This is a genomic window from Pseudooceanicola sediminis, assembly GCF_003575965.1.
Taxonomy (GTDB): domain Bacteria; phylum Pseudomonadota; class Alphaproteobacteria; order Rhodobacterales; family Rhodobacteraceae; genus Pseudooceanicola; species Pseudooceanicola sediminis.
In genome coordinates, this window is the sequence record NZ_QWJJ01000001.1 from 56887 (window position 1) to 287065 (window position 230179).

Consider the following 230179-nt stretch of genomic DNA (forward strand, 5'->3'; position numbering starts at 1 on the left):
CGGAGCCTTTGCAAGGCGGCATCGGCAGGTTGATCATGGGCGCGGGATCGCGGCCATGATCGGGGTCGGAGAAGACCCCCGACCCCGTAGCAGATCGGAGGCTTGGCAGATCGGAGGGCCAGCCGAGCAGAGGCCCAGCCGATCAATGAAGCGGCGGGGCAGAGGCGTGACGGGGCGGAAGCGTCGCGCGTCAGCCGGGTTTGCGGTTCAGGGGATGGTGATCCTCGACCAGATCGCGCAGGCGCTCCTCGACCACGTGGGTATAGATTTCGGTGGTGGCGAGGTCTGCGTGCCCCAGCAGCGTCTGGATGGCCCGCAGGTCGGCGCCGTTTTCCAGCAGATGCGTGGCAAAGGCATGGCGCAGGCGGTGCGGCGTGACCTTGTCGGGTGAAACGCCAGCCGCGACGGCCATTTCCTTGATCAGCAGGTAGAAGCGGTGGCGCGTCAGGTGGCCATCGCGCGACCGGGACGGAAAGAGAAAGCGCGAGGCAGGCTTGCCCTTGGCCTTGTCCAGCGCCTCGGCGGCATCGCGGGCAGAGAGCCAGGCCTGCATCGCGTCCTTGGCATGATCGGAAAGGGGCACAAGGCGTTCCTTGTCGCCCTTGCCCTTGATCAGCAGCATGTCGGGCGCACCGCGCACGGCGGCCACCGGCAGGGTCACCAGTTCGCTGACGCGCATACCGGTGGCATAGAGCAGTTCCATCAGGCAGGTATTGCGCAGCTGATCGCGCGATGACCGGCCCTGGCTGCGTGCGGCCGCGAGAAGGGCGTCGACCTCGGCCACGGACAGGGTCTTTGGCAGACTGCGGGCGCGACCGGGGCCGCGGATCTGGATCGCGGGATTATCGGTGCGCCAGCCCTCGTCGAAGGCAAAGCGGTAGAGCTGGCGAATGGCCGACAGGCGCCGGGCCCGGGTCGCCTTGGAAAAGCCCTGTGCATCGCAGTGGATCAGGTAATTTTCGACATCGGTACGCGACAGCGTCTGCCAGTCCAGGCCGTGCCCGGTGATCCAGCCCTGCACATCCTTGAGGTCGCGCCCATAGGCCAGCAGGGTGTTGCGTGCGGCCCCGGCCTCGGCCGCCTGCGCTTCGAGGAACGCCGAAATCCAGCGGTGATCCGGGGCACCGTCTGGGGCAGTGTCTGGGGCAATGTCTGTGGTACTGGTCGCGGCGGTCGCGTCGTTGGGGGGGCGGGCCATTGCGATCAACCCCGCCGTTCGAGCAGGAGCAGTTGCAGCGCGGCGCGACGGGCCGTGTCCTCCAACCCGACAGCGCGGAAGGTGGCCAAGGCATCGGCGGCGTCTTTCATTTCGCCCGTCATGGCCGAGGCGTAGAGCCGCATGGCACCCAGGATCGCCTCGCCCAGCTGGCCATTGTCGAGCTGACTTTGCAAACGTTGCGGCGGGCGGGCCGACTTTGCAAACCCGGCGGCAACGATACGCGAAGCGGCGTTATAGGGCGGCGCGCGGTCGGGCTGTCCCGACGCCAGCGCGATCAGGAAGGCTTCGGTGCTGTCGCGCGGCGTAAGGGCGCGCACGTTCGCCTCGTACCCCGGACCCAGCAGCGTGACGGTCAGGGCGATGCGCCCCACGGGGCCGGGTGTGTCGGCGTAGGCGGCAAGGGCGGGCGCGTACAGGCGGGCAAAGGGCGCTTCGAGTTCGGCGGCGACCATCGCCTGCCAGGCGGCGGGAAGGGTGGCCAGCACGGCGCTGCGATCCGGGCGGGCGGCGGTGATGGCGCGGTCGAAGGCCTGCACCGCCTGCACCCTGTCCCAGATCCCGCCAGAGGCCGAGGGGCGGCCATCGGTATAGACCCCGAGCAGGTGGTTTTCGGGCAGCGCGCCGGTGTGGGCCAGGCGTTCGGCCGCCTCGAGCTCGGCCTTCCAGCCGGTCAGGCCGCGCAGGTCCGATACGGCATAGGCGCGTGGCAGGGCGGCGGTCGACAGCGGTTCGCCAATCGCCTCGGCCAGCCGGAAATACAGCGGCGACATGGTGGCGGGGGGCGGCAGGCGCACGGCGTCATCATCCAGGTCGGCGTTGAGAAACCGCGTCAGCAGGCGTTCCTGGGCAGGGTCGAAGGCCCCGAGCGCGCGGGTGGTGTCGAGGATCAGCGCGGCGGTGTCCCATTGCCCCTCGCGCGCGAGGCAGAAGATGCGCGCGGCCTGGTCGGGGGCGAGGCGCGGATCGCTGACCATCTGGCGGCAGGCCTCGGTTTCGGTGCCCGCCAGCAGCGACAGGTCGAACCAGCTGGCGAACAGCGCCGGATCGCGGGTGGGGCCTGCGCGTTCGACAAGCGCCAGCGCCGGATCGACGGCGCCGAGGTCGCGCAGCTTGGCCAGCCGGGCCAGCAGCATCGGGTCGCCGTCGCCGGGGGACATGGGCGGGTCTGCCTCGGCCAGCAGCAGGGTATAGAGCAGGGATTGCATCGCGGGCAGTTCCGAAACGTCGAGCGCGCGGATCAGTCGGATCACATCGGCGCTGCGCGATGCCTGCCAGAGCGAGGCGGGCAGACCGGTGACGCCGGCGGGCAACAGCCCGACCGCGCCAACCTGCTGGGCATCGAGGGGTTGCGAGCTGACGACGGGAATATCGGCGCGGTCGCTGACCGGCGGCTCGTTGCGCGCGAAGGGGTGCGTGCCGGGCGCGGGCATGGTCAATCCGGCGGCGGTGCCGGGCAGGGTGATCGGGGCAGGGGGCGTGCCCGAGGCAGCCGCAGGGGGCGTGCCGGGCGCAGTGACGCCGCTGGCGGGCAGGCTGTTGAGCCAGTCGATTGCCGACATCGGGGTGTTCTGCGGGCTGTTCGGCGCGCGGGTGGCGCGTGTTCGGTCGTTGTCGCGAAACGACGCCGGTTCGGCGATGGCGGGGTGGATCAGGGGCGCCCCGGTCAACACAAGACAGAGGATGAGGCCGGCGGCGGGCAGTGCCCGAGCCTTGCCGCGGGTCCTGTGATGCGTTGGGAACATGCGGCGCACGTCCGAGGGCCGCAGGGCCTGCGCCGCCGGTCCGAACGTCAGATCATCTGGCCCTGCGTCATTGGACATCCAGCACCACGGGGGTTCGCATCTCTTGCACGGGGGGCGAAAAATCCGCGCCCAGCCAGGGTCCGACATAGGCATAGGCCACGAGGGCGATTCCCCCGAGGATAGCCAGATAAACCAGCCACTTGATAATGCGCAGCATAAAGTTCGTGCCCCATAGGTTTGTTCTTTTGACCAACTTATAACTGGCCTTTTTCGCAAGATCACGTCATTCAGGCCCGAAATCCGTGAAAAGGCAGGGCAGCGCCGACAGGCGCGATCGTGATGAGCTGGAAACTGAACAAAACTGTCGTCATGGTCGGCATGATGGGCGCGGGAAAGACCGCCGTGGGCAAGGCGCTGGCACAGCTGCTGGGCGTGGACTTTCGTGATTCGGATGCCGAGATCGAACTGGCGGCGAACATGAGCATCGGTGAAATCTTTACCCGCGACGGAGAGAGCTTTTTCCGCGCCCGCGAATCCCAGGTGATCGCGCGAATGCTGGACGAGGCGCCCTGCGTGCTGTCGACCGGCGGGGGCGCCTTCATGAGCGCGGCGAACCGCGCACTGATCACCGAGCGGGGTGTCTCGCTGTGGCTGAATGCCGATCTGGATCTGCTGTGGAGCCGGGTGAAACACCGGGATTCGCGCCCCCTGCTGAAAACACCGAACCCCCGCGCGACGCTGCGTGGACTGTACGAGGCACGCGTGCCGATCTATGCAGAGGCGGATCTGGAGGTGCGCTCCGAGCCGGGGTACAGCGTGGCGGACATGGCGCAGCACGTGGTTCGCGCGCTGATGCAGCGCCCGGATGTACTGGAGGCCACATGATGCGGGAATTGCAGGAAAAATTGCGGGTCGAGCTGGGCGAGCGCGGCTATGAGATCCTGATCGGGCCGGGGCTGCTGGCCGAGGCAGGGGCGCATATCGCGCCGCTGCTGCGGCGGCCCCGCGTGGCGGTGCTGACGGACGAGACGGTGGCGGCGCTGCATCTTGAGACGCTGCGTGCCGGGCTGGCTGAGGCGGGCATCGACATGGTGTCGCTGGCGCTGCCGGCGGGCGAGTCCACCAAGAGCTGGCCGCAGTTTACCCGCGCGGTCGAATGGCTGCTGGACCAGAAGGTCGAGCGGAGCGACGTGGTGGTCGCGCTTGGCGGCGGGGTGATCGGCGACCTGGCAGGTTTTGCGGCGGCGGTTCTGCGGCGCGGCGTGCGTTTCGTGCAGATTCCGACCAGCCTGCTGGCGCAGGTCGACAGCTCGGTCGGGGGCAAGACAGGCATCAACGCCCCGCAGGGCAAGAACCTGATCGGGGCGTTTCATCAGCCCAGCCTGGTGCTGGCCGATACGGCGGTGCTGGGCACGCTGGCGCCGCGCGATTTCCTGGCGGGCTATGGCGAAGTGGTCAAATACGGTCTGCTGGGCGATGCCGCATTCTTTGACTGGCTGGAGCGCATGGGCCCGGCGCTGGCGGCGGGCGACATGGCGGCGCGGGTCGCGGCGGTGAAACGGTCGTGCCAGATGAAGGCCGAGATCGTGGCGCGTGACGAAACCGAACAGGGCGACCGCGCGCTGTTGAACCTGGGCCATACCTTTGGTCATGCGCTGGAGGCCGCGACGGGATATTCCGACCGGCTGCTGCATGGTGAAGGGGTGGCGATCGGCTGTGCGCTGGCGTTCGAGTTGTCGGCAAAGCTGGGCCTGTGCGCGCAGGAAGACCCCAGCCGGGTGCGCGCCCACCTGCGCGACATGGGCATGAAGGTTGACCTGCGCGACATTTCCGGCCCCCTGCCGGATGCCGACGGCCTGCTGGTGTTGATGGCGCAGGACAAGAAGGTGGTGGACGGGGCGCTGCGGTTCATCCTGGCGCGCGGCATCGGGACGGCCTTCGTCACCGCCGATGTGCCACAGGAGGCAGTGCGCGCGCTGCTGCAAGAGGCGCTGCGGGACCGCTGAGCGGAGCTTGCATTTCGCGGCGCTGCTCTTGCATTTCCGGACGCGGGGGGGTGTTATCGCGGCGTAGTCACGTCGAGGATACCCGCGATGATCACGCCTGCCTATTGCCTGACGATGGCGCGCTACAACGCCTGGCAGAACCGCGCGATGCAGCGGGCCATGGAGACGTTGAGCACCGAGGATCTGACGCGGGATCGCGGCGCGTTCTTCGGGTCGATCCTGGGCACGGTGAACCATATCCTGTGGGCGGATCAGACCTGGCTGTCGCGGCTGAGCGATATGCCAAAGCCGCAGGGCGGCATCCCGGAGAGCCCGAATATCTGTCCGACCCTGCCGGTGTGGTCTGCCGAGAGGTTTCGCATGGACGGGCGGTTCATCCTGTGGGCCGAGGCGCTGCGCGCACTTGATCTGACGGGTGATTTGTCTTGGTATTCCGGGGTGTTGAAGGGCGATGTCAAGATGCCTGTGGCGCGGGTTGTGGTGCATGTCTTCAATCATCAGACGCATCATCGCGGGCAAGTGCACGCCATGTTGACCGCCGCAGGGGCCACACCCGATGCAACGGACCTTTTTGCCATGCCAGATGCGGGGCCATGGCCGTGACCTCTACATGAGGTTTGCGGCGCAAGAAATTGAAATATCGGAGGAAACATGTTCAAAGCTCTATTGGTCGAAAAAGACGACGACGGCACTGTCACCGCAGCTGTGAAAGAGCTGGACGTGGCAGACCTGCCGGACGGCGAGGTGCTGGTCGCGGTGGAATATTCGACCGTGAACTACAAGGACGGTCTGTGCCTGTCGCCCAACGGGGGCGGGCTGGTGCGGCAGTATCCGCATGTGCCGGGCATCGATTTCGCCGGAACCGTCGAGCAGAGCAGCGATGATCGTTATGCCCCCGGTGACAAGGTCGTGCTGACCGGTTGGCGCGTCGGAGAGGCCCATTGGGGCGGCTACGCGCAGAAGGCCCGGGTCAAGGCCGATTGGCTGGTGCCGCTGCCCGAGGGGATGAGCGCGCAGGATGCCATGGCGGTGGGAACGGCGGGGTTCACCGCCATGCTGGCCGTGATGGCGCTGGAGGATCATGGTCTGACGCCGGACAAGGGCGAGGTTCTGGTGACCGGTGCCGCAGGGGGCGTCGGGTCTGTCGCCACGGCGATCCTGGGGCATCTGGGATACCGCGTGGCGGCGGTGACGGGGCGTCCGGAAACGGGCGACTACCTGCTGTCCCTCGGGGCGGCGCGGATCGTGGCGCGCGCGGAGTTGAACGAGGTCGTCAAGCGGCCGCTGGAGGCCGAAACCTGGGCCGGCTGTGTCGACGCGGTGGGGGGCGACATGCTGGCACGGGTCCTGGGGCAGATGGCGTATGGTGCATCGGTCGCGGCGGTTGGCCTGGCGGGGGGCGCAAAGCTGCCGACCAGCGTCGTGCCGTTCCTGCTGCGCGGCGTCAACCTGCTGGGGATCGACAGCGTCATGCAGCCGTTCGAGAACCGTCAGCGTGCCTGGGCGCGGGTGGCGCGGGATCTGCCGATGGACAAGCTGTCGTCGATGATCCAGCCCGCGCACCTGTCGGATCTGCCGCGGCTGGGGGCCGACATCCTGAACGGGCAGATCAAGGGCCGCGTTCTGGTCGATGTGAACGGCTGAGGTGAGGGGATGCGTGATGTATGACAGGATAGCGGTGCCGGTCGACCTGGCGCACCCCGATCGCAGTGAAAAGGCCCTGAAAAGCGCCGCGGCGCTGTCGCGCAGTTTTTCCGCCGACGTGATCGTCGTCGGCGTCACCTCGGCCCTGGGGAGCGAGGTGGCCGGCGATCCGAAAGAGTTTGCAAACAGGCTGGCCGAATTTGCAAATGAGAGGTCTGGTGCCCTTGGCCTGGACCTGCGGTCACACGTGGTGATCAGCCACGAGATGGAGGTCGAGGTGGACCAGGAGCTGTTGCGCGCCATCGAGGAGACCGGCGCGGATCTGATCGTGATGGCCAGCCATGCCCCAAAGCTGACGGATCTGCTGTGGCCCTCGAATGGGGGACGAGTTGCCAGCCATGCCCGCATTTCCGTGATGCTGGTGCGCTGATCCCCGGTCGCTTGACGTGGGGCGCCTGACGTGGGGCGCCTGACTTGGGCCGCTTGACATGGGCCGCCTGACATGGGGCGCTCGACTTGGGCTGCCTGACTTGGGCCGTTCAATCTGGCCGTTCAACCTGGGCCGTTCAACCTGGGCCGCTAGACCCGGGCGACAGCTTTTGAGGCGAAGGGGCTGCACGGTGGCGCAAGGTCTGGCCGTGCTGCCGGGTGACGGCGCGATTGCGATCGTTGATCGCCAGGCCCGGCTGTGCGGCGTGACGGCCGCGACCTCTGCCCGGCGAGCCGCGCCCTTTCTTTTTCATGCCGCCCCTTCCTTGGCGCTGCGGCGACGTGGTGCGGTGAACCCGGCCGCGTGGTCTTGACCCGGTGTGCTGCGCGCTAGGTTCTGGCGGACCTGTCTGAGGAGTTCGCATGACCAAACCGACCTTGCTATGGCTGCGCCGTGACCTGCGCCTGACCGATCACCCGGCGCTGAATGCGGCCCTGGCGCGGGGTGGGCCGGTGATTGCGGTGTTCATCCAGGATGACAGCGTGACGGGGCTGGGGGCGGCCGCGAAATTCAGGCTTGGGCTGGGCCTTGCCGCGCTTGCCGAAACGCTTCGCGCGCAGGGGCAGAGACTGATCCTGCGGCGTGGACCCGCCCGCGAGGTGCTGGAGGAGCTGCTGGCGCAGACCGGCGCCGACGCGGTCTATTGGTCACGCTTGTATGACCCGCAGGCCATTGAGCGTGACAGCCGCATCAAATCCGCGCTGCGTGACAATGGCGTCGAGGCCCAGAGCTTTTCCGGGCATCTTCTGTTCGAGCCGTGGGAGGTCGAGACCGGGCAGGGCAGCTATTACAAGGTTTATTCCCCGATGTGGCGCGCGGTGAAGGATCGCGAGGTGTCGGAGCCGCTGACCGCGCCTGCCGACATCCCCCCGCCGGAGCAATGGCCCGAGAGCGAGACCCTGGAGGACTGGGCCCTTGGGGCCGAGATGCGGCGCGGCGCGCAGGTTGTCGGCGGCCATGTCGACGCGGGCGAGAGGGCGGCGCAACAGGCGCTGGCCACGTTCGCACGCCACCGCATCGACGCCTACGCGACGCGGCGCGATTATCCGGGCGAAGCCGCGACGTCGGATCTTTCGCAATACCTGAGCCTGGGAGAGATTTCGCCGCGCCAATGCTGGCACGCAGGGGTGCGCGCGCACGAAGAAGGCAAGGCCGGAGCCGAGACGTTTCTGAAGGAACTGGTCTGGCGCGAGTTCGCCTATCACCTGATGTATCACACGCCGCAGATCCTGACGGAAAACTGGCGGTCGGAGTGGAATGATTTTGCCTGGACCGAGGATGCGGACGCTGACGCGGTGCGGGCCTGGCAGCAGGGGCGCACGGGCGTGCCCTTTGTCGACGCGGCAATGCGCGAGATGTACGTCACCGGTCGAATGCACAACCGCGCCCGCATGATCTGTGCCAGCTACCTGACCAAGCATTTGATGTGTCATTGGAAAATCGGCGCAGATTGGTTTCGCGACTGTCTTGTCGACTGGGATCCGGCGTCGAACGCGATGGGGTGGCAATGGGCGGCGGGCTGTGGCCCGGACGCCGCGCCCTATTTTCGCGTGTTCAACCCCGAAACCCAGGCCGAGAAGTTCGACCGCGACGGCGCATATCGAAGGCGCTGGATCGCGGAGGAGGCAGAGGCGCCCACCGACACTGCGCTGAGCTATTTCGACGCGATCCCGAAAGCTTGGGGTCTGAGCGCCGATGACGCCTATCCCGCGCCCCTGATCGGGCTGAAAGAGGGGCGCGAGCGAGCCCTGGACGCCTATGCCGCGCTTAAAAGTTAACAAGTTCATGACAAAAGGCTTTCGTCACGCGCCGACCTTGTTAGCATCGACGACGATCCAGAAGGAGACGACGTGATGAGTGCCAGCCCGCAGATTTTGACCGACACCAAGGGGGAAAAGGACCTGCCGCGCTATTTTGCCCAGGTATTTCACCTTGCCCGCGATCTGGAAAACGGCCAGCTGGATTTTCATGTGTCGGATGGGCGGGTGTTTCGGGCCGAGGGGCGCAATCCCGGCCCGGTGGCCGTGCTGCACGTGCACAATGACGACCTGTTCGCGCGCCTGATCCGAGAGGGCGACCTGGGCTTTTGCGACGCCTATCTTGAGGGCTGGTGGTCGTCGCCGGATTTGCAGGCCTTCCTGGACATGCTGCACGCGGACAACGACGCGATTTACGACGGATTTCCGGGCATGGCCCTGGTCCGAGCCTATGAAAAGGCGCGCCACTGGATGCGGCGCAATTCCAAGGCGCAGGCGAAAAAGAACATCTCTTACCACTACGACCTGGGAAATGATTTCTATCGGCTGTGGCTGGATGACAGCATGACCTATTCGTCGGCCTTGTTCGATGCGCCGCAGATGAGCCTGGAGGCAGCGCAACGCGCCAAGTACGCCAGCATGGTCGATCGCATGGGCGTCAAGCCGGGCGACCACGTGCTGGAAATCGGCTGTGGCTGGGGTGGGTTCGCGGAATACGCCGCAAAGGAAAGAGGTCTGCGGGTGACCGGGCTGACGATCAGCCGGGAGCAGTTGAACTATGCCAGGGAACGCATTGAAAAGGCAGGTCTTTCAGGTCAAGTTGATCTGAAGCTTCAAGATTATCGTGATGAACGCGGCAGCTATGACGGCATCGCCAGTATCGAGATGTTCGAAGCCGTCGGCGAACGCTATTGGCCGGTGTATTTCGAGACGCTGAAACGCTGTCTGAAGCCGGGACGCGATGCGGTGCTACAGATCATCACGGTGCAGGACAAACGCTGGGAGACCTACCGGAAAGGCGTTGATTTCATTCAGAAACACATTTTTCCGGGTGGGATGCTGCCCAGCCCCTCGGCCTTGCGCGCCGAAGTGCAGAAGGCGGGGCTGCTGGTCAAGGGATCCGTCGAATTCGGGGACAGCTACAGCCAGACGCTGCGGCGCTGGCACGAGACGTTCAACCAGAAATGGGAGGACGTGGCCGAAATGGGTTTTGACGACAGGTTTCGCCGGATGTGGAACTTTTATCTGACGGCCTGTGCGGGGGCCTTTGCGGGCGGCAATTGCGATGTGACGCAGATCACCGTGTCACGCGCCGCCTGAGGAACAGCATCTAATCGCCGGGGGGCGGCGGCGGCGCCGGTTTGCGGTTGTGCCCCGCGCCATGTTCGCCAACAACTGGGCCTCAGGCAGGGCGGCACCGCGGTGCCGGCCGTTTCACCGCAGGAGATCATGTGAACAAGAATCTGTTTCTTTTCGGCACGTTGCGCCATGCCCCCTTGTTGGAAATCGTGGCCGGGACACTTCCTGTGACGGTGGCTGCGGTGCGCGAAGGCTACCGGATCGCCCCCTCCGGGGATGGCGACTGGCCGGTGCTGGTGCAGGAACCCGGCGCGATGGCGCAGGGGCTGGTGATACGCGATATCGCGCCGGACGTGCTGGATCGGTTGCGCCACTATGAATCGGCCTACGACATGCACCTTTCGCAATGCCAGGTGAGCATCGGGGATGAGGTCGTGTCAGCCGACGTGTTCGTGCCGGGCGCGCCGTCGCATGTCGATCCGGGCACCTGGGATCTGGCGGATTGGGGCGCGCGCCGCGCCGCGTTGGATTGCATCGCGGCGGCCGAGATCATGCAGCTGTGGGGGCGTTTCTCGGGGGACGAGCTGCGCTTTCGCGTGACCCAGATCGAAGCGCGCGCCGGATCGCGGCTGCGCGCCGGGCAGATGCCGCCGCCGCATGAGGTGGGGCAGGGTCCGCAGACCCCGATGGCGCGTGTGCAGGGTCAGTTCGACGATCATGCGGGCTATTTCTTTACCCGGACGTTCGATCTGGATTACGCGACCTTTGACGGGGGCACGTCCGAGGTGGTGCGGCGCGAGGTGTTCCTGGCACCCGATGCCGCCATCGTGCTGCCCTATGACCCGGTGCGCGATCGGGTGCTGCTGGTGGAGCAGTTCCGCATGGGGCCATTCGCGCGGGGCGAGGCATTGCCCTGGATGCTGGAACCTGTCGCGGGCCGCGTCGACCCGGGCGAGACACCCGAGGACTGCGCCCGCCGCGAGGCGGTGGAAGAAGCGGATCTGGATCTGCGCGCGCTGCACCATGTTGCCTCGTGCTATCCCAGTCCGGGGTGTTCGACGGAGTATTTCCACATCTACCTGGGCATTTGCGAGCTGCCGGACGCCGAAACGGGCAGCCATGGCCTGGCGGAAGAACACGAAGATATCCGGACCCATGTTTTGAGTTACGACGCCGCGATGGAACTTGTGTCCAGCGGCGAGGCGCAGAATGCGCCGCTTATCCTGTCGCTGATGTGGCTTTCGGGCAAGCGTTCCCTATTGCGGGGCGCTGCTTGAGTTGGGGCGACGCCCCGGATACATCAGGACCAAAGGTAACGTAGAAGGAAGACCTCGATGCAATTCGCCAAGGATCTGGCCAGCGCTGTCGGCAATACGCCATTGATCAAGTTGCGCCGCGTCAGCGAGGAGACCGGATGCACCATTCTCGGCAAGGCCGAATTTCTGAACCCCGGGCAATCGGTCAAGGACCGCGCCGCGCTGTACATCATCCGCGATGCCATGGCGCGCGGCGATCTGAAACCCGGTGGAACGATTGTCGAGGGCACTGCGGGTAACACCGGCATCGGCCTGGCGCTGGTGGGGGCGTCGATGGGGTTCAAGACCGTCATCGTCATTCCCGAAACGCAAAGTCAGGAAAAGAAGGACATGTTGCGCCTTGCCGGGGCCGAGCTGGTGCAGGTGCCGGCAGCGCCCTATCGCAACCCCAACAACTTTGTCCGATATTCGCAGCGGCTGGCGGAAAAACTGGCCAAGACCGAGGAAAAGGGCGTGATCTGGGCCAACCAGTTCGACAATATCGCCAACCGTCAGGCCCATGTCGAGACGACCGGCCCCGAGATCTGGGAGCAGACGGGCGGCAAGGTCGACGGGTTCACCTGCGCGGTCGGGTCCGGGGGCACGCTGGCCGGAACGGCGATGGCGTTGCAGCCGAAAGGCGTGAAAGTCGCGCTGGCCGATCCGATGGGGGCGTCGTTGCACAGCTATTATACCACGGGTGAGCTGGCTGCGGAGGGGTCCTCGATCACCGAAGGCATCGGGCAGGCGCGCATCACTGCCAACCTCGAGGGTTTTACGCCGGACTTTTCCTACCAGATCCCGGATGAGGAGGCGTTGCCCTATGTCTTTGACCTGCTGTCCGAAGAAGGGCTGTGCCTGGGCGGGTCGTCCGGCATCAACGTGGCGGGTGCGGTGCGTCTGGCGCGCGAAATGGGCCCCGGCCACACCATCGTGACGATCCTGTGCGATTATGGCACCCGCTATCAGTCGAAACTGTTCAATCCCGATTTCCTGCGCGAAAAGGGGCTGCCGACGCCCAGCTGGATGACACAGTCGCCCCGCTCCATCCCCGGCGTGTTCACCGAGTAGGGAGGCACAGGCGTGACGAGCCCCCGCACCCGATTGGCCCGCACCACAATGAACCGTACCGGGCTGAACTGCCTCGGGCCGCGCTGCAAGGCCGCGACCCTGCGGGGGCTGCTTGTGGCATGTTTCGTACTGGCCCTTGTCGCGGTGCCGGGGGTCGGCGTCGTGTCGCCGGGGGCCGCCCTGGCCCAGAGCGCGACACAAAGCGATACCAGCGCGAGCACGAGCACGGTGCCCCTGAGCGAAGAGGATTATACGCAGTGGCAGGCGGTGGCGAACCGGGCCGAGGACGCGATACAGACGAACCGCGCGTCTGATACGGCGCTGGAATCGCTGCGGACCGAACTGGTCGACTGGCGGGCGCGTTTCGCGGCCAATCACACCGATACGACGGCAGCGGCGCGGGCAGTGCAGGCCCAGCTGGATACGTTGGGCCCGGCCCCGGCCGAGGGCGAGGAAGAAGCCCCCGAGGTTGCCGAGCAGCGCGCCAGCCTGAACGACAAGCTGGCCGAGATCCAGGCCCCGTCGCGCAGGGCCGAACTGGCACACAGCCAGGCGGATGCGCTGGTGCGGTCGGTCGACGGAATGCTGCGCGCACGGCAGACGGATGCGATGCTGGAGCTGGGACCGGCCCCCATCGATCCGACCAAATGGCCCGCAGCGATCACTGACCTGACGAGCTATTTCGTGCAGATGGTCGAAGAGCCGCGCGACGCCTGGGCGAACCAGGGCAAACGCGCCGCCTTCATGAAAAACCTGCCGGTATTGCTGGGCCTGCTGGCGCTGGCGCTGTTGCTGGTTCTGCGCGGTCGAAGCTGGTTCGAACGGCTGGCCTTTCGCCTGGTGGCCAAGGAACGCACGGCGGTGCGCTGGCTGATTTCGTTCGTGGTTTCGCTGGGCCAGATCATCATCCCGACGGTCGGGGCGCTGATGATTTCAAGCGCGATCATGGCGAGCGGCATCGGGGGCACGGCGATCGAGGCCCTGGCGACGGTATTGCCGGCGGCCGGGTTCCAGCTGTTTTTTGCCCGCTGGCTGGGCAACAATATCTTTCCGATGTCCGATTCCGGCGAGCTGCCGCTGGAGCTGAGCGCGGCACAGCGCCGCGAGGGACGCCTGTACGCGTTGTTCTTTGGTGGTCTGCTGGCCGCCGATACCCTGCTGAACGCCGCCGGAGAGGCCGCCGCCTGGAGCGATGCGACGCACAACGTGCTGCATTTCCCGATCGTCGTTCTGGTCGGCCTGTTCCTGTTGCGGATTTCGCGGTTTATCGTGGTGCACGCGAGGTCGGATGACAGCGAAAGCGAAGACCGGTCATTCCGGCGGCATCTGATCATCCTGCTGGCGCGTCTGGTCAGCATCATGGCGATTGTCGGGCCGCTTCTTGCGGCTGTCGGATATTTCAAGGTTGGCAGCGCGATTTCGCTTCAGACCCTCAAGTCGCTGATGCTGATTTCATTGCTGATCGGTATCCAGAAGCTGATCGAGGAAATCTATGTCCTGATCACGCGGGACCGGGCCGGTGTGGCCGAGTCGCTGTGGCCGGTCCTGGCGGGCTTTGCGGTGACGTTGCTGTCCCTGCCGGTCTTTGCGCTGATCTGGGGCGCGCGCGTCACCGACCTGGCCGAGCTCTGGTCAGAGTTCAAGGGCGGTTTCAGCCTGGGTGACACCCATATCTCGCCCGGTGATTTCGTCACCTTCGTCATCGTTTTCGCGTTGTGCTATGCCCTGACGCGGGTGGTGCAGGGGACGTTGAAGACCACCGTCCTGCCCAAGACCAAGCTGGACATCGGCGGTCAGAACGCGGTGGTGTCGGGGCTTGGCTACATCGGGATCTTTCTGGCGGCGCTGGCGGCAATCACGACGGCCGGGATCGACCTGAGCTCTCTGGCCATCGTCGCCGGGGCGCTGTCCGTCGGTGTGGGTTTCGGCCTGCGCACGATCGTCGAGAACTTTGTTTCGGGTATCATCCTGCTGGTCGAGCGGCCTATTTCGGAGGGCGACTGGATCGAGGCCGGTGGGCAGATGGGCTTTGTGCGCAACATCTCGGTCCGCTCGACCCGGATCGAGACGTTCGACCGCACCGACGTGATCGTGCCGAACGCCGACCTGATTTCGGGCGTGGTGACCAACTGGACCCGAGGCAACATGATCGGGCGGTTGATCGTCAAGGTCGGCGTGGCCTATGGCAACGATACCCGCCGGGTCCAGGACATTCTTCAGGAGATCGCGGAAGCCCAGCCGCTGGTGCTGCTGAACCCGCCGCCGGGAATCATCTTCAACGGCTTCGGCGCGGATTCTCTGGATTTCGAGATGCGGATGATCCTGCGGGATATCACGCAGGTGCTGGTGGTGCAGACCGAGGTGAACCACCAGATCGCCGAACGGTTCAAGGAAGAGGGCATCGAGATACCCTTTGCGCAACGCGACATCTGGCTGCGCAATCCCGAAGCGTTGTTGCAGGGCAAACCGGGCGTCGCCGCGCCCGCGCCCGGCGCAGACGACACCCAGGGCGCCGAGACACCGGTTGAGCACAAGGATCAGTCGCCCGGCCCGGGCCGCGCGCCGGCCCATATGCGCGATCGCAATCCGGACGATGCGCCGGAGGCTGATGGCACCGGCGAAGGGGATGCAGACCGATAGGGCTGTCCGGGTCAATCCCGCGCTGAAAACCAAGCTCCTGCGCGCCCGCGAAAACCGGCGCGCAGGAAAGCGTCAAAAAACCGAAAATAGCTGTTGAACTCCAACCAGATCCAACGCTAAAGAGACCCCCACGGACAGGTGGCCGAGTGGTCGAAGGCGCACGCCTGGAAAGTGTGTAGGCGGGAGACCGTCTCCAGGGTTCGAATCCCTGTCTGTCCGCCATTTACATCAGATCATGATATTTCGCCGCTGTTTGGCGGTTGCGCAGACACTAGGTGTCAAAGCGTGTCGACATGCGTCCGCCGGTCATGCCGGTGCTGGCCTCGGTCAACAGGCGGCGCAGGATACGAACGCGGATCGGCTTGGCGATCACGTCGTCCAGGCCCGCGGCGCGCAGTCGTTCGGTCACGTCGTCACCTACATGCGCGGTCAATGCGATGATGCGGCTGTGCTGGCACGGACCGGGAGCCGCACGAATGGCTGCGGTCGCTTCGATGCCGTCCATCACCGGCATGGACACATCCATCAGGATGATATCGTAGTGCGACATCTGGCTCAGCTCGACGCCGCGCTTGCCGTTTTCGGCCTCGGTCACGCTGTGTCCGTCCCGTTCCAGCATACGCCGGGCAACAAAGCGGTTGGTCGGGTTATCCTCGACCAGCAGAATGCGCTGTGGTGGGGCAATGTTGTCTTCGGCGTGGTCGGTCGCAACGGCGGTGGGAATGGCATGCGCGACGGGGAGGGGCAGACGCACCTGGAACGTTGTGCCGTGGCCCACGCGGCTGCGCACCGAGATGTCGCCACCCATGGCGGTGGCAATGCGCCGCGAGATTCCCAAGCCCAACCCGGTGCCCTGAATCTGAAGCGCGATGGCGCCGTCCAGTCGCACGAAATCATCGAAGATACGCTCACATTCCGCATCTGTCATGCCGATCCCGGTATCGTGAATGGCCAGTGTCATGATGTCATTCGTGCGCTGCGCCTCTATCGTGACGGTGCCGTTGCTGGTGAACTTGACGGCATTCGACACGAGGTTGAGCAGAACCTGCCGCACCCGCGTCGCATCGCCATTGACCCAGCCCAGCGTATTTGCCCCGGAGCGTTGCAGACGGTTGCCTTGGGTGCGCGCGCGCGGTCTCTCGCTCGCCATGATATCGTTCAGCAATTGATCCAGGTCGAAAGGAGCAGGGTGGATCACGACGTCGCTGCCCTCGATCTGGGTGATGTCGAGCACGTCGTTGACGAGATCCAGCAGGGTCTGCGCCGACGTCCGAACGACATTCAGATATGTCGCGCTTTCGGTCGGGCTGTCGCCCTCGGCCATCAGGTCGATCGTGCCGAGGATCCCGTTCAGCGGCGTACGCATCTCATGGCTGATCACCCCGAGAAAACGGGCCTTGGCGCGCTCTCCCGCAAGGGCCTGGTCGCGAGAGGCGGTCAGTTCGGCCTCAGAGGCGACCTGGTGCGAGATGTCGCGCACGACGCAGACCAGCATTGCAACGCCCTCGCGGTTGCTGACATCCATCGAGAGTTCGACCGGAAACGACGATCCGGTCCGGGCGCGTCCGATCAGCCGATAGCCGGTGCGCGGACCGGCATTGCAGGCCTGGAACAGGTCCGCCCCGGAAACCCCGAGCAGCCCGCTGGAGCCTTCGCGGCGCAGGAAGGTGCCAGCCGGCAGGCCGTCGATTTCACCGCTGCCAAGCTGAAACATCTCCTCTGCGGTACGATTGGCGTTGCGCAGCCGTCCGCGCGGGTCGAACAGCAGGATCGCATCGCGGGAGGTATTGAAAATCGTCTCGAGCCGGGCGGAGGTGGCGAGGTTCTGCTGCAACCGTTTCTTGGCCACCTGCGCCAGGGAGCGGAACAGGATCACGAGGGCCGTCAGCGCCGCGAGCAGAACCGAACTGACCCATGCCAACCCCTTCAGCACTTGCGCCACGTCAAGACGGGCCATGTCTGCCTGCGAGACGAATTCGAGGTTGCTGAACGACAGGATATAACGGAGGTCGGGGCGCAACGGGATCAAGGCACGCTGAATCGGGGCGAGCCGTCCGATCAACGCGGAGTCCGGGCTGTCGATGTCGGGCGCGAAATCCTTGATCTTGCGATCCAGTTCGGCAAAGGCGCCGTCCAACACTGGATTGAGCAAGGCCTGCGAATAGAGTTGGGCATGGGCCAAGGTGTCGAGGCGGCTGTACAGGATATCGTAGCGTTTCCGAACATAAGCCAGCGCCTTGGTCAGATCCGCGCTGGCCCTTGTCTGCGCGGCATCCTGTTGATCCGTTCCCGCGTCTGACGCCGCCTGTTGCGTGGCATCGGCCAGGGTCGGCGCCGGCGAGGGGGTGATCTGGCTGGCCCCGGCGGCAGTGGTGGCCCAAAGCTGGGCCGCCTGCACCGAGAGCTGGAATTCCAGGAATTCGACTTCGAGCTGAGAAAGCGTCCATTGGATATTATCCGTCGGAGAGGACGCAAGCTCGGCCAGTTTCTGGCGCACGTCGGTCAGCAGATAGACAATGGCGATCAGGCAGAGCCCGGTGGTCGTCGCCAGAAATCCCAGGCGAATGACGGCGGTGTCCAGACTGGTCCATTTTATCGAGAGACGGGACATCTGCGACTCCGCAAAAGACTGCCTGCGGTCGAAGATGCAGCGCAGAACAGGGCGCTATCGGATCAGTCGATCATGGTTATCCGGTCAAGTTGCCAGATCGAATTGGAATAGATCACCTCCGATTGATATTCGGGCGAGGAATCATAGGGATAGACCAGCCACAACGGCCCCTTCGTGCGCAGGGTCATGTGTTTTCCGTTGCGCTGATAGGCCAGGATCGCACCGTCGTCGGTAAAGTCGTCGACGGGTACGGAAATCGAATAATCGTTCGCGGCCGTCAGTTGCACCTGGCCCTGCGTGACGCCAAAATGATCCAGCAAATCGACCATTCGCACACCGCGAAAGTGTTGGGCGCCTTCGGTCCAGATCGTCGTCGTGTCGAATTCGGTGACGGGAAGCGCCTCGAGCTGGGTGATGGTCATGCCGACGACCCTGTCGGGCAAGGTGACGGTCAATATGTCCTCGCCCGAGGCGGCTGCGGCCAGGGGCGCACAGGCAAAGCCGACCAGCGCGATGAGCGTCTTTCTTTTGCAGATATTCATGTCTAACCCTTTCAGCGCACCGGTCGGACCGTGTCGCGCGATCGTCCTGTGCCGGAATGATGCCGGGGATTTCCGCTACCTTGGATCACCCCCGGTTTTGTAGATCGCTAAGCCATATGTCTTAATGCTTCCTGTAGCTTCGGGGGCTCGCGCTCGGAATAACCCGGACAATTTGGTGCGAAACACGCGCCATGGGACTGGGGAGGAGACGAGGCACCTCCAAGGCGGGCGGTCGCGCGCTACGGGGTGGGTGTCTGCAATTTTCATGAAATTGCCGCGGCGCAGTGTGGTGCATTGCTGCGCGGATTAAAGCTATCTTCACGCCTGTTCTTTCATACCTGCCAGGAGATTTTGGCGCGCCGTTGGACCGGTCGCCGTGGCTGATATGCAGGGGATACTCATGGGCCTTTCCAGGATTCGGATCGCATTCCGGTTGCCTGCGGCGTTTTTTCTTATCGTCGCACTGTCATTGGGTGTTCTTGGAGTTTTCTCCTATCGTTCGGCCAAGGTGACGCTGGTCAAATCCGGCGAGGCGGAGCTGATGGACGTCGCGGCATCGCGTGGGGACGCGCTGAAACGATGGTCGGAGGCGGTCAATACCGACCTGATGATGCAGGCCCGTAGCCCTTTGCTGCAAAACGCGCTTCGGACGTTTTCCGCAGCCTGGACCGTGCTGGGCCCGGAGGCGGCGGATACGCTTTATAGATTGTACGTGACAGAAAACGGCTTTCCGTCCTTTTTGCGGCTGAACACCTCCGATGCCGGTGACGGATCGGTCTATTCGCGCGCCCACCTCAGGTTTCACGACCATTTCAGGTCGCTGATGAAACGGGGCGCCTACCGGGATATCTACGTCTTCAATGCCGAAGGCGAAATGGTCTATTCCGTAGCCAAGCAGAGCGATTTTGCGAAATCCGCAACCGATGGGACAGGCGGCGCGTTTTTTGACGCGGTGACGCGTATCCTTGCCGACCCGGAGGCCGAAGGTTCGGAATTCATCGACTTCTTCGATTATGGGGATGCGCAGGAATCCTCCTCGTTCCTGATTGCGCCGGTCCGCCAGGAAGATGGCGCGACAATCGGAGCGATCGCATATCGCATGACGACCGCGACGCTGTCGGAAAACATCGGTCACAGTGCCGGATTGGGTCAGACGGGGCAGACCTTTGCCATCGGAAACGACGGCATCGCGCGGACCGAAGCGAAGGGGTGGCACAATGCGCCGCTTCCGGAGGGGGCGCTTTTGCTGGGCGCGCTGCGTGGCGCCAAGGGGATCATGGGCGACGCTGCTGCCATGGAGCTGAGCGATCTGAACAACCAGATTTCCGCTTATGCCCCTGCCAAGGTGTTTGACAAGGACTGGATCATTATCGCGTCCAAGAACCTGGATGAAATACTGGAGCCGGTTGCAAATTTCATGAGCAATACCATAATCTTTGGCGGCATAACCTTGTTTGTTTCGGCGCTGCTCGGGCTGTTTATCGCGCTTGGTGTTTCTGGTCCGCTGCGCGATATCAAACGCAGCATCGAAGACGTAAGCCGGGAAAATTACGACAACGCCGTGCCCCACGGAAAGCGACGTGACGAGATCGGCGATATTGGGCGCGCCCTCGAGGCACTGCGCGCCCGCCTGGCCGGAACCAGTACCCTGACCAAGGAAATGTCCTTCAAGAGCGCTGCACTCGGTTCGACCTCGGCCGCGCTGATGATCACGGATGACGATTTCAACATCACCTATCTGAACGACGCGGTTAAGGTGATGATGCGCAATCAACTGGAGCAATTCAGGACCGTTCTGAAGACCTTTGACCCCGATAGCCTGATCGGCGTCAACATCGACATATTCCATGCCAAGCCCGATCAGATCAGGCGGTTGATCGAAGATCCGTCGAAGATGCCGTTCCGCACCGATATTCGTGTCGGAACCGCCCGGATCCAGATTGAACTGAGCCCGGTATGGGGACCGGAGGGCGACTTTGCCGGTTTGGTCGTGGAATGGGCGGATGTGACCGAGGAACGCCGCAAGACGTCGGTGCTGGCCGCGATCGAAAGCGGTCAGATCATGGCGGAATGTGATGTCGACGGGCGCTTTGTCCGGGTCAATGCAAACTTTGCCACGATGATCGGCCAGTCTGCAGATCGGATTATCGGTCGCAATTTTACCGACATGATTACCTTGGACAGCCAGGAAGAGAATGTCGGCTCGATCCTGACCACGGTTCATGCCGGTACCGCGGTTCAGGGCCGCTTTAATATCAAGCGCGATCAGCAGGGGGAGGCGATCGTCGAGGGCGGATTCTATCCCGTGATCGACCGGCGAAACGACACGATTGGCGTGTCCCTGATCGGGTCGGATGTAACCGCGGCGCAGGTGCAGCTCAACATGGCAGAGGAGCGCCAGCGCGCCATGCAGGCGGCGCAGCAGGCTGTCGTGGAATCGTTGAGCGTAGGTATGCGCGATATCTCCAACGGCGATCTGACAACCCGGCTGGATGTGGCTTTTGCCCCGGAATATGAACAGCTGAGGATGGATTTCAACGATGCGCTTGAAAATCTGACCCGAGCGATGCGCAACATCGCGGGCGAAACCGGCGCGATGCATGCCGAGACCTCGGAAATCGTCAAGGCCGCTGATGAGATGTCGGTGCGTACGGAGCGGCAGGCAATGACCTTGCAGGAGACCGCCTCGAGTCTGGACGAGTTGACGACCAATATCACGCAAACGGCCAATGGGGCGGCCAAGGCCAACCAGGTCGTGAGCGAGGCCAGGACCCGCGCCGAGCAGAGTGGCAGCGTGGTGGATGAAGCCGAAAACGCAATGGCCCAGATTGCGGCGTCATCGCAGGAAATCGTCAAGGTGATCAGCGTGATTGACGACATTTCCTTCCAGACCAACCTGCTGGCGCTGAACGCCGGGGTCGAAGCCGCCCGCGCAGGCGAGGCCGGGCGCGGATTTGCGGTGGTGGCGACCGAGGTGCGGGCGCTGGCACAGCGCTGCGCCAATGCCGCGGCAGAGATCAATCAATTGATTTCGGTTTCGGGACAGCATGTTTCGCGCGGTGTCGAGCTGGTCGGTGTGACGGGCGAGACATTGAAAAAGATCGTCCACTCGATTTCCGACATTTCGGACTATATCGCCGAGATTGCCGATGCCGGAAAAGAGCAATCGATCGGATTGGCGCAGGTCAATTCGGCGGTGAACCAGATCGATCATGTCACACAACAGAATGCCGCGATGTTCGAGGAAACGACATCGGCCAGTCACGCACTGGCGCAACGTGCCAATAGTCTGACCGAGACCATCGGGCATTTCCAGATTGGCGAAACCGCCATTGCCCGGACCATGTCGCAGAAAAAGGCGCGTACGGCGCGCGGTCCCGTCGCCCAGGGAAATCTGGCCGTGGCGCAGGCACCCAGGAGTGATCCAAACGACTGGGAAGATTTCTGATGCCGACCCGCGAACAGAACGGAGCTGATACCAGATGAGTCCGTCTCCCATCAAAGTGCTGATCGTGGACGACCAGCCCTCGGTCCAAAATCTTATCCGGCACGCGCTGACGGAGGATCGCGAAATCGAGGTGGTCGGCGTGGCGGGAGATGCGTATCAGGCCCGTGATCTGATCAAGCAGCTGAATCCGGATGTCCTGACGTTGGACATCGAAATGCCACGCATGAGCGGGATCGATTTTCTGGAACGCCTGATGCGTCTCAGGCCTATGCCGGTCATCATGTTTTCGTCTCTGACCCAACACGGCAGCGAGCTCGCGGTCAGGGCCCTCTCACTGGGTGCTGTGGATGTTCTGCCCAAACCACTGGAAGGGTTCACCAAGGAAATTCTGCAAAAGTTGACCTCAAGCGTAAAGACCGCGCAAAGGGGGCATCGCGCCAAAGGGTCCGGGGCGGTTGGTCCGGTCGTCAGGGGCACGCCGGAAATCGTCGATATGGCACGCTGGAACGGAAAGGTCGTTCTGATGGGGGCGTCCACCGGCGGAGTTGCGGCAGTCGAGGCCGTTCTGACGCGGATGCCGAGGGACTGTCCCCCGATCGTGATTTCCCAGCATATGCCGGAAACCTTCCTGAAGAGCTTTGCCGGGCGGCTGAACGACCTATTGCCGCAGAATGTTCAGCTGGGACGCGACGGAGAACAGCTGAAGCAAGGCAATATTTATCTTTCTCCCGGAGGCTTGGCGCATACGGGCGTTCGCCGCAACGGACGCCATTTCGAAGTTACCGCGATCGATGCGCCCAAACGCAACGGGCACATCCCGTCTGTTGATGAGTTGTTCTATTCTGCGGTGGACATCTCGGAGGCCATCACGGCCGTGCTGCTGACAGGTATCGGCAAGGATGGCGCGGAGGGGATGCGCGAACTGAAACGCCGGGGGGCCTATTGCATCGGCCAGGATGAGGCCAGTTGCGTGGTGTACGGAATGCCGCGCGCCGCGGCGGATATGGGAATCCTGGATCAGCAATTGCCGCTTCAGGAGATCGCAAAAGCAATCTGCGCAAGCTGTGAAACACGCAGGGCATGACGGGAGCACGATGTGAAAAGAGCGGCAGATAGAGGCCCGAATATCAATATCACGCAAGGTGAGTATGCCGTTTCGGACCGTGCGGATGGCGTGATCACGACGATCCTTGGGTCTTGCATTGCGACCTGCATCTGGGACCCGGTTCAAAAGGTCGGCGGCATGAACCATATCCTGCTGGCACGCGCGCAAACAGCGGGCGGGGTCAGTGATTATGCCGGTGTCAACGCGATGGAATTGCTGATCAACGGCCTGGTGCGTCTGGGCGCGGATCGGACACGCTTGAACGCAAAGGTCTTTGGCGGTGCGCGGATGATTTCCGGTTTGTCAGATGTCGGGAATACCAACGCCAGTTTCATTCTGGAATATCTGGAGCGGGAAGGGATTCCATGCCTTGGCAAGAGCCTGGGTGGGGTGTCTGCGCGCCAGATCCGGTTCTTTCCAGCGGAGGGGCGCGCTATGCAGCGCACTGTTGCGAGTGCCCCGGAGGTTATCGAACCCGTTCGCCAGGCACCGCCCGAACGCAACGGTGTCGAGTTGTTCTGAGGCTATCCAGTCCAAGGTCTTCATGGGCAACAAGAAATCGAGAACGTGGGCGTTGCAAGATCCGCGCGTGCGCAGAATGGGTCTTTCGCACAGGCCCTGGCGGCACAGCCCTGATCGGGCGGGCGGTGGGGCTGTGATCATCGTGCCTATCCTATCTTACGCCCGTATCTGTTCAGGATTGAAAATGCCCCTTACTGACCGGAGCGGAGTGTCGGTGAAGGAAAGTCAATCACGCCTGCGCGCTGTCACGGCGGGCGAGCATCCTGCGATAGCTGAGAGAGATGTGCGTGCGATGGATCGACGCCGCTGCATCGAGGTCTCCGGCCTCGAGCGCTGAAACGACATCCGCGACCTCCTGAGCAAAGACCGCCAGTTCCTCGGACAGGTCCAACGCCGAGGTGAAGAGGGAATGGACCCAGATACGGGCCGTCTGGAAATACAGATGCTGGGTAATTTCCATCAACGGCTGATTGGCCGAGAGGCGCGACTGCGCCTGGATAAAATCCATGATCAACTGGGCAAAGGGGCGCGGCGTGTCAGGATCGGGGACAAGTGCAGCGGCCCGCTGGGCGAGCTGGCGAAAATGCGCCAGCAAATCGGCCGATGGCGCGACGGGGTCCAGACGCCCCGCTAGCTGGGCAAGTTCGATGCGGAGGCGATAGATCTGATCCAGTTCTTCGTCCGCGAGGTCGGTGACGAATGTGCCCACGCCGTGCACCGAGTGCAGCAGATGTGCGCCTTCCAGTCGCGCAAGGACGCGGCGCAGGGGCGTGCGGGAAATGCCGAACTCTTCGGCCAGCTCGGTTTCCGACAGGCGCAGGCCGGGCGGATAATCAAGCAGGCAGATGCGGTCGCGCAGGATCTCTTCGATCCGTTCGGCCCGATCGCGGGCCGACATCGGGGCGTCATCCTGCGTCATTGGTGTCACTTGCCGCCCCATGCGCGGCCCCAAGTTTGTGCAGCAGCGTCAGGCATTGCGAGAGTTGGTCTATCTCGACGTATTCATCGGGTTTATGCGCCTGCTCGATCGAACCCGGCCCGCAGATCACCGTCTGGATGCCTAGCTGCTGAAACAAGCCCGCCTCGGTTCCGAAGGGAACACAGGACGCCCCGTTTGCCCCGGTCAGGCGCTGGATGGTGTCGCGCATCGCGTTGACCGGCATCGGAACCAGGCCCGCGACTTCGCCGATGATCTCGGTCAGGATATCGGCATCGGCGGCCACGTCGCGCATCTGTGGCAACAGGGTGTCCCGACAATAGCTGTCGATGCGGGATTTGACGAAGGCCATGTCCGCGTCGTTGATCGGGCGCATTTCCCATTCGAGTGTCGCGGCACCGGGGATCACGTTGTGAGCGTGGCCGCCGTGCAGGGCGCCGACGTTGATCGTCGTGTACGGCGGGTCGAAGGGCGAATCCTGCGGGGCGCGTTCGATCAGGTCCTGGCGCAGCTGCATGAGGCGGGCGATATAGCGGCTGGCGTACTCGACGGCGTTCACACCACGGTCGGGGGCGGAGCCGTGCCCCTCGGCGCCACTGAAGCGCACGGTATATTCGCAGCAGCCCTTGTGCCCCTCAATCACCTGCATCTGCGTCGGTTCGCCGATAAGCGCCATCGCGGGGCGGATCCCGCGTTGCGATAACGCCTCGACCAGGGCGCGCCCGCCAAGGCAGCCGACCTCTTCATCATGGGTAAAGGCGAAATGGATAGGCCGGTGGCGCGCCGATTTCGCCAAGTGCGGCGCCATCGCGACACAGGCCGCGATGAACCCTTTCATGTCGCAGGTCCCGCGCCCGTACAGACGACCGTTGCGCCGTGTCATCACGAAGGGGTCGCTGCTCCAGTCTTGTTCGGCCACGGGAACGACATCGCTGTGCCCGGACAGGACCAGACCGCCATCGATTTCGGGGCCGAGGGTGGCCCAGAGGTTGGCCTTTTGCCCCGACGCATCGCGCAGCACCTCGACCCGCGCCCCCGAGCGCTCAAGATGCCCGGCCAGAAAGGTGATCGCATCCATGTTGCTGTCAGAGGAAATCGTCGGGAACGCGACGAGTGCCTCCAACAGCGCGATGGTTGTTTCCAGATCGCTCATCAATCCTTCACGAACAATTTGCGTTCGATATTGCACAGGGTTTCGGCGGGGCCATCTTCGCGGATCAGGATGGTTTCCGTGGTTTCCAGGCCCCAATCATCCATCCAGAGACCGGGCATGAAATGGAAGGTCATCCCCGGTTCCAGCACCGTTTCATCCATGGCACGGATCGACACGGTGTGTTCGCCCCAGTCGGGTGGATAGGACAGACCGACAGCATAGCCCGCACGGTTGGGACGCTCGATGCCCACCTTCATCATCTCGACATCCAGCGCGCGGGCGATGTCGCAGGCGCGATTGCCGGCCCGCGCCACCTCGATCCCGGCGTTCAGGCCGGCGGTCAGTGCTTCGGACGCATCTGTCATGAACTGCGGCGGCTTGCCAAAGAAGATCGTGCGCGACAGCGGCGCGTGATAGCGCCGGTAACACCCCGATTGCTCGATGAATGTCGCCTCGCCCGATTTCAGCGCTTCTCCGTTCCAGGTCAGGTGCGGGGCAGAGGCATCTTCGCCCGATGGCAGCAGTGGCACGATGGCGGGATAATCGCCCCAGCTGTCGTCTTCGCCCTGCACGGCGGTCTTGTAGAGCTCACCCACCAGGTCGTGTTTGTGCATCCCGGGTTCGGCCAGTTCGACGGCGCGTTCGATCACCAGTTCCGAAATGCGTGCGGCGCGGCGCATGAAGGCGAGTTCTTCGTCGCTCTTGATCAGCCGGCGCCAGTTGACCAGGCTGGAACCATCGATGATCGTGGCTTCGGGCAGGCCGTCCAGCAACACCTGGTGGGCGCGCGCGGTGTAGAAATATGTCTCCATCTCGACGCCGATGCGCTTGTCGCCAAACCCCATGATACGCAGGTGGCTGGCCAGATCTTCCATCGGGTGACAGTCGGTGGCCTGGATGTAACGGTCGGCGTAGTACAGGATCTGGCTGTGATCCATCCAGACGGTGCGCTTGGCACCATTGGCGTCCTGCATCCGGCCCCACCAATAGGGGTCACCCTCCAGCGGCAGAATGACGCCCTGGTGGACGTAAAAGCTCCACCCGTCATAGCCCGTCAGCCAGTACTGGTTGGACGGGTTCGTCACGAACAGCACATCAATCCCGGCCTCTGCCATGGCGGCGCGGGTGATGCGGATACGCCGGTCATATTCGGCGGTGGAAAAGGGGGCCTTGCTGGCAAGCATCGGTATTCTTTCGATTTGTGCACATCTTGAGCATAGCTTGCCGGGTGGTCCTTGGAAAACCGGCAATAACATGGGCAGGATGTTGGTGGCGGGGGTTTGCTTGTTTGCGACTCGGACGATGTTGTGCACATCATAAGCAAACTCCATCAGCACAACGTCAACTGCCAAGAATGGGAGGACGCATGGAAACCGATCCAGTGACCGGCGCCGGGTGCGCTCTCGCCTGCCGAATGGGCATCTCAGGGTGTGTCCCGCTGTGGCCCCGATGAGCCTGGCCCGACCCGCGGACGCCCAGACGGGGGCCATTGCGCTGTCGGATGTGCGCATGGCCGCAGAGCGTATCCGCGGTGTCGCGGACGGCACGCCACTGGTGCCCTCCGCGCTGTCGGACAAGCTTGGGTGTGCGCTGTGGCTCAAGCTGGAAACCTGTCAGCCGACCGGGGCATTCAAGCTGCGCGGGGCGATGAATGCGCTGCGCCAGCTGGGCGACGTGCCGGGTGTGATCTGTTGTTCCACCGGCAATCATGGACGTGCCGTCGCCTATGCGGCCCGCATGATCGGGCTGCGGGCGGTGGTGTGCCTGGGCAGGCTTGTCCCGCAGGTCAAGATCGACGGGATCCGCGCACTAGGAGCCGAGGTGGTGATCCACGGAGAGTCGCAGGACGCCGCCCAGCAGGAATGTCTTCGCCTGGCAAAGGCGCAAGGATTGGTCGAGGTGTCGCCCTTTGACGATGCTGCCGTGATCGCCGGGCAGGGCACCATCGCGCTGGAGATGCTGGCGGCACAGCCGTCGCTGGACACGCTGCTGGTGCCGCTGTCGGGCGGCGGGCTGGCCGCCGGTATCGCCACGGCGGCCAAGGCGATCAAGCCCGGGATCCGCATCATCGGCCTGACGATGGAGCGGGGCGCCGCAATGCAGGCAGCAATGCGAGCGGGCCGACCCGTTGAGGTGCAAGAGGTTGAAAGCCTTGCAGATTCCCTGGGCGGTGGCATCGGTATGTCGAACCATTTTTCCTTTCCGATCTGTCGCGCCCTGCTGGATGATGTCGTTCTGCTGAGCGAGGAGGAGATCTATCGCGCCATGCAGGCGCTGTATTTCGAAGACCGGATGGTGGCCGAGGGGGCCTCGGTCGTCGGGGTGGCGGCGCTGCTGTCGGGCAAGGTCGCGGCGCGAGGGCATGTCGGTACGGTGATCACGGGGCGCAACGTCGACATGGCGCAGTTCACCCGCGTGGTCACGGGCCAGGACATATGCCTGGGCGACATGCGGATCGCAGGGGTGCCCTATGGCGCATGACGTCCGGATCCTGACCGAGGCGGACCTGCGCCACGCGTTGTCGCTGGACCTGCCCTTGATCGACGCCGTCGAGCAGGGGTTCGCCAGCCTGGCACGGGGCGGCGTGGTGATGCCGCCTGTCCTGTCCATGGCGCTGGAGGAGATGAACGCCGAAGTCGATGTGAAAACCGCCTATGTGCCGGGTTTCGATGACTTCGCGCTCAAGGTCTCTCCGGGTTTTTTCAATAATCCTGCCAAGGGGTTGCCGAGCCTGAACGGGCTGATGATCCTATTGTCGGCCGAAACGGGGCTGGTGCGGGCGGTGTTCCTGGACAATGGCTATCTGACGGATCTGCGCACCGCCGCTGCGGGGGCGGTGGCCGCGCGCCATCTGGCGCCCGAGGTGACGACGGCGGGGATCTTCGGCACCGGTGTGCAAGCCCGTCTACAGGCCCGGGCGGCCCATCTGGTGCGGCCTTTTCAGCGCTGTCTTGTCTGGGGCCGCGACGCCGGACAGGCGGCCGCCTGCGCGCGCGACATTGCTGCGGCGACCGGTGCAGCGTGTCGGGCCTGCGATGATCCGGCAGAGGTTGTGCAGCAAAGTCAGTTGGTTGTGACGACAACCCCGGCGACAGAGCCGATCTTGCAGCGCGAATGGCTGCATCCGGGATTGCATATCACCGCGATGGGGTCGGATCAGGCGGGCAAGACAGAGATTGCGGCGGCGGCGCTGGCGGCAGCCGATCTGTACGTCTGCGACCGGGTCAGCCAATGCGTCTTGATGGGCGAATTGCGGGCGGCCCGCGCGCAGGGGTTGATGCCGGACGAACCGCCGGAACTGGGCGAAATCATCATCGGAACCGCACCGGCGCGTCGCGATGCGCAGCAGGTCACGATCTGCGATCTGACGGGCACGGGCGTGCAGGATACCGCCATCGCGGCCTTTGCTATGGCGCGGATCGGGACCGCGGGAACACGTATAACCGCTTGAGAGAAAACGAAAGACAGCGCCGGGCCAATCCGCCCGAGCGCCAGAAAGGAGCAAATTATGCTGACGAATGACCAACTTGCGAAATGGGACCGAGAGGCGTTTTTCCACCCCTCGACCCACCTGGCGCAGCACGCGCGGGGCGAGACGCCGACGCGGATCATCAAGACCGCCAAGGGCGTGCATATCGAGGATCGCGACGGCAAGAAGATGCTGGATGCCTTTGCCGGGCTGTACTGCGTCAACGTCGGCTATGGGCGGACCGAGATTGCCGACGCGATCGCCGAGCAGGCGCGCGAGCTGGCCTATTACCACGCCTATGTCGGGCATGGCACCGAGGCGAGCGTGACCCTGGCGCATATGGTGCTGGAGCGCGCGCCAGCGGGGATGAGCAAGGTGTATTTCGGTCTGTCGGGGTCGGATGCGAATGAAACCAACATCAAATTAATCTGGTATTACAACAACATCCGGGGCCTTCCCGAGAAGAAGAAGATCATCTCTCGGTGGCGTGGCTATCATGGGTCGGGCGTGATGACCGGGTCGCTGACGGGGCTTGAGACGTTCCACAACAAGTTCGACCTGCCGCGCGCACCGATCCTGCACACCGAGGCGCCCTATTATTTCCGCCGGGCCGACATGAACATGTCCGAGGAAGCCTTTGTTTCGCATTGCGTTTCCGAGCTGGAGGCGATGATCGAACGTGAGGGGGCCGACACCATCGCCGCCTTTATCGGGGAGCCTGTCCTGGGCACCGGGGGCATCGTTCCGCCGCCTGCCGGATATTGGGAAGCGATCCAGAAGGTATTGAACAAGCACGATATTCTGCTGGTCGCGGATGAGGTTGTCACCGGGTTTGGCCGCCTGGGAAGCATGTTCGGGTCGGACCACTACGGGATGAAGCCGGACCTGATCACCATCGCCAAGGGTCTGACCAGCGCATATGCTCCGCTGTCGGGCAGCATCGTGGGCGACAAGATGTGGAAGGTGCTGGAGCAGGGCACCGACGAAAACGGCCCCATCGGCCATGGCTGGACCTATTCCGCGCACCCCATCGGGGCCGCCGCCGGTGTGGCCAACCTGAAGCTGATCGACGAGCTGGGGCTGTTGAAAAACGCCGGGGACACGGGCAAGTATTTCAACGATGCCATGCGCCAAGCCGTTGGAAACCATGCAAATGTCGGCGACGTCCGGGGCGAGGGCCTGATGTGCGCGGTTGAGTTCGTAGCCGACAAGGACAGCCGTACCTTTTATGATCCGAGCCAGAAAATCGGCTATCAGGTGGCCGCTGCCCTGGCGGCGGAAGGTGTCATCGGGCGGGCCATGCCGCAGGGCGATATCATCGGCTTTGCGCCGCCGCTGTGCCTGACGCGCGAAGAGGCCGATACCGTTGTCGGCGCGATGCAGAAGGCGGTGAAATCCGTCCTGGGTTAACGACTGGTAACGCGACCGATTGAGGGGCGGTGCGGCGTGCACCGCCCCTTTTTGCGACTCGGGGCGGGTGGCCCTTGGTTAATTGGGGAAAACGCCAATTCGCAACGTCGGTATCTGAACGGTATCTGTACGGTATCCGAACGGTGGATGAGCAACGCGCCCAACCGGGTTAACGCACCGTTCGCCGCTGGCGCCGCGGATGCGGCCACTGGCGCGCGATGCACTGGGGACCGGAACCGGCAGGTTGATGCGGCGCGCAGAGCCGGGGCGCGAGGGAGACAGGCCCGCGGGACAGGGGGCGTGGTCAAAACGCCGGGCCTGTCGTGCGGACAAAAGAAAAGACCGCCCGCGGCGGCCTTTCAATCGTCTTTCGCATGTCTTTGGTTCGGCTGTCTTGACCTGTGGTCTTGCTGGCCCCGCGTCTTGCTGGCCATCGGTGGCCAGGAAGCAGAGACGCGCGCAGCAGGGTCGTGTGCAGCAAGGTCTGGCGAAGGGTCGCCCTCAGGCGCCCCAGCTGCGGACGGCGCCGCAATCCATGTGCACGAAATTCGACCCGCTGTAACGACCGACACCGCCGGCGTGACAGGAGGACGCCGCCTTGGCCATCTGGTTGACCGAGCGGGAGGCCAGACGCAGATCGGCGGCCTGTGCCTTCATGTGCAGCGAGTTCTTGGCAACGCCGCCGGAGCGCGAGCGCAGCATGGCGTTGGTCTTGGGCGTGCGATAGCCCGAGAGCAGCATATAGGGTTCGTCGATGTCCATCAGGTTGTGCGCGGCGGCCATGATATCGACCGTGCGCAGGTCGATCTGCTTGACCTCGTCGCTGCGCCAGTCGCGCATGAAATTGGAAATCTCGGTCAGGGAGTCGGTCAGGTACTGACCTTCGATCCAGTAGACCAGATCCAGATGTTCGCCGGTGCGTGCCGAGTACATCTTGATGCGGCGGATATCGCCTGCGTTTCTCAGAAAACCTGCTGCCTTGGAGTAGGTCGGTGCGGCCATTACTGCTGTTGCCGCAAATGCCCCCAAGAGGGAGCGTCGCGATATCATCGCGGTGCTTTGCTTGCTCATTTAGCGCTGTCCCGTCGCTTACCTGTTATCATTCCGACCCACGATGTTACGCGGATCTTGCAATCTCATCCCCAGATGCAGGGCCGTTATGCCATGGTGAACATTAAACTCAAACCAACGATTGATTTGGTTCCATGCAATCTGCTTATTTTGGCGGATTTTCGCCAAAATCGATTTTCCGATGAACCATTTCAGGGGCAAAACGTTTCCTCCATACATCGCTTGGCAGGAACTTTACCCTATTACCGATTTGTGAATGGACAGGCGCAAGTGTCTGACAGATCTGTATTTCAGGCAATCGAGCAAAAGACTTTGAAAGGACTTCGCATGAGAGTGCACCCGTTTTGTGCAATGCGACCGCGACTTGCGACCGGGCTGGGGGCGATGGTGCTGGCCGCGGCGCTGAGCACCGGCACGGTCCAGCCTGCGACAGCGCAGGTGACGCTTCAGGCGCAGGCCATCGCGGAAAGCGCGTCGGGCAGCGACGAGATCGCGGCCTATTACAGGGCGCGCGATTTCGCCCCGATCTGGACAGAGGCAGGCGAGGCCGCCGCGGCGCGCCGTTCGGCGTTGTTGACGGCGATCGATTTCGCGCCGCTGCACGGGCTGCCCGCGTCGCGTTATGATGTCGATGCGCTGCTGGCGCAGATGGGTGCGGCGCGCACCGCGCATGACCGCGGCGTGCTGGATGTCGCGCTGACCCGGATCTATCTGCGGCTGGCGCGGGATTTGCAGACCGGGATGCTGACCCCGGCCAAGGTGGTGCCCGAGATCATCCGCGAGGTGCCGTTGCGCGACGCGTCGCAATACCTCGACGGGATCCTGTCGGCGGATCCGGTGGCCTTTGTGCACACCCTGCCGCCGCACAACGGCGAATACGTGCGCCTGATGAAGGCCAAGTTCCAGATGGAGCGGCTGATGCAGGCCGGGGGGTATGGGGCCACGGTTCCGGCGACCCAGACGATGAAGCCGGGACAAAGCGGGCGGGCGGTGATTGCGCTGCGCGACCGGCTGACGGCGATGGGATACCTGAAGGGGTCGTTCACATCGACCTATGACGCCGATATCGAAGCCGCCGTGCGCGCCTATCAGAGCGACATGAGCATGAATGTCGACGGGGTGGTCGGGCCGGCAACACTGGGCATGATCAACACCAGCGTCGAGGACCGCCTGAAATCGGTGATCGTGGCGATGGAGCGGGAACGCTGGCTGAACCGGCCGCGTGGCGATCGGCACGTGCTGGTCAACCTGGCCGATTTCAGCGCCAAGATCGTGGATTTCGACCGCGTGACCTTTGAGACGCGCGCCGTGATCGGCGCCAATTCCACGGGCCGCCGCAGCCCGGAATTTTCCGACGTGATGGAATTCATGATCATCAACCCGACGTGGCACGTGCCGCGGTCGATCGTGGTCAAGGAATATCTGCCGCAGTTGCAGCAAAACCCCTATGCCGCCGCACAACTGAATGTGATCGATCGCAACGGGACGGTGGTGCCGCGCGGGGCAATCGACTGGCGTCAGTTCAACGCGCGCACCTTTCCGTTCGAGATGAAGCAACCGCCGTCGAACAGCAATGCGCTTGGGCTGGTGAAGTTCATGTTCCCCAATGCGAACAACATCTACCTGCACGACACGCCGTCAAAGAGCCTGTTCGCGCGGGATAGTCGTGCGTTTTCACATGGTTGCATCCGGCTTCAGGATCCGTTCGATTTTGCCTACGCGCTGCTGGCGCCGCAGATGAGCGACCCGAAGAGCTTTTTCCAGGCCAAGCTGGCCAGCGGACGCGAGACGCAAGTGAACCTGGAAACGCCGATCCAGGTGCACCTGATCTATCGCACGGCTGTCACCACGGCCAAGGGCGGCGTCAGCTTTCGCGACGATGTCTATGGGCGTGACCGGGCCATCTGGGATGCGCTTGCGGCTGAGGGGGTGACTCTGGCCCCGGTTCGCGGCTAAACCTGCCCCCGTATCTGATACGGGGGACCGAGGCCCGATGGCCCATAGCATTCAAGACATCGCAGACGCCCTGGGCTGTGAGGCCCTGGGCAACACCAGCCTGACCTTCACCGCCGTCGCTGAACCCGCAAGTGCCGGGCCCGACGACCTGGCGCTGGCCATGAAGCCGGAGTACGCCGAGGCGCTGAGCCGCAGCGAGGCCCGCATGGCGATCCTGTGGGAGGGCGCGGACTGGCAGGCCATGGGCCTGGAGGCCGCGATGATTTCGCCGCGCCCGCGCATGGCCATGGCCGCGCTGACACGGACGATGGACGCGGGGCCGGGATATTCGGCCGGCATTCACCCCATGGCATCGGTCGACGACACGGCGGTCCTGGAAGAGGGCGTTTCGGTCGGCGCGTTCAGCGTGATCGCGGCGGGCGCGCGCATCGGCAAGGGGTCCGTGATCGGCCCGCAATGCTATGTCGGGCCGGACAGCGAGCTGGGCGCGGGTGCCTTGCTGCATGTCGGCGCCAAGATCGGGCCGCGGGTGCGGATCGGGGCCAATTTCACGCTGCATCCCGGCGGGATGATCGGCGCCGACGGCTTCAGCTTTGTCACCCCCGAGGTCAACAACGTCGAGAAGGCCCGCAAGAGCTTTACCAACGATGTCGAGGAAAACGCCCAATCCTGGGTGCGCATCCATTCGCTGGGCGCGGTGGTGATCGGCGACAACGTCGAGATCGGCTGTTATACCACCATCGACGCGGGCACCATCCGGGCGACGCAGATCATGGATGGCACAAAGATCGATAACCACGTGCACGTCGGGCACAATTGCATCGTCGGGCGCGACTGCCTGTTCGCCGCTTTCGTCGGGATTGCAGGGTCGACCACGATCGGTGACAACGTGGTCATGGGCGGCCAGGTGGGGGTGTCGGACAACATCACCATCGGCAACGGGGTCATCGCAACCGGCGGCACGACGATCCTGAGTTCGGTTCCGGCGGGGCGTGTTTTGATGGGGTATCCGGCCACGAAAATGGAATCCCAGCTGGAATCCTACAAGGCTCTGCGGCGTCTGCCGCGCCTGTTCAAGCAGGTTGCGGAGTTGCAGAAAGCGGTTTCCAAGAGCCAGCAGAATGACTAAATCGGCGCTGAACGGACAACAGGGGGACGGGACCATGACGGGGGCCAATACGGACATCAGGGAAAAGGTCATCGCGATCATCGCCGAGCAGGCGGTTCTGGAGCCATCCGACGTGTCGATGGAGAGCACGCTGGAAGATCTCGGGATCGACTCGCTGGGTCTCGTCGAGAGCATTTTCGCCATCGAGGAAGCCTTCGACATTCAGGTGCCGTTCAACGCGAATGAACCGTCGCAGAGCGATTTCGATATCTCGAATGTCAGCTCGATCGTCGCAGGCGTCGAAAAACTGGTGGCGGAACAGCACGCGTGAAACGGGTTGTCATCACCGGGGCCGGGACGATCAACGCCATCGGTCACAACGTGGCCGAGACCCTGGAATCGTTCCGCGAAGGGCGCTGCGGGATTGCCGAGCTGGACGTGCGCGACGCGGACCGCCTGTCGGTAAACATCGGCGCACAGGTCAAGGGATTCATTTCCGAGGGGTTGTTCAACCGCCAGCAGATGGCGCTGTACGACCGTTTCACCATGTTCGCGCTGATCGCGGCCCGCGAGGCGATTGGCCAGTCGGGGCTGGAATTCACCGGCGAACTGGCCGCCCGGACCGGTGCGGTGCTGGGCAATTCCGGCGGTGGCATGACGACGCTGGATGAAAACTATCGTTCGGTCTACGAGGACGGCAAGAACCGGGTGCATCCCTTTGTCGTGCCCAAGCTGATGAACAATGCCGCGGCAAGCCACGTCAGCATGGAATTCAACCTGAAGGGCCCGACATTCACCGTGTCGTCGGCCTGCGCCAGTTCCAACCACGCGATGAGCCAGGCGTTCATGATGGTCCGGTCCGGCATGTCACCGGTGATGATCACCGGGGGATCGGAAAGCATGTTGTGCTTTGGCGGCGTCAAGGCCTGGGAAGGGCTGCGCGTCATGTCCAAGGATGCCTGCCGCCCGTTCAGCGCCAACCGCAACGGCATGGTGCAGGGCGAGGGCGCGGGTGTCTTTGTCTTTGAAGAGCTTGAGCACGCGCAAAAGCGCGGCGCCGAGATCCTGGCCGAGGTGGTCGGGTTCGCGATGACCTCGGATGCGTCGGACATCGTGATGCCATCGAAACAAGGGGCGGCGCGGGCGATTTCGGGAGCCATCCAGGATGCCCGGCTGAACCCGTCGGACGTCGGATACATCAACGCCCACGGCACCGGGACAGCGGCCAACGACAAGACGGAAAGCGCCGCGGTGGCAGATGCGTTCGGCCCCCATGCCGATACGCTGATGATGTCGTCGACCAAGTCGATGCACGGACACCTGATCGGCGGCACCGGCGCGGTCGAGCTGCTGGCCTGCATCATGGCGGTGCGCGACGGGATCATCGCGCCGACCATCGGCTATGAGGAGCCGGACCCCGAGTGCGCCCTGGACGTGGTGCCGAACGAGGCCCGCGAGGCCAAGGTGGAGGTCGCCTTGTCGAATGCCTTTGCCTTTGGCGGCCTGAACGCCGTGCTGGCGCTGCGCCGGTTCTGACCGACGCGGTCCGGCTTTTTCGGGGGGCTGGGCCTATTCGGCGGCTGGGCCTTTTCGGGGGCTGGGCTGGTTCGGGGGTTGGGCATGCGATGAGGGGCAGATGAGGGGCAAATGAAAACGCCGCCTGCGAGGGATCGCGGGCGGCGTTTTGCATCGGCTCGGCGTGGTGCGACGTGGTGCGGCGGGGCAGGGTGCCCCGGCCGGTTACTGTTCGCCGATCGGCATTTCGGTGGTCTTTTCGAAGCCGGCGGTAAAGCCGATCAGCGACGCGGGCAGCTTGACCTCGATATCCGGGGCATTGAAGGGGCGGATGACGATGTTCGCCTGCTTGCCGTTCTTCATCGCGTTGACTTCGGCCTGGGTCAGGCCGATGCGGGCGACGCAGCCGACACGCGAACAGACGCTGAAGGGGTATTTCTTGGGCTGGCCGTCATCGACGCTGAGCAGGATACCCGAGGGCAGCAGCGTTTGCAGGGGGGCAACCACGCTGGCACCGGCCACGGCCTGTCCGCCGCCCGAGATGCGGAACAGCACAATTTCGGCAACGGGGTTGTCGGTTTCATCGCGCAGCAGCTGGTAGAGCTGGCAGGGCTCTTCCTCGCCCTCTTCGGATTTGACGCATTGCAGCGCCCAGTCACCGATTTCTTCCTTGATGTAGGTCTGACCGACCTGGGGCGTGCTGTTGGGATCTTCGCCCAGCGACAGGCCACCCACGTTGTCGGCGGGCGCGGTATCGGCATCGGTGGTTGGCGCATCGGTGGCGGCATCGGGGGTCGGCGTGGGGGTGGTGGCATCCTGCGCGAGGGCAGGGCCGGCCAGAAGGCCGATCACGGCGAGGGCGGAAGTGAACTTCGTGACTGCGAGCATGACGTTCCCGTTCTGTGGAGTGTTTTGGCCCGCTTAACATGCAGGCGGGGCGGTGTCAGGCCTTTTACAGTGCCTATCGGGTCAATTTCCGGCGATTGGGCGCGGTTGGCGGAGGCCCGCCGGTTTGGCGGCGCCATTGCCGCGATCATTGTGCGGGGGGCCGAGCGGGCGCAGGACCAAGGGCAGGGCGTTGAGCAAGGGGGGCGGAGACGCGGATCAGGCCCGGATCGGTGGGCCGCGGATCCGACGGGACGGGGGCGTGAAAGAGGCGCATAGAAAAAGGGGCCTGGATCAGGCCCCTCTTCCGCTGTCTTTTCTCCCCGTCGGACTGGCCGACTTGTAATTGCAAGGCAAGCTACGGTCTTTGATGGGTCCCGTCAATACGGAAAATATTCCATTTTACCCGTATGTTAGTGGGGTATTTTTCCCGTTTGCACTCTGGGGTTGTACGCGTTGGTGTAATGCATTCCAGGGCTGTGTCAATGGGGAGCGTTCAGGGTGAGAGGGCGCACGTCCCCGGCCTGCGCAGAGGTCGCGGTGACCGCGCGAAGAGGAGGTGCGAGGGCGGACGACCGGCGCGGATATTTGCAGTGCAGACGGGGCCGCTGGCAGCCGCAAAGCCGCACGGGGCCGCTGCCACGCACAAAGCCGCACGGGGCCGCTGGCGCGCACAAAGCCGCGTCGATTGGGCCGCGTACATAAAAAAGCCGCGCCGATTGGGCAACATATACGAAAAAAGCCGCGCCGATTGGGCGCGGCCAGTCTGACAGGGAGGAAGTTGTCCAGGCCCATGAGACATCGGCACTGAACATCCCCTGTATGGCACGAAAAGGTTAAGCAAGTCTTTGCACATACAACAACATTCGCGTGTGCAGGCTGGGCCTGCCCGGCGGCAGGACGGCGATCAGCAGGCGCGGCGCGAAACGGGCGCCACGCCTTGCAGGGGCGGATAGCGAGGTGTCAGATGGACAGGCGCCCGGCCTGGCTGCCGCGTTCGCGGTAGGGGGTGGTCTGGTATTGCGCGCGGTAACATTTGGAAAAATGCGACGGGCTGGCAAAACCGCAGGACAGGGCGACGTTGATCACGCTCATATCCGTCTGCATCAGCAGGTTGCGGGCCTTTTGCAGGCGTAGCTCCATGTAGTAGCGCTTGGGCGAGCGGTTGAGGTAGCGGCGGAACAGACGTTCCAGCTGACGGGTCGACATCTGCACGTCGCGGGCCAGGATGGCGGGGCTGATCGGTTCTTCGATATTGGCCTCCATCATCTGGATGACCTGGCTGAGCTTTGGGTGGCGCACGCCGATGCGGGTGGGCACGGACAGGCGCTGCGTGTCCTGATCGGTGCGGATCGAGGAATAGATAAGCTGATCCGCGACAGCATTGGCGAGCTCTTCTCCGTGATGATCGGCGATCAGTTTCAGCATCAGATCGATGGAGGAGGTGCCCCCGGCGGTGGTCAGACGGTTGCCATCGGCGACAAAGACGGACTTGGTCAGCAGGACCTCTTCGAATTCCTCGGCAAAGCTGTCGTGGTTTTCCCAGTGGATCGTGGCGCGTTTGCCATCCAGCAGACCGGCACGGGCCAGCACATGCGCGGCGGTGCACAGGCCCCCGACGGCCAGGCCCTTGCGGGATTCGCGGCGCAGCCAGTTCAGAAGCTTTTTGGTGGTTTCCTCCTGCACGGCGATGCCGGCACAGACCAGGATGGTGTCATCGCGTGTCAGCTCGCCAAGGGCTGCGTCGATGGCAAAGGCGGTGCCGCCGGAACAGCTGACCATCTCGCCCGTCTCGCTTTGCAGTTCCCAGGTGTAGAGGGTGCGCCCGGACATGCGGTTGGCGATGCGCAGACATTCCAGCGCAGAGGCAAAGGAGAGCAGGGAGAAGTTGTTCAACAGGACAAAGACAAATCGGCGCGGTCGCGTCGTCGGGCCTTCCAGGGGGATTGTGATGTCGGGGACCGAGGAGATCGGCTCGGGCATGGTTTGTCCTGCGCGTGAGAGGGGTGCAGCCCGGGGAATGCCCGGACCGGAATTGCGCGGCATCAATTCAGAGGCCGCAAGCGACGTCAATAGTCGCAAATATAATGTGGCCCTTTAACGCTAACTTGGCTATACGCTTGGCGCTCAATACATCGAACCCGGAGGAAAAGATGGGTACCTGGCAAAAATCCGACTGGCGCAACAAGCCGCGGGTGCAGATGCCTGACTATCAGGATCATGAAGCGCTGGCGACGACCGAAGCACAGCTTTCAAAGTATCCGCCCCTGGTGTTCGCCGGTGAGGCGCGCCGCCTGCGCGAAGCCCTGGGGGCCGCGGGGCGGGGCGAGGCGTTCCTGTTGCAGGGCGGCGATTGCGCCGAAAGTTTCCAGCAATTCAGCGCAGATGGCATTCGCGACACGTTCAAGGTGATGTTGCAGATGGCCATGGTGCTGACGTTCGGCGCCAAGGTGCCGGTCGTCAAGGTCGGCCGCATGGCGGGCCAGTTCGCCAAGCCGCGCAGCGCACCGACCGAAACGGTCGAGGGGGTGGAGCTGCCCAGCTACCGTGGCGATATCATCAACGATCTGGATTTCACGCCCGAGAGCCGCATCCCGAATCCGGGCAAGATGTTGCAGGCCTATACGCAGTCGGCCGCGACGCTGAACCTGTTGCGCGCGTTTTCGACCGGGGGCTATGCCGATGTGAACCAGGTCCATCGCTGGACCCTGGGTTTCACCGCGTCCGACAAGGCCGAGCGGTTCCGCGACATGTCGAACCGGATCACCGACACGCTGGATTTCATCCGCGCCGCAGGTGTCAATTCCGACAATGCGCATTCGCTTCACACGGTTGATTTCTATGTCAGCCACGAAGCCTTGCTTCTGGAATACGAAGAGGCCCTGTGCCGGATGGATTCGACATCCGGCAACTGGCTGGCCGGGTCGGGGCACATGATCTGGATCGGCGACCGCACCCGCCAGCCTGACGGCGCGCATGTCGAATTCTGCAAGGGCGTGCTGAACCCGATCGGGCTGAAATGCGGCCCGTCGATGACGGCGGAGGATCTGAAGGTCCTGATGAAGACGCTGAACCCGAAGAACGAGATGGGCCGTCTGACGCTGATCAACCGCTTTGGGGCGGGCAAGGTGCAGGACCATCTGCCGCGCCTGATCGAAACGGTGCGCGCGGAGGGGGCCAACGTGGTCTGGGTCTGCGATCCGATGCACGGCAACACGATCAAATCGTCGTCGGGCTACAAGACGCGCCCCTTCGATCTGGTGCTGCGCGAGGTGCAGGAGTTCTTTCGGGTGCATCGCGTCGAGGGCACGATCCCCGGCGGCGTGCATTTCGAGATGACGGGGCTGGACGTGACCGAATGCACCGGCGGTGTTCAGGCCGTGTCGGACGAGGATCTGTCGGATCGCTATCACACCGCCTGCGATCCGCGTTTGAACGCGTCGCAGTCGCTGGAGCTGGCGTTTTTGGTGGCGGAAGAGCTGACCGCGCTGCGCGAGGAGCGCCTGGCCGAAGCCGGCTGAGCCGCGCTGGCCGAAGCCGGCTGAGCCGCGGAGCCAGCATCCCCCCTGGACAAATCGGAAGGGCCGCCAGAGATGGCGGCCTTTTTCCGTTTTCGGGGGTCGGATCGGGGGATGGACGGGTTTCGCGCGGCTGGCAGGCGGGCTGGCGTTGCGCGCGGGGCCATCAGGCCAGGCGGGGTGCCGAGGGCGCGCCGGTCAGTCGTCGCCCGACGTGTCGACCACGCTGAGATAGGGGCGCGGACCGGGCCGCAGGCGGGAGGTGCCGGGGGTGACCTCGGGCCGCTTTTGGGGGATCGCGGGGAATGGGCGCTGGTTGCGGCGGCGTTCGCCGGTCTCGCTCTTTGTGCTGCTGTCAGGCGTACCGGGGCGGGTGCTGGGCATGAAATCACCCAGAAGCGGCGTCACGGTATGGCCGACGATATCGAAGCGGCGCGGGGCGCGGCCAATCTCGCCATGGGTTGCGAAACAGCCCAGCGCGCGGCTGATGTCCCCCAGGTCGCTTTTCATCGGCAACAGCACCAGCTTGGCGTCGATCGCGGGCTTGCCGATGGCCGACGGCGACATCAGGTCGAGCGTGGCGCGGGCCGGGCTGTCGAACACCTGCTCCAGCACTTCGGACATGTCGTTGCGACCCGTCGGGGTGACAAAGGCGCTGAGCGGCATGCCCCGCACCTCCATCCCCATGATGTCGGACAGATGCGACCCGGCGACGCGCATCCGCGCGATGCCGGGTGCGACACGCTCCAGGATAAAGGCGAATTCAAGAGCGCGTTCGATGCCGCGCGGGTCGATATCCGACCGCCGGGGCACGAGGCGACCGGCGCGGATCGCCTCCCAGTACCCCTCGACCTCGGTGATCGCGTTGAAGCGCGTGGCGCTCATGAAATTGCTCATGTTTATGACGGAGTGTCCGTCACTGTTGTCCTGTCGCATATCGACGTCTCCGAATGGGTCATGTGCAGCCACTGTGACGGGGCCACGTCGGGCCCGTTCCCTTCAGGTTTGAACCTGTATGGTTAAAGCAATCTTCACAGAGGTTACGTAGAAATTAATATCGCACAATTCTTTGCATCTTTCCGCGAAATCATTGCATTTGGTTAACCGAGCACCGATCCTCGGCGTGACGGGCAGGCCCTGGCGGCAGAAATCGGGACGAGGTTCATGGCACGATCAATGACGGCATTTTCGTCGCTCAAGGGCGGTGAGGCGGGGTATTCCTGGTCGTGGGAACTGCGATCGGTCAACGGCAAGGGGCTGGATCTGCGGCTGCGGCTGCCAGATTGGGTGCCGGGGCTGGAGGCCGCGCTGCGGGCACGTCTGGCCAGGGCGCTGGTCCGGGGCAACGTGACGCTGAACCTGCGCCTGACGCGCGAGGAATCGGGCGGGACGCTGCGGGTCGACGCAGGCCAGCTGGAGGCGGCCCTGGGCGCGCTGGAGGCGGTCGAGAACGCGGCGATGGCCCGGGGCATGACGTTGGCGCCGTCGCGGGCGGCGGATCTGCTGGCGGTGCGTGGCGTTCTGGAAACCAGCGGCGCACCCGAGGACCACGACGGCCTGCTGGCGGCGCTGATCGAGGATTTTACGCCGCTGCTGGCCGATTTCGTGGCGATGCGCGACAGGGAAGGTGCCGCGATTTCGGCTGTGCTGGCGCAACAGGTGACGCAGATCGAGGCGCTGGTCGGGCGCGCCGCCGAGGTGGTCGAGGCACGACAGCCACGCATGGCCGAGGCGGTGCAGGCCGCCCTGGAGCGGGTTGCGGGCAGTGCCGGTCTGGACCCCCAGCGCATGGCGCAGGAACTGGCGCTGATCGCCATCAAGGCAGACGTGACCGAGGAACTGGACCGCCTGCGCGCCCATGTCGGGGCGGCCCGTGACCTGCTGGGGCAGGAGGGCAGCATCGGGCGCAAGCTGGATTTCCTGACCCAGGAGTTCAACCGCGAGGCCAATACCCTGTGTGCCAAGGCGCAGGACAGCGCCCTGACCGCCATCGGATTGGAGCTGAAGGCGGTGATCGACCAATTGCGCGAGCAGGTCCAGAACATCGAATAGCGCCGCGACCGTGCCCTGGACACGCCCTGCGCGGGGACGGCTTGGGGGGCGTTTTAGGGGGGCGGCCATTGCCCAGCGCGGCAAAAGCTGCAAAACCCTGCGGGGAAATGAACCAAGCGGAACCTGTGACATGAGCCAAAGGCGCGGCCTTCTGATCATCCTGTCCTCGCCTTCGGGTGCGGGCAAGTCGACCCTGTCGAAACGGCTGCTGGCCTGGGACAGGGACATCCGGTTTTCGGTGTCGGCCACGACGCGCGCGCCGCGTGTCGGTGAAGAGCACGGACGGGAATACTATTTCCATAGCCACGAAGAGTTCGCGGACATGGTGGCACGCGACCAGATGCTGGAACATGCCACGGTGTTCGGCAATTCCTACGGCAGTCCGCGCGGCCCGGTCGAGGCGGCGATCAATGCCGGGCGCGACCTGCTGTTCGACATCGACTGGCAGGGTGGGCAGCAGATCCGCAACTCGGCCCTGGGCAAGCATGTGCTGTCGATCTTCATCCTGCCCCCCAGCATGGCAGAGCTGGAACGGCGGCTGATCACCCGCGCGCAGGACGAACCCGACGTGATCGCGCAGCGGATGCAGAAAAGCCGTGACGAGATCAGCCATTGGCCGGAATATGACTATGTGCTGATCAACGATGATCTGGAGGAGAGCGAAGACCGCCTGCGCACGATCATTTCCGCCGAGCGGATGCGCCTGTCACAACAACCCGGTGTCGTCGACCTGGTGCGGCGGCTGAATACGGAATTCGAGGAAAGCCAATGACGCTGTATGCCCTGGACGGTCACGCCCCGCAGTTGCCCGAGGATGGCGACGTCTGGATCGCACCGGACGCCAACGTGATCGGTCGGGTGGTGCTGGAGAGCGGCACATCGGTCTGGTTCGGCAGCACCCTGCGCGGCGACAACGAGGTGATCCATATCGGCGCGGGCAGCAATGTGCAGGAAAACACGGTGATGCACACGGATATCGGGTATCCGCTGACCATCGGGGTCAATTGCACCATTGGCCACAAGGCGATGCTGCACGGCTGCACCATTGGCGACAACAGCCTGATCGGCATGGGCGCGACGGTGCTGAACGGGGTGCGGATCGGCCGCAACTGCGTCATCGGGGCGGGGGCATTGGTGACCGAGGGCACCGAGATACCCGACAACGCCATGGTGCTGGGGGCGCCCGGTCGGGTGGTCAAATCGCTCGGGGCGGAGTGGGAACAGCGCTTGCAGGCCTCGGCGCTGCATTACCAGCAGAACATGCGGCGGTTTCGCGACGGCCTGACCGCCCTCTGATCCCCCTTTCCAAGACAGGACAGCGCCCGCCATGACGGATGCCTCTCTTACTGCGCTGCTGAGCGCGATCCCGCTGCCGGCGATGCTGGTGGGACGTGGCGAGCGGATCATCGCGGCCAATGCACGCACGGCGACGCTGTTCGGCCCCGGCATCACGGGGCGGCATTTCATTACCGTCATTCGCCAGCCTGCGGTGCTGGACGCGGTGGAATCCTGCCTGCAGGACCGCCAGCCCCACCAGACGCGCTATCTTGCGACGCGGCGCGGACAGGAAACCAACTACGAGGTCAGCTGTTCCTACGTGGATTCGCCGCTGGGGCAGGGGGTGGTGGTGTGCTTTCAGGACATCACCATGCTGGAGAAGGCCGAGGTCATGCGGCGCGATTTCGTCGCCAATGTCAGTCACGAGCTGCGCACGCCGCTGACCGCGCTGATCGGGTTCATCGAGACGCTGCTGGGGCCGGCAAAGGACGACGCGGCGGCGCGCGAGCGGTTCCTGGGGATCATGGCGAACGAGGCGGGCCGGATGGAACGGCTGGTCAAGGATCTGCTGTCGCTGAGCCAGGTCGAAGGCGAGGCGCGGATGCGCCCGACCGAGCGGGTCGACATGCACGCGCTGATGCAGTCGGTGCAGAACGCGCTGGCCCCGCTGGCGCGCGCCGCCGATGTCGATCTGGTCGTGACCGCCGAGCAGGAGGGCATTTTCGTGCAGGGCGATTCCGATCAGCTGCGCCAGGTGCTGAACAATCTTGTCGAAAACGCGATCAAGTATGGCGGCAGCGGCAAGCAGGTGACCATGTCGCTGTCGGCGCGCGCCGAGATGCCCGAATTGCGCGGCCCCGGCGTGGCCCTGACGGTCAGCGATCAGGGACCGGGAATCGAGGATGTTCACCTGCCGCGGCTGACCGAGCGATTCTATCGGGTTGATTCTCATCGGTCGCGGGAAATGGGCGGAACAGGGCTGGGATTGGCGATCGTGAAGCATATCGTGAACCGGCATCGGGGGCGGATGCGGATTTCTTCGAAAATGGGGCAGGGGACATCCGTGCGGGTCGTCTTGCCCGTCAGCTGACCCCGGCGTGACTGTGACACAAGCGTTAACGCCTTGTTACAAAGGGGCTTGTCGTGACGTCGCGGTCGGCCATGTGCGCGTGGCTGGCCGGGCATTCCCAAGTGCGAAAGCCGTTTAATTTCCACGCTGTCATGAAGATGTTACATCCGTGTCACAAAAGCATCGCGACCAGCGCCTAGCAGGGGCGTCGAGGCTGCCGGGGATGGCGGCCAGACCAAGACAACAGGAGCTTTCCATGTCCTTCATGAAACTGACCGCATCGGCACTTGCGCTCGCAGCCGTTTCCGCAACCGGCGCCATGGCGCGCGACCAGATTCAGATCGCAGGGTCGTCGACCGTGCTGCCCTATGCCTCGATCGTCGCCGAAGCCTTCGGCGAGAACTTTGATTTCCCGACCCCCGTTGTTGAATCGGGCGGGTCGTCCTCAGGCCTGAAACGCTTTTGCGAAGGCGTCGGCGAAAACACCATCGACATCGCCAACGCATCGCGCGCCATCAAGGACAAAGAGATCAAGGCCTGCGCCGACGCTGGCGTGACCGACATCATCCAGGTGCGCATCGGTTATGACGGCATCGTCTTCGCCAGCCAGCTGAATGGCCCGGAATTCACCGCGTTCGAGCCGTCCGACTGGTTCAAGGCGCTGGCCGCCGAGCTGCCTGTCGACGGCAAGATGGTTGCCAACCCCAACATGACCTGGGCCGACGTGAACCCCGATCTGCCCGCCGAAGAGATCATGGCCTTCATTCCGGGCACCAAGCACGGCACCCGTGAAGTGTTCGAAGAAAAAGTCCTGATCCAGGGCTGCGAAGATTCCGGCGCGATGGAAGAGATGAAAGCCGCGGGCCTGGATGACGACGCCGCAGAAGACGCCTGCAAGGCCGTCCGCACCGACGGCAAATCGGTCGACATCGACGGCGACTACACCGAGACCCTGGCGCGCATCGACAGCAACCCGCACGGTCTGGGCGTCTTTGGCCTGGCGTTCTACGAAAACAACACCGACAAGCTGAAAGTGGCCACGATGTCGGGTATCGCACCTTCGACCGAGACCATCGCTTCGGGTGAATACCCCGTGTCGCGCCCGCTGTATTTCTACATCAAGAAAGCCCACATCGGCGTCATCCCCGGCCTGAAGGAATACGCTGAATTCTTCGTGTCCGACGACATCGCAGGCCCCGATGGCCCGCTGTCCGAATATGGCCTTGTGTCCGACCCCGAGCTGGCAGACACCCAGTCGATGGTTGCCGACGAAGAGACCATGGGCGCAAACATGTAAGCCTGACGACCCCGGGCGGCGCGTGATCCGCGCGCTGCCCGACCCCGCACCACACCGGAACGATTTCGCTGTGGCAAGACCCTGACAAGACCATTCCAGAGAGTACCACATGCCGGCCACCTGGATTTTCCTGATTGTTCTGGCGATCGCTGCCATCGGGTACGTACTGGGACGCAGCCGCGCCCTTGCTTCGGCCAGTGGCGACAGCCGCAATCTGCATTCTCTTCCTTCTTATTACGGCAGCCATGTCGCGCTGTATGTCGCGGTGCCGTCGCTGCTGTTGTTCGGGCTGTGGCTGGTCGTTCAGCCGATCCTGATCGAACGTCATGTCCAGACCCTGATCCCCGAGGCGAGCTATCAGAACCAGGGCGAGCTGAACCTGCTGATGTCGGATGTGCATCGCATCGCCAGCGGGCTGGATTTCGCGGTCGACTACGGAGCCCTTGGCGCCCAGCAGGCGCTGGATCTGGACACCGACACCAGCGATATCCGCGCCATTCTGGCCAGTGTCGGCGTCGCGCTCGGCTCGGACGTGTCGACGCAGACGCTGGACGCCGCCAAGCGCTATCGCGCGCTGAGTGCCACGGGCGACATCTTTCGCAGCATCGCCGTTCTGGCCCTGGCGCTGGCCGGCCTCGGCTTTGCAGTCATCAAGACCAACCGTGATTTCCGCGCCCGCAACGCGGTCGAACGGGTGATCCTGTCGCTGCTGATCCTGGCCGCCTCGCTTGCGATCCTGACGACCGTGGGCATCGTGCTGTCGCTGGTGTTCAACACCATCGAATTCTTCAAGCTGTACCCGGCGCTGGATTTCTTTTTCGGCACGACCTGGAGCCCCTCTTTTGGCGGCGGATCGCAGCTGGGTATCCTGCCGTTGTTCTGGGGAACCTTCTATATCTCGCTGATCGCGCTGGCGGTGGCGGTGCCCATCGGGTTGTTCGCGGCCATCTACACCAGCGAATATGCCTCGCCAAAGGTGCGCAGCATGGCAAAACCGCTGCTGGAGATCCTGGCGGGCATTCCCACCATCGTCTACGGCCTGTTCGCGCTGCTGACGGTCGGGCCCGGCCTGATGGCGGTGTTCGGCCCCAACGGGGGCCTGGGCTGGATGCAGGGCGGCACGGCGGTGATGACGGCCGGTCTGGTCATGGGCGTCATGCTGATCCCCTTCGTCAGTTCGTTGTCGGATGACATCATCAACTCGGTGCCCCAGAGCCTGCGCGACGGATCGCTGGGCCTTGGCGCCACGAAATCCGAAACCATCAAGCAGGTCGTGCTGCCGGCCGCCCTGCCGGGCATCGTGGGGGCCATCCTGCTGGCCGCATCGCGCGCAATCGGCGAGACGATGATCGTGGTTCTGGGGGCAGGGGCCGCCGCCCGCCTGTCGATGAACCCCTTTGACGCGATGACCACCGTGACCGCCAAGATCGTCAGCCAGCTGACGGGGGACGCCGATTTCGCGTCACCCGAAGCGCTGGTCGCGTTTGCCCTGGGCATGACGCTGTTCGTGATCACGCTGGGCCTGAATATCTTTGCACTCTGGATCGTGCGCAAATACCGGGAGCAATACGAATGACCGACGCAAGCATTTCCGGTCCTGCCGCGAAACCGCGCCCCAACACCTCAGGCTCTCTTCTGGAACTGGACAAGGGCACCCGCCGCCGCAACGCCGCCGAAAAACGCTTTCGTGCCTATGGCATGGCGGCGGTCGGTATCGGGCTGATCTTTCTGCTGGTGCTGCTGTTCACCATCGTGCGCAACGGCGTGCCGGCCTTTACCCAGACCTTTATCGAGCTGCCCGTCACGCTGAGCGAAGCCAAGCTGGACAAGAGCGGCAACCGCGATATCGAAGAGATCAAGAAGGTCACGACCTTTGGCTATGGCGGGTTGATCAACTCTGCGCTGGAAACGACGCTGAGTGATGCCGGGATCGCCTCGCCCTTCGAGAAGGCCAGTGAGCTGAGCAAGCTGATCTCGTCCTCCGCTGCGGCGCAGATCCGTGATTACGTGCTGACACATCCGGACGACATCGGGAAAACCGTCACGTTCGAAGTGCTCGCCTCGTCCCGGGTGGATGGGTACGAAAAGGGCCGGGTCACACGGGTGGCCCTGCTTAACGACAAGAACCTGGATGCCGAGCATCTGGATGTCGCGGACCAGATGAAAGAGGCGGGCGTGCTGAAACGCCGGTTCAACTGGGACTTCATCCTGGGCGCCGACGCGTCGGAGAGCCGCCCCGAACAGGCCGGGATCGGCGTGTCGATGCTGGGGTCGCTGTTCATGATGCTGGTGGTGCTGGTGCTGTCGCTGCCGATCGGCGTCGCCGCATCCGTCTACCTTGAGGAGTTCGCACCGAAAAACTGGTTCACCGATATCATCGAGGTGAATATCTCGAACCTGGCGGCCGTGCCGTCGATCGTCTTTGGTATCCTGGGGCTGGCGGTCTTCATCCAGTTCATCGAGCTGCCGCAATCCGCACCGCTGGTCGGTGGTCTGGTGCTGACGCTGATGACATTGCCGACCATCATCATCTCGACCCGCGCGTCGCTGAAGGCGGTGCCGCCGTCGATCCGCGATGCGGCCTTGGGGGTAGGGGCGTCGAAAATGCAATCGGTGTTCCACCATGTGCTGCCGCTGGCCATGCCCGGCATCCTGACGGGGACGATCCTTGGTCTGGCGCAGGCTTTGGGCGAAACCGCGCCGCTGCTGCTGATCGGGATGGTGGGCTATATCGCCTCGAACTATCCTGACGGGATCGCGTCCGGGTTCCTCGATCCGAACTCGGCCATGCCTGCCCAGATCTATGAATGGGCAAAACGGGCGGACCCGGCCTATTACGAACGCGCCTGGGGCGGTATCATCATCCTGCTGGTATTCCTCATGACCATGAACATCATCGCCATCATTCTGCGCCGCCGGTTTGAGCGTCGCTGGTAAGCAAGGGGGAAGAACCATGTACGACTCGCCCACCCTGGAGACCAAATTGAACACCAAGAACATCAAGATCGCCGCGGATAACGTGCAGGTCTATTATGGCGAAACCCACGCCATCAAGGACGTCAGCGTACAGATCCAGGACAAGACCGTCACCGCCTTCATCGGGCCGTCGGGCTGCGGAAAGTCGACCTTTCTGCGCACCCTGAACCGGATGAACGACACCATCGACATCTGCCGCGTGCAGGGCAATATCCTGTTGGATGGCGAAAACATCTATGATCCGCGCGTCGATCCGGTGCAGTTGCGGGCCAAGGTCGGCATGGTGTTCCAGAAGCCGAACCCGTTCCCCAAGTCGATCTATGACAACGTGGCCTATGGGCCGCGCATCCACGGCATGTCGAAAAGCAAGGCGGATCTGGATCAGATCGTCGAAACCGCGCTGCGTCGCGGGGCCATCTGGGACGAGGTCAAGGACCGACTGCATGCGCCGGGCACCGGCCTGTCGGGCGGTCAGCAGCAGCGTCTGTGCATCGCGCGCGCCGTGGCGACCGAACCCGAAGTGCTGCTGATGGACGAACCTTGTTCGGCACTGGACCCCATCGCCACGGGGCAGGTCGAGGAGTTGATCGACGAGCTGCGCGAGGATTATTCGGTGGTGATCGTCACCCACTCGATGCAGCAGGCGGCCCGGGTCAGCCAGAAGACCGCGTTCTTCCATCTCGGCAACCTGGTTGAATATGGCGACACCAGCCAGATCTTTACCAACCCGGTCGATCCCCGCACCGAGAGCTATATCACCGGCCGTATCGGCTAAGCCCGCATTCAACAGGAGCCAATATCCATGGCACAGCATATCGCGAGCGCATATGACCGCGATCTTGAAGCCGTTCAGGCCAAGATCATGAAAATGGGCGGTCTGGTCGAGCAGGCCATTTTCGACGCCAGCCAGGCGCTGGAAAACCGTGACGAGGAAATGGCCGAAAAGGTGCGCGCCGGTGACAAGGTCATCGACGAGCTGGAAGAGATCATTCAGGAAGACGCGGCCCGCATCATCGCGCTGCGCGCGCCGACGGCGGGCGACCTGCGCATCGTTCTGTCGATCATGAAGATCGCCGGCAACCTTGAACGTATCGGCGATTATGCCAAGAACATGGCCAAGCGCACCTCGGTGCTGGTGCAGATGCAACCGATCACCGGGGCCCATTCCGCGCTGCGCCGCATGGCGCGCGAGGTCGAGGGGATGCTGCGTGATGCGCTGGATGCCTATATTCAGCGTGACGCCGACCTTGCCCAGGACGTGATCAACCGCGACCGCGATGTCGACCAGATGTACAATGCGCTGTTCCGAGAATTCCTGACTTTCATGATGGAAGACCCGCGCAACATCACGGCCTGCATGCATCTGCATTTCATGGCCAAGAACACCGAACGCATGGGCGATCACGTCACGTCGGTCGCGGAGCAGGTGATCTATCTTGTCACCGGTCTGCCGCCCGAAGACGCGCGCCCGAAACAGGACAATACCTCGGTCGATCCCAATGTTGCGCCACCGCAACCGATGAGCGGAGACAAGTAACATGGCCGCCGACCAGCAACCCACGGTCCTTGTTGTCGAAGACGAACCCGCGCAGCGTGAAGTGCTTGCCTACAATCTCGAGGCCGAAGGCTTCAAGGTGAGCCGCGCCGAGAATGGCGAAGAGGCGATGCTGCTGGTGCAGGAGGTGGCACCGGACATCATCGTTCTGGATTGGATGCTGCCGAACCTGTCGGGCATCGAGGTCTGCCGCCAGTTGAAGATGCGTGCCGAGACCCGCGGCGTGCCGATCATCATGTTGTCGGCGCGCTCTGAAGAATTCGACCGGGTGCGGGGGCTGGAAACCGGCGCGGATGACTATGTGGTCAAGCCGTATTCGGTGATCGAGCTGATGGCGCGGGTGCGCGCACAACTGCGCCGCACGCGGCCTGCGTCGATGGGAGAGCGCCTGGAGTACGAGGATATCCTGCTGGACGCCGAGACACATCGCGTCATGCGCAGCGGGCAGGAGCTGAAGCTGGGGCCGACGGAATTTCGTCTGCTGTCGACCTTCATGGAAAAGCCCGGTCGGGTTTGGTCGCGCGAACAGCTGCTCGACCGTGTGTGGGGACGAGACATCTACGTCGATACGCGTACGGTGGATGTGCACATCGGCCGGCTGCGCAAGGCGCTTTGTACGCACGGTGGCGACGATCCGCTGCGGACGGTACGTGGCGCGGGATATGCGCTTGGCTAAGTCTTGCGATGCGGGGGTGGATATTGCCCCCGTACCGCCACTGCCATATTTCTTATAATCGGTATTATGTAAATTATTGAGCTATGGCGTTTGCTGTAAACCGTAGGTTTTCCTGTTCAAACAGCGTGGCTGGCGGTTGTTGGTCCCTTTAGGTGACACATGCGGTTTACCGTGCAGAGCACTGATTTGAATGGGTAAAGCACATGATCCGTATGTCAGGTATCGCCCCGCTTGTCCGGTTCGATCTGGCCGTGACGCCCCATGCGACGTGCCAGCAACCAGACGCCCAATGCCCAGGCCGCGCCCAACGTCCAGCCCGCCAGGACATCCGACGGCCAGTGAACGCCCAGGTAGACCCGGCTGATCCCGACCAGCATGGCAAGCACCGCGGCCACCGTGATGTAGAACGCGCGAATGCCCAGCTGTGTTTCCGACCGCGCCAGCATCACGGCCAGCGTCAGATAGGTCACCGCCGCCATCATCGAGTGGCCTGAGGGAAAGGATGCGGTGGCAACCTCGACACCGTGCGGCACCAGATCGGGCCGCGGACGTGAAAAGCCCAGCTTGGCCAGGTGCGACAAGGCCTGTCCGCCGATGATTGCGATGCCCAGGAAAACGGCCGACGCGCGCTGGCGGTTCAACACCAGGAACACCAGCACGCTGAGCGAAATCAGCGTCAGAACCGTGACGCCGCCAAGTGCGGTCAGATCGCGCATCGCGACTTCGACCTGCGAGCCGCCGATGGGATTGTTCAGATCGCCCGGAGTGCGCAACGCCAGCAGAACGGCCTGGTCAAAAGCGTGCAGATCCCCTTCGATCATTTCGGCCGCCAGCGCGACAAACGCCCAGAGCGCACCCCCGATGACGACGATGACGACCAGGGTGATAACCTCGACCCGTTTGGTGAGGTTCAGAAAAGCAGCGCGAAGAGACATGGAGGTCCTGTTGTTTGGGGCATCGATGCGATGGATATGCAGGTGCGAGACTAGATGGGGCAGCACGTCGGCGCGACAAGCTGATCTTTGCCGATGCCCGGACGCAGCGCGGTGACGTCAAGCGCGCAGTCTCGCGTGCGGATGCTGGCAGTTATGTGCCGCCCTGCCCCAGCATTTCGTGGCCAGCCCGCCAGAGCCAGTATTTCCTGGGGCGTCAGAGTGATTGCGCGGCACGTGCAAAGGGCGCGAAAAACGCGTCTTACCATGGCCCGACGTGGCTGGGATGAGGCGCTGACACCAGATTTTTCGTCGCATCGCGCCGGCGCAGCGGTATGTTTTTGCTGGCATATCGCTGTAATTGGGTGTGGACTGAGGAGAGACGCGCACGCAACTGCAGAAAGCGAGCAAGGAATGCACGGGACTGCAACGCACAAGGCCCTGGAGAATGCCCTGATCAAGGGGCCGTTCGCCTATGGATTCGTTGATGGCGACATGATCGTCCAGCGCCATAACGAGGCCGCGGCCAATTGGTTTGCCATGCCGGGGCGCAGCCTGGTCGGTCAGCCCCTGAGGCAGTTCATGAGCGCGGAAATGCTCGCCTCCGTTTCGCCATCCCTGCAACAGGCGCTTGGCGGACACGTGGTCGAGTACGAACGCACTCTGCAACACCCCGAGGGGGTGCGCACCTCGGTTGCGCGCTATGTTCCCGAACATGACGACACTGGCGACGTCGTCGGGATTCATATTTTCCTGGTCGACATAACGGATCAACGGCACTCTGAAACCGAGGCCAATACGCTGCGCGAACGCTTCAAGGGGGCGTTTCAGCATGCCGCGATCGGCATGGCCATCGTTGCGCCGGACGGGAAATTCCTGTCGGTCAACAAATCGCTCTGCGAAATGCTGGGGTATACGTCGCAGGAATTGCTCGAGGGCGATTTCCAGGAGCTGACGCACCCTGACGATCTGGAGGCGGACCTGCAAAGTCTGACCCAGCTGAACGATGGCACGCGCGACTCCTATACGATGGAGAAACGCTATATCTCCAAGGCTGACGCGACCATCTATGCCATTCTGAGCGTGTCCGTGGTGCGTAGCGCGGATGGCACGCCACTGCACTTCGTGTCCCAGATTCAGGATATTTCCCCGCGCAAACATGCCGAGGATCGGCTGTTTCGCGAACATGAGATGGCCGAAGTCACGCTTCGATCCATCGGGGACGGCGTTATCACCTGCGACCCGAGCGGTGGCGTCGTCTATCTGAACCCCGTGGCCCAGGGCCTGACGGGATGGAGCAACGAAGACGCCGCGGGCAAGCCGATCTCGACCATCTTCAACGTGCGTGACCCCGACGATTTCCCGGTGCCCTGCCCCATGGCCGAAGCGCTGGAAACCGGACGGATCGTGGCGCTTCAGGCCAATTCGGTGCTGATCAGCAAGGACGGCGTGCGCCTGCCGGTTGAGGATTCCGCCGCGCCGATCCGCGATCGGGCTGGCAATGTGGTTGGGGGCGTTTTGGTGTTTCACGACGTTTCCCATCAGCGCGCGATGGCGATCAAGCTGGAATTTCTGGCCCATCACGACATGCTGACCGAATTGCCGAACCGTGCGTTGTTCAAGGATCGTCTGTCGATGACGCTGCGCGCCAACCGTCGCGATGGCAAGAATTGCGCGATCTTGTTCTGTGACCTCGACCGGTTCAAATCCATCAACGATGCCCATGGTCATGCTGCCGGCGATGAGGTTTTGCAGGAACTGGCCCATAGATTGAAGCGGAGCGTGCGCGACGGCGATACGGTCTGTCGCTGGGCCGGTGATGAATTTGCCATCCTGATGCCGGATGTCACATCCGAACGTGACGCCCGCCTGGTGGCCAGCCGGATCGTGGAAAGCGCCCGCACGCCCATCCATCTCAAATCGTCGTTGGGACGTGTCGATGTCGGTCTCAGCGTCGGTATCGGCATGTTCCCCGAGGATGGTCAGGATGCCAGCAGCCTTGTGGCCGCAGCCGATGCGGCGCTGTACGAGGTGAAACGCACCGGGCGAAATGGATTTGCCTTTCACCACGAGGGGCTGAATATCCTGACACGCGAACGCGCCCGCCAGGAGGCCCAACTGCGCGAGGCGCTGCAATCGAACGCGCTTGAACTTCACTACCAACCGCGGATTTCGCTGAAAGACGGCAGGATCACCGGGGTCGAGGCGCTGGTGCGGCTGCGCATCGACGGCAAGCTGGTCTTTCCTGATGAGTTCATCTCGATCGCGGAGGATACCGGCTTGATCCACGACCTGAGCCGGTGGGTGCTGCGCGAGGCATGTCGGCAGTGCAAGGTCTGGCAGGATGGCCCCCTGCGCGATGTTCTGGTCGCGATCAACATGTCACCGATGCGGTTGCGTCAACCGGATCTGTCGCGGGAAATCGCGGACGTCTTGGCGGAATATGATCTGGAGCCGAAGCGTATCGAATTCGAGATTACCGAGACCATGCTGGCGACGGCGACACAGGAATGCGGCGAGCAGATCCGAGAGCTGTCGAAGCTGGGCTTCAAGCTGTCGCTGGATGATTTCGGCACCGGGTTTTCCAACCTTGCGTATCTGCGCAAATTGCCGATCGACACCCTGAAAATCGACCGCAGTTTCGTGTCTATGTCAGAAGGCGACATGACCATTGCCAGTGCAATCATCGGCCTCGGCGGATCTTTTGGCAAAAGCATCGTGGCCGAAGGGATCGAGACGCGCGAGCAGGAACAGGCGTTGATGAAACTGGGCTGCGACGAGGGACAGGGATTCCTGTATTCCCGTGCCGTGTGCGCCGCCGAGATCGAGGACATGTTCGACCTGGTGTCCGCGCCCTAGACCATTCTGGCCATACCGGACAGTAGTGCGGAGCCCTGCGCCAGGGCCGCCTGCCCGTTTGCAGACGTCGCCAGATACCTGACACAGCCCGAAGAAAGGCAAGATTGATGACTGACAATGCCGACCTTGAAATCCGCCCCGTGCGCGATGGCGATCGTGAACAATGGGATCATCTGTATGCGGGCTACGCCGCGTTCTACCAGGTGCCGCAGACCAGCGAAATGCGCGACAAGGTATGGGGCTGGTTGCACGATCCGGCGCAGGAATCCGAAGGTCTGGTGGCGCAAGGTCCGGGTGGAAAACTGGTCGGGCTGGCGCATTTTCGCCCCTACGCCCGCCCGCTTGCCGCCTCGACCGGATTGTTTCTCGATGATCTTTTCGTTTCGCCTGATGCACGTGGCAGCGGTGCCGCAGATGCGCTGATCGAAGGTGTTCGCAAGATTGCCGAGGCACGCGGTTGCAGCCTTGTGCGCTGGATCACGGCCGAGGATAATTATCGCGGCCGTGGGCTATATGATCGTGTGGCCAGCCGCACGGCATGGGTGACATACGACATAAAGCTGCCGTCCTGACACGCCCGGCCGACTGTCACGCAACCGGCCTGTTGTCTCAAGACATTCTTTTTGGGTAATATATTTTTATATCAGTTGGTTGTGGGTTGAGGTTCATGTAAAGCATGAGCGCCGCGAAGCAAACCGATAAATATCCGGCTTCGCGGGCGGCTGGCAGCCCGAGGGGTTTCAGGAAACGTCCTTCACGAAATAAACGCGGTGAAAGCCATCTTCGACGCGGCGGTCCACTTCGACGTAGCCGAGCCTAGGGTAAATGGAGAGGTTATCCGACATCTTCTCATTGGTATAAAGATGCACCGAGCCAAGGCCCCGCCGGCGCGCCGAGACTTCGCAAAAGCTGACGAGATCCTTGCCGATACCGCGACCGGTGGCACTGGGAAAAACCGCCACGTTTTCAAGCAGAAGGTGATCGCCTTCGGCATAGAACACGATAAAGCCCTGTACTTCGTCCTGGCTATTGGTGGCGACGTGGACATGTCGTGCGGCAATCTGCGATGCGAAATCGGCGACCATCGGTGCCGGTTTCCGGCCCATCAGGGGGACGTAACGCGCGTAGGCCTGTTCGGCGCAGCTGCGGATATCGGGTTCGTCGCTGGGTCTGGCGGTTCGGATCATTGCGCTTCCTTCGAACGCCCTCGGGGCTTTGGTTCTGGCGGCCCGCTAAAGCGTGGCCAAGCCCCTCTGAACGTTTTGCACCACACTAATGTGCCTTGGCGTGCTGGCGACATGCGGCGTCACGAACACGCCGGGATGATGCCAGAGAGGGCTTTCGTCCGGCAGAGGTTCGGTTTCGAAAACGTCAAGCGACGCCCCGGACAGTTGGCCGGAGTCGAGAGCCGACAGCAGGTCGGCCTCGACCAGGTGGGCACCGCGCCCGATCTGGATCAGAGCGGCACCCGACGGAAGGCTGGCGAAGGTTGCCGCGTTAAGGATGCCATCGGTTTCGGGGGTCAGGGGCAGGACGTTAATCAGGATGTCTGTTTCGGACAGAACCTCATGCCACGCGTCCGAGGTCATATGCCGCGCCCCTGCCAGCGGATCGATCGGGACCGAGCGCGATACGACGGTCACCGGATAACCGAGCGAAAGCAGAGACTTGGCGATTGCCCGCCCCATCATGCCAAACCCAAGAACGCTGATGCGGCGCAAGGTCGGGCTCTGATCTCCGACGCGCCGCGCCCAGTCGCGCCGTGCTTGTGCCGCGAGGAAATCACCCATCCGGCGATGATGCCAGAGCACGTGAAAGGCCGCGAACCCCGCCATTTGCAGCGCCTGGTCCGGGTCTTCGACGCGAAACACCGGGACATCGGGCAAGGATGGACAGCCGAGGATACCGTCGATGCCCGCCCCGACGGAAAAGACTGCGCGAAGGTTTGGATAAGGCGCAAAGGCATCATCTGCCGGTTTGAACGTCAGCACGAAATCGACCGCTGCGGGATCGTCGACCTGATCCGGTGGCAGCAGCATGAGTTCGGGCGCATGTTCGGCAAAGGGGCCCGCGAAAAAGCCCATCATGTCGAGGACCGAACATGTGGCCACGCCGATCATCCGCCTTGTCGTCATTGCGCCGCCTGCCCCCAGCCACCGCCGGGGACCGCCGCAAGCAGGGTTTGCGTATAGCTGTGTTGAGGGTTCAGAAAGACCTCCGACACCGGCCCGATTTCGACCAGCTTGCCTTTTTGCATGACGGCGATCCGATCGCAAAGCTGGGCTGCGACGCGAAGGTCATGGGTGATGAACAGGATCGACAGATCAAAGCGAAGCCTGAGGTCGCGCAGAAGGTCCAGAACCTGCGCCTGGATCGAGACATCCAGCGCCGAAACGGCCTCGTCCGCGATGATCAGCTCGGGGTCCATCGCAAGCGCCCGGGCGATGCCGATCCGCTGTCTTTGCCCGCCCGAGAATTCGTGTGGAAAGCGGTCTACTGCATCGGCGCCAAGGCCGACCGTTTCCATCAATTCGCGGGCGCGGGCGCGCGCCTTGTCCTTGGCGACACCCTTTGCGATCGGACCATCCGTCAGGGCGCGCATGACACGGTGGCGCGGATTGAGAGAGGCATAGGGGTCCTGGAAAACCATCTGCACCTTGTGGCGGGCGGCGCGAAGATCTGACGCTGTCAGCGCCGCCATATCGGTGCCTCCGACGATGACCTCGCCCGCGTCGGGCGTGACCAGACGCACGACCGCTCTGCCAAGCGTCGACTTGCCCGATCCGGATTCTCCTACCAGGCCAAGAACTTCGCCACGCGCGATCGAGAGCGAGACCGTGTCGATCGCTCGCACCTCGCGCGGTTGTCGGAACAGGCCGCCGCCGACGCGGTAGGTCTTTTCGAGGTTTCGGATTTCCAGGGCCGGGGCTTTCGCCACCTCGCTCGAGGCGGCCACCAGACCCGAAGGGATCGCGGCAAGCAGGCGCTTGGTATAGTCATGTTGCGGTGCCTCAAGCACTTCGGTGGCGGTCCCACGCTCAACGATTTCGCCATATCGCATGACGATGACGCGGTCGGCAATCTCGGCCACAACCCCAAAATCGTGGGTGATGAACATCACGGCCATGCCGCGGCGATCCCGCAGGTCGAGGATCAGCTTGAGGATCTGGGCCTGCGTCGTCACGTCCAGCGCGGTCGTCGGTTCGTCCGCGATCAGCAGCTCCGGCTCAAGCGCGAGAGCCATGGCGATCATGGCACGCTGTCGTTGCCCGCCGGACAGCTGGAACGGATAGGCGCGAATGATCTTTTCGGGATCGGGCAGCTGCACTTCGCGGATCAGATCCAGCGCCTTTGCCCGCCTCTCGGCCGGGGTGTGGCGTTTGTGCGCTTCGAAAACCTCGGCAATCTGATCGCCGATCCGCATGAGCGGGTTCAGGGCCGTCATCGGCTCCTGAAAGATCATGGCGATACGATCACCGCGCAGGGCACGCTGTTCGGCGTCGGACACAGTCAGGATATCCTTGCCACCGAATTCGGCAGTGCCAGTTGCAACGGTGACACCTTCGGGCAGCAACCCCATCACGGCATTGGCCGTCATCGATTTGCCTGACCCGGATTCGCCGACGACACACAGGATTTCGCCTGCCGCGATCTGGTAGGAGCAGTCCTGAACGGCAAAGGCGCGATCTGCGCCTTGCGGCAAGGCAATCGACAGGTCGGTGATTTTCAGAACGCTCATGACCGCCCCTTCCGTGACAGATGTGGGTTGAGGGCATCGTTCAACCCCTCACCGATCAGGTTGAGCGCGAGGACGGTCAGCACAATCGCAGCGCCCGGAAAGAACGAAAGCCACCAGGCCGAACGGATCACCGTGCGCGCCGCGCCGATCTGAAAGCCCCAGGACATGATGTTGGGATCGCCGAGGCCGAGGAACGAAAGCGAACTTTCCAGCAGGATTGCCGTCGCCACCATCAAGGAGGCCATGACGATGATCGGAGAGACCGTGTTCGGCAGCACCTGCCGGATCAGGATGTGCATGTTCGACAAGCCAGCGAGGCGGGCCGCATCGACATATTCCCGCCGTGTCACCGACATGACCTCGGCCCGGACCAGCCGCGCGACCGGCGGCCACGACACGATGGCAATCGCAATGGTGATCGATGTGAGGGATGGTTCGAGGATGGCCACGAGAACGATGGCGAGCGCGAAGTTCGGGATGGTCTGGAAGAACTCGGTAAAACGCATCGCTCCCTCGTCCACCCACTTGCCATAGAACCCTGCGAGTGCCCCCAGTGGCACCCCGATGAGCAGTGCCATGACCGTTGATACCAGCCCGACAAGCAGCGATACGCGCGCGCCATAGACCAATCCCGCAAGGACATCGCGGCCCAGAGTGTCTGTCCCGAGAGGCAGGCCATCCGTGGTGAACGGCACCAGGAACGGTCGTTGCACCATCGCCCACGGTCCGCGCGGATAAATCAGGGGAGCCAGAAGCGCGACGAGCAGGACGGCGATCAGGATGCCCAGCCCCAGCAAGGCACCGCGATTAGAGATGAAACGTTTCCAGAATGTCATGATTATGCCTTCTGCCCGATCCGCGGATCAATCAGCCGGTAGACCAGATCGGTGATGATGTTGAACACGATCACCATTGCGGCAGAGACGAGGAAGACCCCGAGGATCGTGTTATAATCGCGCGCCGCAAGGCTTTCGAACATCAGCCGCCCGATGCCTGGCCAGGCAAACACGGTTTCCGTCAAGACCGCGCCGCCGACCAGTTGCCCCGCCTGAAGCCCGGCCAGCGTGACCACGGGCAGCAGGGCGTTGCGCAGGATATGCCGCCGCCGGATGATTGACGGCGCCAACCCCTTGGCGCGCGCAGTCTTGACGAAATCCTGTTGACCGACTTCGAGCATCGAGGCGCGGGTCATGCGCATGTAGACTGCCATGAAGAACAGCCCCAGCGTCAACGCCGGCAAAATCAGGTGCAGGAGAATATCCCATATCCGTGTCAGCCCGGCATAGCCGCTGCCAACGGTTTCATAGCCAAACCCCGGCAACCAGCCGAGCTGCACTGAAAACACAAGCACCGCCATCAGAGCCGCCCAATATAGTGGTGTGGCGTAAAACAGCAGCGCCGTACCGGTGATCAGACTGTCGGTGAACTTGCCGACCCTTGCAGAGGCCGCGACGCCAAGCGCCACCCCCGCAAGCAGCGAAATCCAGAACGCCGTCAGCGTAAGGATCAGCGTCGCGGGCAGCCGTTCCAGGATCAGGTCCAGAACCGGCTGACCCTGCCGAAAGGAATAGCCCAGATCCAGCGTCATGATGTTTCCGACATACTGCAACAGCTGAACATAAAAGGGCTGGTCCAACCCGAACCGGGCCTTGAGGTCCGCGATCATCTGAGGATCAGCAGCCCCTGCTTCGCCCGCCAGCACCGTCGCCGGGTCGCCGGGCGCTGCGTGGATCAGAAAGAAGTTCAGGATCGCAATGGCAAGAAGTGTGATCGCTGCCTTGAGCAGGCGCGAAAGGATCGCTCCGGCAATAGCCATTATCTGTCCCCCGTTGGCCTTTGGGAGGGGCGAAACCGCCCCTCCCGTCGCGGTTTACTGTTCGATCCAGGCGTCGCGCAGACCGTCGTTCAACCCGATGCCGGTGGTGATCAGGTCTTTGACTTCGCAGCGGTAGATCGTCGGGAACTCGATCTCGAGCAGCCAGGCCACCGGGACATCTTCAACAATTTTCTGCTGGATCTCCGTGTACATCTCCTGGCGCTTCTCGGTGTTTGGTTCCACCGCCGCGGCTTCCCACATCGCGTCGAGTTCCGGGTTCACGTAGCCCTCGACGTTGTTCCAGGGGCTGCCCTTCTGGATCTGGCTTTCGACATAGTTCCGCGCCACGCCCAGTGCCGGGTCGCCGTACTGGTAGAGATAGGTAAAGGCCATGTCGTAATCCCAGTTGGCCGTCTTCTCGTTCCAGCCAGCGACATCGGCGCTGTCGATGTCGACGGTGATGCCGACCTCTTCCAGGTTCTGCTTCACCGCCTCGGCCCAGCGTTGCCAGGTTTCGCCGTAGGGCAAGGGCAGCAGACGCACGGGCGTGCCATCATAGCCCATCTCTTCCAGCAGGGCCTTGGCCTTTTCCGGGTCATGCGGATACTGCGGCACGTCGTCGGAATAATAGTTGGTCTTGGACGACACCGGCCCGGTAGGCACCGTGCCAAATCCGTTCCAGACCACATCCTTGACGAATTCCCGGTCCAGCGCGAACATGACAGCCTGGCGGAACAACTTGTTGGAGGTCGGTCCCTCGCGGTTGTTCAGCCACATCCATGCGTGCGGGGCAAAGAATTCCCAGCCGTCCGAGGTCGAGCAGACATTGTCCATCTTGGTCAGACGGGCGACATCCCAGTTTTCGATCGCGCCGCCGGGCAGCACGTCGACTTCGCCGGTTTCAAACGCCACAGCGCGCGAGGCCGCGTCAGGCACCACGCGGTAATACAGATCGTCGATGTGGGGCAGCCCGTCGAGGTAGTAATCCTCATTCTTCGTCAGGTGGATGAAGCTTCCCTTCTCCCACTCCACGAACTTGTAGGGGCCGGTGCCGATCGGGGTATTGTTCATCTCGTTGGTGGCGTAGTCGGTGCCCTCGTAGATGTGCTTTGGCACGATCGGCATCGATCCGGCCTCGAAGGCGTTGATGAAGGGGCCATAGGGTTCCTTCATGTGGATGACGATGGTGTTGTCATCCGGTGCCTCGACGCTTTCCACGTGGGAAAACGCGCCGCGGAAACGCGCATGATTGTCCTGCAGGAACTTGGTGGTGAAGATCACGTCGGCGGCGGAAAACGGTTCGCCGTCATGCCATGTCACGCCTTCTTGCAGCTTGAACGTATAGGTCATCCCGTCCTCGGCGATGTCCCATTCCTTCGCCAACGAAGGCTGCGGCTCAAGATCCTTGTTGTAGCGCAGCAACCCCTCATAGATCTGGCCGGACACCATCTGCGTCGGGCCGTTCTGGACCAGGCCCAGCATCAGCCCCGGCGGTTCGGGTTGCACGATCAGGTCGAGCCGACCGCCATCCTGTTGTGCTGCCGCGCCGGTCGCCATGGCGGCGGCGACAAGGAAAGTCGTTGCCTTCAGAAGTTTCATGTTTGGTTTCCCTGTTGGTTTAGGTTGATGACGGACCTGTTTGCCAGGTCTCGGATTGTTGTCAGATTTCCAGTTCGCGCATCCTGGCGCGTGTTCGTCACGCCGGGGCGGACCGCTCGATCAGGCGCAGGATCGCCGCCCATTCGGCGTCGCTGTCGGAGGCTTCGGTGCGGTCATAGGCGCGCGCGTACTGTTGCGCGGTGTGTGCGGCGACATCGTCGGGCAGCGGATCCGGCGTCAGCCCCATGGAGAGCGCGGCCACCTGCGCCTTGCAGGACCGTTCGAGGTTCAGCGCCAGCTTGACCGCCTCGGCCACGGACCGTCCGCAGACCAGCGTACCGTGATTGCGCAGCATCAGGACGTTGAGCGCGCCAAGGTCCGCGACGATGCGGGCGCGTTCCTCCAGATCCAGCGCAATGCCTTCATACTCATGATAGGCGATGGCGCCGTGGAATTGCGCCGACCATTGGTTCAGCGGCAAGAGCCCCTCTTTCACCGAGCTTACTGCGACGCCGGCGACGGTGTGCGTGTGCAGCACGCAGGCGGCGTCGTGGCGGGCCATGTGAACGGCAGAGTGAATCGTGAACCCGGCCGCGTTGACGCCATGGCCATAGGGGTCGTCGATGATGACCCCGGCCTCGTCGACGGTCACCAGATTTTCTGCCGTCACCTCGTCGAACATCATCCCGAAGGGGTTCAGCAGAAACCGCTTCTGCCCCGCCTCCCCATCCGGCAGGCGCGCCGAGATATGCGTGTAGATACTGTCATCCATGCCCTTGAGCGCCATGACCCGATAGGCCGCAGCAAGATCCTTTCGGATCTCATGCTCGTCCGGGGCGCGGCGGGGTGTGGCAGAAGCGCTGCCGCCCAGCGACATGGCTTGTTCGGGCATCGTCTTGGTTTGCGACGTCATGATCGGCTCTGCCTTTCGGATCGTCCTGAGTGCGTTTTTCAACTTGAAACAGATTGCCTGAGCCGCCCGGAGTCAAGAAGATTGTCGACAGACGACAAAACAACAGATAATCATACACGTGAGATGATCGAGATTTGGACGCAGTATGAACCGCGAAACCAGTGCCTTGTCTGAGGGCTATCCGTTTCTTCCGCTCAGCCGGAACGGGCTGGTCGATCGCGTCGCGCATTCCCTGGTCAGCGCGATTCTGTCGGGTGCCATACGCCCGGGCGAGCGGCTTGCCGAATCCCACATTGCCCGCCAGATGGACCTTTCGCGTGCCCCGGTGCGAGAGGCGCTGCGCCTGCTCGAAAGCTCGGGTCTGGTGGAATACCGCACGAACCGTGGCTTCTTCGTCCGGGTGAATTCCGCCCGTTCGATCGGCGACCTGTATGAGTTGCGCATCGTCATTGAAACCGCGGCGGTGCGGGCGCTGACACTGACCAATCCGGACGCCCTGCCCGGCCTGCGCGCCAAGGTGGATGAGCTTTATCAGCTGGCGGAAGCGGGCGCGGACATGATGTCCCATGTTTCGGTCGACATGCAGTTTCACCGGTTGATCTGCGAAGGCTCGGGAAATCAGCGTTTCCTGCAGGTGTTCGACCAGATCGCGAATGAAACCAAGCTGGGCCTGCTGGTGATCGGTCGCCTTTACGACGATCCGCACCGCATGGCCGAAACGCATGAACCTATTGTCGATGCCATTGCCGCGGGCGATGCCGATGCCGCCGCGGCCGCCATCGCCTATCACATCGGCGTGGCCAAGGATCTGGTGACCGAACATATCGGCAAGCAACAGGAGGCGGGCGAGACATGAAATGTTATTACGCTAAGGAGACAGAGGCGCACGATCCGGTGTTCCGCCTGTCTCTGGGCCAGATTGCCCGCAACGCGGAACAGGCCGAACGTGCCCGCCTTCTGCTGGCGGGGCTGGACCGTCTGGGATTGCCCGTCACGGCGCCTGCACCGGTTCCCCGCGAAATCCTCGGGCGGGTGCATACCCAGAACCTGCTGACCTTTCTCGAAACCGGCTGGGATGAATGGCAGACGCTTCCTGGCGCGGGACCAGAGGTGGTCCCGAACGTGCATGCGCTGAATTCCGAACGCACCTATCCCGCGCATATCGTCGGCAAGGCAGGCTGGCACATGGGCGATACCTCCGCTCCTCTTGCGCAGCACAGCTGGAAGGCCACCCTTGGGGCTGCCGCGGCGGCACACGCCGCAGCCGAGGCCGTACAGCAGGGCGACAGCGTTGCATACGCGCTTTGCCGTCCGCCCGGACACCACAGCTCTGCCGACGTGGTCGCGGGGCACTGCATGATCAACTGCGCGGCGGTGGCGGTCGAGACGTTGAAGCCGACACATCCGCGTATCGCCGTTCTCGACATCGACGTGCACCATGGCAACGGGACACAGGACATCTTCTACGAACGCGACGATGTTCTGTTCGTGTCCATTCACGCCACCCCCGAGACGTATTATCCGTTCTTTGTCGGGTATGCGCATGAAACGGGTCGCGGCGCTGGCGAGGGGTTCAACCTCAATATCCCGCTCAATCAGAGTACCGGCGATGATGGCTGGTGTGATGCGATCTCCGCCAGCCTTGAACGTATCGCCGCGTTCGGACCTGATGCGCTGGTCGTCAGCCTTGGCCTCGACGCGCATGAAAACGACCCGCTGAAAGGCCTGAAGGTGACGTTTGACGGGTTTCGGCGCGCGGGGAACATGATTGCCGCCGCCGGCTTTCCCACTGTTCTGGTGCAGGAAGGCGGCTATCTGTCGCCAGATCTGACGACCTCTCTGGTTGCCTATCTTGCGGGCCACGCCGGGATCGAAATCGCCCTCTGACGGCGTTTCCGCGCGCGGTTTCAAAGCCCTGAGCGGAGAGGAAGGCGTGCCTTGTGCGGGCTGCGATCCATGGCGCCGACTGCGCCACCGGTATCGCGTCACGCCCACGTGCCAAAGCAGGCCATCGACATCACCCGTTTCTTTTCGCCAAAGCAGCATCGGGGCCCGGTCACGGGCCCCGATGCCAGGATCAGGCGCGCGACAACGTCAGGCGCGCGACAACGGGCCGTCTGAGCCCGAGCGGTTGTTCGCCACCAATTGCCGGATTGCCGTGGGCAGGATCAGCGCGATCCCGATCAACGTGGCCGTCAGATCGGGTGCCACCAGCAGGATTGCCGCCAGTGCCAGGATGATCCGTTCGAACCAGTGCAGCGGCGCGAACAACCAATTCGACACGGCAGCGGACAACGCCCAGATGCCCAGGACCGCGCCGCCGAAGGCAAGGGCGAACGCCGACCAGGTAAATCCATCCGTCACCAGCAACAGCGCAGGCTGGAAGACGAAGATGAATGGCACCAGCGCCTTGCCCATGCTTAGACGAAAGGCGGTGTTGCCGGTCTTGAAGGCGTTGGATCCCGCGATCCCTGCCCCCGCATAGGCTGCCATGGCCACAGGTGGTGTCACATCCGCAAGGACACCGTAGTAGAAGACGAAGAAGTGCGCGACCAGAGGTTGAACTTGCAACAGCCCGAGGACCGGCGCGGCAACGGCGACCATGATGATGTAGTTCGCCGTCGTCGGAATGCCGCAGCCCATCAGGATGCAGACGATCGCCGTCAGCAGCAGAGTGAACAACAGCGTCAGGGTCTGCACGCCCATGATCTCGAACGGCAGGGCCGACAACAGCCCCGATACCGCGATTGCCCAGTCCGAAGCGACGCCCGTGACCATGTAGGCAATCTTGAACCCGACGCCCGTCAGGGTCACGATACCGATGACGACGCCTACCAGGGCGGCTGCGGCGGTGACCGCCAACGATTGCCGCGCGCCAAGGATGAAACCTTCCCAGACGCCGTGGATCGTACCCTTGATGCCGTCGATTATGCCCGACGCCATGACCTGTTGCAGCGCCAGCACCACGATGCAGGCCGTGATCGACCAGAATGCGGCAAAGAAGGGTGTGCGCCCAGACAGCAGAACGGCGACGAGGATCACCAGCGGCACAAGCGACAACCACCCCGCCTTGAGAACCTTCCAGACGTTTGGCAGTTCGGCTGCGGACAGGCCCCGCAGGCCAAGGCGACGGGCCTCAAGGTGAACCTGCACGAGAACGCCGAAGAAGTGCATGAAGGCCGGGACGAGCGCTGCGGTCAGGATCGTGGTCAGTGGCACGCCAAGGTATTCGATCATCAGAAAGGCCACCGCGCCCATGACTGGCGGCGTGATCTGGCCACCGGTCGAGGACGCAGCCTCGACCGCGGCGGCAAAGTGACGGGGATAGCCGATGCGGATCATCGCCGGGATGGTCAGCGATCCGGTCGTTACCGTATTGGCGATGGACGAACCCGAGATCGAGCCGAGCAGCGCCGAGGACACGACCGACACCTTTGCCGGTCCCCCCGCATAACGCCCGGCCAAGGCCGAGGCGAGGTCGATGAACAGCTGTCCCAGGCCGATGCGTGTTGCCATCACGCCAAACAGCACGAAGTGAAACACATAGGTCGCGATCACGCCAAGGGCGGTGCCGTAGATGCCCTGCGAGGTGAGGTACAGGTGGTTGACGATGTTCGACCAGCTTGCCCCCGGATGTACCAGGATGCCGGGCATGTGGCGCCCGAAATAGGCATAGGCGATGAACAACAGCGCGATCACCGGCAGCGGCCACCCCATTGAGCGACGCACAGCCTCGAGCAGCACCACGATCAGGATCGTGCCCATGATGATGTCGATGGGCAGCGGATTGCCCACCCGGAAGGCGAGATCCGCATAGATCCAGGGCACGTAAAACGCCGCGATGGCGCCGGAAATCATGAAGACCCAGTCGGTCAGAGGGAGGCCGAACGGCGCCAGTGCCGACGGCTTGGTTTCCTTGGCGCCAAAGGCGGAAAAGCTCAGAAACACCAGTGCCAGCGTCACGCCGAGGTGCAGGCCCCGGTGGGTGGTGGCCTGCGGGATGCCAAAGCCCGCCGTGTAATAGTGATAGCACGACAGCAGGAACAGAAGGATTGACGCGCCAATCGCCAGCGGCCGGGTCAGAACCCGGAAACGCAGCTCCGGGTCGAATTTTTCTTCCAGCGCCTGCAACTCATCGGCGCTCAGGCTCTTTACGTCTTCGCCTTGCTGCGGCGCGGGGGATCGGTCTTGTGTCATTGCTGTCTCCGGGATGACAATGTTCGGGGCAGGTGCAGGGCGGACAACAACCGACGGAGATGTCCGTGTCCCCCAATAAAAATTCGGGGCCGCGCCACAGCGCAGCCCCGTTCAGTTCATGTGTGATGCGTCGCGATCACTCGGACAGCAGGCCGGCTTCCTTGTAGAAGCGTTCGGCGCCCGGATGCAGGGGGATACCAACGCCGTCCAGCGCGGTATCGGCCGTGATCAGTTTGCCCTTGGCGTGGCCGGCATCCAGTTGCTTGCGGGTGTTTTCGTTCCACAACGCCTTGGTGATGCCATAGATCAGCTCTTCGGGCTGATCGGCCGAGGTGACCCATTGGGCGCCGACGGACAGCGTCTCGGTATCATCGCTGACGCCTTCGTAGGTACCGCCGGGAATGGTGTTCTTGGAGAAGAAGCCATAGTTTTCGCAGATCGACGGTGCCTCTTCGCAGGTGATCGGAACGATGGTCACATCGTACTGGCTTGCCAGCTCGGCGATCGCACCGGCGGGAAAGCCGCCGACGAAAAAGAACGCATCCATCGCGCCATCGCGCATCCGGTCCGCCGCCTGATCGGGCTTGAGGAATTCGGCCGTCACGTCGTCTTCGCCGAGGCCGTAACCATCAAGGATGATCCGTGCATCGACCAGCGTGCCCGACCCCGGTTCGTCCATCGAGACGCGCTTGCCCTTCAGGTCTGCAACCGAGGTGATGCCGGCATCGGCGCGGGCCACCAGGTGAATCGACTCAGGATAGAGGTTGGCAATCGCGCGCAGCTTTTCGACCGGCTCCTTGCCTTCCCAGATCCCGGTGCCGGTATAGGCCCAGGTTGCAACGTCGGATTGCGAAAAGCCCGACTCCAGCGTGCCACCGGCAATCGCGTTGATGTTTGCCACAGACCCGTTCGCCGACAGCGCCGAGGCAACCAGGCCGGGAACGCCGCAAGAGCCGCCCTCGTCACAGGCCCGCGATCCCGGCGGGCTGGAAATCGCATTCGCGAGGAGGCCACCGATCGGGTAGTAGGTGCCAGCGGTGCCGCCCGTACCGATGCGGAAAAAGGACATGTCCTGCGCACTGGCAGACCCTGTCGTCAGCGCGGCAGCAAGGGCGATTCCCGCCCAGAATGTCGTGTGTTTCATCGAATGATCTCCATCTTCGGTAACGTGCCTACAATACAGGCATTCTAATGGGGGATCAGTTCGTCTCACAAGGGGGGTAATCGCAACTTTCCACGCCCTCAACTGCGCCGGGCCACTACACTTGCTGCGTGCCGCCACCCGACAATGTGCGCGGGCGCATCGCTCCGAACGACCGCGAGGTGACAGTGAACCCGGGATAGGCGGCGATTGCCCACCCACATCAAATGACCGACCAGCCCACGCGGCGCTTTGCGCCAGCTTTATCCGGTCGAGAGTCTCGTTTTGTCCCCGACCGTGCCACCGATTTTGGCGACCCTTCTTGGTGATCATTGCAGATCTCGTAATACCCTTGAGATCATGCGCACATGCGTTGCGAGAGATGTCAGGCCGACCCAAGGCCCCTGCCCCATTTGCGCAGGTCGTCCTCGGGTGTGCATTGCCATCTGCCCGCGATCTCGTGAGCGCGGTTGGCCGGACGGACCTTGCAGTCGATCCGGCGATCAGCGCAATCCTTTCAGGAAAGAAAAGAAACGGCTGTCGTTCGCGCGGCTCCAGTTGATCCTCAGACCCGGCAGACTGTCATCCTCACCGGCTCTGAACAGCGTGCCCGGCGCGAGAAAGATACCATGGCCCGCTGCGACATGCGCGACCTCCAGATCCTTTGTGCCCTCCGGTAGACGGACCCAGCCGTACAGCCCCCCTGCGGGTGGCGCAAACAACTCATATCCCAGGGTGTCCAGCTTGGTGATGGCTGTCGTGCGCTCCCTCTCCAGTCGTCGCGCCAGACCGTTGCGCACCTTTTCATAGCGACGTGTGCGGATGATCTGGGCGATCAGGCGCTCGGTATAACTGGAACTGTTCACGACGAGGATCATCTTCAATTCGGCCAGGCTGTCTGCAATTCCGGCATTGGCAATGATAAACCCCGAGCGCAGCGAAGGTGACAGGATCTTGCTGTAGGTGCCGATCTGGATGACTCGGCTGAACTGATCAAGTTGCGCCAGACGGATGCCCTGCACCCCCGGCAGATCAATGAACGGGTCGTCGTCGATGATCAGCATATCCTGCTGCGCCGCAACCTTGAGGATCGCGTGCGCAGTGGGCAGATCGATAGAACACCCTGTCGGGTTCTGCGCCAGCGACTGGGTAAAGAAGATGCGCGCGTTGTGCTGAACCGCCAGATTGGCCAGCGCCTCGGGATCGGGCCCGCGCGGTGTCCTTGGCACCCCGACGAAATTGACACCGGCCAGTGTCAGCTTGGCAAACAACGGGTAGTATCCCGGATCGTCCACCAACACGGTATCGCCGGGCCGGGTGAAACGCCGCAACACCAGATCCAGCGCATGGTTGGCCCCAAAGGTCGTGACGACCTGCGCGGGAGAAACCTCTATTCCGCCCGCAATCTGACCCGCCGCGATACATTCGCGCAGCGCCATCAACCCGTGCGGTGCCCCATAGCCGACCTCTTCACTGGTCAATGTCACCGCAGGTGCACTGGTCAGCAACCACGATCCCGGCGGGCGTCCATCGCCCACCAGCACGGTATATGGCCGGTCCAACTGGGCATGAAGCAGGCTGATATTGTCGCTTGCCTCCCTCAGGTTGACCGGCTCGGCACTTGCCGCCACGCGCCGCGACACATAGAAACCCGCCCCTTGTCGCGATGTCGCCAGACCATGTGCGACCAGCCTGTCATAAGCGGTCACCACGATGTTCTTGGAGGCGTCGAAATGCGCCGCGGCGCTGCGAATGGACATCAGCTTGACGCCCTCTGCCAGGTCACCCGCTTCGATCCGCTGGCGCAGGGCATGAAAAATCCGGTCTGTCTTTGTCTGTACCATAAGCAGGTGTACCCTAATTTTGGCAGGTACAGTACAGAGACATTTTCCTGAACTGTACCAATACAAATCCGTTTTGCTCCTCGATAACTCCGCCAATACGTAGGAGGAGCGTTCATGAGCAGGCCAATCATAGAGACCCCCGACACCAATTCCCGGATCGAGGGGATGCGCGACATGGATCCGGCCACACGGCGCCGTACGGTCACCAGCTGCGCCGGTCTGGATCAATCCGATGATGGCCTGTTGTCGGGACAGGGTGCCCTGCCGATCGAAATGGCGAACGGCATGATCGAAAACGTGATCGGCACATTCGAATTGCCCCTCGGGGTCGCGACCAACTTCACCGTCAATGGGCGTGATTATCTGGTCCCGATGGCGGTGGAGGAGCCTTCGGTCGTCGCAGCGGCCTCCTACATGGCGCGGATCGCGCGGGCCGGCGGTGGTTTCACCGCCAGCAGCACGCTGCCCATCATGCGCGCCCAGATCCAGGTTGTCAGCCTCGGCGATCCCTTCGGTGCCCGTGCACGCCTTCTGTCGCAACGCCAGGCCCTGATCGAAATGGCAAATTCCCGCGATACCGTGCTGGTGGACCTGGGGGGCGGCTGCAAGGATATCGAGATCGAGGTCTTCGCGACCTCGCCCATCGGTCCGATGGTCGTCTTGCACCTGATGGTCGATGTGCGCGATGCAATGGGCGCGAATACCGTCAACTCCATGGCTGAAATGCTGGCGCCCAAGGTCGAGGAGATCAGCGGCGGCAAGGTGCGCCTGCGCATCCTGTCCAACCTTGCAGATCGCCGCCTTGTCACCGCCAGCGTGCGCATACCTGCCGACGCCCTGACCACCAAGACTCTGGCCGGTGCCGACGTCGCACAGGGCATGGTCGAGGCCTGCGCGCTTGCGCTGGTCGATCCCTACCGGGCGGCCACCCACAACAAGGGTATCATGAACGGCATTGACCCGGTCGTCGTCGCCACCGGCAATGACTGGCGCGCAATCGAGGCGGGGGCACATGCCTATGCCGCGCGTTCGGGGCGCTATACCTCGCTGACGACATGGGAAATTGCGGCTGACGGCGCGCTGGTCGGTACGCTGGAAATGCCGATGGCCCTTGGAATTGTCGGCGGGGCCACACGCACGCATCCGGCCGCCCAGGCGGCGCTCCGCCTGATGCAGATGACCTCGGCTCAGCAGCTGGGCGAAGTGACGGCAGCCGTGGGACTGGCCCAGAACATGGCCGCCCTGCGCGCCCTTTCGACCGAAGGGATTCAGCGCGGACACATGGCCTTGCACGCCAGAAACATCGCAATTACCGCTGGCGCAGCCGGCGCAGAGATCGACCGGGTCGCCAAGGCCCTGGTCGCTGCGGGCGACGTCAGTGTCGCACACGCGAAAAAGGTGCTGGAGGGCGCCTGAACTTCACATAAGGGAGGATACAATATGACTATGTCCAAACGGCGCGCGTTCCTGCGCCTTGGGGCGGCGGCCCTAGCTGCGCCCGCGCTTCTGACGGCCGGAAAGGCCAGCGCTGCCGGCGCCACGAAATGGCGCATGCAGGCCCTCTGGGGCGGTGGCACCACGCCGATGAAATACGAGGAGATGTTTTGCGCGCGCGTCGCCGAGCTTACCGGCGGGTCGCTGGAAATCACCCCCTTCGCGGGTGGCCAGATCGTGCCCTCGGCGCAGGCCTTCGACGCTGTGCGCGGCGGCGCGTTCCAGATGATGAAGACCTTCGATGGCTATACCGCCGGCAAGATCCCCGCGCATGGCTTTTCGTCCACCGTGCCCTTCGGTTTCCCCGATCCCGACCAATACGAGGCATGGTTCTACGAACGTGGCGGGCTGGAGATGGCACGCGAAAGCTATGCCCCCGCGGGTCTGACCTACGTCGCGCCCACGGTCTATGGCCAGGAACCGATGCATTCGACCGTACCGATCCGCAAGATTGCAGACCTGAACGGGCTGAAGGGGCGTTTCGTGGGCCTTGCGGCGGCTGTCATGGGTGATTTCGGCGTTGCCGTCTCTCCCCTGCCGACCTCCGAGGTCTATTCCGCCCTCGACAAGGGGCTGATCGAGGTTGCCGACCGGGGCGATATCAAGGCCAACTACGAAGAAGGTCTGCAAGAGGTCGCGAAATACCTGATCCTGCCCGGCGTCCATCAGCCCACAACGGCAACCTCCTATGTCGCCAATACGCGGGCCTATGACGCGCTGGATGATCAGCAAAAGGCCGCCCTCGCCGTCGCTGCACGCGAGATTTCCGGCAGCCTGCGCCAGAACATCATCGTATCGGACGGTGAATACCTCAAGAAATACCAGGACGCGGGCGTCGAGATCATCGATCTTGATACGGCGGATATTGCCGAGGCCCGCAATCAGGCCGTGGAATCTTGGAAGAAGGCTGCAACAGACGATCTGTCGACCCGCATGATGGAGTCCCAGATCGCCCTGATGCAAGAATTGCGCCTTCTCTGAATCCCCAAAAGACGCCGCACCTTGCGGGGCGCGGCGTCCTACCTGCGGAGCGTTCCATGATCTTCCTGTGCCGGCGCATCACAGCGCTCAACCGTTTGCTGTTCACCGCAGCGAAATGGCTGGTCTATGCCATCGTCCTGATGATGCTGTGGGAGGTGCTGTCACGCTACCTCCTCAACAGCCCGACGTCCTGGGCGCCCGAGCTGGCCACCCTGACCTTTGGCCCCTATTTCCTGCTCGGCGGCCCCTACCTGCTGCACCTCGGCGGGCATGTCGCCGTTGACGTCATTTCGGAAAAGGCGACGGGCGGATTCGCCGTCGCGCTGAAATTTGTCGGCCTGGCCCTTGCCGCCGTCACCGGCGCGATCCTGCTGTGGTTCAGCCTGCCTCTTGTCTGGCAATCCTTCAGCTATGGGGAAACCAGCTATTCCGCGTTCAACCCGGTGATCTGGCCCGCAAAGGCGTTTCTGCCGCTTGCCGCATTGCTGCTGCTGCTCCAGGCGCTGGCCGATGTCGGACTGACCGTCTCTTCCCGAAAGGAAGGTGCATGATGGAAAGCACCCTGACCCTTGCCTTCATGTTCCTTTCCCTCATCGTCTTCATGCTCAGTGGGGCAGGCCTGGCCTTCGTGCTGGGCGCCATCGCCTTCATCTCGACCATCCTGCTCTGGGGGCCGGCCGCGCTCATCGTTGCGGTGCTGAACACGTTCGAGACGATGACATCGGAATCCCTGATGGCTATTCCGCTCTATGTGCTGATGGCTTCGATCTTGCAGAAATCCGCGATCATCGATGCGCTTTACGACGCCATGGAGACATGGTTCTCCGGCGTCAACGGCGGGCTGGCGGTCGGCACGATTGCCATCTGCACCCTGCTTGCCGCGATGACGGGCGTTGTTGGCGCTGCCGTGGCCGCGATGGGTATCCTCGCCCTGCCCGCCATGCTGTCGCGTGGCTACTATCCGCCCCTGGCCCTCGGGGCGATCTGCGCTGGCGGCACGCTCGGCATCCTCATCCCGCCGTCCGTCGTCACGATCGTCTACGCCATCACTGCGCAGATCTCGATCGGCAAGATGTTTGCCGCCGGTATCGTACCGGGCATCATCCTGGCCTCGGCCTATATTCTCTATATCCTGGTGCGGACCTGGCTGAATCCCGACCTGGCCCCGAAACCGGACCAAACTGTGCGGATCCCCCTGCGCGTCAAGCTGGCCAAGCTCAAGAGCCTGATCTTGCCTGCCTTCGTCGTGATCGGCGTTCTCGGCTCGATCTACGCTGGCATCGCCACCCCGACCGAGGCTGCGGCCGTCGGTGTGCTCGGTGCCGCGATCTCGGCCATCGTCACCCGGCGCCTGTCGCCCGCGATGCTCTCCGAGGCCGCAACAGACACCCTGCGCGTCACCGCGATGATCCTTTGGATCACCATCGGCGCACGGGCCTTCATCTCGGTCTTCGTGGCCACGGGGGGCGCGGATTCCCTGCTCGGCTTTGTCGAAAATCTTGAGGCATCCCGGTGGCTGATCCTCGGGGTCATGGTGCTGGTGCTGGTGTTCCTCGGTCTGTTCCTGGATGAGATCGGGATCATCCTGCTTTGCGTCCCGGTGTTCCTGCCAATCATCATCGCGCTGGATTTCGACCCGCTTTGGTTCGGCGTCCTGTTCATGATCACGGCGCAGATGGCCTATATCACGCCGCCTTTCGGCTATACCTTGTTCTACCTGAAGGGGGTGCTTCCCGAAGGGATCGGGATCGGCCAGGTCTATCGTGGCGTCGTGCCCTTCTTCCTGATCCAGGTCCTGGTGCTGATCCTGTTCGCGATCTTTCCGGGTCTTGTCACCTGGCTGCCCGAAGCCCTGAACACCAATGCACGGTAATCCCATGTCCGACACCATCACGGTTTTCGAGGTCGGCCCCCGCGACGGTTTGCAAAGCCTTGGGGTGCAGGTTGCAACTGCGACGAAAATCGCCCTGATCGACGCGCTCGCCCGGGCCGGCTTGCGCAAGATCGAGGCGACCAGCTTTGTCAGCCCGCGCTGGGTGCCCCAGATGGCGGATGCAGGCGACGTGATGGCCGGGATCAATCGCCAGCAGGGTGTCACCTATGCCGCCCTGACCCCGAATGAACGCGGCCTTGACCTCGCACTGGCCGCAGGCTGTGATGAAATCGCGATCTTCGCCTCCGCCTCCGAAGGGTTCAGTCACGCCAACCTGAACTGTTCGATCGAGGAAAGCTTTGCCCGTTTCGCCCCGGTGATGCAGCGCAGTGCCGAAGCAGGTCTGCCGGTGCGCGGCTATCTCTCCGCGGTGATCGCCTGCCCCTACGATGGGCCGACGCCGCCCGCGCAGGTGCACCGCTGGGCGGAAAGACTGCTTGAGATCGGCTGTTACGAGGTTTCCCTGGGCGACACCATCGGCGCCGGCACGCCGGATACGCTCGGCAACGTACTGAAACCGCTCCTGCACGACATTCCGGCAGATCGATTGGCGGGACACTTTCATGACACCAATGGATTGGCCGGTGATTTGGTCGTGCGCGCGCTCGACCTCGGTCTGCGCACCTTCGACGCCTCCGTCGGCGGTCTGGGTGGTTGCCCATACGCGCCCGGCGCACCCGGCAACATAGATACCCGCAAGGTGCTGGAATGCGCGGCCGCGCTGGGGTTCTCTCATGGTGTGGATCTTGCTCTGCTGGGCGACGCCGAACAAATAGCGATGTCCATCGCGGCACGGTGATGACACGTCGCGCATCGCGTGACGGCGTGTCGCCGCTTGGACAGACCAAGGACGACACCCGCGGCTTTTGCCAGTGGCAGACGCGATGCCCTGCATCAAGCAACAGGTTCACTGACATGGCCGATGCACGCGCTGCCCGATACCCCCGGGCCGCCGCAGGATTTCAAATGTGCCAGACCTTACGGCTTGCACCCTCTACCGCAGGAACGAGGATAGCATCAGGATGATCGCCACGAACAAACCCGACATCGTCGGATAGAATGTGAGCGCAAATCCAAAGGCCCGATGCCGCGCGGGTCGTCCGATGCCCATGGCAAATCCGATCCGACCGACCACGAAGGCAAGCGAAAAGAGCGGCAGAACCCCGATCCAGTCGGCTGACAGCCCGAATGCCAGGGCGGGATAGACCATCGCGGCAAGCAGCGCCTGCTCGACCGTGTTGCTCAAATAGGCATGGGCCCGGGCCAGCCTGATATCGTCGGGTGGGTTCTGCCCATCGATTGCAGTGTCGTGCAGAAAGCGATGCCGTGCGACAAAGCCGACACCTGCCGCCAGCGCACTCCCCGGGCCGAGCAACGCACCGCCGAGAATCCACAGACGCCCGCCGACGCCTGCATCCTGCGCCGGAATGCCCCATGCGACGACCCAGAGAGCAACCACGCTGACGCAGGCATACGCCATTCCGGTTGCAACGCCGCGTTGTTCATCACTCAGCCCCATCTGCATCTCGTCGGTCCGTGTCGGTTGAACGTGTCGCTCCAGCCTGCTCTTCAATGTGTGCGGTTGCAACAGCGCCAGACATGTGCCCCGAATCCTGGCATTGCCGCCGAAATCTCGCCACGGTTCAGCGTCGAAATTCGGCCTGACGTTCGCCCTGTTGCAGGGCCATCTTTCAGGCGACCCAGTTCAATCCGATGGGGCGTGTCATTGGCCAGCCGCGCCGTCACCTCGTTCTGCTCTGCGCCCTGCCGCAACACGATCCAAGACGCGTCCGTCAATCGCCAACAGGCCGATGCTGATCAGAAGCATTCCGAAATAGTGGCGCCGCGCCAGATCCTCCCCCAGTACGAACGTGCCCAGCAAGATCGCGCTGACCGGCACCAGAAGCGTGACCAGACCAACATTTACCGCCCCGGCAGACGCAAGAATGCGGAAAAAGATGACATAGGCCAGGGCCGTTGAAACGATGGCCAGCGCAAGGATCGCCACAATCACTGGCGTACCAGGCATTGGCAGCTTCCAGGGCTGGTCAATGATCGATACGATCGGCGCCATCATCAGGGTGGTCGCGCTCAGCTGCCCGAATGCAACTTGCGTGGCCGTCAGCTGCATCGCCTTGAACCTGCGCCCGTAGACGCTGGCGAAACCATATGACAGCGCCGCCCCGAGACACGCCAGTATTCCCAGCGATGCGATGCTGGCTCCGCCAAGCAGATCGCCGCCAAGCAAGACGATCACACCCAGGAAACCGAACAGGATTCCGACCGCCTTGTTCGCCGCCATACGTTCATCCATCAGCAGGAAATGCGCCACGATGATGGAAAAGATCGGTGTCGATGCGTTCAGGATCGAGGCCAGACCACTTGGGATCATCGTCTGCGCCCAGAACAACAGGCTGAATGGCATCAGGTTGTTCAGTAACCCCATGACAAAGAACGGCAGCAGGACACCCCTGGCAAAGGGCCACCGTTCTGCGCGCAGCCACAGGATCAGGGCGAGGGTCAGCGCGGCCAATCCGGCCCGCAGGCCGACGATGGTCAGCGGCGGAAGCTGCTGAATGGCCACGCCCACGAAAAAGAACGAACCTCCCCACAACAGGGACAACAGAAAAAGGAACGACCAGTCCCGTGGTGTCATGCGCATCCGATATATCCAAATTGCGGTTGTATGCCCCGACAGCTACAGCCTCGCCCGCCCGGGCACTCGCCCTTTTCGGACCTCATCATCTGTCCATGCTCGCAAAAATGCGATTTCGTCCCTAATCTTCCGACATGCTTGATTTCGACACATGCAACGAAGCACGACTGAGGCGCGATCCGGCGTTTGACGGAAAGTTCTTCACGGCCGTTCGCACCACGATGATCTACTGTCGCCCCGTTTGCCCGGTAAAGCACCCGCTGACCAGGAACGTCAGCTATTTTGCCACTGCGGCGGCCGCAGAACAGGCCGGATATCGCCCCTGCCTGCGGTGCCGCCCGGAAACGGCGCCGTTCTGCGCGGCATGGAAAGGAACGCAGACCACGGTAGAGCGCGCCCTGAAGCTGATCGAAGATGGCGCGCTGGACACCGGCTCTGTCGGCGCGCTGGCGGATCGTCTGGGGGTCGGCGCACGGCACCTGTCGCGCCTCTTCGCGGAACATGTCGGCGCCTCGCCCCTTCAGACCGCGCAAACGCTGCGCATCGGGCGGGCAAAACGCCTTCTGGACGAAACGACGCTGCCGATCACCGACATTGCGTTCAGATCGGGTTTCGGCAGCGTCAGACGCTTCAACACGGTGTTTCAGACCCTCTATGGCCGCCCGCCCTCCTCGATCCGCAGGCCGAAACGATGAAAAGGCGCGGTGAATGCGATGGGCGGCAAGGTGACAATCGCCGCGCAGATGCATGAGTGAAAATCATGCTCTTTGGGCTTTCAAACGGTCGATCAGAAGCCGCAGCGCCGAGCTGAGGTTGCGCCGTCCCATGTAGCACAGGTGGTAGCCGTCAAAGGGCGGGCAGAACGGCGACAGCACCCGTCGCATACGGCCGCTCTCCAGGTCGGCGCGAACTTCGGGCAGCGGCAGATAGCCGATCCCGTGCCCGGCCCGCACCGCCTCCAGCACCAGGCCCGGATCATTCAGGATGAACGGACCTGACAGCTTCTTGACCACGTCATCCGCGTCGATCTCGAACTCCCAGTCATAGGTGGGGCCATCGGAACGGTGGCGCATCATGATGCAATCATGGGCATCCAGATCGTCCGGGTGCTCGGGCGTGCCACGCCGCGCAAGATAGGCGGGGCTGGCTACGGCGGCCATTTCCAGCTGCGGTCCGACCGGCACGGCGATCATGTCCGGACTGAGATGTTCCCCCAGGCGGATGGCACAGTCGAACCGATCCTCGGCAAGGTCCGAAAGCCGCCCTTCGCTGCTGATCTCGATCCGCACGTCGGGATAATCACGCACCAGTTGCGATGCCACCGGCCACAGGATGTCGCGCGTGGCGGGCGCACTGGACGTCACCCGCACCAGGCCCGAGGGCCGTTCGCCCAACGTGCGGATTTCCTCGATACGATTGCCAAGCTGCTGAAAGCTGGGGCGCAGCGCCGCCAACAGCTGTTCGCCCGCATCGGTGGCCGTGACCTTGCGGGCGCTTCGGTTGAGCAGGCGGACACCGATCTTGTCCTCCAGCCGCCGGATCGTGTGGCTGACGGCGGACTGCGACACACCCAACCTGTGGCCCGCACGCGTGAAATTACCTTCTTCGGTAACGGCAAGTAGGGTCGAGAGATCGCCCAGCAATTCGCGGTCCATGGTGTCGCCTCCTTCGATCCCGGTTTTCTGGGGCAATCCGCCACGCAAGGCAAAGGAAAAAACGTCGACAAGCATGAATCGGATTCATGGCAAGCATAAGATGGGGCCGCCTTTTCCGGTGCCGGGTGCCGCTCCAGATTGCAAGGCAGAACAGACACCCGAAAGGAGGGACTGACATGTCCACCGCGAACACCCCGACCGATCCCGAAAATCCTGCCCGTCGCAACCTGCTGATTGCATCCGGCACGGGCGCCGCCGCGCTTGCCATCGCGTCCCTGAGTGCTGAGGCCACGCTCGCCCAAGCGACTGCCAACTGGGACAAGACCTTTCCCGAGAGCGACCGCGTCGACCATCGAAAGGTCAGCTTTACCAACCGCTACGGCATTGCCCTTGTCGGTGACTTTTACCTGCCGAAAGATCGCGGTGACGCGCCGCTGCCGGCACTGGCCGTCGCGGGCCCCTTCGGCGCGGTAAAGGAACAGGCGGCGGGACTCTATGCCCAGGAAATGGCCGAACGCGGCTTTGCCACCCTGGCCTTCGACCCCTCCTATATCGGGGAAAGCGGCGGTATGCCCCGCTATGTTGCCTCGCCTGATATCAATACCGAAGATTTCATGGCCGCGGTCGACTTCCTCGGGCTGAATGCCGCGGTCGACCGCACGCGTATCGGCTTGATCGGCATCTGCGGCTTTGGCGGCATGGCACTGAATGCAACGGCCCCGGACAAGCGGGTCAAGGCCGTCGCCGTGACCTCCATGTACGACATGAGCCGCGTCAACGCGCAGGGCTACTATGATGCGATGACCGACGAACAGCGCGCCGAAACCCTGGCGGCGATGAGCCTTCAGAGGTGGGAGGATGCCGCCTCGGATGACGCCCCCAAACTGGCGGGCGGGCTGCCCGACACGCTGGACGGCATCGATGACCCGGTGATCACCATGTACCACGGCTATTACAAGACGGACCGTGGCTATCACTCGCGTTCGCTGAACTCGAACGGTGGCTGGAACGTGACGTCGCCCATGTCCTTCATGAACATGCCGCTGCTGACCTACATAGACGAGATTTCGCCCCGCCCGGCCCTTCTCATCGCCGGTTCCGATGCGCATTCCCGCTATCTGAGCGAAGACGCCTATGCCGCAGCGGCCGAACCGAAGGAACTGATGATCATCGACGGCGCGGATCACTGCGATCTTTATGATCAAAAGGACATCATCCCCTTCGACCGCCTGCAATCCTTCTTTGAGGGCCACCTCGCCTAAGCCTCCTCGCCTAGGCTGCTTGGCCACTCCAGGACACAGGGGACGACTCGATGAAAACCAAATTCGTTGCATCCGCCCTTGCCCTCGCGACCTCCGCCGACTCGGCGCAGGGGGGGGCGCGCGGACACTTCCCGACGCCGTGGCGACAGTGGCGCCGGCTCTCGGGGCCTATGCCGTCAATGACCTCTGCGGCACCGTCCGGACCGACGCCGCACTGTCGCTGCGCGACCGCGCGCCGGTGACATTCGCAGCACTTGTCACGCGTCACGAAGCAGACTCCGTCGGCCGTCATGCCGCGCTTGCACTCGACGCGGGCGTGACCCCGGCGGAACTGTCGGAAACCATCCCCCATCTTGCCTTCGATGCCTGTTGGCCCAGGGTGTTCTCGGCGATGCCCGTCGCGCGTCAGGTCTTCGAAAGCCGTGCAAATTGAAATCCCGAGGCGGGGCCGATGTGCCCCGTCGCCATATGAATGGAAAGACTAGATGAAGATCACCAGAAGCGGCAGCACGCCATCCACCCCCGGTCCCGACGATTACTTCACCGGCACCGTGCGGATCGATCCGATGTTCCAGGCCGACCTGCCGGGGCGCACCAGCGCCGCCCACGTCACCTTCGAACCCGGGGCCCGCACCGCATGGCATACGCATCCGGCGGGACAGGCCATCATCATCACGTTCGGTCGCGGTCGTGTTCAACGCGATGGCGGCCCGATCGAGGAGGTCACCGCCGGCGATGTGGTCTTTTTCCCGGCCGGGGAAAAGCACTGGCATGGCGCCGGACCTGAGACCGCCATGTCGCATATCGCGGTCCAGGAGAGCATCGACGGCACGCCCGTCACCTGGCTGGAGAAGGTTGCAGACGCGGATTATACCGGCTGATCTCGATTGAGCGCCGCATGTGGCGCGACAACAGCCCAACACCCGGGGACCTGTCACAGGCCCCCGGTTCTGCGTCGCATTCACACTGATTTAAGGGGCCTGTCTTGCGCCGCCCAGGTTTCGATCTGCCGCAGGCCGCGACTAGACCTCGATGAAATCACAGCCGCTTTCCTCGCCGGCGGCCTTCAGACCCTGTGACAACGGGCCTCCGCAAATTGTTCGTTCCAGGTCATGCACCCGGCCCCAGCGGTGTGGCGCCGTTCGGCCGATCTTGGCGTGATCGATCACCAGTGTGCGTTCTCTTGCGCAGGCGGAAATCGCCTGGCGCGCGCGGATCTCGTCCAGATTGAAATCCAGCAGGTCTCCGGTCTCGGACACGCCTCCGACGGAAAAGACGGCGTGATCAAAGCGCAGCCCGTCGAAAAACTCGCGGCTTTCCGCGCCAATCAGATCGAGATCGCGCAAGCGCACCTTGCCCCCTGCCAACAGGATGGTGATGTCCTCGGCCATGCGCAGCGCCAGAACCACGTGGATGTTGTTGGTGGCGACCGTCAGGCCTTCGTGCCCGACCAGGGCGCGCGCCACGGCTTCGACCGTGGTGCCGGTTCCCAGGGCGACCGTGGCGCCGTTCGGAATCATGCCGGCGACCGCGGCGGCAATCCTGTTCTTTTCCTGCCGGGACACGGCCAGGCGCGGCTGATAGTCGATGTTCTCTCCCGCGGCGAGGCTGGCCCCGCCGTGACGGCGCTTGACGATATGCGAGTCGTCCAGCGCGCGCAGGTCGGATCTCAGCGTCTGGACCGTCACCCCCAACATCTCGGACAAGGCCGATGCAGAGAGCTCTCCGTAACTGGACAGCAGGTTGACGATCCGGTCACGACGTCGCGCGGCTTCGCTGGGCATGATTTTCGCTCGAACCTAGTTGCTCCGCCTCAAAACTACATCGGGTCCTCCGCAAACTCAACAAAATCGCCGGAAAATAAAAATATCCCCTTGTTGTAGAACTGTCATGTGAAGCCGCTACCAAGCCTCCAAGAGAGACGAATCGAGATTCTGATCTTTCGAACGAAAATGCACCTTAGCAGGAGACTCCGATGTCCCGTTCCCTTCTGGCCGCTACCCTCGCCCTGACGCTTCCGACCCTGGCGGGCGCCGAAACCCTGACGCTCTATACGTCGCAACCCAACGAGGATGCGCAGCAGACCGTGGATGCGTTCATCGCCGCCAACCCCGGAATCGAGGTCGATTGGGTGCGCGATGGCACGACCAAGCTGATGGCACGTCTGACCGCCGAGATCGAGGCCGGTCAACCGCAGGCCGATGTGCTGCTGATCGCAGACACCGTCACCCTCGAAGGTCTGGCGCAGGCGGGTCAGCTGGCCGCCTATGCCTCGCCCGAGGAAGCGGCCTACGACCCCTCGCTCTACAGCGCGGACGGGTACTATCATTCGACCAAATTGATCACCACGGGCATCGTCTACAACACCGGCGCAGACGCCGTGCCGACCTCCTGGGCCGATCTTGCCAAGCCCGAGATGGCGAACCTCGTCGCCATGCCGTCGCCGCTCTATTCCGGCGCCGCCCTGATCCACCTCGCGACGCTGACCGAAACCGATGGCCTGGGCTGGGAGTATTACAAGGCCCTCGCAGACAACAACACGCGCGCCGAAGGCGGCAACGGCGGCACCTTCAAGGCCGTCGCATCGGGTGAAAAACCCTATGGTGTGCTGGTCGACTACATGGCGGTGCGCGCCAAGGCCGAAGGCTCGCCCGTCGACTTCGTCTTCCCGACCGAGGGCGTGTCCTACGTGACCGAACCCGTCGCGATCATGGCAGGCACCAGGCACATGGATGCCGCCGAAAAGTTCGTCGATTTCGTCCTCAGCGAAAAGGGACAGGATCTCGTGGTCGACATGGGCTATATCCCCGCGCGCAACGGCGTGGCCAGCCCCGAGGGGTTCCCGGCACGTGACGACATCAAGCTGATGGCCTTCGACCCCGCCAAGGCACTGGCAGACACCGACACCAACAAGGCCCGCTTTGCAGAGGTGTTCGGCGTCCAATGAAAACGCCCGCTTTCGCCAAGGGTGGCAGCCGGTCCCTGGACCGGCTGTTGCCGCTTATCCTGCTGCCGGTGGCGCTGATCGCGCTCGGCCCTGTCGTGCGCCTGTTGCTTGAGGGGATCGGGTTTGGCGACGGCCTGACCTCGGCGCATCTGGCGACGGTTCTGTCGCGGCCCTCGACCGGCACCGCCCTGCTGCACTCCCTGATCACCGCCGGCGGCGGGACGGTCCTGTCGGTCCTGATCGGCGCCAGCTTTGCTTTTCTGGTCGCGCTGACGGATATCCGGGGCAAGGGGGCGCTGGTGTTCTGCCTGATGGTCCCGATGATGATCCCGCCGCAGATCACGGCGCTGGCCTGGATGCAGATGGCCGGTCCGTCCTCGACCTTGCTGAAGGTGTTGGGGCTTGCGCCGCCCCTTGGCAGCCCGCAACCCTTGCATTCGCCCGGTGGCATCATCCTGTTGCTGGGCATTCAGCACGCGTCGCTGGTGTTCCTGACCCTGCGGGCCGGCCTGCGCATGATCCCCGCCGATCTGGTCGAGGCCGCACGCATGTCCGGCGCCGGGTCGCTGCGCGTCTGGGCGCAAACCGTGCTGCCATTGTCGATGCCTTCGCTGATTGCCGGCGGTGCGATGGCCTTTGTCACTGCCCTGGGCAATTTCGGAATTCTCGCCATGCTGGGCATACCGGCAGGCTACGCGACGCTGCCGACGCTGATCTACCAGCGCCTTGTCGGCATGGGCCCGTCTGTCCTGCCCGAGGTTGCGGTGCTGTCGCTGCTGATCGGGGCCGTTGCAATCCTGGGTATCCTGGTCAGCCGTTATGTTCTGTCGCGCAAGGGGTTCGGGCTGGTCGGCCTGTCCGGCAACCCCCTGGCATTGTCGCTCGGGCGGGGACGCGGGGCGGTGGAAATCCTGCTCTGGGGCTTCATCTTCGTGATCCTCGGCCTGCCGTTGTTCGCCCTTCTGGCGACCTCGCTCATCCCGGCCTACGGCGTACCACTGACCTTTGCCTCCGCCACCTTCGATGCGTGGAAAGAGGTGCTTTTCATTCAGCCCGGCACGCGGCGCGCCTATGGCAACTCGCTGATGCTCGCGACCTCCGCGGCGGCGATCCTGCTGGTGATCAGCCTGCCGCTGGCCTGGCTGATGGAGCGTCGCGCCAACCGTCTCAGCCGTCTTCTGGATGCGCTGATCGACCTGCCCTATGCCCTGCCGGGCGTTGTCCTGTCGATCGCCTGCATCCTGACCTTTCTGAACCTGCCCTTCACCGACATGACGCTGTACGGCACGATCTGGATCATCCTGCTGGCCTACCTGGCGCGATTTTTCGTGGTGATGCTGCGCCCGATCCAGGCCAGCATCGCGCAGCTGGATCCGGCGATGGAGGAGGCCGCGGCCAGTGTCGGCGCGCGCCTGTCGCGGCGTCTGCGCGATATCGTTCTGCCGCTCGCGGCCCCGTCTGCGGCCGCCGGGGCGATCCTGGTTTTCCTGACGGCGGTCAATGAACTGACCGTGTCGGCGCTGCTCTGGTCCTCCGGCACCGAAACGCTGGGCGTCGTCATCTACAACCTCGAAGACAGCGGCGAAACCGTCATGGCCTCGGCCCTGGCGATGTCCATCGTGCTTCTCATCGTCATGCTCATGGGGCTGGTTCAGGCCGGGGCAAAGCGTTTTCCAAAAGGTGTCATCCCATGGCAGAGCTGAGCTTTTCCAACCTCTCCAAGCAGTTCGACGGTGTTGCCGCGCTGGACAGCATCAATGCGCAGATCACGTCGGGGGAATTCGTCGCGCTGCTGGGGCCGTCGGGCTGTGGCAAGACGACGTTGCTGCGCCTGACGGCGGGCTTTGAACACCCAAGCGCGGGCGAGATCCAGATCGGCGGTCACACGGTGGCCGGTGCGGGCCAGTTCGTCCCGCCGGAGGATCGCGGCGTCGGCATCGTCTTTCAATCCTACGCGCTTTGGCCGCACAAGAGCGTTTACGCAAACGTCGCCTACCCGCTTGAGGTGCGCCGCGTGCCACGCGCCGAACGTCAGGCGCGCGTGGCCGAGGCGCTGTCCCTGACGGGCCTCAGCGACCTGGCGCAACGGATGCCGTCGCAATTGTCCGGCGGTCAGCGCCAGCGCGTCGCCCTGGCCCGTTGCCTGGTGTTCGACCCGCGCGCCGTTCTTCTGGACGAACCGCTTGCCAACCTCGACCTCGCTCTGCGCGCCTCGATGCAGGAGGTGTTCTCGATGTTCCACCGCCGCACGGGCGCCACCATGCTCTACGTCACCCATGATCAGGGCGAGGCGCTTGCCCTGGCCGACCGGGTTGCGGTGATGGCGGCGGGCAGGATCCGGCAATTCGCCGCGCCCGAGGTGTTGTACCGCGAACCCGTGGATTGCTTTGTCGCGGGGTTTGTCGGGGACGGTGCCGTGGTCTCGGCCCGCTGCACCGGACAGACCGACGGGGCCCGGCTGGTGCTGAATGTCCTTGGGCAGGAGGTCCTGTCGCGCAGCGCCACGCCCGAGCCGAGCCACGTCAGCATCCGCCCCGAGTCGATTGCGATCAGCGAAGATGCGCCGTTGCGCGCGCGCGTGACCGGCTGCACCTACCTCGGCGGGCAATTCCGCCTGACGTTGGACACCGCCGGCGAAACCCTTGTCGCCTTCGCCCGCCAGCGCGCCCGCATCGGCGAAACCGTCGGCATCAGGCTTCAGGATCTCTGGGCGTTCCGCGATCCTGGCGGCGTGATCACGATGCAGCGGGCGCTGGCCCATGCCTGACAACAGCCATCGGACCGCCCCCTGGATCGAGGTTCTGTCGGGGCTTGGTGAAAAGGGCCCGGCCTGCATCCGTCTGTGGACGGGTCAGGCCCTGTGGGTGCTGGACGTGGGCGTCGGGCCAGAAGCCACCTCGCCCTTCAACCCCGCCTGGATCGAGGGCGCGCAGCGCGTGTTCATCACCCATGATCATATCGACCACATCGGCGGTGCCGCCCATGCGGTCACCGCCGGCTTGCCGATCCATTGCACCGCCCAGACCGCCCGCGCGCTGCCGCCCGGCAGCAACGTCGTGGCCTTGCCTGAAAATGGCCGCAGCGTCATCGACGGCGTCCGTGTGACCACGGGGCGCAATGGCCATGCGTTGGGCGGCGTCTGGCTTCATTTCGATCTCGGGGACGGCCTGTTCTTTTCCGGTGACTGGTCCGAGGAAAGCACCTGGTTCGCCTTTGATCCGCCGCCCCGTGCAAAGACGGCATTGATCGATTCCTCCTACCACCTTGATGACATCGCCCAGTCACAGCGCATCTTGGCGCTCGATCAGATGCTCCTTGCACATCAGGATCGGCAGATCCTGTTTCCGGTGCCGCCCTCGGGCCGCGCTGGCGAACTGGCGCTGCACCTGATGCGGCACGGCGCGGTCAGCCTCGACGACAGTTGCCGCAGGGCGGTTGACCGAGCACTGCACAGCGGCAGCCTCAGCAGCGCGGCACAGCTGCTTGCGCCGCTGCTGGATCGCGGCTTTGACCCGGACGCACGCTTTCTGCTCTGCGACACGCCGAACGCGGATGCCGGCATGGCGGCCCAATTGGTGCGCGACTGGCATGACGATGGCCGGCTGGGACGGCAGGCGATGGTGCTGTTCACGGGGCATATGACGGCCCATGCGCGGGTCATCGCAGCCGAAGGCGGGCAATTTCTGCGCTGGAACGTCCATCCCCCGCTGTCGGATCAGATCGCGATGGTGCGCCGTCTGGATGCACACCGCTACGCGCCGCTGTTTTGCTCCCAACCCGAGGATTACCTGCTCGAACCGCGCTTTCAGGCGGATCTCGTGCTGAACGAAAGGTGCCTGTTGTGACGCTGCGCGCCCGGCCCTTCGTGCTGATCCGCCATGGCCAGACGGATGCCAACCGCGACCATCTTGTCGCGGGCCGCACCGAGGCACAGTTGACACAGGTGGGCCGCCGCGCCGCGCAGGCGCTGTCGGGTTGGGAATGGCCCGCCGATACGATGCTATTCGTCAGTCCCCAGCAGCGGGCGCGCGAAACGGCCCGCCTGGCCTTTCCGCATCACAGCCCGGTTCTGCTCGAGGGGTTGCGCGAACGTGATTGGGGGCTTCTGGAAGGCCGCCCGGTGTCCCAGCTCCTGCCGCGCGATCAGACGCCCGAGCAGGGAGAGGCCTGGCCAGACATGATCGGTCGGGTTTGCGCCGCGATTGCGGTCGCGCAGGATGCCGCGGCCGGTCGCCTGCCTGTCTGCGTCGCCCATTCGGGCGTCATCAGGGCCGCGCGCCACCTGACCGGCGGGGCCGCCGACGGTCCCTCGCCCGCAAACACCACCCCCTACCTGTTTTCCCCCACCCCCGAGGGCTGGCGTGAAACCCTGCTGGAACAGAAAGACACCCGATGGATTGCGTGATTTTCGATATCGATGGCACCTTGGCCGAATTTGACGCTGATCGTCTGGGCCATCTGGTGCATGGCGCGGTCAAGCACTGGCAAATCTTTCACGAAGAGATGGCCTCCGCCGCGCTGATCGCCCCCGTCGCACGGCTGTTGCACACGCTCAGGGCGCAGGGCAATGCGGTCGTGTTGTGTTCAGGGCGCCCCGATGGGTGGCGGTCCCATACCGCGAAATGGCTCGAACAAATGGAAATTCCCTATGACGCGCTCTATCTGCGCCGCCGCGACGAAGATGGCGCCAGCGATCCGGAGGTAAAGCGCAGCGCGCTCGACCGGATACGCGCCGACGGGTATCAGCCCTGGCTTGTCGTCGATGACAGAAGCGCCGTCGTCGCCTTCTGGCGCGAGGCCGGACTGACCTGCCTGCAATGCGCCGCGGGGGATTTCTGACCCCGGCACGTGCCGCCCCTTGGCCCCGCCCCTCACGCCGCAAAGACGCTCTGCCTCCTGAAGGGAACGGAGGCCGGGATGCTACGGCGGGCAAGGTGCCTCAGCCGCGCGGGCCTTGGGTGTGCTGACCCTGGGAGCCTGACCTGGCGTCCTCAGGGGGCACCACCTGCACACGACGCGCCTCATCCGACCAGCGCACATTCCAGACGCCAAGGATACCCGCCTTGTTCTTTATGATCTCCCATCGCATCAGGGTCGAAACTTCGCTCTCGGGATCGAACAGCGGGCGCACCCGCCAGCGCGTCTCAGCCGCGTTGGACCCCATCCCCTCGGGGATCAGGCACAGCCCCGTCGTGCCACCTGCCCTTGCCGCCAGTTGCAGCCGCCGCCCTTCGCGCAGATCCAGCGGGCGGGTGATGTCGATCAGAACGCAGGACAGCGCGCCATCGCGCAGCGCTTCCTCGGCCACGGCAAGACTGTCGACCTCGGTCTTTGTCTGCGCCATCAGCATACGGGACGGCTCAAATACCGACGTGATACCGACAGGATACAGTGCCTCTTTCTGACGCTGCTCCGGGCGGATCCACAACGCTCCGCCCTGCCCCGATGCCGCGACCATCGCCGCAAACGCGGCGGACCCCAGCCCGCAGCATTCGTGAACCCGCCCGACGCGCAAAGGAAAAACACTGGCGAAATCTGGCTGCATGGCGATGATCGTATCTCGACTGTTGTACCGGCAGGACCGGGCCGCGACGACCCTGGCTCGCCATCAATATCGTGTTCCCCGCACGGCGTCACATGCCCGCAAGGACAGCTCGGTTATCGAGGTCCCGTCCGATCATTTCAAGGTCAACGCGTATGACAAGACCTTGTTCTCGCAGCGGGGTCCGATCTGGGGCGCACACAGAATTATCGCCCTGCGCCAACCAGAAACGCGTCGCCCAAAGGCAAGGTTGCACCATCAAACAGGGATCGACCGGCAAAGGCAGCCCGCGGTCAAGGTGTTGAATTTTCAGGGGAAAATGGTGCACCCAATAGGATTCGAACCTATGGCCTCTGCCTTCGGAGGGCAGCGCTCTATCCAGCTGAGCTATGGGTGCCTGCGGGCGTCTATAACGGCTCGCTGAAATCTCTGCAATGGCCTGCGCACCGCGATTGCGCAGTTTTCCACCCGCACCGGACTTGGATCAACCGGACTTGGATCAACCGGGCTTGGAATACCCGGGCTTGGCCACATCAGGCGCAGGCGATCACGTCACGCATTTCGCGTCAGGCTTTGACGGCCTGCGCCAGCATGGTCATCTCGGGGATCATCGTGCGGATCGCCACATCACGAAAGCCGCCGTCGGACAATGTCTGTGTCAGCCATCCCGCATCAAGGGACCGCGCCTCGGGGGTAAAGGCGGTATGCTGCAATTGCCACAGCGCCGCGAGAGAGGGACCGGTGCGGTCCGCCTCGACAATGAAATCATGGATCAGGATCATACCGCCGGGGTTCAGAACCGACAGCGCCTTTTCGATCAGCCCGTCATGGGTTTCGCCCGGAACGCCGGAAAACAGGTAGGACATCAGCACCACGTCCTGCCCCTTGGGCCATTCGGCCTCAAGCGCGTTGCCGTCCTGATATGTGATGCGGTCGCTCAGCCCGGCCTCCTCGACATACCGCCGGCCCAGCTTGGCGACATTGGGAAACTCCAGCACGGTGGCCGTCAGATCGTCAAACGCCTTGCACAGCGTGATATCAAAGGCTGCCGTGCCACCCCCGACATCCAGCAGCGCCTTGCCCCCCGACAGATCCAGAGTTCGGGCCAGTTGCCGTGCCGGGCCCAGCGATCCGGCGTGCTGGCTTTCGGAATACAGCCGTGCCTCTTCGGGGTCGGAAAACCAATCGGCATAGCTCTGGGTCGTGCCTTCTTCCATCGTGCCCATCAGGGCGCCTTCGATCTGGTCCAGCAGCGGGTACATCTGCTTGCCGACCTGAAGGCGGATGTAGTCGCCAAAATCGTACTTGGCCCCCTTGACCAGAAAGGCCTCGGCGGCGGGAGAGTTGGAAAAGACGGCATCTTCGACACTGACCAGACCCAGCCCCGCCAGCGCGGTCAGCAGGGTCATCGCCCGATCTTCGTGGATGCCTTCGGCCTCGGCCAGCGCGGCGGCCGTCATCGGCGCCTGTGCCAGATGCGAAAACACCTTCAGTTCCAGCGCTGCGAACAACGCCTTGGACCCCATGAACCCGAATGCAATTTGCGAAATTTCGTCGGCTTCGGTCAAAAGGGTCATGGAACGCTCCTGCGGATGTGGAAAACTGACCCAAGCCTAGGCCCGTTCCCGCCACATGGGAACCCACCGGGTCAAAAACGACAGGTCCAATGTCGCTATTGCCCAATCCAACGCCGCAGAACGCCGTTTCACGCCGTGACTGTCGGTGCCTTTTGCGCACTCCGCCCTTTGGCGCATGCCGGCTGGCCCCCTATCGGGGGCTCAGCCTTCACATGGTGGGCGGGACATGCCGGGCCGGGATCACGCGAAAAGGTCGTGCGCCAGTTCCAGCGCCTCGATCAGCACATCCACCTCGGCTTCGGTGTTGTACATGGCCAGGCTGGCACGGCAGCTCGCGGCGATCCCCAGCGTTTCCATCAACGGACCCGCGCAATGATGCCCGGCGCGCACCGCCACGCCCTTCTTGTCGAGGATGGTCGAAATGTCATGCGCATGGGCCGCGCCGTCCAACGTAAAGCTGAAGATGCCGCCCTTGCCCGGTGCATTGCCCTGGACGTTCAGCCAGTTCAGGCCATGCAGCTTTTCCGTCGTATAGGCCGTCAGCGCCATCTCGTGTGCGTGAATGGCCTCCATGCCGATGCCGGTCATGTAATCGAGCGCCACGCCAAGTCCGATCATCTGAACGATGCCGGGCGTACCCGCCTCGAACTTCATCGGCGGGTCGTTGTAGATCACCGCGTCGCGGCTGACCTCGCGGATCATGTCGCCGCCGCCCAGGAACGGGCGCATCTGCGCCAACCGGCTGGCACGGCAATAGATCGCACCGGACCCCGACGGGCCATACAGCTTGTGACCGGTGATGGCGTAGAAATCACAGCCGATGTCCTGAACATCGACAGGCATGTGCACCGCCGCCTGCGATCCATCGATCAGCGTGGCAATACCGCGCGCCTGCGCGGCGGCGCAGATCGCCTTGACGTCGACGACGGTGCCCAGAACATTGGACATCTGCGTGATCGCCACCAGTTTCGTGCGTGGCCCCATGGCCGCGATCACGGCCTCCGGGTCCAGCGATCCGTCGGCGTCGACATCGACCCATTTCAGGACAACGCCCATACGCTCGCGCAGGAAATGCCAGGGCACGATATTGGCATGATGCTCCATCACCGACAGGACGATCTCGTCACCGGCCTGCAACCGGGGCATCGCCCAGGAATAGGCCACCATGTTGATGCCTTCGGTGGTGCCCGAATTCATCACGATCTCGTCTTCGCTGGCCGCGTTCAGGAACCGTGCGATGGTACCGCGCACCGCCTCGTACTTGTCCGTGGCCAGGTTCGACAGGAAATGCAGGCCCCGGTGCACATTGGCATATTCGTGCGAATAGGCCTGCGTGATCGCGTCGATCACCACCTGCGGCTTTTGCGCCGAGGCGCCGTTGTCCAGATAGACCAGCGGCTTGTCGTTCACGGTGCGCGACAGGATCGGGAAATCGGCACGGATTGCATTGACGTCGAACATATCAGACCTCCACGGGCGCAACGCCCATAGCAGACAGCAGCACCGAAAGAACCAGCACGGCAGAAACAAAAGTGACACCGACGACCCCGACCGCCTTCAGGCGGGTTTCAAAGCCATGGGCGGCCGCGACAAAGCTGATCATCATGTAGATGCCCCAGATCCCTGCTGCCATCCCGATCAGCCAGGCCAGCGCGGGCACCAGCATCCCGACAACGCTCAGCACGACCTGCGCGGCCAGCCGCAGGATCTGCAACCACAGCGTCACCCGCAACAGCGTCGTCGTCGTGCCGGTCCCGCCGAACATCCGCCCGACCACGGCAAGGATCGCGGCGCTGCCCCAGACAACCGCGCCGACCAGAGCCGCCAGCACGATCGGCGAGGCGAACCCACCGGGAAAGAAATCCACCGGCAACAGCAGGCCATACAACAGCCCGTTCAGCACCGCGACCAGCGCCAGCGTCAGCGGCACCACCGCCGGATTCAGCGACGTCGCCACCAGCAGCGGCGCTGCGGCCTGCGGGTTGAGGATGCTTTGACGCGCAAGGTCAAACCAGGATGAAGTCATGCGTGGCGGCTCCCCGATTGCGGGCTGAAGTGCGCTTCGATCAGCCCGGCCATCCAGAACACCAGGACGGCGAGGCACCATAATATTCCGACTGCGCTGCTGGCCGGTCCGGAGCCGATGAAACCACCGACCAGGCCGTCCAGCAGCATCAGCGGCATTGCCGCGGCAAAGGCCCAGAACAGCGCGATCCGGCTGGCATAGGCACTGCCCCGCCCGCCGAAAAGCCGCGCCACCAGATGCGTCAGCGCCGCCAGCACGTACATGATCAGCGGCAGGATGAAGACCAGACCCAGCAACGACCCACCCAGCAACATTTGCAGGTCTTCGCCGCTGGCATCGGCCTGGCGCACCAGCCGGGGCCATTGCGCGACAAACGCCATTGTCCCCGCGCCCATGGCCAGCACCAGCGCGCGATCCTCGCGCACGCCCGCCGCCAGCAAGTGGCGGATGACGCGGCGGGGATGCAGATAGGTTGCCCCGATATTCCCGAGCAGCGACATCAGTCGATGCGACGGTCCAGCCAGGCGCGCAACCGCTCCAGCAGGACGTCACGCAACGCTTCGTCCTCGATCTCCTCCAGCGCCTGCGCCAGAAAGGCAAGCGTCAGCAGGTTTGTCGCCTCGGCCTCGCCCACACCCCGGGCGCGCAGGTAAAACAGCGCATCCTCGTCGATCGCGCCGCTGGTCGAGCCGTGCGAACAGGCCACATCATCGGCATAGATTTCCAACTCGGGCTTGGCCAGGAATTCGCTGTCACCATCCAGCAAAAGCGATTGGCTCAGCTGATACCCATCGGTCTTCTGCGCGCCCGGCTTGACCAGGATCTTGCCCTGGAAAATGCCCTTCGCGCCATTGCGCAAAACCTTCTTGAATACCTGACGGCTTTCGCAGTTCAGCGCATCGTGGGTGACAAACACCGTATCGTCGTGCAGGAAATCCCCGTCGCCCATGCAGGCGCCGGCCACATGCGCCACGGCGTCGTCCCCGACCATCTCGATGATGCATTCGTTGCGGGTCAGCACGCCGTTGGCGGTCAGGGTAAAGCTCTTGAACAGGGCCTCGGCCTTGATGCGGGCAAAGATATGCGTAACGGCGCGGCGTTCATGATCACGCCCCTGGGCGCGGACGTGGTGAAACTTCGCACCCTCTCCGACCTCGACCTCCATCACCTTGTTGAACCGGGCGGCAGCGGGGCCGTTTTCCAGCAAGGTCAACTCGGCTCCGTCGTCCAGCTTGATCACGTGGTGCATCATCACGTCGGATGCAGTGTCGCGATGGTGATAGACGATCGACACGGCCTTGTCGGTCTTGCCGCTGACGCGGATCAGCAGGCCATCGGTTGCCGCCCAGGTGTTCAGCGCCGCCAGCGGGCGCGGCACCGGGTCCTGCCCGGCCGTCTCCAGCTTGCCATACAGCGCCTTGGCCCAGTGAATGTCGGATCCCGCCTGCGACAGCCGTTCGATGGTCACGCCCGCCGGGGCCAGTTCATCACTTTCCTCGGGGTCGAAAACGCCATCGACAAAGACGATCTTGACGCGGTTCATATCGCCAAAGACTTCGGGTTCGCCACTGTGGAACACGGCGGCGGCCGGCGCCTCGGGCTGAACCAGCGTCTGCGGCCGCGTGAACTTCCAGTACTCATCGCGCGCACCGGGCAGCCCCATCGCGCGCAATCGGGCCAGCGCGTCGCTGCGCGGCTCGGCGCTCCAGCCGCGTACATCGGGCGTGCCGATGGCCGCGATGCGGGCCTCGGTCGCGTCGATCTTGGCCTGCGTCAGTTTCGGTTTGCTCGGTGCGATCATACCTGCGCCTCCGCCAGCAGATCCGCATAGCCGTTCTCTTCGACTTCCAGTGCCAGCTCGGGCCCGCCGGTCTTGATGATGCGGCCATTCGACATGATGTGCACGACGTCCGGTTTGATGTGATCCAGCAGACGCTGATAGTGGGTGATCACCAGGAACGACCGCTTGCCGTCGCGCAGCGCATTCACGCCCTCCGACACCAGTTTCATCGCGTCGACATCCAGGCCCGAATCCGTTTCGTCCAGGATGCACATCTTAGGCTCCAGCATGGCCATCTGAAGGATCTCGTTGCGCTTCTTCTCGCCCCCGGAAAAGCCGACGTTGACGGGGCGTTTCAGCATCTCTGCATCAATCTTCAGGCTCTTGGCCTTTTCCCGCACGGCCTTCAGGAATTCCGCCGCACTCAGCTCGTCTTCGCCGCGCGCCTTGCGCTGCGAATTCACCGCGGTACGCAGGAACGTCATGTTGCCGACGCCGGGGATCTCGACCGGGTACTGGAACGCCAGGAACAGACCCGCCGCGGCGCGCGCCTCGGGGTCCATGTCCAGCAGATCGTGATCCAGCAACCGGGCCGAACCGTCGGTCACCTCGTAACCGCCCTTGCCCGACAGGACATAGGACAGGGTCGATTTGCCCGACCCGTTCGGGCCCATGATCGCATGTACCGTACCAGGCTCGATCGTCAGGTCGACGCCCTTCAGGATCTGCTTGTCTTCTTCTTCAAGTTTGACGTGCAGGTTCTTGATTTCCAGCATGTTTTGTCCTTTCTTCACGCGACGCCTCAGGCGCGCGTCATCATTCTGAATACGTCCAGCAGCCGGTCCGCCGGGACCGCCATCGGCGCAATGTCGAATACGGCCAGACGGCCGATATGTGTCGGTTGGCCCACAAATGCCTCGATCTCGTGGTAATGCGGGCGGTTAACATAATCGTCGAACAGCAGGGTCACGGGCCGGGTGATGCGAAACGCCGTTGCCAGCACGCAGCCGGTGCGAAACCGCCCGTCCACCAGCACCACGTCAGGGTGCGGCATGTCGGGCCGGTCCCAGACCGCCAGCGGATAGGCCGCGAACCTGCGCCACTGGCTGTCATCCAGCGGATAGCCCCAGTTCTCCATCGGGCCGATATCGGCATGCACCACCTCGACGGACGATGCCGGCGGGTTGGCGACAAACCAGTCGCGCATCATCTGCGCCCATTGCCCGTCGCTTTCAACGCTGGTGATCTGCTTGCCCGGCATTTCAGCCGCCATGACGGTCGACCCGCCAGATCCGTACTCGAGGATCACGTCGGCCTCGCCATAGGCCAGCCGCACGGCATCTGCGACCTTCGCGGGAAAGGTCAGCTGCGGCCGCTCGGGCAGGCTGTCTTGCAGGGCCGGGGTCATCTTACGCGACCACCACCGCCGTACCGGAGACACTGACCATCAGCATGGAATCTCCCACCACTTCATAGTCCAGGTCGATCCCCACCACGGCATTGGCCCCCAGTGCGGCGGCGCGCTGTTCCAGCTCGTGCATGGCGGTGTCGCGGGCGTCCTGAAGCTTGCTTTCGTAAGCTCCCGAACGGCCCCCGATGATGTCGGTGATACCGGCAAAGAAATCGCGCACGACATTGGCCCCCATGATCGCCTCGCCCACCACGATTCCGCGGTAGTCGGCGATCTTGCGGCCCTCGATGCTGTTCGTCGTCGTCAGGATCATGTCGTGTTCCTCAGCCAAGCGTGGGGTGCGCCCACAGTCGGGCGCACCGGGGGATCGGGCCTGATCAGCCCACCGACCCTTCCAGAGAGATCGCGACCAGCTGCTGTGCCTCCATCGCGAATTCCATCGGCAGCGCCTGCAACACGTCGCGACAGAACCCGTTGACCACCAGCGCCACGGCAGCCTCCTCGTCCATGCCGCGTTGACGGCAATAGAACAGCTGTTCGTCGTCCACCTTCGATGTCGTCGCCTCGTGCTCGACCCGCGACGAATTGTTCTTCACTTCGATGTAGGGCACCGTATGGGCCCCGCATTGATCCCCGATTAGCAGGCTGTCGCACTGGGTATAGTTCCGGCTTTCCCGGGCCTTCGGGTGCATCGAGACGAGACCGCGATAGGTGTTCTGCGCGCGGCCGGCACTGATCCCCTTCGACACGATCCGGCTTTTCGTGTTCTTGCCAAGATGGATCATCTTGGTGCCGGTATCGGCCTGCTGCATGTTGTTGGCGATGGCGATCGAATAGAACTCGCCCTGGCTGTCGTTGCCGCGCAGGATGCAGGACGGGTACTTCCAGGTCACGGCAGACCCGGTTTCGACCTGCGTCCACATCACCTTGGCCCGGTCGCCCCGGCAATCGGCCCGCTTGGTGACAAAGTTGTAGATGCCGCCCTTGCCGTTCTCATCGCCCGGATACCAGTTCTGCACCGTGGAATATTTCACCTCGGCGTCTTCCTCGATGATGATCTCGACGACGGCCGCGTGCAGCTGCGCGATGTCACGCTGCGGCGCGGTACAGCCCTCAAGATAGCTGACATAGCTGCCCTTGTCGGCGATGATCAGCGTGCGTTCGAACTGGCCGGTGTTTTCGGCGTTGATGCGGAAATAGGTGCTCAGCTCCATCGGGCAGCGCACACCGGGCGGCACGTAGACGAACGAGCCATCGGAAAACACGGCCGAATTCAGCGTCGCGTAAAAGTTGTCCGACACCGGCACGACCGAGCCGAGGTATTTCTTCACCAGCTCGGGGTGATCGCGGATTGCCTCCGAGATGGAGCAGAAGATCACGCCCGCCGCCTTCAGTTCCTTCTGGAACGTCGTGCCGACCGAGACGGAATCGAACACCGCATCCACCGCGACGCGGCGTTCGGGCTTGTCCTCGTCCAGCTCGTCCGCGCCCTCGACCCCGGCCAGGATCAGTTGCTCTTTCAGCGGAATGCCCAGCTTCTTGTAGGTTTCCAGCAGCTTGGGGTCGACATCGTCCAGCGATTTCGGCTTTTCTTCCATGCTTTTGGGGCGGGCATAGTAATACTGGTTCTGGAAATCGATCTCTGGATACTCGACCATGGCCCAGGTCGGTTCTTCCTTTTCCAGCCAGCGGCGATAGGCCTGCAAACGCCAGTCCAGCATCCACTCCGGCTCGCCGTTCTTGTCCGAGATCAAACGAACGATATCCTCGCTCAGCCCCAGCGGGGCATAGTCCATCTCGATATCCGTGTTCCAGCCATACTTGTAGGCTCCGCCAACCTTGCGGACCGCATCTACGGTCTCTTGATCGACGCCTTCCTTGACATCAGCATTGGTGACGTCGGGCGTGTCCATCTTGGTCATGGCATCTCGTCCTGTTCGCTGCTCACGCCGCCTTGGCGCGATGTTTCGTCCGTTGCGCCAGCCAGACCCTGGCAAAGCGCTCAATTTCATCGTCCGTCGTCCACGGACCCAAGGATACCCGCAGCGCACCGCTGGCAGCCTCGTCGTCGAATCCCATGGCGCGCAACACCTTGCTGGCGCGCACCTTGCCGCTGGAACAGGCCGATCCCGCGCTGACCGCGATCCCCGCCAAATCCATCTGCATCACCTGCGTTTCGCCCTTCCATCCGGGCGAGATCAGGTTGCTCGTGTTGGGCAGGCGCTTTGGCCCTGTTCCGGCCTGCGCGTCAAGCCCTGCAATTGCCAGATCCGGCACCGCATCGCGCAGCATCGCCTCCATCCGGTCGCGCCGCGCGGCGACCTCGTCCCACAGACCGGCATCCAGATCCCGCGCAGCCGCTTCTGCCGCCGCCCCGAACCCGGCGATGCCGATCACGTTTTCCGTGCCCGCACGGCGGCCCATTTCCTGACCACCGCCGCGGATCTGCGCGGCAAGGTCGGTGCCCCGTTTCATCACCAGCGCGCCGATCCCCTTGGGACCGCCCAGCTTGTGCGCCGAGACCAACCCCATCTGGCACCCGAGCCAGTTGAACGCAATGGGCAGCTTGCCAAATGCCTGCGTCAGGTCGCTGACGGCCAGCCCCTCCGGCAGGGTCTGAACCACGCCGGTCTCACTGTTGGCCAGTTGCAGGGCCGCGCCCGCAGGCTCCGCCACGCTGACCCGGCCCAGGCCATCGACCGGCAGTTTCTCGCCCGCCCAGGCCAGCAGCGCGTCGTGTTCCACCTGCGCCATCGCCAGGTTGCGCCCGGCCAGCGCCAGCGCGGCTCCCTCGGTCGACCCCGAAACAAAGACGATATCGGCGCCCTCGGCCCCGAGCGCCGCCGCAACCTGCGCCCGCGCCCGCTCGATCAGCGATTTCGCCCCGCGCCCCTCGGCATGAACCGAAGACGGGTTGCCCGACACATCCATCGCCGCGATCATCGCGTCGCGCGCCTCGGGGCGCAGCGGCGTTGTCGCGTTGTGATCCAGATAGAGCCGAGCCATCGTGGCAAACCCCCTTCGCCACATCGGTGACGACCTATTCATGTTGTACCGACAAAGGCGACCAGACCCGGCAGCCCCCGGCGTCAGGGGGCATCTTCGCCCCCCTCGGCCCGGCTTTTCCTGCCCGACGACACATCCGTCGGGTCATGTGTTGTTCCCGCGCCGAACAGGCGCTGTTCAGGCCTCGTCGACGATTTCGAACAGGTTCGGCACCGCCGGACAGGGCGCCAGTTCGTTGCGCACCACATCGCCCAGCGTCGTCTGGTGCAGGAACACGTAGACATGCGCGCTCAGCCCCTCCCACAGACGGTTCGTCATCGACTGGGCCCGGCTGCCCGACGTCGCACCCGACGCCCCGGCGCCCTTGTGCATCGCGCTGACCGTCTCATCGACCGCCGCCAGAATGTCGACCACCCGGATCTCCATCGGGGCCTTGGCCAGGCGATACCCGCCGCCGGGCCCGCGCACGCTGACCACCAGACCCGACCGGCGCAGCTTGACGAAAAGCTGTTCCAGATAGGGCAACGACACCGACTGGCGCCGCGAGATATCCCCGAGCGCGACAAGCGAATCCGCCGGTTGCAGGGCAATATCGGCCAGCGCGACCATGGCATAACGCCCCTTGGTACTCAGTTTCACGCGGAACTCCTTGCCCGACGGGTTGATTTCATTGACCTTAGCGCCCGCGCAGACTATCTGGCTGGATAGCCCGCGCCGGACCCGTTCGGCCGGTTTAGAATATTTCTAAGGTGCCCGATAAAATTCGTCAAGAATATAGCACCACACACGAGGATTACTCCATAATGCCCGAGGTCATCTTTCCCGGACCCGAAGGTCGCCTTGAAGGGCGTTACCACCCCCAAAAAGACCGTGACGCGCCCATTGCCATCGTCCTGCACCCGCATCCGCAGTTCGGCGGCACGATGAACAACAAGATCGTCTACAACCTGCACTACGCCTTCTACAACATGGGCTTCACCGTCCTGCGGTTCAACTTCCGTGGCGTCGGTCGCTCGCAAGGCGAATACGATCAGGGTATCGGTGAATTGTCCGACGCGGCCTCGGCCCTGGATTACCTGCAATCCATGAACAGCAATTCCAAGCATTGCTGGGTTGCGGGCTTTTCCTTCGGTGCGTGGATCGGCATGCAATTGCTGATGCGCCGGCCCGAAATCACCGGTTTCATTTCGGTCAGCCCGCCCGCCAACATGTACGACTTTTCGTTCCTGGCGCCCTGCCCGGCCTCCGGCCTGATCATCAACGGCGGTGCCGATCGTGTTGCGCCGCCTGCCGATACCGCCAACCTGGTGTCCAAGCTGCAGGAGCAGAAGGGCATCACCGTCACGCACGACCAGGTGGATGGCGCGGGCCACTTCTTCTCCGACGGCGATCAGCTGGACAACATGATCGGCACCGTCAGCGATTACGTCAAACGCCGCCTGACCGAAACCAGCCGCTGAAAATCCGCCCCGCGGCCCCCTTCACTGGGGTCGGGGGCACCCGGCTGCCCGTTTCCCACGTCCGTCCGCCCGCTCTGCACGGCCATCCCCTCTGCACGGCCATCCCCTCTGGACGGACTTCCGCTCAGACCCTGCGCCCCCCGCATCATCGCCGCGCGCCGCTGACTTGCGCTTTTGCCGCCACGGGCATACCCCTGCGCCAATTGCCGCAGATCGGACACGCCCCATGGATACCAGACGCCTCGACGCCCAGCTCGCCTTTCTGACCGAGGCCGACCGGCTCAAGAGCGTGACGCGCGCCTCTACCCTGACCGACCAGTCGCGCGCCGAAAATACCGCCGAACATTCCTGGCAGGCCGCGCTCGCCGCGCTGATCTTTCTGCCCGGCCTTGCCCCCGACCGACTGGACCGCATCCTTGCGATGCTGCTGCTGCATGACCTGGTCGAGATCGACGCAGGCGACCAACCCATCGACCTGCCCCACGATGCCGATGCACTGGCGCGCGCCGAACAGGCCGCCGCCGCCCGCCTGTTCGCCCTGCTGCCCGGCGATCAGGGGGCAGAGTTTCATACGCTCTGGTCCGAGTTCGAGGCGAACCGGACCGCAGATGCCCGCCTTGCCAAGTCCATCGATTACGCCGTCCCGGTGATCCAGGTCTGGGCCGCCAGCCCGCGCCGCGCCGATCACGAAAAGGTGGCCCGCGACAATTGCGCCACGGGCCGGGCCCGCCTGATCGAACAGACCCTGCCCGACCTCTTCAGCCACCTCGCCTCGGAACTGGCGGGGGCCGATCCTGTGGTCGCCGCCCGCGCCGCCTTCGTGGCCGAGGCCGACCGGCTCAAGACCATCACCCGCGCCACCACGCTCTGCGATGGCTCGCGGTTCGAAAATTCCGCCGAACATTCCTGGCACCTCGCGCTCTATGCGCTGACCCTGGCCGAACACGCACCGGCAGGCGTCGCGCCGTTTCGGGTGATCCGCATGTTGCTGCTGCACGACCTTGTCGAAATCGACGCGGGCGATGCCCCGATTTATGCCCAGACCGCGGCGTCCCAGGCCGCCATGGCCGACCTGGAAGAAGCCGCCGCCGCCCGCCTGTTCGGGTTGCTGCCCGCCGATCAGGGGGCCGACCTGAACGCCCTTTGGCATGAATTCGAGGAGGCCGAGACGCCCGACGCCCGTTTTGCCAAGGCACTGGACCGGTTTCAGCCGCCCATGCAGAACATCGCCTCCGACGGTGTGTCCTGGCGCAGCAACAACGTCACCTACCAGATGGTCGATGCCCGTGTCGGCGCAGCCGTGCGTCGCTCGCTTCCCGATCTCTGGGCGCATGTCGCCCCCCGGATCGCGGCCCTGCTGGACTGATCCTCCCCGCCGCGCCGACCTGATCGCCCGCCATCCACCGCCCTGCCGCACCCTGCCGCGCAGGCGCTCCCTTGTCGGTGCGGGCCCTCGGCGTCGGACCCCAAGGCGCAGGCGTCCCCGTGGTCGGTTCCTCGCATTGGTGTAGGACCTTGCCGCATGGGCGCCCCCTCATCCGTCCCTCGCATTGGTGTCGGCCCTGCCGCACCGTCGTCGTCCGTGCCTGTCCTTGGTATCAATGCCTGTCGTCGGTGCCGGGCCCTACCGCGCTGACGTCTTTTCCGTCGGTGCCTCACGTTGATGCCAGACTCTACTGCAATGGCACCCCTCATCCGTGCCTCGCATTGGTGTCGGCCCCTACCGCACCGTCGTCGTCCGTGCCTGTCCTTGGTATCAATGCCTGTCTTCGGTGTCGGGCTCTACCGCGCTGACGTCCTTTTCGTCGGTGCCTCACGTTGACGCCAGACTCTGCTGCAATGGCACCCCCTCATCCGTGCCTCGCGTTGGTATCGGCCCCTGCCACGCTGGCACCCCCCCACGGCACCATCGTATCCCGCTCTCCTCGGCTCCCTGCTGCCGAACCCTCTGGCCTAAGGTCGTACGATCCGCCATCCTGCGCCCGAACGACAAGGACCGGCGCATGGACCCGTATTTCGACCTCGGCAGCTACAGCTTTCCCATCACCACGACGTCGCCGGAGGCGCAGATGTGGTTCGATCGCGGGCTGATCTGGACCTATGGCTATCACCACGAAGAGGCGCTGACCTGCTTTCAGCGCGCGCTCGACAGCGACCCGACCTGCGCCATGGCGCAGTGGGGCATCGCCTACGCCAGCGGACCGAATTACAACTACCCTTGGGCGCTTCAGGACGATCAGACCCGCAGCATCGCCTTGACCCGGGCTCGTACTGCAATGCAGGCCGCGCTTGCCCTGGTCGGGGATGTCACCCCGACCGAAGCGGCATTGATCAACGCCCTGCCCGCGCGCTATCCGCAAGACTGCCCTGCCCCGGATATGCAAAACTGGGACCACGACTTTGCAAATGCCATGCGCGCCGTCCACGCGCGCTGTCCCACCTCGCCCGAGGTTGCGACGGTCTTTGCCGAAAGCCTGCTGAATCTCACCCCGTGGCAGATGTGGGATCTCGCCACCGGCGCGCCCACCAGCCCGGCCACCACCGAATGCCGCGCCGTACTGGAAACCGCCCTGAACCAGCCGGGCGCCCTTCAGCACCCCGGCCTGCTGCACCTCTACATTCACCTGATGGAGATGTCCCCGACACCCGAAGCCGCGCTGCCTGCCGCCGATGCCCTGCGCCACCTGGTGCCGGATGCCGGGCACCTGGTGCACATGCCGACCCACATCGACGTGCTCTGCGGCGATTATGCCAGCGTGGTGGCCGGCAACCAGCGCGCGGTCATCGCCGACATGAAATGGTACAGGCGTCACGGCGGCATGGATTTCTATACCGGCTATCGTCAGCACAACCTGCATTTCGTGCTCTACGGCGCGCTGTTCCTTGGCCAGTTCGAACCGGCGATGCAGGCGGTGCGCGACCTGCGCGCCACCACCCCCGATGACATGCTGCGCATCGAAAGCCCGCCGATGGCCGATTTCTTCGAATCCTTCCTCGGCTTCGAACCCCATGTCCTGATCCGCTTCGGTCGCTGGCAGCAGCTCATCGACATGCCGTTGCCCGACGACCCCGAGCTGTTTCCCTGCCTGACGGCCTTCACGCTCTACGGCAAGGCGCTCGCCCTTGCGGCCCTTGGTGAGGTCGAGCGCGCGCTTGTCGCGGAACAGGCGTTCCTGTCGGCGGCCGCGCGCGTTCCGCCGTCGCGGTTGCTGCACAACAACCGCGTCGTCGACCTGATCGAAGTTGCTCGCGCCATGCTGCGCGGCGAAATCCTCTATCGCCAGGGGGCGTACGATGCCGCCTTCGCGGCCCTGCGTCACTCCATCGCTCTCGACGACGCGCTGCCCTATGACGAGCCTTGGGGCTGGATGCAGCCACCGCGCCACGCCCTTGGCGCGCTGCTATTCGAACAGGGCCACCTGGCCGAGGCGGAGCAGACCTATCGCACCGACCTCGGGCTGGCCGGCACGCTATCCCGCGCCTCGATCCATCCCGATAACGTCTGGTCCCTCAAGGGTCTGCACGATTGCCTCGTCGCGCGCGGCGACACGAATGAGGAACCCCATGTTCGCCAGCGCCTCGACCTTGCCCTGGCGCGGGCCGACACTGCCGTCGCCGCCTCCTGCTTCTGTGCCCGCGCCGCGATGGACAGCGGCTGCTGCGGCAATAGCTGACCATCGTCAGATATCTATTGACGTCGCGCCATTACCTGACCTAAGTCAGCGATATGAGCCATGATCCCGTTGCCCGCTTTCGCCGTTTCAGCCGCGCCGTCACGACCGAGGTCGGCGCGCTCGATCATTCCTTCCTGGGGCGTGGCCGTCCGCTGGGGGCCGCCCGCGTGCTTAACGCGATCGGCCATGGCATGACCGAAGTATCTGAAATCCGTGACTATCTCGGGCTGGACTCGAGCCTGATGAGCCGCCTTTTGCGCAGCCTCGAATCCGAAGGCCTGGTGCATACCGCGCCTCACCCCGACGACGCCCGCCGCCGCATTGCGCATCTGACCCCCAGAGGAGAGGGTGAGTTCACCGCCTACGAGGCGCTCTCGAACAGCCGCGCGCAGGCGCTTCTTGCGCGTCACCCGAAACCGCAGGCGTTGCTGGCGGCGATGGATCTGGTTGCCTCCGCGCTTGGGCGCGACCGCATCGCGCTGGTCGAGGATGACCCCCGTTCCGACGTCGCACGCCACTGCCTTTCGGAATATTACGGCGAACTCGGGCGCCGCTTTGCGCGCGGCTTCGACGTGTCGCTGTCACGGGATCCAGACGCGGCCGACATGACGCGCCCGCGTGGCACCTTCTTGCTCGCTCTGTCCGATGGCCTGCCGCTGGGGTGTGTCGGCCTCAAGGGCAGCGCCGGTTCCCGCGCCGAACACGCGCCCCGCATCGCCGAGGTCAAGCGCCTCTGGGTTTCGCCCGCCGCCCGTGGCCTTGGCCTCGCGCGCGATCTCATGACCCGGTTGGAACAGGACGCGCGCGATCTCGGCTACAGCCACCTGCGGCTGGACACAAACAGCGCCCTGCCCGAAGCGGTTCAGCTCTACCGCGCCAGCGGCTGGTCCGAGATCGCGCGTTTCAACGACGATCCCTATCCCGACCTCTTCTTCGAGAAACAGATACAGCCCTGACACCCCACAGCGGCTGGCGCGACCCACACCGCACTGCCGCCAGCGATCCGGACGCGCTCGGGCACCGATGCACTCGGCTTATCACGCAGCGACACCGCCTTTCCCACTTCCGCCTTTCCCGGTCGGCCAGCGCAGCGGTTGCCAGACGCAGAGGGCATCGCGTCACGCAGGGGCCGCGTTGTGGCCCCTAGCCGTTTCCCCTGTCGCTCACCCCTCGCTCCCCCCACGGTCCCGTGTCACCTCCGTCCCGTGTCACCTCGGTTCCGTGTCGCCTCCGTCACGTGGCTCTCCCACGTCCTCCCGAGCGGCCCGCCGATCGCCCGGAAACCAAGGGCAAAGGGCTTTGGGTTTTCAGGCATGGTGGGCGACTGCGCTGACTGGCAGATAACTTTGCAAAGAAGATGTCGAGGTTTTGCAAAGTTTCGTTCAGCCCATTTGCAAAGCTGAGAGTGTCGCTTTGCAAACACCTTCTGCCGGTGCGCCGATGCACAGGTTGTCAAAGCGGCGCACCGCTCTGATGCACCGCCCGGTTACCGACGCGATACCGTTCCGAATACCGACGCTCGAATTCAGTCAAATCAAGGGCTTGCAGAAACGCACACCCCCTCAGGCGCGGGCCTTTGCCTTCTTCTCATGTGCGACAACGATCTCTGCCAGGTCGCGGGCAATGGCGAATGCCCCCTTGATACGCTCCCCGTCGCTCTTCCAGTCCCTTTGCAGCACGATCCGATTGTCTTTCACACGTGCCGCAACGCCCTGGTCGCGGATAAAGGCGACTAGGCCATCCGGGCTGGCAAACTTGTCGTTGTGGAACTGGATCGTCGCCCCTTTCGGCCCCGCGTCCAGCTTGGCGATCCCGGCGCGCTTGCACATCGCCTTGATCCGCACAACCAGCAGCAAGGTGTTGACCTCTTTCGGCAATTTGCCAAATCGATCGATCAGCTCGGCGGCAAATCCTTCCAGCTCGACCTTCTTTGAAAGGTTCGACAAACGACGGTACAGCCCCAGGCGCAGGTCGAGGTCGGGCACGTAATCTTCGGGAATCAGCACGGGCACGCCAAGGTTCAGCTGCGGGGCCCACTGGCCATCGTTCTCGGTCAGCCCTTCAAGCTCGCCCGACTTGATCTTGGCAATCGCCTCCTCCAGCATCGACTGGTAGAGTTCATAGCCCACGTCGCGCATGTTGCCCGACTGCTCCTCGCCCAGCAGGTTGCCGGCGCCGCGAATATCAAGGTCTTGAGAAGCCAGCGTAAATCCCGCCCCCAGGGTGTCCAGACTGCTGAGAACGCGCAGGCGTTTCTGGGCTGAATCCGTCAGCTTCATCCGTGGGGTCGTGGTCATGTAGGCATAGGCGCGGGTCTTGGCACGTCCGACGCGGCCACGGATCTGATACAATTGGGCAAGCCCGAACATGTCTGCGCGGTGCACGATCATCGTGTTGGCACGCGGGATGTCCAGCCCGCTCTCCACGATCGTCGTGGCCAGCAAAACATCGTATTTTCCGTCGTAAAAGGCATTCATCCGCCTGTCCAGATCGCCCGCCGCCATCTGCCCGTGGGCGATCACAAAGCTGACCTCGGGCACCTGCGTTTTCAGGAACTCCTCGATTTCGGGCAGGTCGCTCAGACGCGGCACCACGAAAAAGCTCTGGCCGCCGCGGTAATGCTCTCTTAACAGCGCCTCTCGTATGGTGACGGCATCGAATTCGCTGACGTAGGTGCGAATGGCCAGGCGATCGACCGGCGGCGTGCCGATGATCGAAAGGTCGCGCACCCCAGACAGGCTCAATTGCAGTGTGCGCGGGATCGGCGTCGCCGTCAGGGTCAACACGTGAACATCCGATCGCAGCTGCTTCAGACGCTCCTTGTGCGCCACGCCAAAGCGTTGCTCTTCGTCAATGATCAGCAGACCGAGATTGCGGAAATTGATCCCCTTGGCCAGCAAGGCATGGGTGCCAACGGCAATGTCGACCGTGCCGTCCGCAATCCCTGCCCGGGTCCGCGCCGCGTCGTTTGAATTAACAAAGCGCGACAACGGACTGACTTGAATGGGAAATCCTCTGAACCGCTCGGCAAATCCCTGATAGTGCTGGCGTGCCAGAAGGGTCGTGGGCGCGATCACCGCGACCTGCGCCCCCGACATCGCGGCGATAAAGGCGGCACGCAAGGCCACCTCGGTCTTGCCGAACCCTACGTCGCCACAGATCAGGCGATCCATCGGGTGTCCGGATTCCATATCTGTCAGCACGTCGTGAATGGCGCTCAGCTGATCGTCGGTTTCCTGGTAGGGAAAGCGCGCCTGGAACGCATCCCATTCCCCGCTGGGCGGGTCCATGATGGGTGCGCGACGCAGGGCACGTTCGGCGGCGACGCGGATCAGCTTGTCCGCCATTTCGCGAATGCGCTCTTTCAGGCGCGCCTTTTTCGCCTGCCAGGCCCCGCCGCCCAGCTTGTCCAGGAACCCTTCTTCATGGCCGTACTTCGACAGCAGTTCGATATTCTCGACGGGCAGGTAAAGGCGTGCGTTTTCAGCGTATTCCAGCAGAATGCATTCATGCGCCGCGCCGGCTGCCGTGATCACCTCCAACCCATGATACCGCCCGATACCGTGATCGACGTGCACCACCAGGTCCCCCGCGGTCAGGCTTTGCGTCTCGGTCAGGAAATTCTCGGCCCGCTTGCGCTTGCGCGCGCCCCGGATCAGTCGATCGCCCAGCACGTCCTGTTCGGAAATCACCGTCAGCGGGCGGTCGCGCCATTTCCCGACAAAGCCGTGTTCCAGCGGCCAGATGGCCAGATGCAGCCCGGTTTTTCCCAGTCGCGAGGCGTCGTTGACAGACACCGCACCGCCCAGCCCCTCATCCTCGATCAGCCCTTCCAGGCGTTCGCGGGCCCCCTCGGAATAAGAGGCGACAACCACGGGTCCTTCCTGAAGTTTCGCACGAATATGATCTGCCAGGGCACTGAAAAGATTTATATTCTCCAGCTGACGCTCGGGCGAAAAATTGCGCCCTTGGCGACCGCCCGCATCCAGGACATTCGGTCCCGGCGACTGTGGCAGTGGCGACAGCTGCATCACACGGCGGGTGCCGATGGCCTTGTCCCAGGCCGTGTCGGAGAGATAGAGCAATTCGGGCGGCACCGGTTTGTAGACGGAATCCATCCGCCCCTTTTGCCCCAGGGCAATGCGCCGCGTTTCATATTGATCCGCAATCGTATCCCACCGCGCAAGGCGGGCCGGTGTCACCTGATCGTCCAGCGTGATGGTCGCATCCGGCAGGTAGTCGAACAGCGTTTCCAGCGTATCATGAAAGAACGGCAGCCAGTGCTCTATCCCCTGCTGCTTGCGCCCGGCGCTGACCGCTTCGTACAGCGGGTCATCGGTGCCCGCCGCGCCGAATTCTATGCGATAGTTCTGGCGAAACCGGGTGATCGCGGCCTCATCAAGGATAACTTCGGAAACAGGAGCGAGTTCAATGACATCCAGCTTGTCCGTGGTGCGCTGCGTGGCCGGATCAAAACGGCGCGCGCCGTCCAGGACGTCGCCGAACATGTCCAGACGCACCGGGCCGCCGCTGCCGGCAGGATAGATGTCGATGATCCCGCCGCGCAGGGCATAGTCGCCGGGTTCGGTGACGGCGTTGCTTTGGGAAAACCCCATCCGAACAAGGAATTCGCGCAGGAACTTCTCGTCGATCCGATCTCCGACGCGGGCGGTAAAGGCGGCATTGCGCAGCACCTCGCGTGCGGGCACCTTCTGCGTCGCCGCGTTCAGGGTCGTCAGCAGGATGAACCGGCTGGGCATCCCATGCACCAATCCCGCCAGTGTCGCCATCCGCATCGCCGAGATATCGGCATTTGGCGAGACCCGGTCATACGGCAGGCAATCCCAGCTGGGAAACGACACCACCGGCATCTCTGGCGCAAAGAAGTTCAACGCATCAACCATGGCGGCCAACCGCTTGTCATCACGGGCAATATGCACCACGGGCGCATCGCTTTTCCGGGCCTCCGCGATCAGAAGTGCGGCGTCGAACCCTTCCGGCGCCCCACCGAGGGTGATGTGCGTCTTATTGGCCATTTTCAGCGCCCCAATACGCCGACAGAGGCGTTGATGAACATTCCCCAGGTCGAGGTGACGAGGATCGCCAGCAACCCGATTGCCTGGATCGCGATGCGCAGACGGCGCAAACGCAGGTAAAGATCTTCTATTCCCGGTCGATCCTGCGCGATCTTGAAGGCCGTGCGGACGCTCAGCAACCACACGACCGACAGCGGGAGCGCCAGAAGAAACACGGCCTGTGCAAATTCGACACCGTACCGAAAGCCCAACAATCCCAGGGCCGTCAGCGCGAAACTGCCAGCGGCCGCGATGATCAGCCAGGACAGGTCTGAAATTGCACGGATACGATTGACGTTGATGCGGACGAGGTCCTGCAGATCGGCCTGGGCCTGTGCCCCCTTTGTCTGGGCGCGCAGGATCACGTCGAACGGCACGCCCAGAACCCAGTGGCTGGCCGATGACCACACGACGGCCAGCGCGATCCAGAACCACAGGTTTGAAAACGACCCGAGGTCGATGAGTTCGAAAATGCTGGCCGCAGCGCCCACTCGCCCTCTGTCCTTTCGTGTGCCGCGATGCTTGGGGCAGGTGTTCTGCCCGCGCGGCCTGTCTTGCCTGTGGGGCGGATATAGCCCGACTTTGTGGGGTTGCCTACCCCCGGCCCCACAGGTTTGCCGCACGGCGCGACACCCTGCCTCTTGAGCTTTGGCCCACTTCCATGCGACCTGTCTGGCGCGGGGTCCGCGCTGACCTCGACACAGCCCGAGGACACGTGATGCAGCCCATTTTTGCCCCCTTTCCCGCCACGCGCCTGCGTCGCACACGCAAATCCGCCGCGATCCGCGATCTGGTGCAGGAAAATACACTCGGCGTCAGCGATATGATCTGGCCGGTCTTTGTCTGCGAGGGCACCAATCACAGCGAACCCGTCCCCTCCATGCCCGGCGTATTTCGGCGGAGCGTGGATCGTATCGCCCAGGCGGCAAGCGAAGCGTTCGATCTGGGCATTCCGGCGATCTGCCTGTTTCCCTACACTCCGGCCGAGCTGCGTTCATCCGATTGTGCTGAGGCATGGAACCCCGAGAACCTGACGAACCGCGCCATTCGCGCAATCAAGGCCGCGGTGCCGGACATGCTGGTGATGACCGATGTCGCGCTCGATCCGTATTCCGATACCGGTCAGGACGGTTTCGTGGTGGATGGCGAGGTGGTGAACGACCCCACCGTCGCGGCTCTGGTCAAGCAGACGCTGGCCCAGGCAGAGGCCGGCGCAGACATCATCGGCCCCTCGGACATGATGGACCACCGCATCGGCGCTATGCGCCAAGCGCTTGAAAAGGCGGACTTTCAGAATGTGATGATCCTCAGCTACGCGGCAAAATACGCGTCGGCCTTCTATGGACCGTTCCGCGATGCCGTGGGCGCGTCTTCCGCGCTGAAGGGGGACAAGAAAACCTACCAGATGAATCCGGCCAATTCCGACGAAGCCTTGCGGCTGGTCGCGCGGGATCTGTCGGAAGGTGCCGACATGGTGATGATCAAGCCCGGTATGCCCTACCTCGACATCTGTCGCCGGGTAAAGGATCAGTTCGGCGTTCCGACCTTCGCCTACCAGGTCAGCGGCGAATACGCGATGATCCAGGCTGCGGCCCAGAACGGCTGGATCGATGGCGACAAGGCAATGGTCGAAAGCCTGTTGGCGTTCAAGCGGGCCGGCTGCGACGGGGTTCTCAGCTACTTCGCCCCCGCATTTGCGGCGCAGATCAACGGCGCCTAGGTTCGGCACCCACGGGCGCAGAACACGGGCAAAGGCCACGGCAACAGGCAGTGCCAGATCGTGCGTTTCATCATTTGGTGACAGAGGGGGCCGTAACCTTTATAATCTTCCGCAGATGCCGGAACACCGGTGCGCGGCCCTCAAAACAGGCCAAGAGGCAGGACATTCCCCACCACACGGGGACAGACACAGGCAGTGACATGAGCAATCTGACAAGACGATCCTTCGCATTTTCGGCCCTCGCGGCCATTCCGGCGCTTGCGGCATGCAGCGGTGGCGTCGGCAATAGCGGACCCGCCCAGATCGACGCACGGGTCGATGCAACCCTGGCGCAGATGTTTTCGGAATTTCCCGGAACCCGCGATCTTGCGCAGAAATCCGCTGGCATGTTGGTCATGCCCCTGATCACCGAGGCAGGCTTTGGCATTGGTGGCGGCTACGGGCGCGGCGCGCTGCGGGTGGGCGGCGGTACGGTCGAGTATTACTCGGCGACGCAGGGCAATCTGGGCCTGCAAATCGGGGCTCAGCAATATGCGCATGTCCTGTTTTTCATGACGCAGGAGGCACTTGCCAACTTCCGCCGCTCCGACGGCTGGGTCGCCAGCGCCGACGCCGAAGTGGTCTTCAGCGATCAGGGCGAGACACTGCGCGCAGACACCACGACGTCGCTGTCCCCGGTCATCGCGGTGATCTTTGCCCAGGCGGGGCTCAAGATCGGCGCGACGGTCGAAGGGTTGAAGTATTCCCGCATCCTGCCCTGATGCGTGACGCGGGCGCCTGTCTACGGGGCGCCCGGCCCGGGTTTGGGCCAGTGCGGCGGCCATTTCGCCGCCAGCGCCCCACCTGATCAGTCGTCAGTGATAGCGAAACTCACCAACGACATTGCGCCACTCACCGCTGGCCAGTTTCTTGCGGTGACTGAACCGGATGGAATGGAGGGGGCCGTCAATCTGGCTCTGCCAGTACTCGATGAACTTGAACAGCCTGGGGTGATCGGGCGCCAGATCATAGTCCTGCCAGACAAAGCTGTTCAGCACATGGATATGATCGGGCATTCGGTAAAAGAATTCGGCCGTGGTCAGCCCGTATCCCTTCAGCATCAGTTCGGTTTCGCTTTGCTCCATTTCTCTGCCTCTGTGGTTGCCTGATGAAAACCATGCCACCGAGAAATTACTTTTCAACGAAAACAGTGTGTTATCAGTATGGTGCAAGTGCTGCCAACCCCGGGCCGCAGCAACCATTGCACCCCAGATAAGCCCGGTGCTATAGTCGTCCCAACAATATATAGCGAACAACCGCAGACAGGCCTGTCCATTGACCGATACTCCGGAACCTCCTGAAAACGAAACAGAAAACGTACCCGCCCCCGCAAGCGGCCCGACGATTTCGATCGCCGATGAAATGCGTTCCTCCTATCTCGACTATGCGATGTCGGTTATTGTCAGCCGCGCGATCCCCGATCTGCGCGATGGCCTAAAACCTGTGCACCGCCGGATCATCTTTGCGATGAACGAGGTCGGGAACACCTTCGACAAACCCTACCGCAAATCGTCGCGTCCGGTTGCGGATACGATGGGTAAATATCACCCGCACGGCGATTCCGCGATCTATGACGCACTGGTGCGGATGGCCCAGGATTTTTCGATGTCGCTGCCGCTGCTGGATGGCCAGGGCAACTTCGGCTCGATGGACGGGGACAAGGCCGCTGCCTTCCGCTACACCGAAGTGCGCATGGCCAAGACTGCGGGTTACCTGATCGACGATATCGACAAGGATACGGTCGATTTTCAGGACAACTACGATGGCAAGGACCGCGAGCCGACAGTTCTGCCTGCGAAATTCCCCAACATGCTTGTCAACGGTGCGGGCGGTATCGCCGTCGGTATGGCAACCAACATTCCGCCGCACAACCTTGGCGAGGTGGTCGATGCCACGTTGGCGCTGATCGAGAATCCCGACATGTCGATCGAGGATCTGATCGAATATGTGCCCGGCCCCGACTTTCCGACGGGCGGGATTCTGCTGGGTCGCTCCGGGGCACGCAAGGCCTACCTCGAAGGGCGCGGCTCCTGCATCATCCGGTCCAAGACCCACATCGAGGAACTGCGCAAGGATCGCTATGCGATCATCATCGACGAGATCCCCTATCAGGTGAACAAATCGGTCATGATCGAGAAGATTGCCGAACTGGTGCGTGAAAAGCGCGTCGACGGCATCGCCCACGTACAGGACGAAAGTGATCGTCAGGGCGTGCGCGTGGTGATCGAGCTGAAGCGCGACGCGACTCCCGAGGTCGTCTTGAACCAATTGTTCCGCTTTACCCCGATGCAGACCTATTTCGGTTGCAACATGTTGGCGCTGAACGGCGGCAAGCCGGAAACCTTGACGCTCTATGGTTTCCTGTCCGCCTTCGTCGATTTCCGCGAAGACGTCGTTGCCCGCCGTACGGCCTATCTGCTGCGCAAGGCCCGCGAACGCAGCCATATCCTGTGCGGTCTGGCCGTCGCCGTGTCCAACGTCGATGAAATCGTTGCCACGATCCGGGCTTCGGCCGATGCCGCCGAAGCACGCGAAAAGCTGATGACACGTGCCTGGCCCGCCGGTGCAATTGCCGAATATATCCAGCTGATCGACGATCCTACGCACAAGATGAACGACGATGGCACCTACAACCTGTCGGAAACGCAGGCCCGCGCCATTCTGGAATTGCGCCTGCAACGCCTGACGCAGATCGGCGTCAAGGAAGTGACGGACGAGTTGCAGGAACTGGCCGCCAAGATCCGGGAATACCTGGAGATTCTGGGCAGCCGTGAACGCATCATGGAAATCATCTCGAATGAGCTTCGCGAGGTGAAAGACCTCTTCGCGGTGCCTCGTCGCACCGAAATCGTCGACTGGGGCGGCGATATGGAAGACGAGGACCTGATCGAACGTGAGGATATGGTCGTTACCGTCACGGCTGGCGGCTATATCCGCCGCACGCCGCTGGCCGATTTCCGTGCGCAACGTCGTGGTGGCAAAGGCGTGTCGGGCGGTTCGATGAAGGAAGACGACGCGGTCACGACGCTGTTCGTCGCCAATACCCATACCCAGCTGCTGTTCTTCACAACCGAAGGCATGGTCTACAAGCTCAAGACATGGCGCCTGCCCCTTGGCAGCCGCACGTCAAAGGGCAAGGCCATCGTCAATATCCTGCCGATCCCGACCGGCGTGTCGATTGCCGCCATCATGCCCGTCGACCGCCCCGAGGAAGAATGGCAGGATCTGCAGATCGTCTTTGCAACCTCTGCCGGTGACGTGCGACGCAACGCGCTCTCGGACTTCACCAACGTCATGCGCAACGGCAAGATCGCGATGGATTTGCCCGAAGGTGTCGAATTGGTGAACGCCCGCATCGCATCCGAGGATGACGATGTCATGTTGATTACCGATTCAGGGCGCGCGATCCGCTTTTCGACCACCGCCGTGCGGGTCTTCAAGGGCCGCAAATCGACCGGTGTGCGCGGCATTCGCCTTTCGGGCGACGACCGCGTGGTGTCGATGGCGATCATCCGGCATTTCGAGGCGAGCGCCGAAGAACGTGCCGCCTACCTCAAGATGCGCCGCGCAATGGCCGGTTTGGCAGATGACGCCGAGAGCGAGGATGACGAGGCCGTAGCCGCCGACCCGAACTTCTCCAACGAACGCTATGCCGAAATGTCGGCAGTCGAGAACCTGATCCTGACAGTCACCGCCAATGGCGCGGGCAAACTGTCGTCCTCGCATGATTATCCGGTACGGGGACGCGGGGGCATGGGCGTGACGGCGATGGACAAGGCGATGCGCGGTGGTGCCATCGTGGCGTCGTTCCCGGTCGAAATGGATGACCAGATCATGCTGGCCACGACACGCGGTCAGTCGATCCGGGTTCCTGTTGACGGTATTTCCTTCCGCTCGCGCAGTGCTGGCGGTGTGAGGGTGTTCAACACCGGGGCTGACGAACAGGTCGTGTCGGTGGCGCGTATCATTGACCAGGGTGACGAAGAAACTGAGGGCAGTGCAGAGGGCTGAAACAGCACTGCCCTGCGCCCGGGGGGCTGATTAAACGTGAAGAACTGGGACGACCTGCGCTACCTTGTGGCCGTGCACAAGACCGGCTCGATGAGTGCCGCGGCACGGTTGCTGGAAACCAATCCGGCGACCGTGTCGCGGCGCCTGGCCCGCCTGTCGGAAACACTTGGATTTGATCTGTTTCTGAAGACCCCCCAAGGGTGGTCCGCGAACGAGGCTATCGGGGATTTGATCGAATGTATCACCGCATTCGAGAACGAGATCGAAAGCTATCTCAATGCCCGCGACACCAGCGAAGAAACGGCCATTCGCGGCCGCATCAATATCGGGTGCCCGCCGTCCCTCGCCGCCTATGTGATGTTTCCCGGTCTGAAGGATTTCGTGGCGCAAAATCCGGGCCTCGAGATCACCTTCACAAGCCAGTTCTACCAGGATGCTCTGGGTGACAATGACCTGTTCATCTCGGCGATGCGACCACAGCAGGGGCGCCTGGTCGTGCGTTTCGTTGGAAAATACGCGACTGACGTCTACGCCTATCCTGACAGTCCGCGCGATGGCAGTTGGGTCGGTCTGCATTCCAAGCACGACAGGTATCCCCCGTCGCAGCAGGCGCGTTCCATCATGGGGGGCGGCGATCCGATTGTGCGGGTCGAGACACTTCACGAGGTCGTGAATACCGTCAAGGCGACACGTCTGCCGGGTCTGATGCCGAGAATTGCCGCCATGGCCGATCCCGATCTCAGCCTTTACGATCCGAATAGTCACCCTGTTCAGACGCCTTTATACCTTTGTTTTCACGAAACAAGGCGCAAAGATCCCCTGCTCCAGCTTGTCGCGGAGTGGATCGCTCAGCGTTTCAACTCTTTCGCTGCACTCTAGATATTTGCAAATTTGCAATATCGGGTTTGCAGGACTCCCAGCTTGTCGCTGTTTACCAACCTCTTCATAATGATCCCACGGGCATCATTTCTTAGCGGATGCACGGCGTGAAAAACATTTGGACCCGAGCGTTTAGTCGTTCCGCGTCCCATTTTTGTTTGCCGTATGTCTTCTGAAAATGGCTCCCTGCTCTCGGTTTATTGACTGCCGGAGCATATCGATTTTTTTCGGTGTCCCTCGGAGGGTTGTTTTAACGCGCTTGTTCAGCGGCGGATTGAGTTCCCCAATTCGCAACGGTCCTCCACACAACGGCTTGACGCTTCTACCCCGTCAATCCCTTACACTGGGTCGGCTTGAACAGCCGACCCTTTTTTTCGTGTCAGCCCATCCGATTTGCATGGCGTCACCGGATGTTTCGTCTCAAGACCTGCCGGTCGGGACGAGTGTGTCAAAGACACGTCAGGTCAGTCCAAAATATCTGCTGAACTGGAAATCTCACCCGCCTGCCCCAATTACACCTCAGCAAACAGGTCCGCAGTTGCCGGACGCAGAACGTGATGGAAAAAGAAAATGAACAGCAAACAAAGGCCCGTTCGGCGGACCAATCTGACCCGCTTCGGTCTTGTTGCACTGCCGCTCGCGGCCTTGTCGGCCACCCCCGCCCTGGCAGAACGCGCGTTGAACGGCACCTTCGAAATTGAGCTGGCCCGCAATTCGGACACTTTGGTCAATACCAAGCGCGTCGAGGGTTCGTTCGCCGGGATGATCTGGCATGATTTTGGTGCGCAATTCGACCTCGGGATCGGCAAACACGAACAATATACCTCGACCTCTCCGTCGGCCGGGGCGCATGTGTTCTACAAACCGACCGAGCAATCCGCCATTGGCGCCTACTTGGCCGCCGAAGATCGCCGCCCGGGCAACGCCTACTTCTACGGGATCGAAGGGGTCTATCGAACCGATCAGTTCGGCATCGAAGGCTATATCGCGATGCGTGACGACATTGCCGAATCCACCTCAGGCAGCCGCGTCGGGTTTGACTTCGACTATACCCTCGCAGGATTGCCTCAGCTCAGCCTGATGACCGGCGCGGTCTATGATGACGGCGCGCCTCTTGAACGCGGCTATGGCTACGTCGGGGCATCGTACGAGGTTGCAGATGGTATCGCACTTGGCGGCACGGTTGGTCGTAATGATGACGGGGCAACGATTGCGGCGATCAATGCAACGTTCACCTTTGGCAAAGGCAGCACCTTCGGTCGCCGCGACAGCTTTGGTCTGTATCCGGGGTACTGAGTCCAAGGCATCCCCGATCGAAAAGGGGCCAGCGCACCTGCGCCGGCCCCTTTTGCATTACAGCTGGTACAGATCGCTGAATTTCTCTTCGATATAATCCAGCAAGGGCCCTGCGGTCGGCGCCGCGCCACAGGCCATACCGATCACCTCGCGCGGCGCATATAGGCCACCATGCCGCTGCACGTTGTCGCGCAGCCATTGCGTAGCGGGTGCGGTGTTTCCCGCGGCAAGGTGGCTGTCCAGGTCCGGAACGTCGGCACGCAGCGCCTGGGCCAGACAGCCTGCATAAACATTGCCCAGCGAATATGTCGCAAAATAGCCGAACAGGCCCACAGACCAATGCACGTCCTGCAAGCAGCCCAGCGATGCTTTCGGCACGTCATAGCCGAAATCCTGCTTGAACCGCGTATTCCAGGCCTGCTCCAGGTCGGTGACAGGCAGGTCCCCGGATATCAACGCGCGCTCCAGATCAAACCGCATCATGATGTGCAGGTTGTATTGAAGCTCATCTGCCTCGGTTCGGATGAAATCCTTTTGGACCCGGTTCACTGCCGCGTAGAACGCATCGGCACTGTCGACGCCGATATCGCCGAACACCGCCTTCATCTCGTCGTACATCCAGCCCGTAAAGGCGCGTGAGCGGCCGATCTGGTTTTCATAGATCCGGCTCTGGCTTTCGTGCACGCCCATCGACACGCCAGCGCCAAGCGGCGTCAGCGCGTATCCAGCATCGATGTTCTGTTCATAGCAGGCATGACCAACCTCGTGGATGGTCGAATAAAAACAATTGAACGGATCGTCGGGATTTGTCCGGGTGGTGATGCGCACGTCGCTGCCCGACCCCGAGGAAAACGGATGCACCGCCTTGTCGATCCTGCCCCGGCTCAGGTCATACCCAAAGGTCAGCGCCAGCTTGGCGGTAAAGGCCATCTGGTCCGCGTCAGAAAACGTGCCGGACACACCAGCAGGAGCAGGCTTGTCCAGCACCTTGCCACGCAGCTCCACCAGACGTGGGCGCATTTCGGCGAACATCGATTCAAGCTGGCCTGCGGTCGCGCCGGGCTCGTAATCGTCCATCAGCGCGTCGTAGGTATCGCCACCATCGGCCAGCGCCTGTCCTTCCTGTTGACGCAAGGCCACGACGCGTTCCAGCACAGGTGCGAAACTGGCAAAGTCGTCCTTGGCGCGGGCCTCTGCCCACTGGCCCTGCGCCACCGAGGTTACCCGCGCCAGCTCTGACGCCAGATCGGCAGGCACGCGGCTGGCACGTTCATAACTGCGCGTGATATGGCGCAGCTGGGCGGCATCGACCTGCGACGGGCTCTCTTCTCCGGCCTCGGCCAGCCATGCGCCGATCCGGGGATCCGTGCGCCGCGCATGCAGGATCGATTCGATGGCGGCCATTTCTTCGCCACGCTGGGCCGCGGCACCACGTGGCATCATGGTTTCCTGATCCCAGCCCAGCCGCCCGGCGATCTGCGCCAGCGCCTCGGTTTCTTTCTGAAAGGCAAACAGGTCGGTCAAGGCAGTCATGTCTCAGCCCCTTATACTTGTGGATACAGGATAGGCGGCGGCGAAACGTGCCCGGATGATCAGGGCGAACAGCGCCACGGCCATCAATTGGTGCGTGATCGCAACATGCGACATCGCTGCCGTCATCACAGCGGTGATGCCCAAGACCACCTGCACCAGCATGACCACCCACGCCAGCGTAAAGGCAGATCGCGTGGCCCGGTTGGCTGACCGGCGACCGCGCAGGAACGCCACGGTCCCGAGGACGAAGAGCAGATAGCCCGACATCCGGTGGATGAATTGCACGAGACCGGGATTTTCCAGAAAATTGCGCCACATCGGCTCGATATCAAAGGCATAGGGCGGAAAGAACTGTCCGCCCATCGTCGGCCAATCCGTAAAGGACCGACCCGCGTCGATACCCGCGACAAGCGCCCCCAACAGGATTTGCAAGAAGGTAAAGTGCATCCAGCCCGTCGCCAGACTGAACTGTTTCTTCTCGCGCACCCGGCGGGCCTGCATCAGGTCACGCTCCTCACGTCCCAGCAACAGAACGAACCACGCGATGGTCCCCAGGATGATGAACGCCAGTCCGAGGTGGGTCGCCAGGCGGTAAGACGCGACGCTCAGCATCCCCTCACCCAATCCGGAGGCAACCATCCACCAGCCGATTGCGCCCTGCAAACCACCGAGCGCGCCAATCAGCACGCATCGGCCCTTCCAGCCCGTTGGAATCTTGTCCGCTGCCCACAGGCCCAGGAACCCGACGGCCCAGACCAGCCCGATCAGCCGCCCAAGGTTGCGGTGGCTCCATTCCCACCAGTAGATCGCCTTGAAATCGGCCAGCTCCATCCAGCTGTTCTGCTCGGTGAATTGCGGGATCTGCTGATACTTGTCGAATTCGGATTGCCAATCTGCGGCATTCATCGGCGGCAAAGCCCCCTCGATGGGCTTCCACTCGGTGATCGACAGCCCGCTGTCGCTCAGCCGGGTCCAGCCGCCAACGCCGATCATGGCCACGACCAGCACGAACAACACGATGAGCCACCAGCGCACGGCGCTGCGCGATCCACGTCGCGCGCCGTCAATCACGCCGGTGCGAACCTCGGGTTTCTGATCATGGCTGACCTCTTCGAAAATGCTGCGCTTTTCGCTCATCTGGCGGCTCTCCTTCTGCGTGGGCGACCCTAGAACCGGCGCGCCGCGGCGGCAAGTCAGTCACCGCGTTCTTTCCATCGGACCATCTGACGCATCACACCATGCAATGTCTGCACGTCCGAGCGCGTCAGGCGCATCCGCGACCACAGGTTGCGCAGGTTCAGCTTCATGCTGTCGGCCTTGATCTCGGGGAAAAAGAATCCCGCCTGATCAAGCCTGTCCTCGTAATGTTCGGCCAATTTCTCGATCTCGATCTGGCTGGCCCAGTCGGCGCCCGCCATCTCGACCCGTTCGGCCTCTACCTCGGCCGTCTGGCGGCGCCATTCATAGGCGGTCAACAACACGCATTGCGCCAGGTTCAGCGACGCGAACTCGGGGTTCACCGGCACCGAAATAATCGCATTTGCGCGCGCGATATCGTCGTTCTCCAACCCGGCGCGTTCAGGGCCGAACAAGACGGCGACCTTTTCCCCGGCCGCGATCTTTTCACGGGCCATTTCCATTGCGCGTTCCGGCGATACCACAGGTTTCGTCAGGTCGCGGTTGCGCGCAGTGGTGGCAAAGACGAAATGACAATCCTCAAGCGCCGCGGCCGTGTCATCGAACAGGCCGGCTTCGTCCAGAAGGCGTCCGGCGCCACTGGCCATTGCGACGGCCTTCTGGTTTGGCCACCCATCACGCGGCGCAACCAGGCGCATTCTTTCAAGGCCGAAATTCCACATGGCGCGCGCGGCCCCGCCGATATTCTCGCCCATCTGCGGGCGGACAAGGACAAAGGCTGGCTGGGACATGCTGACTCCGGGGTTCGGCGTTGTTTTACAGGCCCCTCTCCTAGCCAAGCCAGGCAGGGGTGTCGAGGGGGGGCACCGGCGCGACGGTCAAACCACCGCCTGCCGTGACCAGACCAACCACATGCCATTTCCCGATCAATCGTCGGGCAGCGGACCCGCTGCAATCCCTTTGCGTCCCTTCTGCATCCGGGGTATATCGGCCAAAATTCAAGAGGATCGCCCATGTCCGAGGACGAGCAGCCGCAGATCTATCTGATCTCGCCACCCGATTTTGATCTTATGGACTTTCCCGACCGTCTGGCCGCCGTGCTCGACGCACGGGAAATTGCCTGCGTGCGTCTGGCCCTCGCCACGCATGACGAAGATCGCCTGTGTCGCGCAGCGGATGCGTTGCGCGAAGTGACCCATGCCCGCGACGTGGCGCTTGTGATCGACAGGCATATCCTGTTGGCCGAGCGCATGGGGCTCGATGGTGTCCACCTCGAAGACGGCGCGCGCTCGGTACGCAAGGCGCGCAAGGCGCTCGGCCCGGATGCGATCATCGGCGCCTATTGTGCCGCCTCGCGTCATGAGGGCATGAATGCCGGAGAAGCGGGTTGCGACTACATCAGCTTCGGCCCGGTTACCGAAACCGCCCTTGTCGACGGCGAGGTCGCGGATACCGAATTGTTCGAATGGTGGTCGCAGATGATCGAGCTGCCCGTGGTGGCAGAGGGCGGTCTAGATCCAAACATCATCGCGCTGTTGGCCCCGGTCACAGATTTCTTCGGCATCGGGGACGAGATCTGGCGCGAAGACGATTCCGTTGCGGCGCTCCACCGTCTGACGGCAGCCTTTACCGGCTGATCTGAAAATCCCACGGCATTCCCCCGCGTACTGCATCTTCGCAGGCGCGGGCCAATGCCTTGCGATCTGCGTGATCCGCGACCTTGATCGGTGCGTGGTAGATCACTTCGACCATCCCCTGACGGCGCGCGCCCAGCACTTTGGCCAGATGACCGGCAAAGCTCATGTCGCCCCACCACCCGTAAAATCGCGGATCGGCACCTTCGGGGGCGCGATAGATCACGCTTACGGGCTGCACTTGCATGCGATCGCGCAACGCGGGGTCGAAAAAGGCTCCGAACAGCGTTGATTTGAAGGGCAGAACGCGCCGACCATCGGTCGACGTCCCCTCGGGAAAGAACAACAGGTTATGCCCCGCCAGCAGCCGGTCGAAAAACAGCCGCTGCTGGACCTTCGCCTCACGGCGGTCCCGGTTGATGAACAAGGTGCCCGTCGCCCGGGCAAGCGTGCCGATGCCGGGCCAGCTGCGCACCTCGGCCTTTGAGACGAAAAAGACCCGCATCGGCGCCGAAAGCGTGAAAATATCCAGCCAGCTTGAGTGATTGACGACCACTGCCCCCGGTCCCTGCATCGGACTGCCGGTGCGACGCAGTCTTATACCACTTATCGCAAAGAACGCCTTGCACACTCCCTGCTGCAAGTACGGCGTGACTGGTCTGTTCAATCCGCAAAGAGGTCGCTCAAACAACCGCACCAGCAGAAGGACAATCAGCCCGATGAAGCAGATCAGGGCAAACGGCACGGCCCGCAGGCAGAAGATCACCCAACCGATCGCATCCAGCTTCGGTTCCTGCGGCTCTTGGTCGGATGTCCAGGTCTCGCTCACTGTCCGCCGCCTTGCGAACGGGTGTACAGCCGAGATTGCTTCTCGTTCAGCCGCGCCATGTCCAGCACCAGGCAGATATCGACCGTGTTGAACGCATGATCGACAAAGGCGCCTTCGCCGACGAAACCACCCAGCTTCAGGTATCCCTTGATCAAGGGCGGCACGGCCTTCATCGCCGCCACGCGATCCAGATCCGACTCGGCGATCTGGTCCATAGCCAGATAGCTCGATGGCTGCGCCCGCACCCGCAGATCGTCCGGCGCCAGATGGCGTGCGTGCAGCAGCGACAACGATGGTGCCAGTGCCGCAGTATCGGTCCCGTGAAAAGAAGCGACGCCGAACAGCACCTCGATGCCGCGGTCCGCGATATACTCCGACAGGGCATTCCACAGCTGAAACATCGCCTCCCCGCCGCGATAGTCGGGATGCAGACAGGACCGGCCAAGCTCCAGCAACTTGCGTCCCGACGCGGTCAGCACGCCAAGATCGTATTCGTCGGCGCTATAGAACTGGCCCATCTCTCGGGCGCGGTCATCCGTCAGCAACCGATAGACGCCGACCACCTGGTCGCGCAACGCGCCGGGCCGGGCATGGTCCAGCAACAGCAGATGATCGAAAAAGGGATCAAAACGGTCGCGCTCCAACTGGGCCGCGTGGTCCACCATCGCGCCCGTCCCGCCCAGTTCCTGCACGAAGACGCGATAACGCAGGTGTTGCGCGGCGGCCAGTTCTTCGGCGCTGCGCGCCAGCCGGGTCTCGAACTGCGGGGGGGCGAAGGTCATGCGCGGGCTCGGATCCTTGGCGGTGCTTGATCGGGGCGATGGCGCATCACACCTGTGGCGCGCCCGGCTATCGCTCCGATCCAACGGGTCGGTGGCGTTTTATGAGACAGCGCCGGTTCATGCAAGCCAGCTGGCGCGCCTCTCAGGGCGCAGTCTCGGCATAGCCGGAGGTTTGTTAACCAATCGTAAACCAATTACCGGGCTGACTGGTCGAACACCGGGATCAGATCCACTTGGGAGCCTTCTATGACAACTTTCCCTGCTTCGGGAAAATTTACCGTGATGCGACCGGCAATATTTGATTGCACCTGTCCGATGCCCCATTCTGGCAGAATCGGGTGGCGTACCCGCATCCCCGGTTCCAGCAGGTCGTTCAGTTCGCCCATGAATGCCCCTGTCCTTGTTTGTAAAAAGTTGAAAGGCCGATGACTGTGCATAATAGCCATCTCCTCGCCTCGCTGATAGGGTCCCGGATCTGCCACGATCTGATTTCCCCTGTCGGCGCCATCCAGAACGGTATCGAACTGCTCGCCCTCGAAGGCGCCGTGCGGGGGCCCGAAATGGTGCTCATCTCGGATTCGGTCAGCGCCGCCTCGGCCAAGATCAGGTTTCTCCGGGTCGCCTTCGGCCTTGCCGGACACGGCCAGAAGATCGGCCCGCCGGAGGTCACGTGCATCCTGGATGATCTCAGCCAATCTGGCCGCGTCACCTTCGACTGGACACCCCAAGGCAGCTTCGAACGCTCGGACATACAAGAAGTGTTTCTGGCCTTGCTCTGCCTGGAAAGCGCGATGCCGTTCGGCGGCACGATCACGGTGACCCGGCCCGACGACGCCGCCGTCGGATGGGAGGTTTCGGGTCCGGCGCAAACGGCGCGGCCAAGTCCGGCGGTTTGGGAAACGCTGAAAACCGGCGAGGGTGTTGATGCGGTCATGCCGGCGCATGTGCAATTCGCCCTGCTGCCAGCCCTGGTTCAGGAACGCTTTGGCAAGATCGGCCTGGTCGAGGCAGAAGACAGCCTGACCATCCAGTTCTGACCATTCAGTTCCGACCGGCGCGGCACCAGCTGCGGCGCGACTGTGGCCTTGCGTGAAAAAGGGGCGCCGGAGTTTCCTCCCCGCCCCTTCCTGCTCTTGCGCCAAACTGCGGTGATCAGCCGCGCAGGCTGCCGTTCCCCACGACAAGGTACTTGAAGCTGGTCAACTGCTCGGCGCCCACTGGCCCGCGCGCATGCATCTTGCCGGTGGCAATCCCGATTTCCGCGCCCATGCCGAACTCGCCCCCGTCAGCGAACTGGGTCGAGGCATTTCGCATCAGGATCGCACTGTCGAGCCGCTCGAAAAAGCGTGCTGCAACCGCGTCATCTGCCGTGACGATGGCATCGGTATGGTTCGATCCATAGCGCCGGATATGCGCGATTGCCTCGTCGACCCCGTCAACCAACTTCGCCGCGCAGATCATGTCCAGGAACTCCTGGCCGAAATCATCGTCTGCCGCTGGCGTAACGCCCTCAATCTCGCTCAGTGGGCCCGCACCGCGCACCTCCACACCTGCCCGCAACAGCGCCTCGACCACCAGGTCGCCATGTGCCGCGCGGAACGCCTGATCAATCAACAGACATTCCATCGAACCGCAAATCCCGGTCCGCCGCGTCTTTGCGTTCAGCACGATTTCCAATGCCATCACCGGGTCGGCATCGGCTCCGATATAGATATGGCAGATCCCCTCCAGGTGGGCGAACACCGGGACACGCGCCTCGCGTTGAACCAAGCCGACAAGGCCCTTGCCACCACGCGGCACGATCACGTCGATATAGCCGGTCATGGTCAGCATTTCGCTGACCGCCCCGCGATCCCGCGTCGGCACCAGTTGGATCGCCGTTTCGGGCAATCCGGCGGATACCAACCCTTCGACCAGACACCTGTGTATCATCGACGAGGAATGAAAGCTCTCCGATCCGCCACGCAGAATCACCGCATTGCCCGATTTAAGGCACAGGGCGCCAGCATCCGCAGTCACGTTCGGGCGGCTTTCATAGATCACCCCGATCACCCCCAAAGGCGTACGCACCCGGCTGATATGCAAACCCGTCGGCATGTCCCATTCGGTCAGCACCTCGCCAACGGGATCGCGTTGTTCGGCAATCGCGCGCAGGCTGTCGATGATGCCCTGAACGCGGTCCTCGTCCAGCTTCAGCCGGTCCATCATGGCCGGGCTCAGCCCCTTTTCAGCGCCATACGCCATGTCACGCGCATTCGCCTCGAGAATGGCCGACACATTGCGCTGCACCGCTTCTGCGGCCCCGATCAGGGCGGCATGTTTGCGTTCGGCAGTGGCAAAGGCCAGTTCTGCGGCGGCGGCCTTGGCTGCACGTCCGATCCCGGCCATCAGGCCCTGAACGTCCTCAACATCCTTCATATCGTCTCTCCCGTCCCCAAACTCTCACCCTGTGCGGCCGATTGACCGGGCAACGCGCGACTGCTCAGCACCATGTCATCGCGATGCACCAGCGCGGCACGACCCGGATAGCCCAGGATTGCCTCTATTTCCTGGCTGCGATGCCCGGCAAGGGCCTGCGCTTCGTCCAGCGTATAGCGCGTCAGGCCTTGCCCCAGGATATCGCCGCCGGGCCCGACAATCTCAACCGGATCGCCGCGCCCGAAACGTCCCGTCACCTGCGTCACGCCTGCCGGCAGCAGTGACCGTCCTTGTTCCAACGCCCGCACCGCGCCGGCATCAACCACGATCTGCCCACGCGTCTTCATCGCGACGATCCAGCCCTTGCGGGCTGTCTGCGGATCCCCGACAGCGGTAAACCATGTGACCGGCGCGCCATCCTCAAGTGCTTTCAATGGGTTGGCTCGCGAGCCTAATGTGATCGCCATGGCGCATCCGGCGGATGTCGCAGTCTTGGCCGCCATCACCTTGGTCTTCATGCCACCCTTGGACAGACCCGACGCCGCATCGCCCGCCATCGCCTCGATCTCGGGCGTGATATGGTCGATCACATCCAGCCGGCGCGCGCGCGCGTCCAGGTTCGGGTTCGCCGTGTAGAGCCCATCCACGTCCGACAGCAGCACCAGCCGGTCCGCGCCCACCGTCACCGCGACCTGCGCGGCCAGACGGTCGTTGTCACCATAGCGGATCTCGTCCGTGGCGATGGTGTCGTTTTCGTTGACGATCGGCACCGCACCAAGGCTCAGCAGCTGGTCCAGCGTTGCGCGCGAATTCAGATAGCGGCGGCGGTTCTCGCTGTCCTCCAGCGTCACCAGCACCTGCGCCACGATGATGCCATGCGCCCCGAGCGCCTTGTCATAGGCCGCCGCCAGACCGATCTGACCAACGGCCGCCGCAGCCTGCGCCTGTTCCAGCGGCAACGCGCCAAGACCCAGTCCCAGCACACCACGGCCAAGCGCGATCGACCCCGACGACACCAGCACCACCTCGGTTCCCCGTGCGCGCAGCGCCGCCACATCTTCGGCCAACCCGGTCAGCCAGCTGTCGCGCAACCGCCCGGTGACGGAATCGACCAACAGGGCCGACCCGATTTTGACAACGACACGTTTTGCACCGTTCAGGGACGCCACGCCTCATCCTCCTCGGCCTCGTCACTCTTGCGCTCGCGCAGACGGTTGGCGTCGATTTTCGACCGCAAGGCGCGCAGAACCTCGGTCAATCCCTCACCCGACGCGCCCGACATGAACATCACCGGACCGCCCGTGACCTCCTCAAGGAATTCACGCTGCATCTCGCGCAGTTCGTCGTCGAGCGCGTCAATCTTGTTCAAGACGGTGATCCGCGGCTTGTCGGCCAACCCTTCGCCATAGGCGTTCAGCTCTCCGATGATGGTCTCGTAATCCTCGGCCACCTCATCCGCAGTGCCATCGACAAGGTGCAGCAAGACCGCGCAGCGCTCGACATGGCCCAGGAACATGTCGCCCAGCCCGCGCCCTTCGGAGGCGCCTTCGATCAGGCCGGGGATATCGGCGACGACGAATTCAACCCCGTCAACGCCGACAACGCCCAGGTTCGGGTGCAGCGTCGTGAACGGATAATCCGCCACCTTTGGCCGGGCGTTCGATGTCGCGGCCAGAAACGTCGACTTGCCCGCGTTCGGCAGCCCCAGCAGACCGACATCGGCAATCAGCTTCAGCCGCAGCCAGACCGTCCGTTCGATCGCATCCTGGCCGGGGTTGGCACGACGCGGGGCCTGGTTCACGGACGTCTTGAAGTGTGCGTTGCCAAAGCCGCCGTTGCCGCCCTTGGCCAGCATCACGCGCTGACCGACCTCGGTCATGTCCGCGATCACGGTCTCTTCGTCCTCATCCAGGATTTCGGTGCCGACAGGCACGCGCAGGATGATGTCTTCGCCATCGGCGCCGGTGCGCAGGTTGCCCATGCCACCCTGCCCGTTGCGGGCAAAAAAGTGTTGCTGGTAGCGGAAATCGATCAGCGTGTTCAGGCCATCGACGGCTTCGGCAATCACGTCACCGCCGCGCCCGCCGTTGCCGCCGTTCGGTCCACCGTATTCGATGAATTTCTCGCGCCGGAAGGAAATGCTGCCGTTGCCGCCAGCACCCGACCGGATATAGACCTTTGCGAGATCGAGGAATTTCATGTTCTCACTCCTGCCGCAAAGGTGCTCTAGCTCAGTGCACCGGACGGCTCAATCGAGTTTTCGTATATAGGTCCACGTCGCCACTGTCGCGGCGCGGGCCACCGAATAGGTTTCGGCGTCGCCCACGTATTCGAAACCGTTCTTGGTCAAAACGCGGGCGGATGCCGGATTGTCCTGAAAGACGCTGCCAAAGATCGACCGGTCTGCCAGCGGGTTGGCCTGCACAAGCGCCGTCACCGCCGCCGATGCCACGCTGGCATTCCACCAGGCAGGTGCCACCCAATAGCCGATTTCGGATTGCGCCGTGTCAATCCGTTTCAGGCTGATGATGCCTTTCAGCTCGGCACCGCCGACACGGCTCGAATCCATCGCCCAGATCACCTCGTGCGGGTTCGGGGCCATGGCGCGCGCGATAAAGGCCTGCGTCGTGCCCGGCGGCAGCGGATGCGGGATCGAGGTGGTCATCTTTGCCACGCGTTCATCCGCCGCATACATGCCGATCAGTCCCGCGTCGGAAATCCGCAGCGGGCGCAGGTCGAGGCCATCGGCCTCGATCACCGGCTGGGCGATCATCATGTCGTCATTCATGTGGTGTTCCTCCTGCTGAGGGTCGATAACGGGGGTCTCCCGTATCGCCACCGAAAACGGCGAAGGGGACCGGCGCGATTGCCAATCCCCTTCTTGTCATCTTCTGATGAAGGTCGGCTTACTCAGCGGCCTCGGCCACTGGCATGACCGAAATGAAGGTGCGACCCTTCAGTCCCTTGCGGAACTCGACGTTGCCTTCGACGGTTGCAAAGATCGTGTGATCCTTGCCGATGCCGACGCCCGCACCCGGATACCATTTGGTACCGCGCTGACGCGCCAGGATGTTGCCGGGGATAACGGCTTCGCCGCCGTACTTCTTGATACCGAGGCGGCGACCGGCAGAGTCGCGACCGTTGCGGGATGAGCCGCCAGCTTTCTTGTGTGCCATATCGGTGGTCTCCTTTTCCTGATCTTACTCGGCGAGGGCTTTGGCCTGATCGACCCAGCCTTCTTTTTCGATTTTGCCTTTCAGCGCCAGCTCTTCATCGATGCGGGCGATGTCGGCGTCGGTCCAGGCGGCGATCTGGGCAAAGCTGGTGATGCCAGCTTCGTTCAGCTTCGTGGCCATTGCGGGGCCAACGCCGGACAACTTCTTCAGATCGTCCGAGGCCTCGGCCGCGGCGGCAGGCGCTGCCTTTGCCTTGGCTTTCCCCTTGGCCGGAGCAGCAGCAGGTGCCGCCGAAACCGAACCCGAACCGATGGCGGCCTTGACGCCGGAATCATCTGCGCCCGAGGCCAGGATGTCCGTGACCTTGATCAGGGTCAGTTTCTGACGGTGACCCTTGGTGCGCTTGGACGAATGCTTACGACGACGCTTGACGAAGTGGATGACCTTCTCGCCCTTGATCTGTTCGACGACTTCGGCCTGCACGCCAGCGCCAGCCACGAAGGGCGCGCCAACGGTGACCGTGTCACCACCCAGCATCAGGATGTCGTTGAATTGGATCTTTTCACCAGCGTCAGCCGCCAGTTTTTCGACGCGCAGCAGGTCACCGGACTGGACCTTGTATTGCTTGCCGCCGGTCTTGAGAACCGCAAACATAGTGCTCTTCCTTTTCTGACGCGTCCTGCGGCCCCCTTGCGGAAGTTCGTGACCATGACGTCAGAGCGGTCTCTGACAGGTCGCCTTTGAACAGCGCGCCCGTCGCTGCGGGCGAAATTGAAATGCCCGGCAAGGCATATGCCCTCCGGGATGGGCGGCTTATCCTGTGTCAGGGCAGACTTGTCAAGCCCTGCAGGACCGCACGGCCCCGCCAATGCGCCCTCACAATTCCTCACCCGTCATGAGCGAGGAAATCGACAACCCGAGCGCGCGGTAGATGTCATTGTACAACACGCCGAAGCTGTCGAACAGAACCTGGTTCAGCAGCGTCCCCGCATCGGTTTGCGAAAGATCGACATAGGCCTCCAGGTCCGAACGCGCCACATCCCCGTAGGCGTGAAACAGGTACCCACGCAGCCAGCGCGCGGACTCCTCTCGCGTTGCCTCTTCCTGCTCCCAGACATCCGACAGGATCTGCCGGTCGTCGACGTCGTAACCGCCGCCGTCCACCAACCCGAGGTAAAAGTTGTAATTGGCCGTCAGGGCGCCGCTCACGTTCCGCTCGATCAGGTCGTTCGCCGCGATATATGCCTCGACCAGCTTCGCAAGCTCGGGGTCAGCCCCTGCGATCTCGGGTGCACGCGCCTCCGCCTCGGTCTCGACGGTGTTATCCAGAAAGGCCCGCCGCGCCGTCAGTTCGGCGGCAACAAGGCGGGGTCCGGGACCGTCGCGGAAAAACCTGATCAGTTGCGTCATTTCCTGGTCGGAGGCCAGATCCAGCAGGCCGCTCACAAAGGCCTCGCGCATGATCTCGTCCATCGCGGACACGTCATAGATTCGCTGCACCACCGCATCAAACCCAAGCGCGACACGGTTCGGAAAGTATTCCTCGCCCATGTCAGCGCCCAGTTTCAGACCTTCCTCGCGCATCACGCCCAAAAGGTCCGGCATCGCCATCAGGTCATAGAGCGTCTCTGCCCGCCCCGCCCCGGGGCCGTCGGTCCGCGCCTGCGCGCCGGCCGGCATCACCCACATCAGCGATACCATCATCAGCAGTGTCAGAGGCCGCGCAAACATCCGGCGCACGGCCCCCCGCCCGCTGACTGTCGCGCCCCTGCCGGCCGCGGCCCATGTCATCGCCTACAGATCCTGCGACGGCTGAATACCATGCAGACGCGACGCGACCTCTTCGAACCGGTTCGCCATGATCTCGTACTGAACGGCATTCATCAGTTCATAGACCCTCTGCATTCCCGGCTGTTCCAGCGCCTCGGCATAGGTCGTCAGCTCCTGCGTGGTGAAATCGCGATAGGTGTAGGCCGAATTCGCCAGCGCCTGTGCCTTGTTCGCATCGCGCATCGCCTCGGCCTGTGTCAGCAGCGATTGCCGCAGCGCCTCGTCATCCACCTTGAACTCGATCACCCCGGCATCCCGCGCCGCAGTCAGGAACCGGAACTGGATCTCGACGATCGAGCGTTCGGAACTGTCCGAGCTGTCGACAGCGCGGTTCAACCGGTCCAGCACCGCGATCCGATCGGTCTCACCCTCGTTCAGGATGCGATCCAGCTCTGCCGCGGCGTTCTCCGCCCGGTCGGCGCGCTCCGCCAGGTGCGACGTGTTCTCGGTCTCAACCAGACGCTTTCCCAGCTCGGAACCATAGAAATCCTGCGCGACCTCGAGGTCTTCCTCGGTGATGGTCTTTTCCAGGATGTCCAGGCCCATGTCCTGCATCGTCTTCACATCGAACACGTCCTTCGTCAGGATCGTCCAGGTCGTTGCGAAATCCGATCCCTCAAGCCCCAGCATCTGCGGCCCGCCCGCCGCCGACAGCTTGATGCTCTCCAGCGCCACATCGAATCCGGTGACTTGCAAGAACGCTTCCAGGTCTTCGCGGTTGGCCGCACGCCCGGGCACCGCCATGGCCGCCAGCAGCACCAGCGCGCTCAGCGCCATTGTCAGCGCGGTCGCGGCGCGTCGCAGTCCCGTCATGGGCACCGCGTGCTGCACCCGTGCCTCTGCCGCCGTATACATCGTCATCATTTACTCTCCCCGAATGGGCCACATCAACGCCAGGGCCGCTTTCCTGCACCCGCCCCACCGGCACCTGAACCACAGGCAGGCCACGGGCGCGTCGGCCTCGATTACAGAGCCTAGGGTAAATACATTCCCCCGCAATGCAAAACGCCTCTTGCACCCTCAGCCAATCGTGTTTAAACGGCGCTCCACGATCCCCGCGGAGAGGTGCCGGAGTGGTCGAACGGGGCGGTCTCGAAAACCGTTGAGCGTGCAAGCGTTCCCAGGGTTCGAATCCCTGTCTCTCCGCCACTTTCCTCATTGAGGAAAGTTCTTTCAAGAAAATCAGTCGCTTGGCCTTATCCCCTGTGGGGGAGCCAACCGGTTGATTTCCTGAAGATCGGCTTTCATTTCACTGATCCCGACCGGACATCAGCCTTCTCGGCATCAGAACCGATGCGCGCCGCTGCGCCGGGCGCCGGCGTTTTCTGGCCGACGCGCTGCCACTACGCTGCCCGGATCCGCGCCACAGCCCACCCGTCACATCACGCGGCCATCAATACTTCGGGATAACGCCGCACAGACAGGCGTGACGGGCCCGTCACAGCCGCTCATCGCAGGCCCCCTCAGCGGCGCTCGGCCGCCATGGTTGCCGCATGACGCAGCGCCAGCATCATTGACGCGGGATCAGCCACGCCCTGCCCGGCAATGTCGAAGGCCGTGCCATGGTCGGGCGAGGTACGCACGAAGGGCAGGCCCAGCGTGATATTCACCCCCTGCTCCAATCCGAGGTATTTCACCGGAATCAGCCCCTGGTCGTGGTATTGCGCCACCACCACGTCGAACTGGCCCTTGCGGGCCTGCATGAAAACGGTATCGCCGGGCCAGGGTCCGCTGACGTCCATTCCCTCGGCTCGCGCTGCCGCGATGGCTGGCGCGATGATCTCGATCTCTTCCCGCCCGAACAACCCGCCTTCGCCCGCATGTGGGTTCAGGCCGGCCACGGCGATGCGCGGCGCGGCGATTCCGAAGGCCTGGCATCCCTGGTGCGCCAGCCGGATTGCGCGCATGTTCGCATCATGGTTCGCCATTCCGATGGCATCGCGCAACGACACGTGGATCGTCACAAGCACGGTTCGGATCACGTCATTGGCCAGCATCATCGCCACTTCGACACCACCGGCATAGTGCGCCAGCATCTCTGTGTGGCCCGGAAACGGAACCCCTGCGGCAGACAATGCCTCCTTGTGGATGGGCGCGGTCACGATGCCCCCCACCTGGCCCGCCATCGCCGCGTCGATGGCCGCCCGGATCGCACCGAAGGCCGCCTGCCCGGCGTCCTGCGACACGGCACCATAAGGCACCGGCGTGACCATCGCCGCGCCGGTTTCGACCAACCGCAGATGCCGCCCGGACAGGGCCGGCTCCTCCGGGTGCGAAACGATCTGAAGGACATGATCCGGTGCCACCAGCGCGCGTGCCCGCTCGGCCACGACGTGCGGCCCGTACAGGACGCAATCCGGTGCATCCGGCGCGATCACCGCGCGCAGGGCAATTTCAGGTCCGATCCCGGCGGGATCGCCAAGGGTCACGGCAAGCGGGGCTGGGCGGTTGTCTGCTATCATGCGCCGCACCATACTCGCTCGCCGCGCGGCGAAAAGCCCCTTCGGCGCTGTCGCTCAGCTCTCGTCGTCGGCGCGTCCGCGAAACCCGGTGGCCACGACGAACTTCTCGGACGAATCCGACCGCGACGACGGCGGCTTCATGTTGGCAACCTTGGTGAATTTCTGTTTCAGCAGCTTTTGCAACTCGCCCTCGGCGCCACCGGCCAGAACCTTGGCGACAAAGGTGCCGCCATCCTCCAGAACGTCGAACGCCAGATAGGCCGCGGCCTCGCACAGCGCGATGATGCGCAGGTGGTCGGTCTGCTTGTGCCCCGAGGAAGAGGCCGCCATGTCGCTCATCACCACGTCGGCGCGCCCGCCCAGCCATTCCTTGACCCGCAGATCGGCGTCATCGCTCATGAAATCCAGCTGATAGACCTCGGCACCGGGAATCGGGTCGACCTCCTGCAGGTCCACCCCGATGATCTGCCCCACGGCCTTGCCGCTCTTTTCGCCGAGGGCGTTGATCCGGGGCACCGCCACCTGAATCCAGCCCCCCGGTGCACAGCCCAGATCCAGCACCCGCGCGCCCGGTACCAGAAAGCGGAACTTGTCGTCCAGCTCCATGATCTTGAACGCCGCCCGCCCGCGATACCCCTCGGCCTTGGCGCGCACGACGTAGGGGTCGTTCAACTGCCGCTGCAACCACCGGGTCGAAGACAGCGTGCGCCCGCGCGCGGTCTTGACCTTGACGGTCAGATCCCGCTGACCCCGCCCCGAGGTATTCTTTCCGGTAGGTTTCTTCACCACGGCATCCTCGTCATCTTGTCCTAAACCCTTCGGAAGGGCCGCGCATCGCACGGCAGGGCAATGCCCCAAACTCCAAGCGGCCCCGATAGCGCACTTCCGCCGTCTCAGAAAGGCCCATCCTCCAAAACCCCGTCCGCCGACATCTGTGCATAGAGCAGCCCTTCGCGCAGACCACGGTCCGCAACGCTCAGCCGGTCCGTGGGCCAGCAGCGCAGCAGCGCCTGCAGGATGGCCGAACCGGACATGATCAGCGCCTGGCGATCCTGGCCGATGCGCGGATCACGGCGGCGTCCCTCCTGCCCCAGCTCCAGGTAGCCCCGGATCACCTTGTCGATCTGATCCGATGTCATGCGCAGCCCGTCGACCTTGGTGCGGTCGTAACGCTTCAGCCCCAGATGGCTCGCCGCGACGGTCGTGACGGTGCCGCTGGTGCCGACGATCTGAAACCCCTCGCGGGCCTGCTCGTCCTTGTAGGGCGCGAATTCCGCCAGGCTCTCCTCGAAAAACCACGACATCAGCGCAAAGCGCGCCGAATCGTCCTCGACGTCGCGAAACTGGTCGCGCAGCGTCGCCACGCCCAGCGGTACCGAAATCCAGTCCACCACCTTTGCGGCGGGAAACGGGCTCTCGGCGGGGTGGAAACCAGCGTGCAGGCGCATGATGGCGCGCGGACGCTCGCGGTGCGGCACACTGGTCAGATCGATCCAGACCAGTTCGGTCGACCCACCCCCGATATCCACCACCAGCAGTTGGTCGGTACGCGTGCTGACCAGCGGCGCACAGGAAATCACCGCCAGACGCGCTTCTTCCTCCGGCTCGATGATTTCCAGCTTCAGCCCGGTCTCGCGCCGCACCTGCTGGATGAATCCCGCACCATTGGTCGCACGCCGACAGGCTTCGGTCGCCACCAGCCGCATCCGCGTCACCCTGTGTCGCTTCAGCTTCTGCTGACAAATCCGCATCGCCTGGATGGTCCGTGCCATCGACGATCGAGACAGCCTCCCCGATTGCTCCAGCCCGGACCCGAGCTGAACCGACTTCGAAAAGCTGTCGACCACATGAAACTGGCTGCCCTTGGGCTGGGCAATCAACATGCGGCAACTGTTCGTTCCCAGATCCAGCGCAGCATAAAGCTCCGACGGATCAGGGGTCTGGGGCGCGGGGCTTTCGACCGGCTTCGGGAATGCGCCCGCACCTTTGGGACGCCTGGGCGCCATGGTCGCGCCCTCCATATATCGTGTTGTCTATCAAACTAAACCTTCGACACCCACCGTGCAAGGCGCTTCACGCAGATGCCATCCGGCACCGCTTGCGCAGGCTGCGCCGATCTGGTGACTATGTGCCCCGAACACCCCCGGTCCCGGCCCCTGCCCGGCCCCGCAAAAGGAACCACCATCATGCCCGACGTCACCATCGTCTATTGGCGCGACATTCCCGCCCAGGTCATCGTCGGCAAGGGCCGCCGCGCCTCCAAGGCCGTCCTGCCGGAACGTTTCGAACAGGCCATCGACCGCGCCGCGATGAAGACCGGCGCGGCGGAAACCGACGCCTACCTGGCTGAATGGCGCAAGGGCGACCCCTATCCTGTCGAAGGTGACGCGCAAGAGGTCGCTTCCAGCGAAATCGCCCGCCTCGATGCAGAGTACGATCAGGACAGGCTGAAGACCCTGATCGCCGGTGACGGCTGGGCCTGAGGTCCCCCTCAGCGGGTTTACCCGCCCGGTTATCGGAGATCCGTTCGCATGAGCCTGCTTCCCTTCCGCCGCAAATCGGCCTCGTCCGACACCGCAGTCCCGGTTCTGGACGGCATCCTGGCGGGGTACTCGATCGAGGTCATGCCCCGTACCGCGGAAAAGATCTCCGACTTCCGCGCGCTTCTGCCGAAGGGCACCCGCGTCTACATCGCCCATATTGACGGCACCCCGATCGAGGACATGGTCGCAACCGCGAAACGGCTGGCCGGCGAAGGCTTCGACGTCATGCCGCACTTTCCCGCGCGCATCATCCGGGACCGGGCCACGCTGGCCGACTGGATCGCGCGCTACCAGGGCGAAGCCGACGTGCACCAGGCCCTGTTGCTCGGCGGTGGCGTCTCCACGCCTCACGGTGACTTCGACAACTCGATGCAGCTGATCGAAACCGGTCTGTTCGACCGCGCGGGTTTCACCCACCTGCATGTCGCCGGTCACCCCGAAGGCAATCGCGACATCGACCCCGACGGCAGCGATGCCATGGTGATGCAGGCCCTGCACTGGAAACAGGCGTTCAGCAACCGGACCGATGCGCGCATGGCCATGGCGACGCAATTCGCCTTCGAGGCCGCGCCGGTCATCGCATGGGCCGAACGGCTCCGCGCCGAAGGGATCACCCTGCCGATCCACCTCGGCATCGCCGGACCCGCCAAGCTGCAAACGCTGATCCGCTTTGCCATTGCCTGTGGGGTCGGCCCGTCGCTGAAGGTCCTGCAAAAGCGTGCGCTGGACGTGACAAAGCTGTTGCTGCCGTATGAACCGACCGAAATCCTGTCGGACCTCGCCGCGCATCGCAGCAGCCACCCCGACAGCCTGATCGAACAGATCCACCTGTTTCCCCTCGGTGGCATCAAGATCGCCGCGCAGTTTGCCATCGACCATGGCGGTCCGGCGACGCTGCCGGCCCTCGCCCAGGCCTGACCGCCTACTCCGCCGCCACCGATACCGATACCGATACCGACGTGTGCCGCGCCCTCCGGCGCCGCGCAGCCCGCGCCATCGTTCACCTTTTCATGGGGCCTGATCCCCGATAGGTCTGTTGTTCCGTCGGCGGCTGCGGCGCGACCAGCTTGCACCGACACGATACCGACGTCATACCGACACGGGTACCGACGCTGTTTTTGAAGGATCTTACATGACCCGCACCGTTCTTGAATCCGCATCCAAGACCGTGACCATCGGCTTTGACGAGCCCTTCTGCGTCATCGGTGAGCGCATCAATCCCACTGGCCGCAAGAAGCTCGCCGCCGAGCTTGAGGCGGGGGATTACTCCACCGTGGAACTCGACGCCCTTGCCCAGGTCGCCTGCGGTGCCGCCGTGCTCGATGTGAACGCCGGTGTGGTCTACAACTCCAACCCCAATCCGAATGAAACCGAACCACCGCTGATGCGTGCGGTTATCGAGCTTGTTCAAGGGCTTGTGGACGTTCCTCTCTGCATCGACAGCTCGGTTCCCGCCGCGCTTGAGGCCGGTCTCGCCGCCGCGAACGGGCGCCCTCTCGTCAACTCCGTGACGGGCGAGGAAGAACGCCTTGAGCTGGTGCTGCCGCTGATCAAGAAATACAACGTGCCCGTCGTCGCCATCTCCAACGATGATACCGGCATTTCCGAAGATCCCGAGGTGCGGTTTGCCGTCGCCAAGAAGATTGTCGAACGCGCTGCCGATTTCGGTATCCCCGCCCACGACATTGTCGTCGATCCGCTGGTCATGCCCATCGGCGCCATGGCCACTGCCGGGCACCAAGTCTTTGCCCTGGTTCGGAAATTGCGCGAGGAACTGGGTGTGAACACGACCTGTGGTGCCTCCAACATCTCCTTCGGCCTGCCGAATCGTCATGGCGTCAATGCCGCCTTCCTGCCGATGGCGATTGCGTCCGGCATGACCTCGGCCATCATGAATCCGCTGCGTCAGCCAGAGATGGAGGCAGTCAAGGCCGCCAACCTGCTGATGAACAACGATGCCAATGGCGGTGAATGGATCCGCTTTGCCCGCGTCGTCGATGCCATCAAGGAAGGGGCGACCTTCGAGGAAGCCGCCAAGGCCTCCGCGGCCGCCGGTACGGGGCGCGCCGGGCGTCGTCGCCGTCGCTGACAGCACGCGGATCAGCGCGCAACCTCTTGACAACAATTGATGAAATCCCGCCGCGCCCTTTACTGGGGCGCGGCTTTTTTCGGGCTGCTTCGGGGGATCGGCCGGGTAGTCTCGGCGGCCGTTTCATGTCGCTCGGTTGATCGCTCCAATTGAAGACAAATACAAATCCGGCGCGCCGTGCCGCCGCAGGTCCCGCGTATTTCCGGCTTTGGATCATGCTTCGAGATCGACCCCGGCCGACCTCCGGGCAGGCTCCCCCCGGCGATCACCCCTTGCCCAAAATGCGCTCTAGGCCGCTGATAATGCACATGAACACAGTGCCCGCGCCGCGCGCACCCTCTGCCAGATGCACCCGCCATGCAGGCCGTCGCGACACCCGCCAGGGACGGCCCTCGCACCCCTCGCCCGCATCCCCCGTCGGCGCGCATTGTTCAAAATACAGATAAACCCTCGGGCGGCGTAACTTCGTCTTAACGGCCCCGGTTCTATCACCGCTCTAACGCAATGGAACGATGGGAGTCCGGCATGTATTTGCTCCGCCCGCTTGCCACAGGCAGGTGGCCATGACCGAGCCACTGGTCCTACAACAAAAGCTGGATCTTCCAGCCGCAGCACCACTGGCAGAAGAGCTCAAGGCGCGCCTCAATGGCGATGTCGTGATCGATGCCGGTCAGGTTACGCATATTGGCGCCTTGTGTCTGCAGGTTCTGCTTGCCGCTGCGACGTCGCTGAAGGCGGCAGATCACAGCATGAGTTTGACCAACGTGAATGATCGCCTGGTCGAACAACTGGCCCAGATGGGCTTTTCCCCCGAAACCGTGGCGGAGGGCCGGGTATGACACTGACAGTTCTGGCGGTCGACGACAGCCGTACGATGCGCGACATGATCCGTATGGCACTGATGCCCGCAGGATTTACCGTGCACCTTGCCGAAGACGGCATTCACGGGATCGAGGTGCTCGGCGGGATCAACCCCGACGATATCGATGCCATCATTACCGATATTAACATGCCGCGCATGGATGGGTTCGGGTTCATTGATGCCGTGCGCGAACAGGACGATCACCGGGCAACCCCCATCCTGGTGCTGACCACGGAAAGCTCTCAGGAGCTGAAGATGCGCGCCAGAGAGGCCGGCGCCACCGGGTGGATCGTCAAACCTTTCGATCCGGCCAAGCTGGTCAAGGCCCTGCAAATGGTTGCCGGATAGGAGCGCGATTATGTCCGAACAGAATGATCCGATGGCAGAAATCAGGGCCTCGTTCTTCATCGAATGTGAAGAACTGCTCGAGGCTCTGCAAGACGGCCTTCAGGAACTTGACGATGGCGCCGATGACCCGGAAACGATCAACGTCGTGTTCCGTGCGGTCCATTCGATCAAGGGCGGTGCCGGGGCATTCGGCCTCGAGGCACTTGTGCGCTTTGCACACCGCTATGAAACTGTTCTGGACGAGGTGCGGGCCGGGCGCATGACGCCCGACAGCGACTCCATGAAACTGTTCTTCCTCGCGGCGGACCACGTTTCCGACCTGGTGCGCGCCTGCCGGGACGAAGCCCCTATCCCCGAAGCCACCAGCGACGAACTGCTTGTCCGCCTCGACGCCCTTCTCGGGGACGAGGTCGAGGAGGAGGAGGCCGACGCCGCCGATTTTACGCCCCTCGGCTTTTCCATGTCCCTCGACCTCCCCGAGATCGAGCCGGAACTGAACAGCTTCGAGATCCGCTTCAAACCCGAGCAGGAAATCTTTGCCACGGGCAATGAACCTGCCACACTGCTACGCAATCTGTGCGGACTCGGCACCGCGACGGTGCGTTGCAACACCAGCGATCTGCCGGACCTCGAAGACCTGGCCCCCGAAGCCCCCTATATCGAATGGATCATCTCGCTTCAGACCGAGGCTGCCGAGGCCGAGGTCCGCGACATCTTCGAATTCGTCGATGGGCTCTGCGTGCTGGAAATCACTGGCACCAAATCCGGTGATGACGGCGACGTTGCCCCGACCGAGAGTATCGAGACCGAAGTCGAGGTTGAGCAAGCCATTGCCGCGCCGACCGCGATCGCGCCGGTTTCTGTTCCCAAAAAGCCGCAAGGCACCAAGCCAGCCTCCGACACCGAAGACAGCGGTGCCGACCCTGAGAGCAAGAAAGCCGCCGCGCCCGCCGCCAAATCCGTGGTGCGCGTCGATCTGGAGCGGATCGAGCGGCTCGTGAACCTCGTGGGCGAGCTGGTCATCAATCAGGCCATGTTGTCCCAAAGCCTCGACGAGGCCGGCCTCTCGCCACACTCGGACGCCATGAACGGGCTGGAAGAGTTCCAGCGCCTGACCCGCGACATTCAGGACAGCGTGATGATGATCCGCGCGCAGCCGGTCAAATCCCTGTTCCAGCGGATGTCCCGGATTGTGCGCGAAGCGTCGGCCGCGGTTGAGAAAGAAGTGCGCCTGGTCACAGAAGGCGAAGGAACAGAGGTCGACAAGACCGTCATCGAACGCCTGGCCGACCCCTTGACCCACATGATCCGCAATGCCGTCGATCATGGCCTCGAAATATCTGAAAAACGATTGGCCAATGGCAAGTCACGTGCGGGCACCGTCACACTGATGGCCGCGCACCGCTCCGGTCGTGTCATAATCGAGGTCACGGATGACGGCGCCGGTATCAACCGCGAACGCGTGCTGGAAATCGCCGTCTCCAAGGGGTTGGTCCCGCCCGATGTGCAGCTTACCGATGGCGAGATTGACAACCTCTTGTTCCTGCCGGGGTTTTCCACTGCCAGCCAGGTGTCGGCCTTGTCTGGGCGCGGCGTCGGCATGGATGTGGTCAAGACCTCGATCCAATCGCTCGGCGGGCGCATCTCGATCTCGTCTGAGGCCGGCAAGGGGACCAAGTTCTCGATCAGCCTGCCCCTGACGCTTGCCGTTCTGGATGGGATGGTCGTGAACGTCGCCGGTGAAACGCTGGTGTTGCCGCTGAACGTCGTGGTCGAAACGCTCTCTCTGGGTCCGGATGATGTGCAGATGCTTCGCCCCGGCGCCTATGTGGTCAAGGTCAGGGGCGGATTTGTCCCGCTCTACGATCTGGGCGTCATGCTGGGCTACCGGGCGCAGCGCAAAACAGATGCCGGCGCGATTGTCCTGCTCATTTCCCTCGAAGACGGCAGCCGCGCGGCGCTGATCATCGACGGCATTCAGGATCAACGGCAGGTCGTGATCAAGGGGCTGGACGACAGCTTCTATCGCGCCCCGGGAATCGCGGCTGCCACGATCCTTGGCGACGGTCAGATTGCTCTCATTCTGGACCCGGCGGATATCATCGCCGGCCTGGGTAACCCGCGCGGTGCGGACATCATGCTTTCGGAAAGGAAGATCGCAAATGAGTGATCAGGGACAGACAAACGACCTGGAGCTGCTCACGTTTCGTGTAGCTGACCAGGAATATTCGCTGGATATCATGTCGGTGCGTGAAATCCGCGGTTGGACACGGACAACACCGATGCCCCATGCGCCTGATTTCATGCGCGGCGTGATCAACCTGCGCGGCACTGTGCTGCCGGTGATGGATCTGGCGCGGCGGCTGAACCTGCCCTCCCAGGAAACCAATGACCGCAACGTCATCATCGTGGTCAAGCTTCAGGGAACGCTGACGGGGCTCCTGGTCGACGCCGTGTCCGACATCGTCGCCATCACCGAGGACGACTTGCAGGTTCCGCCCGATATCTCATCCGATCCGCAGTTGTCCGTCGTGCGCGCCCTGACAGTCATCGATGATCGCATGATCCGTGTTCTGGATCTCAGGGCTGTTGTTCCCGCCACGAGTGATGAGGCGGCATGACCAATATGGGGCGGGATACTTCGACGATCGCGATGGACACGCAGTCCTTCAACGCGATTGCCGCTCTGGCCAAGGAAGAGGCCGGGCTCGTCCTGCCGACTGGCAAGATGACCATGGTGCAATCGCGCCTGCGCAAACGCCTCGTTGAAACCGGGCAGCAGGATTATGAAAGCTACTGCAAATTCGTCTGTTCCGCCGCCGGTGCAGAGGAACGGCGGTACATGATCTCTGCCCTCACCACGAATGTCTCTCATTTCTTCCGCGAATCTCATCACTTCGACATCTTGCGGACCAGAGTTCTGCCAGTTCTGTTGCAAAAGGCCCGGAATGGCGAGCGGATCAGGATATGGTCCGCCGGGTGTTCCAGCGGCCAGGAGCCATATTCAATTTCGATGTGCCTTCAGGCCGCCGCGCCTGAACTGGCCCAACGGGATGTGTTGATCCTGGGCACGGATATCGACCCCGCGATCCTGGAAAAGGCCGAGGCGGCGGAATATTCCGAACAGCAGATTGCCGGGATACCGGATGACATGCGGCGCAACTATCTGGAATTCGACAAGGCCAAGCAGACGTATCAGGTCACGCCTGCGATCAAACGCCTTGTTCGTTTCCGAGAGCTGAACCTGCTGCGCGACTGGCCGATGAAGGGGCAATTCGACGTCGTCTTCTGCCGCAACGTCGTCATCTACTTCGACCCGGAAACGCAGGCCTCGCTCTGGCCCCGGTTCCGGCAACGTATCAACAATGACGGCTGGATCTTTCTCGGCCATTCGGAACGGATTGCCGACTCGGCTCTCTCTCTTTTTGAACCCAACGGAATGACGGCTTATCGGGTTGCCGGTTCCAAAGCATCCTCAGTCGGGAAGGAATGATTGAATGGCTTTGCGAGACCAGATCAGAATCATGGTTGTTGATGACATGTCCACCAGTCGGGGCCTGATTACCCAGGCGCTGGACGCCTTCGGCATCGGCAATGTCGCTTCGGCCTCCGACGGGGCCGGCGCACTGAAAGAGCTTGAAAGCAAGCCGGTCCACCTGGTCATCTCTGACTACAACATGCCCGGCATGGACGGTTTGCAACTGCTGCACCAACTGCGAAGCGGTCCGAAAACCAAGGGGGTCGGATTCATCCTGATTACGGGCAAGGCTGACAAGGCGATCATCGATCACGGCAAAAAGCTGGGTATGAATAACTTTCTCAAGAAACCGTTTGAACCCAACGATCTACGCGCTTGTATCGAAGCGGTCGTCGGACGCCTGTAATGCCCCAGTCCGGTCAGAGCACGTCCGACAGCAATCCGTCGGACCCGATCAATATCTCGGCGGCTGACCTTGCCTCCGTCCTTGCAGGCCAGGTTTCCGGCTTGCAGGGCATGACCTCGGGATTGGAAGAGGCGCTGTCCGCCAGCTTGTGTTCCTGCAACCCCCTGACCGAAGCAGCCTTTGTCACCTTTCAGCGCATCGACTACATGCGCCAATCTCTGAAAGATATCGAAGGTTTGCTATTGGAATTCGGGCCAAACCTCGATTGGCTCGACCGAAGTGCGATCACCAGAGAGGCGTTTTCAAGATCCGTCGACATGGCGGCCAGCATCACTCCGATGCTGGGTGGAACAACCACACCACCACCGCCCGATCCCAACAGCGAAGCCGGAGAGCTGGACCTTTGGTAGCAGACAAATCCGCATTATCTGACCACAGGTAACCGCCGGCCATCTTTACGCCCTTCGGCCGTGGCCGGAGGGCCGTTTCGCTTTGGCGCCCAATTTCTTACGCTGGATCACCATAACTGGAGTACAGCCAGAAATCGTGTTCAATCGATATAAGATGTATTTGAAAAACAGGTTACTGACTGGCAAGTCAAATATGACTGCCGAATGGAGCGAATGCGCCTCCAGTCACAATAGATCCGCAATCAAGCGGTGCAAAAACACCATGCCAATTCCACAGTGACGGGTACAGGTGGTCTCACCTACTCGACAATGGCGCGCCAGTCGGGCTAGATCGCTTTCAATCAAACATCTGTTTCGCGTCGGGCACTCGCCTTGACGGACCAATGAATGCGAGTGCGTTTTGATCAGTGCGAAAGTGGAGGGCGTAAGGGAATGATGCGCCGGGAATACCTGGAACAGCTTACAAATGCTCAATCAATCGAAGAGCTTTGGATTATCCATTGCGCCAAGATGGCTGAGTTCGGCTTTGATCGGCTCTTGTATGGGTTCACCCGTTACCGCACTTCGACCTCTCTGGGTGATCCCGAAGATTTTGTCATTCTGACAAATCATTCCTCCGAATATCGTGAGAAATTTCTCGATAGCGGTCTTTATTTCCATGCGCCCATGGTACGTTGGGCCCTGGACAACGAAGGCGCCTGTTCCTGGCGTATTCTCAGCGAGATGACGGCCAGCGGCACCCTGACCGAAAGCGAACGCAAGGTGATCGCGTTCAACAAGTCGATGGGGGTGACGGCGGGCTATTCGATCTCGTTCAAATCCATCTCGCCGCGCACCAAAGGGGCGATTGCCCTGACTGCGGCCCGCGACATGTCGCAGGCCAGTGTCGATGCCATCTGGGCGGAACATGGCCGCGATATCGTGATCATGAACAACGTCGCGCACCTCAAGATCCTGTCCCTGCCCTATTACGGCCCGGCAAGGGAATTGACCCGCCGCCAGAGAGAGGCGCTGGAGTGGGTCGGCGATGGCAAGACGACTCAGGATATTGCGCTGTTGATGGGGCTGACGCCGGCGACGGTGGAAAAGCATCTGCGCCTGGCCCGCGATACACTGAACGTCGAAACGACCGCCCAGGCCGTGCTCAAGGCGGCCTTCCTGAATCAGATGTTCATCTTCGACGCCTGAAACGGCCTTCCCCTGAAAAAATTGCGCTTTTATCCCACCTTGGCGTCGGCTCTCCGCGCGCTGAGCCGCTTTGGCATAGATTAATTAACCTAAGGTAAGGATTCCCCTACTTTCGACCGACCGATAAAAAATACATTATGCAGAGGTTCCGTGAGTGGTGGCATTTAGGCCATGGGACACCGGCCCGTACCCCTGCGATCACAGGGCTAGACGCGCCGACCGGGAAACCGGACGCCGGTTGAAAGGTGTATTGATCAGCTTTTCTTCCGGCACAGCAGCGGCGGTAACGTTACATCCCCGTTTCAACGCCCCCGTTGCTCAATTGGCGGTGCCGGTTGTCCCGACCGGCACCGTTTCCGCCTGTCGATCTGCGCCATACCGGTGGCCTCGGCCAATTTCTCGTCCAGACAACGGCGTCTCGACAATGGAAAAGGGCCGAAGGTTTCCCCCCGGCCCCGATCAGATACAGCAGCGTGCGTGATCCGAAACGGATCAGCCCTTGGCGGCTTTCGCCACTTCGGCTGCGAAATCTTCGACTTCCTTCTCGATGCCTTCGCCGACTTCCAGACGTACAAAGCCGACAACTTCGACACCGGCTTCCTTGGCCGCGGCCTCGACCGTCAGGTCGGGGTTGATGACAAAGGCCTGGCCCAGCAGCGTGACTTCGCCGAGGAATTTCTTCATCCGGCCCTTGATCATGTTCTCGATGATCGCTTCGGGCTTGCCGGATTCACGGGCCTGCTCGGTCAACACCGAACGCTCGCGCTCGATCAGCGCCGGGTCCAGATCCGCTTCGCCCAGCGACGCCGGGTTGGCGGCGGCGATGTGCATCGCGACCTGGCGGCCGAAGTCTTCGTTCGACCCCTTCAGCGCAACCAGCACGCCGATCTTGCCCATGCCGTCGGCGACAGCGTTGTGCACGTAGGACACGACCTGCTCGCCTTCGATCGACGCCATCCGGCGCAGGGTCATGTTTTCGCCGATGGTGGCGATCTTGTCGGTGATCAGCGTTTCAACAGCCTTGCCGTTGACTTGCGCCGTTTTCAGCGCTTCGACATCGGACACGCCAAGCGCGGCAGTTGCGATCGAGGCAACCATTTGCTGGAATTCGGCGTTCTTGCCGACGAAATCGGTTTCCGAGTTCACTTCGACAGCAACACCTTTGCCACCTTCGACCGCCAGGGCAACAAGGCCCTCGGCAGCGGTACGGCCGGCTTTCTTGGCGGCTTTCGCCAGGCCCTTGGTGCGCAGCCAGTCAACGGCAGCTTCGGTATCGCCGTCGGTTTCGGTAAGCGCCTTCTTGGCATCCATCATGCCTGCGCCGGTCATCTCGCGCAGTTCTTTAACCTGAGCAGCAGTGATCGCCATGGGGGATCTCCTTACGGTCTGAAATGGGGTCCGGCCGCGGATATCACGCGGCCGGTGACAGGTCTGTAACGGCCCGCCCCAAAAATGCGCATGGGCACCGGGGTGGGCCGAAATCCTTAGGCTTCTGCGACAGTCTCTTCGACCGGCGCGTCAACGAACTCGCCCATGTCGACGCCGGCGGCGCCCAGCTGAGCGGTCATGCCGTCAAGCGCGGCGCGCGATGCCAGGTCGCAGTACAGCGAAATGGCGCGTGCAGCGTCGTCGTTGCCGGGGATGATATAGTCGATGCCGTCGGGCGAGCAGTTGGTGTCGACGATGGCGACAACGGGAATGCCCAGCTTCTTGGCTTCCAGGATGGCCAGCGCCTCTTTCTTGACGTCGATGACGAAAAGAAGGTCGGGAACGCCGCCCATTTCACGGATACCGCCCAGCGACGCCTGCAGTTTGGTCTGCTCGCGTTCCATGCCCAGACGCTCTTTCTTGGTCAGGCCTTCGGCGCCGCCCTCGAGCTTCTCGTCAACTTCCTTCAGGCGGTTGATCGACTGGGAAACGGTTTTCCAGTTGGTCAGCGTGCCGCCCAGCCAACGGTGGTTCATGTAATATTGTGCGCATTTTTCAGCGGCTTCCGCGATCGGCGCGGCGGCCTGGCGCTTGGTGCCAACGAACAGAACGCGGCCGTTTTTCGCGACGGTGTCACGGATGACGTTCAGTGCAGCGTCCAGCATCGGCAGGGTCTGCGTCAGATCCATGATGTGGATGCCGTTGCGCGCGCCGTAGATGAACTCGCCCATACGGGGGTTCCAGCGTTGCGTCTGGTGGCCAAAGTGAACGCCGGCTTCAAGCAGCTGACGCATGGTGAACTCAGGAAGAGCCATGTCTATATCCTTTCCGGTTTACGCCTTGGCGAGGGGTGTGAACCAGAGCGGCCCGTTGCGGGGCCCCTCAGGTCAACCGGTGGACGCATGGGGATGTCTCTCCCGTAGGCCCGCCCCCGCCTGCGGGATTGAGTGGCGCTGCATTACACGCCCTTTCCCCCGTTGGCAACCCCGCTGGTGCCCGGGGCCGACCGAAGCTGTGGGACCAGGGGCACCAGAGGGCCCATGCGCACTGCGCCCGGGTGCTGCGATCCGGCATTTTCCTTGCGCTTCTTCAAGACAGCGCTAACAAGGCGCCATGAAAAGAGACCCCGACATCCTGTGTATCGGCGCCGTCCTGTGGGACATCATCGGGCGCTCCGCCAGCCACATGCGCCAAGGCTCCGACGTGCCCGGCCGCATCACCCGCCTGCCCGGCGGCGTGGCGATGAACATTGCCATGACGCTGGCCCGCTTCGGGATGCACCCGGCGCTGCTGACCGCGATCGGGCGCGACCCCGAGGGCGACGAACTGGTGCGCGCCTGCGCCGATCTGGGCATGGACACGACCTATATCTACCGGTCGGACGATCTGCCCACCGATCGCTACATGGCGGTCGAGGGCGCGAATGGCCTGATCGCCGCCGTGGCCGATGCCCATTCCCTCGAATCCGCCGGGGCCAAGATCCTGCGCGCCCTCAACGACGGCACGCTCGGGTCCGCCGATGCGCCCTATAGCGGTCCGGTGGCCCTCGATGGCAACCTGACACTGCACCTGCTGGAAGAAATCGCCGCCTCTCCCGCCTTTGCACAGGCCGACCTGCGCGTCGCCCCCGCCTCGCCCGGCAAGGCCGAACGTCTGCGCCCCTTCCTGACGCATGGTCGCGCGCTGCTCTACGTGAACCTTGAGGAGGCGGGCCTGCTCTGCCAGCGCGAATTCACGACGTCCGAGGCCGCCGCCGCCGGACTGCTGAAGCGCGGCGCGACCCGCGTGCTGGTGACCGATGGCGGCGGCGCGGCCTGCGATGGCACCGCCGACGGGCTGATCACCCAGGCCCCGCCCGCCGTTCTGGTGACCCGCGTCACCGGCGCGGGCGATACGTTCATGGCCGCCCATATCGTGGCCGAGGCCGAGGGCGCGCCGCGCGAAGAGGCGCTGCAACGTGCCCTGATGGCCGCCGCCCGCTATGTCAGCGGCGACACCGCGCTTTAGTGCGCCTTCATTCGACGGGCCGTTCACGCGGCCCGGCATTTTCCGACGAACCGACCACCGAACAAAGGACATCCCATGGCGATGATCACCAAATCGACCGAGCTGCTGAAAGCCCAGGAAAACGGCCTGCCCGTCGTTGCGCTGGAAAGCACGATCATCACGCACGGAATGCCCTTTCCGCAAAACCTGGAAACCGCGCGCATGGTCGAAGATGACATTCGCGCCGCCGGCGCGGTGCCTGCCACCATGGCGGTGATCGACGGCACGCTGCACGCCGGGCTGGAACCTGACCAGTTGGAGGCCCTCGCCCAGGCCCGCGATGTCGACAAGGTCAGCCGCGCCGACATGGCCGTGTGCATGTCCCTCGGGCGCACCGGCGCCACCACGGTCGCGGCCACCATGATCGCCGCCCGCCTTGCCGGGATCTCGGTCTTTGCCACGGGGGGCATCGGCGGCGTGCACCGCGGGGCCGAGGATACCTTCGACATCTCCGCCGATCTGGCCGAGCTGGGCCAGACCGCCGTGACGGTCGTCGCCGCCGGCGCCAAGGCCATCCTCGACGTGCCGAAAACGCTTGAGGTGCTGGAAACCTACGGCGTGCCCGTCATCGCCTACGGTCAGCCCGACATGCCCGCCTTCTGGTCGCGCCACTCAGACCTGCCCGCCCCGCTCAGCATGTCCAGCGCCCAGGACATCGCCAAAGCCCACCGGATGCGCGCCGCCCTCGGCCTGCCCGGTGGTCAGCTTGTCGCCAACCCGGTCCCCGAAGAGGACGAGATCCCGGCCGCGCAGATCAACCCGATCATCGCGCAGGCCCTGGCCGAGGCCACAGAACAGGGCATCACCGCCAAGCAGGTCACGCCCTTCCTGCTGCAACGCATCTTCGAGCTGACCGAGGGCCGCTCGCTGGTCACCAACATCGCCCTGGTGCGCAACAACGCCCGCCTTGCCGCTGAAATCGCCCATCATCTTGTCTGAGCAGGGGGTAAAGCCCCTGACCGGCAAGAATAAACCGCGCGCCCCATTGCCGCCCCTCACGCCAGTGCATAGGTTCATCTGCGACGCCTCACCCCTCCTGTCCGGAACATAAATGAACGACCCGCTCCAAGATAATTCCCCCAGCAAGCCCAAGCTGTTCGCCCGCCTCCGCTCGTCCTTCCTGACGGGGATCGTGGTGATCCTGCCCGTGGCGCTCACCATATGGCTGCTGTGGTCGCTGCTGGGCTGGGTCGACGGATTCGTGCTGCCGCTGGTCCCCGAACGCTTCCAGCCCGAGGAATATATCGGCATCAACCTGCGTGGCGTGGGGATCATCTTCTTCCTGATCTTCACCATCATCATCGGTTGGGTCGCCAAGGGGCTGATCGGGCGCTCTCTGATCCGGTACGGCGAAAGCATCGTCGACCGCATGCCGGTCGTCCGCTCGATCTACTCGGGCGTGAAACAGATCGCGGAAACCGTCTTTGCCCAGCAGGAACGCAGCTTTGAACAGGCGTGCCTCGTGCAATATCCGCGCCGCGGGGTCTGGGCCATCGGCTTTGTCTCGACCGAGGCAAAGGGCGAAATTGCCATGCGCGCGGAAACCGGATCGCGCCTGCTGTCGGTCTTCGTGCCCACCACACCGAACCCGACCTCCGGCTTCCTGCTCTACTTCCCCGAAGAAGACGTCTCGATCCTCGACATGACGATCGAGGATGCGGCCAAGCTGGTGATCTCTGCCGGGCTGGTTTACCCCACCCCGAAAGACCCCGCCAAACCGCTGGGCCGCGCGGCGAAATAGGCCACGCGGCACCAGCTTGGGCACATACGTCAGATCAGATCAGTTGAACATCTCTTTCAGGTTCACGGTCGACACCTTGTTCAGATCGTCGCGATGCGCGGCCAGAAACGCATCCGCCGAGGCCCGCCCGGCGGCTTTCAGCGCGTTCAGCAGATAGGCGTTCGGGAACATCTTGGTCACCATCGACAGATCCAGCATGATCTCGTCGTCCGAGATCATGTGAACCAGCACGTGTTTCTTGTCGGTCCGACTGATCACGCCCTCCTCGATCAGCCGCTGCACGTATTCGACAGCCCGCAATTCGCGCAACAGCGATGAATTGAAGCTGATTTCGTTGATCCGGTTCTGGATCTGCGTCGGCATCATCGGCACTTCGTCACGTTCCAGCGGATTGATATTGACGATCATCACATCGTCGGGCAAGTCCTTGCGATACAACGGAAACAGCGCCGGGTTGCCGCTGTATCCGCCATCCCAGAAGGCCTCCATCCGGCCCGATTTCTCGTCAAAGAACTCGACCGCCGTGAACACCGTCGGCAAACAGGCCGAGGCCAGCAGCGCCTCGGTCGTCAGCTCCTCGTTGCTGAACACGCGGATCTTGCCGTCACGCACCTTGGTGGCACAGACGAACAGCTCCGGCCCCGTCCCATCATGCACCGCCGTGAAATCGAACGACTCGACGATCTTGCGAAGCGGGTTGCGATAGAACGGCCCAAGCGCATAGGGCGTCGTCACCAGCGCCAGCATGTCCGATATCGTGCCCGCATAGGACATCTCCATCGCGCGGCCGATGTCCATGCTGCCCGGGACCGGCACGCCCGCCATCATCCAGGGCCACAGCCCGCTTTCCTTGACTGCGCCCATCTGTGCCCAGAACCAGTCCAGTTCGGCCCGCGCGCCCTCTCGGCCGCCCTTGACCCACCCGGCTTTCAGCGCCGCGCCGTTCATCGCACCGGCCGAGGTTCCCGACATCGCCGCGATCTCAAGGTCCTCGTCTTCCAGCAGCCGGTCCAGAACGCCCCAGGTATAGGCGCCATGCGCGCCGCCGCCCTGAAGCGCCAGGTTGATCCGTTTCTTTTCTGCCATCGCATGTTCTCCTGACGGATCGCGGCGCGGCCTCCACCCAACGTGGCGGCACGCGCAACGACAAGCCTGCCGATCCTAGCATTTGCTGCACCGCAGCGAAAGCGGGGATCGGCGCGCCCGCAGGACGCAGGTGCGCCGCCGGACCGCCTGCGTTATTCCGCCGTCCAGCCGCCGTCGACGGAAATCGACGTCCCGGTGATCTGATCCGCGCTCGGCGAACACAGGAAGGTCGCGATGCCGCCGATCTGCTCGACCGTGGCGAATTCCTTGCTGGGTTGCTTGGCCAGGATGACCTTCTCGATCACCTCGTCCTCGCTCATGTCGTATTCCTTGGCGGTGTCGGGGATCTGCGCCTCGACCAGCGGGGTCAGCACGTAGCCGGGACAGATCGCGTTGACGGTGATGCTGTCCTTGGCGGTTTCCAGCGCGACGGTCTTGGTCATGCCCAGAATGCCATGCTTGGCGCTGACATAGGCGGATTTGAACGGGCTGGCGCGCAGACCATGGGCGCTGGCGATGTTGATGATCCGACCCCACCCGGCCTTGCGCATATGCGGCAACGCGGCGGCGGTGGTGTGAAACGACGAACTCAGGTTGATGGCGATGATCGCATCCCATTTCTCGACGGGGAATTCGTCGATCGGCGCGACATACTGAATGCCGGCGTTGTTCACCAGGATATCACAGCCGGGCGCCTTTTCGATCAGGGCGCGGCACTGATCGCCCTTCGACATATCCGCCTGAATATAGATCGCCTTGACGCCGAACTCTGCCGCCAGGTCGCTGGCGATCTTGTGATCCGCCTCCGTGTCGCTGAACGAATTCAGCACCACATCCGCGCCGGCGCGTGCCAGCTCCTTCGCGACGCCCAGCCCGATGCCGGAGGTGGAGCCTGTGACGATGGCCGTCTTGCCGCTCAAACTCATGGCTAATCTCCTTGTCTCATCCGGACCACCCGGATCCCTGCTTCGACAATAATGCTGCGCGCGCGAAAAGCGAGGGGGTCGCGCCATCTGGCCACGGGCAATCGCCACTTCGTGACCCCGCGCGAGGCGACGAGAGGCGCCAGGACCCGCCCCGGGGCAAGCGCGGGCGTCGGCGCGCAAACGGCCTGGACACCCGCGAACGCCGTGCGGATACCACCGCCCAAACACCGTACAGATACCGTTCAGATACCGCTCAAATACCGACGTTGCGGATCGCCGCCGCACCGGACTTTCGGCACAAAAAAAACGCCAGCGCGAAGCTGGCGTTCAGTTATTGAGGCAGGTTTCATACAGGCAAGAAACCTATCGAGCAGTGACCCCTTTATAGGCGTTATGACGCCGTCATGGAAGCTAAAAGTTTGAAAAGACGTGAATCCGAAGTTACGGTTCCCGCCAAACAAACAAGGGCAGAGCAGGAACGTGCAGCACATGAGAGCGGATTTTTTCCTTAACGGTCCTCTGAAAACGCTCGGTATCGGGCTGATGACCGCCTGCTCGATTCTCGCCACGGCTGCGCAGGCTGAACCGCAACACGCCATAGCTATGTATGGCGACCCCGCCCTGCCACCGGATTTTGTATCCCTGCCCTACGTCAATCCCGATGCGCCGATCGGCGGAACGCTGGTGGATGGCAACACCGGCGGCTTTGATTCCCTCAATCCCTTCATCGTGCGTGGCACCCCGCCCTGGCAGCTGCGATTTCTGACGCACGAGTCGCTGATGTATCGCAGCCAGGACGAACCCTTCACCGTCTACGGCCTGCTGGCCGAATCGGTCGAGACGGGTCCGAATCGCGATTGGGTCGAATTCACCCTGCGCCCCGAGGCGCATTTTTCCGACGGCAGCCCCGTCACGGCACAGGATGTGATCTGGTCCTACGAGACGCTGGGCACCGATGGCAACGCCCGCTACCTCGGCCTGTGGTCGTCGATCGACACCATCGAACAGACCGGCCCCCGCAAGGTCCGCCTGACGTTCAAGACCGACAACCGTGAACTGGCGCTGGTGGCCGGTCTGCTGCCCATCCTGAAAAAGGCGCAATGGCAGGACAAGGATTTCACCAAGTCCGGCCTGACGGAAATTCCAGTAGGGTCAGCACCTTACGTCGTCGACAGCTTTGTCGCGGGCCGCAATGTCGTGCTGAAGCGTGACCCCGATTACTGGGGCAAGGATCTGCCCGTGCGCCGTGGCACCAACAATATCGACACGATCCGCATCGAATTCTACGGTGATCAGAACGTATTGTTCGAGGCGTTCAAGGCGGGCAACATCAGCTTCATCCGCGAATTCAACGCCGAAAAATGGGCGCGTGACTATGACTTTCCCGCGGTGCAGCGCGGCGATATCATCCAGACCGAAATTCCCAGCCAACGCCCCTCCGGCATCACCGGTTTCGTGATGAACACCCGCCGCGCGCCCTTTGATGACATCCGCGTGCGCGACGCGCTGATCCATGCCTTCAATTTCGAATACATTAACGAAACGATCACCGGGGGACGGCAGCCGCGCATCACGTCGTATTTTTCCCACTCCGAACTGGGCATGCGCGCGGGTCCGGCGACGGGACGCGTAAAAGAGTTGCTGGAGCCTTATGCCGCCGAACTGCCCGAAGGCGCACTTGAGGGGTATGCCCTGCCACAGGGCGATGGCTCGGCCCGCAATCGCAGGAACCTCGCCGCCGCCGCGAATGAACTCGAAGCCGCCGGATGGACCGTGACGAACGGCAAGCGTGTCAATGCCGCAGGCCAGCCCCTGCGCTTCGACATCCTGTTGCGCCAGGGCGATCAACAGAACCAGTCGATCATCGATATTTACCTCAAGGCATTGGAACGATTGGGAATTGATGCCCGCGTCACCACCGTCGACGACGCCCAATACACCATGCGCGTCCAGGATTTCGATTTCGACATGACGGATATCCGGCGTCAGTTTTCGCTGTCCCCGGGCAATGAACAGCGCCTCTACTGGGGCACGGCCACGGCCGACGAACCCGGCTCGCGCAACCTGATGGGCATCAGGAGCCCGGCCGCAGACGCCATGATCGACGCCATGCTGCAAAGCCGCAGCACCGAAGATTTCACCGCCGCCGTGCGCGCGCTTGATCGCATCCTGACCACCGGCCGCTATGTCATCCCGATCTTCCTGTTCGATACGGGTCGCATTGCCCACGTCAAGGATCTGACCTGGTCCGGCAAGGTGCCGATTTATGGCGATGGCGTGAATTTCATGCCCGAAACCTGGTATTTCGCAGGCGACTAGCCGCGCGTCTGCGAAAGCCTCGGAACGTCACCGGCTGCCCCGCGTTGTCCTTGCAACAGCAAAAGGATGACAGACATGCAATGGATCGCCATTTCCCAACATTGGACCGCCTTTATTCCGGCCATCCTGCAACGCTGGCCCGAGGCCGAAGAAGATGACCTGATCTCGCTCGACGGGACGCAGACATCTCTGGCCTCCTACCTGGCAAAGAAAACCGGCCGCCCGATTTCAGACCTGGACGAGGAGCTGGAGGAGTGGCGCGCAGGCGCGACGCCTGCGGATGTGCGCATGGACGAGAGCGAAGACATGCGCAATATCGATGCTTCGGCGCGCTATGTCCCGGTGGGGGAAAACCCGTCGGATGACGATGCCGCCTTTGGTGACGACGGGGTGGAGCCAAGCCCGGTCGGGCGCGCGGGCTGAGGCCGCGGCGGCCTCCGGCGGGGGTATTTCTGGCCAGATGACACTGGAGCCGCGCGGCCCCGATCGCAGGAAAGTGCACCGCCGCAGAGGGGCGTGTAGGTGCAGGCGGGCAAATCCGCCCGGGGGTCGCGGCCTTTGGGTGTCCCGCGTCACGCCAGCGAGGTGACCCAGAGGATCGTGGCGTCATCCTCGCTCAGCGAGACGACGTTGTGCCCCATCGAGGCGTCGTAATAGGCGCTGTCGCCCCGGCGCATTTCTATGGGTTCGTAGAATTCGGTATAGAGGCGGATGACGCCTGTCAGCACGTAGAGGAATTCCTCTCCGTCGTGGCGCACCCAGCCGTCGAATTCCTCCATCGTGCGGGCGCGGATGCGGGCGCGATAGGGCAGCATCTGCTTTTTCACCAGGGAGGCGGCGAGCAGTTCATGCTCGTAGGTGGCCGTCGCGTAGGCGCTGCCGTCCCCGGACCTGGTGAAGGCCATCCGGCCCATGACCTGTGCCGCCCTGGGGGGCGTGAACAATTGCGGGACCGAGATGTTCAGGCCCGTGGCCAGTTTCTTCAATGCCTCGTAGGTCGGTGACATCTGGCCGTTTTCGATCTTGGACAGGGTGGAACGGGCAAGGCCGGCCTGGGCGGCGGCCTGTTCCAGTGTCCAGTCGCGGGCCTTGCGCAATTCGCGCACCCGTTCGCCGAGGTCCAGCGGCACGGCGCTGGCCTCTTCTCCGCTTTCGCGGGCGATCCGGATCAGTTGGCGAGGGTCGGTTTCTGTCATGCCATTGGCTATAGGCAGGCGTTGCGCCGCTGGCAACTGTCCTGCAGTTTCTTGTTCGCCCGCGCCTGCCTTCCTGCTCTTGCCAGTAGACGCGGCATTGCCTAGCAAGATCCCATGCAATCCGTTTTCGATCAGGGGGCCTGTGCGCCCTGCCCTGCGAGCTTCAACCTGGCGGCATATGTCCTGGCCCCGGCTGCGACGCGGCCCGACAAGCTGGCGCTGGCCATCCTCGGCGCCGGTCAGGCGGAACGCTGGACCTTTGCACGACTGGAGGCGGCGGTGCGTGGCACCGCGACCGGGCTGCTGGCGCAGGGCCTGGCACCGGGCGACCTGGTGGTGCTGCGCCTCGGCAACACCGTCGATTTTCCAATCGCCGATCTGGGGGCGATTGCTGCCGGCCTGGTGCCGGTGCCGACGTCGGCCCAGCTGACAGCACCCGAAGTGGCGCGGATGATCGCGAGCCTGCGCCCCGCCGCCATCCTGCACGCACCGGGTGTCGCCTGTCCCCAAACGCCCTGTCCTGTCATCTCCACAAGCGCCTTGCGTGCCATGCGCGATTTGGTGCCCGCGCCCTACGCGATGGGCGATCCCGATCGCCTTGCCTATGTCGTGTTTACATCTGGCACCTCGGGACGGCCGCGCGCCGTGGCCCATGCGCATCGCGCGATCTGGGCGCGTCGGATGATGCACCACGGATGGTATGGCCTGGGCGGGGACGACCGCCTGATGCATGCCGGGGCCTTCAACTGGACCTTCACCCTGGGCACAGGGTTGATGGACCCCTGGTCTGTCGGAGCGACCGCGCTGATCCCGGCCACGGGCATCGCGCCGCACCAGTTACCCGGGTTGATGCAGCAGCACGAGGTCACGTTGTTTGCCGCCGCCCCCGGCGTCTATCGCAAGATCCTGCAGGCGCATCCCCGCATCGATCTGCCGCACCTGCGCCACGGCCTCGCGGCGGGAGAGAAGCTGTCGGCGACGATCCGTGAGGGCTGGCGCAAGGCCACCGGCGGCGGCGCTATTCACGAGGCGTTCGGCATGTCGGAATGTTCGACCTTCATTTCCGCCAGTCCCGCATCCCCCGCCGCACCCGGTGCGCTTGGCGCCCCGCAGCAGGGGCGCCGCGTGGCGCTGCTGGCCGGGGATGGCACCCCTGTGCCACTGGGCGCCGTCGGCACCATCGCCGTCCATGCCAGCGATCCCGGCCTGATGCTGGGCTATCTGAATGCGCCCGAGGACACCGCGGCGCGCTATTCGGGGGACTGGTTCGTGACCGGCGACCTTGGCACCATGGACGCCAGCGGCCAGATCACCTATCAGGGCCGCGCCGATGACATGATGAACGCCGGCGGCTACCGCGTCTCGCCGATCGAGGTTGAGGCGGCTCTGGCCGATCTGCCCGGCATCACCGAAATCGGCGTGACAGAGGTGGAGGTCAAAACCGATGCCCGCCTCATCGTCGCCTTCTACACCGGGCCGCAGGCGCTGCCCGACGATATGCTTCACCAGGCCGCCGCGACCCGGCTGGCCCGCTACAAACAACCGCGCGCTTTCCTGCATGTGTCCGACCTGCCGCGCAATCCGAACGGAAAGCTGCAACGCCGCGCCCTTGGCGCGCTATGGGAGGCCCACATTGTCCGTCAAGCTTGATATCCTGTCCGATCCGATCTGCCCCTGGTGCTATATCGGCAAGACCCAGCTGGACCGCGCGCTGGCGCAGCGTCCGGCGCATCCCTTCGTCATCGAATGGCACCCGTTCCAGCTGAACCCCGACATGCCGCGCGAAGGCATGGGGCGGCGCGACTACCTGGTCGGCAAATTCGGCGAAGACGGCGCGGACCGCGCCTATGGCCAGATCGCCGAGCACGCGCGCAGCCTCGGGATCGAGGCGGATTTCGACGCGATCACCCGCACGCCCAACACGCTGGACGCGCATCGCCTGATCCATTGGGCCGGGCTGGAAAACTGCCAGGGGCCCGTGATCGACGGCCTGTTCGCCGCCAATTTCCGCGAAGGCCGCGACATCGGCCAGCATGACGTTCTGGCGGATATCGCCGACAGCGCCGGCATGGACGCCGCCCTGGTCACGCGCCTGCTGCAATCGGACGCCGATGTGCAGGCCATCCGCGACCGCGATGCCCATTCGCGCCAGATGGGCGTCAATTCGGTCCCCACCTTCATCGTCGCCAACAAGCACGCGGTGCCGGGCGCGCAGCCGGTCGAACTCTGGCTCAAGGTCATCGACGAGATCGCGCAGCAGATCGCCGCCGATGACACAGCAGACGACACAGCAGATGACACCGCAGAGGCTGCCGGCACGGCCGCGCCGCGCGGCCCCGGGGATACCACCCCCGAATAATGCCTGTCATCCCGGATGGGGCGGTGCCTGCACTGGCCCGTTCCGCGCCGGATTGCGTGGCGCGCGGGGCCAGCTGTTCATTTGCGCACAGCCCGCTCCGCGCATCCCCGTGCGACCTGCGTCTGGCTTGGCCGCGCAATATCTGCTAGCGGCCAGCCCATTCAACTTTGAAAGGACTGCCCATGGCGCGCCGATTGCACCCGGTGGAATTCGTGGCCCTGATGGCGATGATGATGGCGACCGTCGCCTTCTCGATCGATTCAATGCTGCCTGCCCTCTCCGATATCGCGGCAGAGCTGACGCCGGACAATGCCAACAACGCCCAGCTCGTCCTGTCGGCCTTCATGATCGGCATGGGCGTCGGTACGCTGTTTTCCGGCCCCCTGTCGGACAGTTTCGGGCGCAAGACGGTGATCCTGTTCTGCGCCGCCATCTATATTCTTGGCGCTGTTCTGGCATGGCGCGCGCCCTCGCTCGAGCTGCTGATCATGGCCCGGATGCTTCAGGGGCTGGGGGCCGCCGGCCCCCGGGTGATCGCCATCGCCATCATCCGTGACCTGTATGCGGGTCGTGAAATGGCGAAGCTGGTCTCCTTCGTCATGATGGTCTTTACCATCTTTCCCGCGCTGGCACCCTTGCTGGGGGCGATGATCGTCGAATACGGCAACGGCTGGCGCAGCCTGTTCCTGGTGTTCTTTGCCTTTTCCGCCATCAGTTCTCTCTGGCTGGCGACCCGCCTCGATGAACCGCTGCCCGTGGAACGCCGCGTGCCCTTCAACCCGAAAAAGCTGCTGATCGCCCTGAAACAGATGCTGACCATCCCGATGGTGCGCCTGACGCTGCTGGTGCAGGTCATGGTGGTGTCGATGATGTTCACCACGATCAGCCTGATCGAACCGGCGTTTTCGGTGGTCTTCGACCGGGGGGCGGAATTTCCGTACTGGTTCTTCGCCCTTGGCGCGATGGCCGCGACCTCGTCGATGGTCAACGCGATCTTCGTCGTGCGCTTCGGTATGCGCAAGATCATCACGCTGGCGGTCGGCGGCTTTCTCCTCATCAGCCTGATCACGATGGCGATGTATTTCTTCGGCCCCGGCGGCACGCCGCAGTTCATCGTCTACATGATCTGGATGGCGGCGCTGTATTACCAGATCGGCCTGACACTGGGGAACCTCAATGCCCTCGCGATGGAGCCACTGGGCCATATCGCCGGCCTCGCCGCGTCGGTGATGGGGGCGATTTCCACAGTCGTCGGGGCCGTCGTCTCGACCCTGGTCGCGCAGACCTTCAACGGCACGATCTTTCCGCAACTGCTGGCCTGCACGATTTTTGCGCTGATCGCCCTGCCCGTCATGCTGCGCGTCGGCAAGCTTGAGCGCGTCCGCGACCAGTAGGATCGCCCGCAAACTGCCACCAAAACGCGCGTCGGGCCGCCCGGCGCGCGTTTTTTCTTCGCCAGCGCCAACAGCGCGGCGCAAATGTCGCAGGCACCTCACGGTATACAAAAGCATACACAGCTTTCCGTACACCTCTCTTTAGGCTATGCAGGCGCAGAACCCCCGAAAGACCCCGATTCCTGTCAGGTGCAAGGAGCCTTCCCATGACAAAGATCAAGGTAGCGAACCCCGTCGTCGAACTCGACGGCGATGAAATGACCCGCATCATCTGGGACTTCATCAAGCAAAAGCTGATCTTGCCCTATCTCGACATCGACCTGCTGTACTATGACCTCGGGATCGAGGAACGCGACCGTACCGAAGATCAGGTGACCATCGACGCCGCCAACAAGATCAAGGAAATCGGCGTCGGCGTGAAATGCGCCACCATCACCCCGGACGAAGCGCGGGTCGAGGAATTCGGCCTCAAGAAGATGTGGAAATCGCCCAACGGCACCATCCGCAACATCCTCGGCGGCGTCGTCTTTCGCCAACCGATCATCTGCCGCAACGTGCCGCGCCTCGTGCCCGGATGGACCTCGCCCATCGTGGTTGGCCGTCACGCCTTTGGCGATCAGTACAAGGCGACCGATTTCACCTTTCCGGGCAAGGGCCAGCTGACGATGAAATTCGTCGGAGAGGACGGCACCGAGATCGAGAAAATCGTCTATGATGCGCCCTCTGCCGGGGTCTACATGGGCATGTACAACCTCGACCAGTCGATCCGCGATTTTGCCCGCGCCAGCTTCAACTACGGCCTGTCGCTGGGCTGGCCGGTGTATCTGTCGACCAAGAACACCATCCTCAAGGCCTACGACGGCCGCTTCAAGGATCTGTTCCAGGAGATTTTCGAGGCCGAGTTCGAGGACCAGTTCAAGGCCGCCGGTATCTGGTACGAACACCGCCTGATCGACGACATGGTCGCCTGCGCGCTGAAGTGGAACGGCAAGTTCGTCTGGGCCCTGAAGAACTACGACGGCGATGTGCAGTCCGACACCGTGGCGCAGGGCTTCGGTTCGCTCGGCATGATGACCAGCCAGCTGATGACCCCCGACGGCCAGATCATCGAGGCCGAGGCGGCGCATGGCACCGTCACCCGCCACTACCGTCAGCACCAGGAGGGCAAGTCGACCTCGACCAACTCCATCGCCTCGATCTACGCATGGACCGGCGCGCTGAAACACCGGGCCAAGCTGGATGACAACGCCGCGCTGATGACCTTTGCCACGACCCTGGAAAAGGTCGTCGTCGACACGGTCGAGGGCGGTTTCATGACCAAGGACCTGGCGCTGCTGGTCGGCCCCGATCAGGGCTGGCTGACGACCATCGGCTTTCTCGAAAAGGTCGACCAGAACCTCAACAAGGCGCTGGCGGGCTAAGCCCCCCATTTTTCCGATCCATCCCCGGGGGGCGTGTCGAAAGGCGCGCCCCTTTGACTTATCCACAGGCGTACAAGCGTACGGCGTATTAACGCCGACGGCGGCCGTGCCCGTCCACTGACGCAATACCGTCAAGATACCGACGTAGGACCGACAGTGCGATTTGCCGCCCCGACCTTTGTTTAACAGGTGATTCGCGCAAACCGGCAAAGGCCCGACGTCGGTGCACCCCGCCGCACCATTTGCCAAACCGAAACCCGGTCTTCCCCGGCCCGCAGGTCGGGCCGCGCCACACCACTCGGCACGATCATCTTTTCGCCCCACGACCCTAGCCGCCCTTCGTCGCGGCCCTATCTACCGGCGACAGGCAGGCAATCAGAACGAGGATAACATGCAGGCATTGCACAATTTTCCGCGCACGCACAGCGCCGCGATCGCGCCCCTGATCGATGAAACCATCACCGAGGGCCTGCACACCCTGACCCATGGCAGCGCCTCTGCCGGGATGCCCGCCAGCACCGATGTCTGGACGCTGGCCCTGCACTGCAACCCGTTCCGCAACACCCTGTCGCTCAGCGCCGATACACGCAGCAATTCGGACGAGGTCGTGGCCCGGATGAACACCTTTTCCCGCGTCCATTTCAAACAGGAAATCGAGGATGGAAATTTTGCCAGCGCGCAACTCTGGCAGGCAAATCACGGTAGAAACATGGGGTTATCGGATTTCGCCCTGCCCGATATCGCCACCCGCCCCTTGCCTGAGACCCTGGTGCGCGGCGCGGATTTCTTTCTTGCGCTGACCGAAGGCATGATGCGTCATCAGCGTGCCCTGCTTGCCTGCTGCGCGCCCTCGGTGCCGGTGATCTTTGCCACCACCACCCATGACGAAGAGATCGGCATGGTCTGGAGCGCGCGCTGAATCTCGCCTCCAAACCCCTTGCCAGCCGACCCTTTGTCATTCAACCGCTTGTCACCACGCACAAAAAAAGGCCGGTCCCTCAGGACCGGCCTTTTCGTCTGACCCCACGTTGCGGGTCGGACAAACCATCAGGCGACAGCGATCAAGCAGCCTGACGGTTATGCGTACCCTCTTGAATCTCTTCGACGATCTTGCCGACAAAGGCATCCAGATCGCCGGGATTGCGAGAGGTCACGATACCCTTGTCGCAGGCAACTTCGCTATCTTCCCACTTGCCACCGGCGTTGATCACATCGGTCTTGATCGAGGGATAGGACGTCACCGCGCGGTCCTTCACGATACCGGCTTCGACCAGCATCCAGGGCCCGTGACAGATAGCACCTATCACCTTGCCGGCGTTGTGAAATTCCTTCACCAGCGCCACCGCTTCGGGGATCGTGCGCAGGATGTCGGGGTTGATCTGGCCGCCCGGCAGGACCAGCGCGTCGTAGTCGCTGACCTTGGCCGCGCTCAGCGCCAGGTCGGCCTCGGCCTCACGGCCCCAGTTGCCATCGTCCCACCCCTTCACGGCCTTGCCGTCGGGTGTGGCGACGTGCACCGTTGCGCCCTTGGCGCGCAGCTGATCGCGGGGCACTTCAAGCTCGGATTGCTCAAAGCCGTTGGTCGAAAGGACAAGGATACGTGCTTCAGTAATATTAGGCATGATTTTACCTTTCTCGTCTAAGTCTGTGGTCACGAAAGCAGGCTTTGCTTCGCGACGGGGCCTCGTTTTGCCCCTCGTCGACACAACAGTTGCCGCGCCGCATCGTTCCATCGCGATTACAGTGGCGGCGGGAACCTGCTGATCTGCGCAGCACAAATCCCTCCATCGCCACGTCACGTCCGCCGCACGGCGGAATCCGCTGTTCGCCGCGGGTTCATCACCGTATAAAGGAAGTATTGCTGACCTATTATCCGGTGCCCCATGCCCTCTCCGCTGACGATTCCGAACGAATTCCGCCAGAACCATACGCCGCTGGAGGATGTACAGGGCCTGTCGATCGCGCTGCTGACGGCCTCGGTCGGCCTTGTTTTCCTGACGCATCTCGGATTTCTGACGGGGCAGACCGCTGGCCTGGCGCTGATCATCTCCTACGTCACAGGCTGGGCTTTCGGCCCGGTCTTCTTTCTGGTCAACCTGCCGTTCTATGCCTTGGCCTGGAAGCGTCTTGGTGCGGAATTCACACTGAAATCAATGCTCTGCGTGACGATCCTGTCGGTGACGGTCGATTATCTGCCGCTGGGCCTGTCGTTCGAGCATCTCAACCCCGTGCTGGGCACGGCGATCTTCGGCGTGCTGACCGGCTATGGCCTGCTGGGCGTCTTTCGCCACAAGGGCAGCCTGGGCGGGCTGGGCGTGATCGCCCTGCTGATCCAGGATCGCACCGGGTTTCGGGCCGGCTATGTCCAACTCATTGTTGACGCAATGCTTTTCGCCATCGCCTTCTTTCTGTTCGATACGCGCACCGTTGGGTATTCGCTGTTCGGGGCGCTGATCCTGAATGGGGTCATTGCCTTCAACCATCGTCGCGACCGCTACATCGCGGACTAGCTCTGGACACAAAGCACACCCACGCTTACCAGTCAGCGAAAGACGCAGAGGGGCGAAAATGACCGAACCAACCCAGACATCGCACAACCACTCGCTGCTCGAAGACGTTCAGGGCGTGCTGTTCGGGGCTACCATGGCCGGTCTCGGCATCGTCATCCTGACGCACCTCGGTCTGGTCACGGGACAGACGGCGGGCCTTGCCGTTCTGATCTCCTACGTTACCGGGTGGAGCTTCGGACCCGTCTTCTTCGTGTTGAACATCCCCTTTTACTGGCTGGGATACAGCCGCATGGGTCTGCGCTTTACGATCAAGACCTTCATCGCCGTTGCGCTGCTGTCGGTCCTGTCGAAATTCCTCGGCACTCAGATCGTCTTTGACAGCCTGACACCCTGGACCGGCGCGGTGATCTTCGGGATGATCACGGGCGCGGGTCTGCTGGCCCTGTTCCGCCACGGCGCATCGCTGGGTGGTGTCGGTATTCTTGCCCTCTATCTACAGGAAAAGACTGGGTTTCGTGCCGGTTACACGCAGCTCTGCTTTGATGCCTGCGTCTTTATCGCGGCCCTGTTCGTTCTGCCGCTGACCTCTGTCATATGGTCGCTTCTGGGGGCCGTGATCATCAACCTGGTGATCGCGATCAATCACCGCAAAGACTGGTACGTCGCGACCTGAGGAGACTCCTTTGCCCACCTATCTGACGCTGATCATCGCGGTTGTGGCCGAAACCATCGGCACCACGGCGTTGCAGGCCAGCCAGCAGTTCACCCGGCCCATTCCCGCGCTGATCACGGTGCTCGGCTATGCGGCGGCTTTCTATTTCCTGTCGCTGACGCTGCGCACCATGCCCGTCGGCGTCGTCTACGCCCTCTGGAGCGGCCTCGGCATCGTCCTGATCGCCGTCATCGGGTTCGTCGTGTTCGGGCAGAAACTCGACCTGGCCGCGATCCTCGGCATGGGGCTGATCTTTGCCGGCATTGCGGTGATCCAACTGCTGTCGAACACCACGCCACACTGACGCCCCCGCCGCAGTGTCCACCGGCCCGCCCGCAAATGGGCAGGCCGGTCGCGTTATCAGCCAAGCATCGTCAAGCGTTTGATAAGGCTTGAGGTATCCCAACGCGCGCCGCCCAGTTTCTGCACATCCTTGTAGAACTGATCGACCAGCGCGGTCACCGGCAGGCTGGCCCCGATCTCGTCCCCCGTGTCCAGGCAGATCCCCAGATCCTTGCGCATCCAGTCGACGGCAAAACCGTGCTCGAATTCATCGGCAAGCATGGTCTTGTAACGATTGCTCATCTGCCAGCTGCCCGCCGCCCCGGCGCTGATCACCTCGACCACCTTTTCGCCGTCCAGACCGGCTTTCTGGCAGAAATGCAGCGCCTCGCTCAGGCCCTGAACCGCACCCGCGATGGCGATCTGGTTGCACATCTTGGTGATCTGGCCCGCGCCGCTGTCACCGATCAGACGGCAGACCTTCGCATAGGCGTCGATCACCGGTTCGGCGCTGGCAAAGACATCCGCGTCCCCGCCACACATGACGGACAGTGCCCCGTTTTCCGCCCCCGCCTGCCCGCCTGAAATCGGCGCATCGACATAACCGATGCCCTTTTCCTTTGCGATCTCATACAGCTCGCGGGTGACCTTCGCGGAGACGGTCGTGTGATCGACAAGCACCGCACCGTCCTTCATGCCCGAAAACGCGCCCTCGGCCCCGGTGCACACCGCCCGCAGATCATCGTCATTGCCGACGCAGGTCATCACGAAATCGGCGTCCTTTGCGGCCTCGGCAGGGGTGGCGGCACAGGCGCCGCCATGCTGTGCGACCCAGGCTTCGGCCTTGGCCCCTGTCCGGTTGTAGACCGTCACCTCATGGCCCTTGGCGGCCAGATGCCCGGCCATAGGATAGCCCATCACACCCAATCCCAGAAACGCGACTTTCACCATGGTTCAATTCCTTGTATTGCAGCAGTCGCACAAACTAGTGTCGGCCCGAGGCCCGGAACGCAAGACCCGGGCCCGTTCGCCGGGCGGCAGGCCGGGAAATTGCCCGGAACAAGGCAAGGGATCTGAATGAGACGTGTTTTCCGATGGCTTCTCCGCATCGCGGGTGGCATGATCGTTCTTGCAGTTCTCGCCGTTGTCGGCGTCTACTACCTCGCGTCCCGCTCCCTGCCAGACTACGACAAGACGCTGAGCGTCAAAGGCATCTCCGCGCCCGTCGAAATCGTGCGCGACAACGCCAACGTCCCGCATATCTTCGGAAAATCCGACGCTGACGTCTATTTCGGGCTGGGGTATGCCCATGCGCAGGATCGCCTGTGGCAGATGATCACCATGCGCCGCACGGTGCAGGGCCGCCTGTCCGAAGTGTTCGGTACCCGCACCCTGGCCATCGACAAGCTGATGCGGCGCTATGACCTCTATGCCCTGGCGATCAAGTCCGTCGCCGCCCAGGATGCGCGCACGACAACCGCCCTGAATGCCTATGCTGCCGGCGTCAATGCCCGCCTGGACGAGATCAACCGCGACGCCCTGGGCCGCGGCGCCCCCGAGATGTTCCTGTTCAACGTTCCCGTCGCCCCCTGGCAGCCCGCCGATTCCATCGCGATCGGCAAGCTGATGGCCGTCCAGCTATCCGGCAGCCTGTCGAGCGAGATCGAGCGCGCGCGTGTGTCCCTCGCCCTGCCGGATCAGGAAATGCTGGCCGATATCCTGCCCGACACGCCTGGCAAGGGCATTGCCGAACTGCCCGATTACGCCAGCCTCGTGCCCGGCGACCAGCTCAACCGCTTCGCCCAGGTCAGCGGCCCCGGTCTGCCCGACAGCCCGCTCAGCCCGTTTCCCGCACCGGGTCTGGAGGGGGCCTCGAATGCCTTTGCCGCCGCGCCCTCTCGCTCGGCCTCCGGCGGCACCCTGCTGGCCAACGATCCGCATCTCGGCTTTTCCGCCCCAACCATCTGGTACCTGGCGCGGCTCGAACTGCGCCAGGGCGGCGTCATCGGCGGCACCATTCCCGGCATCCCCTCGGTTCTCACCGGGCGTTCGCACTTCCTCGGCTGGGGGCTGACCTCGTCCTACCTCGACGACCTCGATGTCTACATGGAGGAGATAAACCCCGAGAATACCGAGGAATATCGCACCCCCGACGGCTGGAAACGCTTCAAGACGCGCAAGTCGATCATCGAGATCAAGGACGCGGCCCCCGTCACCCTGACCCTGCGCTGGACCGATAACGGCCCGGTCCTGCCGGGCAGCCACTACAACCTCGATACCATCACTCCGCCGGGTCATGTCGCCTCGATCAACTGGACCGCCCTGTCGGACCATGACACGACCCTGACCGCGGGTGTCGGCCTGATGTATGCCCGCAATGTCGACCAGGCGATCGAGGCGACACAGATGCAGATCGCCCCGTCGCAGAACCTGATGCTGGCCGACGCCGATACCATCGCCTTCAAGACCATCGGCGCGATGCCGGAACGTGACCCGGCGCATGACAGCAAGGGGCGGATGCCCACGCTGGGCTGGCGTGCCGAAAACCGCTGGAAAGGCATCCTGCCCAATCAGGACAACCCGCAGGTCATGTCCCCCGACAGCGGCATCCTGGGCAATACCAACAACAAGATGGTCGACCGCCCCTTTCCCCATAACGTGACCTTCGACTGGGGTGACACGCAGCGCATCCATCGCTTGCAACGCCTGATGCAATCGCGCCAGGTCCACACCCGCGACAGCTTCATCGAAGCCCAGCTCGACACCGTGTCCTTTACCGCGCGCACCCTGCTGCCGCTGATCGGCAAGGACCTGTGGTTCACCGGCGATCCCGCGCCCGAAGGGACGCCCGAACGCCGCCGGCAGGATGCCCTGACGCTGCTGTCGGAATGGAACGGCGAGATGAATGAACATATGCCCGAACCGCTGATCTACGCGGCCTGGGTCGCCACGCTTCAGGACCGCCTGATCCGGGATGAACTGGGCCCGATCGCCGATGATTTCACCCATGTGCAGCCGGTGTTCATCGAACGGGTATTCCGCGATGTCGACGGCGCGGCGCGCTGGTGCGACATCATCCAGTCGACGGCGACCGAAACCTGCACCGATATCGCCCGTCAAAGCCTGGACGCCGCGCTGATCTGGATCACCGAACGCTATGGCGACAACCTTGAATCGCTGCGGTGGGGCGACGTCCACCAGGCGGCGCAGGATCACCCGACGCTGGGGGATATCCCGATCCTGCGCTATTTCGTGAACATCCGTCAAAGCACCTCTGGTGGCGACAACACGCTGATGCGCGGCGCCACCAAGGGCACCGGCCCCGACCCGTTCCTGAACGTTCACGGCGCCGGTTATCGCGGTGTCTACGATTTTGCGGATCCCGACAGTTCGGTTTTCATCACCTCCACCGGGCAATCGGGCCACCCCCTGTCACGCCATTACGACGACCTCGCGCAGCTGTGGCGGCGTGGCGAATATATCCCGATGTCCCTGGACACGGCACTTGCACGGGCCGCCGCGGTCGGGATCACCCATCTCGACCCCCTCGCGCCCTGAACCTCGCGCCTCTTCTTGCCTCCCTGTGCCTCTCACGCCGTACGCCACGCCCTGATCTATACGCGTCACGCCTCTGCCGCTGTCCCACGGGCGGGCGACATTTGCTTCCCGCTCGGGCGCGCTAGATGCTGGGGTCGGACACCATTTCAAAGGAGAACGTCATGAAATCCCTTCCCCTCGGCAAAACCGGTCTGATGACCTCTCCCATCGTGTTCGGCGGCAACGTCTTTGGCTGGACAGCAGACGAATCGCAGAGCTTTCGCCTGCTCGATCAGATGGCCGAGGCCGGGCTGAACACCATCGACACCGCAGATGTCTATTCCCGCTGGGCCGATGGCAATTCGGGCGGTGAAAGCGAAACCGTGATCGGTGACTGGCTGGCGGCCAATCCGGGCAAGCGCGACAAGGTCGTGCTGATCACCAAGGTCGGCTCCGACATGGGCGGCCCGGGTGAAAAGGGCCTCTCGGCCAACTGGATCGAAAAGGCGGTCGAAAACTCGTTGTCGCGCCTCAAGACCGACGTGATCGACCTCTACCTCTCGCACTGGCCGGACGACGAAACCTCGGACGAGGAAACCCTGACCGCCTTCGACAAGCTGCTCAAGGCGGGCAAGGTGCGCGCCATCGGCACGTCCAACCGCGATCGTGCGCAAATGGAACGTGCGGCAAAAGCCGCCGCCGACGCGGGCCTGCCCCGCTACGATGTGCTGCAACCGGAATACAACCTGCACGCCCGTGGCACGTTCGAGGGGCCGCTGGCCGACTACTGCATCGAAAACGACATCGGCGTGATCACCTATTTCTCGCTCGCCTCGGGGTTCCTGTCGGGCAAGTACCGCAGCCAGGACGATGCGAAGGGTGAACGCGCCCGTATGGTCGGCAAATACCTTGATGATCGCGGGATGCGCATTCTGGCCGCCCTCGACGCGATTGCCGCCGACACCGGCGCCACGCAGGCCGAAATCGCAATCGCTTGGCTGCGGCACAGACCCGGTGTGACCGCCCCTATCGCATCGGCCACCAGCGGCAGCCAGCTCGACAGCCTGATCAAGGCCGCCACGCTTGCGCTTTCGGACGAGGCGATGGCCACTCTGAACGACACGCTCTGACACCGGACAGGGCGAAAACGCCACCCTTTCTGCATGGCAGCAAGGGGTGTGGGGAATTGAATTGACCCCCATGCCCCTCTCTGCCATTCAGGTCTTTCAGAGGCAGCGGGACGACAAGACATGAAGGTCATCATCTGCGGAGCCGGACAGGTGGGGTGGCAAATTGCCCGTCATCTTTCCGGCGAAAACAACGATGTCACCGTTGTGGACAACAACCCCGATCTGGTGCGACGCGCCACCGACACGCTTGATGTGCAGGGCATCGCAGGCTTTGCCTCCTATCCCGACATCCTGGATCGCGCCGGGGCGCGCGACGCCGACATGATCATCGCCGCGACCTTCTCGGACGAGGTCAACATGGTGATCTGCCAGGTCGCCCATTCGGTGTTTTCCGTGCCGCGCAAGATCGCCCGCCTGCGCGCCCGCTCCTATCTCGACGCGATCTACGCCGACCTCTACCGTCGCGATCACATGCCGATCGACGTGGTGATTTCGCCCGAACTTGAGGTGGCCGAGGCCGCGCTGCAACGCCTTGCCGCGCCCGCCGCCTTCGACGTGGAACAGTTTCTCGACGGCAAGGCGCAATTGCTGGGCATCATGATCGACGATGACTGCCCGGTCGTGAACACCCCCCTGCGTCAGTTGACCGATCTGTTTTCGACCCTGCGGGCCGTCGTCGTCGGCATCCGGCGCGACGGGCGGCTGTTCGCACCCGACCCCAACGACCAGATCTTTCCCAACGACGAATGCTACGTCTGCGCCCATACCGACGACATCTCCCGCACGCTCGAGGTTTTCGGCAAGACCAACCGCCAGCAGGAGCGGGTGGTCATCGTCGGCGGCGGCAATGTCGGCCTCACCGTCGCCAAGGCGCTTGAGGACAAAGGCCGTCGCATTCGCGCCAAGGTGATCGAAAAGAACCGCAAAAGCGCCGAACGCGCCGCCGACGCACTGGAACGCACCATCGTCCTGAATGGCGACGGCCTCGATTCCGCGCTGCTGGCCGAGGCCGGGATCGGCCGTGCCGATGCCATTCTCTGCGTCACAGATGACGACAAGACCAATATGCTGACCGCCGTGCGGGCAAAATCGCAGGGCTGTCCGATGGCCATCGCCCTGATCAACGACCCGACGCTGGTGCCCCTGCTCGGGCCGCTTGGCATCGACGCCTACATCAACCCCCGCTCCACGACCGTTTCGTCGATCCTGCGCCACATCCGCCATGGCCGGGTGCGCGGCGTCTACTCCATCGGCGATGCCGAGGCCGAGGTGATCGAGGCCGAGGTGCTGTCGACCTCGCCCATGACCGGCAAGGCGATCCGCGACATCGCCTTCCCCGAAGGCGTTCTGGTCGGCGCGGTGATGAAGGGCGGCAACGTGATCAAGCCGAGCGCGGACATGGTCATCGACGAAGGCGACACCATCGTCATCTTCGCCCTCGCCAATGACGTGCCCGAGGTGGAGCGACTGCTGCAAGTCTCCATCGACTACTTCTAGAGCCCGGCCCGCCGCCGATGCGCAAGCCATTGCATAACACGATAGAAGGGCTGCCGCTCTTTCTGGTGCTCTTCGTCGTGCTGTCCCTGTCGATGTTGCTGCCCGCCGCCGTCGCGCTGGTGCAGGAAGAATTCCTGACCGCGCGCAACTTTTTCTACACCTCGCTGCTGGGCACGACCGGCGCGGTGCTGGTGGCACTGGCGCGGGGCAATCGCCCGTTCCTGATCACCGGTCGCACCGATCTCTATGCGCTTCTGTCGCTCTTTGCGGCCTTTCTGCTGCTTCCGATCCTGCTCGCCCTGCCCTTTTCGGAAAGCCTCAAGGACACCCGTTTCATCAACGCCTATGCCGAAATGGTCTCCTGCTTTACCACCACGGGCATGACCTTCTTTGACGACCCGCGCCGCCTGTCGGCACCCTTGCACCTTTGGCGCGCGCAGGTCGGCTGGATGGGCGGGTTCCTGATCTGGGTCGCGGCGGCGGCCGTGATGGCCCCGCTGTCGCTGGGCGGGTTCGAGGTCACGGCGGCAGGGCGTGAACAGGGCGATACCCGCATCGACCGGTTTCAGCGCGCCGGGGTGATCCGCCGCATGGTGCGCGGCAGCCTCCACCTCGGGCCGATCTACGTCGCGCTGACCGGAACGCTCTGGGTGGCATTGCTGGTGGCGGGGGATACGCCGCTGGTCGCCCTGACGCACGCCATGTCGACCCTGTCGACCTCGGGGATCTCGCCCATCGGTGGCACGCAGAACGCAGGCTCCGGCGTATCTGGTGAAATCGCCATCGCGCTGTTCATGCTGTTTGCCCTGTCGCGCGTGGCGTTTTCCTCCGATACCGTCACATCGCGCATCGGGCTGCACCGCGACCCGGAATTCCGCATGGGGCTGGCCATCGTCGTCATGGTGCCGCTGCTGCTGTTTCTGCGGCACTGGATTGCCGCCTTCGACGTCAATGCGGGCGAAGATGTCTGGCTGGGTTTCGGCGCGCTCTGGGGCAGCATGTTCACGGTGCTGTCGTTCCTGACCACGACAGGCTGGGAAAGCAGCCACTGGGACACCGCTCAGGCCTGGTCGGGCCTGTCTACGCCGGGCATGATCCTGATGGGCCTTGCCATGATCGGCGGCGGCGTGGCCACCACCGCCGGCGGCGTCAAGCTGCTGCGGGTCTACGCGCTCTACCTCAATGGCCGTCAGGAGCTGGAGCGCCTGGTCCATCCCTCCTCGGTCAGCGGCACGGGCATCGCCGGGCGCCGCATCCGCCGCCATGGCGCCTTTCACGCCTGGGTGTTCTTCATGCTGTTCGCGCTCAGCCTGGCGACGTCGATGGCCCTGCTTGCTCTGTTCGGGATCGGGTTCGAACAGGCCACCGTTCTGGCCGTCGCGGCGCTGTCCAACACCGGCCCCGTGACAATCCACGGCGGCGCCGAACCGATCGCCACCGCCTTTCTGCCCGCCGGGGCCAAGATTGTGCTCAGCGGCATCATGATCCTCGGCCGGTTGGAGCTGCTGGCGATCATCGCTCTGTTCAACCCGGATCTGTGGCGCGATTGACGCAAAGGCATGATGGGGTAAACATTGCGCCCGAGGGGGGTTTAAACTTGCCCGCCCGCACTCCATAATAATCAAAAGATCTGAAAAGCCGCCACCGGCAATAAACAAGAAAAAAAGGCTTAGCGAGAATGGCTTCCGACAGACAGAATCTCCAGGATGCATTCCTGAATCATGTCCGCAAGACCAAGGTCCCGGTCACCATCTTCCTGATCAACGGCGTCAAGCTGCAGGGCGTGATCACCTGGTTCGACAATTTCTGCGTGCTGCTGCGCCGTGACGGCCAGGCACAGCTGGTTTACAAACACGCGATTTCCACGATCATGCCGTCGCAGCCGATCTCTCTCTATGAAGGCGAAGACACCAATTGATCCCACATGAGGCAGCGTCGACGCGCGCCTTCGTGATCCACCCCGACATGCGGCGCGATGACACGCGCCATGCTCCGATATATGCACTGGGCGAGGCCACAAGCCTCGCCCACGCATTGCCGGGGCTCGAAGTCGTTGGCTCCGAAGTCGTCCGTCTGGCCACACCACAACCCAAGACCCTGTTCGGCTCCGGCAAGGTAGACGAGCTCAAGGCCCTGTTCGCCGCCACCGAGGCCGAACTGGTGCTGATCGACGGCCCCGTCAGCCCGAAACAGCAACGCAACCTGGAAAAGGCCTGGGACGTCAAGATCCTCGACCGGACAGGCCTGATCCTCGAGATTTTCTCGGATCGCGCCCGCACGCGCGAAGGTGTGCTCCAGGTCGAAATGGCGGCCCTGTCCTATCAGCGCACGCGCCTGGTGCGCGCCTGGACCCACCTTGAACGGCAACGTGGCGGGCTCGGTTTCGTCGGTGGCCCCGGCGAAACCCAGATCGAGGCCGACCGCCGCGCCATCGACGAACAGCTCACCAGCCTGAAACGGCAGCTGGAAAAGGTCGTGCGCACCCGCGAATTGCATCGCGCCGGCCGTGCCAAGGTCCCCTTCCCGATCGTCGCATTGGTGGGCTATACCAACGCGGGCAAATCGACGCTGTTCAACCGTCTGACCGGCGCCGACGTGCTCGCCAAGGACATGCTCTTCGCGACGCTGGACCCGACCATGCGCCGGGTCAAGCTCGATACCGGGGCCGAGGTGATCCTGTCCGATACGGTGGGCTTCATCTCCAACCTGCCGACACAGCTCGTCGCCTCTTTCCGCGCCACGCTCGAAGAGGTGCTCGAGGCCGATCTCATCCTGCACGTCCGCGACATCTCTCATCCCGAAACGGAAGAACAGAAGGCGGATGTGGAGGATATCCTGTCGGACCTGGGAATGCCCGATACCATCCCGGTCCTGGAGGTCTGGAACAAGATCGATCTTCTGGGCGAGGAAAAGGCCCAGGCCCTCGCCCTGCGCGCCGAACGCGAAGATGGCATTCTCGCGATCTCCTCGCTCACCGGCGCCGGCCTGCCGCGCCTGCTCGAATCGGTCACGACCACGCTGGCCTCGGAACGCCATGAAACCACGCTCTCGCTTGCGTTCAGCGCCGGGCGCGAACGCGCCTGGCTGTTTCGGGAAGGTGTCGTACAGGCCGAACGCCAGACGGAGGACGGGATCGAGTTCGACGTGCTCTGGACAGCACGCCAATCTGCCCGTTTTCGCGATCTCTGACCGTTTCCCTGTGTAAAATATCCCCGCCGGAGGCCTGGACCGGCGCAGCCGGGCCAGTTCGGCAAACCCTCGGCACATGGCGCTCCGCGCCATCGCTTCGCGGAGGATATTTGAAACAGGGAAACAATCCGCGGCAGCTTATCGCCCGGCGGTCTCGGCCTTTTTCTGCCATCGCCCGGATTCCTCGGACCAGTAGACGGCGGCGCACCCTGCGCCGGTGAGCGATTTCCATTGGATCCGTGCATGGGCGACGGCTTGCTCGTCCGAGCCATCAAACAGGATGCAGCTGCGCTTTGACGATTCGACTTCGGCGACGTCCAGCGGGGCGCCGTCGATGCTCATCAGGCAATCGGGCGCGTTTGACGCCGCTCCGAGCGTCAACAGGATAGGTTGCAATTCAGGGTGGGGATCCTTGTCCTGGCCATGGGGCAGGAAATCGTCGTCCCGTCCCAGCCAGAGCTTCTGGTCCAGCCAGTCCAGTCGCTCTGCCTCCTGGCCACGCACCGCCACGCGCCAGCCGGCGCCGAGGGCGCGCGGCAGCAGGTTTTGCAGCGCCCCGTCCACGGAAGAATGCGTCAGGTGGTAGAAGTAGACCTCGCCCATCATGCGCTCCCGTCGCTGGTCATCCCTCGAACCCGTCTTTCACCAGGCGGTTCAGCGCCATGACGCCCCAACCGGTCGCCCCCGCGGGCGCCGTCGCCGTTTCCCCCTTGAGCGAAGCCACACCCGCGATGTCCAGATGGATCCAAGGGGTCTCGTCGCGCACGAAGCGCCTGAGGTATTGCGCCGCCACGATGGCCCCGCCGGGCCGCCCGCCGACGTTTTTCATATCGGCGATCCGGCTTTTCAGCGCGTCGTCGTAGCCCTGGCCCATCGGCAATCTCCAGGCGCCTTCTCCCTCGGCGGTGGCGGCCTTGAGAAACGCGTTGCACAGCGGATCGGAGTTCGAAAAGACACCGGCATTTTCGTGTCCCAGGGCCACGATGCAGGCCCCCGTCAGCGTTGCGAGGTCGATCATCGCCTTGGGATGGAAACGCTCCTGCGCGTACCACATCACGTCGCACAAGACGAGGCGACCCTCGGCGTCGGTGTTGATCACCTCGACCGTGTCGCCCTTCATCGTCGTCACCACGTCACCGGGGCGCACCGCGCTGCCCGAGGGCATGTTCTCGACGATACCGACAAGGCCGACCACGTTTGCCGCTGCCTTGCGCAGGGCCAGGGCCTTCATCGTGCCCGCGACGGTGCCTGCACCGCCCATGTCCATCGTCATGTCCTCCATCCCGGCGGCGCCTTTCAGCGATATGCCGCCGGTGTCGAACACCACGCCCTTGCCTACCAGCGCCAGCGGCGCATCGTCCCCTGTGCCACCGCGCCACTGCATGACCACGACGCTGGACGGGCTGTCCGACCCCTGCCCGACCGCGAGCAGCGCGCCCATCCCGAGGTCGCGCAGGCGATCTTCGGACAGCACCTCGATCTCGATCCCCAGATGCGACAGCTCGGCAAGCTGGTCCGCAAAGCGGGTCGTGGTCAGCACGTTGGCCGGGGCGTTGATCAGATCCCGGGTAAAGAACACTCCGGATGCAATCGCTTGCAGGGCTGCCACGTCGACGTCGGGCCTGGCGCACATCACCTGCACCGGGCCATTGGGCGTGGCCTTTTCGGTCTTTTGCGCGTCATAGGCGTAGGCGCGCAGCATCATCCCCAGGGCCAGCTCCCCCGGCAGGTTGAGATTGCCCGCCAGCACCAACATGCCGTCTGCGCCGAGCAGCTTGGCCAGTTTGCCACCGGTCTTGCGCAGCAGTGCCGTTTCGGCCCGTCGCGGCAGCAGCACGACATCCAGTGCCTCGGCGGCCAGACCTTGCGGCCAGGCCAGCGTGATCACCTCTCCGGCCTTCTTGTCGGCAAAACCCGCGGCCTCGGTCAGCCGGGTCAGCGCGCCCCGCGTCAGCTTGTTGACACGTCGCGCCACCACCGACAGCCCGCCGTCGGGATCAAGCACGACGGCGATCCGGCCCTTTTGTGCGGCAATGGCATCCAGGTCGGTTTCGGCAAAGGTCAGGGCCAGCGGATCGGTCACATCGTCACTCCTCGGATATATCTGCGGCGCGGGCGTGTCGGGCCCGAAGCGGCCCGGCCTGCGCTGTTTGAGCGGGAGGCTACCGCCTTGGCCCCGCATTGACCAGATTGCAGTTTTCCCCCCTCCCCAAACCCGCTAGAGTGAGCTGCACCGCCTGCCGGGGTGCATGGCAGGCCCGATACGGGCCGGAAACGAAATAACTGCACTCGGGGGATATGCGTGCCGCGATTCGACAGATACCTGCTGTCGCAACTGATGACGCTGTTCGCCTTTTTCGCGCTCGTCCTGGTTGCGATCTACTGGATCAACAGCGCCGTGCGCCTGTTCGATCAGCTGATATCTGAAAATCAGTCCAGCTGGGTCTTTCTGGAATATACCGCGCTGACACTGCCCAACGTGATCCGCAACACCCTGCCGATGTCGGTGTTTGCCGCGGCCGTCTACGTGACCAACCGCCTGTCGGGTGACAGCGAACTGGTGGTCATGCAGGCCACCGGGTTCTCGCCCTGGCGCCTGGCCCGTCCGGCCCTGATCTTCGGGCTGATCACAGCCGTGCTGATGACCGTCATGACCAATTTCCTGGTGCCGGCCAGCCAGCAGCAGATCCAGCGCCGCAACCACGAGATTTCGCAGAACGTCACCGCCCGCCTGCTGAGCGAGGGCAGCTTTCTGCACCCCTCGGCCGGTGTGACCTTCTATATCCGCGAGATCGACGAGGATGGCACCCTGCGCGACGTGTTCCTGTCGGACCGCCGCACTCCGGGCGAGCCGCAGACCTATACCGCCGCGCGCGCCTATATCATCAACGCCAATGACGACCCCGAAGGCGTGCCGGAGCCGAAGATGGTCATGGTCGACGGGCTGGCCCAGGATTTTCATGCCGAGACGGGCAAGCTCTTCACCACCCATTTCCAGGATTTCTCCTATGATATCGCGGGCCTGGTCAATGCCTCGGATTACCTCGGGATTTCGCTGCGCACCGCGCCGACCTGGCAGATGATGACCCGGCCCCAACAGGTCGCGGACCTGACCGGCGACCAGATCGGCCGCATCGTGCAGGAGGCCCATGGCCGCGTCACCCAGGCACTGGTCTGCATCGTTGCCGCCCTGATCGGCTTTGCCGCGTTGCAGATCGGCGGTTTCAGCCGTTTCGGCGTGTGGAAGCAGATCGTCTTTGCGATCCTGCTGCTGGTCATCGTGAAATTTGCCGAGGGCGTGGTCACCGGCCCGGTGCGCAAGGATGCCACGCTCTGGCCCATCCTGTACCTGCCGGTGCTGCTGGGGCTGGCCATATCCTGCCTGCTGTTGTGGTGGGCCGCCCGGCCGCGGCGCCCCCGCGGCCAGGCGCAAATGACCGGGTCGCCCGCATGATCCTGCACCTGTACTTTGCCCGCCGGTTCCTGCGCGTCTTCTTCGGCATCTTCGCGGTGTTCTTCCTGTTGACGGGCATGATCGACCTGGTCGAACAGATGCGCAAGCTGGCCAATGTCGACGTCAGCCTCGGTCGCGTGCTGGAGCTGGTGTTGCTGAACATTCCCAAGGGGTTGTACGACATCCTTCCGCTGATCATGATCCTGGCCACGCTGACGCTTTTCCTGACCTTGGGGCGCACATCCGAACTGGTCGTGGTGCGGGCGGCGGGGCGCTCGGCGCTGCATACGCTGGTGTCGCCGCTGATCGTCGCCTTCCTGATCGGCGTGTTGACCGTGGCGGTGCTGAACCCGATCGTCGCCAGCACCAGCACCCGCTATACCGACCTCTACGAACAGTACCGCAGCGGTGGCGCCGATACGCTGTCGCTCTCGGCCGAGGGGCTGTGGCTGCGCCAGGGCGGCACCGATGGGCAGACCGTGATCCGCGCCGCGCGGGCCAACCCGCAGGCGACGGAGCTCTACGACGTCACGATGCTCACCTATGCGCCGCAATCCCCCGATGGTGCGGGCGGTGGCCCCGTCCGCCGCATCGAAGCCGCCAAGGCGCAACTGATCCGGGGCGCCTGGGCGCTGGAAAAGGTCAAGGTGTGGCCGCTGGAAAACGGCGTCAATTCCGAGGCAGGCGCGCAGCAGATGAGCACCTACGAACTGCCCTCGGCCCTGACCGAGGAACGCATTCGCGACAGTTTCGGCGAACCCTCCGCCATCGCGATCTGGGATCTGCCCGCCTATATCGCCCAGCTTGAACAGGCCGGGTTCTCGGCCCGCCGCCATTCCGTCTGGTTCCAGATGGAGCTTGCCCGCCCGCTGTTCCTTGTTGCAATGGTGCTGATCGCCTCGGCCTTCACCATGCGCCCCGCCCGCTTCGGCAAGACGGGCGAGGCCGTCACCGCAACGATCCTGCTTGGATTCACGCTTTATTACATCCGCAACTTCGCGCAGGTGCTGGGAGAGAACGGTCAGATTCCCGTGCTCCTGGCCGCATGGGCCCCGCCGGTGGCGTCCGTCCTGCTTGCAATTGGTATCCTGTTACAGATGGAGGACGGCTGATGCCGACCCCCCGCCCCACGTCCCCCGCTCATGTTCCCGCCCTGCGCACGGCCCTGCGCACGGCCCGGCCGCGCCGCGGCCTGCGTCGGCTGGCCTGCGCTACGGCCCTCGGCGCGGCGCTGCTGTCCGGCACCGCCATTGTGCCCCTGACGGTACAGGCCCAGACCGCCGGCCAGACGGCCGATCAGAGCGAGACCGCCAATGACGCCGTGCTGATCGCCGACCGCGTCTTTCTGGACGGACGAGAACGTATCATTGCCGAGGGCAACGTGGAGGTCCTGCAAGGCACCTCGCGCCTGCGCGCCAGCCGCGTCGTCTACGATCAGGACACCGACCACCTGACCCTCGAAGGCCCGATCACCCTGACCGAGGAATCCGCCACCCCCGACGGCCCCGTCAACACGATCGTCCTCGCGGATTCTGGGGAACTGGACCGCGACATGCGCAACGGACTGTTGAACGGCGCGCGCATGATGCTGGACCAGCAGGTGCAGATCGCCGCCACGCAACTGTCGCGGGTCGAGGGGCGCTATTCCCAGCTCTACAAGACCACCGTCTCCTCCTGTCACGTCTGCCAGGATGGCAAGTCTCCGCTCTGGCAGATCCGCGCCAGCCGTGTCGTGCACGATACCGTCGAACGTCAGCTCTACTTCGACAATGCCATCATCGAGGTGCTGGGCCTACCGGTGTTCTACCTGCCGCACCTGCGCCTGCCCGACCCCTCGCAACGGCGCGCGACCGGCTTTCTGCTGCCCTCGATCAAGCGCAATTCGCTGCTCGAAACCGGGCTGAAACTGCCCTATTTCATCAGCATCGACGACCAGCGCGACCTGACACTGACGCCCTATGTGTCGTCCAAGACAAAGACGCTGGAATACCGCTATCGCCAGGCCTTTTCCAATGGGGCCCTCTCCATCAACGGGGCGCTGTCCAAGGATACGCTCAGCCCGGGGCCGATGCGCGGCTATCTCGAGGCCGCGGGCAAGTTCTACCTGCCGCGCGATTTCGAACTCAAGTTCAACATCGAGGCCGTTGGCGACGATTCCTATCTCACCGACTACGACTATTCCGACAAGGACCGCCTTGATAGCGAGGTGGCGATCCAGCGGGCCAGTCGTGACGAATGGATTCACACGGCGCTGACCTTCTACCACTCCATGCGCACGACCGAGGACAACGCCACCATCCCGTCGATCATCGGGGATGCAGATTATGAAAAAAGGTTGTTTCCCACCTCTCTGGGCGGCGAGGTTCGCCTTGGTTTCGATCTGCACGGGCATTTCCGATCCTCCGATCAGGACTTTGACGGCACCGACGCGGACACGATCACCGACGGGCGTGACGTCACGCGGCTGACCACGACCGCCGACTGGCTGCGCACCTGGACCCTGCCGATGGGGGTACGCGCCGAGGTTCTGGGCGGCATCGCCATCGACAGCTTCCGCACCAGCCAGGACATATCCCTGCCCGAAAGCGAAACCGGCGTCACCCCGACCGGCGCCGTCACCCTGCGCTGGCCGCTGCAAAAGGTCGCCGCCTCGGGCGCCACGCATATCCTTGAACCCGTCGCCCAGATCGCCTGGTCGGGTGGTCATGCGCTGGATATCGCCAACGACGAATCCACGCGCCCCGAACTGGACGAAGGCAACCTGCTGGGCCTGACACGCTTTGCCGCCCCCGACCGGCGCGAACGCGGCTGGCGCGGCGCCTATGGCCTGCAATGGAGCCGCTTTACCCCCGCGGGATGGCAAAGCCAGCTGGTTCTGGGGCAGGTCGTGCAGGAACACCCCGATTCCGCGATGACCCGCTCCTCCGGCCTGCAAGAGACGTTCTCGGATTTTCTGATCGGCGGCCAGGTCAAGACGCCCGGCGGCCTGTCGATCACCGCGCGCGGCCTGTTCGACACCGAATTGCAGGCAAACAAGGCCGAAGGGCGCGCCTCGTGGTCCTTTGCCAAGGCCTCGATCGGCGCGTCCTATATCTGGCTGGGTCCCGATACGGTGGAAAAACGCCCCGACGTCCTGTCGGAATGGGCGCTCGGCGGGGCCTACCAGGTCACCCCGAACTGGGGCGCATCGGCGAATATCCGCTATGATGTCGCCGCGGATTCCCCCGCGTCGGCGGGCCTCGGGATCACCTATGTAAACGAATGCGTCGACGTCGCATTCTCGCTCAGCCGCAGTTTTGCCTCCTCCACCGTGGTCACACCGTCCACCGCCTTCGCCTTCACCATCGGCCTGCGCGGCTTTTCCGCCGGGACTGCCGGCGGTCCGGTGCAGGGCCAGTGCAGGAACTGATTGAGACCGGGCCGCAAAACGATATAGAAAGGCCGCGAAACACAGCTTCGGCCATCCTGCGAACCGGCCACGACGCCCCCCGCATCGCGGGCACGCCGGCCAAGGGACATGACCGCAAGACCCACAGGCAAAAGACCCACAGACACACCGCCGACACTGGCCCCAGGGGGCGCGTCCAGACCCCACAGCCCGCGTCGCCCGGCACCCCGCCGACCGACAGGCAAGATCGAAGACAGGCAGAGATGACAATGACACACCGCCCGATTATCCGCCCTGCGCACTCCACCGGCCGCCAATGGCTGCATGGCATGACCACGGCGCTGCTTGTCGGCCTGACCGCGCTGACCGCCACCACCGGGCCCGCCGCCGCGCAAAGCTTTGCGCCGGTGATCCGCGTCAACGACAAGGTCATCACCCAGTACGAAATCGACCAGCGCATCCGCCTGCTGCAACTGTTGAACGCCCCCGGTGATCCGCGCAGCCTGGCCCGCGATCAGCTGATCGAGGACCGCCTGAAACTTGGTGCCACCGAACAGTTCGGGGTCAAGCCGGACGAAACCGCGATCACCGACGGCATCGCGGAATTTGCCGGGCGTGCCAACATGGAACCCGATGCGTTTATCGCCGCGTTGGCAAGCGACGGCGTGTCCCGCCAGACCTTCCGCGATTTCATTACCGCCGGCGTCGCCTGGCGGACCCTGATCCGGGGGCGCTTCGGCTCCAAGGTCGAGATTTCCGAACAGGACGTCGACCGCGCCATTGCCAGCCAGGGCAGCGTCGGGGGCGTGCGCGTGCTGATCTCCGAAATTTTCATCCCCACCGGCCAGAACCCCGCCCAGGCCGAGGCGCTGGCCAATCAGCTCAGCCAGATCCGCTCGATCTCCGAGTTTTCCGCCGCCGCCTCGAAATATTCGGCCGCCTCGACCCGCCAGAACGGCGGTCGCGTCGACTGGATGAACATCACCAGCCTGCCGCCCGCGCTGCAATCGGTCCTGCTGGGCCTGTCGACCGGCCAGGTCACCCAACCCCTGCCCGTCGATGGCGCGCTGGCGCTGTTCCAGCTGCGCGGGATGCAGGAAACCGCCGCGCCAAAGGTCACCTACTCGGCCATCGACTATGCCATCTACCACATCGACGGCGGCCGCACCGCCGAGGCGCTTGGCCGCGCAAAGGCGATCACCGATCAGATCGACACCTGCGACGATCTCTACGGCACCGCAAAGGGTCAGCCGCCGCAGGTGCTGACGCGCGAAACCAGGGCGCCCGGTGAAATCCCGCAGGACGTCGCGATGGAACTGGCCAAGCTGGACGAAAACGAAGCGTCGACCAACCTGACCGCAAACAACGGTCAAACGCTGGAACTGCTGATGCTGTGCGGGCGCACCCCCGCCAATGCCCCGGCAACCGAGAACGGCGAGGTCAACCGCGCCCAGATCGTCACCCAGTTGCAAAACCGCCGCCTCGCCTCCTACGCCGATGGCTACCTTGCCCAGTTGCGCGCCGAAGCGCGCATCGTCGAATAACCGATGGCCACCATCGACGGCCTGCCGCCGCTGCGCGACGTGATCAACACGCATGGTCTGTCCGCCCGCAAATCGCTGGGTCAGAACTTTCTGCTCGACCTCAACCTGACGGCCAAGATCGCGCGCCAGGCGGGCGATCTGTCAGGCTGCGACGTGCTTGAGGTCGGCCCCGGCCCCGGTGGCCTGACGCGCGGGTTGCTGGCCGAAGGCGCGCGCCGTGTTCTTGCCATCGAAAAGGATCGCCGCTGCCTGCCCGCGCTGGCCGAAATCGCCGATCACTATCCCGGCCGCCTTCAGGTGATCGAAGGTGATGCGCTGGAAATCGACCCTCTTGCCTATCTGACGCCGCCGATCCGCATTGCCTCGAACCTGCCCTACAACGTCGGCACCGAACTTCTGGTGCGCTGGCTGACACCGCCCGAATGGCCGCCCTTCTGGGACAGCCTGACCCTGATGTTCCAGCGCGAGGTGGCGGAACGTATCGTCGCCACCCCCGGGTCCAAGGCCTACGGGCGCCTGGCACTGCTGGTCTCGTGGCGGGCCGAGGCGCGCATTGCCATCTCGCTCCCCCCCGAGGCATTCACCCCGCCGCCCAAGGTCTCCTCTGCCGTGGTTCATCTGACCGCGCTGCCCGAACCCCGCTATCCCGCCGATCCCAAGGTGCTGGAACGCGTGGTCGCCCGTGCCTTCAACCAGCGTCGCAAGATGCTGCGCGCGGCGCTCAAGGGGTTGGTCCCGGATCTGGAGGACCGGCTGCTCGCCTCTGGCATCCAGCCGACCGACCGGGCCGAAACCGTCGGGCTGGAACAGTTCTGCGCCCTGGCCCGCAACATCAAGGCCAGCTGAGCCGCCCTCGCGCGGCCCCGTGCCCGTCCTCCCTGCCCGACGCCGCGTCTTGCGCGGCTTGCCACCGGCGTCACGTCACGGTCCCCCCCGGGCCCTGCTCCGCAGCCGGCCCTCTCTCTCTCGCAGGCAAAACAAAAGGCGGCCCCCTCAGAGGGACCGCCTTTTGCGTAAATCCAGCCTGCGCCGCGTTTATTCGGCGGCAGTCTTGTTTCCGTCGGTCGCATCGGTCGCGCCGGTGCCCTGATCCTCGGACGAGGCAGGCTCCTGCGCCGCCGGCTCCGCGGCTTTCTTGGCCCGCGGGGCGCGTTTGCGCGGTGCGGGTTTTTCGCTGTTTTCGGGCGTTTCGACCAACATCGACTCGCTCTCTTCCGAGGTGTCGATCACATCGTCCTGCACGGTATTGCGGGCGCGTGTCCGACGCGGTGTCTTTGCAGGTGCGGCACCCTCGCCGGCAGGCTTGCGATTGGCGCGCGACCGGTTCGGCTTGTCCGAAGCAGAGGCCGCACCGCCGTCGGGCGCGTCCACCGCACGATCCTGCTGCGCGTCCTGCTGGGTGTTGCCATCCTGACGATTGCCGTCGCCGCGGTTGTCATGACGGCCATTGCCGTCGCCCCGGCTGTCACGGCCCTGCTGGTCGCGCCCCTGGGTGTCCCGGCCCTGCTGGTCACGGCCCTGCTGGTCGCGCCCCTGAGACTCACGTCCCTGGCCCGCGTCGTCACCCTGCTGGCCCGACGGACCGTTGCCGTTGTTGCCGTTATTCTGGCCCGAGTTGTTCTGGCCCGAGCTATTTTGGCCCGAGTTACCTTGGCCCGAATGACCATTGCCGTCGCGGTCCTGGCGGTGGTTGCCATTCCCGTTCCCATTCCCGTTCCCGTTCCCGTTACCATTTTGACGGTCGCGGTCGTTGTTCTGGCGCTGACGGTTGTCCTGGTCCTGCTGCTGGTCGCGGCGCTGCTGGTCCTGCTCGCGCTGCGCCTCTGCCAGCATCCGCAGATAGTGCTCCGCGTGCTGCTGGAAATTCTCGGTTGCAACACGGTCACCGGACAGCTGCGCATCGCGCGCCAGCTGGTTGTACTTGTCGATGATTTGCTGCGGCGTGCCGCGCACCTTGCCCTCCGGCCCCGACGAATCGAAGACGCGGTTGGTGATATTGCCGACGGACCGGCTGCGGGACTTGCTCCGCGAGCGTGATTTAGAAGATCTCATAAGGTCTGCTGTCCAGCCTTGTTCTCTTAAGCTGCCTATTCGCCCCTGCGGCGCCTCATTGCGTCGTAAGCGGGGGTGTCGGCTCTTGTCTGGCTTGGTATCCGAGGGGAGCGCTAAACGACGAGCTTCCGCGTCCCGGATACATTGGACTAACCATGCCAACGTGCGAAAGACAAGAGGTAAGTGACAGTTTTAAGCAGATTACCGGCATTTCCCGAAGATTCTTTCGGATATCCATGTCCGACTCTCACTTCGGCGGCGCGGCACCCCACCGGGCACTGACAACCCTGTCCTTGCCATTGATATCGGGGTGCAGGCGCACGTCTTCAAGGTCCGCGCCGGCCAGAATGGCACAGACATCGGCGCCCTGCCGCCAGCCGATCTCGACCAGCAGCCGCCCACCGGGCCGCAGATGCGCCCCCGCGCCCGCCGCGATCACGTGATAAGGTGCCAGACCATCGCCCCCGGGCGTCAGCGCCAGGCGTGGCTCATGCAGCACCTCGGGCGACAGCTGGGCCATCTCCGCCTCCGAGATATAGGGGGGATTCGACACGATCAGGTCGAACTGCCCCGCCACCGCGCCGTACCAGTCCGACACCAGGAACCGGGCCCGCCGATCGAGGCCAAGGGCGGCGGCATTTTCTGCGGCGACCGCCAGTGCGGCGTCGGACACATCCACCCCAACCCCGGTTGCATCGGCGCATTCCGCAAGCAATGTCAGCAGGATACAACCCGATCCTGATCCAAGGTCCAGCACGTCGCGAAACCCCTCACGTACCGCCAGTTCAATCAGGGTCTCGGTTTCGGGGCGCGGGTCCAGCACCGCGGCGCTGACGTGAAAGCTGCGGCCATAGAACAGACGCGTCCCCGTGATGTGGGACAGCGGTTCGCTCGCGGCACGGCGCGCAACGGCGGCGGCAAGGGCCGCATCCGCCGTCGGCTCCAGCTGCTGCGGCATATCGACCACCAGCCGCTCGGGGGCGATGCCCAGCACATGCGCCAGCAGGCGCCGCGCATCACGCATCGCATCGTCGATCCCGGCGGCGCGCAACTGCGCCGCCGCGTCGCGCAGGGCCACCCCCGTCGGCTTCATCCCCGTCGGCGTCACCCCGTCGCCTCGGCCAGCAGCATCGCCTGATGATCCGCGATCAGCGCATCGATCACCTCGTCCAGATCGCCCTGCATGACCTGATCCAGCTTGTACAGCGTCAGGTTGATCCGATGGTCCGTCATCCGCCCCTGCGGGAAATTATACGTCCGGATCCGCTCTGAACGGTCGCCGCTGCCCACCTGCGCCTTGCGATCGGCTGACCGCGCGTCATCCGCCTTCTGCCGCTCCATGTCGAACAGGCGGTTGCGCAGGACCTGCATGGCAATCGCCCGGTTCTGGTGCTGGCTCTTTTCCGATGACGTCACGACAATGCCGCTGGGAACATGGGTGATCCGCACCGCCGAATCGGTGGTGTTGACGTGCTGCCCGCCCGCGCCCGACGCCCGCATGGTATCGATGCGGATATCGTTCGGGTCGATCTTGATGTCGACCTCCTCGGCCTCGGGCAGCACCGCCACCGTCGCCGCCGAGGTATGGATGCGCCCGCCACTCTCGGTGCTGGGCACCCGCTGAACGCGGTGCACGCCGCTCTCGAACTTCAACCGGGCAAAGACGTTGCTGCCCCGGATCGCCGCCGTCAGCTCCTTGATGCCGCCCAGCTCGGTCATCTGCTGCTCGACGATATCGAAGGTCCAGCCGCGCGCCTCGCAGTAACGTTGGTACATGCGCAGCAGGTCGCCCGCGAACAACGCCGCCTCATCCCCGCCCGTGCCGGGGCGAATCTCGATCATCGCCGGGCGCGAATCTGCGGCGTCACGCGGCAACAGCGCCAGTTGCACCTCGTGTTCCAGCGTGGGCAGGCGTGCGCGCAGCCCGCTGACCTCTTCCTCGGCCAGCGCCTTCATCTCCGGGTCCGACAGCATCGCCTCGGCCTCGCGCAGGTCCGCGATCAGCCCCTGATAGGCGCGCACGGCTTCGACCACCGGCTTCAGCTCGGCGTATTCCCGTGCCAGCGCGGCGAAATCCCCGCCGCCCGCCGACATCTTCGCTTCCAGATATTCATATCGGCCCGTGATGAGGGCTAGCCTGTCTTCCGAAATCATGGCGCGACCTGTCCATGATCGACGGGCTTTGGTCAAGGCCCCGCCCATGCTATACTGGTTCATGCGCCCGTTTCATGCCGTGCCCTGCCTGCCGTTTCTGGTGGCATTCGCCGCCGGTTCCGCCATGGCCGATACCGGCACCGCCCGAAAGCCGCAGGACTGCTATTGCACCGACAAGACCGGGGCCCGGATCGAACTGGGAGAGGTTCTGTGCATGGAGGTCGGGGGCCGCCTGTTCACCGCGCAGTGCCAGATGTCGCTCAACGTCCCGATGTGGAGAGAGCTGGCCGTGGGGTGCCTGACGTCGCGGGCCGCTCCTCCATCGCCGCCCAAATCGTCACCCACGTCCTCCCCCATGGCGGCCCCCTGGCCAGGTCACGCCTCTGCCCACCGGGTCATGCCCTCCCTGGTCGCAGATCTCACGACATCCCCAAATCTCACTGGGTCTCACTGACAAGGGCCTCGCGCCAGTGGTCTAGCCGCGCCGCGTTGACCCCGAAATCATCGGTGCCATAGCGCTGGCGCGCCCATATCAACAGCGTCTCTCCGTCCTGACGCGCCGTGGTGTAGTCGGGAAACCCCATCAGCCTGCTACGTGTCACCCAGGTCATCATGCCGCTCTCGACGCTGCCGGCCAGGGGGCGGGTGCGCGGCGTCGCCTGCGCGATGTCACGCAGTCTCGCCAACCCGTCGGCGCCGGTGTCGATCCGAACCATCTCGCCCCGGTGCCCCGCGTCTGGCATCCGGTGCCATGCCACGGCATCCGTCGGGGCCAACCGCACCCACAGCGCCAGTCCCACCACCGCAAGCCCAAGCGCGACCATCGCAATCCAAACGTATCGCATGGCGTTCCCCTTCAAAGGTCGTCCCATTCTGCCACGCCGCATCGCCACTCGCCAGCCATAGCGCGGGTCCCGCAAGGCAGGACGCCGCCAGGGGCGCCTTGGCTGGACCTTGGGCCGCTGCGCCGGTCGCCCCGTTAACCTTTACCTGCGGAGGCGCGACACCGGCGCAAAGTACCGTTCAGTTACCGCTCGGATACCGTTCAGATACCGACGTTGCGATTTCGCGATTTCCTCAGTTAACGTGCAGAATTCGCCAAAACAGCACCGCAGGCGCACCGACACGCCGTGCGGTCGCTTTTCCGGGCGTTAACCTGCCGCGTTCCGCCGGGTCCAGCACCACAACGCGATGATCTCCATCGCCACGTGTGCCCCGGCGATGGCTGTCGCGCCAGTGGTGTCGAACGGCGGAGAAACCTCAACGATATCGCCCCCTTGCAGGTTGACGCCAGCAATTCCGCGCAGGATCGCCGCGGCCTGCGCGCTCGACAACCCGCCCCAGACCGGTGTGCCGGTGCCGGGCGCAAAGGCCGGGTCCAGGCAATCAATGTCGAAACTCAGGTAACACGGCCTGTCCCCGACAATCTCGCGAATACGTTCGGCGGTCTTTTTTGCCCCGATTTCATGCACTTCCGGGGCGTCTATGATGTTCATTCCCCAGGCATTGTCGTTCACCGTCCGGATCCCCACCTGCACGCTGGTCGCCGGGTCGATCAGCCCCAGCTTGATCGCCTTGTAGAACATCGTGCCATGGTCGATCCGCCCCATGTCGTCATCTTGCCAGGTGTCGGAATGGGCATCGAAATGGATCAACGACATCGGCCCGAACTTCTCGGCGTAAGCCTTTAGAATCGGAAAGGAAATATAGTGATCGCCGCCCAGTGCGACACTGCCCGCGCCCTGTGTCAGGATGCCCCTGATATGCGCGGTCAGGGTGTCGGGAAACTCCGCGACCCGGGCATAATCAAAGGCCAGATCGCCGTAATCCGCGATGGCAAATTCCCCCAGCGGATCGAACCCCCAACCATAAGGCGGATCATAGGGTTGCAGGGTCGATGCCTCGCGGATCGCGCGCGGTCCGAGGCGCGTTCCCGGGCGATTGGTCACCGCCTGGTCGAAGGGAATCCCCGTCACCGCCAGGTCGAACCCGCCGAGGTCCTTGGTATAGCGGCGGCGCAGGAAACTGGTTGCGCCGCCAAAGGCATTCTCAAAGCTCGCGCCGCGTGAGCTGTCCCGTGTAAAAGCCTGATCGACTTGGTTTTTTGCATCTTCCAGCGCCATTGATCAGGCCTCCTCCGCCAAGCGTGAATGCTGCTCATACGGCAGCGCGGTTTCGACCAGCCGTGCGAAAAAGCTGGCCCCGATTGGCGCGATCCGGTCATTGAAATCATAGGTGGTCTGGTGCACAGCGGCCGTTTCCCCCTGTCCGATGAACAGAAAGGCACCCGGTCTGGCGTTCAGCATGAACGAGAAATCCTCGGCCCCCATCTCTCTTCCCTGATCCCACAGCACCATGTCCGGCCCCGAAATTTCCCGAGCAATATCAGCGGCAAAGGCAGCTTTCTCGGCGTTGTTGACCGTGGCGGGATACCATCGTTCATAGATCAGCTCCGCCTCGACGCCATAGGCAGCTGCCTGCCCCTTCACGATCTCGTGCAGGCGCCGCTCAACCATGTCTTGCACCTTCGGGTCATAGGTGCGGATGGTGCCGTTGACATAGGCGGTTTCGGGCACGACGTTTTCAGCGCTCCCCGTATGGATCTGGGTTATGGAAATAACCAGATCGTCCAAGGGGTTATGATTGCGCGTGATGATGTTCTGTATCGCCGTGACCATGCCGATCACCGCCGGTATCGGATCGCGGGTTTCCTGTGGTGTGGCGGCGTGCCCGCCGACCCCCTTGATGTGGATATGCAGCGTGTCGACCGCCGCCATGATCGGACCGGGCGTGGTCATGAACGCCCCCTCGGGCAGCCCCGGCGCATTGTGCAGCGCATAGACCTGGGCAATGTCGAAACGGTCCATGATACCTGCCTCGACCATCCGCCCGCCACCGCCGCCGTCTTCCTCTGCCGGTTGAAAGATCAGCGCCACGCGCCCGGAAAATTTTCGTGTCTCTGCAAGGTACTTGGCCGCCCCCAGCAACATCGAGGTATGGCCATCATGTCCGCAGGCGTGCATTCGCCCCGGCACATCTGACGCATAATCCGCCCCCGTTTCCTCCTGCATCGGCAGGGCGTCCATGTCGGCCCGCAGACCGATGGTGGGGCCGGTGCCCTGCCCGTTCACGATGGCGACGATGCCGGTCTTCGCGATTCCCTCGTGTATCTCGTCCACGCCGAATTCACGCAGGCGTGCCACCACGAAACGCGCGGTTTCGTGGCATTCGAACCCCAGTTCGGGATTGGCGTGGATGTGTTTGCGCCACCCCTCCATTTCAGAGGCCAGGCCTGCTATTCGGTTCACCACGGGCATCGGCTGGACTCCTTGTCATGCTGCCGTCAGGGTGCAGAAAAGCTGAAACCGAGAGGGGCTGCAATGCCTGAGACGCGCCAAGATCCGATCCATGACGTTCCCGCGGGCCTGCCGCGCCTGTTGCAGATCATGCGCCGGTTGCGCGATCCCGACACCGGCTGCCCTTGGGATATCGAACAGGATTTTGCCTCCATCGCGCCTTATACCATCGAAGAGGCCTACGAGGTCGCGGACGCCATTGAGCGCGATCAGATGGGAGAGTTGGAAGGCGAATTGGGCGATCTGTTGCTTCAGGTCGTTTTCCACGCGCAAATGGCGGAAGAGAAAGACATTTTCACATTCGACAGCGTTGCAGAACGGGTTGCGCAAAAGATGATCTCGCGGCATCCGCACATCTTTGCGGGCGAGAATCGTGACAAGAGTGCCGAACAGCAGACCGTTGACTGGGAACAGATCAAGGCGGCCGAGCGCGCGAACAGTCAGGACACGCGGGTGCTCGATGGTGTCGCCATGGGCCTTCCCGCATTGATGCGCGCGGTAAAGTTGCAAAATCGCGCGGCCCGCGTCGGCTTCGACTGGCCCGATGCCGCCAACGTGCTGGACAAGATTGCCGAGGAAACGGCCGAGCTGGTCGAGGCGCGCAACGAGTTGACACAGGCCGAGGTCGAGGAAGAATATGGCGACCTGTTGTTCGTCATGGCCAACCTGGGGCGTCACCTCGAACTGGACCCGGAACAGGCACTGCGCGATGCGAACGCAAAATTTACCCGCCGTTTCAATGCGGTGGAGGATGCTCTTGCAGCGCAGGGCAGAACGCCGCAGGAAAGCAACCTTGCCGAACTCGATGCGCTGTGGGATCAGGCAAAGATCCGCGAAAAAACCGCACGATAACCACCTGCCTTAAACTGACACCTCGGCAGCCTGCTGCCCCTCAAGCCGACAGGAAGACTGCGATGCCCGCCACCCGTTTCACACCCCTCCTTCTTGCCCCGCTCGCCCTGGGCGCGGCACCGGTGCTTGCCGATGACGTCAACCTCTACTCCTATCGCCAGCCCGAGCTGATTGCCCCCCTGGTCGAGGCCTTCACGAAGGAAACCGGGATCGACGTCAATGTCGCCTTCCTGGATCAGGGCATGGTCGAACGGTTGAAGGCGGAAGGCGCGCGGTCGCCCGCGGACCTGGTGCTGACGGTCGATATTGCGCGGCTCTCGGCCATCGTCGAGGCCGGTGTGACGCAACCGATCGAAAGCACTGTGCTGCGCGAAAAGGTCCCCGAGGCATTTCACGATCCGAAAGGTCATTGGTGGGGTCTGACCACGCGCGCGCGGATCGTCTATGCCAGCAAGGAGCGTGTCGCGGATGGCGAGGTCACGACCTACGAAGACCTCGCAAACCCCAAGTGGCAGGGCCGCATTTGCACCCGGTCCGGTACGCATCCCTACAACATCGCCCTGACGGCGGCCTACCTTTACCACCATGACGAGGCCGAGACGAAAGATTGGCTGACCGCGCTGAAATCCAACCTGGCACGCAAGCCGCAAGGCAACGATCGCGCGCAAGTCAAGGCGATCTGGGCGGGAGAGTGCGACATCGCCATCGGCAATACCTACTACCTCGGAGAGATGCTGGCAGATCCGACCGAGCGCGAATGGGCCGAAACCGTACGCCCGATCTTTCCGACCTTCAAAGACGGTGGGGCGCACGTGAACATCTCTGGGATCGCGATGACCAAAGCGGCACCGCATAAGGAAAACGCGCTCAAATTTGTTGAATTCCTGGTATCCCCCGAGGCGCAGCAGATCTATGCCAGCGCAAACTACGAATACCCCATCGTTCCGGGTGTAGAGCCTGCACCGCTGGTCAAAAGCTGGGGGGATTTCACGCCGGATGATGTCAACCTGATCGATCTGGCCAAGCTGCGTCCGGATGCGCTGCGCCTGATGGAAGAGGTCGATTTCGACGGTTGATCCAGGGGCGAGCATGCTGATCACGCGGGATTTCCGCCGGCCTCATCTCGCCCCATGGACATTGCCACGGGCGCACGCCACATTCGCCGCGATTTCGATACAGGAGTGCCCATGGCCCGCAAGATCATCATCGACACAGACCCCGGACAGGATGATGCCGTGGCCATCCTCCTTGCGCTCGCCAGCCCGGAAGAGATCGACGTCCTCGGGATCACTGCAGTCGCTGGCAACGTGCCACTGTCGCTGACCGAAAAGAATGCCCGGATCGTCTGTGAGCTGGCAGACCGCACGGACGTAAAGGTCTTTGCGGGATGTGACAAACCGATGGGTCGGGTTCTTGTCACCGCCGAACATGTGCATGGTCAGTCCGGGCTGAATGGCCCCGTCCTGCCTGATCCCGAAATGCCGCTACAGGACCAGCACGGCGTCGACTTCATCATCGACACACTGCGCAGCGAACCTGCGGGCACGGTCACGCTGTGTCCTCTGGGGCCACTGACCAATATCGCGACTGCCTTTGAACGGGCGCCGGATATCGTGGAAAAGGTGCAGGAAATCGTGCTGATGGGTGGCGCGTATTTTGAGGTGGGCAATATAACGCCGGCGGCCGAGTTCAACATTTATGTCGATCCGCAGGCTGCTGAAATCGTGTTCAAATCCGGCGTCCCCATCGTTGTGATGCCGCTCGACGTGACGCACAAGGTGCTGGTCACACGTGCGCGCAGTACCCCCTTTCGTGAATTGGGCACAAAGGTCGGCATCGCCGTCGCCGAGATGACTGATTTTTTCGAGCGTTTCGATGCCGAGAAATATGGCACAGATGGCGCCCCGTTGCATGATCCCTGCGTGACCGCCTATCTGATCAAGCCCGAGCTGTTTTCTGGTCGCCATATCAACGTCGAGATCGAAACCAAATCCGAACTGACGATGGGCATGACCGTGGCCGACTGGTGGGGGGTGACCGACCGCACCCCGAATGCGATGTTCATGGGCGACGTCGACGCGGATGGCTTTTTCGACCTGCTGACAGAGCGGCTTGCCCGTCTATGACCACCTCATTGCATTTGGCGAATGCGGCAGACCTGGAACGGCTCCTGCCGATGGTGCGTGCCTGTCACGAAGAACTGGGCTACGCCATGTTGACCCCCGAAGCGCTGAGCGAGTCCGTCTTGCCGTTGCTGGAAGGCGACCCGCATGGGGCGATTTACATCATCGGGCCGAACCGTGCGCCGATCGGTTACGCCGCGTTGTCCTTCGGGTGGTCGTTGGAGTTTGGTGGCCTGGATGGCAGCCTGCAACAAATCTGGATACGTCCGGGTGTGCGTGGCCGTGGGATCGGAACCGAAGTGCTGTCGTCGCTGCCGCGTGCCTTGGCGCAGGCTGGTTTGGCGGCGCTGCATCTCGAGGTCAAACGCGAAGATGAAAAGACGCGCCGCCTCTACCATCTCAGCGGGTTCCGCGCGCGCGACAACTACATGCTGATGTCCCGGCGCTTTTGAAGCGGCGTGCCAGAGCTATGGAAAGTCGCCCCATGGCGCCTTAGATTGGTACCCATGAAACCCAGCATCCCATTCGACAATTCCTACGCCGCGCTGCCCGAAGGCTTCTTTGCGCGCATGCAGCCGCGTACGGCCTCCAACCCGCGTCTGCTGGCCTTCAACGCTCCGCTCGCGCAGGATCTGGGGATTGCGCCGACCAGCGATTTGGCCAGCCTGGCCGAGACGTTTTCGGGCAATGCCCTGCCCGAGGGCGCCGATCCGCTGGCGCAGGCCTACGCGGGCCATCAATTCGGCGGCTTTTCCCCGCAACTGGGCGATGGACGTGCCCTCTTGATCGGCGAAGTGGTTGATCGGCACGGCAAGCGGCGCGATCTGCAATTGAAGGGATCGGGGCGGACGCCGTTTTCGCGCGGCGGCGACGGCCTGGCGGCCATGGGGCCGGTGCTGCGGGAATACCTGATCTCCGAAGCGATGTTTACACTCGGTGTACCGACGACCCGCTCCCTGGCGGCTGTTGCAACGGGCGATGATGTCCTGCGGGAAACGCCCCTGCCCGGCGCAGTTCTGACGCGTGTGGCTGCCTCGCACCTGCGCGTCGGTTCCTTCGAATTCTTTGCCGCCCGTCGCGACGCCGCGCGCACGTCTCAATTGCTGGGTTTTGCGACAGAGCGGCACTATCCCCAAGTCAGCACACCGCTGGAGTTTCTCAAGGCCGTCATCGCCGCGCAGGCACAGCTGGTCGCGCATTGGATGTCCATCGGTTTCATCCACGGCGTGATGAACACGGACAACACGACGATTTCCGGTGAAACGATCGACTATGGCCCCTGCGCCTTCATGGATGGTTATCACCCGGCGACGGTCTACTCCTCGATCGACCGGCAAGGACGCTATGCCTACGACAACCAGCGTCACGTGCTTCCTTGGAACATGGCACAGCTGGCGTCATCACTGCTCTTGCTGGAGGAAGACACTGAGACTGCCGTTCAGGCATACACGCAGGCGGTACACGAAATGCCTGCCCTGATAGATGCCGCCTGGTTGCAGCGCTTTGGTGCCAAGCTGGGGATGGCAAACGCCACCGTGGACGACCGGCCACTGATAGACGAACTGCTTGCCCTGATGGCAAATCAGGGGGCAGATTTCACCAACACATTCCGCGCTCTTTCGTCCGGCGATGCTAAAGATGCCGAGGCATTGTTCGTGGAGCCTTCAGCCCTGCACGACTGGAGCCACCGCTGGCACAAGCGTATCGAACGCGAAGAGTCGCCGGATCTGCGGATGCGGGCCGTGAACCCGGCTGTCATTGCCCGAAATCACCGGGTCGAGCAGACCCTTGCCGCGGCAATGACGGGCGATATGCAGCCTTTCCAGGATTTGCAGCGCGTGCTGACCACGCCGTTCGACCTGTCCGATGACGATTCCGAATATGCCATCCCGCCGCGCCCCGACGAAGAAATCACCGCGACATTCTGCGGCACCTGACAGCGCCCCCTTGTGGACTAGCCGTTTCTATCGGGCCATTTCTTGAGACGGCGGAAAAAACGGGGATTGCGGTGTACGAAATCCGCGATCAGCCCCGTCAGACCGCCCTTTTCCTGCCCCCGAAGGTAACCGTATCCGACGGATGCGCCAAAGGCCGCACCAACGTGATCGACGATGATATCGCCCATGGTGTCGATCAAACCCGATTTCTGCATGTTCGTGCCAAGCAATTGGTCCATGGCAAACTCAAAAACCTCCCACGTGGCACCCATCGACACCCCGAAGCAGAAGGCGAAAAACGCAATGGCCAAGGGCGGTGCCGCGTACCTGTCGCCCTGGAACATGACAAAGACCAGAACAAAGCCGATCATGCCGAATCCCACGGCTGATCCTGCATGCATCACGACATCCCACCACCAGTATTTATTATAGAAATCAAAGACCTCGCCCAGAAACAGCGTGCCCCAGATAAAGGCGACGATGGCGGTCAGAAACCCCGGCGGCACGCGCACCTGCGCCCAGCGGGCCAGGTAGACCGGTGCTAGCGACAACGCCAACGTGGCGGCGGCGACAAACGCCAGCGCCCAACGACCCAGGACCAGCGATTCCGCTATCGAGAAAAGCAACGACAGCCAGATCAGCCGCGTCACGATTGTTTGTTCTCTGAACATCTTTGCTTTCCCGAAATCCACGTGTCACATCGTGCGCATGAAAACACCCTCGCTGCGGATCGCAACCTACAACCTTCAGAAATGCGTCGGGATGGACCTGCGCCGGAACCCGCGCCGGTCCCTGGAGGTGCTGGAGGAGACGGGTGCGGTGCTCTGCGTCCTGCAAGAGGCCGACAAGCGGTTGCCGCCACGGCCCGCCGCATTGCCACATGACATGGTGACCGCCGAGCGATGGCAGATTCTGCAGTTCGGCGCGCCGGGCGGTTCCCTCGGCTGGCACGGCAATGCCATGCTGTTGCGCGGCGACGTCATCGAGGTGGTCGAAACGGACCAGATCGATCTGCCCGGTCTGGAGCCCCGGGGCGCGATCCGGGCAGACCTTGAAACAGCGATCGGACCATTGAGGGTCGTTGGTGTGCATCTCGGCCTGATCGCGCGGTCGCGCCGCCAGCAATGTGCCGCATTGAGACGCATGATGGAGCGATTGCCGCCGCGCCCGACGGTCGTCGCGGGAGATTTCAATGAATGGGGCAGCGGTGCGGATCTGAACGCGGAACTCGCTCCGCTGCGGTTGCTGCATAGTCCGCCCAGCTATCCCGCCATCAGGCCAATCGCCGCGCTGGATCGCTTCAGCATCAGCCCTGATCTGACGGCGGGTCCGGTGCGGCCGCATCTGGCGCAGCCGGCACGCATCGCGTCCGACCATTTGCCCATCACAGTCGAGATCAGCCCCCGCGCGCAATAGCCAGCCAGCGCCGCGCATGCTATCGCCAAGGGGACCTCGACCGGCCGAATAGGGTATACTCATGAATTTGCTTCAGATCGCCTCGCTTCTGATCGTGCTGGCAGCCCTTTTCGGCTCGGTGAATTACTTTTTCCTGCGCCTGCCTTCGTCCATCGGAATTCTGCTGGTCGCCTTTTTGACGTCCGTGGCGATGCTGGTGTTCGATGCTTTTCTACCCGACTTCGAATTGGCGGATCGCGTCCGGTATATCATCGACGGCATCGACTTTTCCGAGGCGCTGCTGGAAGGCATGCTGGGATTGCTTCTGTTTGCCGGCGCCCTGCACGTGAAACTGTCGGACTTGCGCGACCAATGGCGCATCGTGCTGTTGATGGCGACGATCGGGGTTGGTCTGTCCACGGTCATCGTCGGCGCGGGATTCAGCTATCTGACCGGTATGCCGATCCTGATCGCACTGGTCTTTGGTTCCTTGATTGCTCCGACCGATCCGGTCGCCGTTCTGGGCGTCTTGCGCGAAGCCGCGCTGCCGAAATCCCTGGAAACCAAGATCGCGGGCGAAAGCCTGTTCAACGACGGGGTCGGGTATGTCGTTTTCCTGGTGCTGATCGGCCTGGCTTTTCCCGTCGCCTCGGACCACGCGACATCCGGCCTGGCAGATGCTGCAAAGCTGTTCTTTCAGGAGGCCGTTGGCGGCGGCGTACTGGGCCTTCTGCTGGGGTATCTGACCTTCCGGTTGATGCGGCTGATCGACGATGCGTCGCTGGAGGTTCTGATTACCCTTGCCCTGGCGTTCGGCGGGTATGAGCTTTCGGTGGCGCTGCATGTGTCGGCGCCGATCATGGCGGTCTGCGCCGGGTTGCTGATCGGGGATATCGGCGCGCGTCACGGCATGTCCGAAAACACCCGCAAGTACGTCGAAACCTTCTGGCACTTGATCGACGAAATCCTGAACGCCGTGCTGTTCCTGCTGATCGGATTTGAGGTTTTCGCGGTCGCATTGAACACCGGCTATCTTTTTGCCGGGCTGATGGCGATCGTGCTGTCCCTGCTGGCCAGGCTGGTCGCCGTTGCGGTGCCGGTCCTGATGCTGCGGATCGTTCGCGACTTCAGCAATGGAACAATCCCGATCATGACCTGGGGTGGCTTGAAGGGTGGTATCTCTGTTGCTCTGGCCCTGTCGCTACCCGATAGCGAATGGAAACCGATGATCCTTGCCGCGACCTATTGCATCGTGATTTTTTCAATCGTCGTGCAGGGTCTGACCATTGGGAAATTGGCCAAACGCGTCGGACGCCAACCTGAATTGATGTAGTCCGAGTGGCCGTCGATCGCGCGCCGGACCCCATCCCCCTTTTCGAACATCGGGCGCAACAATGACCATGCCATAATGACCATGCGATGCAGAATTCTGCAAAACGCAGGTTGAACCTTCGGTCCTGTCATAGAACAAGACTGCTATCGGCACGTACGGAGAGAGAGAATGACAACCCGCAAAGATATTCTGCGTGCCGTGTTCTGGATGAGCGGCTCTGTCGTGTCATTCCTCGCTATGGCGCTGGCCGGGCGCAGTCTGGGCAGGACTTTCGATACCTTCGAGATCATGACGTGGCGCAGCCTGACGGGTGTCGTCGTGATGGTCGTCGTGCTGACGCTGCGCGGCAGCTGGGACAAGATCAAGTTCGAGCACATGGGTTTGCACGTGGCGCGCAACATTGCCCATTTCACCGGCCAGAACCTGTGGTTCTTTGCAGTTACCCTGATCCCTATTGCCCAGGTTTTCGCGTTGGAGTTCACATCTCCGCTCTGGGTGCTCGCACTGTCTCCACTGATCCTCGGTGAACGGCTGACCTCGATCCGCGTGGCCGCAGCCGTTCTTGGATTTGCGGGTATCCTGATGGTCGCGCGTCCCGGCGCCGAGGCGATATCACCGGGCATTGTCGCCGCGGCAGTCGCGGCGATCACCTTTGCCTTCACCATGGTCTTTACCAAACGCTTGACGCGTGATGTCAGCACACTTTGCATCATCTTCTGGATGACCGTCACCCAAAGCGTGTTTGGCCTTTTGTGTGCGGGCTACGATCTGGATATGACGATGCCGGATATGACCACCCTGCCGCTGCTGCTGCTGGTCGGTTGCGCAGGGCTCTTCGGGCACTTTTGCGTCACATCTGCGCTGTCGTTTGCCCCCGCAACGGTTGTCGTACCGATAGATTTCACACGCCTGCCGCTTGCCGCGATCATCGGCGCCCTCTTTCTGGGTGACAGAATCGATCTCTGGGTCCTGGCAGGTGCCTGCGTGATCTTTGCAGGAAACTATCTGAATATCTGGTCCGAAACACGACCGCTGACCGTCGCTGATTCCGTCTGAGACCGTTTCCCCCCGAAAGGCCCCGCTGAATTACAGCTGATCACACGTCACGCAGGACGGGTGACGCGGCGTTTACGCGACCATCCCGCAACGTCAACTTACAAGACCGATTGATTGCCAAGACAAACATGTCAGTATGACAAATCTTAGTACGTCGTAATCTTTAGGGAGGAGGTCGACATGAAACTTCAAGCCGGTGTCGCACTGGTCTGTATCAGTGCATCCGCAGCATACGCTGGCGGAATAGAACGTACCACACAATCCGCCATGATATTGTATTCCGAAGGAAATCGGGTCGAACTGAGCTATGGCTTCGTGCAACCCAGCCTGAGCGGAACCAGCCGGACAGTCGTCGCGCCGATCGACAATGTTGCCAACGATTTCTCGGTACCGTCCTTTGCTCTGAAGATGGACGTGAATGAAAAACTTGCCTTCGCGTTGATCTATGACCGGCCCTTTGCTGCGGATATCGAATACCCGTCGAACCCGATGCTGGGTGGCACGATGGCAAGCTCGACCACCGATACACTGACCGCGCTCGGCAAGTATCAGTTCACCGAACAGGCCAGCGTTTTCGGCGGTCTTCGCGTTCAGAAAGCGAGCGGGGAGATCACCCTGAACGGACTGGCGTATGGTGCATTGTCCGGGTACTCGGTCGATCTGGCCGAAGATACGGCAGTTGGCTACGTGCTGGGCGCCGCGTACGAAATTCCCGACATCGCGATGCGCGTGGCGCTGACCTACAACTCGGCGATCGAACATGAATTCGATACGGTTGAAAACGTCGCGCCGACCATGACAAGCACGACCAAAACCAAGACGCCGTCGTCGTGGAACCTCGAATTCCAGACGGGCATCGCGGCCGATACGTTGCTGATGGGCTCCATCCGCTACGTCAAGCATTCCGAATTCAAGGTGACGCCCGCCGTCTTCTCGAACTTCCGCCCGGAAGGCCTGGTTAACCTCGAAGACACGACCACGTATCGCCTTGGTGTTGGCCGCCGTTTCAATGACCGTCTGTCCGGTTCGATCATGGTCGGCTACGAAAAAGAGGGCGATCCGCTGGTCTCTCCCCTCGCCCCCAGCACCGGTATGACGTCGCTGACACTTGGCGTTTCCTACAAGGTGTCGGAGCAGGTCGAAATCGGCGGTGGTATCAGCCAGACCTGGATCGGGGATGCAACACCACAGACAGGCGGCACAGCGCGCGCGGATTTCACCGACAACTCCGCAACGGCCCTGGGTCTGAAAGTGACCTATTCGTTCTAAGTTGCTCCGCTGAACAAGGCTGAGAATGCTCACGGCCCGACCTTTTCACGAGGGTCGGGCTTTTTCGTCGCCGACACGGGCTATGGCAAGTCGCATTAGGATTTGACCCCCCGCCATGCCTCGCCTACCCATGGCCCGACTCCGGACATGGGATACTGAGGGAAACCAATGCTCTACAATTCGGCCCAAGATTGGCGTGACGCCGAAGAAAAGCGCGTTCTGCTGTTTGGCATGTCCGGCCTGGGCAAGACCCATGTGTCGAACCTGCTACGTGACGATGGCGGATGGTTTCACTATTCCATCGACTATCGGATCGGCACCCGGCACATGGGCGAACATATCGCGGACAACGCCAAACGCCACGCCATGAAGGTACCGTTTCTGCGCGAATTGCTGATGACGGATTCGATTTACATCGGCTCGAATATCACTTTCAACAATCTTGCGCCCCTTTCGACATACCTGGGCAAGCCCGGCGAGCCCAGCAAGGGCGGTTTGAGTTTCGAAGAATACATGACCCGCCAGGAACAGCATCGCGTGGCCGAAATCGCCTCGCTGCTCGACACGGACCGCTTTGCGCGGCGGTCCCTGACGCTCTATGGTTACCCGAACTTCGTCTGCGACAGCGGCGGTTCGATCTGCGAGGTTGTCGATCCGGACGACCCCGAGGACGAAGTTCTCAAAGCGCTGGAAGCGACCACGCTGATGGTCTGGATCAAGGGCGATGACGCGCATACCGAACAATTGGTGCGCCGTTTTGACCGCGCGCCCAAACCGATGTACTACGAGCCCACGTTTTTGCGGCAAGCTTGGCAGGATTACCTGGCCAGTAATGATCTGCTGCCAGATGCAGTGGACCCCGACGCCTTCGTGCGCTGGACATATGCGCGCGCCCTTGCGCACCGTCAGCCCCGCTATGCCGCCATGGCCAAGCGCGGCGTGACCGTTCTGGCGGACGAGATCGCGGCCGTCAAAACCGCTGAGGATTTCGAAACCTTGATCGCGGATGCTCTTGCACGGCGCGTGCCGGATATTAATTAATCAGGCCGCCGTTCCGGCCAAGACTCAGGACTGTCCATGCCCATCAAGATTCCCGAAGACCTGCCCGCCTACGATGTTCTCACCCGCGAGGGCGTCATGGTCATGTCCGAAGGCCAGGCAGCCCTGCAGGATATTCGCCCGCTTCGGATCGGCTTGCTGAACCTGATGCCCAAGAAAATTCAGACGGAAAACCAGTTTGCCCGCCTGATCGGAGCAACACCGCTGCAAATCGAACTGAGCTTGATCCGCATGACCGAGCATCAGACCAAGAATACTGCTGCCGAACATATGGAAAGCTTTTACCGGCCATTTTCCGAGGTCGCCGCAACGGGAGAGAAGTTCGACGGCTTTATCATCACCGGCGCCCCGATCGAGCACCTTGAGTTCGAGGATGTCACCTACTGGGACGAAATCTGTCAAGTGTTCGAATGGACCCAGACACATGTGCAATCGACCTTTGGCGTATGCTGGGGTGGCATGGCCATGATCAACTATTTCCACGGCGTTCCCAAGCATATGCTGGACAGCAAGTATTTCGGATGCTTTCCGCAAACCAACCTCGACCCAGCGTCCCCCTACCTTCGGGGGTTTTCGGACATCTGCACCGTCCCGGTCAGCCGTTGGACCGAAGTTCGTCAATCAGACATCCTTGCCGCTGGTGGGTTGAATACCCTGCTGGGCGACGAGGAAACCGGGCCGTGCCTTGTCGAGGACCCCGGACATCGTGCTGTCTACGTTTTCAATCACTTTGAATATGACAGCGACACACTGAAGCAGGAATTTGATCGCGACATCGCCGAAGGAAAGGCGATTGGCGTCCCATTGAATTACTACCCCAGCGATGACCCCAGCCGGCGGCCGCAAAACCGATGGCGCAGTCACGCGCATCTGCTCTATGGCAACTGGATCAACCAGATTTACCAGACCACACCGTTCGACATGACCAAGATCGGGGCGACGGGCGGCGACGTTGGCTAAACTGATTTTGACCATCGCCATCCTCCTGCTGTGTTTCGCCGTTGCAACGATCGTGCGGAGCGCGCAGCGTCGAATTGCGATTGAGGCCGAGTATCCAGCCGAGGGGCAGTTCCTGAATGTGGACGGGCATACCGTCCACTCCCTTCAGATGGGGTCAGGGCCGGACGTGGTGCTGATCCATGGCGCATCGGGCAGTACGCGGGATTTCACCTTCTCTTTGGCGTCAAAGCTCGCCGAAGAATTTCGCGTCACGATGTTCGATCGTCCTGGCTTGGGATATACGCCCGCACTGGCGCCGCAATGTGTCACGCTGAACGCGCAGACTGATCTATTGGTCAGGGCCAGTCTGCAGATGGGGATTGATACGCCGATTGTCGTTGGTCACAGCTTTGGCGGTGCCTTGGTGATGAGCTGGGCCGTAAATCACCCTGATCGGATTGCCGCAGCCGTTTCGATTTCGGGGGCAACCTATCCCTGGCCGGGTAAACTCGATGGTTTCTACAAGCTGCTGTCACGCCCTGTTCTAGGGCCGATTATCGCCAATATCCTGAGTGCCTGGGTGCCCCGAAGCTATGTTCGCGGCGAGGTAGAAGGCGTTTTCTTGCCCCAACACGCCCCCGTCGGATACGCGGATCATATCGGCGCCGAACTGAACTTGCGGCCAGAGAGCCTGGTGGCAAATGCGCAGCAACGAACGGACCTGCGCGCGCAGCTGCGCAGCCTCAGCAAGTCTTATGCAACCATCGCAATACCAATCGAGATCCTTCACGGGACAGCAGACAAGACCGTCGATCCGGAGATACATTCCGCAGCCTTGGAACGTGACGCGCAATCGGCCCATCTTACCCGCCTGAATGGCGTTGGTCACATGCCGCATCATGTCGATGAACCCGCCGTAATCGATGCAATCCGACGTGCTGCCACGCGCGCCGGATTGCGCTGAGCTGGTAAGAGTTCCATATTGTATCAAAAGGATACCCCCATGGACTTGCCCTTCGACGGTGCGATCAGTCGCTATTTCGAGAATGAAGCCCCAGAGGCGATCCGTCAGGCAATCAAGCGCTATGAACGAGGCGATATCCTCGACCCGTCGTTCCCCTACTCCGAACGTCTGTCCGCCAAGACCTACAACAAGGAACTGCGGATCCTGCAGATTGAACTGGTCAAGATGCAGGCATGGGCAAAGGAAACCGGCGCGCGCATCGTCTGCCTGTTCGAAGGTCGGGATGCGGCCGGCAAGGGGGGCACGATCAAGCGTTTCCGCGAAAACCTGAACCCGCGCGGCGCGAACGTCGTCGCATTGCCAACGCCGAGCAACCGCGAACAGGGCCAATGGTATTTTCAACGCTATATCGACCACCTGCCCGCGCCCGGCGAAATCGTCTTTTATGATCGCTCATGGTACAATCGCGCGGTGGTCGAAGACGTCTTTGGCTTTTGCACCCCGGCAGAACGAGAACGGTTTTTTGCCCAGGTTGGGGATCTGGAGAAGATGCTGGTCACGGACGGCATCCACCTGTTCAAATTCTGGCTGAATGTCGGTCGCGCGGAACAATTGCGCCGATTTATCGATCGCGAGCAGGATCCGCTGAAACAATGGAAGATCAGTACGATCGATGTGAACGGCCTGCCAAAATGGCAGGAATATTCAAAGGCCATCGCAGAAACATTTCTGCGCACACACGCGCCCTTTGCACCATGGACGGTGATCAGATCGGATGACAAACGGCGCGCCCGTCTGGCGGCGATCCGCAAGGTTGTCAGCGCCCTTGATTACGACCGCAAATCAGCGGCATCCATTGGCCCGATCGACACAAAAATCTGCGGCGGCCCGGAAATTTGGGATGCCTAAGAAACGCGGATATCACCACGGAAACCTGCGTCAGGCGCTGGTTGAGGCGGCGCTGGACCTGATCGAGGCAAAGGGGCCAACGGGTTTCACACTGTCCGAAGCTGCCAAGCAGGCGGGTGTCACGCCAGCGGCTGTTTACCGGCACTTCGAAGGGCGCGAAGATCTGATCGCCGAAGCTGCGCGCCAAGGCTATGAAATTTTTGCCGACGTCATCGACTATGCCTATCAGTCCGGACAACCCTCTGCGCTTGCTGCTTTCGAGGCGACGGGGCGGGCCTACCTGGCCTTTGCACGTCGATACCCCGGGCATTATATTGCGATGTTCGAAAGCGGGATTTCGGTCAATCGCAATCCCGATCTGGCCAAGGTGGCGCGTCACGCCTGGGACGTGCTGGAGCGCGCCGCCGAAGATCTGTCGCAGCATATTCCTGCGGAAAAGCGCCCACCCGCATCGATGTTTTCGGCCCACATCTGGGCGATGAGCCACGGTGTCGTGGAATTGTTCGCACGAAATTCTCCCGGAAAGCAAAGTGCCTTTGCCGCCGAAGACCTGCTGGAGACAGGGATCGGGGTCTATCTGCGCGGCCTTGGCCTGATCGCTCCGGATAAGTAGCGACGTTAAGTCAGGCGAAAGACGAATCTGTCAGACCCCGGACAAACTGCTCAAGGTTGGGGGTCGCTTGTCCACCGTGTCGCAATCATCTGAAAAAATTGAATTCAATGCCGACACGCTTGGGCAGCGGTTCGAATCTCATCGACGCCTTGCCACCCGTATCGTTCGCTGGGTCGTCTACCTCTCGGCGCCGGCCGTAGCGGGCGCTGCCTTTCTGACCGGTGGAGGCATGTTCTGGCCGGTGTTGATCGCGACGATCCTTCTGGCGGCGTTTGGCGCCGCAACCTCCAGGATGCCGGGAAAAATTGGTCGTGTCCTCCTTTCCTTGGCCCTGATTGCACAGTGTTTTCTGATGAACGCCGCAATGATGGGCCATCCGATGCAACCGGATAGCCATATGTTGTATTTCACCGCCCTCACGGCAATTGCGACTCTCAGCTCTCGCCCTGCTCTGCTGGCATCTTTGGCTCTGATCGTTGCCCACCATCTCTTGACCACGCTTCTTTTGCCATCCCTCACGTTTCTGACAGCCGACATCTCATTCAACCTTATACGCTCAGGGTATCACGCCGTAGCGGTAGCGTTGGCTGTGGGGAACCTGCTGCTGATTGTGAATATTCGCCTGCTGCAAACAGTGTTCTCGGAGCGTCGCGCTGTGAAGCTCGAGGAGGCAATGAAAGATGTCAAATCGGCGCTCGCTCAGGCCGAACGTCAACACGAGGCCGCGCGACAGGCACAGGTGTTGGCCGAGCAAGCCACCGCCTCAGCCATGGCCGCCCGAACAGAAGCTGAAACCGCCCTCAAGCGCGCCGAAGACAATGCCAGCGCCGCCGTCCTGGCACAGGCAGAAACTGCCGAAATGCGCCAGAAACATGAACAAGAGGTGGCAGAAGTCATTGACCACCTTCAGGAAAAGCTCGCTCTCGTTGCCGAGGGCGATCTGACAACACGTATTGACCGTCCCCTCCCCGTGGCGTTTTCCGATCTATCCCGCAGCTTCAACACTGGCGTCGCACGCCTGGAAGATGCTCTCGTCGCAGTTCAGGAGGAAGTGCTTTCGATCCAGCGCCAGTCACAGGAAATAAATGGCGCGGCAGAGGATCTGGGAAAGCGTACTGAAAAACAGGTCAGTACCCTTACCGAAACGGCGTCAACCCTTTCACAATTGACGCTTTTGATCCGCGATATCGCGCGCGATACAGGTGCAGCCCGGACCGCAACAGATGAAACCAAGGTCGAGGCGACTTCTGGAACCGACGTCATGGGCAAGACGGTCACGGCCATGGACCAGATCGAAGGATCTTCTTCGGAAATACGAAAAATCATCACGGTTATCGACGATATAGCATTTCAAACCAACCTGCTTGCGCTGAACGCCGGTGTAGAGGCCGCGCGGGCTGGTGAGGCGGGGCGTGGTTTCGCGGTGGTGGCGAACGAAGTTCGCGCCTTGGCACAGCGCAGTTCAGAAGCCGCCAAGGAAATTGATGCGCTGATAAACGGTAGCGCCACACATGTCATGAATGGCGTGGGCCTGGTGAAAACAACGGGTAGCGCGCTTGAGAGCATTCGAAATGCCGTCACCCTGACAGCCGAGCGAATGCAGGCGGTCGCAGAGGCGACATCGGAGCAATCAAAAGGCCTTACAGAAGTGAATACGGCCATCAAGAATTTGGAGGCTTTCGCCCAGCAAAACGCAGCCATTTTCGAGGAGACCATCGCCGCCAATGCAGTTCTCTTCGAAACCGCAGAGGTACTTGCTGATCGGGTGGGGCAGTTCAGGATAAGGCAAACCAGCGCAGCAGCACCAAAGCACTTCGCGAAACACGAGGCTTCCTGGTCAGTAGAAAAGACAGTCAGGAAAGTGAGCTAGCCCAGTTTCTCACCCCTAGGTGGGATTAGGTTGCCACGCCCCTGTGACTTCGTCCCTGATAGCCAAAACCGGTAAGACCTGAAACAAACGAAAAGGCCGCCCAAGGGGCGGCCTTTCCAAAAACCAAAAAAGTTCGATCACCGTTTGGAGAACTGGAAGCTACGGCGGGCCTTGGCCTTACCATATTTCTTACGCTCTACCACACGGCTGTCGCGCGTGAGGAAGCCAGCTGCTTTCAAAGCGCCACGCAGGCTCGGATTATACAACTGCAGCGCTTTCGAAATGCCGTGCTTGACTGCACCGGCCTGCCCAGAAAGCCCACCACCCTTGACGGTCGCCATGACGTCGAATTCACCTTCGACACCTGCGATCGAGAACGGCTGCGCCAGGATCATTTGCAGAACCGGACGCGCGAAATAGGCGTTCATGTCCTTACCGTTGACGGTGACCTTGCCGGAACCCGGTTTGATCCAAACACGAGCAACGGCATCCTTGCGTTTGCCGGTGGCGTAGGAACGGCCCAGTTCATCGCGTGTCGGTTCGGGCAGAGCGTCGGAGTCGAGCGCTGCAGCAACGGAACCGGCGTTGGCGGTTACGGTGCCCTTCAGCTCTTCGAGCGAATTGATTTGATCAGCCATCTATCAGCTCCGCGTGTTCTTGGAGTTCATGGATTTTACGTCCAGCACGTCGGGCGCTTGCGCCTCGTGCGGATGCTCTGCTCCGGCGTAGACGCGCAGGTTGGTCATCTGCTGGCGGCTCAGGCGGTTGCCCGGCAGCATACGTTTGACGGCTGCAGTCACAACGCGCTCCGGGTGCGCACCTTCCAAGATCTGGGAGGCGGTGCGGTTCTTGATACCGCCCGGGTGGCCAGTGTGCCAGTAATAGGTCTTGTCCGTACGCTTCTTACCGGTCAGCTGGATCTTGTCAGCGTTGATGATAATCACGTTGTCGCCCATATCCATGTGTGGCGTGAACGACGGTTTGTGCTTGCCACGCAGGCGCATGGCGACGATCGATGCAAGACGGCCGAGAACAACGCCTTCAGCGTCGATCAGGATCCACTTCTTGTCGATGTCTGCAGGTGTTGCAGAGAAGGTTTTCATTTGGGTGCCCTTTAAGATTGGCAGCCCGCGCGGCGAACGCTTGGCGGGCGAATTGATTGGGCGGTTATACAGCGGAACCAGAGCCAGTCAAGCGACATCACTTCCGAAAATATCATCGAAATCAACTACTTACAATTTAGGTATCAGAATACCCCATATTTTCCTGCTTACCCTCACCCGATTTCGGGCAGGTTGAGACCCGCGCCGCAGGTGGCGGTATCAACGTCGGTATCAGGACGGTATCGCGTAGGTCATCGTGGCGCGCGCGACCGGGGCTTCGGCCCCTTCTGAGAACAACAGCACATCGCCGACGGCAAGACTGCGGCCGAGCTTGAGCAATGTGCACCGACCGATCAGGTCGGCATTGGCGCGCGGCTTGCGCATGAAGTCCATCGAACAGCTTGTCGTCACCGTCAGAGCCTTGGGTCCGATCATCGCAAGCACGGCAAGATAGACCGCCACATCGGCGAGCGCGAACATCGAGGGGCCCGAGACGGTGCCGCCCGGACGCAGATGACGCTCCGCCACCTTCAGGCGCACGCGCAGCGCCATATCCTGTACGTCCTCGATCACGAAATCCGCGTGAACCTGCGGGAACACCTCGACCAGAAAGGCCGAAAGGGCCTCTGCATCCATCTTTACCGCCATCTCGTGACCTCCTCCCAAAGGACATGTATGGCCCCTGCCCCAAACGGGCCGGACCACGCGCCACGATTTACCATGAGACGCCGCAACTCAACCCGCCGGGTTTGCAACGTCACGGCATTTGATTTGCAAATCCGGCTCAGACGCCGGTGCGACACCAAGACAGCGCCGCTCGCAGACCCGGGGAATATCAAATGCCTTTGCCTTCATCGCGGCGATGCCTTAGATCGCGGGCATGACACAAAAGCTCCATATCATCGGCGGCGGCATGGCCGGATCCGAGGCCGCATGGCAGGCCGCGCAAGCCGGTTGTCCCGTGGTCATTCACGAGATGCGCCCGACCGTCGAGACCTTTGCACATCGCACTGGCAACCTGGCCGAGATGGTCTGTTCGAACTCGTTCCGGTCGGACGACAGCGAACAGAATGCCGTCGGGCTGCTGCACTGGGAAATGCGCGCCGCCGGCGGCATCATCATGGCCACGGCCGACAGGCACCGCCTGCCAGCCGGTGGCGCGCTGGCGGTCGACCGCGACCCCTTTGCCGCCGCGGTGACCGAAACCCTGATGAGCCATCCCCTTATCGAAGTGGAATACGGTGAAATCACGGAACTGCCACGCGAGGGCCACTGGATCATTGCCACCGGCCCGCTGACATCCGAAGGGCTGGGCCGCGCGATCCAGGCGGAGACCGGCACCGAGGCGCTGGCGTTCTTTGATGCCATCGCGCCCATCGTCTATGCCGACAGCATCAACATGGACATCGCGTGGATGCAGTCGCGCTATGACAAGGGCGAAACCGAGGAAGAACAGCGCGCCTACCTGAATTGCCCGATGACCAAGGCCGACTATGAAGCCTTCATGGACGCCCTGCTGGACGCCGACAAGGCCGCGTTCCACGAGGGCGAAACCGCAGGTTACTTCGACGGCTGCCTGCCCATCGAAGTCATGGCGGAGCGTGGCCGCGAAACCCTGCGTCACGGACCGATGAAGCCCGTCGGCCTGACCAATGCCCACAAGCCCGAAGACAAGCCTTATGCGGTGGTGCAGCTGCGCCGAGATAATGCCCTTGGCACGCTCTACAACATCGTCGGCTTTCAGACTAAGATGAAGTATGGCGCACAAGCTGATGTTTTCAGGATGATTCCCGGTCTGGAGGACGCGCGGTTCGCCCGCCTTGGCGGCATCCACCGGAACACCTTTATCAACTCGCCCACGCTGCTTGATGGCCAGATGCGCCTGCGGTCCTGCCCCAATATTCGCTTTGCCGGGCAGATCACAGGCGTCGAGGGATATGTTGAAAGCGCGGCAATGGGCCTGCTGGCCGGCCGCATGGCGGCGGCCGAAATCGCGGGGCGGGAACTGTTGCCACCGCCGCCGGAAACCGCGCTCGGCGCGCTCGTCACGCATATCACTGGCGGCGCGGAGGCAAAGACCTTTCAGCCGATGAACGTGAATTTCGGCCTGTTTCCACCGGTCGACGGGCTGAAAGGCGGCCGCCGTGGCCGCAAGGATCGTTACAAGGCCTATACCGATCGCGCCAAGGAATTGTGGCAAGGCTGGCTGGACGCACAAGGGAGTGCGATGCCCGATGCCGCGCGCGAAGACCACCTTGCAAGCGACTGACATGAAATGATTGTGACCCGGTTTGCACCATCCCCCACGGGGCCATTGCATCTGGGTCACGCCTTTTCTGCCCTGATGTCCCAGAGGATCGCGCGCTCTGGCGGTGGCACATTTCTGTTGCGCATCGAAGACATTGATCAATCCCGCGCGCGTGCCGAGTGGGAAACACAGATTTTTGACGATCTGCATTGGCTTGGCCTGCAATGGCCGGAGCCGGTGATGCGCCAGTCAGAACGTTTGCAAATCTATCGCGACGCTTTGCAAAGCCTTTGGGACATGGGGTTGCTATACCCGTGCCAGTGTTCCCGGCGTGACATCGCCGAGGCGCTGTCTGCACCGCAAGAGTGTGCAGAACCAAAGGTTTCTGGGCCAACGGTCGGACCCGACGGCCCGGTCTACCCCGGGACCTGCCGCCCCTTGCGCCCGCCCACGGGCACGATCCCCACAGACCTGCCGCTGCGGCTGAACATGGCGCGCGCCGTGGCGCAGCAAGACGCTTGCTTTGACGAATGCGGCCACGGGCCGGAAGGGCAAACCGGCACCATCCGCATCCCCCCCGACCACATGATCCACGCGATCGGCGACGTCGTGCTGGCACGGCGCGACATGGGGACGTCCTATCATCTGTCGGTGGTTTGCGATGACGCCGCGCAACAGGTCAGCGACGTTGTTCGCGGCCAGGATCTGTTCGAAGCGACGGCGATCCATGTGCTATTGCAGCGCCTGCTGGGCCACCCGACGCCACGGTATCACCATCATCGCCTGATCCGCGACGCTGCGGGCAAGCGGCTGGCCAAGCGCGACGATGCACGCGCGATCGCCACCTATCGGGCCGAGGGCGCCCGCCCCGATGATCTCCGCGCGATGGTCGGGCTCTAGACCATCGGCTGCATCAGTTCGACCTCTTCGCCATCACGCAGGGCCGTGTAAAAGCAGCTTCGCCGGTTGGTATGGCAGGCCGGGCCGGTCTGGCGCACCTGGATCAGCAGGCAGTCGCGGTCGCAATCGACCCGCATCTCGACCAGGGACTGAAGGTGACCGGAAGTTTCACCCTTGATCCAGAAGCTCTGCCGCGAGCGCGACCAGTAGGTCACCTTGCCAGTCTCCAGCGTCATGTCGACCGAAGCCGCATTCATCCAGGCCATCATCAGCACTTCGCCGGTGTCGGCGTCCTGCGCAATGGCGGGAATCAGGCCTTTTTCATCGTAGTTGAGTGTCGAGGCATCAAAGCGCATCCACAAACCCTTTGCATCCGGGAAACCGGCGCCTATCTAGGACATAAGCAGCCTGAAGAACAGCGCAGAAAGGATGCGGCATGAGCGAGACGGACCTGATCAAACTCTATTCCAACCGCATCCTCGCGCTGGCGGCGGATATTCCGCGTCAGACCAGGTTGGAGGCGCCGGACGCCACGGTGCGCAAACGTGCCCCACTGTGTGGCTCGACCGTGACGGTCGATGTCCGCGTCGAGGATGGCAGGATCGTCGATTACGGCCAGGAGGTGCGCGCCTGCGCCTTGGGTCAGGCCGCCGCAAGCATCGTCGGGGGCGGGATATTGGGGCAGACACGGGCCGAGGTGCACGCCGCGCGCGATGCGCTGCGGGCCATGCTGAAGGAAGGCGGACCGACGCCGCCGGCCCCCTTTGACGGGTTGGAGGTTCTGGGCCCGGCGCGCGATTACAAGAATCGCCATGCCTCGATCCTGCTGTCACTGGACGCGCTTTGCGAGGCGATGGACGAAGTGGCCAGGGTCGACTGCGCTTAGTCGATTGCGCTTAACGGGTTGTTTGGACATCGCCCCTATGCCTGAAGGTCAGACGATCTCTCTGGGCAAATATGGAACAGACATCAACATTTCATGATCCGTCGCCGGTGGGCGCATCTCTCGACCGGCTGGCGGAAAATGCCGCCTCGCTCGGCCAGGAAGTGGTGGATGTCGAGGGGTTCCTGGAGGACCTGAACCAGCGCACGGGCGACCTGCTGGCCGAGCTGCGTAATGTCCGCAAGGGCACCGGCACGGTGCTGCAGATGAACGCCAGTGTCATGGTCACCATCCAGGAGGCCTATGCCGAGCTTGAGCAGACCCAGGCGCGCTTTCTGGACGGTCACGCCAAGACCCGTCAGGCCGGTGAACTGGGGCGCCAGGTGACGGACTGGATCGACACTCTGGAACGGCGCACCGGCAACGTCGGGCAGATCCTGACGGACGTACAGCAAAGCAACAATCAGGTGGCCGCCATCGCCACGCAGGTCAACATGCTGGCGATCAATGCCAAGATCGAGGCCGCCCGTGCAGGCGAGGCCGGCCGTGGGTTTTCCGTCGTCGCCGATGCAATCAATGCCTTGTCACAGCAGACCGGGGTCGCCGCCGACCTGATCAGCGAAAACGTTCAGCGCCTGGTGGACTGGATCATCCAGTTGCAAAAGGAAACCGGCAGTGTCGCGAAGACGTCGCAAACCCTGTCCGGTGTCAGCAAGATGTCGCAGGAATTGACGATTCAGGTGCGTGACGCGCTTGATCTGACCGTCGGGCGCATGAAGCTGGTGCGCGACGATGCCGTCGAGGCAGACCGCGCCCTGCGTGTATTCTCTCCGCAAATCGAGGAGACCTTCAATATCGTGCGTGAGAGCGCAGACGCTGTGGCCGAAGTTCACGACAGGGTTCATGATCTGGTCGATTTGTCGGAAACGCTGGTACAGGACAGCGTGATGGCCGGTGGTGGCGCCAGCGATCTGCCCCTGATCCGCGCGGTGCAGGCGCGCGCCAGCCAGATTACCCAGCTGTTCAATGACGCGATAGACTCTGGGCGGATCAGTTTCGAGGACATGTTCGACGAGGAGTATCGCAGCATCCCTCGCACGAATCCCGAACAGCTGATGGCGCCGTTTACCGCGCTGACAGACTCGCTGCTGCCGGAAATACTGGAAACGGCGCTGGATCTGGATGAAAGGATCGTGTTTTGCGCCGCTGTCGATCGCAATGGCTATCTACCGACGCACAATCGCAAATTTTCCGAACCGCAGGGTGATGACCCCGTCTGGAACATGGCGCATAGCCGGAACAGGCGTATTTTCGATGACCGTGTCGGGCTGAAAGCGGGCCGCAACAAGACACCTTTCCTGATGCAGGTCTATCGCCGCGATATGGGCGGCGGAGAATTCATGTTGATGAAGGATCTCTCGGCGCCGATCTTTGTCAAGAATCGTCATTGGGGAGGTCTGCGCCTGGCGTTTCAGTTCTGATCCCCCTGCTCCCTACCCCGATCAGCCCGGCCCCGAAACCCGATATCGGCGGGCCGTTCGAGAGACAGACACTGTTAAAGGCCAAAAACCCATAAATAACAAAAATGCCGCCGCATCACTCGGGATGCGGCGGCCAGTGATGCAATGTCGCTTGGGACCAGACGCGGGTATCGGGAAGAGGCACTTCCGATCCTCGGGGACAGGCAATCCCGGAGGAAACCGCTGGGGAAGCGGCCGCGTCATGAACGACTTGCAGGCAGAAACCTCAGGTCAGGACAGGCAGGAACAGGGATCCGACCAGCAGAACGGTCAGCGCAATGGCGCCAAGCAGATCCTCTAGCAAAGTGGCACGAGAGCGCCTTGCGGCATTGAGAATATCGTTCAGCATCGTCCAGTTCCTTTCCATCATCGCTAGTGTTGCTTCTTTGTTCTCACATAGATTGCCCCACGTAAAGAACTTTTTAAGAACATAGGTGAACAAAGTGCGATTACTGGCGCGACAGAGGGACTAACCTACTGAAATCAGACGAATTGCCTCGTCTTGCCCCATGAGCCACAAAAGTGAGCGAGCGGCCTTGCCCCGATCACTTTCCAGCTTTGGATCTCGGGCCAGCAGCGAGCGGGCGTCGGTTTGGGCAATCGCCATCAGGTCCGTCTGGTGTTCCAGATCGGCGATGCGAAAGCGTGGCAGGCCGCTTTGTGCCGTGCCAATCAGATCCCCGGCGCCGCGCATCGCCAGATCAGCCTCGGCAATGCGAAAGCCGTCCTCGGTTTCCCGCAGCAGAGTCAGGCGTTTCTGACCGGCCTCGGCCATCGGGGGCTGGTACATCAGCAGGCAGGTCGATTGCGCCGACCCGCGCCCGACGCGACCGCGCAGTTGGTGCAACTGCGCCAGGCCGAAAATCTCGGCCCGTTCAATCACCATGATCGACGCATTGGGCACATTGACACCAACCTCGATCACCGTGGTGGCAACGAGGATATCCGTTTCGCCGCGCTGGAAGGCCGCCATGGCAGCATCTTTCTGATCGGGCGGCATCTGGCCGTGAACCAATCCGACGCGACCTTCGCCCAGCCGGGCGCGCAGATGTTTGAAGCGTTGCTCTGCCGACGTGAGATCGACGCTTTCGCTTTCTTCCACCAGCGGGCAGACCCAGTAGGCCTGTTTGCCATCGCGGGTGGCGCGATCAAGATGGTCGATCACCTCGTCCATCCGCTCGGTCGACGCGAGAGAGGTCTGAACCGGCTTGCGACCTGGCGGTTTTTCATCCAGCACCGAGATATCCATATCGCCATATTGCGCAAGCGAAAGGCTGCGCGGGATCGGCGTTGCGGTCATCACCAGAATGTCGACGCCCTGCCCCTTCTGGCCCAGCTGAAGGCGTTGGCGCACGCCGAACTTGTGCTGTTCATCAATGATCGCAAGACGCAGATCGGAAAAGGTCACGTCCTCCTGAAACACGGCATGGGTGCCGACAAGGATGTTGATATCGCCGGCGGCGAGGGCAGCAAGCTTGGCCCGGCGTTCAGCCCCCTTGTCGCGCCCCGTCAGGATATCCAGTCGCACACCCGCCGATGCGGCAAGCGGCGCCAACCCCTCAAGATGTTGACGCGCAAGGATTTCCGTCGGCGCCATCATGACACCCTGCCCGCCCGCCTCGACCGCGATCAACAGTGACAGCAGGCCGACCAGCGTCTTGCCCGACCCGACATCGCCCTGCAAAAGGCGCGACATGCGCAGCGGCGCGGCCATGTCCGCCGCAATTTCGGCGACGGCACGACGTTGGGCGCCGGTCGGGTTGTAGGGTATGGCCGCCAGCACCTTTTCACGGCAGTGGCCAGTGCCGACGCTGCTGCGCCCCCTCGTCTTGCGTTCGCGCATCCGGGCCAAAGCCAGCGTCAGTTGGTGCGCCAGAAATTCATCGTAGGCCAACCGCGTGCGCGCAGGATCAAAGAGGCTGACCGAGGCGATGCTGTCGGGAGTGTGGGCCTGATGCAGCGCGGCGCGCCAGTCCGGCCATTCGGCTGTCGATTTCTGAGACGGATCGATCCATTCGGGCAACTCAGGTGCCATTGAGAGCGCCGAAGCGGCTGCCTTCGCCATCATTTTCTGCGTAACACCCGCGGTCAACGGATACACCGGCTCGAAATCGGGAATTTCGTCTGCCTCATCCTCGGCCAGGATATGATCGGGATGCGGCATCTGCGCCAAACCGTCGTAGAGTTCCAGCCGCCCGGAGATCAGTCGTCGTGCGCCGACTGGCAGGATGCGTTCGAGGTAGGGCGCCTTTGCGTGAAAGAAAATAAGATCGAACGTCACCTCAGCGTCGGCAACCTGAACGCGGTAGGCGCCGCGTGAACGAGGTGGAATATGGCGCATGACGGTCACTTCGACCGTGGCAACGGCCGGCAGGACAAGGCCCGCAATCGTGTCGCGACGACGGCGATCAATGGCGCCCTGGGGCAGAACGAACAGAAGGTCACGCGGTACAAAAACACGTAACCCTTCCATGTTCCGCGCCGTCTTAGGGCCAATCCCCTCAAGACTTTCCAACTTGGCAAACAGCGGAAAGAGAACTTCGGGCCGAGTGCTCATGCGTCGCCGATCAGGGCCAGCCAGCCATCTTCGTCCATGGTTTCCACGCCGAGCTCCGCCGCTTTCCTGGCCTTGGAGCCCGCCCCCGGACCAGCGACCAGGATGTCGGTCTTGGCCGAAACGGAACCCGCAACCTTGGCACCAAGCGCCTCTGCACGGGCCTTTGCCTCGGATCGGGTCATCTTTTCCAGGGTCCCGGTAAACACCACCGTCTTGCCCGCCACGGGGCTGCCACTGGTGTCGGGCGGTGTGATATCCTGCACATCCAGTTGCGCGATCAGGCGGTCGATCGACGCCCGCTCGGCCTCTTGTGCGAAACTCGCCACGAGAGAGGTCGCCATGACAGTGCCGACGCCGTCGATTCCCAAGAGATCGTCAAGCGCATCGCCGCCATCCTGCGCCGCCAGGACGCCGGCCTCCAGCGCCTGCCAGCTGCCGTAATGCTGGGCGATCAGTCGCGATGCGGCCTCGCCCAAATGCCGGATCCCCAAGGCGAACAAAAGCTTGTCGAGGCCGATGGCGCGGCTTGTGTCGATGGCATCGAAAAGGTTCGCTGCACTCTTTTCGCCCCAGCCTTCGCGGTTCTTGAGTTGTTGCAGGCCCGTGCCATAGCGTTGGCGCAGCAGAAAGATGTCGGCGGGCTCGCGTATCCACTCATCGCGATAAAATTGCTCCACCTGCTTGGCCCCCAACCCCTCAATATCGAAGGCCCCGCGCGACACGAAATGTTTCAATTTTTCTACGGCCTGCGCCGGACAAATCAAGCCACCGCTGCAACGACGCACAGCGTCGCCGGGTTCGCGTATCGCATCTGACTCGCATTCCGGACATGTCGTCGGGAACTGAAAGGCATGGGTGTCGGCCGGACGTCTGGACAAATCCACATCCGCAATCTTTGGGATGACGTCGCCGGCACGGTAAATCTGCACCCAATCCCCGACCCGAATATCCTTACCCTCTCGGATCTCATCGCCCTTGCTGTCGCGCCCTGCGATGTAATCTTCATTGTGAAGCGTCGCGTTCGAGACGACGACACCGCCAACAGTCACGGGCAAGAGCCGCGCAACCGGGCTGAGTGCCCCGGTCCGGCCGACCTGAATGTCAATCGCCTCAAGCGTCGTCCAGGCCAGTTCGGCTGGGAATTTATGAGCAATCGCCCAACGGGGAGTGGTCGATCGGAACCCGAGGCGCGATTGCAGTGCAAGATCGTTAACCTTGTAGACGACACCATCGATATCATAGCCCAGAGTGGCCCGCTGCGTTTCGATCTTGCGGTAATGCGCGACCATTTCGGTCGGACCATCGCAGAGCGCGGTCAGTGGATTTGTCTGGAAACCGAGCGCCTGCAACCGCTGGATTGCGCCCATCTGCGTATCGGCCAAGGGTGCCGAAAGAACACCCCAGGCATAAGCGAAAAAGCGCAGGGGCCGCGATCTGGTGATCGCCGCATCAAGTTGGCGCAGAGATCCGGCGGCTGCGTTTCGCGGATTGGCAAAGGTCTTGGCGCCCGCTTCGGCTTGTCTGTCGTTCAGGGACTGGAAATCAGCGTGGCTCATGTAGACTTCGCCACGCACCTCGACGCGATCCGGGGCGCCTGAAATCTGGCTGGGGATATCGTCGATTGTCAGCGCATTGGCGGTCACGTTTTCACCCACCTCGCCGTCACCGCGCGTCGCCGCGCGTACCAGCTTGCCCTTTTCGTAGAGCAAAGACAGGCTGAGCCCGTCGATCTTGGGTTCCGCGGTAAAGACCAGCTGTGCGTCGGATTGCAGGTTCAGATAGCGGCGAATCCGCTGATCGAAATCAGTGATATCCTCGTCTGAAAAAGCGTTGGCAAGCGACAGCATACGTTGTTCGTGGCGGATCTTGCCAAACCCGTCAGCCGGGGCGGCGCCCACCTGATCACTGGGGCTGTCGTCCCGCTTGAGTGCGGGAAAGCGCGCCTCGATCGCTGCATTTCGGCGTTTGAGCCGGTCATATTCCGCATCGGAAATTTCCGGCGTATCGTCCTGGTGATAGGCAAGGTTGGCCTGCGCCAGCTTGAGCGCGAGATCGGCAAGCGCCTGTCGTGCCTGCGCCTCGGTCATGGCCTCGGGTGCCAGGTCATCGGAAGTATCGGATGTCGGTTCCTGTTGCGCGGTCATGAAGAACGCCCCCTTGATTCACACTCTCGGCCGACCCGAGGGTCGTTTCGAGAAGTGATAGGGGGCGTCTTTAGCAAGGTCCAGTCGTGAGTGGTGGCGCGGGGGGACCGACTTCCCCTTGGTCAGTCGTCAGCTTGCAGCGCCGATGGCCATACGCTTTTCGTCCATCTGCCCCGGCTCGGGGTCACGAAGCACATAGCCGCGGCCCCAGACGGTTTCGATGTAATTGTCGCCTTCGGTAGCCGTAGACAGTTTCTTGCGTAGTTTGCAGATGAAGACATCGATGATCTTCAGCTCGGGTTCATCCATGCCGCCGTACAGATGGTTCAGGAACATTTCCTTTGTCAGGGTCGTCCCCTTCCGCAGGCTGAGCAACTCAAGCATCTGGTATTCCTTGCCCGTCAGATGGACCGGCTTGCCGTCCGCCTCGACAGTCTTCGCGTCGAGATTGACCTCGATCCGGCCGGTACTGATGACCGACTGCGAATGGCCCTTGGAGCGACGGATGATCGCATGTATGCGCGCGACCAGCTCTTCTCGGTGGAAGGGTTTCGTAAGATAGTCGTCAGCGCCGAACCCGAAGCCCTTGAGCTTGTTTTCCGTGTCGTCTGCACCCGAGAGGATCAGGATCGGCGTTTCGATCCTGGCCAGGCGCAATTGACGCAGCACCTCGTGGCCGTTCATGTCCGGAAGACCGAGATCCAGCAGGATCAGGTCGTAATCATAAAGCTTCGCAAGATCGATCCCCTCTTCCCCCAAGTCCGTCGTGTAGACGTTGAGATTGGCATGGGTCAGCATCAACTCGATACTCTTCGACGTCGTCGGATCATCTTCAACCAAAAGCACACGCATACCGAGTTTTCTCCGTTTATCCCCTAGACGTAAACGACCCTGACGCCATTTGGTTAATCTTAAGTTACCGCATATGACGCTTTCCAGCAACAACTCATGGTTGACGAAACTTTTGAAGCGCAGTCGCCTTCAGCGCCTCTTCACCATGATTGGCGACGGCACTTACCCATTCCAGAAACTCTTCGGCTGAAATTTCATATCGTTCCAAGGCTTCGTCCTGTGTGATCAGACCGTGCACGACGCCGCGCACGACCGCCGCCTTGCGTGACGCCACCCAGCGTCGCGTCTCGGCCGGCGGCAGGTCGGCCCGGGTCATGACACGACCATCGGGCAAGGTTATCGCCCGCGGCCCCTGTACTTTTTTCAGATACATCGCTCTGATCCTCGTTCACTCGCGTGTATCCTTGGCCTTGTGTTTTAACGCCGGGTGAAACAGCGGGTTGAGAGTGTCTCGCATTTTCCTATATTCAGATGGTCTTGCGCCCCCTGCCGGGGCAGATCAGGAGCAATCATGGCCTTGGACGCTGAAATCGGACTGAATTCGCTGGGATTTCCCAAGCCCCCGCAGCAGACGCGCGTGGTCGTCGCCATGTCTGGTGGCGTCGACAGTTCCGTCGTCGCGGCAAAGCTGGCGGAAGAGGGCTATGATGTGGTCGGGGTGACTTTGCAGCTCTATGATCACGGGGCTGCATTGGCCAAGAAGGGTGCCTGCTGCGCGGGATTGGATATTCACGACGCGCGCCGGGTGGCCGAAGAGATGGGTTTCCCACACTATGTTCTTGATTATGAAAACATTTTCAAAGACGCGGTAATAGACGAATTCGCCGACAGCTATCTGGCCGGCGCGACACCGGTGCCCTGTATCCGGTGCAACGAACGCGTCAAGTTCAAGGATCTTCTGGAAACCGCACGTGATCTTGATGCCGATTGCATGGCGACCGGTCACTACATCCAGCGCAAGATGGGCGTCAACGGTCCCGAACTGCACAGCGCCGAGGACGCGAATCGCGATCAGAGCTATTTCCTCTTCTCGACAACGCCGGAACAGTTAGAATTTTTGAGATTTCCCTTGGGGCACCTCGCCTCAAAGGCGGAAACACGTGCGCTTGCCGCGCAATACGGCCTTGCAGTGGCCGACAAGCCCGACAGCCAGGACATCTGCTTTGTTCCGAACGGAGATTACGCCAGCGTGATCGAAAAGCTGCGTCCCGGCGCGGCCGAGCCCGGTGATATCGTCGATGTCGATGGCAATGTGTTGGGCACGCACAACGGGGTGATCCATTATACCATCGGTCAACGGCGCGGTCTGGGCATCGGCGGGCTGGCCGATCCGCTGTACGTGGTTAAGCTGGACGTTGACAACCGCAAGGTGATCGTCGGCCCGAAAGAGTTGCTGTCGACCCGTACCATTCCGGTGCGTGAGATCAATTGGCTGGGCGATGGTGCATTGACCGACCGTGAAAGTTACGAGATTTCGGTGAAGGTCCGTTCGACCCGCCCACCCCGCGAAGCGATCCTGCGCCCGATTTCGCCAACCGAGGCCGAGGTCGAACTGCTGACACCCGAGGAAGGCGTTTCACCGGGCCAGGCCTGCGTGTTTTATGAGACTGGCGGCACCCGGATTCTTGGTGGCGGCTGGATCTGGCGCGGCTAGAGACGGTCCAGAATCGCCCGGGCCGCCCTCAGGCCCGGCGCCTCGCCGGTCTTGCCCAGCCGGTCCATCGTCAGCGCCATCGCAGACAGTTGTGCCTGCGGTGTTTCCAGAACGCCCGTGATCGCCGGTGCTATCAACTCTGCCCTGCAATCATCGGCAATGAACTCGGGTATCGTGCGCGTGTCCGAGACCAGATTGACCAGGGTCACCGTGTCGGTCAGCAACATGCGTTGGATGATCCGGCGGGTCAGCCAATGCATGTCGTAGGCGATCACCATGGGCGTCGCCGCCGCGGCCAATTCAAGAGACACCGTGCCCGATGCGGCAAGGGCGACGTCGGCGGCCTTGAATGCGGCACGCTTTTCAGCGGCAAAGGTGGTGCGGTCGACGCCGCGCGGGTCCAGGACGATCGGCGGCACTGGCCAGGTTGCCACCATATCCTGTACCGTCTGCGCCACGTGGTCGGCCGCAGGCAACACCAACCGAAGATCCGGATGCGCGGCCTTGGCCCGCGCCAGAACGTCGGAAAAGATCGGGCCGAGCTTTGCGACCTCGCCGCGGCGGGAACCAGGCAGAACCAGCAGCAAAGGGGCCTCTCCTATGCCGTGGCGCGCACGGAATGACGCGACCTCCTCTGTCGTCGCGACAGGTTCGGTGACCACCGGATGGCCAACAAAATCACACGCCATCCCAGCACGTTGCATATAGGGCGGTTCAAACGGGAACAGCGCCAGCACGTGGTCGATGACCCTGGCCATCTTTTCCGCGCGTTTGGGGCGCCACGCCCAGACGGTCGGCGCAACATAGTGAACGGTGCGGATGTCGGAACGTTGCTTGACCAGCCCGGCCACGCGTAGACAGAAATCCGGGCTGTCGATTGTCAGCAGCAGATCCGGCGGATCGGCCAGCACTGCATCCGCGCATTCGCGGATCCGGCGCTTGAGATGAAAGTACTTCGGCGCAATTTCGGCCAGCCCCATCACCGACAATTCGTCCATCGGAAAGCGGCTTGTCAGCCCTTCGGCCTGCATCTTTGCGCCGCCAACCCCGTCAAAGCGGATGTCGGGGACAAGCGCCCTGAGACCGGCCATCACCGCCGCCCCGAGGGAATCCCCCGAGGGTTCACCGGCAATCACGAAGATACGCATCAGACTTCCTCCGCAAGGATGGTGAGGCCCAGCTCATCAGCAAGCGGGAGCAGGACGTCGCGATCGATCAGGAGAACACGCCCTGCGGCGATCACGATACCTTCCAGCCCTGCCTCGGCGGCGCGGCGCAGGGTATCGGGACCGATGGCGGGCATGTCGACACGCAAATCCTGCCCTGATTTCGGGAACTTGCACAGAACGCCCCGGCCGCGACGCAAGCGATCCGGCGTCTGTGCCACAAAGCGCAACATGGCATCGGTTCCCTGGATCGTCTCAATCCCGAGGCACAGACCACCGGCCACGACGCAGCCTTGGCTGACATCCAGCGGCGCCAGCCCTTCGAGGATATCGCGGCCGCGCGCGCTGTCGACGCGGGCCTCCTTCGACAACGGTGCCCCACTGAGGAGACCAGCCGAGGCGGTCAGTGCGGGCAGCAGGTCGTGGGCGCCGACAACGCTAAAACCCTGTTCCTCGAAAACGGAAATCACCAGCCGCAGCAGGGCGTCGTCGCGGCCGGTTCCCATCGCCTTCATCACCCGCGGCGCAAGCGACATGACGGTAAAATCAAGCTGCTTCATGTCGAGATGCGGGCGCGTGGTGGCGCCGGCCATCACGATCCGCGTAATGCCTTCGGCCCGCAGGGCGGTGAAGACGGAGCCGAGTTTTTCGTATCGGTATCGTGTCAGTATCTCGTCGGGCAAGGCACAGTCCGTGCCCTCGAACGTCAGGCAATAGGCATCCGGGTAGGCGTCAGCCAGCAGCACCGGCAACGTGCCGCCGCCAGCGATGATGCCGAGCCGCCCCTGAACCGCGCCACCCTGGTCTGTCGCGTTCCCGCTGGCAGCCGTTTTCCTGCGCCCTGGCAACCAGCCCACGGCGCGCCTACTGCTTGCCCGGGGTCAGAAACGACCGGTCGCTGCCAGCAAGCACGAAATCGACAATCGTGCGGACGTAATCGCTTTCGGTTTCGTCACCCAGACGGCGCGCGCGATCCTGAAACGCGCCTTCGCCCTGCGCCAGCATCTGAAACGCGGCCCGTAGCGCGGTGATGTCGGAGCGCGCAACGCCCCGCCGTTTCAACCCCACCAGGTTCAGCCCGTCGAGTTTGCCGCGGTCGGCTTGCACAAGGCCGTAGGGGATCACGTCGTGGGTCACCATGGTGACCGCGCCGATGATGGCGCCGCGCCCGATCCGCACCCATTGATGCACGCCAGAAAGGCCACCGATGATCACTTCGTCGTCGATCACGCAATGCCCGGCCAACGCCGCATTGTTGACGATGATGACGTTGTTGCCGACCTGACAGTCATGGGCGACGTGGCAGCCGGCCATGAACAGGCCGTCGTCGCCAACGCGGGTCACGCCCCCACCCCCTTCGGTCCCGGCGTTCATGGTGACATGTTCGCGGATGCGGTTGCGCTGACCAACGACCAGCCGTGTCTTTTCGCCCTTGAACTTGAGATCCTGCGGGATGCCACCGATGACCGCAAAGGGATGCACCAGCGTGTCGGCGCCGATCTCGGTCACGCCCTGAACCACCACATGGCTCATCAACTCGACATTCGCGCCGATGCTGACTTCGGCGCCGATGTGGCAGAACGGGCCGATCCGCGCGCCATCGCCGATCGTGGCACCGTCTTCGACCAGGGCCAGCGGGTGAACGATCGCTTCGTGACTGATCGCCATCGGCTCATCCCTCCGCCGGTTGGTCGATCATCGCCATGAATTCGGATTCACAGGCCAGCTCGCCTTCGACGGTTGCGACACCGCTGAATTTCCAGACCTTGCCACCGGGCTTGCCACGCAGCGTTTGCACGCGCATTTCCAGCACATCACCGGGCACGACCATGCGACGGAATTTGCTTTTCTCGATCGACATGAAATAGATCAGGATATTCTTGTCCTCGAACCCCAGTGTCGCCCCGACCATCACCGCCGCCGTCTGCGCCATCGCTTCGATGATGGTGACCCCCGGCATGATCGGCTTGGCCGGAAAATGCCCTTGGAAATGCGGTTCGTTCATCGTGACATTCTTGATGCCGAGCGCGGAGGTCGTGCCGTCGATCTCGACCACCTTGTCCACCAGAAGGAACGGATAGCGGTGCGGAATGATGCGAGTGATGCGATTGATGTCGGCGCTTTGGAGCGTCTCGGTCATGCTGGTCTTTCCTCGTGCGCAAGGAAGGGTCTGTATGCCCTTCTGGTCTGGATTGTCCCTAGCAAGTCAGCCGCCGTGCGGCAAGCATACTCGGGGTCAGGCGCAACCGCGCGGGCACCCTGCGTTGCCCGTTCAGGCACCGGGGCAACACCCAGCGTGGTGCAGGTTGTCAGGGAGAGGTCGGCGACGGCGGTGCAGGCGTGTCACCCTGCGGCGCTGTGCCATTCGGGGCATCATCGGCCGGGGCATCATCTGCCGGGTCGGACGGGACCGGTTCATCTGGGGTCGCGTCGGCGTCCGGGTCGGTTTTGACAGCGCCGTCTTCGTCCAGAAGCGCCGCGTCGATGCGTTCGATCGCCTCGTCCGTGATGTCGACGATATCGCGCGCGACAAAGACGCTGCGCTGTTCAAGGATCACGGCGGCCCCTGCTTCCTGCATCAATGAATTGAGCACCGGTTCCGCCGCTTTGAGAAAGGCGCGTCGGGCCGCATCGCTGTCCTGCCCCAGCGTCTTGGTCATTTCTTCACGTTCGCGGCGGATATCCGTCACCTTGGCATCGAATGCCTCGGCCATGACGCGAAACTTTTCGGGGTCCGTCTTGGGGCGCAGATCGGTCAGACGACGCTCTTCTTCGGCCAGCTCTCCTTCGATCCGGCGGTTGTCGGCGGCGATCCTGCTTGCCTGCGCCTCGATCTTGCTGGACAGGCGGGCACCATAGCGGCTGTCGGAAAACAGGCGTTCGCTGTCGACCGTCAGGATCGGAGACCGGGGCAAGCCGCTGAACGACTGCGCCCCGGCAAGACCCGGCAAAAGGCTGAGCCAGGCGGCGATGACAATGGTCAGCAGCCGGGTGGCACGCATCCCCTGCTCCTAGAAATCAGTGCGAATGGAGAGGTCGAAGCTCTGCTCGCGGTCGTAGGTTTCTTTCTGGAGCGCCTTGGACCAGTTGAACCGAAGCGGCCCGATGGGGGTATCCCAGAACACGGAAATGCCGATGACCTGACGGATCGGACCATCTTCATACAGCACGTTGGAGGAGCTTTCATCAAGCCCCCAAGACGTGCCCACATCGTAGAAGACGCCGCCGCTGATGCCGTATTCCTCTGGCAGGCCGAGGGGGAATTCCATGTCGAACTGGGCGACGGCAAAGGCGGTACCGCCAAGGGCATCATTATAGGACCCTTCGGAGTATTCGCGCGGCCCGATACCGTTGGGAGAGAAGCCGCGCATGTAGGAGCCGCCGATCAGGAAACGGTCGGTCACCAGTGAGGAAGACGATCCCAGCGTCTGGATCGAACCACCGCGCAACGTGGCGCGCAGGGTCACTTCCTCGTTCAGGACCTTTTTCTGCGCCACGGCGCGGGCCATGCTGCGGATATATTCGATGTCGCCACCAACACCGGCGAAATCCTGGCTGAATTCCAGCAGGACGCCCGCATTCGGGTTCAGGCCGGTGACCCGCGTGTCATAGCTGTACTTGTAACCAAGCGAGGACGAGTATTCGAGGTCACGGTCCGCCTCGGCCTGCAGCAGCGGGCCGATGGCCGTACCGCTGTTGGAGGAAATATCCGTGCCCTTGATGGTGTAGTTGAAGTTGAGCGTCGACTTTTCGCCGGCAGGAAAGGTCAGACCTGTGGAGATCACGCCCTGGGTCGTGTCATAGGCGGCGTAGTCGGATTCGGTTTCTTCGTAGCTGCCGCTGAGATCGAACTTGAGATCGCGGCCCAGAAAGCGCGGTTCGGAAAAGCGCAGGCTGTAGATGCGGTCGGACGAGGCGCCGGACACCGTCAGGCCGACCGACTGGCCGCGCCCGAGGAAGTTGTTTTCCTTGAAGCTGATCGCCAGACCGAAACCATCGGTTGTGGAATAGGTGCCACCGAAGGATAGTGAGCCGGTGGTGGTTTCGTCGACGTTCACATCGACGATCACCTGATCGCTGGAGGAGCCTTCGCGGGCATTCACCTGCGCGTCGGAGAAATATCCCAGGGCGCGGATGCGTTCGGCGGATTCACGGATTTCGCGCGGATTGAAGGGATCGCCCTCGACCGTGTTGAATTCGGCCCGGATGACCCGGTCCAGCGTGGTGGTGTTGCCTTCGATGTCGATGCGTTCGACAAAGATGCGCGGCCCGCGTGTCAGCACGAAATCCACGTCCAGGGTCATGTCGCGGTCATTGCGGGTGACACGAGGTTCGACGCGCAGGAAATCCAGACCGTTGCGAATGGCCAGTCGTTCGATGCGGGCAATCGAGTTCTCGATCAGGCTGGGGGAATAGACCGTGCCCGGCTTGATGTTCAGCGCATCGCGATAGACGGCACTGTCGACGCCTTCGTATTGGCTGGTCGCGCTGATCTTGCCCAGGCGGAATTGCTGCCCCTCCTGCACGTTGAAGGTGACGAGGTAGCCATCCCGTTCCTGCGACAGCTCGGCGTTCACACCGGTGATGCGAAAGTCGACGTAGCCGCGCGATTGATAGAAATCCTTGAGCACCTGCTTGTCGAACTCGACCCGGTCAGCGACGAAGGTGTCGTTCTTGAACAGGACGCGCAGCAGACCGGCCTGCTTGCTTTGCAACACCTGTCGCAGACGACGATCAGAATATTTCGTGTTGCCGACGAAGGAGATCCGCTCAACCTCGGTCACACCACCTTCGAACACCTCGAAGACCAGATCGACCCGGTTGTCGGACCGGCGGATGATGCGCGGCGTTACCCGCGCCGCCAAACGGCCCTGCGCCGCGTAGGCCTGCGAAATCAACGCAGCGTCCGCTTCGGCCTGGGATGGCGAAAACACCTGGCGCGAGGTCGATTTCACGATTCCGGTCAGCACCTCGTCCTTGATACGCTTGTTGCCCTCGAAGTTGACGACGTTGATCGTGGGGAATTCAGTCACCTTGATGACCAGTGTGCCACCGCTCGGCGTCAGTTCGACGGTTTCGAACAGGCCAGAGGCCACGATACGCTGGTAGGCTTCGTTCAGGGAGCCGGCATCCGTCGCCTCGCCCCGCGCGATTCCCGCGTAGGACAGGATCGTCCCGGTGGGGATGCGTTCATTGCCCTGAACGGTCACCGAATTGAAACTGTATGTCTGGGCGACTGCGACCGTGGGATACACGGCGTAAGCACCTGAAAGAAAAACGAAACTGCTGAGGATGGTAGACCCCAGGACCGTACGGGTGCGATCCATGCTGGCAGCCCCGATTTTAAAGTACTTGTTCATGCGCCAGACCCACTCAGACATCCTATTCAAGACGTGAGTATCGGGAAAGAAACCACTTGTCAAAACGCCATGGCGCCCAATCGGTTGTGGGTCGCGGTGCTGCGCATGGCCGATGTAGTTTCCAGCAGGAATGGCCGATCCGCGCTGCCGGGGCCGGTGAAAATCCGCCTATGTCATCGCAATTCAGGCCCGCCGCCTGCGACATGCAGCCGGCGGCCAACACGGGATGTTCAGGGGCAAAACACGTCGTTCGTAAGGGCGAACAGCATGACACCCAGCACGATGGTCAGACCCGCGAACATCAGCACACGCAGCGCGCGGTCGGAAGGTGGACGCCCCGCGACGGCTTCGTAGGCATGAAACACCAGGTGTCCGCCATCCAGCACCGGCACCGGAAACAGGTTCAGCAGGCCGACGCCCGTGGACAGTGCCGCTACGAACCACACAAAGCTGACGACGCCCTGACTTGCCATGGCGCCCGACGTCTTGGCGATGCCGATGGGGCCGGTCATGTTGCACGATGAAATCGCGCCGGTCGCGATATGATACAACCCTGAAAGAGAGCTGACGATGACCTGCCAGGTCTGCACCAGACCGCCCTGGATGCTGTCGAGGACGCCGACTCGGGTGGTGGCCAGTTCGAACGCCATTCCACCGGCGATGCCGATCCGCCATTCCGTGCGGAACCCACCCGCGGGATCGGGTTCGTCGACGCGGCGCGGTGTCAGGGCGAATTCCAGGGCGGTATCGGTGCCCGGACGCCAAACGTTCAGCAGCAAAGGCGCGCCGCTGGACGCTTTGACGCTGTTCTTCAGTTGCTCGAACGAGAAGATGGAGGTTCCGTCGACCGCAGTGATCACGTCGCCCTTTTCCAGCCCGATATCGTAGGCGGCCGAGTTCGGCGACAGCTGCGTGATGATCGGCGGATAGGGATAGGGACCGGGTACGGTGATTTCCCTGCCCTCGCGGGTGACGGCATAGTCCAGCACGGGTGCCATGGGAAGGGTGTCGCCAAACTGGCTCATCGCGGTGGCATCGCTGAAATCTGGAACGGCGACGCCACCGATGGCACGGATTTCGTCGCCCGCACGCAGATCGGGTTGTTGCGCCGCGCCCGCAACGGCGGGCAGCGGACGCATTGCTCCGACCGCCATCGGTTCCGCCACGTCGCCACGCGCAAACAACAAGACGGCAAACAGCACCGTCGAGAGGATGAAGTTGAACACCGGGCCGGCCGCGACCGTCGCAGCGCGCGCCCAAAGGGGGGCTCCCTGCATTGTCGCGCGACGGTCCTGCGCGCTCATCGCGCGGATTGCCTCTCCGTCGCTGCCCGCCGAGGCTGCATCGGCATCGCCAAGGAACTTGACGTAGCCACCGAAGGGCAGCGCCGCGAATTGCCAGCGTGTGCCGTGCCTGTCGACGCGCGAAAACAGCACCGGCCCGAAGCCCAACGAAAACACCTCGGCCTTGATGCCCGAGACGCGGCCGATGATGTAGTGACCGTATTCATGGATGGCGACGATGATCGAAAGGGCGACCACGAAAGCCAGCAGGGTATAAAGCGTACTGCCGAACTCTGGCAAAAAATTCATCAACTCATCCCTGCATTGGCTGTGGTGGACACGCATTCGCCCGCGTATGTTCGCGCGATGTGATCCACCGCCATGACGTTATCAAGGGTGAAATCCGCATCGATCAAGGCCACGTCCGCATCCAGACGATCAAGAACGCGCGAGACGAGCTCGGCCATCTGCATGAAACCGATACGCCGGTCGATGAAGGCATCCAGCGCCACCTCCTTGGCCGCGTTCATCGCGGCGCCGGACATTCCGCCGCGCTGCATCACGCGCTGAGCGATGGCAAGCGCAGGATAGCGGGCGGGATCAGGCGCGCGGAACGTCAGGCTGGCCACGCGGCCCAGGTCAAGACGTTCTACTGGCAGGTCGACCCGCTCGGGCCAGTTGAGCGCATAGCCGATGGCATGGCGCATATCAGGTGCGCCGAGGTGAGCGAGGATGCCACCATCGACATGCCCGACCAGCGCATGCACCAGGCTTTCGGGATGGACAAGCACCTCTATCTGGTCCGGTTTCAGACCAAAGAATTCTTTGGCTTCAATGACTTCCAATGCCTTGTTGAACATCGAGGCGCTGTCGATCGTGATGCGCTGTCCCATGTCCCAGTTCGGGTGGGTCGCGGCCTGTTCCGGCGTGGCCCGCGCCAGCGCGTCGAGCGGCCAATCCCTGAATGCCCCCCCCGAAGCGGTCAAGATCACACGTTCGACGCTGTCGATGCTCTCCCCTTGCAGGGCCTGGAACACGGCGGAATGTTCGCTGTCCACCGGCAGCAGGGTTGCATCGTGACGCGCAGCCTCGGCCAACACAAGCGGCCCGGCGCAGACCAGGCTTTCCTTGTTCGCCAGTGCCAGCGTGGCCCCGTTTCGCAGCGCCGCCAGGCCCGGCGCCAACCCTGCGGCACCAACAATGGCCGACATCACCAGATCGGCCGGACGGCCGCCAGCCTCATGAAGTGCCTGTGTGCCTGCCGCTGCCTCGATCCCGCTGCCAGACAGGGCGGCGCGCAGATCCTCCAGGTGCGCCTCGTGCGCGGTGACGGCGATGCGGGCGTTCAGAGCGACGGCATCGCGGGCCAGCTGTGCGATGTTGTGGCCACCGGTCAGCGCCTCAACCGCAAAGGCCTCGGGCCGCCGGGCGATCAGGTCAATGGTACTCTGCCCGATAGACCCGGTGGCCCCGAGGATGGAAATGCGTCGCATGGTTTATCCTACGATGAAGAACAACCCCGTCCAGGGTCCGGTGATCAGCAGCATCAGCGACGCGCCGAGCATCCCGTCAAAGCGATCGAGCAGGCCGCCATGTCCGGGAATGAGGTTCGAGCTGTCCTTGATCCCGACGCGGCGTTTCGCGGCACTTTCGGCCATGTCCCCCATCTGCGAGGCCATCGACAGCGCAACCGAGATACCCGCCATCTGGATGCCTTCACCGGTCCAGATGCCGAAAATGACACCGATGACGGCCGCCGCGACCCAGCCTGCCGCAGTGCCCGACCACGTCTTTTTCGGGCTGACGCGGGGCCAGAACTTTGGCCCGCCGATCAGACGACCGGCGAAATAGCCCGCCACATCGGTCACAACCACCACGGCCACCAGCCAGCCCAGCCAGATGATGCCCTGGTCATCGCGCAGGCGTACCATCCCGTAACCGGACAAGAGGATCATGGCGCAGAATGTCAGGAACATCGTGCGCCGATGCGGCACCAGCGAGATCCCCACCATCGACGGTGCTAGCAGAAACGGCAGCGCCAGCCCCCCCGGCAGATACAGCGACAGCGCCAGGCAAAGACCGGCAATGCCGCCCATCTGCAACGGCATCGCGCGATTTTCGGGCGCGATCATGCGCGCCAGTTCCCACACCATGCCGCCCGAAACCAGGGCAATGGACAGGCGGAACCAATGCCCGCCGATCCAGATCAACGTCATGCCGATCAGAACCATAGCCACACCGGAGATCATGCGCGGCGCAAGATCGGACCAATTGCGTTGTGCCATCACTCAGCCTTTCGCGCCGCCAAAGCGACGATCGCGGCTGGCATAGCTGGCAATCACTTCGGCCAGCACACCAGGGGTAAAATCGGGCCATAGCGTGTCGATGAACTCATACTCTGCATAGGCCGACTGCCAGAGCAGGAAATTCGAGATCCGCGCCTCTCCGCTGGTGCGGATGACCAGGTCGGGATCGGGCAACACGCATGTGTCGAGGTATCTCGGCAGGGTTTCTTCGTCGATCGCCCCCGGATCCAGCCGCCCGGCAGCGACATCTTCGGCCAGCCGCTTGGTGGCGCGGGCCACCTCGTCGCGACCGCCGTAGTTCAGGGCGATTGTCAGGTTCGTGCCCGTGCACCCCGATGTCATTTCCTCAAGCTCGTCCATCAACAGCTGGAGCTTGGCGTCAAGACCGGGACGATCACCGATGAAGCGCACACAGACATTGCGCGACCGAAGCGCGCGCGCTTCCTTGCGGATGTAGGACCGAAACAGGCTCATCAGACCGGCAACCTCGATCTGGGTTCTCTTCCAGTTCTCGGTCGAGAACGCAAAGATGGTCAGGTATTCGATGCCCAGACCGGGGCAGGCCTCGACGATCTCTCGCACACGACGCGCACCCGCGTGGTGGCCAAACAGACGCGGCCGCCCCCGCATTTTCGCCCAGCGTCCGTTACCATCCATGATGATAGCGACATGGCGCGGTCCCATAGCGGGAACGGTGGCTTCATCCTGCGCCATATGCACTCCCCTTCATGGCCACTGCCCCCCGGTCGCAGACTGCGCGCGAACCGGGGCGTGGCGTGTCCTATCAGACCTGCATGATCTCGGCTTGCTTCGTCTCGAGCGCCTCGTCGACCTTGGCGATATAGGCGTTCGTCAGATCCTGCACTTCCTGCTCCCAGAATTTCTGGTCGTCCTCGGACAGACCATCGGCCTTGGCCTTCTTGATCTTGTCCATGCCGTCACGGCGCAGGTTGCGCACGGCAACGCGGCAATGTTCGGCATATTGCGCGGCGACCTTGGTCAGTTCTCGGCGGCGTTCCTCGTTCAGCTCCGGGATCGGCAGCATGATGATGGTGCCATTCATCTGCGGGTTGATGCCCAGGCCGCTCTCGCGGATCGCCTTTTCGACCTTGTTCACAAGGCCCTTGTCCCAGACGTTGATCGTAACCATGCGCGGTTCAGGCACGTTGACGGTGCCGACCTGGTTGATCGGGGTCGGGCTGCCGTAGGCATCGACCATGATCGGCTCCAACATCGAACCGGAGGCCCGGCCAGTGCG

211 protein-coding genes, 3 tRNA genes and 1 pseudogene (1 of these 215 cut by a window edge) are annotated in these 230179 nt (G+C 62.9%); 119 read left to right on the top strand and 96 right to left on the bottom strand.

The genetic code is table 11. The features are described from left to right. Nucleotides 1–190: 190 nt before the first annotated feature. From DL237_RS00245 to DL237_RS20680, 3 genes are read right to left on the bottom strand one after another with little or no spacing between them, the layout of a single operon-like run. Nucleotides 191–1198, bottom strand: a complete 1008-nt coding sequence (locus DL237_RS00245) for a site-specific tyrosine recombinase XerD (RefSeq protein ID WP_119397014.1) — start codon at nt 1196–1198, stop codon at nt 191–193. A gap of 5 nt (nt 1199–1203) precedes the next feature. Continuing rightward, the gene (locus DL237_RS00250) at nt 1204–3039 is read right to left on the bottom strand and encodes a hypothetical protein (protein ID WP_119397015.1); all 1836 of its coding nucleotides are present in this window, start codon (nt 3037–3039) and stop codon (nt 1204–1206) included. Further along, nucleotides 3029–3178, bottom strand: a complete 150-nt coding sequence (locus DL237_RS20680) for a hypothetical protein (RefSeq protein WP_199671888.1) — start codon at nt 3176–3178, stop codon at nt 3029–3031. The genes DL237_RS00250 and DL237_RS20680 overlap by 11 nt, the downstream gene beginning before the upstream one ends. 122 nt (nt 3179–3300) lie before the next feature. Here DL237_RS20680 and DL237_RS00255 point away from each other — a divergent pair, with 122 nt between their 5' ends. The 11 genes from DL237_RS00255 (at nt 3301) to DL237_RS00310 (ending at nt 15385) form a co-directional block, all read left to right on the top strand. Beyond that, complete coding sequence (locus tag DL237_RS00255) at nt 3301–3846, top strand: shikimate kinase (protein ID WP_119397016.1); 546 nt, start codon at nt 3301–3303, stop codon at nt 3844–3846. Beyond that, nucleotides 3843–4967 (top strand): 3-dehydroquinate synthase, encoded by a 1125-nt coding sequence (gene aroB / locus DL237_RS00260; protein ID WP_233544804.1) that lies wholly within the window; start codon nt 3843–3845, stop codon nt 4965–4967. The genes DL237_RS00255 and aroB overlap by 4 nt, the downstream gene beginning before the upstream one ends. A gap of 87 nt (nt 4968–5054) precedes the next feature. Further along, nucleotides 5055–5570 carry a DinB family protein gene (locus tag DL237_RS00265; protein ID WP_119397017.1) on the top strand — a complete coding sequence of 172 codons (516 nt, stop codon included), beginning with the start codon at nt 5055–5057 and terminating at the stop codon, nt 5568–5570. Between the two features lie 48 nt (nt 5571–5618). After that, the gene (gene acuI, locus DL237_RS00270; RefSeq protein ID WP_119397018.1) at nt 5619–6611 is read left to right on the top strand and encodes an acryloyl-CoA reductase; all 993 of its coding nucleotides are present in this window, start codon (nt 5619–5621) and stop codon (nt 6609–6611) included. A 16-nt stretch (nt 6612–6627) separates the two neighbouring features. Further along, nucleotides 6628–7041, top strand: a complete 414-nt coding sequence (locus DL237_RS00275) for a universal stress protein (protein WP_119397019.1) — start codon at nt 6628–6630, stop codon at nt 7039–7041. 422 nt (nt 7042–7463) lie between these two features. Further along, nucleotides 7464–8879 (top strand): cryptochrome/photolyase family protein, encoded by a 1416-nt coding sequence (locus DL237_RS00285; RefSeq protein ID WP_119397021.1) that lies wholly within the window; start codon nt 7464–7466, stop codon nt 8877–8879. 75 nt (nt 8880–8954) lie between these two features. Further along, complete coding sequence (locus tag DL237_RS00290; RefSeq protein WP_119397022.1) at nt 8955–10178, top strand: SAM-dependent methyltransferase; 1224 nt, start codon at nt 8955–8957, stop codon at nt 10176–10178. Between the two features lie 131 nt (nt 10179–10309). Further along, nucleotides 10310–11434 (top strand): NUDIX domain-containing protein, encoded by a 1125-nt coding sequence (locus tag DL237_RS00295; RefSeq protein ID WP_158585566.1) that lies wholly within the window; start codon nt 10310–10312, stop codon nt 11432–11434. A 57-nt stretch (nt 11435–11491) separates the two neighbouring features. Then, entirely contained in the window at nt 11492–12523 is a 1032-nt protein-coding gene (locus tag DL237_RS00300) for a cysteine synthase A (protein WP_119397024.1), read from the top strand. A gap of 12 nt (nt 12524–12535) precedes the next feature. Beyond that, nucleotides 12536–15163 carry a DUF3772 domain-containing protein gene (locus DL237_RS00305; RefSeq protein ID WP_233544805.1) on the top strand — a complete coding sequence of 876 codons (2628 nt, stop codon included), beginning with the start codon at nt 12536–12538 and terminating at the stop codon, nt 15161–15163. A gap of 132 nt (nt 15164–15295) precedes the next feature. Next, nucleotides 15296–15385: transfer RNA gene (locus DL237_RS00310), tRNA-Ser, on the top strand. A gap of 49 nt (nt 15386–15434) precedes the next feature. On the opposite strand, the gene DL237_RS00315 is transcribed toward DL237_RS00310, so the two are convergent. Together DL237_RS00315 and DL237_RS00320 are read right to left on the bottom strand one after the other, a co-directional pair. Beyond that, the gene (locus DL237_RS00315) at nt 15435–17774 is read right to left on the bottom strand and encodes a hybrid sensor histidine kinase/response regulator (protein WP_119397025.1); all 2340 of its coding nucleotides are present in this window, start codon (nt 17772–17774) and stop codon (nt 15435–15437) included. Between the two features lie 62 nt (nt 17775–17836). Then, entirely contained in the window at nt 17837–18316 is a 480-nt protein-coding gene (locus DL237_RS00320) for a molybdopterin-dependent oxidoreductase (protein ID WP_119397026.1), read from the bottom strand. A 400-nt stretch (nt 18317–18716) separates the two neighbouring features. Between DL237_RS00320 and DL237_RS00325 the strand changes: the two genes are divergently transcribed. Genes DL237_RS00325 through DL237_RS00335 form a run of 3 tightly spaced genes read left to right on the top strand, consistent with a single transcriptional unit; the run spans nt 18717 to nt 23391 of the window. Beyond that, complete coding sequence (locus tag DL237_RS00325; protein WP_158585567.1) at nt 18717–21764, top strand: methyl-accepting chemotaxis protein; 3048 nt, start codon at nt 18717–18719, stop codon at nt 21762–21764. A gap of 34 nt (nt 21765–21798) precedes the next feature. Further along, nucleotides 21799–22848: a protein-glutamate methylesterase/protein-glutamine glutaminase gene (locus DL237_RS00330; RefSeq protein ID WP_119397028.1), complete on the top strand. Its 1050-nt coding sequence runs from the start codon at nt 21799–21801 to the stop codon at nt 22846–22848. 12 nt (nt 22849–22860) lie between these two features. Next, nucleotides 22861–23391: a chemotaxis protein CheD gene (locus DL237_RS00335; protein ID WP_119397029.1), complete on the top strand. Its 531-nt coding sequence runs from the start codon at nt 22861–22863 to the stop codon at nt 23389–23391. Nucleotides 23392–23620: 229 nt separating this feature from the next. Here the strand turns inward: DL237_RS00335 and DL237_RS00340 are convergent, their stop codons facing one another. From DL237_RS00340 to DL237_RS00350, 3 genes are read right to left on the bottom strand one after another with little or no spacing between them, the layout of a single operon-like run. Then, nucleotides 23621–24310, bottom strand: a complete 690-nt coding sequence (locus tag DL237_RS00340; RefSeq protein WP_119397030.1) for a GntR family transcriptional regulator — start codon at nt 24308–24310, stop codon at nt 23621–23623. Next, on the bottom strand, nt 24297–25481 hold the full coding sequence (gene argE, locus DL237_RS00345; protein ID WP_119397031.1) for an acetylornithine deacetylase: 1185 nt from the start codon (nt 25479–25481) through the stop codon (nt 24297–24299). The genes DL237_RS00340 and argE overlap by 14 nt, the downstream gene beginning before the upstream one ends. Continuing rightward, on the bottom strand, nt 25481–26665 hold the full coding sequence (locus DL237_RS00350; RefSeq protein ID WP_119397032.1) for a M24 family metallopeptidase: 1185 nt from the start codon (nt 26663–26665) through the stop codon (nt 25481–25483). The genes argE and DL237_RS00350 overlap by 1 nt, the downstream gene beginning before the upstream one ends. A 265-nt stretch (nt 26666–26930) precedes the next feature. Here DL237_RS00350 and eutB point away from each other — a divergent pair, with 265 nt between their 5' ends. From eutB to DL237_RS00365, 3 genes are read left to right on the top strand one after another with little or no spacing between them, the layout of a single operon-like run. Then, nucleotides 26931–27962: a hydroxyectoine utilization dehydratase EutB gene (eutB, locus tag DL237_RS00355; protein WP_119397033.1), complete on the top strand. Its 1032-nt coding sequence runs from the start codon at nt 26931–26933 to the stop codon at nt 27960–27962. Next, a complete protein-coding gene (locus DL237_RS00360; RefSeq protein ID WP_119397034.1) occupies nt 27952–28932 on the top strand; it encodes a cyclodeaminase in 981 nt (326 codons plus the stop codon). Before eutB ends, DL237_RS00360 begins: the two co-directional genes overlap by 11 nt. A gap of 57 nt (nt 28933–28989) precedes the next feature. Then, nucleotides 28990–30360, top strand: coding sequence for an aspartate aminotransferase family protein (locus DL237_RS00365; RefSeq protein WP_119397035.1), 1371 nt, complete (start codon nt 28990–28992; stop codon nt 30358–30360). A 501-nt stretch (nt 30361–30861) separates the two neighbouring features. Here the strand turns inward: DL237_RS00365 and DL237_RS00370 are convergent. Beyond that, nucleotides 30862–31431, bottom strand: a complete 570-nt coding sequence (locus DL237_RS00370; RefSeq protein ID WP_119397036.1) for a YcbK family protein — start codon at nt 31429–31431, stop codon at nt 30862–30864. Nucleotides 31432–31758: 327 nt separating this feature from the next. On the opposite strand from DL237_RS00370, the gene DL237_RS00375 reads away from it, so the two are divergent. Genes DL237_RS00375 through DL237_RS00390 form a run of 4 tightly spaced genes read left to right on the top strand, consistent with a single transcriptional unit; the run spans nt 31759 to nt 36031 of the window. After that, nucleotides 31759–33387 (top strand): L,D-transpeptidase family protein, encoded by a 1629-nt coding sequence (locus DL237_RS00375; protein WP_233544806.1) that lies wholly within the window; start codon nt 31759–31761, stop codon nt 33385–33387. Nucleotides 33388–33424: 37 nt separating this feature from the next. Then, on the top strand, nt 33425–34516 hold the full coding sequence (locus DL237_RS00380) for a UDP-3-O-(3-hydroxymyristoyl)glucosamine N-acyltransferase (RefSeq protein WP_119397037.1): 1092 nt from the start codon (nt 33425–33427) through the stop codon (nt 34514–34516). Between the two features lie 34 nt (nt 34517–34550). After that, nucleotides 34551–34826, top strand: a complete 276-nt coding sequence (locus tag DL237_RS00385) for an acyl carrier protein (protein WP_119397322.1) — start codon at nt 34551–34553, stop codon at nt 34824–34826. Further along, nucleotides 34823–36031 (top strand): beta-ketoacyl-[acyl-carrier-protein] synthase family protein, encoded by a 1209-nt coding sequence (locus tag DL237_RS00390; RefSeq protein WP_119397038.1) that lies wholly within the window; start codon nt 34823–34825, stop codon nt 36029–36031. The genes DL237_RS00385 and DL237_RS00390 overlap by 4 nt, the downstream gene beginning before the upstream one ends. A gap of 204 nt (nt 36032–36235) precedes the next feature. Here the strand turns inward: DL237_RS00390 and DL237_RS00395 are convergent, their stop codons facing one another. Together DL237_RS00395 and DL237_RS00400 are read right to left on the bottom strand one after the other, a co-directional pair. Further along, on the bottom strand, nt 36236–36898 hold the full coding sequence (locus tag DL237_RS00395) for an invasion associated locus B family protein (protein WP_119397039.1): 663 nt from the start codon (nt 36896–36898) through the stop codon (nt 36236–36238). 960 nt (nt 36899–37858) lie between these two features. Further along, the gene (locus tag DL237_RS00400) at nt 37859–38878 is read right to left on the bottom strand and encodes a GlxA family transcriptional regulator (protein WP_119397040.1); all 1020 of its coding nucleotides are present in this window, start codon (nt 38876–38878) and stop codon (nt 37859–37861) included. A gap of 170 nt (nt 38879–39048) precedes the next feature. Between DL237_RS00400 and DL237_RS00405 the strand changes: the two genes are divergently transcribed. Further along, nucleotides 39049–40416 (top strand): class II 3-deoxy-7-phosphoheptulonate synthase, encoded by a 1368-nt coding sequence (locus DL237_RS00405; protein ID WP_119397041.1) that lies wholly within the window; start codon nt 39049–39051, stop codon nt 40414–40416. A gap of 195 nt (nt 40417–40611) precedes the next feature. On the opposite strand, the gene DL237_RS00410 is transcribed toward DL237_RS00405, so the two are convergent. After that, complete coding sequence (locus DL237_RS00410) at nt 40612–41298, bottom strand: PAS domain-containing protein (protein ID WP_233544807.1); 687 nt, start codon at nt 41296–41298, stop codon at nt 40612–40614. Between the two features lie 279 nt (nt 41299–41577). Here DL237_RS00410 and DL237_RS00415 point away from each other — a divergent pair, with 279 nt between their 5' ends. The 10 genes from DL237_RS00415 to phoB all read left to right on the top strand — a co-directional run bounded on the left by DL237_RS00415 (nt 41578) and on the right by phoB (nt 51316). Next, entirely contained in the window at nt 41578–42465 is an 888-nt protein-coding gene (locus tag DL237_RS00415; protein ID WP_119397043.1) for a YicC/YloC family endoribonuclease, read from the top strand. Nucleotides 42466–42595: 130 nt separating this feature from the next. Then, nucleotides 42596–43237: a guanylate kinase gene (gmk, locus tag DL237_RS00420; protein WP_119397044.1), complete on the top strand. Its 642-nt coding sequence runs from the start codon at nt 42596–42598 to the stop codon at nt 43235–43237. Next, nucleotides 43234–43761, top strand: coding sequence for a gamma carbonic anhydrase family protein (locus DL237_RS00425; protein WP_119397045.1), 528 nt, complete (start codon nt 43234–43236; stop codon nt 43759–43761). The genes gmk and DL237_RS00425 overlap by 4 nt, the downstream gene beginning before the upstream one ends. Nucleotides 43762–43792: 31 nt before the next feature. Then, nucleotides 43793–44833 carry a sensor histidine kinase gene (locus DL237_RS00430; RefSeq protein ID WP_119397046.1) on the top strand — a complete coding sequence of 347 codons (1041 nt, stop codon included), beginning with the start codon at nt 43793–43795 and terminating at the stop codon, nt 44831–44833. Between the two features lie 235 nt (nt 44834–45068). Further along, nucleotides 45069–46109, top strand: coding sequence for a substrate-binding domain-containing protein (locus DL237_RS00435; RefSeq protein ID WP_119397047.1), 1041 nt, complete (start codon nt 45069–45071; stop codon nt 46107–46109). A 109-nt stretch (nt 46110–46218) separates the two neighbouring features. Continuing rightward, nucleotides 46219–47685 (top strand): phosphate ABC transporter permease subunit PstC, encoded by a 1467-nt coding sequence (pstC, locus tag DL237_RS00440; RefSeq protein ID WP_119397048.1) that lies wholly within the window; start codon nt 46219–46221, stop codon nt 47683–47685. Then, nucleotides 47682–49046, top strand: coding sequence for a phosphate ABC transporter permease PstA (pstA, locus tag DL237_RS00445; protein WP_119397049.1), 1365 nt, complete (start codon nt 47682–47684; stop codon nt 49044–49046). The genes pstC and pstA overlap by 4 nt, the downstream gene beginning before the upstream one ends. Nucleotides 49047–49062: 16 nt before the next feature. Beyond that, entirely contained in the window at nt 49063–49860 is a 798-nt protein-coding gene (gene pstB / locus DL237_RS00450) for a phosphate ABC transporter ATP-binding protein PstB (protein ID WP_119397050.1), read from the top strand. Nucleotides 49861–49887: 27 nt separating this feature from the next. Continuing rightward, on the top strand, nt 49888–50622 hold the full coding sequence (gene phoU / locus DL237_RS00455) for a phosphate signaling complex protein PhoU (protein WP_119397051.1): 735 nt from the start codon (nt 49888–49890) through the stop codon (nt 50620–50622). A 1-nt stretch (nt 50623) separates the two neighbouring features. After that, nucleotides 50624–51316 carry a phosphate regulon transcriptional regulator PhoB gene (gene phoB / locus DL237_RS00460; protein WP_119397052.1) on the top strand — a complete coding sequence of 231 codons (693 nt, stop codon included), beginning with the start codon at nt 50624–50626 and terminating at the stop codon, nt 51314–51316. Between the two features lie 215 nt (nt 51317–51531). On the opposite strand, the gene DL237_RS00465 is transcribed toward phoB, so the two are convergent. Next, nucleotides 51532–52251, bottom strand: coding sequence for a phosphatase PAP2 family protein (locus DL237_RS00465; protein WP_119397053.1), 720 nt, complete (start codon nt 52249–52251; stop codon nt 51532–51534). A gap of 411 nt (nt 52252–52662) precedes the next feature. Between DL237_RS00465 and DL237_RS00470 the strand changes: the two genes are divergently transcribed. Together DL237_RS00470 and DL237_RS00475 are read left to right on the top strand one after the other, a co-directional pair. Next, on the top strand, nt 52663–55107 hold the full coding sequence (locus tag DL237_RS00470) for a sensor domain-containing protein (RefSeq protein WP_158585568.1): 2445 nt from the start codon (nt 52663–52665) through the stop codon (nt 55105–55107). Between the two features lie 107 nt (nt 55108–55214). Next, nucleotides 55215–55679 (top strand): GNAT family N-acetyltransferase, encoded by a 465-nt coding sequence (locus DL237_RS00475; protein ID WP_119397055.1) that lies wholly within the window; start codon nt 55215–55217, stop codon nt 55677–55679. 168 nt (nt 55680–55847) lie between these two features. On the opposite strand, the gene DL237_RS00480 is transcribed toward DL237_RS00475, so the two are convergent. The 7 genes from DL237_RS00480 to DL237_RS00510 form a co-directional block, all read right to left on the bottom strand. Further along, nucleotides 55848–56294: a GNAT family N-acetyltransferase gene (locus DL237_RS00480; RefSeq protein WP_119397056.1), complete on the bottom strand. Its 447-nt coding sequence runs from the start codon at nt 56292–56294 to the stop codon at nt 55848–55850. 45 nt (nt 56295–56339) lie between these two features. Then, nucleotides 56340–57242, bottom strand: a complete 903-nt coding sequence (locus DL237_RS00485; protein ID WP_233544808.1) for a 2-hydroxyacid dehydrogenase — start codon at nt 57240–57242, stop codon at nt 56340–56342. Further along, nucleotides 57239–58846: an ABC transporter ATP-binding protein gene (locus DL237_RS00490; RefSeq protein ID WP_119397058.1), complete on the bottom strand. Its 1608-nt coding sequence runs from the start codon at nt 58844–58846 to the stop codon at nt 57239–57241. Before DL237_RS00490 ends, DL237_RS00485 begins: the two co-directional genes overlap by 4 nt. Then, nucleotides 58843–59682: an ABC transporter permease gene (locus tag DL237_RS00495; protein WP_119397059.1), complete on the bottom strand. Its 840-nt coding sequence runs from the start codon at nt 59680–59682 to the stop codon at nt 58843–58845. Before DL237_RS00495 ends, DL237_RS00490 begins: the two co-directional genes overlap by 4 nt. A 2-nt stretch (nt 59683–59684) precedes the next feature. Further along, complete coding sequence (locus DL237_RS00500) at nt 59685–60662, bottom strand: ABC transporter permease (RefSeq protein ID WP_119397060.1); 978 nt, start codon at nt 60660–60662, stop codon at nt 59685–59687. Between the two features lie 54 nt (nt 60663–60716). Continuing rightward, a complete protein-coding gene (locus tag DL237_RS00505) occupies nt 60717–62261 on the bottom strand; it encodes an ABC transporter substrate-binding protein (RefSeq protein WP_119397061.1) in 1545 nt (514 codons plus the stop codon). A gap of 97 nt (nt 62262–62358) precedes the next feature. After that, nucleotides 62359–63138, bottom strand: a complete 780-nt coding sequence (locus DL237_RS00510; protein ID WP_119397323.1) for a class II aldolase/adducin family protein — start codon at nt 63136–63138, stop codon at nt 62359–62361. A gap of 181 nt (nt 63139–63319) precedes the next feature. On the opposite strand from DL237_RS00510, the gene DL237_RS00515 reads away from it, so the two are divergent. Both DL237_RS00515 and DL237_RS00520 read left to right on the top strand, forming a co-directional pair. Beyond that, on the top strand, nt 63320–64030 hold the full coding sequence (locus tag DL237_RS00515) for a GntR family transcriptional regulator (RefSeq protein ID WP_119397062.1): 711 nt from the start codon (nt 63320–63322) through the stop codon (nt 64028–64030). Beyond that, nucleotides 64027–65061, top strand: a complete 1035-nt coding sequence (locus DL237_RS00520) for a histone deacetylase family protein (protein ID WP_119397063.1) — start codon at nt 64027–64029, stop codon at nt 65059–65061. The genes DL237_RS00515 and DL237_RS00520 overlap by 4 nt, the downstream gene beginning before the upstream one ends. Before the next feature lie 207 nt (nt 65062–65268). On the opposite strand, the gene DL237_RS00525 is transcribed toward DL237_RS00520, so the two are convergent. The 3 genes from DL237_RS00525 to DL237_RS00535 all read right to left on the bottom strand — a co-directional run bounded on the left by DL237_RS00525 (nt 65269) and on the right by DL237_RS00535 (nt 70356). Further along, entirely contained in the window at nt 65269–67371 is a 2103-nt protein-coding gene (locus DL237_RS00525) for a TRAP transporter permease (RefSeq protein ID WP_119397064.1), read from the bottom strand. Nucleotides 67372–67507: 136 nt separating this feature from the next. Then, nucleotides 67508–68515, bottom strand: coding sequence for a TAXI family TRAP transporter solute-binding subunit (locus DL237_RS00530; RefSeq protein WP_119397065.1), 1008 nt, complete (start codon nt 68513–68515; stop codon nt 67508–67510). A 500-nt stretch (nt 68516–69015) separates the two neighbouring features. Beyond that, complete coding sequence (locus DL237_RS00535; RefSeq protein ID WP_119397066.1) at nt 69016–70356, bottom strand: aminotransferase-like domain-containing protein; 1341 nt, start codon at nt 70354–70356, stop codon at nt 69016–69018. A 114-nt stretch (nt 70357–70470) separates the two neighbouring features. Between DL237_RS00535 and DL237_RS00540 the strand changes: the two genes are divergently transcribed. From DL237_RS00540 to DL237_RS00560, 5 genes are read left to right on the top strand one after another with little or no spacing between them, the layout of a single operon-like run. Then, entirely contained in the window at nt 70471–71772 is a 1302-nt protein-coding gene (locus DL237_RS00540) for a hydroxymethylglutaryl-CoA reductase, degradative (RefSeq protein WP_119397067.1), read from the top strand. Between the two features lie 24 nt (nt 71773–71796). Further along, complete coding sequence (dctP, locus tag DL237_RS00545; protein WP_119397068.1) at nt 71797–72831, top strand: TRAP transporter substrate-binding protein DctP; 1035 nt, start codon at nt 71797–71799, stop codon at nt 72829–72831. Nucleotides 72832–72887: 56 nt separating this feature from the next. Then, entirely contained in the window at nt 72888–73382 is a 495-nt protein-coding gene (locus DL237_RS00550; protein ID WP_119397069.1) for a TRAP transporter small permease subunit, read from the top strand. Continuing rightward, nucleotides 73379–74704 carry a TRAP transporter large permease gene (locus DL237_RS00555; protein WP_233544810.1) on the top strand — a complete coding sequence of 442 codons (1326 nt, stop codon included), beginning with the start codon at nt 73379–73381 and terminating at the stop codon, nt 74702–74704. Before DL237_RS00550 ends, DL237_RS00555 begins: the two co-directional genes overlap by 4 nt. 4 nt (nt 74705–74708) lie before the next feature. Further along, a complete protein-coding gene (locus tag DL237_RS00560) occupies nt 74709–75563 on the top strand; it encodes a hydroxymethylglutaryl-CoA lyase (protein ID WP_119397071.1) in 855 nt (284 codons plus the stop codon). 195 nt (nt 75564–75758) lie between these two features. Here DL237_RS00560 and DL237_RS00565 read toward each other — a convergent pair whose 3' ends face one another. Both DL237_RS00565 and DL237_RS00570 read right to left on the bottom strand, forming a co-directional pair. Further along, entirely contained in the window at nt 75759–76283 is a 525-nt protein-coding gene (locus tag DL237_RS00565; RefSeq protein ID WP_149884248.1) for an MAPEG family protein, read from the bottom strand. Nucleotides 76284–76487: 204 nt separating this feature from the next. After that, nucleotides 76488–77426: a DMT family transporter gene (locus DL237_RS00570; RefSeq protein ID WP_233544811.1), complete on the bottom strand. Its 939-nt coding sequence runs from the start codon at nt 77424–77426 to the stop codon at nt 76488–76490. A gap of 128 nt (nt 77427–77554) precedes the next feature. On the opposite strand from DL237_RS00570, the gene DL237_RS00575 reads away from it, so the two are divergent. Beyond that, a complete protein-coding gene (locus tag DL237_RS00575; protein ID WP_119397073.1) occupies nt 77555–78115 on the top strand; it encodes a bifunctional transcriptional activator/DNA repair enzyme AdaA in 561 nt (186 codons plus the stop codon). A gap of 63 nt (nt 78116–78178) precedes the next feature. Here DL237_RS00575 and DL237_RS00580 read toward each other — a convergent pair whose 3' ends face one another. Continuing rightward, entirely contained in the window at nt 78179–79150 is a 972-nt protein-coding gene (locus tag DL237_RS00580) for a LysR family transcriptional regulator (protein WP_233544812.1), read from the bottom strand. A gap of 101 nt (nt 79151–79251) precedes the next feature. Between DL237_RS00580 and DL237_RS00585 the strand changes: the two genes are divergently transcribed. The 3 genes from DL237_RS00585 (at nt 79252) to DL237_RS00595 (ending at nt 81218) form a co-directional block, all read left to right on the top strand. Next, nucleotides 79252–80337: an alpha/beta hydrolase gene (locus DL237_RS00585; RefSeq protein WP_119397074.1), complete on the top strand. Its 1086-nt coding sequence runs from the start codon at nt 79252–79254 to the stop codon at nt 80335–80337. Between the two features lie 139 nt (nt 80338–80476). After that, nucleotides 80477–80770 carry a carboxymuconolactone decarboxylase family protein gene (locus DL237_RS00590; RefSeq protein WP_233544813.1) on the top strand — a complete coding sequence of 98 codons (294 nt, stop codon included), beginning with the start codon at nt 80477–80479 and terminating at the stop codon, nt 80768–80770. Nucleotides 80771–80822: 52 nt separating this feature from the next. Continuing rightward, entirely contained in the window at nt 80823–81218 is a 396-nt protein-coding gene (locus DL237_RS00595; RefSeq protein WP_119397075.1) for a (R)-mandelonitrile lyase, read from the top strand. A gap of 141 nt (nt 81219–81359) precedes the next feature. Here DL237_RS00595 and DL237_RS00600 read toward each other — a convergent pair whose 3' ends face one another. Further along, nucleotides 81360–82121, bottom strand: a complete 762-nt coding sequence (locus DL237_RS00600) for a DeoR/GlpR family DNA-binding transcription regulator (protein WP_233544814.1) — start codon at nt 82119–82121, stop codon at nt 81360–81362. A 191-nt stretch (nt 82122–82312) separates the two neighbouring features. On the opposite strand from DL237_RS00600, the gene DL237_RS00605 reads away from it, so the two are divergent. The 6 genes from DL237_RS00605 to DL237_RS00630 are packed head-to-tail and all read left to right on the top strand — an operon-like array spanning nt 82313 to nt 88123. Then, complete coding sequence (locus DL237_RS00605; RefSeq protein ID WP_119397077.1) at nt 82313–83284, top strand: ABC transporter substrate-binding protein; 972 nt, start codon at nt 82313–82315, stop codon at nt 83282–83284. Beyond that, the gene (locus DL237_RS00610) at nt 83281–84987 is read left to right on the top strand and encodes an ABC transporter permease (RefSeq protein WP_119397078.1); all 1707 of its coding nucleotides are present in this window, start codon (nt 83281–83283) and stop codon (nt 84985–84987) included. Before DL237_RS00605 ends, DL237_RS00610 begins: the two co-directional genes overlap by 4 nt. After that, nucleotides 84975–86051: an ABC transporter ATP-binding protein gene (locus DL237_RS00615; protein ID WP_119397079.1), complete on the top strand. Its 1077-nt coding sequence runs from the start codon at nt 84975–84977 to the stop codon at nt 86049–86051. Before DL237_RS00610 ends, DL237_RS00615 begins: the two co-directional genes overlap by 13 nt. Further along, nucleotides 86044–87129: an MBL fold metallo-hydrolase gene (locus tag DL237_RS00620; protein WP_199671892.1), complete on the top strand. Its 1086-nt coding sequence runs from the start codon at nt 86044–86046 to the stop codon at nt 87127–87129. The genes DL237_RS00615 and DL237_RS00620 overlap by 8 nt, the downstream gene beginning before the upstream one ends. Beyond that, complete coding sequence (locus DL237_RS00625; protein ID WP_158585569.1) at nt 87117–87689, top strand: histidine phosphatase family protein; 573 nt, start codon at nt 87117–87119, stop codon at nt 87687–87689. Before DL237_RS00620 ends, DL237_RS00625 begins: the two co-directional genes overlap by 13 nt. Next, entirely contained in the window at nt 87677–88123 is a 447-nt protein-coding gene (locus DL237_RS00630; RefSeq protein ID WP_119397080.1) for a phosphatase domain-containing protein, read from the top strand. The genes DL237_RS00625 and DL237_RS00630 overlap by 13 nt, the downstream gene beginning before the upstream one ends. 100 nt (nt 88124–88223) lie before the next feature. On the opposite strand, the gene DL237_RS00635 is transcribed toward DL237_RS00630, so the two are convergent. The 13 genes from DL237_RS00635 to iscR form a co-directional block, all read right to left on the bottom strand. After that, on the bottom strand, nt 88224–88829 hold the full coding sequence (locus tag DL237_RS00635) for an ImuA family protein (RefSeq protein WP_119397081.1): 606 nt from the start codon (nt 88827–88829) through the stop codon (nt 88224–88226). 317 nt (nt 88830–89146) lie between these two features. Further along, nucleotides 89147–89223: transfer RNA gene (locus tag DL237_RS00640), tRNA-Arg, on the bottom strand. 169 nt (nt 89224–89392) lie between these two features. Beyond that, nucleotides 89393–90403: a methyltransferase family protein gene (locus DL237_RS00645; protein WP_119397082.1), complete on the bottom strand. Its 1011-nt coding sequence runs from the start codon at nt 90401–90403 to the stop codon at nt 89393–89395. Nucleotides 90404–90643: 240 nt separating this feature from the next. Then, nucleotides 90644–91864 carry a cysteine desulfurase gene (locus DL237_RS00650; protein WP_119397083.1) on the bottom strand — a complete coding sequence of 407 codons (1221 nt, stop codon included), beginning with the start codon at nt 91862–91864 and terminating at the stop codon, nt 90644–90646. Nucleotide 91865: 1 nt separating this feature from the next. Then, nucleotides 91866–92429 carry a YIP1 family protein gene (locus tag DL237_RS00655; protein ID WP_158585570.1) on the bottom strand — a complete coding sequence of 188 codons (564 nt, stop codon included), beginning with the start codon at nt 92427–92429 and terminating at the stop codon, nt 91866–91868. Further along, nucleotides 92426–92929: a YIP1 family protein gene (locus DL237_RS00660; RefSeq protein WP_119397085.1), complete on the bottom strand. Its 504-nt coding sequence runs from the start codon at nt 92927–92929 to the stop codon at nt 92426–92428. The genes DL237_RS00655 and DL237_RS00660 overlap by 4 nt, the downstream gene beginning before the upstream one ends. Further along, the gene (locus DL237_RS00665) at nt 92929–94230 is read right to left on the bottom strand and encodes a SufB/SufD family protein (RefSeq protein ID WP_119397086.1); all 1302 of its coding nucleotides are present in this window, start codon (nt 94228–94230) and stop codon (nt 92929–92931) included. Before DL237_RS00665 ends, DL237_RS00660 begins: the two co-directional genes overlap by 1 nt. Beyond that, nucleotides 94227–94985 (bottom strand): Fe-S cluster assembly ATPase SufC, encoded by a 759-nt coding sequence (gene sufC, locus DL237_RS00670; protein WP_119397087.1) that lies wholly within the window; start codon nt 94983–94985, stop codon nt 94227–94229. Before sufC ends, DL237_RS00665 begins: the two co-directional genes overlap by 4 nt. 26 nt (nt 94986–95011) lie before the next feature. Continuing rightward, entirely contained in the window at nt 95012–95617 is a 606-nt protein-coding gene (locus DL237_RS00675; RefSeq protein ID WP_119397088.1) for a hypothetical protein, read from the bottom strand. Nucleotide 95618: 1 nt separating this feature from the next. Beyond that, nucleotides 95619–95933 (bottom strand): heavy metal-binding domain-containing protein, encoded by a 315-nt coding sequence (locus DL237_RS00680; RefSeq protein ID WP_119397089.1) that lies wholly within the window; start codon nt 95931–95933, stop codon nt 95619–95621. A 64-nt stretch (nt 95934–95997) separates the two neighbouring features. After that, nucleotides 95998–97542, bottom strand: a complete 1545-nt coding sequence (gene sufB / locus DL237_RS00685) for a Fe-S cluster assembly protein SufB (RefSeq protein WP_199671894.1) — start codon at nt 97540–97542, stop codon at nt 95998–96000. 22 nt (nt 97543–97564) lie between these two features. After that, the gene (locus tag DL237_RS00690; RefSeq protein ID WP_119397090.1) at nt 97565–98626 is read right to left on the bottom strand and encodes a cysteine desulfurase family protein; all 1062 of its coding nucleotides are present in this window, start codon (nt 98624–98626) and stop codon (nt 97565–97567) included. A 177-nt stretch (nt 98627–98803) separates the two neighbouring features. After that, a complete protein-coding gene (gene iscR / locus DL237_RS00695) occupies nt 98804–99265 on the bottom strand; it encodes a Fe-S cluster assembly transcriptional regulator IscR (protein ID WP_119397091.1) in 462 nt (153 codons plus the stop codon). Nucleotides 99266–99429: 164 nt separating this feature from the next. Here iscR and DL237_RS00700 point away from each other — a divergent pair, with 164 nt between their 5' ends. The 4 genes from DL237_RS00700 to DL237_RS00715 all read left to right on the top strand — a co-directional run bounded on the left by DL237_RS00700 (nt 99430) and on the right by DL237_RS00715 (nt 104716). Continuing rightward, the gene (locus DL237_RS00700) at nt 99430–100086 is read left to right on the top strand and encodes an alpha/beta hydrolase (RefSeq protein ID WP_119397092.1); all 657 of its coding nucleotides are present in this window, start codon (nt 99430–99432) and stop codon (nt 100084–100086) included. A 226-nt stretch (nt 100087–100312) separates the two neighbouring features. After that, the gene (locus tag DL237_RS00705; protein ID WP_119397093.1) at nt 100313–101452 is read left to right on the top strand and encodes an HD domain-containing protein; all 1140 of its coding nucleotides are present in this window, start codon (nt 100313–100315) and stop codon (nt 101450–101452) included. A gap of 637 nt (nt 101453–102089) precedes the next feature. Then, nucleotides 102090–103760 (top strand): tetratricopeptide repeat protein, encoded by a 1671-nt coding sequence (locus DL237_RS00710; protein ID WP_119397094.1) that lies wholly within the window; start codon nt 102090–102092, stop codon nt 103758–103760. 53 nt (nt 103761–103813) lie between these two features. Beyond that, nucleotides 103814–104716 carry a bifunctional helix-turn-helix transcriptional regulator/GNAT family N-acetyltransferase gene (locus DL237_RS00715; RefSeq protein WP_119397095.1) on the top strand — a complete coding sequence of 301 codons (903 nt, stop codon included), beginning with the start codon at nt 103814–103816 and terminating at the stop codon, nt 104714–104716. Between the two features lie 606 nt (nt 104717–105322). Here the strand turns inward: DL237_RS00715 and mfd are convergent. Together mfd and DL237_RS00725 are read right to left on the bottom strand one after the other, a co-directional pair. Then, nucleotides 105323–108796 (bottom strand): transcription-repair coupling factor, encoded by a 3474-nt coding sequence (gene mfd / locus DL237_RS00720; protein ID WP_119397096.1) that lies wholly within the window; start codon nt 108794–108796, stop codon nt 105323–105325. A gap of 2 nt (nt 108797–108798) precedes the next feature. Then, nucleotides 108799–109326, bottom strand: a complete 528-nt coding sequence (locus DL237_RS00725; RefSeq protein WP_119397097.1) for a component of SufBCD complex — start codon at nt 109324–109326, stop codon at nt 108799–108801. A 227-nt stretch (nt 109327–109553) separates the two neighbouring features. Here DL237_RS00725 and hemB point away from each other — a divergent pair, with 227 nt between their 5' ends. Continuing rightward, nucleotides 109554–110555, top strand: coding sequence for a porphobilinogen synthase (gene hemB / locus DL237_RS00730; protein WP_119397098.1), 1002 nt, complete (start codon nt 109554–109556; stop codon nt 110553–110555). Nucleotides 110556–110755: 200 nt separating this feature from the next. Then, a complete protein-coding gene (locus tag DL237_RS00735; RefSeq protein ID WP_119397099.1) occupies nt 110756–111316 on the top strand; it encodes a lipid-binding SYLF domain-containing protein in 561 nt (186 codons plus the stop codon). A 93-nt stretch (nt 111317–111409) separates the two neighbouring features. Here the strand turns inward: DL237_RS00735 and DL237_RS00740 are convergent, their stop codons facing one another. After that, nucleotides 111410–111679, bottom strand: a complete 270-nt coding sequence (locus tag DL237_RS00740; protein ID WP_119397100.1) for an usg protein — start codon at nt 111677–111679, stop codon at nt 111410–111412. Nucleotides 111680–111869: 190 nt separating this feature from the next. Between DL237_RS00740 and gyrA the strand changes: the two genes are divergently transcribed. From gyrA to DL237_RS00755, 3 genes are all read left to right on the top strand, one after another. Further along, nucleotides 111870–114605, top strand: a complete 2736-nt coding sequence (gyrA, locus tag DL237_RS00745; RefSeq protein ID WP_119397101.1) for a DNA gyrase subunit A — start codon at nt 111870–111872, stop codon at nt 114603–114605. 36 nt (nt 114606–114641) lie between these two features. Next, the gene (locus DL237_RS00750) at nt 114642–115484 is read left to right on the top strand and encodes a LysR family transcriptional regulator (protein WP_119397102.1); all 843 of its coding nucleotides are present in this window, start codon (nt 114642–114644) and stop codon (nt 115482–115484) included. A gap of 570 nt (nt 115485–116054) precedes the next feature. Further along, nucleotides 116055–116780, top strand: a complete 726-nt coding sequence (locus tag DL237_RS00755) for a hypothetical protein (RefSeq protein WP_119397103.1) — start codon at nt 116055–116057, stop codon at nt 116778–116780. A gap of 57 nt (nt 116781–116837) precedes the next feature. Here DL237_RS00755 and DL237_RS00760 read toward each other — a convergent pair whose 3' ends face one another. Genes DL237_RS00760 through DL237_RS00770 form a run of 3 tightly spaced genes read right to left on the bottom strand, consistent with a single transcriptional unit; the run spans nt 116838 to nt 120241 of the window. Beyond that, entirely contained in the window at nt 116838–118313 is a 1476-nt protein-coding gene (locus DL237_RS00760; protein ID WP_119397104.1) for a carboxypeptidase M32, read from the bottom strand. A 3-nt stretch (nt 118314–118316) separates the two neighbouring features. Further along, nucleotides 118317–119450: a heme A synthase gene (gene ctaA, locus DL237_RS00765; protein WP_119397105.1), complete on the bottom strand. Its 1134-nt coding sequence runs from the start codon at nt 119448–119450 to the stop codon at nt 118317–118319. 56 nt (nt 119451–119506) lie between these two features. Beyond that, nucleotides 119507–120241 (bottom strand): RNA methyltransferase, encoded by a 735-nt coding sequence (locus DL237_RS00770; protein WP_119397106.1) that lies wholly within the window; start codon nt 120239–120241, stop codon nt 119507–119509. 222 nt (nt 120242–120463) lie between these two features. Here DL237_RS00770 and DL237_RS00775 point away from each other — a divergent pair, with 222 nt between their 5' ends. After that, the gene (locus DL237_RS00775) at nt 120464–121087 is read left to right on the top strand and encodes a thiamine phosphate synthase (protein ID WP_119397107.1); all 624 of its coding nucleotides are present in this window, start codon (nt 120464–120466) and stop codon (nt 121085–121087) included. Here DL237_RS00775 and DL237_RS00780 read toward each other — a convergent pair. From DL237_RS00780 to DL237_RS00790, 3 genes are all read right to left on the bottom strand, one after another. Continuing rightward, nucleotides 121077–121913: a lysophospholipid acyltransferase family protein gene (locus DL237_RS00780; protein WP_119397108.1), complete on the bottom strand. Its 837-nt coding sequence runs from the start codon at nt 121911–121913 to the stop codon at nt 121077–121079. The two genes, DL237_RS00775 and DL237_RS00780, sit on opposite strands and share 11 nt — an antisense overlap. Then, a complete protein-coding gene (locus DL237_RS00785) occupies nt 121910–122695 on the bottom strand; it encodes a GNAT family N-acetyltransferase (RefSeq protein WP_119397109.1) in 786 nt (261 codons plus the stop codon). The genes DL237_RS00780 and DL237_RS00785 overlap by 4 nt, the downstream gene beginning before the upstream one ends. A gap of 194 nt (nt 122696–122889) precedes the next feature. Further along, the gene (locus DL237_RS00790) at nt 122890–123081 is read right to left on the bottom strand and encodes a DUF3553 domain-containing protein (protein ID WP_119397110.1); all 192 of its coding nucleotides are present in this window, start codon (nt 123079–123081) and stop codon (nt 122890–122892) included. A gap of 39 nt (nt 123082–123120) precedes the next feature. On the opposite strand from DL237_RS00790, the gene DL237_RS00795 reads away from it, so the two are divergent. Then, on the top strand, nt 123121–123732 hold the full coding sequence (locus tag DL237_RS00795) for a histidine phosphotransferase family protein (RefSeq protein ID WP_233544815.1): 612 nt from the start codon (nt 123121–123123) through the stop codon (nt 123730–123732). Nucleotides 123733–123847: 115 nt separating this feature from the next. Here DL237_RS00795 and DL237_RS00800 read toward each other — a convergent pair whose 3' ends face one another. The 8 genes from DL237_RS00800 to DL237_RS00835 all read right to left on the bottom strand — a co-directional run bounded on the left by DL237_RS00800 (nt 123848) and on the right by DL237_RS00835 (nt 130983). Then, on the bottom strand, nt 123848–125113 hold the full coding sequence (locus DL237_RS00800; RefSeq protein WP_119397111.1) for a glutamate-5-semialdehyde dehydrogenase: 1266 nt from the start codon (nt 125111–125113) through the stop codon (nt 123848–123850). Next, entirely contained in the window at nt 125110–126282 is a 1173-nt protein-coding gene (proB, locus tag DL237_RS00805; RefSeq protein ID WP_119397112.1) for a glutamate 5-kinase, read from the bottom strand. Before proB ends, DL237_RS00800 begins: the two co-directional genes overlap by 4 nt. Continuing rightward, nucleotides 126270–127313, bottom strand: coding sequence for a GTPase ObgE (obgE, locus tag DL237_RS00810; RefSeq protein WP_119397113.1), 1044 nt, complete (start codon nt 127311–127313; stop codon nt 126270–126272). Before obgE ends, proB begins: the two co-directional genes overlap by 13 nt. Before the next feature lie 48 nt (nt 127314–127361). Further along, a complete protein-coding gene (locus tag DL237_RS00815; protein ID WP_119397114.1) occupies nt 127362–127901 on the bottom strand; it encodes a GNAT family N-acetyltransferase in 540 nt (179 codons plus the stop codon). A gap of 118 nt (nt 127902–128019) precedes the next feature. Further along, nucleotides 128020–128289: a 50S ribosomal protein L27 gene (rpmA, locus tag DL237_RS00820; protein WP_119397115.1), complete on the bottom strand. Its 270-nt coding sequence runs from the start codon at nt 128287–128289 to the stop codon at nt 128020–128022. A 24-nt stretch (nt 128290–128313) separates the two neighbouring features. Further along, nucleotides 128314–128943 carry a 50S ribosomal protein L21 gene (locus tag DL237_RS00825; RefSeq protein ID WP_119397116.1) on the bottom strand — a complete coding sequence of 210 codons (630 nt, stop codon included), beginning with the start codon at nt 128941–128943 and terminating at the stop codon, nt 128314–128316. A 222-nt stretch (nt 128944–129165) separates the two neighbouring features. Then, the gene (locus DL237_RS00830) at nt 129166–130080 is read right to left on the bottom strand and encodes a hypothetical protein (RefSeq protein ID WP_119397117.1); all 915 of its coding nucleotides are present in this window, start codon (nt 130078–130080) and stop codon (nt 129166–129168) included. A gap of 3 nt (nt 130081–130083) precedes the next feature. Continuing rightward, nucleotides 130084–130983 carry a DUF2059 domain-containing protein gene (locus DL237_RS00835; protein ID WP_233544816.1) on the bottom strand — a complete coding sequence of 300 codons (900 nt, stop codon included), beginning with the start codon at nt 130981–130983 and terminating at the stop codon, nt 130084–130086. A 195-nt stretch (nt 130984–131178) separates the two neighbouring features. On the opposite strand from DL237_RS00835, the gene DL237_RS00840 reads away from it, so the two are divergent. Next, nucleotides 131179–131268, top strand: a tRNA-Ser gene (locus tag DL237_RS00840). A 314-nt stretch (nt 131269–131582) separates the two neighbouring features. Here the strand turns inward: DL237_RS00840 and pdxA are convergent. The 3 genes from pdxA to DL237_RS00855 all read right to left on the bottom strand — a co-directional run bounded on the left by pdxA (nt 131583) and on the right by DL237_RS00855 (nt 134587). Further along, a complete protein-coding gene (gene pdxA, locus DL237_RS00845) occupies nt 131583–132581 on the bottom strand; it encodes a 4-hydroxythreonine-4-phosphate dehydrogenase PdxA (protein WP_119397331.1) in 999 nt (332 codons plus the stop codon). A gap of 54 nt (nt 132582–132635) precedes the next feature. Further along, nucleotides 132636–133370, bottom strand: a complete 735-nt coding sequence (locus DL237_RS00850; RefSeq protein WP_119397118.1) for an RlmE family RNA methyltransferase — start codon at nt 133368–133370, stop codon at nt 132636–132638. 104 nt (nt 133371–133474) lie between these two features. Further along, nucleotides 133475–134587: a Ppx/GppA phosphatase family protein gene (locus DL237_RS00855; RefSeq protein ID WP_119397332.1), complete on the bottom strand. Its 1113-nt coding sequence runs from the start codon at nt 134585–134587 to the stop codon at nt 133475–133477. Nucleotides 134588–134767: 180 nt separating this feature from the next. Here DL237_RS00855 and DL237_RS00860 point away from each other — a divergent pair, with 180 nt between their 5' ends. From DL237_RS00860 to DL237_RS00910, 11 genes are all read left to right on the top strand, one after another. Then, complete coding sequence (locus DL237_RS00860; RefSeq protein ID WP_119397119.1) at nt 134768–135064, top strand: virulence factor; 297 nt, start codon at nt 134768–134770, stop codon at nt 135062–135064. Nucleotides 135065–135112: 48 nt separating this feature from the next. Continuing rightward, a complete protein-coding gene (locus tag DL237_RS00865) occupies nt 135113–136042 on the top strand; it encodes a methylenetetrahydrofolate reductase (RefSeq protein ID WP_119397120.1) in 930 nt (309 codons plus the stop codon). A gap of 214 nt (nt 136043–136256) precedes the next feature. Further along, entirely contained in the window at nt 136257–137213 is a 957-nt protein-coding gene (locus tag DL237_RS00870) for a methyltetrahydrofolate cobalamin methyltransferase (protein WP_119397121.1), read from the top strand. A gap of 563 nt (nt 137214–137776) precedes the next feature. Continuing rightward, on the top strand, nt 137777–138052 hold the full coding sequence (locus tag DL237_RS00875; RefSeq protein ID WP_158585571.1) for an STAS domain-containing protein: 276 nt from the start codon (nt 137777–137779) through the stop codon (nt 138050–138052). Beyond that, nucleotides 138049–138423 (top strand): response regulator, encoded by a 375-nt coding sequence (locus DL237_RS00880; RefSeq protein WP_119397123.1) that lies wholly within the window; start codon nt 138049–138051, stop codon nt 138421–138423. Before DL237_RS00875 ends, DL237_RS00880 begins: the two co-directional genes overlap by 4 nt. A 10-nt stretch (nt 138424–138433) precedes the next feature. After that, nucleotides 138434–140593 carry a chemotaxis protein CheA gene (locus DL237_RS00885; RefSeq protein ID WP_119397124.1) on the top strand — a complete coding sequence of 720 codons (2160 nt, stop codon included), beginning with the start codon at nt 138434–138436 and terminating at the stop codon, nt 140591–140593. Further along, nucleotides 140586–141044: a chemotaxis protein CheW gene (locus tag DL237_RS00890; protein ID WP_119397125.1), complete on the top strand. Its 459-nt coding sequence runs from the start codon at nt 140586–140588 to the stop codon at nt 141042–141044. The genes DL237_RS00885 and DL237_RS00890 overlap by 8 nt, the downstream gene beginning before the upstream one ends. Then, complete coding sequence (locus tag DL237_RS00895) at nt 141041–141916, top strand: CheR family methyltransferase (protein WP_119397126.1); 876 nt, start codon at nt 141041–141043, stop codon at nt 141914–141916. Before DL237_RS00890 ends, DL237_RS00895 begins: the two co-directional genes overlap by 4 nt. Before the next feature lie 4 nt (nt 141917–141920). Continuing rightward, a complete protein-coding gene (locus DL237_RS00900; RefSeq protein ID WP_119397127.1) occupies nt 141921–142307 on the top strand; it encodes a response regulator in 387 nt (128 codons plus the stop codon). After that, the gene (locus DL237_RS00905; protein ID WP_119397128.1) at nt 142307–142717 is read left to right on the top strand and encodes a hypothetical protein; all 411 of its coding nucleotides are present in this window, start codon (nt 142307–142309) and stop codon (nt 142715–142717) included. The genes DL237_RS00900 and DL237_RS00905 overlap by 1 nt, the downstream gene beginning before the upstream one ends. Before the next feature lie 432 nt (nt 142718–143149). Then, complete coding sequence (locus DL237_RS00910; protein WP_119397129.1) at nt 143150–143905, top strand: helix-turn-helix transcriptional regulator; 756 nt, start codon at nt 143150–143152, stop codon at nt 143903–143905. Nucleotides 143906–144397: 492 nt separating this feature from the next. Here DL237_RS00910 and tsf read toward each other — a convergent pair whose 3' ends face one another. Continuing rightward, nucleotides 144398–145273: a translation elongation factor Ts gene (tsf, locus tag DL237_RS00915; RefSeq protein WP_119397130.1), complete on the bottom strand. Its 876-nt coding sequence runs from the start codon at nt 145271–145273 to the stop codon at nt 144398–144400. A gap of 116 nt (nt 145274–145389) precedes the next feature. Then, a complete protein-coding gene (rpsB, locus tag DL237_RS00920; RefSeq protein WP_119397131.1) occupies nt 145390–146148 on the bottom strand; it encodes a 30S ribosomal protein S2 in 759 nt (252 codons plus the stop codon). Nucleotides 146149–146446: 298 nt separating this feature from the next. Here rpsB and DL237_RS00925 point away from each other — a divergent pair, with 298 nt between their 5' ends. The 3 genes from DL237_RS00925 to DL237_RS00935 all read left to right on the top strand — a co-directional run bounded on the left by DL237_RS00925 (nt 146447) and on the right by DL237_RS00935 (nt 149120). Next, nucleotides 146447–147340 carry a PfkB family carbohydrate kinase gene (locus DL237_RS00925; protein WP_119397132.1) on the top strand — a complete coding sequence of 298 codons (894 nt, stop codon included), beginning with the start codon at nt 146447–146449 and terminating at the stop codon, nt 147338–147340. A 75-nt stretch (nt 147341–147415) separates the two neighbouring features. Next, the gene (locus DL237_RS00930; RefSeq protein WP_119397133.1) at nt 147416–148318 is read left to right on the top strand and encodes a pseudouridine-5'-phosphate glycosidase; all 903 of its coding nucleotides are present in this window, start codon (nt 147416–147418) and stop codon (nt 148316–148318) included. A gap of 112 nt (nt 148319–148430) precedes the next feature. After that, a complete protein-coding gene (locus DL237_RS00935; RefSeq protein WP_119397134.1) occupies nt 148431–149120 on the top strand; it encodes a DUF502 domain-containing protein in 690 nt (229 codons plus the stop codon). 39 nt (nt 149121–149159) lie between these two features. Here the strand turns inward: DL237_RS00935 and DL237_RS00940 are convergent, their stop codons facing one another. Both DL237_RS00940 and DL237_RS00945 read right to left on the bottom strand, forming a co-directional pair. Then, nucleotides 149160–150206, bottom strand: a complete 1047-nt coding sequence (locus DL237_RS00940) for a patatin-like phospholipase family protein (RefSeq protein WP_119397135.1) — start codon at nt 150204–150206, stop codon at nt 149160–149162. A 152-nt stretch (nt 150207–150358) separates the two neighbouring features. Then, nucleotides 150359–151132 carry a 3-hydroxybutyrate dehydrogenase gene (locus DL237_RS00945; protein ID WP_119397136.1) on the bottom strand — a complete coding sequence of 258 codons (774 nt, stop codon included), beginning with the start codon at nt 151130–151132 and terminating at the stop codon, nt 150359–150361. A 489-nt stretch (nt 151133–151621) separates the two neighbouring features. Here DL237_RS00945 and DL237_RS00950 point away from each other — a divergent pair, with 489 nt between their 5' ends. Both DL237_RS00950 and DL237_RS00955 read left to right on the top strand, forming a co-directional pair. Then, complete coding sequence (locus DL237_RS00950; protein WP_119397137.1) at nt 151622–153451, top strand: extracellular solute-binding protein; 1830 nt, start codon at nt 151622–151624, stop codon at nt 153449–153451. A gap of 75 nt (nt 153452–153526) precedes the next feature. Further along, on the top strand, nt 153527–153874 hold the full coding sequence (locus tag DL237_RS00955) for a hypothetical protein (protein WP_119397138.1): 348 nt from the start codon (nt 153527–153529) through the stop codon (nt 153872–153874). A gap of 149 nt (nt 153875–154023) precedes the next feature. Here the strand turns inward: DL237_RS00955 and DL237_RS00960 are convergent, their stop codons facing one another. Continuing rightward, on the bottom strand, nt 154024–154647 hold the full coding sequence (locus tag DL237_RS00960) for a helix-turn-helix domain-containing protein (protein ID WP_119397139.1): 624 nt from the start codon (nt 154645–154647) through the stop codon (nt 154024–154026). Nucleotides 154648–154761: 114 nt separating this feature from the next. Here DL237_RS00960 and DL237_RS00965 point away from each other — a divergent pair, with 114 nt between their 5' ends. The 5 genes from DL237_RS00965 to DL237_RS00985 all read left to right on the top strand — a co-directional run bounded on the left by DL237_RS00965 (nt 154762) and on the right by DL237_RS00985 (nt 160740). Then, a complete protein-coding gene (locus DL237_RS00965; protein WP_119397140.1) occupies nt 154762–156297 on the top strand; it encodes a class I adenylate-forming enzyme family protein in 1536 nt (511 codons plus the stop codon). Next, nucleotides 156281–157006 (top strand): DsbA family oxidoreductase, encoded by a 726-nt coding sequence (locus DL237_RS00970; RefSeq protein WP_233544817.1) that lies wholly within the window; start codon nt 156281–156283, stop codon nt 157004–157006. Before DL237_RS00965 ends, DL237_RS00970 begins: the two co-directional genes overlap by 17 nt. A gap of 182 nt (nt 157007–157188) precedes the next feature. Beyond that, nucleotides 157189–158400 (top strand): multidrug effflux MFS transporter, encoded by a 1212-nt coding sequence (locus DL237_RS00975; RefSeq protein WP_119397142.1) that lies wholly within the window; start codon nt 157189–157191, stop codon nt 158398–158400. A gap of 206 nt (nt 158401–158606) precedes the next feature. Next, nucleotides 158607–159821, top strand: coding sequence for an NADP-dependent isocitrate dehydrogenase (locus DL237_RS00980; protein ID WP_119397143.1), 1215 nt, complete (start codon nt 158607–158609; stop codon nt 159819–159821). Nucleotides 159822–160212: 391 nt separating this feature from the next. Beyond that, complete coding sequence (locus tag DL237_RS00985; RefSeq protein ID WP_119397144.1) at nt 160213–160740, top strand: hypothetical protein; 528 nt, start codon at nt 160213–160215, stop codon at nt 160738–160740. 142 nt (nt 160741–160882) lie between these two features. Here DL237_RS00985 and DL237_RS00990 read toward each other — a convergent pair whose 3' ends face one another. Continuing rightward, nucleotides 160883–161443, bottom strand: a complete 561-nt coding sequence (locus DL237_RS00990; RefSeq protein WP_119397145.1) for a type 1 glutamine amidotransferase domain-containing protein — start codon at nt 161441–161443, stop codon at nt 160883–160885. A gap of 261 nt (nt 161444–161704) precedes the next feature. Between DL237_RS00990 and DL237_RS00995 the strand changes: the two genes are divergently transcribed. The 3 genes from DL237_RS00995 to DL237_RS01005 are packed head-to-tail and all read left to right on the top strand — an operon-like array spanning nt 161705 to nt 163347. After that, nucleotides 161705–162331: a YitT family protein gene (locus DL237_RS00995; protein ID WP_119397146.1), complete on the top strand. Its 627-nt coding sequence runs from the start codon at nt 161705–161707 to the stop codon at nt 162329–162331. 58 nt (nt 162332–162389) lie between these two features. After that, nucleotides 162390–163004: a YitT family protein gene (locus DL237_RS01000; protein ID WP_119397147.1), complete on the top strand. Its 615-nt coding sequence runs from the start codon at nt 162390–162392 to the stop codon at nt 163002–163004. Nucleotides 163005–163014: 10 nt separating this feature from the next. Continuing rightward, nucleotides 163015–163347: a DMT family transporter gene (locus tag DL237_RS01005; RefSeq protein WP_119397148.1), complete on the top strand. Its 333-nt coding sequence runs from the start codon at nt 163015–163017 to the stop codon at nt 163345–163347. Nucleotides 163348–163403: 56 nt separating this feature from the next. On the opposite strand, the gene DL237_RS01010 is transcribed toward DL237_RS01005, so the two are convergent. Then, nucleotides 163404–164276 carry an NAD(P)-dependent oxidoreductase gene (locus DL237_RS01010; RefSeq protein WP_119397149.1) on the bottom strand — a complete coding sequence of 291 codons (873 nt, stop codon included), beginning with the start codon at nt 164274–164276 and terminating at the stop codon, nt 163404–163406. A 126-nt stretch (nt 164277–164402) separates the two neighbouring features. On the opposite strand from DL237_RS01010, the gene DL237_RS01015 reads away from it, so the two are divergent. The 6 genes from DL237_RS01015 (at nt 164403) to hflX (ending at nt 172678) form a co-directional block, all read left to right on the top strand. After that, nucleotides 164403–166883: a penicillin acylase family protein gene (locus DL237_RS01015; RefSeq protein ID WP_119397150.1), complete on the top strand. Its 2481-nt coding sequence runs from the start codon at nt 164403–164405 to the stop codon at nt 166881–166883. A gap of 161 nt (nt 166884–167044) precedes the next feature. Continuing rightward, on the top strand, nt 167045–167992 hold the full coding sequence (locus DL237_RS01020) for an aldo/keto reductase (protein ID WP_119397151.1): 948 nt from the start codon (nt 167045–167047) through the stop codon (nt 167990–167992). A gap of 120 nt (nt 167993–168112) precedes the next feature. Further along, nucleotides 168113–169489, top strand: coding sequence for a Trk system potassium transporter TrkA (trkA, locus tag DL237_RS01025; protein WP_119397152.1), 1377 nt, complete (start codon nt 168113–168115; stop codon nt 169487–169489). A gap of 17 nt (nt 169490–169506) precedes the next feature. Continuing rightward, nucleotides 169507–171039: a TrkH family potassium uptake protein gene (locus DL237_RS01030; protein ID WP_119397153.1), complete on the top strand. Its 1533-nt coding sequence runs from the start codon at nt 169507–169509 to the stop codon at nt 171037–171039. 128 nt (nt 171040–171167) lie between these two features. Further along, nucleotides 171168–171407: an RNA chaperone Hfq gene (gene hfq, locus DL237_RS01035; RefSeq protein ID WP_119397154.1), complete on the top strand. Its 240-nt coding sequence runs from the start codon at nt 171168–171170 to the stop codon at nt 171405–171407. After that, nucleotides 171407–172678, top strand: a complete 1272-nt coding sequence (gene hflX, locus DL237_RS01040; protein ID WP_407691892.1) for a GTPase HflX — start codon at nt 171407–171409, stop codon at nt 172676–172678. The genes hfq and hflX overlap by 1 nt, the downstream gene beginning before the upstream one ends. Before the next feature lie 138 nt (nt 172679–172816). Here the strand turns inward: hflX and DL237_RS01045 are convergent, their stop codons facing one another. Continuing rightward, nucleotides 172817–173281: a DNA polymerase III subunit chi gene (locus DL237_RS01045; RefSeq protein WP_119397333.1), complete on the bottom strand. Its 465-nt coding sequence runs from the start codon at nt 173279–173281 to the stop codon at nt 172817–172819. Nucleotides 173282–173300: 19 nt separating this feature from the next. Further along, the gene (locus tag DL237_RS01050) at nt 173301–174761 is read right to left on the bottom strand and encodes a leucyl aminopeptidase (RefSeq protein WP_233544818.1); all 1461 of its coding nucleotides are present in this window, start codon (nt 174759–174761) and stop codon (nt 173301–173303) included. A gap of 219 nt (nt 174762–174980) precedes the next feature. On the opposite strand from DL237_RS01050, the gene lptF reads away from it, so the two are divergent. The 5 genes from lptF to rsmA all read left to right on the top strand — a co-directional run bounded on the left by lptF (nt 174981) and on the right by rsmA (nt 181910). Next, nucleotides 174981–176132 (top strand): LPS export ABC transporter permease LptF, encoded by a 1152-nt coding sequence (gene lptF / locus DL237_RS01055; protein WP_199671896.1) that lies wholly within the window; start codon nt 174981–174983, stop codon nt 176130–176132. Further along, on the top strand, nt 176129–177244 hold the full coding sequence (lptG, locus tag DL237_RS01060) for an LPS export ABC transporter permease LptG (RefSeq protein ID WP_119397157.1): 1116 nt from the start codon (nt 176129–176131) through the stop codon (nt 177242–177244). Before lptF ends, lptG begins: the two co-directional genes overlap by 4 nt. Beyond that, entirely contained in the window at nt 177244–179541 is a 2298-nt protein-coding gene (locus DL237_RS01065; RefSeq protein WP_119397158.1) for an LPS-assembly protein LptD, read from the top strand. Before lptG ends, DL237_RS01065 begins: the two co-directional genes overlap by 1 nt. 242 nt (nt 179542–179783) lie before the next feature. Continuing rightward, nucleotides 179784–181064: a peptidylprolyl isomerase gene (locus DL237_RS01070; RefSeq protein WP_321185925.1), complete on the top strand. Its 1281-nt coding sequence runs from the start codon at nt 179784–179786 to the stop codon at nt 181062–181064. A 3-nt stretch (nt 181065–181067) separates the two neighbouring features. Next, complete coding sequence (rsmA, locus tag DL237_RS01075) at nt 181068–181910, top strand: 16S rRNA (adenine(1518)-N(6)/adenine(1519)-N(6))-dimethyltransferase RsmA (RefSeq protein ID WP_119397159.1); 843 nt, start codon at nt 181068–181070, stop codon at nt 181908–181910. An 828-nt stretch (nt 181911–182738) separates the two neighbouring features. Here the strand turns inward: rsmA and DL237_RS21050 are convergent. The 3 genes and pseudogenes from DL237_RS21050 to prfA all read right to left on the bottom strand — a co-directional run. Beyond that, nucleotides 182739–183116: pseudogene (locus DL237_RS21050) on the bottom strand (DUF4167 domain-containing protein); the annotation flags it as partial. A gap of 247 nt (nt 183117–183363) precedes the next feature. After that, nucleotides 183364–184209 carry a peptide chain release factor N(5)-glutamine methyltransferase gene (prmC, locus tag DL237_RS01085; protein ID WP_119397161.1) on the bottom strand — a complete coding sequence of 282 codons (846 nt, stop codon included), beginning with the start codon at nt 184207–184209 and terminating at the stop codon, nt 183364–183366. A gap of 11 nt (nt 184210–184220) precedes the next feature. Then, nucleotides 184221–185270 (bottom strand): peptide chain release factor 1, encoded by a 1050-nt coding sequence (prfA, locus tag DL237_RS01090; protein WP_119397336.1) that lies wholly within the window; start codon nt 185268–185270, stop codon nt 184221–184223. Between the two features lie 46 nt (nt 185271–185316). Here prfA and DL237_RS21010 point away from each other — a divergent pair, with 46 nt between their 5' ends. Further along, nucleotides 185317–185724: a hypothetical protein gene (locus tag DL237_RS21010; protein ID WP_321185924.1), complete on the top strand. Its 408-nt coding sequence runs from the start codon at nt 185317–185319 to the stop codon at nt 185722–185724. On the opposite strand, the gene DL237_RS01100 is transcribed toward DL237_RS21010, so the two are convergent. From DL237_RS01100 to DL237_RS01110, 3 genes are all read right to left on the bottom strand, one after another. Next, nucleotides 185708–186115 (bottom strand): DUF1499 domain-containing protein, encoded by a 408-nt coding sequence (locus DL237_RS01100; RefSeq protein WP_119397162.1) that lies wholly within the window; start codon nt 186113–186115, stop codon nt 185708–185710. The genes DL237_RS21010 and DL237_RS01100 overlap by 17 nt on opposite strands. 306 nt (nt 186116–186421) lie before the next feature. Continuing rightward, on the bottom strand, nt 186422–187393 hold the full coding sequence (gene speB / locus DL237_RS01105) for an agmatinase (RefSeq protein WP_119397163.1): 972 nt from the start codon (nt 187391–187393) through the stop codon (nt 186422–186424). A 3-nt stretch (nt 187394–187396) separates the two neighbouring features. After that, a complete protein-coding gene (locus tag DL237_RS01110; RefSeq protein ID WP_119397164.1) occupies nt 187397–188587 on the bottom strand; it encodes a M20 aminoacylase family protein in 1191 nt (396 codons plus the stop codon). A 63-nt stretch (nt 188588–188650) separates the two neighbouring features. Between DL237_RS01110 and mazG the strand changes: the two genes are divergently transcribed. From mazG to DL237_RS01135, 5 genes are all read left to right on the top strand, one after another. Then, on the top strand, nt 188651–189478 hold the full coding sequence (gene mazG / locus DL237_RS01115) for a nucleoside triphosphate pyrophosphohydrolase (protein ID WP_119397165.1): 828 nt from the start codon (nt 188651–188653) through the stop codon (nt 189476–189478). Between the two features lie 62 nt (nt 189479–189540). Further along, nucleotides 189541–190554, top strand: a complete 1014-nt coding sequence (locus DL237_RS01120) for a Fe(3+) ABC transporter substrate-binding protein (RefSeq protein WP_119397166.1) — start codon at nt 189541–189543, stop codon at nt 190552–190554. Between the two features lie 111 nt (nt 190555–190665). After that, complete coding sequence (locus DL237_RS01125; RefSeq protein WP_119397167.1) at nt 190666–191604, top strand: nucleoside hydrolase; 939 nt, start codon at nt 190666–190668, stop codon at nt 191602–191604. Beyond that, nucleotides 191601–192053 (top strand): GNAT family N-acetyltransferase, encoded by a 453-nt coding sequence (locus tag DL237_RS01130; protein WP_119397168.1) that lies wholly within the window; start codon nt 191601–191603, stop codon nt 192051–192053. Before DL237_RS01125 ends, DL237_RS01130 begins: the two co-directional genes overlap by 4 nt. 54 nt (nt 192054–192107) lie before the next feature. Next, nucleotides 192108–193538: a protein adenylyltransferase SelO gene (locus DL237_RS01135; protein WP_119397169.1), complete on the top strand. Its 1431-nt coding sequence runs from the start codon at nt 192108–192110 to the stop codon at nt 193536–193538. Nucleotides 193539–193555: 17 nt separating this feature from the next. Here DL237_RS01135 and DL237_RS01140 read toward each other — a convergent pair whose 3' ends face one another. Continuing rightward, complete coding sequence (locus DL237_RS01140; RefSeq protein ID WP_119397170.1) at nt 193556–194209, bottom strand: hypothetical protein; 654 nt, start codon at nt 194207–194209, stop codon at nt 193556–193558. A 37-nt stretch (nt 194210–194246) separates the two neighbouring features. Between DL237_RS01140 and DL237_RS01145 the strand changes: the two genes are divergently transcribed. The 10 genes from DL237_RS01145 to DL237_RS01190 all read left to right on the top strand — a co-directional run bounded on the left by DL237_RS01145 (nt 194247) and on the right by DL237_RS01190 (nt 204945). Continuing rightward, nucleotides 194247–194954: an endonuclease/exonuclease/phosphatase family protein gene (locus DL237_RS01145; protein WP_119397171.1), complete on the top strand. Its 708-nt coding sequence runs from the start codon at nt 194247–194249 to the stop codon at nt 194952–194954. 61 nt (nt 194955–195015) lie between these two features. Beyond that, nucleotides 195016–196266, top strand: a complete 1251-nt coding sequence (locus DL237_RS01150) for a cation:proton antiporter (protein WP_119397172.1) — start codon at nt 195016–195018, stop codon at nt 196264–196266. A gap of 168 nt (nt 196267–196434) precedes the next feature. After that, nucleotides 196435–197322: a DMT family transporter gene (locus DL237_RS01155; RefSeq protein WP_233544819.1), complete on the top strand. Its 888-nt coding sequence runs from the start codon at nt 196435–196437 to the stop codon at nt 197320–197322. A 180-nt stretch (nt 197323–197502) separates the two neighbouring features. Continuing rightward, nucleotides 197503–198591 (top strand): OmpP1/FadL family transporter, encoded by a 1089-nt coding sequence (locus tag DL237_RS01160; RefSeq protein WP_119397173.1) that lies wholly within the window; start codon nt 197503–197505, stop codon nt 198589–198591. A 168-nt stretch (nt 198592–198759) separates the two neighbouring features. Further along, a complete protein-coding gene (locus DL237_RS01165) occupies nt 198760–199632 on the top strand; it encodes an ATPase (protein ID WP_119397174.1) in 873 nt (290 codons plus the stop codon). Between the two features lie 36 nt (nt 199633–199668). Then, nucleotides 199669–200610, top strand: a complete 942-nt coding sequence (locus DL237_RS01170; protein ID WP_119397175.1) for a homoserine O-succinyltransferase — start codon at nt 199669–199671, stop codon at nt 200608–200610. After that, nucleotides 200603–201553: an alpha/beta fold hydrolase gene (locus tag DL237_RS01175; RefSeq protein ID WP_119397176.1), complete on the top strand. Its 951-nt coding sequence runs from the start codon at nt 200603–200605 to the stop codon at nt 201551–201553. Before DL237_RS01170 ends, DL237_RS01175 begins: the two co-directional genes overlap by 8 nt. A 39-nt stretch (nt 201554–201592) precedes the next feature. Then, nucleotides 201593–202462 (top strand): polyphosphate kinase 2, encoded by an 870-nt coding sequence (gene ppk2, locus DL237_RS01180; RefSeq protein ID WP_119397177.1) that lies wholly within the window; start codon nt 201593–201595, stop codon nt 202460–202462. Next, nucleotides 202455–203075 (top strand): TetR/AcrR family transcriptional regulator, encoded by a 621-nt coding sequence (locus tag DL237_RS01185; protein WP_119397178.1) that lies wholly within the window; start codon nt 202455–202457, stop codon nt 203073–203075. Before ppk2 ends, DL237_RS01185 begins: the two co-directional genes overlap by 8 nt. 76 nt (nt 203076–203151) lie before the next feature. Continuing rightward, nucleotides 203152–204945 (top strand): methyl-accepting chemotaxis protein, encoded by a 1794-nt coding sequence (locus DL237_RS01190; protein WP_233544829.1) that lies wholly within the window; start codon nt 203152–203154, stop codon nt 204943–204945. 137 nt (nt 204946–205082) lie between these two features. Here the strand turns inward: DL237_RS01190 and rpsI are convergent, their stop codons facing one another. From rpsI to DL237_RS01205, 3 genes are all read right to left on the bottom strand, one after another. Then, complete coding sequence (gene rpsI, locus DL237_RS01195) at nt 205083–205583, bottom strand: 30S ribosomal protein S9 (protein WP_119397180.1); 501 nt, start codon at nt 205581–205583, stop codon at nt 205083–205085. A gap of 3 nt (nt 205584–205586) precedes the next feature. After that, on the bottom strand, nt 205587–206048 hold the full coding sequence (gene rplM / locus DL237_RS01200; RefSeq protein ID WP_119397181.1) for a 50S ribosomal protein L13: 462 nt from the start codon (nt 206046–206048) through the stop codon (nt 205587–205589). Between the two features lie 231 nt (nt 206049–206279). Next, on the bottom strand, nt 206280–206696 hold the full coding sequence (locus tag DL237_RS01205) for a PaaI family thioesterase (RefSeq protein ID WP_119397182.1): 417 nt from the start codon (nt 206694–206696) through the stop codon (nt 206280–206282). A 232-nt stretch (nt 206697–206928) separates the two neighbouring features. Here DL237_RS01205 and trmFO point away from each other — a divergent pair, with 232 nt between their 5' ends. Both trmFO and gluQRS read left to right on the top strand, forming a co-directional pair. Beyond that, nucleotides 206929–208317: a methylenetetrahydrofolate--tRNA-(uracil(54)-C(5))-methyltransferase (FADH(2)-oxidizing) TrmFO gene (gene trmFO / locus DL237_RS01210; RefSeq protein ID WP_119397183.1), complete on the top strand. Its 1389-nt coding sequence runs from the start codon at nt 206929–206931 to the stop codon at nt 208315–208317. Nucleotides 208318–208323: 6 nt separating this feature from the next. Further along, complete coding sequence (gene gluQRS / locus DL237_RS01215) at nt 208324–209196, top strand: tRNA glutamyl-Q(34) synthetase GluQRS (RefSeq protein ID WP_119397184.1); 873 nt, start codon at nt 208324–208326, stop codon at nt 209194–209196. Here the strand turns inward: gluQRS and hisI are convergent. Then, nucleotides 209193–209552 carry a phosphoribosyl-AMP cyclohydrolase gene (gene hisI / locus DL237_RS01220; RefSeq protein ID WP_119397185.1) on the bottom strand — a complete coding sequence of 120 codons (360 nt, stop codon included), beginning with the start codon at nt 209550–209552 and terminating at the stop codon, nt 209193–209195. The genes gluQRS and hisI overlap by 4 nt on opposite strands. Nucleotides 209553–209632: 80 nt before the next feature. Between hisI and DL237_RS01225 the strand changes: the two genes are divergently transcribed. Together DL237_RS01225 and DL237_RS01230 are read left to right on the top strand one after the other, a co-directional pair. Then, nucleotides 209633–210082: an iron-sulfur cluster assembly scaffold protein gene (locus tag DL237_RS01225; RefSeq protein ID WP_119397186.1), complete on the top strand. Its 450-nt coding sequence runs from the start codon at nt 209633–209635 to the stop codon at nt 210080–210082. Nucleotides 210083–210153: 71 nt separating this feature from the next. Beyond that, nucleotides 210154–211560, top strand: coding sequence for a methyl-accepting chemotaxis protein (locus tag DL237_RS01230; protein ID WP_119397187.1), 1407 nt, complete (start codon nt 210154–210156; stop codon nt 211558–211560). Nucleotides 211561–211825: 265 nt separating this feature from the next. On the opposite strand, the gene DL237_RS20955 is transcribed toward DL237_RS01230, so the two are convergent. The 5 genes from DL237_RS20955 to sciP all read right to left on the bottom strand — a co-directional run bounded on the left by DL237_RS20955 (nt 211826) and on the right by sciP (nt 217525). Then, nucleotides 211826–211948, bottom strand: coding sequence for a hypothetical protein (locus tag DL237_RS20955; protein WP_267896996.1), 123 nt, complete (start codon nt 211946–211948; stop codon nt 211826–211828). A 120-nt stretch (nt 211949–212068) separates the two neighbouring features. Continuing rightward, on the bottom strand, nt 212069–214156 hold the full coding sequence (gene recG / locus DL237_RS01235; protein ID WP_119397188.1) for an ATP-dependent DNA helicase RecG: 2088 nt from the start codon (nt 214154–214156) through the stop codon (nt 212069–212071). Beyond that, nucleotides 214153–216243 (bottom strand): NAD-dependent DNA ligase LigA, encoded by a 2091-nt coding sequence (ligA, locus tag DL237_RS01240; RefSeq protein WP_407691893.1) that lies wholly within the window; start codon nt 216241–216243, stop codon nt 214153–214155. The genes recG and ligA overlap by 4 nt, the downstream gene beginning before the upstream one ends. Nucleotides 216244–216429: 186 nt before the next feature. Beyond that, the gene (gene ctrA, locus DL237_RS01245) at nt 216430–217152 is read right to left on the bottom strand and encodes a response regulator transcription factor CtrA (RefSeq protein ID WP_119397190.1); all 723 of its coding nucleotides are present in this window, start codon (nt 217150–217152) and stop codon (nt 216430–216432) included. A 94-nt stretch (nt 217153–217246) separates the two neighbouring features. Next, nucleotides 217247–217525, bottom strand: coding sequence for a CtrA inhibitor SciP (gene sciP / locus DL237_RS01250; RefSeq protein WP_119397191.1), 279 nt, complete (start codon nt 217523–217525; stop codon nt 217247–217249). Nucleotides 217526–217663: 138 nt separating this feature from the next. On the opposite strand from sciP, the gene mnmA reads away from it, so the two are divergent. Continuing rightward, entirely contained in the window at nt 217664–218806 is a 1143-nt protein-coding gene (gene mnmA, locus DL237_RS01255; protein ID WP_119397192.1) for a tRNA 2-thiouridine(34) synthase MnmA, read from the top strand. Here mnmA and lpxB read toward each other — a convergent pair. The 11 genes from lpxB to frr form a co-directional block, all read right to left on the bottom strand. Then, on the bottom strand, nt 218803–219954 hold the full coding sequence (gene lpxB / locus DL237_RS01260) for a lipid-A-disaccharide synthase (RefSeq protein WP_119397193.1): 1152 nt from the start codon (nt 219952–219954) through the stop codon (nt 218803–218805). The genes mnmA and lpxB overlap by 4 nt on opposite strands. Further along, nucleotides 219954–220829, bottom strand: coding sequence for an LpxI family protein (locus DL237_RS01265; protein WP_321185923.1), 876 nt, complete (start codon nt 220827–220829; stop codon nt 219954–219956). Before DL237_RS01265 ends, lpxB begins: the two co-directional genes overlap by 1 nt. Before the next feature lie 7 nt (nt 220830–220836). After that, the gene (lpxA, locus tag DL237_RS01270) at nt 220837–221640 is read right to left on the bottom strand and encodes an acyl-ACP--UDP-N-acetylglucosamine O-acyltransferase (protein ID WP_119397194.1); all 804 of its coding nucleotides are present in this window, start codon (nt 221638–221640) and stop codon (nt 220837–220839) included. Nucleotides 221641–221644: 4 nt separating this feature from the next. Continuing rightward, on the bottom strand, nt 221645–222112 hold the full coding sequence (gene fabZ, locus DL237_RS01275; RefSeq protein ID WP_119397195.1) for a 3-hydroxyacyl-ACP dehydratase FabZ: 468 nt from the start codon (nt 222110–222112) through the stop codon (nt 221645–221647). Between the two features lie 169 nt (nt 222113–222281). Next, nucleotides 222282–222974, bottom strand: a complete 693-nt coding sequence (locus DL237_RS01280) for an OmpH family outer membrane protein (protein ID WP_119397196.1) — start codon at nt 222972–222974, stop codon at nt 222282–222284. Nucleotides 222975–222983: 9 nt separating this feature from the next. Continuing rightward, on the bottom strand, nt 222984–225332 hold the full coding sequence (bamA, locus tag DL237_RS01285; RefSeq protein ID WP_119397197.1) for an outer membrane protein assembly factor BamA: 2349 nt from the start codon (nt 225330–225332) through the stop codon (nt 222984–222986). Nucleotides 225333–225562: 230 nt separating this feature from the next. Then, on the bottom strand, nt 225563–226924 hold the full coding sequence (gene rseP / locus DL237_RS01290) for an RIP metalloprotease RseP (RefSeq protein ID WP_119397198.1): 1362 nt from the start codon (nt 226922–226924) through the stop codon (nt 225563–225565). Continuing rightward, entirely contained in the window at nt 226924–228108 is a 1185-nt protein-coding gene (dxr, locus tag DL237_RS20685) for a 1-deoxy-D-xylulose-5-phosphate reductoisomerase (RefSeq protein ID WP_149884160.1), read from the bottom strand. Before dxr ends, rseP begins: the two co-directional genes overlap by 1 nt. A 3-nt stretch (nt 228109–228111) precedes the next feature. Beyond that, nucleotides 228112–228900 carry a phosphatidate cytidylyltransferase gene (locus tag DL237_RS20690; protein WP_149884159.1) on the bottom strand — a complete coding sequence of 263 codons (789 nt, stop codon included), beginning with the start codon at nt 228898–228900 and terminating at the stop codon, nt 228112–228114. Between the two features lie 3 nt (nt 228901–228903). Next, nucleotides 228904–229635 (bottom strand): polyprenyl diphosphate synthase, encoded by a 732-nt coding sequence (gene uppS / locus DL237_RS01300; protein ID WP_119397199.1) that lies wholly within the window; start codon nt 229633–229635, stop codon nt 228904–228906. Nucleotides 229636–229705: 70 nt separating this feature from the next. Beyond that, nucleotides 229706–230179, bottom strand: partial view of a ribosome recycling factor gene (gene frr, locus DL237_RS01305; RefSeq protein ID WP_119397200.1) — the 3' portion only. It continues 90 nt past the right edge of the window; the window shows 474 of its 564 coding nt (coding positions 91–564); the start codon falls outside the window, past its right edge; the stop codon is at nt 229706–229708.

Excerpts from the sequence above, each read along its gene's own strand:
- DL237_RS00245 (WP_119397014.1), bottom strand. The coding sequence starts at position 1,198 with ATGGCCCGCCCCCCCAACGACGCGACCGCCGCGACCAGTACCACAGAC.
- DL237_RS00250 (WP_119397015.1), bottom strand. The coding sequence starts at position 3,039 with ATGTCCAATGACGCAGGGCCAGATGATCTGACGTTCGGACCGGCGGCG.
- DL237_RS20680 (WP_199671888.1), bottom strand. The coding sequence starts at position 3,178 with ATGCTGCGCATTATCAAGTGGCTGGTTTATCTGGCTATCCTCGGGGGA.
- DL237_RS00255 (WP_119397016.1), top strand. The coding sequence starts at position 3,301 with ATGAGCTGGAAACTGAACAAAACTGTCGTCATGGTCGGCATGATGGGC.
- aroB (WP_233544804.1), top strand. The coding sequence starts at position 3,843 with ATGATGCGGGAATTGCAGGAAAAATTGCGGGTCGAGCTGGGCGAGCGC.
- DL237_RS00265 (WP_119397017.1), top strand. The coding sequence starts at position 5,055 with ATGATCACGCCTGCCTATTGCCTGACGATGGCGCGCTACAACGCCTGG.
- acuI (WP_119397018.1), top strand. The coding sequence starts at position 5,619 with ATGTTCAAAGCTCTATTGGTCGAAAAAGACGACGACGGCACTGTCACC.
- DL237_RS00275 (WP_119397019.1), top strand. The coding sequence starts at position 6,628 with ATGTATGACAGGATAGCGGTGCCGGTCGACCTGGCGCACCCCGATCGC.
- DL237_RS00285 (WP_119397021.1), top strand. The coding sequence starts at position 7,464 with ATGACCAAACCGACCTTGCTATGGCTGCGCCGTGACCTGCGCCTGACC.
- DL237_RS00290 (WP_119397022.1), top strand. The coding sequence starts at position 8,955 with ATGAGTGCCAGCCCGCAGATTTTGACCGACACCAAGGGGGAAAAGGAC.
- DL237_RS00300 (WP_119397024.1), top strand. The coding sequence starts at position 11,492 with ATGCAATTCGCCAAGGATCTGGCCAGCGCTGTCGGCAATACGCCATTG.
- DL237_RS00315 (WP_119397025.1), bottom strand. The coding sequence starts at position 17,774 with ATGTCCCGTCTCTCGATAAAATGGACCAGTCTGGACACCGCCGTCATT.
- DL237_RS00320 (WP_119397026.1), bottom strand. The coding sequence starts at position 18,316 with ATGAATATCTGCAAAAGAAAGACGCTCATCGCGCTGGTCGGCTTTGCC.
- DL237_RS00325 (WP_158585567.1), top strand. The coding sequence starts at position 18,717 with ATGGGCCTTTCCAGGATTCGGATCGCATTCCGGTTGCCTGCGGCGTTT.
- DL237_RS00330 (WP_119397028.1), top strand. The coding sequence starts at position 21,799 with ATGAGTCCGTCTCCCATCAAAGTGCTGATCGTGGACGACCAGCCCTCG.
- DL237_RS00340 (WP_119397030.1), bottom strand. The coding sequence starts at position 24,310 with ATGACGCAGGATGACGCCCCGATGTCGGCCCGCGATCGGGCCGAACGG.
- argE (WP_119397031.1), bottom strand. The coding sequence starts at position 25,481 with ATGAGCGATCTGGAAACAACCATCGCGCTGTTGGAGGCACTCGTCGCG.
- DL237_RS00350 (WP_119397032.1), bottom strand. The coding sequence starts at position 26,665 with ATGCTTGCCAGCAAGGCCCCCTTTTCCACCGCCGAATATGACCGGCGT.
- eutB (WP_119397033.1), top strand. The coding sequence starts at position 26,931 with ATGAGCCTGGCCCGACCCGCGGACGCCCAGACGGGGGCCATTGCGCTG.
- DL237_RS00360 (WP_119397034.1), top strand. The coding sequence starts at position 27,952 with ATGGCGCATGACGTCCGGATCCTGACCGAGGCGGACCTGCGCCACGCG.
- DL237_RS00365 (WP_119397035.1), top strand. The coding sequence starts at position 28,990 with ATGCTGACGAATGACCAACTTGCGAAATGGGACCGAGAGGCGTTTTTC.
- DL237_RS00370 (WP_119397036.1), bottom strand. The coding sequence starts at position 31,431 with ATGAGCAAGCAAAGCACCGCGATGATATCGCGACGCTCCCTCTTGGGG.
- DL237_RS00375 (WP_233544806.1), top strand. The coding sequence starts at position 31,759 with ATGAGAGTGCACCCGTTTTGTGCAATGCGACCGCGACTTGCGACCGGG.
- DL237_RS00380 (WP_119397037.1), top strand. The coding sequence starts at position 33,425 with ATGGCCCATAGCATTCAAGACATCGCAGACGCCCTGGGCTGTGAGGCC.
- DL237_RS00385 (WP_119397322.1), top strand. The coding sequence starts at position 34,551 with ATGACGGGGGCCAATACGGACATCAGGGAAAAGGTCATCGCGATCATC.
- DL237_RS00395 (WP_119397039.1), bottom strand. The coding sequence starts at position 36,898 with ATGCTCGCAGTCACGAAGTTCACTTCCGCCCTCGCCGTGATCGGCCTT.
- DL237_RS00400 (WP_119397040.1), bottom strand. The coding sequence starts at position 38,878 with ATGCCCGAGCCGATCTCCTCGGTCCCCGACATCACAATCCCCCTGGAA.
- DL237_RS00405 (WP_119397041.1), top strand. The coding sequence starts at position 39,049 with ATGGGTACCTGGCAAAAATCCGACTGGCGCAACAAGCCGCGGGTGCAG.
- DL237_RS00410 (WP_233544807.1), bottom strand. The coding sequence starts at position 41,298 with ATGAGCGCCACGCGCTTCAACGCGATCACCGAGGTCGAGGGGTACTGG.
- DL237_RS00415 (WP_119397043.1), top strand. The coding sequence starts at position 41,578 with ATGGCACGATCAATGACGGCATTTTCGTCGCTCAAGGGCGGTGAGGCG.
- gmk (WP_119397044.1), top strand. The coding sequence starts at position 42,596 with ATGAGCCAAAGGCGCGGCCTTCTGATCATCCTGTCCTCGCCTTCGGGT.
- DL237_RS00425 (WP_119397045.1), top strand. The coding sequence starts at position 43,234 with ATGACGCTGTATGCCCTGGACGGTCACGCCCCGCAGTTGCCCGAGGAT.
- DL237_RS00430 (WP_119397046.1), top strand. The coding sequence starts at position 43,793 with ATGACGGATGCCTCTCTTACTGCGCTGCTGAGCGCGATCCCGCTGCCG.
- DL237_RS00435 (WP_119397047.1), top strand. The coding sequence starts at position 45,069 with ATGTCCTTCATGAAACTGACCGCATCGGCACTTGCGCTCGCAGCCGTT.
- pstC (WP_119397048.1), top strand. The coding sequence starts at position 46,219 with ATGCCGGCCACCTGGATTTTCCTGATTGTTCTGGCGATCGCTGCCATC.
- pstA (WP_119397049.1), top strand. The coding sequence starts at position 47,682 with ATGACCGACGCAAGCATTTCCGGTCCTGCCGCGAAACCGCGCCCCAAC.
- pstB (WP_119397050.1), top strand. The coding sequence starts at position 49,063 with ATGTACGACTCGCCCACCCTGGAGACCAAATTGAACACCAAGAACATC.
- phoU (WP_119397051.1), top strand. The coding sequence starts at position 49,888 with ATGGCACAGCATATCGCGAGCGCATATGACCGCGATCTTGAAGCCGTT.
- phoB (WP_119397052.1), top strand. The coding sequence starts at position 50,624 with ATGGCCGCCGACCAGCAACCCACGGTCCTTGTTGTCGAAGACGAACCC.
- DL237_RS00465 (WP_119397053.1), bottom strand. The coding sequence starts at position 52,251 with ATGTCTCTTCGCGCTGCTTTTCTGAACCTCACCAAACGGGTCGAGGTT.
- DL237_RS00470 (WP_158585568.1), top strand. The coding sequence starts at position 52,663 with ATGCACGGGACTGCAACGCACAAGGCCCTGGAGAATGCCCTGATCAAG.
- DL237_RS00475 (WP_119397055.1), top strand. The coding sequence starts at position 55,215 with ATGACTGACAATGCCGACCTTGAAATCCGCCCCGTGCGCGATGGCGAT.
- DL237_RS00480 (WP_119397056.1), bottom strand. The coding sequence starts at position 56,294 with ATGATCCGAACCGCCAGACCCAGCGACGAACCCGATATCCGCAGCTGC.
- DL237_RS00485 (WP_233544808.1), bottom strand. The coding sequence starts at position 57,242 with ATGACGACAAGGCGGATGATCGGCGTGGCCACATGTTCGGTCCTCGAC.
- DL237_RS00490 (WP_119397058.1), bottom strand. The coding sequence starts at position 58,846 with ATGAGCGTTCTGAAAATCACCGACCTGTCGATTGCCTTGCCGCAAGGC.
- DL237_RS00495 (WP_119397059.1), bottom strand. The coding sequence starts at position 59,682 with ATGACATTCTGGAAACGTTTCATCTCTAATCGCGGTGCCTTGCTGGGG.
- DL237_RS00500 (WP_119397060.1), bottom strand. The coding sequence starts at position 60,662 with ATGGCTATTGCCGGAGCGATCCTTTCGCGCCTGCTCAAGGCAGCGATC.
- DL237_RS00505 (WP_119397061.1), bottom strand. The coding sequence starts at position 62,261 with ATGAAACTTCTGAAGGCAACGACTTTCCTTGTCGCCGCCGCCATGGCG.
- DL237_RS00510 (WP_119397323.1), bottom strand. The coding sequence starts at position 63,138 with ATGTCGCTGGGCGGCAGCGCTTCTGCCACACCCCGCCGCGCCCCGGAC.
- DL237_RS00515 (WP_119397062.1), top strand. The coding sequence starts at position 63,320 with ATGAACCGCGAAACCAGTGCCTTGTCTGAGGGCTATCCGTTTCTTCCG.
- DL237_RS00520 (WP_119397063.1), top strand. The coding sequence starts at position 64,027 with ATGAAATGTTATTACGCTAAGGAGACAGAGGCGCACGATCCGGTGTTC.
- DL237_RS00525 (WP_119397064.1), bottom strand. The coding sequence starts at position 67,371 with ATGACACAAGACCGATCCCCCGCGCCGCAGCAAGGCGAAGACGTAAAG.
- DL237_RS00530 (WP_119397065.1), bottom strand. The coding sequence starts at position 68,515 with ATGAAACACACGACATTCTGGGCGGGAATCGCCCTTGCTGCCGCGCTG.
- DL237_RS00535 (WP_119397066.1), bottom strand. The coding sequence starts at position 70,356 with ATGGTACAGACAAAGACAGACCGGATTTTTCATGCCCTGCGCCAGCGG.
- DL237_RS00540 (WP_119397067.1), top strand. The coding sequence starts at position 70,471 with ATGAGCAGGCCAATCATAGAGACCCCCGACACCAATTCCCGGATCGAG.
- dctP (WP_119397068.1), top strand. The coding sequence starts at position 71,797 with ATGACTATGTCCAAACGGCGCGCGTTCCTGCGCCTTGGGGCGGCGGCC.
- DL237_RS00550 (WP_119397069.1), top strand. The coding sequence starts at position 72,888 with ATGATCTTCCTGTGCCGGCGCATCACAGCGCTCAACCGTTTGCTGTTC.
- DL237_RS00555 (WP_233544810.1), top strand. The coding sequence starts at position 73,379 with ATGATGGAAAGCACCCTGACCCTTGCCTTCATGTTCCTTTCCCTCATC.
- DL237_RS00560 (WP_119397071.1), top strand. The coding sequence starts at position 74,709 with ATGTCCGACACCATCACGGTTTTCGAGGTCGGCCCCCGCGACGGTTTG.
- DL237_RS00565 (WP_149884248.1), bottom strand. The coding sequence starts at position 76,283 with ATGGGGCTGAGTGATGAACAACGCGGCGTTGCAACCGGAATGGCGTAT.
- DL237_RS00570 (WP_233544811.1), bottom strand. The coding sequence starts at position 77,426 with ATGCGCATGACACCACGGGACTGGTCGTTCCTTTTTCTGTTGTCCCTG.
- DL237_RS00575 (WP_119397073.1), top strand. The coding sequence starts at position 77,555 with ATGCTTGATTTCGACACATGCAACGAAGCACGACTGAGGCGCGATCCG.
- DL237_RS00580 (WP_233544812.1), bottom strand. The coding sequence starts at position 79,150 with ATGCTTGTCGACGTTTTTTCCTTTGCCTTGCGTGGCGGATTGCCCCAG.
- DL237_RS00585 (WP_119397074.1), top strand. The coding sequence starts at position 79,252 with ATGTCCACCGCGAACACCCCGACCGATCCCGAAAATCCTGCCCGTCGC.
- DL237_RS00595 (WP_119397075.1), top strand. The coding sequence starts at position 80,823 with ATGAAGATCACCAGAAGCGGCAGCACGCCATCCACCCCCGGTCCCGAC.
- DL237_RS00600 (WP_233544814.1), bottom strand. The coding sequence starts at position 82,121 with ATGCCCAGCGAAGCCGCGCGACGTCGTGACCGGATCGTCAACCTGCTG.
- DL237_RS00605 (WP_119397077.1), top strand. The coding sequence starts at position 82,313 with ATGTCCCGTTCCCTTCTGGCCGCTACCCTCGCCCTGACGCTTCCGACC.
- DL237_RS00610 (WP_119397078.1), top strand. The coding sequence starts at position 83,281 with ATGAAAACGCCCGCTTTCGCCAAGGGTGGCAGCCGGTCCCTGGACCGG.
- DL237_RS00615 (WP_119397079.1), top strand. The coding sequence starts at position 84,975 with ATGGCAGAGCTGAGCTTTTCCAACCTCTCCAAGCAGTTCGACGGTGTT.
- DL237_RS00620 (WP_199671892.1), top strand. The coding sequence starts at position 86,044 with ATGCCTGACAACAGCCATCGGACCGCCCCCTGGATCGAGGTTCTGTCG.
- DL237_RS00630 (WP_119397080.1), top strand. The coding sequence starts at position 87,677 with ATGGATTGCGTGATTTTCGATATCGATGGCACCTTGGCCGAATTTGAC.
- DL237_RS00635 (WP_119397081.1), bottom strand. The coding sequence starts at position 88,829 with ATGCAGCCAGATTTCGCCAGTGTTTTTCCTTTGCGCGTCGGGCGGGTT.
- DL237_RS00645 (WP_119397082.1), bottom strand. The coding sequence starts at position 90,403 with ATGACCCTTTTGACCGAAGCCGACGAAATTTCGCAAATTGCATTCGGG.
- DL237_RS00650 (WP_119397083.1), bottom strand. The coding sequence starts at position 91,864 with ATGTTCGACGTCAATGCAATCCGTGCCGATTTCCCGATCCTGTCGCGC.
- DL237_RS00655 (WP_158585570.1), bottom strand. The coding sequence starts at position 92,429 with ATGACTTCATCCTGGTTTGACCTTGCGCGTCAAAGCATCCTCAACCCG.
- DL237_RS00660 (WP_119397085.1), bottom strand. The coding sequence starts at position 92,929 with ATGTCGCTGCTCGGGAATATCGGGGCAACCTATCTGCATCCCCGCCGC.
- DL237_RS00665 (WP_119397086.1), bottom strand. The coding sequence starts at position 94,230 with ATGATCGCACCGAGCAAACCGAAACTGACGCAGGCCAAGATCGACGCG.
- sufC (WP_119397087.1), bottom strand. The coding sequence starts at position 94,985 with ATGCTGGAAATCAAGAACCTGCACGTCAAACTTGAAGAAGAAGACAAG.
- DL237_RS00675 (WP_119397088.1), bottom strand. The coding sequence starts at position 95,617 with ATGACCCCGGCCCTGCAAGACAGCCTGCCCGAGCGGCCGCAGCTGACC.
- DL237_RS00680 (WP_119397089.1), bottom strand. The coding sequence starts at position 95,933 with ATGATCCTGACGACGACGAACAGCATCGAGGGCCGCAAGATCGCCGAC.
- sufB (WP_199671894.1), bottom strand. The coding sequence starts at position 97,542 with ATGACCAAGATGGACACGCCCGACGTCACCAATGCTGATGTCAAGGAA.
- DL237_RS00690 (WP_119397090.1), bottom strand. The coding sequence starts at position 98,626 with ATGGCTCGGCTCTATCTGGATCACAACGCGACAACGCCGCTGCGCCCC.
- DL237_RS00700 (WP_119397092.1), top strand. The coding sequence starts at position 99,430 with ATGCCCGAGGTCATCTTTCCCGGACCCGAAGGTCGCCTTGAAGGGCGT.
- DL237_RS00705 (WP_119397093.1), top strand. The coding sequence starts at position 100,313 with ATGGATACCAGACGCCTCGACGCCCAGCTCGCCTTTCTGACCGAGGCC.
- DL237_RS00710 (WP_119397094.1), top strand. The coding sequence starts at position 102,090 with ATGGACCCGTATTTCGACCTCGGCAGCTACAGCTTTCCCATCACCACG.
- DL237_RS00715 (WP_119397095.1), top strand. The coding sequence starts at position 103,814 with ATGAGCCATGATCCCGTTGCCCGCTTTCGCCGTTTCAGCCGCGCCGTC.
- mfd (WP_119397096.1), bottom strand. The coding sequence starts at position 108,796 with ATGGCCAATAAGACGCACATCACCCTCGGTGGGGCGCCGGAAGGGTTC.
- hemB (WP_119397098.1), top strand. The coding sequence starts at position 109,554 with ATGCAGCCCATTTTTGCCCCCTTTCCCGCCACGCGCCTGCGTCGCACA.
- DL237_RS00735 (WP_119397099.1), top strand. The coding sequence starts at position 110,756 with ATGAGCAATCTGACAAGACGATCCTTCGCATTTTCGGCCCTCGCGGCC.
- DL237_RS00740 (WP_119397100.1), bottom strand. The coding sequence starts at position 111,679 with ATGGAGCAAAGCGAAACCGAACTGATGCTGAAGGGATACGGGCTGACC.
- DL237_RS00755 (WP_119397103.1), top strand. The coding sequence starts at position 116,055 with ATGAACAGCAAACAAAGGCCCGTTCGGCGGACCAATCTGACCCGCTTC.
- DL237_RS00760 (WP_119397104.1), bottom strand. The coding sequence starts at position 118,313 with ATGACTGCCTTGACCGACCTGTTTGCCTTTCAGAAAGAAACCGAGGCG.
- ctaA (WP_119397105.1), bottom strand. The coding sequence starts at position 119,450 with ATGAGCGAAAAGCGCAGCATTTTCGAAGAGGTCAGCCATGATCAGAAA.
- DL237_RS00770 (WP_119397106.1), bottom strand. The coding sequence starts at position 120,241 with ATGTCCCAGCCAGCCTTTGTCCTTGTCCGCCCGCAGATGGGCGAGAAT.
- DL237_RS00775 (WP_119397107.1), top strand. The coding sequence starts at position 120,464 with ATGTCCGAGGACGAGCAGCCGCAGATCTATCTGATCTCGCCACCCGAT.
- DL237_RS00785 (WP_119397109.1), bottom strand. The coding sequence starts at position 122,695 with ATGACCTTCGCCCCCCCGCAGTTCGAGACCCGGCTGGCGCGCAGCGCC.
- DL237_RS00790 (WP_119397110.1), bottom strand. The coding sequence starts at position 123,081 with ATGGGCGAACTGAACGACCTGCTGGAACCGGGGATGCGGGTACGCCAC.
- DL237_RS00795 (WP_233544815.1), top strand. The coding sequence starts at position 123,121 with ATGACTGTGCATAATAGCCATCTCCTCGCCTCGCTGATAGGGTCCCGG.
- DL237_RS00800 (WP_119397111.1), bottom strand. The coding sequence starts at position 125,113 with ATGAAGGATGTTGAGGACGTTCAGGGCCTGATGGCCGGGATCGGACGT.
- obgE (WP_119397113.1), bottom strand. The coding sequence starts at position 127,313 with ATGAAATTCCTCGATCTCGCAAAGGTCTATATCCGGTCGGGTGCTGGC.
- DL237_RS00815 (WP_119397114.1), bottom strand. The coding sequence starts at position 127,901 with ATGAATGACGACATGATGATCGCCCAGCCGGTGATCGAGGCCGATGGC.
- rpmA (WP_119397115.1), bottom strand. The coding sequence starts at position 128,289 with ATGGCACACAAGAAAGCTGGCGGCTCATCCCGCAACGGTCGCGACTCT.
- DL237_RS00825 (WP_119397116.1), bottom strand. The coding sequence starts at position 128,943 with ATGTTTGCGGTTCTCAAGACCGGCGGCAAGCAATACAAGGTCCAGTCC.
- DL237_RS00830 (WP_119397117.1), bottom strand. The coding sequence starts at position 130,080 with ATGACATGGGCCGCGGCCGGCAGGGGCGCGACAGTCAGCGGGCGGGGG.
- DL237_RS00835 (WP_233544816.1), bottom strand. The coding sequence starts at position 130,983 with ATGATGACGATGTATACGGCGGCAGAGGCACGGGTGCAGCACGCGGTG.
- pdxA (WP_119397331.1), bottom strand. The coding sequence starts at position 132,581 with ATGATAGCAGACAACCGCCCAGCCCCGCTTGCCGTGACCCTTGGCGAT.
- DL237_RS00855 (WP_119397332.1), bottom strand. The coding sequence starts at position 134,587 with ATGGCGCCCAGGCGTCCCAAAGGTGCGGGCGCATTCCCGAAGCCGGTC.
- DL237_RS00860 (WP_119397119.1), top strand. The coding sequence starts at position 134,768 with ATGCCCGACGTCACCATCGTCTATTGGCGCGACATTCCCGCCCAGGTC.
- DL237_RS00865 (WP_119397120.1), top strand. The coding sequence starts at position 135,113 with ATGAGCCTGCTTCCCTTCCGCCGCAAATCGGCCTCGTCCGACACCGCA.
- DL237_RS00870 (WP_119397121.1), top strand. The coding sequence starts at position 136,257 with ATGACCCGCACCGTTCTTGAATCCGCATCCAAGACCGTGACCATCGGC.
- DL237_RS00875 (WP_158585571.1), top strand. The coding sequence starts at position 137,777 with ATGACCGAGCCACTGGTCCTACAACAAAAGCTGGATCTTCCAGCCGCA.
- DL237_RS00880 (WP_119397123.1), top strand. The coding sequence starts at position 138,049 with ATGACACTGACAGTTCTGGCGGTCGACGACAGCCGTACGATGCGCGAC.
- DL237_RS00885 (WP_119397124.1), top strand. The coding sequence starts at position 138,434 with ATGTCCGAACAGAATGATCCGATGGCAGAAATCAGGGCCTCGTTCTTC.
- DL237_RS00890 (WP_119397125.1), top strand. The coding sequence starts at position 140,586 with ATGAGTGATCAGGGACAGACAAACGACCTGGAGCTGCTCACGTTTCGT.
- DL237_RS00895 (WP_119397126.1), top strand. The coding sequence starts at position 141,041 with ATGACCAATATGGGGCGGGATACTTCGACGATCGCGATGGACACGCAG.
- DL237_RS00900 (WP_119397127.1), top strand. The coding sequence starts at position 141,921 with ATGGCTTTGCGAGACCAGATCAGAATCATGGTTGTTGATGACATGTCC.
- DL237_RS00905 (WP_119397128.1), top strand. The coding sequence starts at position 142,307 with ATGCCCCAGTCCGGTCAGAGCACGTCCGACAGCAATCCGTCGGACCCG.
- DL237_RS00910 (WP_119397129.1), top strand. The coding sequence starts at position 143,150 with ATGATGCGCCGGGAATACCTGGAACAGCTTACAAATGCTCAATCAATC.
- tsf (WP_119397130.1), bottom strand. The coding sequence starts at position 145,273 with ATGGCGATCACTGCTGCTCAGGTTAAAGAACTGCGCGAGATGACCGGC.
- rpsB (WP_119397131.1), bottom strand. The coding sequence starts at position 146,148 with ATGGCTCTTCCTGAGTTCACCATGCGTCAGCTGCTTGAAGCCGGCGTT.
- DL237_RS00925 (WP_119397132.1), top strand. The coding sequence starts at position 146,447 with ATGAAAAGAGACCCCGACATCCTGTGTATCGGCGCCGTCCTGTGGGAC.
- DL237_RS00930 (WP_119397133.1), top strand. The coding sequence starts at position 147,416 with ATGGCGATGATCACCAAATCGACCGAGCTGCTGAAAGCCCAGGAAAAC.
- DL237_RS00935 (WP_119397134.1), top strand. The coding sequence starts at position 148,431 with ATGAACGACCCGCTCCAAGATAATTCCCCCAGCAAGCCCAAGCTGTTC.
- DL237_RS00940 (WP_119397135.1), bottom strand. The coding sequence starts at position 150,206 with ATGGCAGAAAAGAAACGGATCAACCTGGCGCTTCAGGGCGGCGGCGCG.
- DL237_RS00945 (WP_119397136.1), bottom strand. The coding sequence starts at position 151,132 with ATGAGTTTGAGCGGCAAGACGGCCATCGTCACAGGCTCCACCTCCGGC.
- DL237_RS00950 (WP_119397137.1), top strand. The coding sequence starts at position 151,622 with ATGAGAGCGGATTTTTTCCTTAACGGTCCTCTGAAAACGCTCGGTATC.
- DL237_RS00955 (WP_119397138.1), top strand. The coding sequence starts at position 153,527 with ATGCAATGGATCGCCATTTCCCAACATTGGACCGCCTTTATTCCGGCC.
- DL237_RS00960 (WP_119397139.1), bottom strand. The coding sequence starts at position 154,647 with ATGACAGAAACCGACCCTCGCCAACTGATCCGGATCGCCCGCGAAAGC.
- DL237_RS00965 (WP_119397140.1), top strand. The coding sequence starts at position 154,762 with ATGCAATCCGTTTTCGATCAGGGGGCCTGTGCGCCCTGCCCTGCGAGC.
- DL237_RS00975 (WP_119397142.1), top strand. The coding sequence starts at position 157,189 with ATGGCGCGCCGATTGCACCCGGTGGAATTCGTGGCCCTGATGGCGATG.
- DL237_RS00980 (WP_119397143.1), top strand. The coding sequence starts at position 158,607 with ATGACAAAGATCAAGGTAGCGAACCCCGTCGTCGAACTCGACGGCGAT.
- DL237_RS00985 (WP_119397144.1), top strand. The coding sequence starts at position 160,213 with ATGCAGGCATTGCACAATTTTCCGCGCACGCACAGCGCCGCGATCGCG.
- DL237_RS00990 (WP_119397145.1), bottom strand. The coding sequence starts at position 161,443 with ATGCCTAATATTACTGAAGCACGTATCCTTGTCCTTTCGACCAACGGC.
- DL237_RS00995 (WP_119397146.1), top strand. The coding sequence starts at position 161,705 with ATGCCCTCTCCGCTGACGATTCCGAACGAATTCCGCCAGAACCATACG.
- DL237_RS01000 (WP_119397147.1), top strand. The coding sequence starts at position 162,390 with ATGACCGAACCAACCCAGACATCGCACAACCACTCGCTGCTCGAAGAC.
- DL237_RS01010 (WP_119397149.1), bottom strand. The coding sequence starts at position 164,276 with ATGGTGAAAGTCGCGTTTCTGGGATTGGGTGTGATGGGCTATCCTATG.
- DL237_RS01015 (WP_119397150.1), top strand. The coding sequence starts at position 164,403 with ATGAGACGTGTTTTCCGATGGCTTCTCCGCATCGCGGGTGGCATGATC.
- DL237_RS01020 (WP_119397151.1), top strand. The coding sequence starts at position 167,045 with ATGAAATCCCTTCCCCTCGGCAAAACCGGTCTGATGACCTCTCCCATC.
- trkA (WP_119397152.1), top strand. The coding sequence starts at position 168,113 with ATGAAGGTCATCATCTGCGGAGCCGGACAGGTGGGGTGGCAAATTGCC.
- DL237_RS01030 (WP_119397153.1), top strand. The coding sequence starts at position 169,507 with ATGCGCAAGCCATTGCATAACACGATAGAAGGGCTGCCGCTCTTTCTG.
- hfq (WP_119397154.1), top strand. The coding sequence starts at position 171,168 with ATGGCTTCCGACAGACAGAATCTCCAGGATGCATTCCTGAATCATGTC.
- DL237_RS01045 (WP_119397333.1), bottom strand. The coding sequence starts at position 173,281 with ATGGGCGAGGTCTACTTCTACCACCTGACGCATTCTTCCGTGGACGGG.
- lptG (WP_119397157.1), top strand. The coding sequence starts at position 176,129 with ATGATCCTGCACCTGTACTTTGCCCGCCGGTTCCTGCGCGTCTTCTTC.
- DL237_RS01065 (WP_119397158.1), top strand. The coding sequence starts at position 177,244 with ATGCCGACCCCCCGCCCCACGTCCCCCGCTCATGTTCCCGCCCTGCGC.
- DL237_RS01070 (WP_321185925.1), top strand. The coding sequence starts at position 179,784 with ATGACAATGACACACCGCCCGATTATCCGCCCTGCGCACTCCACCGGC.
- rsmA (WP_119397159.1), top strand. The coding sequence starts at position 181,068 with ATGGCCACCATCGACGGCCTGCCGCCGCTGCGCGACGTGATCAACACG.
- prmC (WP_119397161.1), bottom strand. The coding sequence starts at position 184,209 with ATGAAGCCGACGGGGGTGGCCCTGCGCGACGCGGCGGCGCAGTTGCGC.
- prfA (WP_119397336.1), bottom strand. The coding sequence starts at position 185,270 with ATGATTTCGGAAGACAGGCTAGCCCTCATCACGGGCCGATATGAATAT.
- DL237_RS21010 (WP_321185924.1), top strand. The coding sequence starts at position 185,317 with ATGCTATACTGGTTCATGCGCCCGTTTCATGCCGTGCCCTGCCTGCCG.
- DL237_RS01100 (WP_119397162.1), bottom strand. The coding sequence starts at position 186,115 with ATGCGATACGTTTGGATTGCGATGGTCGCGCTTGGGCTTGCGGTGGTG.
- speB (WP_119397163.1), bottom strand. The coding sequence starts at position 187,393 with ATGGCGCTGGAAGATGCAAAAAACCAAGTCGATCAGGCTTTTACACGG.
- DL237_RS01110 (WP_119397164.1), bottom strand. The coding sequence starts at position 188,587 with ATGCCCGTGGTGAACCGAATAGCAGGCCTGGCCTCTGAAATGGAGGGG.
- mazG (WP_119397165.1), top strand. The coding sequence starts at position 188,651 with ATGCCTGAGACGCGCCAAGATCCGATCCATGACGTTCCCGCGGGCCTG.
- DL237_RS01120 (WP_119397166.1), top strand. The coding sequence starts at position 189,541 with ATGCCCGCCACCCGTTTCACACCCCTCCTTCTTGCCCCGCTCGCCCTG.
- DL237_RS01125 (WP_119397167.1), top strand. The coding sequence starts at position 190,666 with ATGGCCCGCAAGATCATCATCGACACAGACCCCGGACAGGATGATGCC.
- DL237_RS01130 (WP_119397168.1), top strand. The coding sequence starts at position 191,601 with ATGACCACCTCATTGCATTTGGCGAATGCGGCAGACCTGGAACGGCTC.
- DL237_RS01135 (WP_119397169.1), top strand. The coding sequence starts at position 192,108 with ATGAAACCCAGCATCCCATTCGACAATTCCTACGCCGCGCTGCCCGAA.
- DL237_RS01140 (WP_119397170.1), bottom strand. The coding sequence starts at position 194,209 with ATGTTCAGAGAACAAACAATCGTGACGCGGCTGATCTGGCTGTCGTTG.
- DL237_RS01145 (WP_119397171.1), top strand. The coding sequence starts at position 194,247 with ATGAAAACACCCTCGCTGCGGATCGCAACCTACAACCTTCAGAAATGC.
- DL237_RS01150 (WP_119397172.1), top strand. The coding sequence starts at position 195,016 with ATGAATTTGCTTCAGATCGCCTCGCTTCTGATCGTGCTGGCAGCCCTT.
- DL237_RS01155 (WP_233544819.1), top strand. The coding sequence starts at position 196,435 with ATGACAACCCGCAAAGATATTCTGCGTGCCGTGTTCTGGATGAGCGGC.
- DL237_RS01160 (WP_119397173.1), top strand. The coding sequence starts at position 197,503 with ATGAAACTTCAAGCCGGTGTCGCACTGGTCTGTATCAGTGCATCCGCA.
- DL237_RS01165 (WP_119397174.1), top strand. The coding sequence starts at position 198,760 with ATGCTCTACAATTCGGCCCAAGATTGGCGTGACGCCGAAGAAAAGCGC.
- DL237_RS01170 (WP_119397175.1), top strand. The coding sequence starts at position 199,669 with ATGCCCATCAAGATTCCCGAAGACCTGCCCGCCTACGATGTTCTCACC.
- ppk2 (WP_119397177.1), top strand. The coding sequence starts at position 201,593 with ATGGACTTGCCCTTCGACGGTGCGATCAGTCGCTATTTCGAGAATGAA.
- DL237_RS01185 (WP_119397178.1), top strand. The coding sequence starts at position 202,455 with ATGCCTAAGAAACGCGGATATCACCACGGAAACCTGCGTCAGGCGCTG.
- rpsI (WP_119397180.1), bottom strand. The coding sequence starts at position 205,583 with ATGGCTGATCAAATCAATTCGCTCGAAGAGCTGAAGGGCACCGTAACC.
- rplM (WP_119397181.1), bottom strand. The coding sequence starts at position 206,048 with ATGAAAACCTTCTCTGCAACACCTGCAGACATCGACAAGAAGTGGATC.
- DL237_RS01205 (WP_119397182.1), bottom strand. The coding sequence starts at position 206,696 with ATGGCGGTAAAGATGGATGCAGAGGCCCTTTCGGCCTTTCTGGTCGAG.
- trmFO (WP_119397183.1), top strand. The coding sequence starts at position 206,929 with ATGACACAAAAGCTCCATATCATCGGCGGCGGCATGGCCGGATCCGAG.
- gluQRS (WP_119397184.1), top strand. The coding sequence starts at position 208,324 with ATGATTGTGACCCGGTTTGCACCATCCCCCACGGGGCCATTGCATCTG.
- hisI (WP_119397185.1), bottom strand. The coding sequence starts at position 209,552 with ATGCGCTTTGATGCCTCGACACTCAACTACGATGAAAAAGGCCTGATT.
- DL237_RS01225 (WP_119397186.1), top strand. The coding sequence starts at position 209,633 with ATGAGCGAGACGGACCTGATCAAACTCTATTCCAACCGCATCCTCGCG.
- DL237_RS01230 (WP_119397187.1), top strand. The coding sequence starts at position 210,154 with ATGGAACAGACATCAACATTTCATGATCCGTCGCCGGTGGGCGCATCT.
- DL237_RS20955 (WP_267896996.1), bottom strand. The coding sequence starts at position 211,948 with ATGCTGAACGATATTCTCAATGCCGCAAGGCGCTCTCGTGCCACTTTG.
- recG (WP_119397188.1), bottom strand. The coding sequence starts at position 214,156 with ATGAGCACTCGGCCCGAAGTTCTCTTTCCGCTGTTTGCCAAGTTGGAA.
- ligA (WP_407691893.1), bottom strand. The coding sequence starts at position 216,243 with ATGACCGAGGCGCAGGCACGACAGGCGCTTGCCGATCTCGCGCTCAAG.
- ctrA (WP_119397190.1), bottom strand. The coding sequence starts at position 217,152 with ATGCGTGTGCTTTTGGTTGAAGATGATCCGACGACGTCGAAGAGTATC.
- sciP (WP_119397191.1), bottom strand. The coding sequence starts at position 217,525 with ATGTATCTGAAAAAAGTACAGGGGCCGCGGGCGATAACCTTGCCCGAT.
- mnmA (WP_119397192.1), top strand. The coding sequence starts at position 217,664 with ATGGCCTTGGACGCTGAAATCGGACTGAATTCGCTGGGATTTCCCAAG.
- lpxB (WP_119397193.1), bottom strand. The coding sequence starts at position 219,954 with ATGCGTATCTTCGTGATTGCCGGTGAACCCTCGGGGGATTCCCTCGGG.
- lpxA (WP_119397194.1), bottom strand. The coding sequence starts at position 221,640 with ATGGCGATCAGTCACGAAGCGATCGTTCACCCGCTGGCCCTGGTCGAA.
- fabZ (WP_119397195.1), bottom strand. The coding sequence starts at position 222,112 with ATGACCGAGACGCTCCAAAGCGCCGACATCAATCGCATCACTCGCATC.
- DL237_RS01280 (WP_119397196.1), bottom strand. The coding sequence starts at position 222,974 with ATGCGTGCCACCCGGCTGCTGACCATTGTCATCGCCGCCTGGCTCAGC.
- bamA (WP_119397197.1), bottom strand. The coding sequence starts at position 225,332 with ATGAACAAGTACTTTAAAATCGGGGCTGCCAGCATGGATCGCACCCGT.
- rseP (WP_119397198.1), bottom strand. The coding sequence starts at position 226,924 with ATGAATTTTTTGCCAGAGTTCGGCAGTACGCTTTATACCCTGCTGGCT.
- dxr (WP_149884160.1), bottom strand. The coding sequence starts at position 228,108 with ATGCGACGCATTTCCATCCTCGGGGCCACCGGGTCTATCGGGCAGAGT.
- DL237_RS20690 (WP_149884159.1), bottom strand. The coding sequence starts at position 228,900 with ATGGCACAACGCAATTGGTCCGATCTTGCGCCGCGCATGATCTCCGGT.
- uppS (WP_119397199.1), bottom strand. The coding sequence starts at position 229,635 with ATGGCGCAGGATGAAGCCACCGTTCCCGCTATGGGACCGCGCCATGTC.